We start from the raw sequence: 225,733 nt of genomic DNA, 5'->3' as shown, positions 1-225,733 counted from the left end.
GAACGGTGTGGTGTGGATCACCCTCCGGCGCGATACCGTGCCTGGAGTTGCGGCGACACGGCCAGGATCGTCACCGTTTCGGCGGTCTGAACCGCCGGGTACTTGCGCGATCCGTCCCGCCCGTGTGGACTACGGCCAATGCTTCGCGTACGCGCGTGGCTGAGATACTCACCAAGACATGATCAGGAGGCAACCCGTGAGCGCGACCGCGGACCACGCGGAGGAGCGGACGAACCCTGCCGCGAGGCTGGGGTTCCAGCCCGAGCAGGTGGTCCAGGAGATCGGCTACGACGACGACGTCGACCAGGAGCTCCGCGAGGCCATTGAGGAAGTCATCGGCAGCGAGCTCGTGGACGAGGACTACGACGACGTCGCCGATGCCGTGGTGCTGTGGTTCCGCGACGAGGACGGCGACCTGACCGATGTGCTGGTGGACGCCACCACGTACATCGAAGAAGGCGGTTCGATCCTGCTCCTGACGCCGAAGACCGGCCGTAGGGGCTATGTGGAGCCGAGCGACATCTCTGAAGCCGCGACGACGGCGGGCCTGTCGGCGTCCAAGAGTGTCAGCGTGGGCAAGGACTGGAGCGGCTCGCGTCTGGTGACGCCGAAGGCCGCCAAGTCCAAGCGGTGACGCTGCGCCGGCAGCGCCGTGGGCCGGTATGGCCGAATTCCGGGGGCGGGGCCCCCGGACCCCCTGCGGTCTGAACGGCTTCGTCCTCACACGCCGGACGGGCTGGGTCGTGCTCGAAGTGGCCGAGTTGCCCAGCCCGTCCCTCGGCGTGCCGTGATCACTGCGTAGGGTGGGTCCCATCCGAACAGCCCACCGAAAGGGATGCAGGACCATGGCGATCCAGGTCGGCGACAAGGCCCCCGACTTCGAGCTCAAGGACAACCACGGCGCGACCGTGCAGCTCTCGGACTTCCGCGGTGAGAAGAACGTGGTGCTGCTCTTCTACCCGTTCGCCTTCACCGGTGTGTGCACCGGCGAGCTGTGCGCGCTGCGCGACAACCTGCCGAAGTTCGTCAACGACGACACCCAGCTGCTCGCGGTCTCCAACGACTCCATCCACACCCTGCGCGTCTTCGCCGAGCAGGAGGGCCTGGAGTACCCCCTGCTGTCCGACTTCTGGCCGCACGGCAACACTTCGCGCGCCTACGGCGTCTTCGACGAGGACAAGGGTTGCGCGGTGCGCGGGACCTTCGTCATCGACAAGGAGGGTGTGGTGCGGTGGACCGTGGTCAACGGCCTGCCGGACGCGCGTGACCTGAACGAGTACGTGAAGGCGCTCGACACCCTGTGATCGTCGGGTCTCACGGCCTGCGCGGCGTGGGAACCCGTCACTAGGATCGACTCGTTGATCCGATACCAACGCACGACGGGGCTCCCCGCCCCTGGACACCAATGGGAGGACTCGTGGGAGTCAGCCTCAGCAAGGGCGGCAACGTATCGCTGACCAAGGAGGCCCCGGGCCTGACCGCGGTCCTCGTCGGTCTGGGCTGGGACGTCCGCACCACGACCGGCAGCGACTTCGACCTGGACGCCAGCGCCCTGCTGCTGAACGCGTCGGGGAAGGTCGGCAGCGACCAGAACTTCGTGTTCTTCAACAACCTCAAGAGCCCGGACGGGTCGGTGGAGCACACCGGCGACAACCTCACGGGTGAGGGCGAGGGCGACGACGAGGCGATCAAGGTCAACCTCGCCGCGGTGCCGGCCGACGTGGAGAAGATCGTCTTCCCGGTCTCGATCTACGACGCGGAGAACCGCCAGCAGTCCTTCGGCCAGGTGCGCAACGCGTTCATCCGCGTGGTCAACCAGGCCAACCAGCAGGAGATCGCGCGGTACGACCTGAGCGAGGACGCCTCCACCGAGACCGCCATGGTCTTCGGCGAGCTGTACCGCCACGGGGCCGAGTGGAAGTTCCGCGCCATCGGCCAGGGCTACGCGTCGGGCCTGCGCGGGATCGCGCAGGACTTCGGAGTGAACGTCTGAGCCGAGCGCGGCAGCGGACAAGGGCTCAACCGCCTCCGGCGCCGCACTCCGGTGGGAGTGCGGCGCCGGACGCACACCAGGGGTTGCCGCCGAAGCCCCTACCACCGGGGCAGGTCCCCACTACCCGGGGGTAAGCCCCCACCACCGGGGCAAGCCCCAACTACCGAGGGCAGGTCCCCACCACCGGGGCAGGTCCCCACTACCCGGGGGTAAGCCCCCACCACCGGGGCAAGCCCCAACTACCGAGGGCAGGTCCCCACCACCGGGGCAGGTCCCCACTACCCGGGGGTAAGCCCCCACCACCGGGGCAAGCCCCAACTACCGAGGGCAGGTCCCCACCACGGGGGGCCAGCCCCCACCGGGGGGCAAGCCTCCACCACCGGGGCCAGCCCGCACCGGGGGGCAAGCCTCCACCACCGGGGCCAGCCCGCACCGGGGGGCAAGCCTCCACCACCGGGGCCAGCCCCCACCGGGGGGCAAGCCTCCACCACCGGGGCCAGCCCGCACCGGGGGGCAAGCCTCCACCACCGGGGCCAGCCCCCACCGGGGGGCAAGCCTCCACCACCGGGGCCAGCCCCCACCGGGGGCAAGCCTCCACCACCGGGGCCAGCCCCCACCGGGGACGGGTCCCCACCACGGGGGATCGACCCCCACCCCCGGGGGGCTTCGCTCCCGGGACGTTGTCGTATCTCGGGGAGGATCAGGATCATGGGCGTCACGCTCGCCAAGGGAGGCAACGTCTCCCTCTCCAAGGCCGCGCCGAATCTCACGCAGGTGATGATCGGGCTCGGCTGGGACGCGCGCTCCACCACCGGAGCGCCCTTCGACCTGGACGCCAGCGCGCTGCTGTGCAGCGGAGGCCGCGTCCTCGGTGACGAGTGGTTCGTCTTCTACAACCAGCTGACGAGCCCGGACGGCTCCGTCCAGCACACCGGCGACAACCTCACGGGCGAGGGCGAGGGCGACGACGAGTCGATCATCGTCGACCTCTCCAAGGTGCCGGCCCAGTGCGACAAGATCGTGTTCCCGGTCTCCATCCATCTGGCCGATGAGCGCGGCCAGACCTTCGGTCAGGTCAGCAACGCCTTCATCCGTGTCGTCAACCAGGCCGACGGCCAGGAACTCGCCCGCTACGACCTCAGCGAGGACGCCTCCACCGAAACGGCCATGATCTTCGGCGAGGTCTACCGCTACGGAGGCGAGTGGAAGTTCCGCGCGGTGGGACAGGGCTACGCGTCCGGTCTGCGGGGGATCGCCCTGGACTTCGGGGTCAACGTTTCGTAAAACCGGCTGTCGCGAGGGGCGATCCCTGAGGCCACGGGAACCAAGGTGACTCTCCCGTCGTGACCAACCTGTGTGTCCCGGAGGGAGAGGTATCCCTCTAGACTCGGGGTCAACGTTGAGTAAAGCCGAGTACGGCGACGGGGATCCCGTACACATACGGATTGGGTAGCCAGTGCTTCTGAAAACGTTCGGCTGGTCGTTCGCGGTCACCGCGGTCGGCTTGGCCCTAGCGGTCCTCTACGGGGGGTGGACCGCCCTCGGCATCGTGGCGATCCTGTCCATCCTGGAGATCTCGCTGTCCTTCGACAACGCGGTGGTCAACGCCGGAATCCTGAAGAAGATGAGTGCCTTCTGGCAGAAGATCTTCCTCACGGTGGGCGTGCTGATCGCCGTCTTCGGTATGCGGCTGGTCTTCCCCGTCGTGATCGTCGCCGTCACCGCGAAGAAGAGCCCGATAGACGCGGTCAACCTCGCGCTGACCGACAAGGACCAGTACCAGCAGCTGGTCACGGACGCCCACCCGGCGATCGCCGCCTTCGGTGGCATGTTCCTGCTGATGATCTTCCTGGACTTCATCTTCGAGGACCGGGACATCCAGTGGCTGCGCTGGATCGAGCGCCCGCTCGCCAAGCTCGGCAAGGTCGACATGCTGTCGGTCTGCATCTCGCTGGTCGTCCTGCTGATCGCCTCCATGACCTTCGCCGCCCACGCCCACCAGCACGGCGGCGCGCACGTCGACAAGGCGCAGACGGTACTGATCGCCGGCATCGCCGGCCTGGTCACCTACATGATCGTCGGCGGTCTCTCCGGCTACTTCGAGGACCGGCTGGAGGAAGAGGAGGAGCGCGAGCACGAGGAGGAGGAAGAGGCCAGGCGCACCGGCAAGCAGCGCTCGGCGGTCGCCCTCGCCGGCAAGGCCGCGTTCTTCATGTTCCTCTACCTGGAGGTCCTGGACGCGTCCTTCTCCTTCGACGGAGTGATCGGCGCCTTCGCCATCACGAACGACATCGTCCTGATGGCGCTCGGCCTCGGCATCGGCGCGATGTACGTCCGGTCGCTGACGGTCTACCTGGTCCGTCAGGGCACCCTCGACGACTACGTCTACCTGGAGCACGGCGCGCACTACGCGATCGGCGCGCTCGCCGTGATCCTCCTCGTCACCATCCAGTACCAGATCAACGAGGTGATCACCGGTCTCGTCGGCGTGGTCCTGATCGCCTGGTCCTTCTGGTCCTCCGTGCGCCGCAACCGGGCGCTCGCCGAGGCGGAGGGAAAGGGGACGGACTCGGACGAGAAGACTGAGGTCTCGTCCGGGGTGTGACACCCCGTGGGGTGAGGAACGCTCTGTTCGGGGCGGCCGTGGGGACTCGTCCTCGGCGGCCGCCCCGCGGCTGTTGAACCGTATGTACAGGGGGCGGGCATGGGCTTCTGGGAGAACGTGTGGCGCGGGCGCGCGACGGAGTTCGACTCGGGCAGCGCGGCGACCAACGCGATCGAGCTGAGCAAGCGGCACCACCGGGTGTCACTCACCAAACAGGGCGCGGCGAACGGCAATCTGCGCATCAACCTGTCGTGGCGCATGCGGACCTCGGACATCGGCGGCCCCGAGCGGGGCGGTCTGCTGCGCCACCCCCTCCGGCTGTTCACCCCGGAGGTCGTCCAGGCGCACACCCAGAGCATGGTCAACGTCGACCTCGACCTGGGGTGCATGTACGAGCTGACCGACGGCACCAAGGGCGTGGTGCAACCGCTGGGCGGCTTCTTCGGAGAGCTCAACGACCCTCCGTACATCAAGCTCAGCGGCGACGACCGGTTCGGCTCCGGCACAGGTGAGACGATCTTCGTCAACCTCGACCACCGGGACGACTTCAAGCGGCTGCTGATCTTCGTCTACATCTACGACCAGACGCCCGCGTTCGACCGTACGCACGCGGTGGTCACGCTCTACCCCAGCAACGGCCCCCGCATCGAGATCGGCCTCGACGAACGCCATCCGCAGGCCCGCTCCTGCGCCGTCGTCATGATCGAGAACAACCCCAAGGGCGAGCTCGTCGTCCGCCGCGAGGTGAAGTTCGTCTACGGCTTCCAGGCGGAACTGGACCGCCTGTACGGGTGGGGCCTGCAGTGGGGCCGCGGCTACAAGACCAAGGCGTGAGGGCCACGGGGGCCGCCGTGGCCGTCATGGCCGTCGTGGCGCGGGCCCGCCGGACACAGCCCGGGTGTCAGAAGGGCCCTAGGGACCCAGGGCCCTAGCCTTGGCGCCCGATGAACTGCGGCCCCTGCGGCGGCAGCGTGAAGCTGGGGTCCGGTGCCGGCGCGGCCGTGGGCGGGTAGCCGTAGGCCGGCGCGACCGCCCCGGCCGTCTGCGCCTGTGGATAGCCGTACGCCGGCTGCGGATACCCGTAGGCGGGCTGCACGGTGGCCGCCGCGGCCGCCGGCTGAGCGGGCTCCGGCGGATACCCGTACGTCGGCTGCCGCGGCACCGGCTGCTCCGGCGGCAGGGGTACCGACACCTCGGGCGCGACGGCCACCGGCGCCGTGCCCCCCACGGGGACCGAACCCTCCCCGACTCCGGGCTGCGTTCCTGCGGGGGTACCCCCATCGGCCGGCGGGGTCTCCGACTCGTCCACCGAGATGCCGAAGTCGTTCGCGAGGCCCTTCAGTCCGTTCGAGTAGCCCTCGCCGAGCGCCCGGAACTTCCAGCCGTCGCCCCGCCGGTACAGCTCCCCGCAGATCAGTGCCGTCTCCGCGCCCGTCTCCGGCTTGATGTCGAAGTACGCCAGCGGCTCGCCCTCCGTGCGCGCCGCGTCGTACAGCAGGATCCGCAGCCCCCGCACCCGGTCGAAGGCGACGTCGTCCGCCGAGGCGACCAGCAGGATGCGTCCCACGCCGGGCTCGACCCCCGACAGATCCGCCTGAATCGTGTCGGTCGGCCCGTCCGCCTCTCGCTTCTTGCCGAGCAGCCGGACCTTCCCCGAGGGATGCCGGGGCTGGTTGTAGAAGACGAAGTCCTCGTCGGACCGCACACGCCCGTCGGGAGCGAGCAGCAGCGCCGAGGCGTCGACCTCCGGGACGCCCTGCCCCGAGGCCCAGCGCAGCACCGCCCGTACCGCCGTGGCCTGGAGCGGTACGTTCGACCCCTTCACCATCGCGTGCGTCATGCCGTCATCCTGCCTTCTCGGTCCTGGTCACGACAACGCAGGGGTGGGGCCCCGGCGCGCCCCCGACCTGCCACCGACCCGCCCCCGGACACAGTCGGGTTACCTGAACTTCATGCCCGACGGGAACCCACGACATGGAGTTCTACGTACTATTACCGGCCACGTCATTTCGGGCCGTCCAGCATCACGCGGGAGTCTCATGCGTCATTTCGGGCACATCGCCCCCGAGGAGCGGCAGCGGCTCTTCCACCAGGAGCCGGCCGTCTTCACCGCCGACTCCCCGGTCCGCGTGCTCGCGGCTGCCCTCGGCGCCACCCTGTACAGCCCGGCGACCCGGCCGCGCCTCGCCGACGACGTGGTCAAGCAGGCGGGCCGCGGGGTCGTCTCCATGGTGCTGTGCCTGGAGGACTCCATCGACGACGCGGACGTCGTGGACGCGGAGGAGAACCTGGTCCGGCAGTTCACCGACCTCGCCTCCCGCCCGGACGCCGAGCTCCCGCTGCTCTTCATCCGCGTCCGGGTCCCGGAGCAGATCCCCGACCTGGTCGCCCGGCTCGGCCCGGCCGTCCGGCTGCTGTCCGGCTTCGTGCTGCCGAAGTTCACCGAGGAGCGTGGCGTCCCGTTCCTGGAGGCGCTGACCGCGGCCGAGGCCGCGAGCGGGCGCCGGCTGTTCGCCATGCCCGTCCTGGAGTCGCCCGACCTGCTCTACCTGGAGTCGCGCCGGGAGACCCTGGACGGCATCTTCCGCGTGGTCGACAAGTACCGCGACCGCGTCCTGGCGTTGCGCCTCGGCGTGACCGACTTCTGCTCCACGTACGGCCTGCGCCGAGCGGCCGACATGACCGCCTACGACGTCCAGATCGTCGCTTCCGTGATCGCCGACGTCGTCAACGTCCTCGGCCGCGCCGACGGCACCGGATTCACGGTGACCGGGCCCGTGTGGGAGTACTTCCGGGTTCAGGAGCGGATGTTCAAGCCGCAGCTGCGGCGCAGCCCGTTCCTGGAGGGCGAGGTCGAGGAGCTGCGCGAGGCTCTCATCGAGCACGACCTGGACGGGCTGCTGCGCGAGATCTCCCTCGACCGTGCCAACGGCCTGCTCGGCAAGACCTGCATCCACCCCTCGCACGTGATGCCGGTCCACGCGCTGTCCGTGGTCAGCCAGGAGGAGTTCAGCGACGCCCAGGACATCCTGCGTCCCGAGCGCCTGGGCGGGGGCGTGCTGCGCTCGGCGTACACGAACAAGATGAACGAGGTCAAGCCGCACCGCGCCTGGGCCGAACGCACCCTCCAGCGCGCCGAGGTCTTCGGTGTCGCCCGCGAGGACGTCGGCTTCGTGGATCTGCTGGCCGCCGGGTTCCCGGACTGAGAGCCGGGGACGCGAGCCGTCCTGACGTCGTATGGGCGAGGAGTCGATGAAGAACGTGGTCTGGACCGGGACGTGGGTCGCCGAGCGGCTCGGCGTCGAACTCTCCGGCGACGAGAAGCTGACCGAGCTGGTGGGTCTCGCGTTGCGGCGCAACCCCAAGCGGGCGCATCTGCTCGTCTCCAACGTGCTGGGCAAGCACGTCCCGCAACTCCCCTCCGTCGTCCACGGCCACGGGTTCGCGCTCGGCCGCCGGGTGCGGGACCTGCTGGGCGCCGACGAGGCCGCCCGCGCGGTCGTGCTCGGGTACGCGGAGACGGCCACCGGCCTCGGCCACTCCGTCGCGGACGGCCTCGGCCTCGCGCCCTGCATCCATTCCACCCGCCGCCCCGTCGAGGGCGTCGCGAGGGCCGGCGGCTTCGAGGAGTCCCACTCCCACGCCACCTCCCATCTGCTGCTCCCGGAGGACCCGGCGCTGCTGGTGGGCGACGGCCCGCTGGTCCTGGTCGACGACGAGTTCTCGACCGGCAACACGGTCCTGAACACGATCGGTGAGCTCCACGAGCGGTACCCCAGGAAGCGGTACGTCGTCGTCGCGTTGGTCGACATGCGCTCGGCCGCCGACCTGGGGCGCCTCACCGAGTTCGGACGGGAGATCGGCGCCCGGATCGATCTGGTCGCGGCGGCCGCCGGGACCGTACGGCTGCCGGAAGGTGTGCTGGAGAGGGGGCAGGAGCTGGTCGCCCGGTACGAGTCGCCCGTACCCGACCGGGAGCCGCACGGGACGATCACCCGCGTCGCACTCGGCTGGCCCCGGGGGGTACCCGACGGCGGACGGCACGGCTTCACGCCCGAGCACCGGGCCCGGCTGGAGCGCGCGCTGCCCGCGATGGCCGCGCGGCTGGCCGAGGCGCTGCCCGACGGGGCGGGGCGCGTGCTCGTGCTCGGCTGCGAGGAGCTGATGTACGCGCCGCTCAGACTCGCCCGCGAGCTGGAGCAGATCACGCTCGCCGAGGTCCGCTACTCCACCACCACGCGCTCGCCCGTCCTCGCGGTCGACGACCCCGGCTACGCCATACGCAGCCGGATCGTCTTCCCCGCCCACGACAACCCGGCCGACGGCCCCGGCGAGCGCTACGCCTACAACGTCGCGGACGCCGGCTTCGACGCCGTCGTCGCCGTCGTGGACTCCGTGGCCGACACCCCCGAACTGCACGGCCCCGGCGGCCTGCTGGACCGGCTCGCCGCGCACACCCCGCACGTGCTGCTCGCGGTCGTCCCCAGCTACGTCCCCGCGCCCCTGTACACCCCCGAAAGGCCCGCCATGCTGCCCGAGCCCCTCCGCGGCCCCGCCTTCTCCTCGTACGCGCCCGACGAGGTCGGCTGGCTGCTGCAGGACCTCTCGGACGTCACCCTGGAGGCGCCCACCGAGGAGCGCGAGGAGGCGATCCAGAGCGGCGGCGCGCACTACGCCGAGTCGCTGCCGGTGGAGTACCAGCCGAGCGAGCAGTACCAGGAGCTGTTCCACTCGGCGCTGGAGGCCTCGGCGGCGCGGATCGCGCAGGCGGTCGGCGTGGTCACCGAGACCGTCCTCGCCGAGCGCTCGCCCAGGCCCGTCCTGGTCTCGCTGGCACGCGCCGGCACCCCCGTCGGCGTGCTGATGCGCCGTTGGGCCCGCCACCGCCACGGTCTCGACCTGCCGCACTACGCGGTGTCCATCGTGCGCGGCCGTGGCATCGACGCCAACGCACTGCGCTATCTGGCCGACCGGCACGACCCCTCGGACGTCGTGTTCGTCGACGGCTGGACCGGCAAGGGCGCCATCACCCGTGAACTCGCGGAGGCGATCCGGGAGTTCGAGGCCGCCGAGGGCGTCACCGGCTTCGACCCGGAGATCGCGGTGCTCGCCGACCCGGGCTCGTGCGTGCGGACGTACGGCACCCGCGAGGACTTCCTGATCCCGTCCGCCTGCCTCAACTCGACGGTCTCCGGACTGATCTCGCGCACGGTGCTGCGCGCCGACCTGGTCGGCCCGCACGACTACCACGGCGCGAAGTTCTACCGGGAACTGGCCGGAACGGATGTGTCGGTCGCCTTCCTGGACGCCGTCTCCACCCATTTCGCCGAGGTCGAGGAGGCCGCCTGCGCGCAGAGCAAGGAACTGCTCTCCGGCGACCGCACGCCGACCTGGGAGGGCTGGGCGGCGGTCGAACGCATCAGTGAGGAGTACGGCATCCACGACGTCAACCTGGTCAAGCCGGGCGTCGGCGAGACCACACGGGTGCTGTTGCGCCGGGTGCCCTGGAAGATCCTGGCGCGCTCCGGAGCGGGCGCAGACCTCGACCATGTGCGCCTGCTGGCCGGGCAGCGCGGCGTGCCCGTGGAGGAGGTCGCCGGACTTCCGTACACCTGCGTGGGGTTGATCCATCCCAGGTACACGCGGGGCGCGACCGGTGCCGACGGCAGGGCGGTGACCGTATGAACCCCGTGCTGATCGCCAGCGACCTCGACCGCACGCTCATCTACTCGGCCGCGGCGCTCGCCCTGACCATGCCGGACGCGCGGGCGCCCCGGCTGCTGTGCGTCGAGGTCCACGAGAGCAGGCCCCTGTCCTATATGACCGAGACCGCGGCCGCGCTGCTCACCGACCTCGGCGACCGGGCGGTGTTCGTGCCGACCACGACCCGCACCCGCAAGCAGTACCAGCGCATCAACCTGCCGGGCCCCGCCCCGGCGTACGCGATCTGCGCCAACGGCGGCCATCTGCTCGTCGACGGCGTCCCCGACGCCGACTGGCACGCGGGGGTGCTCGCGCGGCTGGCGGACGAATGCGCGCCGCTGGCCGAGGTGCGGGAGCACCTGGCCGCCACCGCGGACCCGGCGTGGGTGCGCAAGCACCGGGTCGCCGATGACCTCTTCGCGTATCTCGTGGTCGAGCGCGAGCTGCTGCCCGAGGAGTGGGTGAAGGAACTGGGCGCCTGGGCGGAGAGCCGCGGCTGGACGGTGTCGCTGCAGGGCCGCAAGATCTACGCCGTGCCGCAGCCGCTCACCAAGAGCGCGGCCGTGCGCGAGATCGCCCGGCGCACCGGCGCCGCGCTCACCCTGGCCGCCGGGGACTCCCTGCTGGACGCGGACCTGCTGCTCGCCGCGGACCGCGGCTGGCGCCCGGGGCACGGCGAACTGGCCGACACCGAGTGGACGGCCCCGGGGATCAGCGCACTGCCGGAGCGGGGCGTGATGGCCGGCGAACGGATCCTGCGGGAGTTCCTGGAGGCGGCGCGGGAGGCGTAGTTCATCCGCAGCAGCCCCCGCCGCAGCACCCGCCCCCTCCGCCGCCGCCCGCCCGGGGGCTCGGCGCCGGGGCGGACGCCGTGCCGCCCACCGCGACCGTCGACAGGAGCTTCACCGTGTCGTCGTGGCCCGACGGGCAGGACGCGGGGGCGGAGGACTCCGCCATGGGACGGTTCAGTTCGAAGGTGTCGCCGCAGGTACGGCAGCGGTACTCATAGCGAGGCATACGCACAGATTAACGGGCGACCGCCGGCGATCCCAGGACTCCGAGGGACTCGCGCCACTACTCGGCGACCCCCGCATCTCCTTAAGGTCTCCTCAATATCCGCGACTTGGCCACTTCGATGCCCCTCCTGACCCAGTAAGTCACATGGGCCGCTGATAATTTATAGGAGCCGCGAAACGCCGCAACGTCGTGAGGGGGGCTCGCAGCCGCATACGTGGCAGCTGCATCTACCCGCGCGCGCAACACCGAGTGCGGAGGGAGACGCAGTGGTGACCGAGGCACGGCAGCGAATAGAGGGGCGGCCTCGCTGCGGCCGCAGGCACGCCGGAGCCCCTCGTGGCTAGCGAGAACGGCGGCCGTCCGAACCGCCGCCGGACGGCGCCGAAGCAGTCCGGGCATCGCCGTGGGGAAGGGGAGGCCCCGGCCGGGGCGCCCTTCGATCCGGACGTCACGATGCAGTTGAAGGCCGGGGTCCCCCTGCCTCCTGACATCACCATGCAGTTGAAGACCGTGGCGCCCCCGGAGCCGGACGGTGCCGAGCAGCCGAAGCCGGACGGCGCCGAGCAGCCGAAGCCGGACGCCACCATGCAACTGCGGGTGTTCCGGCCGGAGGCCTCCGGCCGACGCGGCAGCCGCAAGAAGGCCGCACCGCCCTCGGCCGTCACTCGTGCCACCGCGTACCTGACTCCGTATGCCCGCAGGCTCGCGCCGTACGCCCAGAAGGTCGCGCCCTACGCCCGCAAGCTCAAACCGGTGTATCCCCGCCCGGGCCGCACCGGCTGGCGGCGCTGGATGCCCTCCTGGCGCCAGTGGGTGGGGGGCGTGCTGGCGTCACTGGGTCTCAGCGGTGCGTTCCTGGTCGTCGCCTACGCCGCCACGGACATACCGGAGAACCTGAACTCGTACGCCACCCAGCAGGACAACGTCTACTTCTGGTCCGACGGCACGCCCATGGCCCGTACCGGCTGGGTGCAGCGACAGGCGATGCCGCTGAAGGACATACCCGAGGACGTCCGCTGGGCGGTGCTGGCGGCGGAGAACGAGAGCTTCTACTCCGACCCGGGCATCTCCGTCAAAGGAATCAGCCGCGCCCTGTGGAGCACGATCGGCAAGGGGAACACCCAGGGCGGCTCGACCATCACCCAGCAGTACGTCAAGAACGTCTACCTGTCGCAGAACCAGACCGTGAGCCGCAAGTTCACCGAGGCGATGATCGCCCTCAAGCTCGACAACCGCATGAGCAAGGACGAGATCCTCGAGGGATACCTCAACACCAGCTGGTTCGGCCGTGGCACCTACGGCATCCAGCGCGCGGCCCAGGCCTACTACGGCAAGGACGTCGGCCGGCTCGACGTCAGCCAGGCCGCGTTCCTCGCCTCCCTGCTGAAGGGCGCCGGTCTCTACGATCCGACGCTCAACCCGGCCAACCGCCATCGGGCCGTGGAGCGCTGGACCTGGATCCTCGACCGGATGGTCAAGATCGGCAAGCTGTCGAAGGCCGAGCGCGCGAAGTACCGGACGTTCCCCGAGCCGCTCAAGCAGAACCCGCTCTACGACACCGGTGAGCAGAGCGACTACCTGGTGGAACTGGCGGCGCAGTACGCCAAGAAGGCCGGGCACATCTCGGACAAGCAGTTCGACCTGGGCGGTTACCAGATCTACACGACCTTCGACCGCAAGCGGGAGACCGCGCTCACCGACGCCGTGACGAAGGCCCGCAAGCAGGCGGCGAAGGACCACCCCGGTATGGCGAAGACCGCGCACTACGGTGCCGCCTCGGTGACCACCGACGGCCGGATCCTCGCCGTCTACGGCGGCCCCGACCACCGTACGCAGGGCTACAACGAGTCCAACTCGGCCAGTGTCCCGGCCGGTTCGGCGTTCCTGCCGTTCGTCTACGCCGCCGGTCTGGAGCACGGCGTCCACAAGACCCGCGGCGGACCCGCCACCCCGGTGACCCCCGAGTCGGTCTACAACGGCGACGACGGCGTCCCCGTGACCACACCCGAGGGGCCCTACTGGGACCGCAGCGGCAAGAAGGTCGCCGCCCACAACGACGGCAACAGATCCTATGGGCACATCACCCTGCGCCGGGCGCTCGCCCAGTCCGTGAACACGCCGTTCATGCAGCTGGGCATGGACACCGGCCTGACCACGGTGCGCGAGACGGCCGAGGCGGCGGGGCTGCTCTCCTCCAGCATGGGGCCGCAGGTGCCCACGCTGTCCCTGGGCAACTCCACGCCCAGCGCGATCCGTATGGCGAGCGGATACGCCACCTTCGCAGCCGACGGAACGCACACCGAGCCGTACTCGGTGCGGCGCGTCACCCGCAACGGCTCCACGGTCGCCATGGAGACGCCCACACCCCAGCGGGCGATCGCCTCCACGGTGGCCCGCCAGGTCACCGAGGCTCTCACGGAGTCCTTCCACACCGCCCACCCCAACGCGGCCTCCGCCACGGCGCAGGTGGCCGGGAAGGCCGGTACGACACAGGACGACACCGCCGCCTGGTACGTGGGCACGGCCACGTCCGTGTCGACCGCGGTCGTCGTCTACCACATGGACCTGACCAAGAGCCTCGAACCACTGCCGCTCAAGGGACTCGCCGGCACCCCGGCGGACGGCGTCCCCTACGGCATCTGGTCGACGGCCATGAGTCCGCTCGGCTGACGCCGGTGACCCGGACACCGCTCACCCCCCACCCGCCTCCTGCAGAACGAGCCGCCCATGACAACGCGAACCGGCCGCCGCCGCCGCGCCCGCTCTCCCCGCACTGCCCTGCTGAGCAGCCGCCCCGGGTTCGTGACCCTGGCGGCCCTCCTTGTCGTCGCGTCCGTGACAGCGACCTTCCTGGCGCTGACCCGTCCGGCCAACACGGCACCGACCGCGTCCGCCGACGCCGGCAAGGGTGACGGCAAGACCTCCACCAAGCCGACCGCGGAGCCAAAGTGGGACGGCAGGACGAAGATCATCGGCGATGGCTCCACCTCGTACACCGGCCCCCAGAAGGGCGAGTTGAAGCCTCAGCCGCTCAAACGGGGCGAGAAGCCGCCCCAGTTCGTCGTCTTCTCCTGGGACGGGGCGCTGCAGGGCTCCGACCTGCTCTTCTCGCACTACCGGGAGTTGGCCCGGGAGTACGACGCCCATATGACGTTCTTCCTCACGGGCATCTATCTGCTGCCCAAGAGCAAGAGGGACCTCTACCATCCGCCGCAGCATCCGGTGGGCGCCGCGGCGATCGACTTCGCCACCGACGAGCACATCCGCGACACGCTGGAGCAACTCCGCAAGGCGTACGACGAGGGCAACGAGATAGGCACCCACTTCAACGGACACTTCTGCGGCGCGAAGGGCGGCGGCGACTGGAGCGTCGACGAGTGGAAGAGCGAGATCGACCAGTTCTACTCCTTCGTGGGGAACTGGAAGACCAACACCGGCTACAAGGACGTCGCCCCGCTGCCCTTCGACTTCAAGAAGGAGGTCACCGGTGGGCGCGCGCCCTGCCTGGAGGGCCAGAAGAACCTGCTGAAGGCCATCGCCAGCTACGGCTGGCGCTACGACGCCAGCTCGGCGGGCGACTTCCAGATATGGCCGGCCAAGAAGAACGGCATCTGGGACTTCCCGCTGCAGATGCTCCCGTACGAGGGCGGCAAGTTCCAGGGCCTGTCGATGGACTTCAACTTCCTCTACAACCAGTCGGGCGGTGAGACCCACGGAGACCCGGCGAAGTACCCCCTGTGGAAGCAGCAGACCGTCGACTCCTACATGGCCGGATTCAATCGCGTGTATTACGGCAGCCGGGCGCCCCTGTTCATCGGCAACCACTTCGAAGACTGGAACGGTGGCATCTATATGAAGGCCATCGATCAGATAGTGAAGAATGTGTGCACGAAGAAGGGTGTCAAGTGCGTGTCCTTCAAGGAACTCGCGGACTGGCTCGACGTGCAGAAGCCCGAGACCCTCGCCCGGCTGCGCTCCCTGGATCCGGCGCAGTCGCCCGACTGGTCCACCGTGGTGCAGTGACGACCGCCCGCTGACCTTGGCCCATGCCTCTTGTGGCAACCCCCTTCACAGGAGCCACACATGCCGTGCGAAGATGCCGTACCCCCGGTATCGGAGTACCGGCGTAGAGGGGAAAAGCATTGAAATCAAGAAAGTTGAGCCGTAAGCGGCGTCGCGCGAGCATAGTCACGGCAGCGGCCGCCTCGGTCGTGGCCGGCGCGGTGCTGCTGCCCAACTGGAGCGCGGGCGCGGCGGTCACCGACGACCCGACGGTGGACCCGGCCACCAAGGCCACTTTCCAGCGGCTGGCCGACGCGGTCTTCAGCGACCGCACCAACGCCCTGGTGGACGACGCCAAGAGCGGGCAGAAGAAGGGGCGGCACCAGCTGACGTCCGGCTTCTCCGGCAAGGTGCGCCTTTCGGGCACGCAGTCGCGCCAGGAGGGTGCCGCGCTGTCCGAGCTGAGCGGGCGCAAGTCCCGCCTCGCCAAGCTGGGTGAGAAGTACAGCGCGGCCACCACCGGCGTCACGCTGGACGCCACGCAGGTGAAGGGCCGGCGCGCCACGGTCGACGTCACCGAGACCACGACCCTGACGTACGAGAAGGTCAAGGGCACGGAACCGAGGACCACCGGCTTCCAGGCCCACCACGAGCTGACGTTCAAGGCCGATCAGCAGGGCAACTGGCAGCTGACAGGCATCCGCGACACCGACGACGGCTACCTCGCGGTGAACCAGGTGGCCAAGCCGGCCGTCGCCGCACCGCGCACCGCCGCCGACGACGGCCCGCCCGAGGCGGCCCGCTCGGCCACCACGTGGCCCGCGCCGGCCAAGCCGAAGAACTTCTCCGCCACCGGCTACGACTACAAGGCCATGGCGGCCTACGCGGCCAAGTACTGGAACCACTACAACCCGGACTACCCGAACTACAACGGGGAGACCGACGGCGGCGACTGCACCAACTTCGTCAGCCAGGCGCTGAAGGCGGGCGGCTGGAAGCACGTCCCCGGCTACACGAACGACTTCCACAAGTGGTTCGGCAACTCCAGCATCCAGTCGGACTCGTTCGTCGGCGTCAACGAGTTCTCCTGGTTCGCCCTGTCCTCGAAGCGGGTCACCAGCCTGGCCAACGTCTACCAGCTGGACGTCGGTGACGTGCTGCAGATGGACTTCAACAAGGACGGGTCCAAGGACCACTCCATGATCGTCACCTACCGCAGCCGGCAGGGCGTGCCGTATGTGACGTACCACTCCACCAACACCTACAACAGGTCGGTGGCGAGCATCATCGCGTCGTACCCGAACGCCGCGTACTACGCCTACCGCTCCTGAGCCGGTGTTCTGCGGGAGCGGGGGGCCGGCTCAGTGACCGGCTCCCCGCTCCTGCCGGATCCGCGCGACCACCCGCGCGACCGTCTCCCGCACGCCTTCGGTCTCGGTCAGGAAGTGCCAGTAGTCGGGGTGGCGGCCCTCCAGCGTGGCGATCGCCCGTTCGAGACGGGCGACGGATTCGTCGAGCGGGCGGGCGTGCCGGGGATCGGGATTCGCACGCCCCGTCATCGCCAGCCGCTGCGCGTCGCGGATCGCGAACCGGGTCCGCTCGACCTCCTGCTGTGGATCCTTCTGCACGGCGTTGAGCCGTCGCAGCCGGTCACCGGCCGCGGACACGGCCTCGTCCGTGGTGTTGAGCAACGCCCGCACGGTCGACAGCAGCGAGGTCGCGTCCGGCCAGCGCTGGGCGTCCCGCGCCGCCTGCGCCTCCTTCAGCTTCCGCTCGGCCTGTCGCACGGCCTCGTGGGCCTGCTCCGGCACCTGCTGCAGGTCCTGCCAGCAGGCGGCCGTGAACCGCCGCCGCAGCTCGCTCAGCACGGGCTCGACCTGTCCGGCACGCGTGGTGAGCGCCTGCGCCCGGGTGCGCAGGGACACCAGCCGGCGGTCGATCTCGGCGGCCCGCTCCGGCAGCCCCTCGGCCTGGCTGCGCACGGCCTCGGCCTCCCGTGCCACGCGCTCGGCGCGCTCGAGGGTCCCCGGCACGCCGTGCTGTCCCGCGCCCTGGTTGAGCTTGGTCAGCTCGGGGGCGAGGGCGGCCAGACGGGCGGCCAGGTCGTCGGCCTTGAGGCCGGAGCCCCGGACGGTGTCCAGGGCCTCACCGGCGGCGCGCAGGGCCTGGCGGGCGCGCTCCACGGCGGGGGCGAGCCGGGCGAGCTGGGTCTCGGCCTTGCCGAGCAGCGGCCCGAGCCCCTCGCCGAAACGATCCAGCTCCTGTTTGACGCGCGCGAGTTCATCCTTGGCCGCGGTGAGCTCGGCGCGGGCGCGGGAGGCCACGGAGGCCTCCAGATCGACCCGGTCGAGGTCGTGCGCGTCGACGGCGTCGATGTACCGGTGGCTGACCTCGTCGATGCGCCGCCCGAGCGCCTCGAAATCGGCGACCGCACGGCGGGCGGCGGGGGAGTCGTCGACGGCGGCGATGGTCTCGATCGAGATCCGCAGATCCCGCTGGGCGGTGTCGAGCTCGTAGAACGCGGCCGCGGCGGCGTCCTTGGCGGCCTGTGCCTCGGCACGCTGCCCCTCGGCGCGTCCGCCGAACCACCGCCGCGTCCCGCCTCCGGCGAACGCCGCGGGAAGCACCAGGGCGGCGACGAGGGGGAGGGCGAGGAGGGCGAGGGTGTGGCGGACGGGGGCCGGGCGCCCCGTGCGGCGGGGTGCGGGCAGGCGGGGGCGGGTGCCGGGGGTGGTGACCTGGCGGCCGTTCGTGCGCGGCACGGTGCCACCGCCCGTCTCCCGCGGCGCGGCGGCGCCGCTCGCGCTTCGAGCGGCTTGCCGGTCGTCCCGCCCGGCCTCGGCCGGGGGCGGAGCGGCGTTCGCGGGGCCGGGCCGGTGGCTCGGCGATCGGTGCTGCGCGCATGGCGCAAACGGCGTGCACGGCTGTGGTGGTGTCGCCGTCACATCCCTCTCCCGTGCTGTCATCCGCCCTGCCCGGTGTCATTCTCCCACCGGTTGAGGACGAACACACGGGGCGGTCGGTTCGCGGTGCGTCGTGACCGTCACCTGTCCCGCCCGGACCGGGGGCCTACCCCGCAGTCCGTACGGTGACGGACCCGTCCGTCGTCCGTGCGTCGACCACATGGGAGCTGGTGCCGTCCCTGGGGACGGACACGTGGACCGAGCCGTCCTGGGAGTGGGTGCTCACCCGGTACGTGTCGTGCGGCAGCGCGATGGAGACGGAGCCGTCCTGGCTGCGGGACTCCACGAGGTCGGGCACGACGGCGAGTTCGAGGCGCACCGAGCCGTCCAGCGTCGTGGCGTGCACGCGTCGCGAGCCCACACCCGTCGCGCTGACCGACCCGTCGTCGCTGTCCAGTGTCAGCGGCCCGGTGGAGTCGGTCACCCGGACCGAACCGTCGCGCGTACGAATGCTCAGCGCCTCCTCGAAGCCCTGCGCCCGCACGCTTCCGTCGTTCTCGTCCACCTTGACGGCGACCCCGCGCGGCACCTCGATCCGGTGCCTGGCGGAGCAGTCCGCGACCAGGCCGGAGCACTTCATCCGCAGGACGAGCCGGTCGTCCTTCACCTCCCAGGTCGCCCGGGGACTCCCGCCGACCACGACGCTCCCCCTGAACCACCGCGTGACCTGGACCTTGCGCACATCGGCCGGGACGATCTCCAGCGCCGAGTCGTCGGAGACGACGGTGAGCGTACGGCTGTGCAGGGCGAAGGAGAGGTGATCCGGATGCGGGTCGTGCCCGGCGTCGCTTCCGCACGCGGTGGCCGTCGCGACGAGCGCCGCGGCGACGGCGGCCACGCGAGCAGGCCGAGTGCGTCCGGTACGCCGGTTACGTTCGGCACGCGCCGCCGTACGGTCCATCAAGATCTCCCCCTGGAAACGTGAAGTCGCGAAGCCGGAAGCCCGAAGGCCTCCGGAGCCCTGCGAGCGTATGCGGCTCCAGGGCTCTCGGAGGATCCGGCGCGCTCCCGGATCAGGGGTGGGGTTAACCCCCCGGTGGCGGCTGCTGCGGTGGGCCAGGGGCATACGGGTTTGCGGGGCACGCCCTCCGGCAATGTAGGCTGTCGACTCGTCCTGGGCGCGTAGCTCAGCGGTAGAGCGCCGCCCTTACAAGGCGGATGTCGGCGGTTCGAAACCGTCCGCGCCCACAGGGGTTGGTTACCAGGTCAGAGGCCTTCCGGAGGGATCTTCGGGAGGCCTCTCCCCGTGACCGGAGTCCGCATGGAGTCCACATCCCCCGGCGATCACGGGTGGGCCTCCGGGCGAAACTCACCCAGGAACGGCTCGCCCTACGGATCGACATCGACCGGCCCTCCATCGTCGAGCTCGAGTACCCCCAGCCGGGGGGAGTCCCTGACTGTGCGTGCAAACAACCGTCCGCGGCGTGACCGCCCCGACGTTCATTCGCCGACCGGCGGTCCCCTCCGCGTCTACACACTCAGGGCGACAATGAGGGAGACGGGGTAGAGCACGCCGACGGCGCCACCGATGAGACCGATCACGCATTGTTTGCGGTTGATCTTCCCGGCGAGGCCGAGGAGCGCGAAGGTGACGGCGAGGCTTCCGGCGAGCAGGGGGATGGCGAGGCCGATGTACCCGCTGAACACTGCTGCGACGGTGGACGCGATGCCGAGGCCGAGTGACGCGGGGCTGTAGAGGGAAGCGGGGGTATCGGTAGAGCCGGTAGCCATGCTGCGTTCCTTGCTGCTCTTGGGGGCGAGCCGTGCGCCCAGGGAAAGCATCGCCTGCCCGGAGGCCGACCTCACGGGCTACTACGGCAGTTTCTGGCCAACCGCACGGTGCTCCCCGGAGGATGCCTTGGGTCCTCCGGGGAGTGCGCTGTTCCTCCCAGACGATCAAGCGCTACCCGGCGGCTTCGTGGGCTTGCGGCGTAGCGCCGCACCCCGCGTGGCCGTGCTCCGCGGACGAGTCGGGGAAAGTGCCGCGTCCCGAACGCACGGACGAGCGCTGGCTAGTGCTGTGGCCGGAAAGGTTTGCCGGGAAGCTCGCGGCGTCCGGTGCGGTGCATCGCAAGGCGGAGCGTCGCCCGCGTACTGGATGTACTCGGGCGATGCGACAACGCGGCGAGGTGCCGTGCCGGGCGTCGCGAGCCGGTGAACCTTTCCGGTCGCAGCACTAGGATGAGTCATGAAACCGAACTCCGTGCATTCTGAAACGAGTTGGTCCCGGCGGCGCACAGCGGTTCTGGCTTCCTTGCTGAGTGCGGCGGCCCTCGGATGGACTGCGGTCGCACTGAGTGTGCACACGACCGGCTCGGCCGCACTGGATTCTGACAGTGTGACCGATGCCGATGTGGCCCGGCTGGGCGCTGCCGTGATGGCCGGCATTGCGGCGGTGGCCGCCGGACTGTGGTGGCGCCACTGGGCGACCGTAGGTCGGCCGATGACCGGCGGAGGCTGGGCTCGGGCGGCGTTTGCCGTCTGCGCCGTCCACTCGATGTTCGTCGTGCCGGTGATCGGGCTCGCCTCCTGGGAGTGGAGTGCCTCTGCGATCCTGTTCACCTGCGCGGTGATCGCCGGGGGTGTGCGGGAGGCCGCTTGGGCGAGCGCGGCGGCTACCGGGGCGTCGCTTCGGGGTGACGACGTCATGGCGGGGCCGACACCAGTTCGGTCCCGGTGAGGCCGGTGCCGGCCAGGCCCTGTCTCGGCGTTGGCCGACCGCGAAGAGGCCCGACCGGCGCGGCGAATCCTGGCCAGTGCCCCAACAGGCAACGTTCGCCCCGTGCCGGGGCCGTGCCACATCCGGCGGTCGACCACGGTCGACGACGGCCCTCCCCAGTCGAGATGTGCTGCTGGCCGGTGGACCTTCCATAGCGGCAGTGACCTGCGTGAAGACCCCGGCCGCACCAGGCCGGGGTCTTCGGGGTGCTGCGCCTCATGTCTTCTGTGGCGGCTCTTCGTGCAGGTGCTTCAGGCGCATCCGTGCCTCCACCGTGTCCTCGGCCGGCACCTCCGCCCAGAAGCGGTGGCAGGAGACGAACACCGCGAGCTCCCGCTCCCGCTGCCGGAGCTTCTCCACCTCGGCCTGTTCGTCCTCGGTCCAGCCCGGGGAGGCCGGACGCTCCACCTTGCGCCAGCCGGTGTCGTCGCTGAAGCCGTCGAGCGGTTCCACCGACCAGGGAAGCCGCTTCAGCAGGGCCAGGAGCTCTGCCCGGACCTGATGCAGCTCCTCCTGACCGGCACGGAGGTCACTGGGAAAGTCATAGGTCGCAGCCACGCCTCAATGCTACGCCTGTTCGATTTTTGGAAGCGAGTTCCTTCCCTCACTTCACTCGAACGATTGTCCGTCTCGGACGTCGTTGACCGGTCTCGGTCGACTGTTCAGAAGCAGGGCTGTTCAGGCAAGGCTGCTCAGGCAAGGCTGTTCAGGTGGAACTGGACAGCCTTGCCTGAAGGATTTAGCGTGAGGCCATGGACCAGGACCCCGAAGGCGTCTCCGAGTCGGCCGCCCGTGCGGCGCGTGACCTGCGGGTGCTGTTCAGCCGGCTGCGGCGCCGTATCAGGGAGGTCGCCGGCGACGACGAGCTCACGCCCTCCCAGGTGTCCGCGCTCACCCTGGTGGGCAAGGGCGGCGCCGCCACCGCCAGCACCCTCGCGTCCGCCGAGGGCGTGCGCCCCCAGTCGATGGCCGCCACGCTCGCCGCCCTCGAACAGCACGGCTTGATCCGGCGCAGCCCCGACCCCGGGGACGGCCGCCGCCAGCTGGTCACCCTCACCGAGGCCGGGCGTCAGCGCGTGGAGGGCGACCGGGAGGCTCGTCAGGAGTGGCTCACCCGCGCCCTGCAGGAGCGCTACACCGAGGACGAGCGCCAGACCGTACTGGCGGCCCTCTCCCTGCTGGAACGGCTCACTCGGCCGTGACACCCAAGCTCGTCCGCACGGCCGCCGGGACCCGGCGCCCGGCCCCGGCCGACCGCTTCGACCCTCGGCTGATCGCCCCGATGATCCTGGGTTCCGTACTGAACCCGATCAACTCCTCGATGATCGCCGTGGCGCTCGTCCCCATCGGCGTGGCCTTCGGGGCGCCGCCCGCCGAGACCGCCTGGCTGGTGTCGGCGCTCTATCTCGCCACCGCCGTGGGGCAGCCCGTCATCGGGCGGCTCGTCGACATGTACGGGCCGCGCCGCCTCTATCTCACCGGTACGGCGCTGGTGGGCGCCGCCGGGCTGATGGGCGCCCTCGCGCCCTCCCTCGGTGTGCTGATCACCGCCCGGGTGCTGCTCGGCCTCGGTACCTCGGCCGCGTATCCGGCCTCCATGCAGCTGACCCGGAGCGAGGCCGAGCGCACCGGACAGGACAGCCCGGCGGGGGTGCTGACCGCGCTCTCCGTCGCCAACCAGACCGTCGCCGTCGTCGGGCCCGCGCTCGGCGGATTCCTGATCGGCGTGGGTGGCTGGCGCGCGATCTTCACGGTCAACGTGCCGCTGTCCGCGGCCTGTCTGGTCCTCGGCACCCTCTGGCTGCCCAGGACGAGGGCCACGGCGCACCGGGGCGGTGTCGACCTCCCCGGCATGGCCCTGTTCGCCGCCACGCTCCTGTCCCTCATGTTCTTCCTGATGAGTCCCCGGCTCGCCCACGGGTGGCTGCCGGTGCTCGCCGCCGCGGCGGCCGCGGGGTTCGCCCTGCGGGAGCTGCGGACGGCCGGGCCGTTCATCGACCTGCGGGTGCTCGGCGGCAACGTCCCGCTGCTCACCACGTATCTGCGCCAGCTCCTCGGCTACACCACCGCGTACTCCTTCTTGTACGGCTTCACGCAGTGGCTGGAGGAGGGCCGCGGGCTGCACGCGTCCGCCGCCGGTCTGGTGCTGCTGCCCCTGTCGGCGAGCGCGCTGACCGTCTCCGCGCTCACCGGGCGCCGCGAGGCCGTGCGCGGCAAGCTGCTGGTGGGCGGTCTCGTGCAGATCACGGGCTGTGCCGGGCTGCTCCTGCTGGACTCCGGCAGCCCGGTCTGGCTGCTGCTCGCCGTCGGCGTCCTCATGGGCATACCGCAGGGCCTGATCGGACTCGCCAACCAGAACGCCCTCTACCGGCAGTCCGCCCCGGCACGCATCGCCTCCGCCGCCGGGCTGCTGCGTACCTTCATGTACCTCGGCGCGCTGGGCGCCTCCGCCGCCGACGCGGCCTTCTTCGCCCACGGCGCCGACACGGCCGGACTGCACGAACTGGCCCTGTTCATGGCGGCGGGGTCGGCCCTGCTGGTGCTGTTCACCCTGCCGGACCGCTCCCTGTCCACGCTCACCCCCACCTCCCCCACCCCCACCTCCGGAAAGGCCTGAGCCATGGCTCCCACGACCCTCGACCCGCGTACCGCCCTCGTCGTGATCGACCTGCAGAACGGTATCGTCGGACGGCCCACCCAGCCCCACAGCGGCCCCGAGGTGGTGGCCCGCACCGCCGAACTCGCCGACGCCTTCCGGGCCCGGGACCTCCCGGTCGTCCTGGTACGGGTCTCCTTCGCCCCCGACGGGGCGGACGCCGTCCCCGGCCGTGTCGAGCACCGGCGCGGCGGCGGCGCCTTCCCGGAGGGCTGGGACGTCATCGTCGACGAACTGTCCGGACACCCGGGCGACATCCACGTCACCAAGCACAACTGGGGCGCCTTCCACGGCACCGACCTCGACGTCCAGCTGCGCCGCCGGGGGGTCACGCAGGTCGTGCTGACCGGCATCGCCACCAGCATCGGCGTGGAGTCCACCGCGCGGGCCGCGTACGAGCACGGCTACCACGTCACGCTCGCCACCGACGCGATGGCCGACGCCGACCCGGAGGCGCACCGGGGCAGCGTCGAGCGGATCTTCCCGCGCCTCGGCGAGAGGGGTACGACGGCCGAGATCCTGGAGCTGCTGGCCAAGACCCACGCGGTCTGACGCACACCCCCGCCGCCGCACGCGATCCGACGCACCCCCACCACCCCACACGGTCCCAAGCACCGCCCGTACCGCCCGTCGGGCCCCCGCGCCCGGCAGCTACCGTTGATCCCCGTGACCCTCGATGATCTGCGCGTCTTCGTCGCCGTCTGCCGGGCCGGCAGTCTGAGCGCCGTGGCCCGGGAGCTGGGCTGCACCCAGTCGGCAGTCAGCCAGCACGTACGGCGGCTGGAGCGCGAGGTGGGGGTCGGGCTGGTGGAGCGGCAGTCCCGTGGGGTCGTGCCCACCCGGGCCGGGCGCGTGCTCCAGCAGGCCGCCGCGGAGGGGATGTCCGGGCTCGACCTGGCGCTGCGCAGGCTGGCGGAGATCGCACAGGGCGACGGCGGTGTCGTACGGATCGCCACCGGAAGCGTCACCGTACGGCACTTCATGGCCGCTGCGGTGGCCGAGTTCCGGCGGCAACACCCCCACGTGAGCCTGGAGTTCCAGACCGAGAGCTCCAGCCGGAGCTGCTTCGACGCGCTACGGGAGCCGGGGCTCGATCTCGCCTGGGTGACCCTCGGGGCGCCCGTGCGCGGGGTCGAGCAGCGGCCCGTCGCGCATCTGCCCTGGGTGCTCGCCGTACCCGTCGACGACGAACTCGCCGGGCGGGAGCGGGTGGAGGCCGCCGACCTGGCCGGGCTGCGGCTCATCTCACTGCCCGAGGGCTCCACGTCACGCACCCAACTCGACGCCGCATACGCCGAGTTGGGTATAGCGGCGGCCGCCTCCGACACCAGCGTCGCCGACTGGGACACCGCCATCCTGCTCGCCGAACTCGGCGTCGGCCGCGCGGTCGTCCCGGATCTGCCCGGCTGGCGCGCCCACGGCCGGCCCGGACTGCGGTTCGTCCCCGTGCCCGAGTTGCCGCCGCTCGCCGTCGGCTGGGCGGTGCGCCGCTGGGAGACCCTGTCCCCGGCGGCCCGCGTCTTCGCCGACACGGTCACCCGGCACAACACCGCGCCCTGAACGCTCAGCAGTCCAGAAACGACCAGCCCAACTCCCTGACGAGCCGGGTCGCCACCGGCACCGCCACCCCGTGCCGCTCGGCCGCCCGCAGCAACGCCCCGCCGATGGCGTCCAGTTCCAGTGGCCGGCCCGCCTCCGCATCACGCTGCATCGACGACTTCATCTCCGGTGGGAACGCGTCGTAGCGGGCCAGGGCCGCCGCCGCGTCCGTGGCCGCGCCACTGGCCCGGCCGACCGCCGCCGTCTCCTCCACCAGGGAGACCAACTCCGTCCGGTGTCGGGTGCGGACGTCGCCGAGCGGCACCCCGTATCGCGTCGTCAGCAGCGCGAGCGGAGCGAGGAACGCCATCTTCGCCCACAGGGCCGCGGCCTCCCCGTCCAGGACGCGTACCTGCACCCCCGCCCATTCCAGGGCCCCGGCGAGCCGGCCCAGACGGTCGCCCGCCACGGTCTCCCCGGTCAGATCGACCTCCACGAACGGGCTGCCGTGCTCGATCACCCCCGGGGAGAGACGGGTCGACTCGACCCTGATGACGGCGGGGGCCACCCGCCCGGCGCCGTAGCGTCCGCGCAGGGCCGCCGGGTGTTCAACGCCGTTCAGCAGTGGTACGACGAGGGCTCCCTCGCCCAGCGCCGTCGCCGGTACGCGTTCCAGTGCGGCGTCGAGGGCCGTGTGCTTGACCGCGACGAGCACCACATCGGCCGGCTCGCGCAGTTCCGTGTCCGCCTCGACGCGTGCGGTGAACGCGCCGTACCGGTCGCTGTGCACCTGGATGCCCTGGTCGCGCAGCGTCTTCGCGGTCTCGTCGCCCGCCAGACAGATCACCCGGTGCCCGGCCCGGGCCAGCAGCGCGGCGAGCAGACCGCCGACACCGCCCGGACCCAGGACCGCCACCGTCAGGTCGTCGTTCGCCATGTCCCGTCCCCGATCCTCGTGCCGTGTCCCCATGATCACAAGGGGAGATGAGTCCAGTCAATCCTCGGGGGAGCTTGCCAAACCCCAAGGAAACGCTGGGGGTTGGCGGGTCGCGCCGCCTACAGCCGTACGGAGGCACCCGGCTCCAGCAGGTGCAGACGGTCCGTCAGACCCGCCTGCGCGAACGCCTTCGTCAGCGTGGCGCCGTCCTCGGTGAAGTGGGCCCAGTGCTCGAAGTGCAGCGGGACGACATGGCGGGCGTCAAGGATCCGGGTCGCCTCGGCGGCCGCCTCGCTGGTCAGCGTCAACGGGGCGTCCGGGACCAGCGGGGTGCGGGCGGCACCGGCGAACAGGACGGCCACGTCGAACGGGCCGAGGCGGTCGGCGATCGTACGGACCACGTCGAGGGAGGCGTTGTCGCCGCTGACGTACACGGTCGCCAGGCCCTCGCCGGACAGGACGAAGCCGGTGACCTCGCCGACGAGCGGCTCGCTGCCCTCGGGGCCGTGCAGTGCGGGCACGGCGGTCACCCGCAGCGTCCCGCCGGACGGACGCGGCAGCTCGATGTGCTCCCACGACGGCAGGGCCCGTACGGGGGCGCCGACGCGGTCGTGCGCCGACGCCGTGGACAGGGTCAGCGGGACCTCGGCCAGATGCTCGCGGCCCGCCGCGTCGAGATTGTCCGGGTGCTGGTCGTGGGAGAGGAGGACGGCGTCGACCGGGCCGAGCTCCGTCGCCGTGAGCGCGGGTCCCGCCGTCTTGACCAGGCTGCGCGAGCCGATCGGGTACGCGCCCGGGGCGTCGAAGGTGGGGTCGGTGAGCAGGCGCAGTCCGCCCAGCTCGATGACGGCGGTGGGGCCGCCCACGTAGAGGATGCCGACATTCGTCATGCCGTGCACAGTCGTCATGCCGTGCACAAGCCGGCGGGGCGGCCGGACTATTCCCCGTGGTGCGGGGAAGGGCGGGTGCGCCGCGGCCGGGCGCGCGACACTGGATCCATGTGCCGCAGTATCAAGACGCTCCGACCGCCCGCCATCCCCGAAGAGGCCACGGAGGAGGAGATCAGGGCCGCCGCGCTCCAGTTCGTGCGCAAGGTCTCCGGCTTCCGCGCCCCCGCCGCCCACAACCGCGAGGTGTTCGACCACGCGGTGGACGCGATCGCCGCGGCCACCGCGGAGCTGCTCGCCCAGCTGGAGGTACGGGGACGGCCGCGGGAGGCTACTTCCTCAGCGCAGGGCGGCGCATGAGGCAGGCCGCGCCCGCGCCCGCCGCGAACAGGGCCGCCACCGAGACGCCTGTCGCCAGCCAGCTCGCGCCCAGCCACTGGCCGCCGAAGTAGCCGAGGGCCACGCTGTATCCGGCCCAGGCGATGCCCGCGAGCGCCGACCAGGGCAGGAAGTCACGGGCGCGGCGGTGGGCGGCGCCCGCGCAGAGGGAGACCACCGAGCGGCCCGCGGGTGCGAACCGGGCGAGGATCACCAGCGCGCCGCCGCCTCGCGCGAGCGCCGCACCGAGACGTTCCTGCGCGTTCGTCAGCCGGCGCGAGCGGGCGATGGCGCGGTCGAAGCGGGCGCCGCCACGCCAGGCCAGGCGGTACGCCACCAGGTCGCCCAGGACCGAGGCCGTCGCCGCGCACAGCGCGAGCCCCACGACGTCCGGCACGCGGGCGACGGCCGAACCCGCCGCGGCCGCCGTCGCCGCCGTGATGACCAGGACTCCGCTCGGCAGCAGCGGCAGGAAGACGTCCAGCAGGACCGAGGCGGCCACCACGGGGTAGATCCATGGGCTGCCGGTCAGCGACCCCACACTCTCGAGCACCCGCAACTCCCGGTCCGACTCCCCAGAGGCAACTGCGTGCCGCGATGTCGCGGGGGAGCGGCAGGAGCGGCCTTTCGACAGCCGTACAGGGTACGCGGCCGCTGTGACAGAAGGTGCACCGGGGGCCGGTGAGGCAGACGCGTCCCCGGATCAGGCCGCCACGGGCTGCGAGGACCGCTGGTCCTCCGTGGCCGGCCGGGAGGCGAAGAGGCGGTCGACGCCGAACGCGCCGGAACCGGTGAACACCAGCAGCAGGAACGACCAGCAGAACAGCGCCGACAGCTCGCCGCCGTTCTGGATCGGCCACAGGGCCGCGGACTGGTGCACGTCGAAGTACGCGTACGCCATCGAGCCCGAGGCTATGAACGCGGCACCGCGGGTGCCGAGGCCCAGCAGTACCAGGGCGCCGGCGACGAGCTGGATCACGGCCGCGTACCAGCCGGGCCAGGTGCCGGCCGGGACCGTGCCGCCGTTGCCGCCCGTCGCGCCGCCCAGGACGCCGAACAGCGAGGCGCCGCCGTGGCAGGCGAAGAGCAGGCCGACCACGATACGGAACAGGCCGATGGCGTACGGCTGGGCGGAGTTGAGACGTGCGCTCATGTGGGGGGCTCCTTCGGTCTGGTTCCGGTCCGCGAACGGACCGGTCTTGGGGACGGAAACCGAGTGAGCCACCAGGTTAGGCTGACCTAATCTACGCTTGCAAGTTCAACATTTGGCCATGGATCCGCTTCCGTGTGCGGTTCCGTTTCGGTCGCTGCCGCACGCAGGACGGCTCGCGCCACCGCATCGGCGTCCGAGAGCGTGACCGAATCCACACCGGGCCGGGCGCCCGCCGCGGTCACCCAGTGCACCCCTTCCGTGGGGACGCCGAACGCGAACCGGCGTGGATGAGCGACGCCCTGACGGTTGATCAGACGGTAGGGGCGCGGTGTCACGTCCACGCCTCCGGTTTCGTAACCGCCCACGCGGTGCGGACGGCAACCGCCCGTCCGCAACAGGTCGGCGAGGAGTTCGTCGGCGGTGCGCCGCAGATCCGGCTCCGGCAGCCGTGCCTCGACGAGTGTGCGGGCGCTCACGGTCGAGCCCGGCACGTCGGGCGAGTGCGCGACCCACGCCCCCGGCTCGGCCCGCACCTCCAGGCGCGGGCCCACGACCTCCAGGACGCCCGCCTCGATCAGGGCGGTCATCTCCTCTATGCGCCGCCTCGGCGGACCGATGGACAGGAAGGCGTTGAGCGGCGTGTACCAGCGGTCCAGATGGTCCCGGCGGGAGACACCGGACAGGCCGCCGTGGTCCACGATCAGACGCAACTCGTTGCGCAGGTCGCGCAGTACGTCCAGGGCCGCCTTGAGCGGACCCGCGACATTGCCGAGCGCCGCCTGCGCGGCGTCCTCGCGGAGCTGGTCGAGGAGCCAACTGCGCCATTCCGAGGGGGAGCTGAACGTGTGTCCCGCATACGGGCGGGAGACCCGGTCCCAGCACCAGCGGTCGGCCGGAGGTATGCCGAACGCGTCGAGGACGGCGCTCTCCTCCGGGCCACGGTGGGCGGTGGCGAGGAACCGGTCCCGGAACCCGGGCCGTTCGCCGTCCCGGCGGGCCAGCAGGGCCTCGTAGTAGACCGTCTCCACCTCCTTCGCCACCAACGGCCATATCTCGGCCAGGAAGTCCGGGGCCTCCCCGGAGTCCGCGCGCTTGCGGAAGCGGGCTATCACCTCGTCCGTCAGCAGCAGCGGTGCATGGCGGCCGTAGGGGCCCTTCGCGTTGTCGCCTCGCGCCTGGTACGGGACGCCTCGGCGGGACGAGGCGTACAGCCGTGGCTCCCGGCCCGAGGGGAGGTAGCGCAGCCCGGCGTCGGTGCGGGTGAAGCGGCCGCCGCGGCCCGTGGTCAGCAGGGCCATGTGGTCGAAGAAGTTGAGGCCCAGGCCGCGCAGCAGGACCGGTTCACCGGGCGCGAGCGCGGACAGGTCGACGTCCGCCGGGTTGGCGGGCGGGACGTGGCGCAGACCGTGGCGGGCGGCCTGCTCGGAGAGCCGCCGCTGGGCGGCGTCGGCGACCGCGGGGAGGTGGCCCTGGGCGAGGACCACCGCGGACAGGCCGGTCAAGGTGCGTCCGGTGGAGAGAGTGAGCGTCTGGCGGCCGTCGGGCGTGTCGTCCAGGCGTGTCGCACGGGCGGTGTGCACCACGACCCGCAGGGAGTCCGGGGCGCCCTCCACCACACGGCCGAACAGCCACTCCAGGTAACGGCCGTACTGGGCACGGGTGGGGTAGTCGTCGGGGCCGAGCGTTCCGGCACCGGGCTCCCCGTCCGCACCGGCCCCGGTGTCACGCGCCCACTCGTACAGGCTGGGCCCCGGCCGGATCGGGCCCGCACACTCCACGCTCTCGTCGGTGAACAGCGTCACCTGGCAGGCCACCGTGTTCATCAGCAGCTCCGGGGACTGCGCGGTGCGCCAGACACGGCCCGGGCCCGGTGGTGCGGGGTCGACGACGTGCACGGTCAGCCGCCCGCCGGGCGGGAGGAGTTCCGGCGCCGAGGCGCAGAGGCGTTCCAGAACGCTCGTGCCGCGCGGCCCCGCGCCGACGAGGGCGACGGAGACCGGCACGGATTCCACGGTCGCGGCAGACAATGGTGTGACTCCCGGGCGTATCGGGGCGCAGGGCGGCAGGCGGACCGTCCGGTGCAAGCGGACGGTCCGCCTCATCATGCCGTCGCGGGCCACGGAAGCCAACGCGCGTCCCAGACGCCCCGGATGTCCCTCATGGGTCGGTCAGGGCTGACTCCTCCACGGTCGCGAGCCGCGCCTTTCCGGTCCCGTCCGGGCGCGCCCGGACGACCCGCAGCGACGCGGAACGGCCGTGCAGGGTCAGCGTCATGAGCTGGTTGCCGAACCAGGGACCGCCCCTGCGGCGCCACTTGAGGGCGGTGCGCACACCCCCTCCATGCCGGGCCAGAGCACGGCCCAGCGCGCGCCCGAGGCCGCTCCAGCCGAAGCGGAAGCCGAGCCTCATGGACAGCGGGACGGAGTTGTGGACCGGGGAGCAGACCAGCTGGAGGACACGGGCGTCGGGTTTCGCGCCGCCCGGCCAGTCGGGCTCGGCGACGTACGCGTGATGCACATCACCGGACAGCACGCACACGCTCGCCGGCGCCCCCGGCCCCGTACCCGCCTCGGCGATCAGGTCGGCCAGCGCCTCGAACGACTCCGGGAAGGCCGCCCAGTGCTCCAGGTCGGCCCCTCGGCGCAGCCGTTCGCCGAAGCGGGCCCAGCGGGCGCCGCGCTCGCCGCGGCACAGGGAGGCGTTCCACGCCTCGGCGTCGTGCACCAGGCGGGGGAGCAGCCACGGCAGGGAGGCGCCGATCAGCAGGTGGTCGCAGGCGTCCCGCGCGCCGAGCGCCTGCTCGCGCAGCCACTGCGCCTGACCCGCGTCCAGCATGGCCCGTCCGGCCTCGTCGAGGACCCGCGCCGCCCGGGTGTCCAGCATCACCACGCGTACGCGGCCGAAGTCCCGGCGGTAGCTCCAGCGGACCGAGGACGGGTGGGCGTCGGCCTGGGCGGCGTACGCGCGCAGCACGTCCGTGCCGTCCGGAGTTTCGCGCACGGCCGCGTAGAGCGGGTCCTCGGCCAGCTCCGCCGGGGACAGATTGCCCAGGTGCTGGTGGACCCAGTACGACATCAGGCCACCCAGCAGCCGCTCGCGCCACCACGCCGTCGCACGCATGTCGGCGACCCAGGAGGCGCTGGTGTTCCAGTCGTCGATGATGTCGTGGTCGTCGAAGATCATGCAGCTGGGCACGGTCGACAGCAGCCAGCGCACCTCGGGGTCCCGCCAGGACTCGTGGTAGAGCCAGGTGAACTCCTCGTAGTCCGCGACCTGTCCGCCGGGCGGATCGGACAGACCGCGCCGGGCGGCGATCCGCCGCCGGATCGCCCCGGACGTCTCGTCCGCGTACACCTGGTCGCCCAGCAGGAGCAGCACATCGGGTCGCTCGGTGTCCGGGGCGACGGCGAGGCGGGACGCCAGCGTGTCCAGCGCATCGGGGCCCACCGGGTCCTTCCCGCCGCCGGGAGGGGCGGCCCAGCGGCAGGAGCCGAACGTGACGCGGAGCGTCCCGGCGCCGGACGTGCGGATGACGGAGGGCGGGAAGGGGGAGTCGGGCGGCGGCCACACGGGAGTGCCGTCGAGCAGCACCTCGTACGCCTCCGTCGTGTCCGGCGCGAGGCCGGTCACCGGGACGATCGCGTAGTGATGGCCGGCGATCTGGAAGGTGCGGGCCGTGCCGTGGGCCCCCGAGGGGCAGCGCACCTCGGCGGTGCACGGACGGCTCGTCTCGACCCAGACGGTCGCGGACGAGCCGTCCGCATATCTCAGCAGCGGTCCCAGGCGCAGCCCTGCCATGGCCATCCCCTCCTCCGTCGCCCCGTACGGTACGGAACGACGGAGGTCAGCGGGGAGGTTCCGGGGCGGGGCGGCTCAGCAGTTCGCGAGGTAGCCCTGGAGCGCGCTCTTCTCGGCCGTGTCGACGGAGAGGTTGTAGTAGTACTTCACCTGCACCAAGGCGCGGACGTAGGTGCAGACGTACGCCGACCGAGGCGGGACCCAGGTGGCCGGGTCCTGGTCGCCCTTGGCCTGGTTCACGTTGTCCGTGACGGCGATGAGCTGCGGGCGGGTCAGGTCGTTGGCGAAGGCCTGGCGCTGGGCCGTCGTCCACTTGCTCGCGCCCGAGTCCCAGGCCTCGGCCAGCGGGACGAGGTGGTCGATGTCCAGGTCCGAGGCGGCGGTCCAGGTGGCGCCGTCGTAGGGGGAGTACCAGCTGCCGCTGGTGGCCGCGCAGGAGGAGTCGGTGACGACGTTCGTGCCGTCGCGCTTGAGGACCGTCTCGCGGGTGTTGCAGGTGCCGCTGATCGTGATCCAGTGCGGGAAGAGGTCGCGGCTGTAGCCGGTGCGGTTCTCGGTGGCCACCGTCAGGGAGGCGAGGTAGGAGCGGGCGGTGGCGGCGCTGACCGGGGTGGGGAGTGCGGCGGAGGCGGCCGGACCGTTGAAGAGTCCGACCGAGGCTATGAGCCCGGTAAGAGCCGCGACTATGCTGAGGCGTCGACGCGCGTAGACCTTGGGCATGCGAACTCCCTTGTGGGGTGGGGGCGTTGAGGTGCGAGCGGGGGAATGCTCGCGGGGGGTTGTTGCCGGAAGGTGTGCGTTCGGTAAGAAGCTAGTGACGCGCTCATGACACAACAAGAGGTGTGACGGGATGTGACGGGACTTTCGGTCCCGTGGGGCCCGCCCGGCGGTCGCGTACCATGGGGGACGCGTGAAGGGGAGTAGCTCTTCGCCGGACCGTCGACATACTGCTCAGCCCGCCTGAGCCGGCGCCCGGAGGCGGATCCGTTCAGCGGATCGGCCGGCGAGACCTTCGGCAAGCAGTGCACACCCGTGCCGTACGGCACGGGTGGTCCGTGTGCTGCCGTGTCGAGGTGTCGCAGCAGTCACAGCACTCTCGGTGGGGCGGCCCCGACCGATTGAGGGATCTTGATCAGCATCACCGTTCTGGCGCTCGTCTTCGGCGTCATCTTCCTGGCCGAGCTGCCGGACAAGACGGCGCTCGCCGGACTCGTCCTCGGCACGCGCTACCGCGCCTCGTACGTCTTCGCCGGTGTCGCCGCCGCCTTCGCGCTGCACGTCGTGCTCGCCGTCGCGGCGGGCAGTGCGCTCACCCTGCTGCCGCAGCGGATCGTGCACGGGCTCACCGGTGTGCTCTTCCTCGGTGGCGCCGCCGTGCTGCTGCTGAAGAAGGGGGACGACGACGAGGAGATCCGCCGGCCCGAGAACCAGAGCTTCTGGAAGGTCTCGACGGCGGGCTTCATGCTCATCCTGGTCGCCGAGTTCGGTGATCTGACCCAGATCATGACGGCGAACCTGGCGGCCCGCTACAACGACCCCCTGTCCGTGGGGCTCGGCGCGGTCCTCGGCCTGTGGGCGGTCGCGGTCCTCGGCATCGTCGGTGGCAAGGCGCTGATGAGGAGGGTGCCGCTGCGGCTGATCACGAAGATCGCGGCGACGGTGATGCTGGTCCTGGGCGCCTGGAGCCTGTACGAGGCCGTGGCCGCGTGACGCGGCCGTGGCGGGGTGCGGGCCGGGTGGCCGTGGCGGGGCGGCGAACAGCTGGTTGCCGGGCCGTGAAGGCTTCACCCAGGCGCTGGCGGGACGCCGCATTGTTTTGTACCGTGAAGAAACAAAGTGGCTCCCGTCCGCTCTCCCTGACCGGCGGGCGGGGCCGCCTTGTCCCTGCGAGGGCCCATCCGTGCGCCCTCTCCGCCGTGCCTTGGAGCTGCCGATGACGGCCACCACCGTGCTCACCGCCCGCGCCCTTCTGCTGGACATGGACGGCACCCTCGTCAACTCCGACGCCGTCGTCGAGCGGATCTGGCGGCGCTGGGCCGACCGGCACGGGCTCGACGGCGACGAGGTCATGAGGGTGGTGCACGGCCGCCAGGGGCACGCCTCCATGGCGCTGCTGCTCCCTGACCGGCCCATCGAACAGAACCTGGCCGACAACGCGCGCATGCTCGCCGCGGAGACCGCCGACATGGATGGTGTGGTCGAGGTGCCCGGCGCCGGCGCGTTCCTCGCGTCCCTCGCCGGACTTCCGCACGCCCTCGTGACCTCGGCGGACGTGGCGTTGTCCACCGCGCGCATGGCGGCCGCGGGCCTGCCGCTGCCCGCCGTGCGCATCACCGCCGAGTCCGTCGGCGCCAGCAAGCCGGACCCCGAGGGCTTCCTCAAGGGCGCCGCCGAACTGGGCGTCGCCCCCGAGGACTGCGTCGTCTTCGAGGACTCCGGCGCGGGCATCGCCGCGGGACGCGCCGCCGGGATGCGGGTGGTCGGCGTCGGCCCCCGGGCCGGTCTGCACGGCCCGGACGCGCTGGTCCAGGACCTCACGCGGGTACGCGTGGAGGCGACGGCGGACGGTTCGATCCGGCTGCGCCTCGGCTGACCGGGCCGGGGCCGCGGTCGGCGGCCGGTACGTCGGGGCGGGGCTGGTTCGTGGTGGGGCGGGCCCGGTTCGTCGCTGTTACGGCTTGCTCGTTTCCGACTCCAGCTTCGTTCTCGTCGCCGCCCCGTACACCCCCAGCTCGTCCTGCGTGACGCCGCGGGCGAACTGGTAGTTGCGGACGGCGTTCTCGACCTGGGTGCTGTAGTCGCCGTCCGCGGGGCCGATGTAGAGGTTCAACTGACGCAGCCGCAACTGGAGTTCGGTGACCTGGGGCCCCTTGTCGCCGGGGCGCAGGACCTGGGCCCGGCTGCGGCTTCGGCCCTTGTCCGGGGTGGGTGACGCCGAACCGGTGGCCTCTGCGGTCATCGGCGCCCGGCTCGGGCTTGCCGAGGCGGAGGGCGTCGGCGACGCGCTCGACGGCGACGCCGAGGGTGACGCGCCGGCGCTCGGCGTTCGCCTCGCACTCGCCGTGGGTGCCGCCACGGACACCGTCGCCGCGGGCGCCGAGGAGCTGTCCGACGGCGACCGCTCCGGCACGCTCGCCCGGATGCCCTCGGGCAGGGAGCCGTCCCGTTGCGGTGGGTCGTACGAGAGGAGCCCACTGGCGAACCCCGCGGCCGTCAGGACCACGGCCACGGCGCCGCCGGCGGCCGTCAGCACGGTGCGCCGTCGGCGCCGGGGCGGCTCGTCGTCAGGAGGCACGAACCGGACCGGTCCGGTGACCGCGTCGACCACGGCACCGAGCCGCATGGTCTCGTCCCCGACGGCGGCGGGCCGTACAGTCTCGTCGGGAACGGCCGTCGGGCGGGCTGTTTCCTGCGGGACGGTGGCGGATCGTGCGGTCTCGTCGGGGCCGGCCGTCGGGCGGGCTGTTTCCTGTGGGGCGGTCGCGGGCCGTGCGGTCTCGTAGGGAATGGCCGTCGTACGCCGCGCGGTCGTCTCCGGGGCCGCCGCGGATCGTGCGGTCTCGTCGGGAACGGCCGTCGGCCGCGTGGTCTCCTGTGGGGCGGTCGCGGGCCGTGCGGTCTTGTCGGGGGCGGTCGTCGGGCGGGCTGTTTCCTGCGGGACGGTGGCGGATCGTGCGGTCTCGTGGGGAATGGCCGTCGTACGCCGCGCGGTCGTCTCCGGGGCCGCCGCGGATCGTGCGGTCTCGTCGGGAATGGCCGTCGGGCGCGTGGTCTCCTGTGGGGCGGTCGCGGATCGTGCGGTCTCGTCGGGAATGGCCGTCCTCGGCCGCGCGGTCGTCTCCGGGGCCGCCGTGGATCGTGCGGTCTCGTCGGGAATGGCCGTCGGCCGAGTGGTCTCCTGTGGGGCGGTCGCGGATCGTACGGTGTCGTCCGGAACGGTCGTCGGCCGCGCGGTCTCCTCCGGTAGCGCCGTGAGCCGTATCGTCTCGTCCGGCTCCGTGCCCCCTGATGCCGTCGCCCCTGGAGCCTGCGCCTGAGTCATGGGATCCGGCGTAATGGCCGTCAGTTCCACATACGGCCGTATGCGCAGCGGATCGAAGTCCTCCGCCGCTGCCGCCTCCGCCGTACGCGCGTCCCGGAGCGCCTCGGACGCCCGGCGGGTGCACCCGCACGACGGCGTGCCGTCCGGCCGCCGCGGTGTCTCGCATTCCGGGCAGGCCTGTCCGTTCGATCCGCTCATGCGTGGCTCCCCTCCCCGCCGAATTCCAGAGATTATGCAGATCTCCCTCACAGAATCCGCCAGGAGCCCCCGGAATCCCCGCTTCCTATCAGAACTCAACAGGCCATAACGGGACACACCGACCACGATGAGAGTGCAGGCAACGACAACCCCGGGACCGTGCGGACCGTGCCGCGCGGTCCCGGGCCACGGAGGTCGTACGACCGTCCACAGGAGGCCTTCATGACCGGCGACGCACACGGCAGGGCGGGAGAGGCAGCGCAGGCGGCCGGGGCGCAGACCACCGGCAGCGGCACCGGCGCCCCGCTCCTCGGGTGGCGCCCGCCCGCCGCGGAGGGCGTGCACGGCAGCGTCCTCGTCTCCATCGGCGCGCTGCTGCTGGGCCTGCTGCTCGCCGCCCTCGACCAGACGATCGTCTCGACGGCGCTGCCCACCATCGTCAGCGACCTCGGCGGTCTGGAACATCTGTCGTGGGTGGTCACCGCCTATCTGCTCGCCTCGACCGCCGCGACCCCCCTGTGGGGCAAGCTCGGCGACCAGTACGGCCGCAAGAAGCTGTTCCAGGCCGCCATCGTGATCTTCCTGGTGGGCTCCGCGCTGTGCGGCATGGCGCAGAACATGCCGCAGCTCATCGTCTTCCGCGCCCTCCAGGGCCTCGGCGGCGGCGGGCTCATCGTGCTGTCGATGGCGATCGTCGGCGACATCGTCTCGCCCCGGGAGCGCGGTCGATACCAGGGGCTCTTCGGTGCCGTGTTCGGGGCGACCAGCGTGCTCGGACCGCTGCTCGGCGGGCTGTTCACCCAGCACCTCAGCTGGCGCTGGGTCTTCTACGTCAACCTGCCCGTCGGCGCCGTCGCCCTCGTCGTGATCGCGACGGTCCTGCGCATACCGAAGAAGGCCGAACGGCACGTCATCGACTACCTCGGCACCCTCCTCATCGCCTCCGTCGCCACCTGTCTGGTCCTGATCGCCTCGCTCGGCGGTACGACCTGGAGCTGGGGATCGCCCCAGATCGCCGCTCTCGCGGTGCTCGCCGCCGTGCTGCTCGTGGCCTTCGTACGCGTCGAACGCCGGGCGGCCGAACCCGTCCTGCCGCTGAAGCTCTTCCGCGTCCGCACGTTCACGCTCTCGGCGGTCATCAGCTTCATCATCGGCTTCGCGATGTTCGGCGCGATGACGTATCTTCCGACGTTCCTGCAGATCGTCCAGGGCATCACCCCGACCATGTCCGGCGTGCACATGCTGCCGATGGTGGCCGGCATGCTGCTGTCGTCCACCGCCTCCGGCCAGATCGTCAGCCGCACCGGCCGCTGGAAGGTGTTCCCGATCGCGGGCACCGCCGTCACGACGATCGGTCTGCTCCTGCTCCACCGGCTGGACGAGCACAGCAGCACGGCCCGGATGAGCGGGTACTTCTTCGTCTTCGGGCTGGGCCTCGGCCTGGTCATGCAGGTCCTGGTGCTGATCGTGCAGAACGCCGTCCCCTACGGTGACCTCGGCGTCGCGACCTCCGGCGCCACCTTCTTCCGCTCCATCGGCGCCTCGTTCGGGGTGGCCGTCTTCGGCACGATCTTCGCGAGCCGCCTCGGCGCCAAGCTCACGACGGCGCTCGCCGGGCTTCCGCTCCCGCCGGGCGTCACCCCGGACGCCCTGAAGGCCGACCCGCGGGGTATCGCGGCCCTCCCGGCCGCCGTTCGGCCCGCCGTCCTGCACGCGTTCGCCTCCTCGATCACCGACGTCTTCCTGTACGCGGCCCCGGTCGCCCTCCTCGGCTTCGTACTGGCCTGGTTCCTGCGCGAGGACAGGCTGCGCGGCTCGGTGAGGGCACCGGACGTGAGCGAGACGCTGGCGAGCAATCCGGTGGAGCGTTCGTCGTACGACGAGGTCTGCCGGGCGCTGTCGGTGCTCGGCTCCCGGGAGGGGCGGCGCGAGATCTACGACAAGATCACCAAGCGGGCCGGATACGACCTGCTGCCCGCGGCCGGCTGGCTGCTGCTGCGGATCAGGAAGTACGGCTGGGTCGAGCCGGCGTTGCTCGCCGACCGCAGCACGGTCCCGCTGAACGTCGTGCTCGCCGCCGCGCGGCAGTTGGAGGAGCGGCGTCTGGCGGTGCGGGAGGGGCTCGAACTCATCCTCACCGAGCAGGGCCGCGAGGTCGCCGAACGCCTCGCCAAGGCCCGTGAGGAGTCGCTGGCCGAACTGCTCGGCGACTGGTGGGGCCCGGACCGCCCGACCGACCTGGCCGAGCTGGTCCGGGAGCTGAACACGGAACTGTGCGGCTCGGACGCGGAGCTCCCGCAGGACGGGCGGTCCGGCCAGGGCCAGGGCTAGGCCAGCCGCTTGCTGAACCAGTGCTCCGCGTACGCCTGGTCGTTGTGCGGTTCGGTCTCCAGGTACCCGAGGCGGGTGTACAGGGCGCGGGCCTCCACCAGGTCGTGGCGGGTGTCGAGGACGATCCGCCGGGCGCCGAGCGCGCGGGCCGCGTCCTCGGCGGCTGCCACCAGGAGCGAAGCGCCGCCCCGACCGCGCAGCTCCTTGCGCAGGAAGACCCGCTTCAGCTCCGCCGTCGCGGGGTCCGTGAGGTGCACGCCCGCGGTCCCCGCGGGCTCGCCCCCGTAGCGGGCCACCAGCAGTACGCCGCCGGGCGGTGCCAGACAGGCGCCGGTGTCGGCGGCGATCTCGCGCTCCAGTTCGTCCGGGTCCGTGGAGCGCCCCTCGTGGAGCTCGTACCAGCGGTCGCTGACCTCCGTGTAGTACGCGCGCCACAACGCGGCGGCGACGGACGAGTCGTAGGGCTCCGGGCCGACGGTCCACATCATGGAGGACATTCTCGGGAGGCGGCGGGCAGGGCACGCAACCGGATTGCAGTGACGTCCGGCGAGTCCCCGGTCGGCCCCGGCCCGTTTGGCGGCGGTCTTCCGGGCAACCCGGGCGGGAGACGGCCCGCCGGGCCGAGAGACCGGAAGGCATCCATGTCCACAGGCGTGATCATCGCTCTGATCGTGATCGTGATCGTGGCGGCCGTCGTCGCAGGCGCGGCCGCCCTGAACCCGCGCGCCCGCGGCGCGCTCCGCGGCGGAGGCCTCAGGCGCCGCTTCGGGCCCGAGTACGAGCGGACGGTGGCCCGGCACGACGGCGACACCAAGGCCGCCGAACGTGAGCTCACCGAACGGCTGAAGAGGTACGGCTCGCTGCGCGAGCAGCCGCTGGAGGCGTCCGAGCGTGAACGGTTCGCGGCCCGCTGGACGGCCGCGCAGGAACGCTTCGTCGACTCGCCGAGGGAGGCCGTCGCCGACGCCGACCGGCTGCTGGCCGAGGTCGCGGGCGCGCGGGGCTTCCCCGACGGCGGCCGCTACGAGGAGCAGCTCGACGCGCTGTCCGTGCACCACGCCCGCCACGTCCACGGCTACCGTCGGCTGCACCGTGCCGTGCACGCTCCGGCCGACGGCGTCGCCGGGAGCGGCACGGGGAACACGGGCACGGAGGAACTGCGCGCGGCCATGCTGGAGGCCCGTGCCCTCTTCGAGGGCCTTCTGGCACCCCCGCGCCGGAAGGCGGCCGAACCCCCGGCGAAGGAGTCCCGGCCCGCCCCCGCGCGCACCGAGGGGCGGTCCCGTCTTCCGTGGGCCGTCCACAGGCAGCATGCGGAGGGGAGTTGAGGGTGATGAGTGACGTGACACCGGGCGCAGGCGCCGGTCGCCCCGAGCCGGGGCTCGACGAGGTCGAGAGCCGGGAGGAGGAGGCCGCGCTGCGCGCCGGCGAGACCGAGCGCCGGGAGGCGGCGGCAGGACAGCGGCCTGAAGCGGGCGAGCGCCGGGAGGCCGCCCAGGAGCGACCGGGCGAGGGCGGCCTCCGGGAGGCCGGAGCGCCCCGGACCGGCGCCGGTGAGCGCGCGGAGGCAGCCGAGGCGCCGCCCGGCGGTGCCCCGCACGAGACCCGGCTGCTGCAGCGGGACGAGTCCGACAAGTTCGCGCTGCGGTTGCAGCACGCCGTCGGCAGCTTCGTCGACAGCCCGCGGGAGTCCGTGCAGGAGGCCGACCGCGTGGTCGAGGAGGTCGCCGCACGGCTCGCGGCGGCCGTGGCCGCGCGGCGGCGGACCCTGAAGGCATCCTGGCAGGACACCGGCGACAGCGGCGACACCGAACAGCTGCGGCTCGCCCTGCGCGACTACCGTGCGACGGCCGAGCGGCTGCTGAACCTGTGAGCGTCCGGCCCTAGGGCGGGGCCGCGTCCCGGCCATGTCCCCCGGTGCGTTGCCCCGCCCCGGTGCGTTGCCCCGCCCCGGTGCGTTGCCCCGCCCCGGTGCGTTGCCCCGACCCGGTGCGCTGCCCCACGCGGTGTGCTGCTCAGCCCGCCGTGCCGTGATGCTCGCCCCGGCGCCCGGCCCGGCGCTCGCGCCACTCCCGGACGATCTCCTCGATGTCATACGGCTTCAGCCCCAGGGGCGGTCCCGGTGGCGGTCTGCACATCATGCCGCGGATCTTGCCGTTGAGGTCCTCGACCAGCCGTCGTACCACCCGCTCGGACGGCGCCACCACGGCCGCGGCCAGGGTGTCCTCCGCCTCCTTGCGCAGGGCCAGCGTCGGGGGCAGGACCGAGAACCCCTCGCGGGCCATCTTGCGCTTGATCCACCACAGTTCGTCGTACGTCGTCTCGGTGACCGCCGGCGCCGGCCGGCCCGCGCCGGGGAGGTTGGCGAACTCACCGCGCTCCTGGGCGTCGCGGATCTGTTTGTCGACATAGGACTCGAAGCTGACGCCGGGTGGCTTGCGCTCGGTCATGGGTTCATTGTGCCGGACGCCCCCCAACGGGGCGATCGGGCGAATTATCATTCCGGCGCGGTACGCCAACCGGGCTCGGCCGCGGAACCCTCGACCCACCGCACCCAGGAGGAGCGCACGTGCTCGAACTCACCATGGCCTCGGTCTCCGAGGCGGACGCCGGGGCGACGGCCGGCATGCTGATGGCCGACGCGCCCAGCGACCCGGGCTCCGTGCTGCGGGTGGGGCGGGACGCGGCCGTGTGCCGGCTGACGACTCCCGACGACTGGCTGTTCGTCTCGCGTGTCCATCTGGAGTTCCTGTGCGGCCCCGACGGCGGCTGGCAGGTCACGTGGCTGCGCGGCTCGCACGCCGAGCCCTCCTCCGAGGTGCTGCTCACCCTGGCCGGGCACCCGGTCCAGCCGCTGCCCTACGGCGGTACGGCCAGGCTCCCGCACGGCAGTTCGGGGGAGTTGGTCATCCAGGACCGCACCACCCCGCGCAGCGTCAACGTGGGCTTCTACCACGAGGCCTGAGCGGCTCCCGGGGTCAGCCCACCACCCGCGCCAGCGCCAGTCCGTCGTACCCCTTGCTGCCCACCGTCTGCACCGCCGTCCCGGTCAACCGGGGGTGCGCGGCGATCAGTTCCAGCGCGGCCCGGGTGCCCCGTACGCTCGGGTCCTCGCTGCCCGCGTCGGTGACCCGGCCGCCGCGCACCACGTTGTCGAGGACGATCAGGCTGCCCGGACGGGTCAGTTGGGCGGCCCACTCGACGTAGTGCGGGTTGTTGACCTTGTCGGCGTCGATGAAGACCAGGTCGAAAGGTTCCTGCCCCTCCTCGGCCAGCTTCGGCAGCGACTCCAGTGCGGGCCCTACGCGCACCTCGGTGATCCGGCTCAGACCCGCCCGGTCCAGGTTGCGGCGGGCGACCTCCGCGTGCGCGGCCTCGTACTCCAGGGTGATCAGCCGGCCGTTCGCGGGCAGCGCGCGGCCCAGCCAGATCGTGCTGTAGCCGCCGAGCGTGCCGATCTCCAGGATGCGGCGCGCGCCCTGGACCAGGGCGAGGAGCTGGAGCAGCTTGCCCTGGTTGGGCGCGACGTTGATCGGCGGCAGTCCGGCCGCTTCGCTGTCGCGCAGGGCCGCGGTGAGCACCTCGTCGGCGGGGGCGAGAAGGGTGGTGAAGTACGCATCGACGTCGTCCCAGAGCTGTTGCGCTGTGCTCATGCCCCATACCTTTCATATGTCTAGTTAGATCAGCTAACTAGGTCCCCTAACGAATATAGCCGGGGCCGGATGCCGTGTCAGTGGATCTCGCCCCGGGCGAACGGGGCGTCAGCCGATCGGGGGAGGGGTGTGCACCGGCGGCGGAGGCACCACGCGCCGCCGACGGCCTCGTACGACGGCCACCAGGACCGCGGCGGCCGCCGCCGACGTCCCCAGCACCGTCAGCTGCCACACCGGCACGCCGCCCGCCGTGAGCAAGGCGTCGGTGTAGACGATCCGGCGGTAGGTGGTGTCCGTCGCCGTCCGCTCCAGCTCATGGTCCCCGGAGATCCGTGACGGCTGCGGGAACTCCTGGTCGAACGCGGTGAGGAAGTCCGTGCCACCCGCGGTGAGGCGGGCCAGCGCTCCGGACGCGGCGCTGATCCGGCCCGCGTACAGGACCTGCGGCCGGTCGCCGCCGATCGCCGAGCGCGGTCGCACACGGTGCGCGGCCAGGACGAACAGGCCGAGCGACTGCGGTGTGCTCGCCAGGTGGGAGAGCCGCATCGGGTAGACGAGCCGGTCGCTGGCGAAGGTGAGGTGCAGCGGGTCGAGGGTGCCGGCGAGCGTGGCACTGCCGCCACGGTCCGGCGCGAGCCGGACCGCCACGTACTCCCAGCCCTGGTCGACGTACGGACGGAGGGCCTGGCTCAGGCGCGGCGGGAGGCGGAAGCCGTTGTCCCGGAGCCAGCTCCCGAGCGCGTTCGGGTCGGTGGCCGTCAGCCGGGCCACGTCGAACGGCCCGAGCCGCTCGCGGCCCACGACGCCCACCGGGGGAGCGGCCGCGCCCGCCCGCGGCGGGGCCGCCGCCGTGTCGTCCGTGCCCGTGAACGGCCAGTCGCCCCGACGCGGCCAGAAGTGGTGGCGCGTGCTGTACTCCGGGGCCGTCGCCGTGTCGAGCTGGTCGAAGAGCGCCCGGTCGCCGAGCCGTACGGTCGCCCGGTGCGGGACCGGCATGATCCAGGCCGCCCTTCGCGCGTCCCCGGCGACCGTCAGGCTCATCACGATCTGTTCCCGGCGGCCGTCCCAGCGGACCGCGGACACCTCGCGGTGCACGCTCATGTGCCGCTGCCCGTCCGGCACCATCGCGCCGCAGCCGCAGGCGTACGCCGGTGCCACCAGCGAGCCCAGCTGCACCGCGAGCAGCGCCACGACGACGGCGAGCACCCGCCCTCGTACGTGCCCGAACAGATCTGTCCGCATCCCCCGTGACCCTTCCCTCGTGCCGTCGGACCAAGGTCACAGACGGCACGACGGAGGGCGCGGTTCCAGGCGGACGCCTGTCTTCCGCGCCCTCCGGGCGTCAGCAGGGTGGGGGTGTCAGCGTTCCGCGCTCTCGAGCGACGGTGCCGAACCCGGCAGCGGACGGCCCGCCGACTCCGCCATGAACCACACCGCGGCACCGCCGATCACGGCCGCCGCCATCATGTAGTACGCGGGCATCATCATGTTCCCGGTCGCGCCGATCAGCGCCGTGACCACCAGCGGGGTCGTGCCGCCGAACAGCGACACGGAGACGTTGAAGCCGATCGAGAGCGAGCCGTAGCGGACCCGGGTCGGGAAGAGGGCCGGGAGCGCCGCCGGCATCGCCGCCGTGAAGCAGACCAGGAGCAGACCCAGCGCGCCCATGCCGAGCCCCACCGCGAGCAGGCTGCCCTGCCGGATCAGCAGCAGGGCCGGGATGGACAGGAACAGGAAGCCCGCACAGCCCGCAGCGATCACCGGGCGGCGGCCGATCCGGTCGGTCAGCGCGCCAGCGAACGGCTGCACGGTCATCATCAACGCCATCACGCCGAGCACCACGAGCAGTCCGTGGGTCTCGTCGTACTTCAGCTGGCCGGTCAGATAGCTGGGCATGTACGACAGCAGCATGTAGTCGGTGACGTTGAAGACGAGCACCAGGCCCATGCACAGCAGCAGCGCCTTCCACTGGCCGCTGATCATCTCGCGCAGCGGCACCTTGGGCCGGTCGGCCTCGGCCTTCGCGACCTCCGCGGCGAACGCGGGGGTCTCCTCCAGGCGCAGCCGCAGGTAGAGGCCGATGATGCCCATCGGTCCCGCGATCAGGAAGGGGATCCGCCAGCCCCATGAGACCAGGTCCGCCGAGGACAGCAGCGCGGTCATCACGGTGACCAGCCCCGCGCCGCCGATGTATCCGGCGAGCGTGCCGAACTCCAGCCAGCTGCCGAAGAAGCCGCGCCTGCGGTCCGGGGCGTACTCGGCGATGAACGTGGACGCGCCGGCGTACTCGCCCCCGGTGGAGAAGCCCTGCACCAGACGGGCCGCGAGCAGCAGCACGGGCGCGCCGACACCGATCGTCGTGTACGACGGGATCAGGCCGATCGCGAACGTGCCCACCGCCATCATGATCATGGTGAGCGCGAGCACCTTCTGCCGGCCGATGCGGTCACCGAGCGGCCCGAAGACCATGCCGCCGAGCGGGCGGACCAGGAAGGCCGCGGCGAAAGCGCCGAAGGTGGACAGCAGCTGCGCGGTGGCGCTGCCGGACGGGAAGAAGACCTTGCCCAGCGTCACCGCGATGTAGCTGTAGACGCCGAAGTCGAACCACTCCATCGCGTTGCCGAGCGCGGCGGCCTTCACGGCGCGCCTGACCAGCGCCGGATCGGTGACGGTCGGCTCGGGACGGGCCGGGTACGAGGGTGCGACGGATGCTGTGGGTGGTGCGACGGTCGGCAAGGTTCCGCTCGCCTGCCTTTCGATGGGGACAGGGACAGGGGCCGCCGGTGTGGGGGGACCGGTGGGACGCCGGGGCGGCCGAAAAACGACCATAGGGGTACTTGTCGCCATTGCGTAGGGTGGTCGGTTCAATGCGCAGTGCATCTGATTGCGCCATACGCAGGGAAGACGGGTCGTTCGCGAGCGCCGACGCGCTGTCGCATGTGTGACCCATCTCGCTCACCCGGACCGGAACCAAACCCTCCATGACCTTCCGCGCACTATCGTCATGCGGACGACGGACGACAGCCGGACGGACCTCAGGTGAAGAAGGGGTTTCCTGCGTCTCACAGCGAGGGTGCCGCAGACCTCATAGGGTTCGGACAGGGGTGTACGCACGGGACGCATGGGACGAACGGGGCGGGAGGGCCGACGGGGCGTGGCGAACGTTGAGCACGGCGGGCAGATGAGCGGGGCCCTGGGGGCGGGGACGGCGGGGACGAGGACGGCGCCGCTGGCGGCGCTCCGGCTCGGCATGTGGCTGATCGCGGCCGTCCTCGCGGTCCGGCAGGTCGCGGTCGTCCTGCTCACCCCCCGAGGCGACCGTCTCACCGACCTGGAGACCTGGGTCGGCACCAACGGTGTGCTACACGTCAACGGCTCGCTGTACGACTCGACCCGGTTCACCGGCACCCCGTTCGGGGGACTGGTCCTCAAACCACTCACCCGGGCGGCCGAACAGTCCCTCGGCTGGGCCTGGACCTTCGGCACGCTCCTGCTGGTCGTCGCGCTCGGCCTGGTCGCCGCACGGGCCCTGCCGCAGCCGGTGAGCCGGCGCACCTCGCTGCTCGCCGCGCCCGTGGCGATCAGCCTGCTGATGCTGTCGCTGCCGGTGCGCAACACCCTCCACCTCGGACAGACCAGCATCATCCCCGTGCTGCTGGTCCTGCTCGGCTGCTTCGCGGTGCGCGGGGAACGCTCCAGCGGCGTGCTGATCGGACTCGGAGCGGCCCTGCAGCCGACCGTCCTGCTGTTCGCGGTGTTGCTGTGGCTCACCGGCCGGCGCCGGGCCGCCGCGTCCACCGCCGTCACCTTCGCCCTGTGCACCGCGCTCGCCTGGGCCGCGATGCCGCACGACTCGTACACCTACTGGGTGCACCATCTGGCGGGAGTCGGCCTCGGCGGCAAGGCGTACGACCACGCCAACCAGTCCCTGCACGGCGCGCTCCTGCGGCTGGGGCTCACCGGAGCGCTGGAGATCGGCCTGTTCCTGGTGCTCGGCGCGGCCGTCGCCGCCGTCGGCCTGCGCCGCGCCGTGCACTACGCCCGCGACGGCCAGCTGCTGCTCGCGGTCGCGATCACCGGATGTGTGGCGGTCGCCGTGTCGCCGACGAGTTGGCAGCACCAGCTGCTGTGGCTGCTGCTCGCGGTGGTCGGCCGGGTCGGTGGGCGGGCCGCCGACCGGTATGTGTGGCCGTTCGCCGTGGTCCTGGTGATGACGCTGCCGGCGACCACCCTGATCCCCAATGTGACGCCGATGGAGCCGCTGGGGGACAACGTCATCCTGCTGGCCGCCCTGGCCGCCGCCTGCGCCGTACCGTTCCTGGACCGGGAGGCGCCCTCCTACCGTGCGCCGCGGCCTTCCGTGCACGCCGCTCCGGTCCCGGCCCGGCTCTCCCGGGTGCCGCTGCTGCCGTTCTGGCGCCGTGTGCTCAGCCGTCCCAACCTGCTGTTCGAACTGCTGCTGATCCGGGTCTGCTACGCCGCCTACTCCTCGGTGCGCCTGGCCGCGACGGGCAGCCGCGCCACCGCGGAGGCGCACGGCCACCGGATCCACATCCTGGAGCAGGTCCTCGCCATCGACATCGAGCGCTGGGTCAACCACACGGTGGTGCGGGTGCCGTGGCTGGAGCACTTCCTCGGCTTCTACTACCTGTCGTTCCACTTCGTGGTGCCGCTGACGATCCTCGGCGTGCTGTACGCCCGGCGGCCGGCGGACTACCGGTGGGCGCGCACCTCGCTCGGCTTCGCCACGCTGCTCGGCCTGCTCGGCTTCTGGCTCTATCCGCTCGCCCCGCCCAGGCTGATGCCGGGTCTCGGCTTCATCGACACCGTGCACGGCGTGCAGGACTTCGCCAAGCCCGACTACGGCGCGATGACCTCGGTCACCAACCAGTACGCCGCCATGCCGTCCCTGCACTTCGGCTGGTCCCTGTGGTGCGGCATCGTGATCGCCGTCCTGGCGCCCCGTTGGTGGATGAAGGCACTGGGTCTGCTCCATCCGCTCTTCACGGTCTCCGCGATCGTCGCGACGGCCAACCACTGGGTGCTCGACGCGGCAGGCGGGGCGCTCGTGGTGGGCGCGGGCTTCGGCCTCACGTATCTGCTCGCGGGGCCGCGGGCCGTCGTGGCGGCCGTCCCGGTCGCCGAACGGACCGGGAGTGTCAGCAGTGCCCCGGCGCTGGTGCGGGACCGTACCGCGAGCTGATCCGGTACACGCCCGGTTCGGTGACCGTCAGCCGGGTGAACTCCCCCTGCCGGGAGAGGCAGCCGCCCCCGGCGCGCAGCCACGGCGAGTAGGCGACCCGGACGGTCACCGGGCCGGGCCGCGGCACCCGGACGTCGAGCTCGGCGCCCGTCGCGCGCAGGACGGACGCGGGCACCGAGACGAGCGGCACCGCGCCGCGCACCCGGTACACCCTCCAGTGCGCGTCCCGCCACACCGGCTCCAGCCAGGCCGGGCGGTGCTCGCGCACCAGCCGCGCCTCCTCCTCGGCATACCCGTCCGGCCTTCCCAGCGGCAGCACGACGAAGCCGACCGCCCAGCGGTCGAGCCAGCGGCGGTAGGTGGCCGCCGAGAACGAGCCGTCGTAGAAGAGACGGCCGCGCTCCATGTCGAGCTGCCGGTTCCAGCCACGGGCGAGGTTCACATGCGGGGCGAGCGCGGTGGCCTCGCGGTGGTTGCGGGCCGGCACCACCTCGACCCGGGTGCGGTCGGCGCCGAGCCCCCGCAGTGTCCGGATCACGCCGCCGGTGTCCGCGGCCCAGGCCGGCACGGCGGTGGAGACCCGCAGGTCGTCGACGGTCTTGCGGCCCACCCAGACGACGCACAGGACCAGTGTCACGATCAGCAGCCCGCGCCGTGGCCTCCGCAGCCGGGGGGTGGTCAGCAGCACGGCGAGCAGCACGGCCGGAGCGAACAGCTCCGCCAGGCGCTCGACGTTCGTCCCGATGGGGGAGGGGATCAGATAGACGAGGACGGTCCCGGCCGCGTACACGGCCCCGCTCCACCGCGCGACCCGCCAGCCGGGCGGGGCCAGCACCGTCACGGCCAGCCCCAGCAGCGCCGGCTGCCAGACCCGGTCCAGTGGCATCAACTGCTCGCCGGTGAACGGGAACAGCAGGGTGGTCATGGCGACCACCGCGAACGGCGGCACCAGCAGCGCCAGGGCGCGCGCCCGGTCCCGTACGAACAGGAAGCCGGCCCCCACCACGGCCAGGAACAGCCCGGCCACCGGGCTCGCCATGGCCGCCAGCGCCGCGTACGCCGCCGCCGGCCCGGGCCGCCGCTGCCGCGTCAGCGGCACACAGGCCGCCAGCCCGAACGCGACGCCCAGCGCGAACGTCGTACGACCCGACGCCACGTCGCACCACAGCGCCAGCGCGGCGAGCAGCGCCGGGCCGGCCGGTCTTCGGACCCCCGCGCGCACGATCAGCACCGCGGCCAGCCAGGAGGAGGCCAGTCCGGAGGCCACGGTGACCGTGCGCACGCCGAACGCGGCCATCAGATAGGGGGAGATCAGGCTGTAGTTGGCGGTGTGCATCCCGCCGTACCAGAAGAGGCCGTACGCCGAATCGCCGTGGTGGGACGCGAACCCGGCCCATGCCTCCTGGGCCGCGAGATCACCGCCGCCGGTGGCGAGGAACAGCCACCACACCGCGTACAGCGGCGCGGTGGGAAGCGTGGCGAGGAGCGGCACCCGATGGCGGTCCAGGAACGCCCGCAGACGACGGTTGCGGGCGGTGGCCGTGTCCTGCGGCCGGACGTGTGACAGTTCGGCAGGGACCACGGGTGCGCGTTTCCGTTCGACGTCTCGGGAGGTGTGGGACGACTGTGCCCCCTGGAAGACGCGAAAGGGAAGGAGAGCGTTCACCCGCCGGTGGGACGCGTGCGCCCGGGGCGGGCCGTGGGGGGAGGCAGGGGCGGGGCGTAGGGGGGATGCCCCTGCCTCCCACGGGACGGGCCGGCGGCGCCGGGAAGCCGACGGCCCGCGCCTGTCACCTGGCGCTGACCCGGAGTTCCTTGACGCCGTTGATCCAGGCGGAGCGCAGGCGGCGCGGGTCGTCGGCCGGCCGGATGTCCGGCATGGCGTCGGCGATCGCGTGGAAGATGAGGTCGATCTCCAGCACGGCCAGGGACTTGCCGAGGCAGTAGTGCGGGCCTCCGCCGCCGAAGCCGAGGTGCGGGTTGGGGTCGCGGGTGATGTCGAAGACGTCCGGGGCGTCGAAGACCTCGGGGTCGTGGTTGGCGGAGGAGTAGAAGAGGCCGACCCGGTCGCCCTTCCTGATCTGCTTGCCGCCCAGCTCGGTGTCCTGCGTGGCCGTGCGCTGGAAGGAGACCACCGGGGTCGCCCAGCGGACGATCTCCTCCGCCGTGGTCGCCGGGCGCTCCCGCTTGTAGAGGTCCCACTGGTCGGGGTGGGTGAGGAAGGCGTGCATGCCGTGTGTGATGGCGTTGCGGGTCGTCTCGTTGCCGGCGACGGACAGCATCAGGACGAAGAACCCGAACTCGTCGGAGGCGAGGTTGCCCTCGCCCTCGGCGGCCACCAGTGTGGTGACGATGTCCTTGGCCGGGCACTGCTTGCGGTCGGCGGCCATGTTCATGGCGTAGGCGATGAGTTCGGTGGCCGACTCGGCGCCCACCTCCTCGGTGATCGCGTACTCCGGGTCGTCGTAGGCGATCATCTTGTTGGACCAGTCGAAGATCTTGGCCCGGTCCTCCTGCGGGACGCCGATCAGCTCGGCGATGGCCTGGAGAGGCAGTTCGCAGGCGACCTGGGTGACGAAGTCGAAGGGGCCCGGGTGGGCGAGGGTGCCCTGGACGATGGCGTGCGCGCGGGCGCGCAGCCTGTCCTCCAGGGCCCGGATGGCGCGCGGGGTGAAGCCGCGCTGGACGATCTGACGGACCCGGGTGTGCTCCGGCGGGTCCATGTTGAGCATGATCAGCCGCTGGGCGTCGATCGCGTCGCGCTCGATGTGCTCGTTGAAGCGGATGATCGCGGTGTTGAGGGAGGAGGAGAAGATCTCCGGGTGCGTGGAGACGTACCTGACGTCCGCGTGCCGGGTGACGGCCCAGTACCCCTCGTCCTGGAAGCCGGCGAGGCCGGCCGGCTGGGCGATCCAGCACACCGGTTCGGCCCGGCGCAGCGCGGCGAACTCCGGGAGGGGCACGCGATGGTGCAGCACATCGGGATCGGTGAAGTCGAACCCGTCGGGCAGCGCTGGACAGGGCATGGACGACTCCCAGCATTCTGACGACCCATCAGGAATTGCCGTGAAGGTAGTAACGGGTTCTACAAGTGGCAAGGGGTGCGGCATCCCCAATTGCGTGCGGAATTCGTGCAGATCACCACTTCGGGGCCTGCAAGACCCTTGCGGCCATGGAGGCGGTGTCAGCAGACTTCAGACAGAACTAGAACGCGTACTAGTTCTGCGTGGCGGGTGGGCCGGGACGCCCGCGCCGCGCGGGTGACCGAGGAGAGGACGAGCCCCCCATGGCCGCGGAACCCGTGATCGTCGAAGCCGTACGCACCCCCATCGGCAAGCGCGGTGGCGCGCTCGCCCATCTGCATCCCGCCTACCTCCTGGGCGAGACCTATCGCGAGCTCCTCGGCCGTACCGCCATCCCCGCCGACTGCGTCGAACAGGTCGTCGGCGGTACGGTGACGCACGCCGGCGAACAGTCCATGAACCCGGCCCGCACCGCCTGGCTGACCATGGGACTGCCGTACGAGACCGCGGCGACGACCGTCGACTGCCAGTGCGGCTCCTCGCAGCAGGCCTCGCACATGGTGGCCAACATGGTCGCGGCGGGCGTCATCGACGTCGGGGTCAGCTGTGGCGTGGAGGCCATGTCGCGGGTGCCGCTCGGCTCGGGGTCCAAGCACGGTCCGGGCAAGCCCTTCCCGGACGAGTGGAACGTGGACCTGCCGAACCAGTTCGAGGCGGCGGAGAGGATCGCCAGGCACCGGGGTCTCACGCGCGAGAACGTGGACTCGCTCGGGCTCGTCTCGCAGGAGCGGGCGGCGATCGCCTGGTCGGAGGAGCGGTTCAAGCGCGAGACGTTCGCCGTGCAGGTGCCCACCACCGAGGAGGAGCAGCGGGCCGGTCAGGGCATGTGGCGGCTCGTGGACCGGGACGAGGGGCTGCGGGACACGTCGATGGAGGCGCTGGCGGGGCTGAAGCCGATCATGCCGACGGCGGTGCACACGGCGGGCAACTCGTCACAGATATCGGACGGTGCGGCGGCCATCATGTGGGCGTCGAAGCGCATGGCCCGGGCACTGAAGCTGAAGCCGCGGGCGCGGATCGTGGCACAGGCGCTGGTGGGTTCGGATCCGCACTTCCATCTGGACGGGCCGATCGACGCGACGAAGGCGGTGCTGGGGAAGGCCGGGATGTCACTGAGGGACATCGACCTGGTCGAGATCAACGAGGCGTTCGCCTCGGTGGTGTTGAGCTGGGCGCAGGTCTTCGAGCAGGACCTGGAGAAGGTGAACGTCAACGGCGGCGCGATCGCGCTGGGACACCCGGTGGGAGCCACCGGGGCCCGGCTCATCACGACCGCGCTGCACGAACTTGAGCGGGCCGACAAGGAGTTCGCGCTGATCACGATGTGCGCGGGTGGCGGACTGGCCACCGGCACGATCATTCAGCGGCTGTAGACGTCCAGGAGACGAAGGCCGAGAAGGCGGCGGGTGCGAGGGTGAGCACCGGGCCGGTGGGCTTCTTGGAGTCGCGCACGGCTACGGTGGCGCACCGGGTTTCGGCGATCTCTACGCAGTTGCCGCCCTGGTCGCCGCTGTACGTCGACTTGCGCCAAGCCAGGGCGCCGATCGGCGCGCATTCGACGCAGTCGCCGCCTTGGTCGCCGCTGTAGCTGGACTTACGCCACTGGATCCCGGTCGGCGTCGAGTTGCTCTCCATAGCGCTCCTCCATCACGCGGCGGATAAGCTCCGCCGAGTCCCTGAGGGAGAGTGCGGCGGCCTGAAGATGATCGTAACGGAGCGAGCAGTCCCTGACGGTGTCCGGGTTCGCCGTTGGGTGCCCGCTGCCGTACCCCTCGGTGTAGACGATGGAGGGATCGTTCACGAAGCGATAGAGGTTGAACGAGCCTTGGAGGCCTGCGTGTGCTCCAGCCGAGAACGGCAATACCTGGATGTTGATACAGGGATTGCTCTCGAATGACAACAGGCGGGCGAGTTGCCCCCGCATCGTCTTCCGGCTGCCGATCTCCTGGCGCAGGGCGGACTCGCTGATGACCGCCCACAAGACTGGCGGCACGTCCTTCTCGAAGATGCGCTGACGGGCCAGTCGTACGGCGGTGCGGTCGTCGAGTCCCGCCTGATCCATGGCGCCGAGAACGGCCCGTACGTATGCGGCGGTCTGGAGGAGGCCGTGCACCACATGCGTCTGGAAGGTACAGATCTCAATGGCCCGCGCCTCCAACTCCGCCACCTGTTGGAACCACGCCGGAAGCTGACTTCGCATCACCAGCGCGACCAGCCGGGACAGTAACCCCCCTGTCCCCAGCGCCGCATCCACCCGCTCGCTGAACTCCGGCGTCGGCAGCTTCCTCGCCGTCTCGATCTGGCCCACCAGCGAACCCGTGTAGTTGACGATGTCCCCGAGCTGCTTCTGCGTCAGCCCGGCGGCCTCTCGATGGCGGCGCAGCTCGAACCCGTAGTAGTCGAGCGGTGAGGCGCCCGGGTCGAGGACGTTGATGTGCGTCACGTACAGCCCCCTCTCGCGCAACTCGGTCCACTGTGGCACCGGTTGCATCCGTTCTGTAGCGCAGAGTAGTCGCGCCAGGTCACCCTCGTACTGTGAACGACTACATTCCCCCGGCCCTCCTGGGCTCCCTCCCCACCCAGTACCGAATGGTCCTCATCGCCGGCGCCCACTCGGCGCGGCACATCCGGCGTGTCGTGCGCTCCTTCCTGCGCGAGTGGGAGATGGCCGATCTCACCGACGCCGCGGAGCTGGGCGTGACCGAGTTGATCGCCAACGTCGTACGGCACGTGCCGGACCGGCGCTGCACGCTCCTGGTGCTGCGGCAGACGACGGGAGTCCGTGTGGAGGTGACCGACGGATCGCGCCAACTCCCCTCGGTGCCGTCGGGGTTGGCCGATGATGCCGAGAGCGGCCGTGGGCTCGCCCTGCTCGGTGCCGTGGTCGACAAGTGGGGGGTGGAGCCAGGGCCCGCGGGCGGCAAGACGGTGTGGTTCGAATGCCGGGCCATGTGAGCTTCGCGAAGTTCACTCCCGCCCCGACGCCGTCACCGCGAGCACGCCCGTCGTCAGGGCGGCGACCAGCAGGGGGAGGGCCAGGCCGTGATGGACCACCAGCCAGCCGCCGAGCACGGCACCCGCCAGCAGGGCGAGTACGGAGGCCGCGCGGCGCGGGGTGCGCTTGCCCGAGCCGCCTGCGATCCGTGAGTCGGAGGCGAGCCCGGCGAGGGTCGTGGTGAGGACGGTCGTGGTCGTCAGGTCGGTCACGCCGAGCTTGCGTACCGTCGCGTTGCGGACGCCCATCGCGAAGGCCGTGAGCGTGATCAGCGCGTAGGCCGTGCCGGTGGTGCCCGGCACGGCGAAGGCGACCGCCGAGGCCGCGCCCAGGAGCACGGCCTCCACCGCGAGGGTCATCCGGGCCCAGGCGCGCCGTGATCCCCCGCCGTACCGCCTCCCCGCGCGTCCGCCCGCCACCGCCCCGGCCAGGAACGCGCCCAGCGAGACGAGGGAGTGCCGCGTGGAGAAGCCCGGAGCCCCGGCGGCGGCGAAGCCGAGCACCACCACGTTCCCGGTCATGTTGGCCGTGAAGACATGCCCAAGACCCAGGTAGCTCACCGCGTCGATGAGGCCGCTGACCACGGTCATCACCAGGAGCGCGGGCACCAGGCGCAGCCCGCGCGCGCCGGGGTCGTGCTGCTCGGCGGCGGTCGTCTCCGACGTCATGGGGCCTCCGGTCAGCGGGACGGGCGCGGTGCCCCCAAGTCCACCACGGACGGCGGCCGCCGACCCGTACGGCGGCCCCGCACCCGGCGCGGCGTGCCGGGTGCGGAGACGCCGAAGGCGGTGACCCCGGATTCGGGGCCACCGCCTGCGCAGTCGCGTGAGATCGGCTCGATCAGTACCAGTGGTGGGTGGACCAGAAGTTCCACGCGCCGGCGGGGCTGCCGTAGCGGGAGTTCATGTAGTCCAGGCCCCACTTGATCTGGGTGGCCGGGTTGGTCTTCCAGTCGGCACCGGCGGACGCCATCTTCGAGCCGGGCAGCGCCTGAACCAGGCCGTAGGCACCGGAGGAGGCGTTGGTGGCGCTGACGTTCCAGCCGCTCTCGTGGGAGACGATCTTGTTGAACGCTTCGAACTGCGTGGCGTCAGGAATCATCTGGTGCGCGATCGCCTGGGCGTTGGTCGCCGAAGTCGGGGTGGCGGCCTGAGCGGGCGCCGAGGTCAGGAGCATGCCGGTCGCGGCGGCGGCCACGGCGGCGGTAGCGATGGCCTTCTTCGGGGAAGCGATGCGGCGGATGAAAGAGACGGACACAGAGAACCTTTTCGTTGGGGACAAGGGCGTCGCGGGCATGCCGGAGCCACGTGGGAGTGGTGGGGGCGTGCGTCGGCGCCGCGGCCCGTGTGGGCTCGTGGCGCTCGGCGACGTCATCCAGAGAACCAGGTGGGCGACTCGTCCGCAATGACCCCTTTTACTAGTTGTGGTCGCATCTGTCGCAAAGACCCCCTGTGTGATCTGGCTCTCAATCCCCAGGTCAGGGGCCTGTTCGACGCGTGCATGCCAGCCATTGGATCTACGGCCGTATGTCGTAGGTGACGGTGGTCACGTGGGGCTCCTCACGGTTTGCGTCACGGACGGTCCGTGAGGGCGTGCGGAGTGTCATGGCGGCGTGTGACCTGCGCCGCACACGGGGGTCTTGGAGTGTGACCGGCGCCGCACACGTGGAGGGCGGAGGTGTGGCCGGCGCCGCACGCACGGAGGCCGGAAGTGTGACCGGCGCCGCACGCACGGAGCCGGAAGTGTGACCGGCGCCGCACGTCAACGCGGGTCGAAGGTGACCGGGCTCTCGAAGGCGGCCCGCCGGGTCGCCCGGCGCAGCGCCCTGAGCACCGCCGGGCCCATGAGGAAGGTCAGCACAACCGTGACGACGGCGCGGCCCAGGTCCCAGCCCAGAGAGGTGGCCAGGCAGTACGCGACGAAGCGAGCGAGATTGGTGGCGATCCCGGCGTGCGGATCGAAGGCGATGTTCGAGGCGAGTGCCCCCATGAAGGGCCAGCCCGCAAGGTTCATCACCGTGCCGTACGCGAACGCGGCCAGGAACCCGTACCCGGCGAGCATCGCCACCTCGCCGCGCCCCCGGGGCCTCCCCCGAGCCCCCGGCTTCGCTCGATCAGGGGGAACCTCCATCGGACCCGGCAGCAGCCCCGCCCCCAGCGTGAACCACCCCATGGCGAGCATCTGGAACGGCAGCCAGGGACCGACCCCGCCCGTCAGCAGCGCGGACGAGAACATCGTCACGGCTCCGAGCACGAAGCCGAACCCGGGCCCGAGCACCCGCCCGCTCAACACCATCAGGAAGAACATCGGCTCGATGCCGGCGGTCCCGGCCCCGATCGGCCGCAGGGCGGCGCCGGTCGCGGCGAGCACGCCCAGCATGGCCACGGCCTTCGGGCCGAGCCCCGACTCGGAGACCGTCGCCGTCACGACGGCGACGAGCAGGACGAGCAGCCCGGCGAACAGCCAGGGGGCGTCCTGGGCGTGCGCGCCGAGCTGCGAGGCGGGATCGGCGAACAGAGGCCAGGTGAAACCCGCGGCACCGACCGCGCTCACGAGGGCGAGCGCGGCGAGGGAACGGGGCCCGAGGCGGACGGGACGGGCCTGGGAGGCCCTGACCGGTCGCGGCCGGGAGGGCCGGGGTGTTGCCGGTTGACGCGGCCTCACGACGACAGCGCCTCCCGGACCTGGCCGACCGTGAGCCACCGCTGTGGGGCCAGGACCTTCGTCACCTGGGGCGCGAAGGACGGGGACGCGACGACCACCTCGGCGGTGGGCCCGTCGGCGACGACCTCGCCGTCCGCGAGGATGACGACCCGGTGGGCGAGTTCGGCGGCCAGCTCCACGTCATGGGTGGCGAGGACGATGGCGTGCCCGTCGGCGGCGAGGCCGCGCAGCACGGCGACCAGACGGGCCTTCGCCGCGTAGTCCAGACCGCGCGTCGGCTCGTCCAGGAGCAGCAGCGGGGGCCTGGCCGTGAGCACGACAGCGAGCGCGAGCGCCAGCCGCTGGCCCTCCGACAGGTCCCTCGGGTGTGTGTCGTCCGGGACGTCCGACAGCAGTTCGGACACCAGGGCCCGGCAGCTGCCGGGTGCGGCGCCCGCGTCGCGGTCCGCCGCCGCGCACTCGGCGGCCACCGTCTCCGCGTACAAGAGGTCCCGTGGCTCCTGGGGGACCAGGCCCACCCGACGTACCAGTTCGCGGGGGGCCGTGCGGTGCGGCACCGCGCCGCCGACCCGCACGGATCCGCGCGCCGGTTCGACGAGCCCGACGAGCGCTGCGAGCAGGGTGGACTTGCCGGCGCCGTTGCGTCCCATGAGCGCGACGGTCTCACCCGGGGCCACGGTGAGATCGACGTGGCGCAGGGCCTCGACGCGGCCGCGGCGCACGGCGAGGGACGCGACGACCGCCGTGGGGTGCGACGAAGGGACGCCCGGCGCGCTGGGCCGGCGCAGGAAACGGCGCGGGGCCGGGACGGCGGGGCGGGAGGCCGACGGCCCGGGAGGGGGAGCCTCCCCCCGCGGGGTCGGACCCGCCACCCCGGCGGTGCCCGCGAGGCGTTCGCGCAGGGGCGCCGCGCGGCGGCGGGCGTCCCGGATCGTCAGGGGGAGCGGCGACCAGCCGGTCAGCCGGCCCAGGGCCACCACCGGCGGGTACACCGGGGAGACGGCCATCATCTCCGCCGGGGTGCCCAGGATCGGCCGGGCGCCGGGGGCCGGGAGCAGGGCGACCCGGTCGGCGTACTGGACGACCCGCTCCAGCCGGTGTTCGGCCAGCAGGACCGTCGTGCCGAGGTCGTGGACGAGCCGTTGCAGGACGGCGAGGACCTCCTCGGCCGCCGCCGGGTCCAGCGCGGACGTCGGCTCGTCGAGGACGAGGACCTTCGGGTGCGGGGTGAGCACCGAGCCGATCGCGACACGCTGCTGCTGCCCGCCGGAGAGCGTGGCGATCGGCCGGTTCCGCAGTCCGGCCAGCCCGAGCAGGTCCAGGGTCTCCTCGACCCGCCGCCGCATGACGTCCGGGGCGAGCCCGAGCGACTCCATTCCGTAGGCGAGTTCGTCCTCGACCGTGTCCGTGACGAAGTGGGACAGCGGGTCCTGCCCCACCGTGCCCACCACGTCCGCGAGTTCGCGCGGCTTGTGCGTACGGGTGTCGCGTCCGGCCACCGTGACACGGCCGCGCAGGGTGCCGCCCGTGAAGTGCGGGACGAGGCCGCTCACCGCGCCGAGCACCGTCGACTTGCCGACCCCGGACGGGCCGACCAGCAGCACCAGTTCCCCCTCGGGCACCTCGAAGTCGACGCCATCGACGGCGGGTTCGGCCGCCGCGTCGTAGGTCACCGAGACGTTCTCGAAGCGGATCACGCGGGCTCCTCGGGGGTGGGGGTGACGAACGCGGGCAGCAGACCGAGCAGCACCGCCCCCGCGGGGAGCAGGGGGAGCTCCGGAGCGGTCAGCGGTACGACACCGGGGCGCAGCGCGGCGGGATCACCGGCGGCGGAGACGACCAGCAGTGCCGCCGCCGCGATCCCGGAACCGGCGACCAGCCATGCCCGTGCGTCCCACACGTCCGGGCGGTAGCGGGTGCGCGGCGAGCGCCGGCCGCCGAGCAGGAGCCCGGCGAGCGCGGCGGTCAGCCCGGCGAGCAGAAGGGGCAGACCGTAGGCGGCGCCTTCCGCGGTCAGCAGTCCGTACGTGCCCGCGCACACGCCGAGCAGACCGCCCAGCGTGAGGGCGGTGGTGGTGCGCCGGACGGCGGGTGGGACGTCGGCGGTGCGGCCGAAGCCGCGCGCGTCCATCGCGGCGGCGAGGGCCACCGAGCGTTCCAACGCGCCCTCCAGCACCGGGAGTCCGACCTGGAGCAGACCGCGCAGACCCCGGTCGGGGCGGCCGCGCAGCCGGCGCGCGGCGCGCAGGCGCCGGATGTCGGCGATGAGGTGCGGGGCGAACGTGAGCGCGACGACGACCGCGACGCCCGCCTCGTACAGGGCGCCGGGGAGGGACTTGAGGAGCCGGGCGGGATTCGCGAGGGCGTTCGCGGCACCCACGCAGATGAGCAGCGTGGCCAGCTTCAGACCGTCGTACACGGCGAAGACGAGGCCCTCGGCGGTGACCCGGCCGCCGACGCGGATGCCCTGCGCCCAGTGGGGGAGGGGCAGCTCGGGGAGGGTGAGGACGGTGTGCGTGCCGGGGACGGGCGAGCCCAGGGCCACGGCGAAGAGGAGACGGACGGCGAGGACGGCGAGGCCGAGCCTGACGAAGGCGGAGTAGGAGCGGGACCAGGGCGCCGAGGTACGGCGGGCCGCGACGACGTAGGCGGACACGGCGACGAGGAGGGCGAGCAGGAGGGGGTTGGTGGTGCGGGTGGCGGCGGTGGCGAGGCCGAGGGACCACAGCCACCAGGCGCCCGGGTGCACGCTCGGCCTGCCCCGGCCGGGACGGGGTGCCATCGTCAGCCCCTGCGGCGGCGGGCCTGCCAGATCGCCGCGCCGCCCAGTGCGGCCACGGCGGCTGCGCCCGCCAGCACGCCCACCGACGGGCCGTGGTGCGGCCTGCTCGGTACCGGCGCCGGACTCCTCCGCTCCGCCACCTGCTCTCCGCACCCCTTCTCCGGATATCCCGCGATCGCGCAGAGCAGGGCGTTGGTGTCGTAGCGCAGCGGCCTGGCCACGGCCGCCAGGGCGTCCGCCGTCGTCGCGTCCCCGGATATGCGGGCGCAGGCGGTGCGCGGGGCCGGAGGGGTCTCGCCCGAGGGGGCGTCCGCCGCCGTACCGAAGTCGAGGACCAGCGCCACCCGCTTCTCGCCGGCCCGCGCGGGAGTCTTCGCGCAGATCGCGGCGAAGTCCGCCGTGCCGCGCGGCTGCGTGGCGTCCTTCGAGTCCGCGCTCACGGCGAACCGGAAGCCCTGGACGTCACCGTCGGCCGGGCGTGCGGTCGAGGGGCCCTGTGTGGCGTAGGTCCACGCGTGACCGTCGCGCTCCCAGAAGGACCAGTACCGGTAGCCGACGGCGTGCGCCTGGCCGGTGCCGCAGAGCACGAGCAGGGCCAGGAGCAGGGCGGTCGTGGCGCGGCGGATCACGGCTGCCGCTTCCTGTTGCGGCCGGACAGCAGGAAGCCGATGCCGATACCGGCGACCAGCCCGACGCCGATGATCCAGAACAAGCCGGGGCCGGACGAGGAGTCGGCCTTCCCGGCGGGCGCGTCGGCGTGCCCGGCCGCCTGCGGCGCCGGGCCCGTCGCGTTGAGCTCGGTGACCAGGTCCGTGCCGCCGAAGTGGTGCGGGTCCTCGCCCAGGGCGTGCGCGGCGAGGAGCAGTTGGGCGTACGCGGCCGGGCCGCTCTGCTTCGCCCACTGCGCGGAGTTCTTCTCCAGCCAGGCGTACGAAGTCTTCGCGGGCTGCGTCCAGCCCTGCGAGACGAGCGCGACGACCGCGTCCGCCGTGTTGCCGTAGTCGGGCGCCGGCGTGGCGCCGGGGAGCGCCGAGGTCAGGTGGTGGTCCCTGGCGAGGGCCTTGACCAGGTACCCGGCGCCGTTGCGCGCGGCCTGCTCGGGGCCGTCGGCCGTCCCGCAGGAGGCGGCCGTGCCGGTCGGCTTCACGGCCCCGCCCGCGAACCCCTTGCCGAGCGCGCCGACCACGGCCGCCGCCGTGGCGTCCGCGTTCGCCGCCAACTCGCCCTTCTTGTCCGGCTGGTAGGCGAACGCGCCGCCACCGTCCCGGTCGCACGGGATCGACAGCTTCAGCAGCGCGTCGTACGGCGACCCGCCGCCCTTGGACCTGACCTCCCCCGGCTTCTCGCCGACGGCCGCCAGCGCTCCCACCACCACGGACGTGGAGTTCGCGTCGCTCGCACCGCCCGGGGTGTAGCCCCAGCCGCCGTCCGCGTTCTGCACGGACTTCAGCCAGGTCACCGCCTTGCCCGTCTGTGCGTCGTGTCCGCCGAGCGCGGCCAGCGCCTGCACGGCCGCCGCCGTGTTGTTCGTGTCGACGGGTGTCCTCGCGTCGCACGCGGCCTTCGGGTTCGGGCGGTAGGGGGCGAACGCGCCGTCGGCGCACTGCTGTCCGGTCAGCCAGTCCACGGCCTTCGCGGCCGGCCGTACGCCGACCGTGTGCTGGGCGAGCAGGGCGAGCGACTGGCGCCAGACGCCGTCGTAGGTGGGGTCCGTGGTGCCGTACAGGCCGGAGGGGAGCGAGCGGGGGGCGGAGGGGGAGGGCCCGGCGGCGAGTGCGGCCGGGGCGGACCCGCCGCCGATCACGGCTATGGCGGCCAGTACCGCTGCGCTGCGGCGAACGATCATGATCGGCGGATGCCTCTCCCTGTTGGGGGCCGAGACGCACGAGCTCTGAGGCAACCGAGCGGCTTGGGCCCCGTGACCTCGACGGTGCCTGCCGTCGGCGGGCTGCCGACGGCATGAGCCGGTCATGTCCCGTGCGGGGCAGTCCGGCTCACCGCCCCGGCGGACGGCTCACGGTTGCGGGTCAGCGCCGGATTTGCACCGGCTTCCCCCCGTACGGGTGTGATGACGACCCGCACACTCTACCGGCCCGTACGAACGCACCCGAGAGCCGCCCGTGGGCCCCGGCCCGAGCGGCCTCACCCGCCGGTGAACTCGCCGTCGCCCAGGCGCACGGTCGGGCGGCCGAAGGGGAGGAAGAGGGTCCGGGAGGCGAGCAGCCAGGTGCCGTCCACCTTCCGGAAGACGTCCTCGTAGTGCCCCACCTGCGTCGGCGGCCCCGCCGGGACCATGCCTCCCGGGTAGCCGTCCACACGGTGGGTCGCGAAGTACGACGTGGCGGTGGCCGTCGTCGGGGAGGCCACCGTGACGAGGACGTTCGTCATCAGACGGCGCGAGAGCCGGTCGGCGGGGCGTGTGGCGAAGTACGTCCGCAGGGCGTCCCGGCCCTCGATCCGCCGCTCGCCCTCCGGCCACTCCCAGGTGCCGTCCTCGGTGAACAGCTCGGCCACGGAGGGCGGTTCGCCGAGGTCGAGGCGGTGGACGAAGTCGAGGACGAGGCGCTCGCAGGCGCGTTCGGCGAGGAGGTGCTCCAGGGGTTCCATGCCAGAAGGGTCCATGACACGGTGTCTCCAGCGGCGGCCGGGCGGGCAGGGCCGGCCCACGCCGTCACACCGCCACGTACGCGACCGGATCGCTCCCCGCCACCGCCTCCGCCCGGCCCAGCTTCACCAGACGGCGCAGATGGGCCTCGGCCTCCGCGACCGCGATGTGCCGTGAGCCGTAGGAGATCTGCTCCCAGGGCCGGTTCCACTCCATCCGCTCGGCGAGCCGCCAGGGCGTGAGCGGGGCGGTCAGCAGGGCCAGGAGCCCGGTCAGCCGGTCCTCGTGGTGCGCCAGCAACTGCCGTACGCGGCCCGGCGCGTCGGTGAACGTGTGCTGGTGTGCCGGGAGCACTTCGGCGGGCGCGAGACGGCCCACGCGCTCCAGGGAGTCGAGGTAGTCGCCGAGGGGGTCGGTGACAGTGACCTCGTCCGGGTCCTCGTACAGCCCGATGTGCGGGGTGATCTTCGGGAGCAGATGGTCGCCGGAGAAGAGACGGCCGTGGCCCGGCAGCCCGGCCGGATGCTCCTCCTCCAGGTGGAGGCAGACATGGCCGGGCGTGTGACCGGGGGTCCAGACGGCGCGCAGCCGTCGGCCCGGGAGGTCGAGGAGTTCACCGGGGACGATCTCGCGGTCGGGCAGCGCGGGGGACAGGCCCGGCAGGCTGCCGCGCCCGCGGGCGCGAGGGGCACGCAGCGGTGCGAGGTGTTCCTCGGGGGCGCCGGCCGCGGCCAGCTTGTCGGCCATGTAGGTGGACCAGCGCTCGGGGCGGGTCTCGCGGGTGCGTCGTACGATCGCGGTGTCCGCCGCGTGCAGGGCGATCCACGCACCGGAGGTCTCCCGGACCCGGCCGGACAGTCCATGGTGGTCGGGGTGGTGGTGGGTGACGACGACCCCGTGGATCTCCGCGGCCGACGTGCCGCAGGCCGCCAGCCCCTCGGTGAGGGCGTCCCAGGAGGCCGGGTCGTCCCACCCCGTGTCGACCAGGACCGGGCCGCGGTCGGTGTCGACGACGTACACCAGGGTGTACCCGAGGGGGTTGTCCGGAATCGGGACCCTGAGGGACCGTACGCCCCCGCCGTGATCGGCCGTTCGCGCCATGGGCTCCCCAATCGCCGTCCTCCGGCCCACTATAACTAGAACAGGTTTCGACGGTAGCCCCGGTCGACCTTCCCGTCCCCGCCCCGCCCGTGGACTCCGTCGACCGGAACTGGTATCAGTGGCGGTATCTGATGGACCGTCAGTGAGCGTGGGGGTCGTCGGAGACCGTCCCCCGAGGAGGCAGTCGGCCATGACCGAGCTCGTGGAACACGGACAGCTGTTCATCGGCGGGGAGTTGACCGACCCCCTGGGCAAGGACGTCATCGAGGTGGTCTCGCCGCACACCGAGGAGGTCATCGGGCGGGTGCCGCACGCCTCGCGGGAGGACGTCGACCGGGCCGTCGCCGCCGCCCGGCGCGCCTTCGACGAGGGACCCTGGCCGCGGACGACGCTCGAGGAGCGGATCGAGGTCGTCACCCGGATCAAGGACGCGATCGCCGGGCGCCACGAGGAGATCGCCCGGGTGATCTCCTCCGAGAACGGCTCCCCGTACTCCTGGAGCGTCCTGGCGCAGGCGCTCGGCGCGATGCTGGTGTGGGACGCGGCCCTCACGGTCGCGCGGAGCTTCGGCCACGAGGAGCGGCGCGACGGCATCCTCGGGAAGATCCTCGTGCGGCGCGAGCCCGTCGGGGTCGTGGCGGCCGTCGTGCCGTGGAACGTGCCGCAGTTCGTGGCCGCCGCCAAGCTCGCGCCCGCGCTGCTCACCGGCTGCACGGTCGTGCTCAAGCCGTCGCCCGAGTCTCCGCTGGACGCCTACATCCTCGGCGAGATCGCCCGCGAGGCCGGGCTGCCGGAGGGCGTGCTGTCGATCCTGCCCGCGGACCGCGAGGTGAGCGAGTACCTCGTCGGGCACCCCGGTGTGGACAAGGTGTCCTTCACCGGCTCGGTGGCGGCGGGGAAGCGGGTGATGGAGGTCGCGGCGCGGAACCTGACGCGCGTGACGCTGGAGCTGGGCGGCAAGTCGGCGGCGGTGGTGCTGCCGGACGCCGACGTCTCCCGGGCCGTGCAGGGGATCGTCCCGGCCGCCTGGATGAACAACGGCCAGGCCTGTGTGGCCCAGACCCGCATCCTCGTGCCGCGCTCGCGCTACGACGAGTTCGCCGACGCCTTCGCCGCCGCGGCGAGCGCCCTCGTGGTCGGCGACCCGCTGGACCCGGCGACCCAGGTCGGCCCGCTGGTGGCCAGGCGGCAGCAGCAGCGCAACCTCGACTACATCCGCATCGGCCAGGAGGAGGGCGCCAAGATCCTCACCGGCGGCGGGCGTCCGGCGGGGCTCGACCGCGGCTGGTACGTGGAACCGACCCTCTTCGGCGACGTCGACAACTCCATGAGGATCGCCCGCGAGGAGATCTTCGGGCCCGTCATCTGCCTGCTCCCCTACGGCGACGAGAGCGAGGCGGTGGAGATCGCGAACGACTCCGACTACGGGCTGAGCGGCAGCGTGTGGACGGCGGACGTCGAGCACGGCATCGAGGTCGCCCGCCGGGTGCGCACCGGCACGTACTCGGTGAACACCTTCAGCCTCGACATGCTCGGCCCCTTCGGCGGCTACAAGAACTCCGGTCTCGGGCGGGAGTTCGGGCCCGAGGGGTACGGCGAGTTCCTGGAGCACAAGATGATCCATCTGCCGGCCGGATACGGGGAGGCGTAGTCCATGGGCGACCGCTGGCACATCGAGGTCGACCGCTCGGTCTGCATCGGCTCCGCGCAGTGCGTCCACCGCGCCGCCGGCGCCTTCCGTCTGGACGCCGCCCGCCAGTCCCGCCCCGTGGAGCCGGACGCCGACGCGGGCGAGCGGATCCTGGAGGCGGCGGAGAACTGCCCGGTGGAAGCCATCGTGATCACGCTGATGGCGAGCGGGGAGCCGGTGTTCCCACCCGAGGGACAGTCCGAATAATCCTAAAAATCTTGTTTTGAGGGGTTCCATCGGCTAGTGGAAGGCATATCCTGATTAGTGCCTACGGGACGAGTGAGGCACTCAACCGGAGTCGCCGACTTTGGCGTGAAGCTCAGGTTTCCGCTGAGGCCGACATCGACGGTCGAGGACCAGAAGACTGGAAGATCGGAAGATCGAGAGATCGGAGGATCGAAAGATCTGAAGGTCACCCAAGCCCGTCTCGTAGGTCTTTCGTGTGCGCTCCCGAGCGCCGCCTGGCGAGGTCGCGGCGCCGTGCCCTAGTACCGGTCCCTCTCGCCCGGCCCCGTGAGGTCGATCAGTCGGCACACCGTCTCGATGTCGATCTTCACCTGGGCGATGGAGGCACGGCCGGACAGCCAGGTGATCAGGGCCGAGTGCCAGGTGTGCTCGATCACCCGGACCGCGGACAGCTGGTCCGGCGTCGGATCCTCCAGGCCCATCGCGTCCAGGATGATCGCCGTCGTCTGACGGGAGACCTGGTCCACCTCGGGGGAGACGCTGCGGTCCGCGAAGGTCAGCGCGCGGACCATGGCATCCGCCAGATGCGGCTCCCGCTGCAGCGCGCGGAAGGCGCGCATCAGGGTCTCCGCCACCCGCTCGGCCGCCGTCTCCCCGGTCGGCGGCTTCTTCCGGAGGGTGCCGTGCATGTGCTCCAACTGGTCCTGCATGGTGGCGACCAGCAGATGCACCTTCGAGGGGAAGTAGCGGTACAGCGTGCCGAGGGCCACCTGCGAGGACTCCGCGACCTCGCGCATCTGCACCGCGTCGAAACCGCCCCGGCTGGCCAACTGCGCGCTCGCGTGCAGGATGCGGCGGCGGCGCGCCTCCTGCCGCTCGGTGAGCGGAGGTGAGGCCGGCTGCGCGGCCGGTCGCGCGGTACTGGCTGGCACCTTGGCTTCCGCAGGCATGGATCCCGTTCCGTGACAGTCGGTGAGGGCGGGCGATCAGACAGCATGGCAGGGCGTCGGCCGTGGCGCGAATCACCTGATCCACTGCTCACAGTGCCCTTACCTGCCGGTAGATTCGGAGCCTCTTGAACGATCAAGTCTGTAACTTGTTCTAGATTACCGTCCCGGCGTAATCTCGCGGGAAATAGCAGGGGAGAAGGGGCCGAGAGTGACCGCTGAGGCCAGGGAGGCGGGTCCCCAGGAGGGCTCGGCCGCGGGCGGCGAACGCCCGCTGCGTATCGCGCTCCTCACGTACAAGGGAAACCCGTTCTGCGGCGGCCAGGGCGTGTACGTGCGGCATCTCTCGCGCGAGCTGGCCAGGCTCGGCCACCGGGTGGAGGTCATCGGCGCGCAGCCGTACCCCGTGCTCGACGAGGGCGCGGGCCTGGAGGGGCTGTCCCTCACCGAGTTGCCCAGCCTCGACCTGTACCGGCAGCCCGACCCCTTTCGCACCCCGAGGCGCGGCGAGTACCGGGACTGGATCGACGCGCTCGAAGTGGCGACGATGTGGACCGGCGGCTTCCCCGAGCCGCTGACGTTCTCGCTGCGGGCCCGCCGTCATCTCGCGGCCCGGCGCGGCGACTTCGACGTCGTGCACGACAACCAGACGCTCGGCTACGGCCTGTTGGGCGACCTGGGCGCGCCGCTGGTGACCACCGTCCATCACCCCATCACCGTGGACCGGCAGTTGGAGCTGGACGCGGCCGTGGGATGGCGGCGACGGGCGTCGGTACGGCGCTGGTACGCGTTCACCCGCATGCAGAAGCGGGTCGCACGCCGGCTGCCCTCGGTGCTCACCGTCTCCGGCACGTCCCGCCAGGAGATCGTGGACCACCTGGGCGTCTCCCGGGACCGCGTCCACGTCGTGCACATCGGCGCCGACACCGACCTCTTCTCGCCGGATCCCTCGGTGCCGCAGGTGTCCGGCCGGATCGTGACGACCTCCAGCGCGGACGTGCCGCTCAAGGGCCTCGTCTTCCTGGTCGAGGCGCTCGCCAAGGTGCGCACCGAGCACCCCGGAGCGCATCTCGTCGTGGTCGGCAGACGCGCCGAGGACGGGCCGGTCGCGCAGGCGATCCAGCGGTACGGGCTGGAGGGCGCCGTCGAGTTCGTGAAGGGCATCTCGGACGCGGAGCTGGTCGACCTGGTGCGCTCGGCCGAGGTGGCGTGCGTGCCGTCGCTGTACGAGGGCTTCTCGCTGCCGGCGGCCGAGGCGATGGCGACCGGTACGCCGCTCGTGGCCACGACCGGCGGTGCCATTCCGGAGGTCGCGGGGCCGGACGGCGATACGTGCCTGGCGGTACCGCCGGGCGACGCGGGTGCCCTGGCCGCCGGGCTGAGCCGGTTGCTGGGGGACCCGGAGCTGCGGGCACGGCTCGGCTCGGCCGGGCGGGAACGGGTGCTGCGCCACTTCACCTGGGCGAAGGCGGCCGAGGGCACGGTGGCGCGGTACCGCGAGGCGATCGCCGGCACCAAGGGCCCCGGTCCGCGCCGCTCGGCGGCGGGCCCCGACCGCTCCGCGCCCCGGTACCCCGGCCGCCCGGCCGCCGGGGAGGCCGTCTCCGCCGAAGAGGCAGTTGCCGCTGAAGAAGCAGTTGCCGCTGAAGAAGTAGTCGTACCCAACCGCGAAAGCAGGGCCACGTGCTGACCGTCGACTTCTCCCGGTTCCCGCTCGCCCCGGGCGACCGTGTCCTGGACCTCGGCTGCGGTGCCGGACGGCACGCGTTCGAGTGCTACCGGCGCGGCGCGCAGGTCGTGGCCCTCGACCGGAACGGAGAGGAGATCCGCGAGGTCGCCAGGTGGTTCGCGGCGATGAAGGAGGCGGGCGAGGCCCCCGCCGGAGCCACCGCGACCGCCATGGAGGGGGACGCCCTCGCGCTCCCCTTCCCCGACGAGTCCTTCGACGTCGTGATCATCTCCGAGGTCATGGAGCACATCCCGGACGACAAGGGCGTCCTCGCCGAGACGGTCCGGGTGCTCAAGCCGGGCGGGCGCATCGCCATCACCGTCCCGCGCCACGGCCCCGAGAAGGTCTGCTGGGCCCTGTCCGACGCCTACCACGAGGTCGAGGGCGGCCACATCCGCATCTACAAGGCGGACGAACTCCTCGCCAGGATCCGGGAGGCGGGGCTGGAGCCGTACGGCACGCACCACGCGCACGCGCTGCACTCGCCGTACTGGTGGCTGAAGTGCGCGTTCGGCGTCGACAACGACAAGGCGCTGCCGGTGCGCGCGTACCACAGGCTGCTGGTCTGGGACATCATGAAGAAGCCGCTCGCCACCCGGATCGCCGAACAGGCGCTGAACCCGCTGATCGGCAAGAGCTTCGTGGCGTACGCGACCAAGCCGCACCTGCCGAAGCTGTCCGGGGCTTCCGAGGCGGCCGCCAAGTGACGACCCCCCGGACGGAACACCTCGTCCTGCCCGGGGTCCTCACCGCGGAGGAGGCCGCCGCCACCGTCGGCGGGATCCTCGCCGTACAGCGTGAGGACGGCGCCATCCCGTGGTTCCGCGGGCACCACCTCGACCCGTGGGACCACGTCGAGGCGGCCATGGCGCTCGACGCCGCCGGGGAGCACACGGCGGCCGAGCGGGCCTACGACTGGCTGGCCCGGCACCAGAACCCGGACGGGTCGTGGTACGCGGCGTACGCCGACGGCGACCCGCAGCAGGTCACCGACCGCGGCCGTGAGACGAACTTCGTCGCGTACGTGGCCGTCGGCGTCTGGCACCACTACCTCGCGACCGGCGACGACACGTTCCTGGACCGGATGTGGCCGACGGTGTACGCGGCCGTGGAGTTCGTGCTGCGGCTGCAGCAGCCCGGCGGGCAGATCGGCTGGAAGCGCGAGGACGACGGCACGGCCACGGCGGACGCGCTGGTGACCGGCTGTTCCTCGATCCACCACGCGCTGCGCTGTGCCCTGGCGATCGCCGAACAGCGCGAAGAGCCCCAGCCGGACTGGGAACTGGCGGTGGGCGCGCTGCGGCACGCGATACGCCGGCACCCGGAGCGATTCCTGGACAAGGACCGCTACTCGATGGACTGGTACTACCCGGTCCTCGGGGGTGCGCTGACGGGCACGGAGGCGAAGGAGCGCATCGAGGCGGACTGGGACCGCTTCGTGGTCCCCGGCCTCGGCGTGCGCTGCGTCGTCCCCAACCCGTGGGTGACCGGGGGCGAGTCGGCCGAACTCGCCCTGGCGCTCTGGGCGATGGGCGAGTCCGACCGGGCCCTGGAGATACTCCAGTCCATCCAGCACCTGCGGGACCCGAAGACGGGCCTGTACTGGACGGGCTACGTCTTCGAGGACGGGGCGATCTGGCCGGAGGAACTCACCACCTGGACGGCGGGCTCGCTCCTCCTGGCCGTGGCCGCACTCGGCGGCGACGAGCCGACGTGCGCGGTCTTCGGCGGCGAACGCCTGCCCAGGGGCCTGGACCCGGACTGCTGCGCCCAGGGCGCTTCCGGGCCCTAGGTCCCTTGGGCCGTGTCGGACACCACCCGGCGGCTCAGTGCCGGTGGATCCGGTTGGCGATGGCGTGGCCCACGAAGAGGTAGACCACGGCGGCCAGACCGTAACCGGCGACCACCCGTGCCCACGCCTTGTCGAAGGTGAACAGGTCGTAGGACCAGCTGGCGAGCCAGTTGGCCGCGTCATGCACGAACTGCACCAGCTGGTTGGCACGGTTCGCGTCCAGGACGTACATCAGGATCCACAGGCCCAGGATGAAGGCCATGACGTCGGCGACGATCGCTATGACCGTGCCGGCCTGATTGGCACCATTGCGATATCGAGGGGACATGCCCTTCGGATTGCCCCTCGTCCCCGGCTGAAACCCGTACGGGCACGGCGCGTCCCGCGCAGCACACGGTGTCACCCGAACGGCCCCAGCGGGGCGGCGCGGCCGGACGGGACGGGCGAGGCTGCCGGTAGCGCCGTGTCCTCCCGGCCCCGGGAGGACCGTTCCGTTCCCTTCCCCAAGGCCCGGAGGACCCCGTGCCCGCAGCCATACGAACCCTCGCCGTGGCACTCGCCCTGTGCTCCACCCTGTTCGTCGGCGCCGCCGCCTGCGGTGGTGGCAGTACCGCACAGGAGGCCGCCGCCTACATCGCGGTGGCCACGCCCTCCCCGACCACCCCGGTGGAGCGGCAGAAGTTCGCCAAGACCCGTTTCGTGACCAACGCGGGCCTCGCGGCCGGGGCGACGTACGAGTGGATCGTGAAACCGTGGAAGGCCGGCGCCTTCAGGAAGGGCGCCCACGGGCGGACGGCCGCCCTCGTCAAGGCGGGCCTCGCGGGCACCTTCGCCTACCACCGCCTCAAGGCCGCCCAGCGCAACGCCCAGGGCGACCCGAAGCTGTCCAGGGCCCTCGCCCCGCTCACCTCGGGAATCGACGCGCTCAAGGGCCTGCCGGCCAGGCTCCGCAAGGGCGACGACTCCGCCGTGCGCTCCTTCGACGACGTCATCGGCAAGGTGAAGGACGCGGGCAGGAGCGCGGGCGCCCCGTTCGGCAACCAGGTCCCCTCGGCCGCCCAGCTCGCCCGGGGCTGACCCGGACCGGACGCGACCACCGGGGGTGCCGCGTCGCGGCGCGGCACCCCTACGCGTTCAGCTCCGCCAGCACCCGTAGCGTGTGCGGATCCGGCGCCAGGGCAAGCAGATCCGTCACCGGACCCTTGCGCCACAACTCCAGTCGCTCCGCGATGCGTTCACGCGGCCCGACGAGCGAGATCTCGTCGGCGAAGGCGTCGGGCACGGCCAGCACCGCCTCCTGGCGCCGGCCCTCCAGGAACAGCCGCTGGATCCGGCGCGCCTCCTCCTCGTACCCCATGCGCGCCATGAGGTCGGCGTGGAAGTTCCTCCCGCCCGTCGCCCGGCCACCACCCCTGACGGAGCGCTCCGCGCCCCCCTGCATCGGCCCCATCCCGCCGATGTAGAAGCCGAGCATCGCCTTCACCGGCAGCAGCCCTTCGCTCACGTCGGCGCAGACCTTCACCCGGGCCATCGGGGCGACCAGGAAGCCGTCACGCAGCTCGCCCGGCGACACCCCGTACACCTCGGGACGGGCCGGCGACCAGTACAGCGGAAGCCAGCCGTCCGCGATCCGGGTCGTCTGCGCCACGTTCTTCGGTCCCTCGGCACCGAGCAGGACCGGCAGATCGGCGCGCAGGGGGTGCGTGATCGGCTTGAGCGCCTTGCCCAGCCCGCTGCCGTCCGGACCCCGGTACGGCAGGGGGTGGAAGCGCCCGTCCAGCGCGACCGGGGCCGCACGCCGCAGCACCTGCCGTACGACGTCGACGTACTCCCGGGTCGCGGTCAGCGGTGACGCGGGGAACGGACGCCCGTACCAGCCCTCGACGACCTGCGGGCCCGACAGCCCGAGGCCGAGCATCATGCGTCCGCCGGAGAGGTGGTCGAGGGTGAGCGCGTGCATCGCCGTGGTGGTGGGCGAGCGGGCGGCCATCTGGGCGACCGCCGTGCCCAGCCCGATCCTGGTCGTCCGGGCGGCGATCCAGGTCAGCGGGGTGAAGGCGTCCGAGCCCCAGGACTCGGCGGTCCACACGGAGGCGTAGCCGAGCCGTTCGGCCTCCCGCGCCAGCGTGACATGGTCCGCGGCGGGGTCACGGCCCCAGTAGCCGAGCGCGAGTCCGAGCCGCATGCCGCCTCCAGCCGCCGGTCGGGGTTCCTTTGGAGCTGACGGTCCGTCAGGTTGTCCTCGGGGATGTGACTGTACGGCAACGGCCCCCCGCCCGGAAGGGCGAGGGGCCGTGCGGGAAGGGTCAGCCGCGCTGGATGCCCGTGGTGTCCTGCAGCACGCCGCGGCGGCCGTCCTGCGTCTGCGCCACCAGGCCCGGACCCCGCTGCTCGACCGCCAAGTACCAGGTGCCGGGCGCCAGTTCGGCGACCGGCGTGGGCGAGCCGTCCTCCGCGTACAGCGGACGCGGCACCGGCACGGCGAACCAGAACGGCGAGAAGTCCGCTGCCGGGGCCTGCGGCTGCGCCCCGAACGGCTGCCCCTGCTGCGGCTGAACGCCGTACGGCGGCTGCTGCGCGCCCGGGTAGCCGTAAGCCCCCTGCGGCTGCGCGCCGTAGGGCTGGGGGGCGGCGGGCTTGGGCGCGGGGACGAGGGCGGCCTGGAGGGCCGGCACGAGGGGGGTGGCGATGGCCGCGCCGGCGAGGACCAGGGCGGCGAGGAAGCCGAGGATGAGACCGGATCCGGCGTCGAGTCCGGTCGGCACGCCCAGCAGGAACCAGAGCAGGATCCACGCGACGAGGATCGTGAACGCCGTGCCGACCGCGCCCAGTTCCAGGCCGGCGACCTTGCGCGGCTGGGGCAGGCAGCGGCTGATGACGATCAGAGCGGCACCGACGACCCCACCCATGTAGAGGCCGAGGCCCTCGCCCAGGTTCTCCCAGGCGTTCGGGGCGCCGCTGTAGCCCGCGGCGGAGTAGAAGTCGAGGAACGACGCGATGAACAGCAGTACCGCTGCTCCGATCACCACGCCGTCGCCCCTAGTGAGGGAGCGGATGTTCACTTCGGGTCCTTCGTCTGTCGTCTCGTCGTCGGTGGAGGCGTCGCTGTCACCATGTCGCCCTCGGGCCGCGGTGTGAAGCGCGGGAGGCCCTTTATCGTACGGACGACACTATCGTCCGCCCGGCCTGGGTGTCCGCCGGGTTGGGACCGGTGATCGCTACCCGTGCAGGAAACTCACGATTCCCTCGGAGATTCCCTGCGCCGCCTTCTGCCGCCACGTCTCGCTGGTCAACAGTGCCGCGTCCTTGCCATCGCGCATGTTGCCGCACTCGATGAAGACCTTCGGAACCGTTGACAGATTGAGACCGCCGAGATCGTTCCGTACCACGAGACCGGTGCCGTCGCCCACGTAGTTGGCGGGCGCGCTCCCGGTGACGCGGACGAAGCTGCCCGCGACCCGTTCGCCGAGATCGCGCGAGGTGGCCACGATCGGACGGGTGTCCGCGGCGCCCTGGTGCACCGAGGCCGGAAGGATCACATGGAAGCCGCGGTCGCCGGGGTTCGCGCCGTCCGCGTGGACGGAGATCGCCGCGTCCGCGTGCGCGTCGTTGCCGATCCGCGCCCGTTCGTCCACGCACGGACCCCACGGGCGGTCCCCGTCCTGGGTGAACTTCACGGTGGCACCCTGCTGCTGGAGGATCGCGCGCAGCCGGCGCGCCACGTCCAGCGTGAACCGGGCCTCCGTGTAGCCGGAGTCGGTGGACGTGCCGGTGGTGTCGCACTCCTTCCAGTTCGTCCCGATGTTCACCTTGCGGTTGATCTCGGTGGGGTGCTGGACGTTGCCGGGGTTGTGCCCGGGGTCGACGAGGACGACCTTGCCCCGCAGCGACCCGGAGGCAGCGGAGGCGGCGGAGGCGGCGGTCGGCGTCGGCATGGGGGAGGCGGCCGGCCGCCTGCCGTCGTCCGTGGCGGAGCCCGTGGCCGTGGCGGGCGGCGAGGAACTCGTGGCGGGCGGCGCGCCCAAGGACCGTCCGCCGCCGGTGTCGGCAACCGCCTCGTAGACCAGCCAGCCGACGAGCGCGGCCGGGACCAGCGCGGCGACCGCCACCGTCAGCGCTCCGCGCCGGGGGCGGCTCGGCCGGGGAGGTTCGAAGTCGGGACCCACGTACGACATGACTGCGACCTTAACCGCGCGGTCCGCTCCCCGCCCGCGTTCGCCTCAGGACGCGCAGCGAGTCGGTCACCGAGACCTCCGTGAACGCGCCGGACTCCAGCGCCCTGAGGTACACGCGGTACGGGGCCTGGCCGGTGAACTCGTCCTCGGGCTCCGGGAAGACGTCGTGGATGACGAGCAGCCCGCCCTCCGCCACATGGGTGGCCCAGCCCTCGTAGTCGGCGTTCGCGTGTTCGTCCGTGTGGCCGCCGTCGATGAACACGAGGCCGAGCGGGGTGTTCCAGACCCCGGCCACCTGCGGCGAACGGCCCACGAGCGCGACCACGTGGTCCTCCAGGCCCGCCTGGTACAGCGTGCGGCGGAACGTGGGCAGCGTGTCCATCAGACCGGTCTCGGGGTCGACCGTCTGCGGATCGTGGTAGTCCCAGCCCGGCTGCTGCTCCTCGCTGCCGCGGTGGTGGTCGACCGTGAGCGCGGTGACCCCGGCCGCCCGGGCCGCGTGCGCGAGCAGGATCGTGGAGCGCCCGCAGTAGGTCCCGACCTCCAGCAGCGGCAGCCCGAGCCGTCCCGCCTCGACCGCGGCCCCGTACAGCGCGAGGCCCTCCCGGAGCGGCATGAACCCCTTCGCGGCCTCGAACGCGGCCAGGATCCCGGACGGGGGAGCGGCCGGGAGCTCGGGGGAGGGTGCCACGGGCATGGGGGTCCTTTCGGAGCTCTGGGTGCGGGCAGGCGCCGTACGGCCGGGAAGGCGTCGCAGGGCCCTGCGGACGCCCCATGCTGCCGTACCCCCTGCCGGTGGAGCGACAGGGGGTACGGGTGGTGTGGATCTCAGGCGGGGACCGTCTCGCCCGGCAGGGCGAGGTCCAGATCGACCGGCCGGTCGTCGCCCGAGTGGCTGGCGGAGGACGCGAGCGGGGCGTGGCCCGCGGCCCTCGCTGCCACGACGTAGGGCCCCTCCGCCGGTACGGCCAGTGTGTAGCTGCCGTCCTCCGCGGAGAGCGTGGCGCCCGCCTGCCGACCCCGGCGGTCGATCAGGGTGACCTTGGCGCGGGCGACCGGGGCGCCCTCGGCGTCCAGGACCCGGCCGCGGAAGGCGCGGAGCACCGCCTCGGCGGCCTCCAGGCCGGCGTCCTCCTCGCTGCTCGCGCGCAGCTGCGGCTTGGCCGACGGGCGCTGCCGGGGCAGGAACACGGCGAGCAGCAGGCCGAGCGCCACCGCCGCCGTCGCGATCAGGAAGGAGACGCGGAAGCCGTGCATCGTCGGGATCGCGAGGCCGTTGACATGGTGCGCGGTGTTGGCCAGCACCATGCCGATGACGGCACTGGAGACCGAGGTGCCGATCGAGCGCATCAGGGTGTTGAGACCGTTGGCCGCGCCCGTCTCGGAGGCCGGGACCGCGCCGACGATCAGCGCGGGCAGCGAGGAGTAGGCGAGACCGATGCCCGCGCCCAGGACCACCGAGGTGACCACGGTCCCCCAGGGGGCGTCCATCAGGCCGAGGCCGCCGCCGTAGCCGACGGCGATGACCAGCAGGCCGATGATCAGGGTCACCTTGGGGCCGTACCTGGCGGACAGCCGGGCGTAGACCGGCGCGGTGAACATCATCGTCAGGCCCAGCGGCGCCACGCACAGGCCCGCGACCACCATCGACTGGCCGAGGCCGTAGCCGGTGGCCTTCGGCAGCTGCAGCAGCTGCGGCAGGACGAGGGAGACGACGTAGAACGAGACGCCGACCATGATCGAGGCGAGGTTGGTGAGCAGCACCTCGCGGCGGGCGGTGGTGCGCAGGTCCACGAGCGGGGCGCTCACGCGCAGCTCCAGCAGGCCCCACAGGGCCAGCACCAGGACGGACGCGCCGAACATGCCGAGCGTGGTGCCGGAGGCCCAGCCCCAGTCGCTGCCCTTGGTGACCGGCAGCAGGAGCAGCACCAGACCGGCGGACAGGCCGAGTGCGCCGAGCAGGTCGAAGGAGCCCTCGGCGCGCGCCGGGGACTCCGGCACGACGAGGAGGGTGAGCACGATCGAGACGACGCCGAGTCCGGCGGCGCCGAAGAACAAGGTGTGCCAGTCGGCGTGCTGCGCGACCAGGGCCGCGGCGGGCAGCGCGAGTCCGCCGCCGACGCCGATCGAGGAGCTCATCAGGGCCATCGCCGAGCCGAGCCGCTCGCGGGGCAGCATGTCGCGCATCAGGCCGATGCCGAGCGGGATGGCACCCATGGCGAAGCCCTGGAGCGTACGCCCGACGATCACCGGCAGCACGGTGCTGGTGAGGCCGCTGACGAGGGCACCGACGACCATGACGGCGAGGCTGGCGAGCAGCATCCGCCGCTTGCCGTAGAGGTCGCCGAGGCGGCCCATGATCGGCGTGGCCACGGCACCCGAGAGCAGGGTGGAGGTCAGCACCCAGGTGGCGTTGCTGGGCGCGGTGCTCAGCAACTGGGGCAGATCCTTGATGACCGGGACCAGCAGGGTCTGCATCACCGCGACAACGATGCCCGCGAAGGCGAGCACCGGCACGAGCGCGCCGGACGGCCTTCGGGCGGGCTGGTCGGTCGTCGTGTGCGTCATTACGTGAGGCCTCCAGGCCGGAAGGGAAGAAGTGCGGGAGGGATCGTTCGCGAAGATCCGTGCGGGATACGCGCTGGTCAACCTCGTATGCACGGGCAACTATTCCGATGCTTCGGCGTACTAACGAATCCTTGACCGTCCCATGGGGATCTGATCTCCCGTCAGCCCGGCTCTCCGGCTGGAACGCGTTCTACAGCCACCCCTGCTGCCGGGCCTCCCGCATCGCCTCCATGCGGTTGCGGGTGCCCGTCTTGCCGATGGCGGAGGAGAGGTAGTTGCGGACCGTGGACTCGGAGAGATGGAGCCGGGCCGCGACGTCGGCGACCGTCGCCCCGTCCGCGGAGGCCTTCAGGACGTCGCACTCGCGCGAGGTCAGCGGGTTGGGACCGGCGCTGAGGGCCGCCGTGGCCAGCGCCGGGTCGACGACCGTCTCGCCGCTGAGCACCCGCCGGATCGCGGCGGCCAGTTCCTCCACCGGCCCGTCCTTGACCAGGAAGCCTGCCGCGCCCGCCTCCATGGCGCGACGCAGATAGCCGGGCCGGCCGAAGGTGGTGAGGATCAACACCCTGCACTCCGGGGCCCGCTCACGCAGCACGGCCGCCGCGTCCAGACCGCTCATGCCCGGCAGTTCGATGTCCAGCAGGGCCACGTCCGGGCGGTGCGCCCCTACGGCCTCCAGGATCGCGTCGCCCGCCGAGACCTGTGCGACGACCTCGATGTCCTCCTCCATGCCGAGCAGCAGGGCGAGGGCGCCACGCATCATGCCCTGGTCCTCGGCGAGCAGAACCCTGATGTGCTGCGCGGACCGGTGACCGGGAGGCGTCTCTTCCACGGGGGCAAGCGTACGGGGCGTCCGCGCGGCCGTGACGGGAGTGCGGCCCGGCGCCGACCGGGCAACGGGCCCATGGCGGAAGGAAATCAAAGAGTCGTCCTTGTTGCGCTCCGCGAGTCTTGACGGTCGCTGGTGGCGGGCAAACAATCGGCTCGGCATTCCGTGATCTCCTTGGTAATTCCTGTGCCAGGCCAAGTCCCGTAAATGTTCGGAATTTCGACCGGGAACAGGGTCGGTATGTCGATCGAACAACGTCCGGTATTTCGGACAGTCGCCCGCACCGCCCTACCAGGAACGGAAGAGGTGCACCGTGTACCCAAGACTCCTGCCCGCACGGCCGCAGCGCCCGCACAGAGCGGTCCTGTCCGCGCTGTCGGCGGTCCTGACCGTACTCGCACTCGTGCTCGGCTTCTCGGCCGGCGCCGGCGCGCCCGAGGCCGCCGCCGCGGGATCGCTCCCCTGTGACATCTACGCCGCCGCCGGCACGCCCTGCGTCGCCGCCCACAGTCTCGCCAGGGCGCTCTACTCGTCGTACAACGGGCCGCTCTACCAGGTCCAGCGCGCCTCGGACAGCGCCACCGCCAACGTCGGCCTGCCGGCGGCCGGCGGGTACGCCGACGCGGCGGCCCAGGACTCCTTCTGCTCCGGCACGACCTGCATCATCACCCGGATCTACGACCAGTCGTCCCGCCACAACGACCTCACCGTCGAGGGGGCCGGCGGAGCCGGCGCGGCCGATGTCGGCGCGCCCGCGGACGCGCTGCCGGTGACCGTGGGCGGACACCAGGTCTATGGCCTGGAGATCTCCGCCGGGATGGGCTACCGCAACAACGCGACCTCGGGCGTCGCGGTCAACGGGCAGGCCGAGGGGATGTACATGGTGACCTCCGGCACCCATGTCAACGGCAGGTGCTGCTTCGACTACGGCAACGCCGAGACCAACAACAAGGACACCGGCAACGGCCACATGGACGCGATCAACTTCGGCACCGAGTGCTGGTTCTCGCCGTGCTACGGCCAGGGTCCCTGGGTCCAGGCCGACCTGGAGAACGGCCTGTTCCAGTCGGATTCCGGCTACAGCAAGAACACGTCGAACACCGGCACGGGACCGCTGCCGTTCGTGACCGCGCTGCTGAAGAACAACGGGCAGAACCATTTCGCGCTGAAATACGGGAATGCGCAATCCGGCGCGCTCACCACCACCTATTCCGGCCCCGAACCCACCGTCAACGGCGGCGGCTACTCACCGATGCACCAGGAGGGCGCGATCGTCCTGGGAACCGGCGGCGACAACAGCAACGGCTCCATCGGGTCCTTCTTCGAGGGCGTGATGACCTCGGGCATCCCGACGGACGCGGCCGACAGCTCCGTACAGGCGAACATCGTCTCCGTCGGCTACGGCGGCTCCACCGGCTCCACCGGCTCGGGGACCCCGGGTGCGGAGATCTCGCTGCGCGCGACGACCTCGTGCTGCACCACCGACTACATCCGCCACCAGAACGACGCGGCGGTCATCTCCCCGGTGACATCGAGCAGTTCGAGCCTCGACAAGAACGACGCCACCTGGATCGTCCGCCGGGGCCTGGCGAGCAGCTCCTGCGTCTCCTTCGAGTCGAGGAACTACCCGGGCGACTTCCTGCGCCACTACAACTTCCGGCTCTACCGCCAGCCCATGGACGGCACCGCGCAGTTCAGAGCCGACGCCACGTTCTGCCCGGGAACCGGCAAGAGCGGTACGGGGACGTCGTTCGCGTCGTACAACTACCCGAGCAGATACCTCCGCCACTACAACTCGAACGTCTACATCGCCAGTGACGGCGGCTCGAACACCTGGGACAGCGCCACGTCGTGGACGGACGACGTGAGCTGGGTGGTCAGTCAGCCGTGGGCGCCGTAGTCGCCGCGGCGCGCGGGGCCCAGGGCGGCTGACCGGCCGGTTCGGACTCCACCGGGAGTTCGGCGGTGACCGTGAAGCCGCCGCGCGGCGACGGGCCGGCCCGCAGCGAGCCGCCCGCCGCCGCGAGCCGTTCGGTCAGGCCCTTCAGACCGGTCCCGCCGATGCCCGCCGGGGGCGGTGTGGAGGGCTCGCCGTCGCCGTTGTCGGCGATCGTCAGCCGGACGCGTTCGGCGGTGCCGTGGACGGTGATCTCGCAGCGGGTCGCGCCGCTGTGCCGTACGGCGTTGGTCACCGCCTCCCGCACCACCCAGCCGAGCAGGGCTTCGGTCTGGGGCACCAAGGGGGAGCCCGACCGGTGCACCACCGGTTCGATGCCGGCGGCGGTCAGCGCCGAGCGGGCACGGTCAAGTTCCGTCGTCAGGCTGCCTTCGCGGTAGCCGGTCACCGCCTCGCGGATCTCGGTGAGCGCCTGGCGGCCCACGGACTCGATGTCCGTCACCTGCACCATCGCCGCCTCCAGGTCACGGGGGGCCAGCCGGCGCGCCGCCTCCGACTTCACGACGATCACCGAGAGGGTGTGGCCGAGCAGGTCGTGCAGATCGCGCGAGAAGCGCAGACGTTCCTCCTCCACCGCACGCCGGGCCAGCTCCTCGCGGGCGGCGCGCAGTTCCCGTACGGCCTCGGAGAGGGACAGGATCGCGGCCGTCACCCAGGTCGAGATCCAGGTGGCATAGGCGATGTTGAGCCCGTTCCAGCCGTCCCGGACACCGGAGACCACGCCCGCGAGCACGGCCACGACCGTGCCCAGGTGGCGCAGGCGCGGCCCCCGCAGGACCGCGCCCGCCGCGAGGCCCAGCAGCGGGAAGAACAGCAGCCAGTTGCCGCCGTAGCCGATGGCGAGCCCGCAGGTCAGGGCCGTCATCAGGCCGAGCGCCACCCGCGTGGAGACGGCCACGCGCGCCTTCTTGTCGAAGGCGCGGAACACCACGTAGACGTACAGGGAGTTGAAGGCGAGCAGGCCCATCCCCCCGACCCACGGGTTCGGGGTCTTGCCCTGGAAGATGTTGGAGAAGGCACCCATGCCCATCAGCAGCCAGGGAAGCAGGGTGAAGCCGCTGGGCGGCGGGCCCGGATGCTCGTGAACCTTCCCGGCCTTCCGCGCGGCCCGGTACTCGGCCATGAGCCGAGCCCTGTTCTCCTTGTCGAGCCGCTGCTGCCTTCGCGCTTCACCGAGAGCCGACCGCCAGGTCCCCACGTGCCCGGCGGCCTTCCGCGACCACGACATGTTCCGGCTCCCCCCGTTCACGCGTTCCGCCCCGCCCGGCGGTACGACAGCACGGCGTACGAACCGAACACCCCCAGCCAGACCATGAGCACGAGGACCGCGCCGAGGGCCGGGAGGCGCCCGTCGGCGACCGCCGTGCCGAGCTCGGCGAAGCGGTATGTCGGCGTGTACGCGGACACCTCGCGCAGCCAGCCGGGGAAGAGGGTGGCCGGGAACCACAGGCCACCGAGCACCGCGAGCCCCAGGTTGCACACCATGTTCGTCACGCCCGTGGTCTGCGCGGTCAGCCGGTAGCCGTTGCCCAGGCCGAGCAGGGTGAAGGGGACCGAGCCCAGCCACAGCAGCAGCGCGATCGCCGCCCACTGCCAGACCGCCAGCCGTACGCCGTTGACCAGTCCGCCCGCCGCGAGCACCGCGACGATGGCGGGCAGCACCGTCACCGAACTGGTCAGCGCCCGGCCGGTGACGACCTGGCGCGGGGTCATCGGGGTCACCCTCAGCTGCCGCAGCCAGCCGATCGCCCGGTCCTCGGCGACCCCGCCGCCGGTGCTCAGCGCCGAGCCGACCGCGCCGTACGCGGCCATGCCCACCATCGAGGCCGTCCGCCAGGCGCCGTCGGCCGCACCGATGTTGGTGAAGAGCAGGTACATCATCACCGGCATCGCGACCCCGACGATCACGAAGCCGACGTCGCGCAGCGTCCGGCGTACCTCCAGCCACAGGTAGTCCAGCATCACACCGCCTCCGTCTGATGTGCCGTCAGAGCGAGGAACGCTTCGTCCAGCGACGCCGGGGTGACCTCCAGGCCGCGTATCGCGCCCAGACCCGCCAGGGCGACGACCGTCGCGTCGGAGTCGTCCGTGCGCAGCAGCGCCCGGCCCCCGCGCACCTCCACCGACCGCACCCCGGGCAGCAGGCCCAGCTCCTCCGTGCCCCGGCCGCCCAGATCGATGGAGACCAGGGTGCCGCCCGCCGCCTTCCTCAGCTGCTCGCCCGTGCCGTCGGCGACGACGCGGCCGCGGTCGAGGACGACGATCCGGTCCGCGTACGCGTCCGCCTCCTCCAGGTAGTGCGTGGAGAACAGGACGGTGTGACCGCGGTGGGCATACGTCCGCATCGAGTCCCAGAAGGCGTGCCGCGCCTCCACGTCCAGGGCCGCGGTCGGCTCGTCCAGCACGAGCAGCGAGGGGTTCCCGGCGAGCGCGACCGCGAACCGCACGCGCTGCGTCTGCCCGCCCGAGAGCCGGTCGACGCGCCGCCCGGCGAGGTCGGCGATCCCTGCCAGCTCCAGGGCCCGCGCGACGGGCAGCGGGTCCGGGTAGCGGCCGGCCACGAAGGAGACCAGTTCGCGAACGGTGACCCGGGGGACCGCCCGTGCCTCCTGCAGCATGGCGCCCACCCGGCCCGCGCGCACGGCGCGCTCCGGGGGCCCGCCGAAGAGCTCCACCGTGCCGTCGTCCGGCTCGTTCAGGCCGAGCAGCAGTGAGATCGCCGTGGACTTCCCGGCGCCGTTGCGGCCGAGCAGCGCGACCGTCTCCCCGGTCGCGATCCGCAGGTCGACGCCGTCGACGGCGCGTAGAGCGCCGTAGGTCTTGACCGCCCCCGTGAAGGACACCGCGGGCGGTGTCCCGGTCGTGTTCGTCATGACCCCGACGGTACGGAAAGTCGTGTGTCCGGCGGCAGATGGCGTTGTACGGACTCCGGCAGGACAAATGTCACGGTCGCGCCGAACTGACAGGGTGTCAGGAGCCTTCACAACCGAGGACCGCTGGGCTATACAGGGGACGCTGGACTGGAACGCGTTCTAGCTCGGCCACTGACGACCTCGGTGCGGCCGACGGTGCGGACGGCCGCACCGAGGTCTTGGACCTCTCAGGAGCCCCATGCCCATCGACGCAGCCAAGGCCCTCGCCGCCGAACCCCGGTCCGGCGAGATCACCTGGAACCGCAAGGACGTCCAGCTCTACCACCTCGGCATCGGCGCGGGCGTCCCGGCCACGGACCCCGACGAGCTGCGCTACACGCTGGAGTCCCGGCTGCACGTCCTGCCGAGCTTCGCCACGGTCGCGGGCGCGGGCTCCCCGGGCGTCATCGGCGGCCTGTCCATGCCCGGCGTGGACGTCGACCTCGCCCGCGTCCTGCACGGCGGCCAGACGCTGGAGATCCACCGTCCCATCCCCGCCGAGGGCAGGGCGCGGGCCACCTCCCGTATCGCCGCCGTGTACGACAAGGGCAAGGCCGCCGTCCTCGTCATGCGCACCGACGTCGCCGACGCCGACGGCCCGCTGTGGACCAGCGACGCCCAGATCTTCGTACGGGGAGAAGGCGGCTTCGGCGGCGACCGGGGCCCCTCCGCCCGCCTCGACGCGCCAACCGGCGAGCCCGACAAGGTGGTCGAGCGGACGATCCGCGAGGACCAGGCCCTTCTCTACCGCCTCTCCGGCGACTGGAACCCGCTGCACGCCGACCCCGAGTTCGCCGAGGTCGCCGGGTTCGAGCGGCCCATCCTGCACGGCCTGTGCACCTACGGGATGACGCTCAAGGCGGTCGTCGACACACTGCTCGACGGGGACGTGGCCCGCGTCCGCGTCTACTCCACACGCTTCGCCGGGGTCGTCTTCCCGGGCGAGACCCTGCGGATCCGCATGTGGCGGCGGGAGGGGGAGGTACGGGCGGCCGTGAGCGCGGTGGGGCGGGACGACGCGCCGGTCCTCGCCGACACGATCGTCGAACACTCCTGAGCCACCGACCCTTCGAGGGGAGCCGCACCATGCGCGCAGCCGTACTGCACGAGATCGGCCAGGACAAGCTGGAGGTCCTCGACGACGTCGAGGCGACGGGCTTCGGCCCCGGCCGGGTCAGGATCCGGCTGCGTGCCACCGGGCTGTGCCACTCGGACCTGTCCGCGATGAGCGGGGTGCTCCCCCAGCCCGCCCCGTTCGTGCCCGGCCACGAGGGCGCGGGCGAGATCCTCGACGTGGGCGAGGGTGTCGCCCACCTGAAGCCCGGTGACCGGGTCGTGGTCTGCTGGCTGCCGGCCTGCGGCGCCTGTCCGGCGTGCGGACGCGGCCAGACCGAACTGTGCCTGGCCGGGTTCATGAACGCGGGCACGCCCAACTTCACACGATCCGGCGGTGACGTCTTCGGCTTCGCGGGCACCGGCACCTTCACCGAGGAGGTGGTCGTCGACGCGGCCTGCGCGGTGCCGATCCCGGACGACGTGCCCTTCGACATCGCCGCCCTCATCGGCTGCGGCGTGACCACGGGCCTGGGCGCGGCCCTCAACACCGCGGACGTGCAGGCCGGTTCGTCCGTCGCCGTCATCGGCTGCGGCGGCGTCGGTGTCTCCGCGATCCAGGGCGCGCGGCTCAGGGGCGCCGCCGAGATCGTCGCCGTCGACCCCGTCGCCTCGCGCCGGGAGGCCGCCCTCGGGTTCGGCGCCACGAAGGCGGTGTCGCCGCAGGAGCTCCCGGACGCCAGGCAGCAGGTCACCGGCGGTGAGGGCTTCGACTACGTCTTCGAGGTCGTCGGCAGGTCGGCCACGGCCCGGACGGCGTACGAGAACACGCGGCGCGGCGGCACACTCGTCGTGGTCGGCGCGGGCGCCATGGACGACTTCCTCCAGCTCAACATGTTCGAGCTGTTCTTCGACGAGAAGCGGATCCTGCCGTCCCTGTACGGCGGCGGAGACGTCCTGCGCTCGTACGAGCGGACCATCGCGCTCTGGCGTGCCGGGCGCATCGACCTGGCGGGTCTGATCACGCACCGGGTGCCGCTCGCCGGGATCAACGAGGCGCTGGACCAGATGCGGACGGGTACGGCGCTGCGTACGTGCATCGAGATCTGACCCCCGTACCGAAGGGACCTTGATGTCACTGCCACTCAAAGGGCTGTCCGCGGTCGTCACGGGCGCGGGCCGGGGCCTGGGCCGGGCCGAGGCGCTGGAGCTGGCCCGGCTCGGCGCGGCCGTCGTCGTCAACGACTACGGGCAGCCGGGCCGGGACGGTACGGGCGAGGCCTCCGCGGCCCCCGCCGAGGCGGTCGCCGCCGAGATCCGTGCGGCGGGCGGCCGGGCCGTCGCCCACACCGGGGACGTCGCCGACTTCGCACAGGCCGGTGAACTGGTCGAGGCAGCGGTCGGCGAGTTCGGGCGGCTGGATGTGCTGGTCAACAACGCGGGCATCCTGCGCGACCGCATGGTCTTCTCCATGTCCGAGCAGGAGTGGGACTCGGTCGTCCGCGTCCACCTCAAGGGACACTTCAACACGACCCGGTTCGCCGCCGCGCACTGGCGGGCACGGTCCAAGGCGGCGAACGGGCCGGTGTACGGGCGGATCGTGAACACGTCGTCGGAGGCGTTCCTGGCGGGTTCGGCCGGGCAGCCCAACTACGCGGCGGCCAAGGGCGGGATCGTGGGTCTGACCACTTCGACGGCCCTCGCCCTCGCCAAGTACGGGGTGACGGCGAACGCGATCTGCCCGCGCGCCCGGACGCGGATGACGCAGGACGTCTTCGCCGGATTCGAGCAGCCGGACGAGGGCCTCGACCCGCTCGCCCCCGAGCATGTCGCACCGCTCGTCGGCTATCTGGCCTCACCCGCCGCCGCGCGGGTCAACGGGCAGCTCCTCGTCGTGCACGGCGGCATGGTGGCGATCGTCGAACGGCCCACGGTGGGCGCCAGGTTCGACACCGAACAGGACGTGTTCACGTACGACGAACTCGACGCGCTGCTCACGCCGCACTACGCGCAGCGGCCGACCGGAGAGACGTTCGCCGCCGCGGAGGTGCTCGGACTCAGGCACGACCCGACGCCGGCGGATCGCTGAGCGACCGGCCGTCCGTGGAGCCGGGGCCCGGCTGTCCGTGGAGCCGGGGCGCAGAGCGGCCCCGCCCGTCGCAGGACGGGCGGGGCCGTGTGGGGGCGGCAATCCGACGCCGGTTCAGGGGGATCGCCGTACCGCCGGTTTCGCGGTATCCCGTGGTGTCAGGCCGCCGTGCCGGTCTGTCCCGAGTGCTCGGACGGCTTGCGGTGCCGACCGTGCGGGGCCGCCTCGTGATCCTCGGCGGAGACCGGGCCGCGGTGTCGGCCGTGCCCCGGGTTCTCCTGGGCCTCGGCGTGTGGCGGCATGGTGCTGATGTCGCTCATCGGAAGTGTTCACCCCGTCAACATGATCCTTCGTACAGCCGGGCGAGTCTAACGGGCGACGGCGACAGCCGTGTCGGGGGTCAGCGGCGTCGCCTCGCGCCTGCCCAACTCCCGGCGTTTCACCCGGACCCCGAGCACCGGCTGCGTCCCGCGGAGCCATACCAGCGGGACCGCCTCCGGTGCCACTTCCACCCGCTTCCACAACGGCGCCTGCTGCAACGGCACCGGCCGTGCGGCCGTCGGCTCCGCGTGCCGCGCCCGTTCCGGCTGTGCCTGTGCCTGTGCCGTCTGTCCCGTCCGCTCCTTCGGCTCGGCCAGGGGCCGCTCGTCCGCCTCGTTCGCCGGAGGCCCGACCGCACCCCCGGGCGCCTCCACCCGCGCCACCCCGCACCGCACCGGCCCCGACGCATACGGCAGCCGCAGCACCCCGCCGCGCGTCCACAGCCCCGCCCCCGCCAGCCAACCCTCGGGCGCCGCCAGTTGGTGCACCCGGCCCTCCGCCGGGCGCCACACCCCGACCCAGCTGCCCGCCGCCCCGTCGACCCGCAGCGCCACCGCACAGCTCTCCGGCATCAGCGCCTGCCCCGGCTGGATCGCGAACGGGGTCGCCGGGTGGTCCAGCCGCAGGCACTCGGGGAAGCGCACCGGCAGTGTGCTCCCCAACACCCCCCAGCCCAGCCGGTCCTGACCCGGCGACGGCGCGTCCGAGCGGATCAGCAGCAGTCCGCTGTCCGGATCCGCCAGCAGCAGCCGGTCCTGGCTCCCGTCCGCGATCTGCAGCAGCGGCGACACCTCCCCGCCCCGCGCGAGATCCACCACCACCGTCTTCGTGGGACCCCCGACCGGGGTGCGGTCCAGTGCCAGCATCCGGTCCGCACGGTCCAGCCACACTCCGCCCGAGCACCGCCCCGGCACCTGGGCGAGGCACTCGGGCCCGAACCGCCCACCCGCCACCAGCCACACCGCCGTGGAGTCCCGGCCCACCGCGAGCGCGAACGCGCGGCACCCCGTCGGCGCGGGCGGCAGCAGCCACACGCGCGTCTCCTCGTCCGGGCACTCCACCGTGCCCAGCCGCAGCTCCCCGGTCCTGGGCCCGGTCGGGTACAGCAGCGAGAACAGATGCCGCCCGCCCACGACACGGTGGATCAGCACCCGGCCGTCGGCCATCGGCTGGACCTCCGTGCCGGGTTCCTCCGGCTGGTTGCCGGGCAGGGGTACCGCGTACGGCTCCGGGCCGTCCAGGGTCCAGCGCTCCGGGTACCAGGACTCGCCGTCCAGGGCGAGACGCGCCGCGTAGGACCCGTCCGCGGTGATCACACAGCCGGGCCGGGCCGCCCACTCGTTCCCGTTCGCCGTCGTGGACGTGAGAGCACAGAACGTCATCGTTCGGTCACCTCCGGCGACGAAGCTAGTTTTCGTACGCACGGACGTGACACCCGCAAGCGGCCGCTTCACACATAAGGGTGTTCGTCCCGCGGTTCGCCTGAGGAAACGGGGGCGGGTGTGCTGCACAAGGGGGCGCGCGGCCCGCCCGCGCACACCCCTGTGGCCCGCACGCCCGGCCGTCCCGGTCCCGCCTGCCCGAATGCCCCGCGACCGGTGGGACACCGACCCGGGGCAGGTAGCCTTTGCCCCGTGCCCCGTCTGTCTGAAGTCATCGCCGCGCTGGAGACCCTGTGGCCCGCCGAGTGGGCCGAGTCCTGGGACGCGGTCGGCACGGTCGTGGGCGACCCCGACCAGGAGGTCGCCCGGGTCCTCTTCGCCGTCGACCCCGTCCAGGAGATCGTCGACGAGGCGGTGAAGCTGGGCGCGGACCTGCTGGTCACCCACCACCCGCTCTATCTGCGCGGTACGACGACGGTGGCGGCCTCCACCTTCAAGGGCCGTGTCGTGCACACCCTCATCAAGAACGACATCGCGCTGCACGTCGCCCACACCAACGCCGACCGCGCCGATCCCGGTGTCAGCGACGCCCTCGCCGGGGCGCTCGACCTGCGGGTCGTCCGCCCCCTCGTGCCGGACCCGACCGACCCGGAGGGCCGCCGGGGACTCGGCCGCGTCTGCGAGCTGGACCACCCGCTGACCGTGCGCGAGCTGGCCGCCCGCGCGGCCGAGCGGCTGCCCGCCACCACGCAGGGCATCCGGATCGCCGGAGACCCGGAGGCCCAGGTGCGCACGGTCGCCGTCAGCGGCGGCTCCGGGGACAGCCTCCTCGACGACGTCCGTGCGGCCGGCGTCGACGCCTTCCTCACCGCGGACCTGCGCCACCATCCGGCGTCCGAGTTCACGGCGGATCGCGCCCACAGTCCTCTCGCGCTGCTCGACGCGGCGCACTGGGCCACCGAATGGCCCTGGTGCGAGCTGGCCGCCGCCCAGCTCGACGAGATCTCCGACCGGCACGGATGGGACCTTCGCGTCCATGTCTCGAAGACGGTCACCGACCCCTGGACCGCCCACGCGGCATCCGCCCCGACGCAAACCCCTGGAGCCCCCAACTGAACGCCGCGCCCGCCGACCAGATCCGACTCCTCGACGTCCAGGCCCTCGACGTACGCCTGCAGCAGCTCGCGCACCGGCGCAGGTCCCTGCCCGAGCACGCCGACATCGAGTCGCTGACCAAGGACCTCACGCAGCTGCGCGACCTGCTGGTGGCCGCGCAGACCGAGGAGAGCGACTGCGCCCGCGAGCAGACCAAGGCGGAGCAGGACGTGGACCAGGTGCGTCAGCGCGCCGCCCGCGACCAGCAGCGCCTCGACTCCGGTGCGGTCACCTCCCCGAAGGACCTGGAGAACCTCCAGCACGAGATCGCCTCGCTCGCCAAGCGGCAGGGCGACCTGGAGGACGTCGTCCTGGAGGTGATGGAGCGCCGCGAGGCCGCGCAGGAGCGGGTCGCCGAGCTGACCGAGCGGGTCGGGTCGGTGCAGTCGAAGATCGACGACGCCACGGCCCGCCGGGACGCGGCCTTCAGGGACATCGACGGCGAGGTCGCGTCGGTGACGAAGGAGCGCGAGGTCATCGCGGGGTCCGTGCCCGCGGACCTGCTCAAGCTCTACGACAAGCTGCGCGAGCAGCAGGGCGGGATCGGCGCGGCCAAGCTCTACCAGCGCACCTGCCAGGGCTGCCGCCAGGAGCTGGCGATCACCGAGCTGAACGAGATCCGCTCGGCCGCCCCCGACACGGTCGTCCGCTGCGAGAACTGCCGCCGCATCCTGGTGCGCACGTCCGAGTCCGGCCTGTAAGAGGCGTACGCGGTGCGGGAGTTCATCGTCGAGGCCGACGGCGGTTCCCGGGGCAACCCGGGGCCCGCGGGCCACGGGTCCGTGGTGCGCGACGCGGCGACGGGCGAGACGCTGGTGGAGCGGGCCGAGTTCATCGGGGTCGCCACCAACAACGTCGCCGAGTACCGGGGACTGCTGGCCGGGCTGCGGGCGGCCCACGAGCTGGACCCGGCCGCGCGCGTGCGGGTCCGCATGGACTCCAAGCTGGTCGTCGAGCAGATGTCGGGCCGCTGGAAGATCAAGCACCCGGCCATGAGGCCGCTGGCGATGCAGGCCGCCGCCGTCTTCCCGGCCGAGCAGGTCACCTACGAATGGATCCCGCGCGAGAGCAACAAGCACGCGGACCGTCTGGCCAACGAGGCGATGGACGCGGGCGGCCGGGGGGAGCGATGGGAACCGTCAGGGTCCACCGCGGAGCCGGACACCGGGGGAGCGACGGCGCGGGAGCCGGTGGGCACGCCCGGCGACGCGACCGTCGGCGCGGCGCGGGTGCGGGCGGCCGTGGCGGACGCCGCCACGCGCTCACCGGCTGGTGACGGGGCCATGACGGGTGGGGTGCCCACGGTGGAGCGCTCCTGTGGCGGGGCCATGACGGGTGGGGTGCCCACGGTGGAGCGCTCCGGTGGCGGGGCCATGACGGGTGGGGTGCCCACGGTGGAGCGCTCCGGTGGCGGGGCCATGGCGGGTGGGGTGCCCACGGTGGAGCGCTCCGGTGGCGGGGCCATGGCGGGTGGGGTGCCCACGGTGGAGCGCTCCGGTGGCGGGGCCATGGCGGCCGATGTCCGGGCCGCCCGCAACGTCGCCTCCGCTCCGCCCGACCTCGGCGCCCCCACCACCTTCGTTCTGCTGCGTCACGGCGAGACCCCCCTCACCCCGCTCAAGCGGTTCTCCGGCAGCGGTGGCAGCGACCCGGCCCTCTCCGACGCCGGCCGGCGCCAGGCCGGGCTCGTCGCCGGTGCGCTCGCCGCGCGGGGGACCATCCAGGCCGTCGTCTCGTCGCCCCTGGTCCGCTGCCGCCAGACCGCCGCGATCGCCGCCGCCCGGCTCGGGCTCGACGTGAGTGTCGAGGACGGGCTCCGGGAGACCGACTTCGGTGCCTGGGAAGGCCTGACGTTCGGCGAGGTCCGCGAGCGGTACCCGGACGACATGGACGCCTGGCTCGCCGACCCGGAGGCCGAACCCACCGGCGGCGGTGAGAGCTTCGCGGCCGTGGCCCGCCGGGTCGCCGCCGCACGGGACAAGCTGATCACCTCGTACGCCGGCCGCACGGTCCTGCTCGTCTCGCATGTGACCCCCATCAAGACCCTGGTCCGTCTCGCCCTCGACGCACCCCCGCATGCACTGTTCCGCATGGAGCTGTCCGCCGCATCCCTGACGGTGGTGGCGTACTACGCGGACGGCAACGCCGGCCTCCGCCTCCTCAACGACACGTCCCACCTGCGCTGAGCGGGGGGCGGCGCAGCCCTGCCGCCTCCCGCGCCAGCGCCTCCACCCGCGCCCAGTCCCGCGCCGCGACGGCGTCCTCGGGGAGCATCCATGTCCCGCCCACACAGCCGACGTTGGGCAGGGCCAGATACTCCGGGGCGTTGGCCGGGCCGATCCCGCCCGTCGGACAGAAGCGGGCCTGCGGGAGCGGTCCGGCCAGCGACTTGAGATACGCCGTGCCGCCCGCCGCCTGCGCGGGGAAGAACTTCATCTCCCGCACGCCCCGTTCGAGGAGCGCCAGGACCTCCGACGTCGTCGACACCCCCGGCAGGAACGGCACCCCGGACGCCTGCATGGCCGTCAGCAGCGCGTCCGTCCACCCGGGACTGACCAGGAAGCGCGCACCGGCCGCCACGCAGTCACGCACCTGCCCGGCGGTGATGACCGTGCCCGCCCCGACCACCGCGCCCGCGACCCCGTCCGCGACGGCCCGGATCGCGCCGAGGCCGGCCGGGGTGCGCAGGGTCACCTCGATCGCCGGCAGCCCCCCCGCCACCAGCGCCCGCGCGAGCGGTACGGCGTCGGCGGCGTCCTGCACGACGACCACGGGGACGACGGGCGCGAGGTCCAGGACCGGGACCGGGGACGGCGACGGGGGCAGCGGTGAGGTCATGGCCTCATCCTGCCCAGCGACTGCAGCATGCGCAAAGGGTGTTGCGCATGTTGCAACGACCTCGGGTTCGTCCCGTTCCCGCGGCCCCGGTGTCAGTGGATCTCCGTCACCACCACGTCCAGCGACCAGCTCCTGCCCGCCCCGGCCGGCCCCGCGGTCTCCACGGTGTGCCCCAGGTCCCGCAGCGCCTCCACCAGCTGCCCCGGGTTCTTCGGCGCGGCGCCCTCCGTCAGCAGACTCCGGACGATCCGCCCCTTCGTCGCCTTGTTGAAGTGGCTGACGACCGACCGCTTCTCCACCCCGTCGACGATCTGCGAGTGCAGCACCCGCACGGTCGCCGTCCGCCCCGCCACCTCGCCCCTGGGCTTCCAGGCGGCCGTGTACGCGGAGGACCGCAGGTCGAGCACCAGCCCGTCGCCGGCCGCCTCGGGCAGGGCGGCGGCCATCGGCGTACGCCAGTACGCGCCCAGCGCCCCGAGCCCCGGCAGTTTCACGCCCATCGAGCAGCGGTACGAGGGAATGCGGTCCGTCACGCGGACCGCGCCCCACAGCCCGGAGAACACGAGCAGGGACCTGGCCGCACGCCGCTTGGCCGCCGTGTCCAGCGAGGCGAGGTCCAGGGCGTCGTACAGGACACCGGTGTAGATCTCCCCGGCGGGCCGCGTCCCCGCGGTTCGCAGCGCGGCGTTCTTGGCGACCTCCCCGCGCAGGCCCTCGCTGAGCCCCAGCACCTCGCACGCCTTGTCCTCGTCGCCCTCGCACAGCCCGACCAGTTCGTCGAGGACGGCCTCACGTGCGCCGGTCAGCCCCGGCAACGACAGCGACTCCAGCCTCAGCGAGGCGCCGCGACCGGAGGACGCCTTGCCCTCGGAGGGCGGCAACAGGACCAGCAACACGTACTCCTTCTGTAGAGCTCCGCGACAGCGTACGGCGTGGAGGGCGTCCGGATGCCACCCCACCGCCCCCGCCCTACGCTCGAACCATGCCCCGCCGCCGCATCCGTGTCACCGGCGCCCGCGAGGCCCCGCTGCGGGTCGCGCTGAGGTCGTTGCGCGGTGGACTCGGCGTGCCGGAGAGCTTCCCCGCCGAGGTGCTCGCCGAGGCGGAGCGCGTCGCGAAGGCACCGCGCCCGTCCGCCCACGACGCCACCGACATCCCCTTCTTCACCATCGACCCGCCCGGCTCCACGGACCTCGACCAGGCGATGCACCTCTCGCGGCGCGACGGCGGCTTCCGCGTCCGGTACGCCATCGCCGACGTCGCCGCCTTCATCCCCCCTTACGGCGCCCTGGACGCCGAGGCCCACCGCCGGGTGACCACCCTGTACTTCCCGGACGAGAAGATCCCACTGCACCCGGCCGTGATCGGCGAGGGCGCCGCGAGCCTGCTCCCGGACGGGGCCCGCCCCGCCGTGCTGTGGACCCTGGACCTGGACGCGGACGGCCGTACCGTCGCCACCGACGTCCGCCGCGCCCTCGTCCGCAGTCGCGCCCGGCTCGACCACGAGGGCGTGCAGAAGGCGATCGAGGACGGCACCGCCGAGGAGCCCGTCGCCCTCCTCAGGGACATCGGGCGGCTGCGCGAGCGGCTGGAGGAGGAGCGCGGCGGCATCTCCCTCGCCGTACCCGAGCAGCAGGTCGTCGAGCGCGACCACACGTACACGCTCTCCTACCGCGCCCCGCTCCCGGCCGAGCACTGGAGTGCCCAGATCTCCCTCCTCACCGGCATGGCGGCGGCCCGGCTCATGCTCATCCACGGCACCGGTGTCCTGCGTACGCTCCCGGCCGCGCCCCACGGCGCGGTGGGCCGGTTGCGCCATACCGCGCACGCGCTGCGCATCGACTGGCCGCACCACGTCTCGTACGCCCGGCTCGTGCGCTCCCTGGACCCGCACCAGCCGAACCACGCGGCCTTCCTCCAGGAGTGCACGACCCTGCTGCGCGGCGCCCGCTACACCGTCTTCCGCGACGGCGCGCGGCCGGCCCTCACCACCCACGCCGCCGTCGCCGCACCCTACGCCCACTGCACGGCCCCGCTGCGCCGCCTCGTCGACCGGTACGCCTCCGAGCTGTGCCTGGCGGCCGTCGCGAACGAGGACCCGCCCCGCTGGGTCCTCACCGCGCTCGGCGCGCTCCCCGAGGAGATGGCCGAGGGCGACCGCCGGGCCGGCACGGTGGAGCACGCGTGCCTGGACGTGGTCGAGGCGGCCCTGCTCAGGGACCGCGTCGGCGACGTCTTCGAGGCCTGCGTGGTGGACGTGCGGGAGCACGAACCCACCGCCGGAACCGTGCAGTTGGAGTCCCCGGCGGTCGTGGCCCGGATCGAGGGCGGCACGGCGCCGCTGCCGCTGGGCGAACGGTTGCGGGTCCGGCTGACCGAGGCGGACCCGGCGACGGCGCAGGTGCGGTTCACGCCCGCGTGACCGAGGTCGGTGAGCAGTGCGGGAGGGGCGTTGAGGGCACTTGACGGCTAACGTTGTTAGCCATAGCGTCGTAGCGTCACAGCTAACGACGTTAGCCCAATGTGGGCAGGCCCCGGGAGGCAGTCATGCGCACGACCACCACCACCCCGACCATCCGCCGCCTCCGTCCCCTCCGTCCCCTCCGTCCCGTCCGTCCCCTCCGCACCGTCCTGCGGCGTACGGCCTGGCTCGCGGGCGCCCTGTTCTGGTCCACGTTCGCGGTCCTCGAAGCCATGAACCACGGCTGGATCGCCGGCACGCTCGCCCTCGCCTTCCTCGTCCTGCCCGACCTGACCTTCCTGGTCGCCCTCGACGAGGCGCCCCGGATGGCGAAGGGGCAACTGGCGCCGCGCGCGGTGCCGTACTACAACGCGATGCACCGGGCCCTGGTCCCCCTGACACTGCTGGCCCTCTACACCCTCGCCCCCTTCACCTGGGCCCCGGCCTTCGCGGCGCTGTGCGGCTGGCTCGCCCACATCTCGTACGATCGCGCCTTCGGCTACGGACTGCGGACGAAGGAGGGCTTCCAGCGTGGCTGACCGTCCGACACCGAGGGCCGGGACACAACTGTCGCCCCGGGCACGGGAGATCGTCGCGGCGGCCCGGGCCCTTCTCGAGGAGTCCGGGCCCGCCGCGCTCACCATGCGCACCCTCGCCGACCACCTCGGCATCAAGGCCCCGTCCCTCTACAAGCACTTCCCCGACAAGCACGGCGTCGAGGTCGAGCTGATCGCGCAGATGCTCGACGAGTTGGCCGAGGCCCTGGAGGCGGCCGAGGCCCGCGACCCCGGCTCACTGCAGGCGCTGGCGGAGGCGTACCGGACGTACGCGCTCGCCCACCCCCACCTCTACCGTCTGGCCACCGAGCGCCCCCTGCCCCGCCCGTCCCTGCCCCCGGGCCTGGAAGACCGGGCCGCCCTGCCACTGCTGCGCGCCTGCGGCGGCGACCTCGACCTCGCCCGGGCCACCTGGGCCTTCGCGCACGGCATGGTGATCCTGGAGATCCACGGCCGGTTTCCCGGCGACGCGGACCTCGAGGCGGCATGGAAGCGGGGCCTCCAGGCGTTGCACCGCCCTGGATGAGAAGGGGGACACGGTGAGCACACGGGAACAGGCCCTGTGGACCAGGGCGCGCCTCGGCCGCTGCGGGCCGCCCCTCGACCTGCTCACCGCGCGCTTCGCCCGGCACCGCTACGCCCCGCACGCGCACGACGAGTTCACCATCGGCGTCTGCGTCGGCGGCTCGGAGGTCATCGACTACCGCGGCGGCCACATCCACACCGGCCCGGGCACCATCGTCGTCCTCGACCCCGGTGAGATGCACACCGGCGCCCCCGCCACACCCACCGACGGCTACGCCTACCGCGCCCTCTACGCGGAGCCCTCCCTGCTCACCGACGGCATCCTCGGCGGCCTCCCGCACTTCCGTGAACCCGTCCTCGACGACCCCGAGCTGGTCGCCGCCCTGTGCGCCGCGCACACCGAACTGAGCGGCTGCCCCGACCCGTTGGAGGCCGAGTCGCGCCTCCCGTGGCTGCTCACGGCCCTCGCCCGCCGCCACTCCACCGCCCGCCCCGTCTCCGACACGATCCCCGGCGCCGCCGTCCTCGCCCACGCCGTACGCGACCGCCTCGCCGACGAACTCCTCGCCCCGCCCTCCCTGGCCGACCTCGCCGCGGACCTGGGCCTGTCCCGCTACCAGTTGCTGCGTGCCTTCCGCACGACGATGGGAATACCGCCGTACGCCTGGCTCGCCCAGTACCGGGTGTTCCGGGCCCGGGGGCTGTTGGAGAGTGGACTGCGCCCCGCCGAGGTCGCGCCGCTCGTGGGCTTCGCCGACCAGGCGCATCTGACCCGCTGGTTCCGGCGCGTGCTCGGGGTGACCCCGGCCGCGTACCGCGCGGGTGTGGCCCCGGCCGCCCACCGCGCCGGCGTCCCCACGGGGTACTGCAACAGCGTTCAAGACGGCGCCCGCTGACCCGGCCGAAACTCGCCGTATGACTGCACGCGGCTGGTTCCTGTTCTCCCTGATGGGAGTGGTCTGGGGCATCCCCTATCTGATGATCAAAGTGGCGGTGGACGCCGTGTCCCCGGCCACGGTGGTGTTCGCGCGCTGCGCCCTGGGCGCCGCGCTCCTGCTCCCCTTCGCCCTGCGGCAAGGGGGCCTGACCCGGGTCGTACGGGCGCACTGGCGTCCCATGCTGGCCTTCGCGTGCATCGAGATCGTGGTCCCCTGGTTCACGCTCACCGATGCCGAACGGCATCTGTCCAGCTCCACGGCGGGGCTGCTGATCGCGGGCGTGCCCATCGTCGGGGTGGTCCTGGCCGGCTTCCTCGGCGACCGGGAGCGGCTGGGCGCCCGGCGGGCGGCGGGGCTCGCCCTCGGCCTCGGCGGCGTCGCCGTGCTCACCGTGCCGCACCTCACCGGCGGCGACGCGCTGTCGCTGGCCGAGGTGCTGCTGACGGTCGTCGGCTACGCGACCGCACCCCTGATCGCCGCCCGTCACCTCAAGGACGTCCCCACGCTGCAGCTCACGGCACCCTGCCTCGCGCTGGCGGCGCTGGTCTACGCCCCGGCCGCGGCCGCCACCTGGCCGGCCGCCGTACCGCCCGCCCGCGTCCTGGCAGCCCTGGCCGGTCTGGGCGTGATCTGCACGGCCGTGGCCTTCGTGGCGTTCCTGGAGCTGATCAAGGAGGCGGGCCCGACCCGGGCGACCGTCATCACCTACGTCAACCCGGCGGTCGCGGTGGCGGCGGGTGCGCTCGCCCTGGACGAACGTCTCACGGCGGGGATCCTCGCCGCCTTCGCCCTGATCCTGGCCGGCTCGGTGCTCGCGACGGCGGGACCGGTCGCAGGAGCCGCCCGAGCCGCCCGAGCCGCCGGACCGAGGCGTGGCGTGCGCCCGGTACCATGGTCTGTACGGCAGACGAGCCGGGCGGACGGCCGCGTGGAGGTCCTGGTGGACCTCCCCGAGGAACGTCCGGGCTCCACAGGGCAAGGTGGTGGCTAACGGCCACCCGGGGTGACCCGCGGGACAGTGCCACAGAGAACAGACCGCCGGGGACCTCGGTCCTCGGTAAGGGTGAAACGGTGGTGTAAGAGACCACCAGTGCCCAGGGTGACCTGGGCAGCTAGGTAAACCCCACCTGGAGCAAGGTCAAAAGGAGCCGCCGTGAGGGCGGCTCTGCGCGGACGCTCGAGGGCTGCCCGCCCGAGTCCGCGGGTAGACCGCACGAGACCGGTGGCAACACCGGTCCTAGATGGATGGCCGTCACCGAGGGGCCCGCGAGGACCCTTCGGGACAGAACCCGGCGTACAGCCCGACTCGTCTGCTTTCATGGCCCTGACCTGGCCTTTCGGCCCGGTGGGGGCCCTTTTCCCTGTCGGGGTGCATCCTGCTTCTACTTGGGAGTTCCCGTGAGTTCCCGTGGAAGTGTGCACGCGTTGTGCACCGGCGGGGGCCTTCGGCGGTGGGCTCGGTGGCTGAGGGCGCCGGGACCGATCAGGGGGTCGGCGGGAGGAACGGCCTCGACCTTGATGCGTGGGTCTCGCCGTTGTGTGCTCTGGTGGTGGCCGGGGTCGCCGCGTAGGCCTCGTATGTTCATCAGCGGGAGTTCGCGGTGAAGGGCGAAGCGGATTCGATCAGTGCCTCGTTGTGGCCGCTGTCCGTGGACGGACTCTTGCTTCTGGCCACGGTCGGTCTGTTGAAGCCCTCGGGGCCCCACACACGGCGGGAGCGAGGAGGGGTGTGGTTCGCATTTCTGTTTGGGGATCGCGGTCTCTCTGGCGGCCAATATCGCGGCCGCTCCGGTGTTGGCGTGGAGGCCGGTGCTGGTGGCCGGGTGGCCGCCGGTCGCGCTGCTGCTGTCGGTGGAGCTGTTGGCTCACCGGCCGACCCTCCGGACGGAGGCTGAGAGTGCCGACGCGGAGGATGCCCAGGCGAACGGCGGCAATGATCTTGTAAGCAACGACTCGTTGTTGGAGCGTGCCCGGCAAGTGGATGCACGGCATCGGGAAGTGCACCAGCGCCCGGTGTCGGCGGAGTCGCTCCGCAAAGAGCTGCGGGTGGAGCGTTGCGACGACTCCTAGAACCCAGGGGTTTACCCGGGGCAGGGCCATCTAAATGGGGGGAGCGGCTGGCGGGGCGTGACTTGGCTCGTCAGACGGGGTGCCGAGCGAGTGCCGCGCAGGTTCGAATCCCTGGGGGATTGCTAAGTGACAGGTGGGTGGTGAGGGCTGATCGGAAGACCGGGGACGGTGCTTGGCTGCGGTTTGGCGTGTCTGTCAGGTAATGGTTCGAGGGCCAGTCACTGTTCTGGTTCGGTGCTGTGCTTGAGGTGGGCGGTGAGGTGCTGGAGTGTTGTCCAGGCGTCGACGTTGGTGCCGTCACCGAGGGGATAGTGCAGGGCCGGGTGAGAGGGTGTGCCGAGCTGGACGGGCTTCACCGCGACTGAGGGGCGGCGGGCATGGGTGAGGCCGATGGCTCGGGTGTCTGTGGGACCGAGGGTCAAGGCGACGGGGATCGGGGGAGCGGTGAGGTGAGGCGTGAGGGTGAGGTCGGCGCGGGCCGCGCGGAGGGTGGTCAACATGGTGGTCAGGCCGTGCGTGGTGACGAGTTCGGCGGCCAGCGGCTCGATCGCCTCCAGTGCGGCTCGTTGGTGTGCCGTGTAGCCGACGGTGAGTGTGACCTCCTCGGCGACGCCTGCTGTCGTGCGGGTGGTGCGGTGGGTGGCGATGGCTGGGTGGTCGGGGGTGCCGACGGCGATGGCGTGAGTGGGGGCGGGGGCCCGGTTGCGGGCCAGGTCGGTCAACTGCCGTGGTGACCAAGGAAGGTTGACCGGTTCCGCTGTTCCCCATCCGGCGGGCGGTCCACCGGTGAGGTGGCGCCAGGCTGTCTCCAGGGCGCCGCCGAGCGCGAGGTCGGCTTCGGGGCGGTGTACGGCGCGTAGGGCCACCGTGAGCTGCCGCTCGTCGGTGGGTGCGGCACCCGCTGTGAAGGCGTCCGCGATCTTCGGGGACGGGCCGGTCGGCGTGAATGTGCCGTTGTGCCAAGTGAGTTCGGCGCCGGACAGGCCGTCGTGGTAGCCGCCCGAGGGACCCTGAATCACCCAGCGGTTGGGCGCTCCGCCCAGGGCCGTGCGCAGCGGCAGGGTCAGCCGTACGTGCGGCGGTGTCACGATGTGCAGCGCACGGTCGGTCGCGGCGGTCGTGCGCAGTACGTCCGAGAGCCAGGTGGTCATCCCCAGGAGCGGTCGGTCGGCGAGTACCACGGCCGTGGACGGGGTCAATACATCGACGACGGGCAGGGCCGCATCCGGAGCAGGTGCCTCGGTGACCTCGGCGTTGTCCAGGGTCTGCTCCACGACTTCTGCGTGGCCCGCGTCGGGCGGCCAGACGGTTCCGCCGAGGAGCGTGGTCAGGCGGCCGCAGACTGAGCCGGCGAGGGGTTCGGCCTCGGGGACGGTGGTGGTGGCGCGGGCTTCCGTCCACCAGAACGGCAGCCCGGGCGGGGTTATTCGGGGCCCGAGGAGACGTTCGGCCTCGCCCGGTACGTGTATCAGGACCGGCGCCTCTAGTGACACAACGGGCGTCCCGCGGCGGTGCACAGTTGGATGACCGCGCCGTCGTCGGTGGCGCTCAGGCCCAGGGAGGGGCCGCCGGCGTGCAGGGCGGCCAGCAGTGTGGCGGTGTCGGGCATCTTCGGTGTGAGCGCGATGATGTCCTTGGTCACGTCGAAGTCTCCGTGCGTTGGGCCCGGGGTTGCTCGGGCTTGTCGATATCAGCCGCTGGCGTCGGCTGCGGCAGCCCGTGGTGCCGCGGCGCGGAGGCGTACAGGCCCGGGAGAGAGTGTCCTTCAGTGCGGTGCTCCTGATTCACTGATCTCAGGCATCCCGCATTTACCTTGTTCAGGTCTCGAACTCGCCTGCCCAGGCGCCCTCCAAGAGGGCCTTCGGGAGGTAATCGGACTGCACGTCGATCGGGAAACCCCCGTCATGGGCGAAGCAGGCAACCGCAAGAGGCCCGAGCGCAACGAGCCCGGAGCTGCGTCGCGCGTGCTCTTCGTTCGCAGACCAGTACGCCTTGTGGCGCTGCAGAGCCATGGCAAGGGAATCGTTGAACCGAGCCCGGTCACCGCGCACGAGGTGGGTCATCAGCTCGATCGGCGGCCAAAGGATCATCGACATCACGTCGGGGCTCGTGATCCGCAGCCCCTCAGGACGGGTCTGTTGAGCAGCGGCGACCAGAAGCCGGCCGAAGTCGTCCCTCCCGAGCCAGTACGCCTGGAGGGCCTCAACCCACGTATAGACGTACTCGTCGTACTCCGCGCCCGATGCCCGCAACAACTCGACCGGCACATGGCACAGCCTGGTCATGCGGTCCTTCTCGCGGCAGATCACTGCCAACCAGAACGCTGTGATCCAGTTGCCGGCATCAGCTGAGGCATGAGGACCGGAGGCCGGGATGCTCCGTACTTGGTGCTCGATACGAGCTCGGACGGATCCGTCAGCCGCCACCGCCGCATCGAACAGCGCGGTGCCGGCCTGCATGGCCGTCACCCATGCGTCCCACGTTTCGAGCAAGCCGGCCGGTGGATCGGCAAGCAAACGCGTCTCGGCACGGGTGAGCGCCGAACTCAGTGCATCGCCGATTGCGTCCGGTGACACATCCAGGTCTTCAAGCGCCCATGTCACGTTGCGACTGAGCACCGCCAGGTCTGCCGTCAGGTCCTCCCTCGGACAGTCGTGGCGGCGAACTTCGCCGCGTGCCCGACCTGTACAGAACACCGCGCACCCCGGACACGTCGAGGCCGTTACCTCGTCGCCGGTCGCCTTCGACCTGGAGCAGAAGAAAAGAATGTTGCACCGCCTCGGAAATCCGCTCGGCACCACTCAGCATCACAAGGCACAGTAACCACATGAACGGACGAGGACTGGACCGCGACGGAACGATCGCACGTGAAGGCGCCCTGGAACGAGTACCGGCAGCGTTCGTTCCGGTCGTCGACGCCGCCCGCGCTCACATCGCCGAGACGTTCGGCAGTGCGCGCCTGCACAGCGCCTACCTCTACGGGAGCATTCCCCGCGGCACCGCCACCCCCGGAGTCTCCGACCTCGACCTCCAGCTCGCCCTCCACGAGGAGCCCACCGAAGCCGACCGCGCCGACGCCAAGGCGATCGAGGCCGGACTCGACCACGCGTTCCCCCAGATCGATGGCGTCGGGATCCTGCTGACCAGCACGCGCGTTCTGCTCAGCGACCTCGAACGCCACGACGGCGGATTCTTCATCGCCTGCCTTTGCACCCCGCTGCTCGGTCCCGACCTCGCAGAACAACTTCCCCGATACCGCCCCACGGGCATCCTCGCCCGCGAAACGAACGGCGACCTGGCCCTCGTGCTTCCACGCTGGCGTGCCAAGGCCGTCGAAGTCGCGACGGACGCCGATCGCCAGACTCTCGGTCGCCTTGTCGGCCGCCGCATCGTCCGCACAGGATTCACCCTGATCATGCCCCGATGGGGCGGCTGGACCAGCGACCTCGACAAGTCCGCGGAACTCTTCGGCCGCTACTACCCCGAGCGCGCTGAGCAGATGCGCATCGCCGCGTCCATGGGCCGCGCACCCTCGCCCGATCCAGCAGTGCTCGAGATGCTCATCGACGACCTGGGCCCATGGCTCGCAGCCGAATACACGGCCGTGCACGGCGAGAAGGCACCACGTCCCTGACGGGCGCCCAGTGCCATCCACGGGGCCGCACCCTGTTTCCGATCGCGTCGGCGCGGTCGGGGCCCGCCGCCATGATGCGGCGCTTGGTGTCCCCGTGGGTGACGGTGCCCAGGGATACCTTCCAGCCCAGGGCCGTGCTGCGTGGCGTCCCGGAACAGTGCCCTGCGCAGCTCGCCATTGCCGCCTCATTTCCCTGCCGCTTTACCCGGGCGGAGATTCCGGGGTCCGGGCGGGATTCTGCGGCCATGGTTCCGCAAATGGCGAGGGTGTGACCTCAAGCGCGGGAGAGCCGGAGAGCCGGAGAACCTATGTGAGGTGTCCGGAAATATCTCCTGTGATACGCGTCAGTCGAGCTGTGCCGGGACCTTGTCGAAATCCAGGTGGGCGATGGCCGCAGGGTTGGCGATCGACGGCAGGAGGTGTTTCCAGAGGGTCACGATGCGTTCGGTGAGGTCCTTCCGGCCGCTGGCGGCCTGGGAGAACAGTTGCACGCCCGTGTAGGCCGCGATGATGAGTTCGGCGCACTCCGAGGGCTCGACGTGCGGCAGCACCTCGCCGGCCCGACGGGCCTCCGTGAGCAGCGAGACCGCGACGCCGGTCCAGTCCTGGAACGGCGTCACGGGGGACTCGTCGAAGAGCGTGTCGACCGCGATACGGGTGCCCGCCATGAGCAAGGGGTCGGTCTGCAGGCCCCGCCCTATCTCCAGGCTCATGTCGATGAGGCGCTGCAGCGGAGAGGGAGGTTCCACCGGGGCGTAGGGCAGGGTCTGTTCCTTGATGATCGCGTCCGCGAGCGCCTGCTTGGAGTCGAAATGGAAATACAGGGCGCCTTTCGTGATATCGGCCGCCTTCAGGATCTCTGCGATCGTGGCAGCCCGGTAGCCGCGCGCGCTGATGACCTTGGCGGCGGCCTCCAGGAGCTTTTGGCGAGTGCGCAGAGCGCGTTCCTGCCGAGCCAATGTGCCTGCCTTTTGGGGAGGTGTCGGTTCCGGGCAGTGTAGCGCCCTTGTTAAAACAATGCCAACCATCTGGTCTCTTATTGGCCATCAATCCAGGACCCCGGCGCGGCTTATGCGTCTTATATCTGATTTGCTAATCCATTGACAAAACCATTCGTGCGGTTTTTATTGGGTCCAGCTTTCCCGCGCAGGGCGGGGAGCGTGCGACGGAAGGCTGATGGAGTGTTCTTATCGGCAGGGAGAGCTACGGCCGTGCTGAGCGGCCTCGTGCACCGGCGGGACGAGGGACAGGTGCTCGTCACGGGTGTCGAACGACGAGGGGGAGGCCGCTTCCGCGTCCCGGCGCGCTGGCCGGGTGGTCACCGCTTCTGTGGCCCGTCCGCCGACGGAGGGTCTGACCCGCAACTCGTCTGCGAGACGATGCGGCAGGCCGGAATACTCGTGGGGCACGTCGGTTACGGCATCCCCCAGGACCACAGCTTCGTGATGAACGAACTCAGCCATGCGGTCGACTGGGGAGAGCTGACCCCGACGGATTCCGGGACCAGGCTGACCGTCGACGTGGAGTGCCGCGACGTGCTCCGGCGGGGGCGCACCGTGCTGGGCATCAAGGGCACCATGCTGCTCCACCGGGACGACCGGCAGGTCGGATCGGGGACGTTCGCCTACCGATGCATCTCCCCGGCGGTCTACGAGCGGCTGCGCGGCCGGGCGCGCTCCTCCCAGGACCCGGCGCTGTCCGCTCTGCCCGCCGCCCTGGACGCGTATGCGGTGGGACGCGTGCGCGGCCGGGACGTCGTGCTCGCCGCCGGCGGCCTGCCCGGCACGTTCCTGCTGCGTGCCGACCGTGACCACCCGGTCCTCTACGACCACCCGCTGGACCACGTTCCGGGCATGGCGGTCATCGAGGGCATGCGCCAGGCGGCGCGGTTCGCCAGCGGTCTGCGCGGGGCGCAGAACCCGCGGATCGAGGCGGAGTTCGCGCACTACGTGGAGCATGACGCGCCCTGCTTCATCACCACCGGTGCGGTGCGCGAGCGTTCCGGGGGCCTCCTCGACGTTCCCGTGCACGTGCGGCAGCGCGAACAGGAAGTCGCCCGCGGTCTGATCTCCTTGCGCCCGCTGCCCGGCGTACCGGTGCGGCGCCCCTGCCCGACCGCGGCCGAGCACCGCGCACCGGTACGCCGCCGCCACGCGTCCGTCGTCCTAGGGAGGCACTGATGGCGGATCGTGACGGAGTGCTCGCGGGCAAGGTCGTCATGATCACGGGCGCCTCCAGCGGCATCGGAGCCACGGCCGCCCGCGTGTTCAGCGCCGAGGGGGCATCGGTGGTGCTCATGGCACGCCGGGAGGGACTGCTCGACGAACTGGCGCACGAGATCACCGCCGCGGACGGGACGGCCCTCGCCGTCGCCGGTGACGTCACCTCCGCGCGGGATGTGCGACGGGTGGTCGACGCGGCGGTGGACGCCTGCGGACGGCTCGACGGGGCGTTCAACAACGCCGGTTCGGGAAGCCCCCGCACTCCGCTGCACCTGACGGACGACGCCGAGTACGACCGTGTCTTCGACGTCAATGTGCGGGGGGTGTGGAACTGCCTGCGCGAGCAGATCCCGGCGATGATCAGCAGCGCGGGCGGGGGCGCGGTCGTCAACTCCTCCAGTACGGCCGGTCTGGTCAGCCACCATCTGCCCGGCGCGCCGTACATCGCCGCCAAGCACGCCGTGATCGGACTGACCAAGGCGGCCGCGGACCAGTACGGTGACCGGGGCGTCCGGGTCAACGCGCTCGCCATAGGCGCCACGCGCACCGAGTTGCTGCAGACGGCGCTCGACCGGTACGAAGGCCTGGAGGACCGACTGGCCGCCGAATCCATGGTGCGTCGTATCGCGGAGCCGTACGAGGTGGCGAGGGCCGCGGCCTGGCTCCTCGGTGACGGCTCGTCGTTCATCACCGGCGCGACGGTGCCGGTCGACGGAGGGGTGACCGCGCTGTGAGCGGCGCAGAGCCCACACGGGAGGCGCGATGATCCTGATCACCGGAGCGACCGGCACGGTGGGCCGGCGCACCACGCGGATCCTGCTCCGGGAAGGGCACCGGGTGCGGCTGCTGGTCCGCGACGCGTCCCGGCTGCCGGAGCCCGGCACCACCGCGGAGGTCGCCGTCGGCGACTTCGACGACGAGGCCTCACTGTCCCGGGCCATGACCGGGGTCCGGGCGGTGCTGGTCGTGACCGGCGATCCCACCCGCCCCGAGCAGGACGTGCACATGGTGCGGGCCGCGCGGCGAGCGGACGTACGCCACCTGGTCAAACTCTCCGCGCTGGCCGTGACCGACGGCCAGGCGCAGGACCTGGTGACCCGCTGGCAGCGGACCGCCGAGGACTGCGTCCGTGCATCCGGCCTGGACTGGACCCTGTTGCGGCCCCGCGCGTTCATGACCAACACGCTGTCCTGGGCCCCCGACGTCAAGGCCACGGGCACGGTACGGCACTGGCCGGGTGACGCTCCGTCGGCGAGTGTCGATCCGGCGGACGTGGCAGCGGTCGCGGCCCGGGCGCTCACGGAGCCCGGCCATGCCGGACAGGCCTACGCCCTGACGGGGCCCGAGGCACTGACGGCCCGGGAGCAGACGCGGATCCTCGCCCGTGCCGTCGGACGTCCGCTGCTCTTCGTCGAGCGCTCGCGGGAGGAGACGAGCCGGTCACTGCACCGGAGATTCGGGGCACCGGTGGCACAGGCTCTGCTGGAGAGCGCCGAGCGCCAGCTGAGCGGAGCCAAGTGCCAGGTGGAGGACACCGTGGAACGGATCCTGGGCCGGACGGCGAGCGACTACGCCGCCTGGGCCGACCGGCACGCGGGCGCCTTCCGCTGAGAACCAGGGCGGCACCACCGGCCTCGCAACCGGTGGCGCCGCTCCTGGATCTTCGGGCCGACCCGGCGAAGGCCCGTGCCGGGACGCCCGGAAGTCCTCGCAGCGGCGCTCCTTGGGCTTTCGCGCGGTGCGACGAGCCGGGGGCACCTCCCGGCCGAAGGCTGGGGGCGCGTGCCGGGCGTCTCGACGCCGCGGAAATCCGTCAGAAGGGCCCTAGCGAGCGTGTCGTGACGCCCTCCAGGTGGGCCGCGAACACCTCGCGGGCGTCCGGGGTCAGGGTGCGCAGGGCCACCAGAGCCGTGATCGCCACGTCGCACAGCTCCGCCTGGACGTCCTCCCAGCCGTGCGTCGTGCCCTTGCGCGGGTTCTGGCCCATCGTGCCGATCACCGCCTGTGCGACCTCGCCGACCTCCTCCGACAGCTTCAGCACACGCAGCAGCAGACCGTCCGCACCCTCGTGCGTCCGGTTCGCGTCGAGCCACGCGTGCAGGCGGGTGATGGAATCCCAGACGTCCGCGGACGTGCCCTGCTCACTCATACACCACAGCCTGCCATGCGGGCTTTCGCGCGGTGCGGCGAGCGGGGGCACCTCCCGGCCGAAGGCTGCGGGCGCGTGCCGGGCGTCGTGACGCCACGGAGATCCGTCACAAGCGCCCTACTCCTCGAAGAGCGCCTCCTGCTGCCCCACCGTCATCCTCCGCACATGCTGGTTCCGCGCCCCCACCACCAGGGCGGTGACCACCCCCGTCGCCGCGAACGCCACCGGGACCATCCAGCCACGGTTCACGGCGTGGCCGAACAGCGCGTCCAGGGAGAGCCGGCCGGGACCCGTGATCGCCAGGCCCGCCGCCGTGAGGCCGAGGATCGCCGCGTACTCGTAGCCGCCGCTCTGGGCGAAGAACCCGTTCGGCAGGTGCACCGCCGCCGCCCCCGCCATCACGCCGACCGTCGCGGCGCCCGCCGCCGGTGTGGCGAGGCCCAGCACCAGCAGCGTGCCGCCGCCCGCCTCCGCGAGCCCGGCCGCCATCGCGCTCGCCTTCCCCGGCCGGTAGCCCACGGTCTCCATGAACCGCCCGGTCCCCTCGATCCCGCCCCCGCCGAACCAGCCGAACAGCTTCTGCGCACCGTGCGCGGCCAGCACCCCGCCGGTGCCGAGGCGGAGCAGCAGCAGTCCCACGTCGCGTCGGTCGATGCAACAGGTCACGGTCACTCCCGGGGCACACGGCGGGAACGGTTCCCTCCGCGTTCCCACCGTCCCATCGTCCGCACCCGTCCGGCCTGTTCACGGCGCCGTTCGGGTGGCGGGTCCCCGGGGCCGGTGTGACTCTGACAGGCATGACGATTCAGACAGCCAAGCTCCGGGACCCGGCCGTCCGGGCCTTCGTCACCGCCGTGAACACCCATGACCGCGAGGGCTTCATGACGCTCCTCGCCCCGGGCGCGACCATGTCGGACGACGGCTCCGACCGTGACCTCGCCGACTGGATCGACCGGGAGATCTTCTCCTCGAACGGCCACATGGACGTCGACAACGAGTCCAACGGCGGCCGCTCCCTCGTCGCCCGGTACCGCAACGACACCTGGGGGGAGATGCGCACCCGGTGGACGTTCACCGTCGACGACGACGGCAGGATCTCCCGCTTCGAGACCGGCCAGGCCTGAGGGCCCGGCGGGCGGGATCGCTACACGGGCGGGTCCGCGTCATGCGCTCTCTGCAGCCGTCTTCGACGCCTTTTGCGGCACGGTTGCAACCCCGTCATGACCGTGCCTCTGCCAAGCGGCGGAGGAGGGCCGTCACCGGCGCTGACATGTGGGCAGCCGCTCCGCGATCCGATGCGCACCCCGCGGTCCCACGCGAGGCCCACCCCCTGCCGGACCGCGGAACGGCTGCCGCCTCCCCCGGGTATGGTCTGCGGATATCTCGTGCTCGAACTGTGAAGCTCCGGTGGAGGCGTGTTGAGCATAAGCCCGCCATGAGCCGGAATGGTTCGGACGGTCACATTCCGCTTGTAGAAGTTGAGGTGTGGACGACGCATCGGACCCGTCAGCCGCGGCCCACGTAGGGCATCGTCGTCGCCAGCACCGTCACGAACTGCACGTTCGCCTCCAGCGGCAGCTCTGCCATGTGCCGTACGGTGCGCGCCACATCGGCCACATCCATCACGGGTTCGACCGCCAGTTCGCCATTCGCCTGCAGGACCCCGTTCTGCATGCGCGCGGTCATGTCGGTCGCCGCGTTGCCGATGTCGATCTGCCCGACCGCGATGCGGTACGGACGCCCGTCCAGGGACAGCGACTTGGTCAGGCCGGTCAGCGCGTGCTTGGTCGCCGTGTACGCCACCGAGTGCGGGCGGGGCGTGTGCGCCGAGATCGAGCCGTTGTTGATGATCCGGCCGCCCTGCGGATCCTGTTCCTTCATCTGCCGGTACGCCGCCTGCGCGCACAGGAACGCTCCGTTGAGGTTGGTGTCCACCACATGCCGCCAGGCGTCGTAGGGGAGGTTCTCGACCGGAACCCCGCCGGAGCCGAACGTACCGGCGTTGTTGAACAGGAGGTCGAGCCGCCCGAACCGCTCGTGTACGGCATCGAACAGGTCTTCCACGTCATCCGGTCGTGAGACGTCGGTGCGTACGGCCAGTGCGGTGCCCTCGGGTGCGAGCGCGGCGGTCTCCTCCAGCGTCCCGGTGCGCCGCCCCGCGAGCGCCACGGACCAGCCCGCGCGCAGCAGCTCCACCGCGACCGCGCGGCCGATCCCGGAGCCCGCGCCGGTCACCATGGCGGTCTTTGAGTGCCTGTCAGTCATGGACCCGCAGCGTAAGGGGGGTGATCCGTCATGCGGAATACGGTGTCCGCCATACGGTTGTCTCAGACGGTCGCGAGGTCCGGTTCCACGGCCTCTCCGGGGTAGCGGACCCCGATACGCTCCCGTATCGCGTCGAGTGTGCGCATCACCGCCAGGGTGCCGTCGAGCGGGACGAGCGGGGACTCGGTCTCGCCGGCCCTGAGGGCGCGCATGACCTCGTTGGCCTCGTGTCTGAGGCTGGTGCGCGGACCGTCGGCGGGGTCGGCGCGGTACTCCTCGGGATCGCGGCCGTCGCGGTGCAGCACGAAGTGGTCCGGGAAGAAGAAGCCGTCCGGGACGTCGATGCGGCCCCGGGAGCCGGTGACGGAGGCGCGGACGGGGGTGCCGCCGTGGATGGAGCAGTGCACCGACGCCAGGGCCCCGCTCTCCCAGGAGAGCAGCGCTCCGGTCTGGAGATCGACGCCCTCGCCCGAGAGCACCGCCTTCGCCACGAGATCCAACGGTTCCCCGAGCAGCAACTGCGCGAACGACACCGGATACACGCCCAGGTCCAGCAGTGCCCCGCCGCCCAGCGCCGGATTGCGCAACCGGTGCGAGGGCGGGAAGGGGCCGGCGAGCCCGAAGTCGGCCTGCACACTGCGCACCTCGCCGATCGCGCCGTCGTCCACCAGCGCCTTCAGCCGTCTGACCAGCGGATGGCAGTACATCCACATGGCCTCCATCAGGAAGAGGCCGCGCTCCCGCGCCAGCGCGACCAGTTCCCCGGCCTCCCGCGCGTTCAGCGTGAACGCCTTCTCGCACAGCACGTTCCGCCCGGCCGCCAGGCACAGCCCGGCCGCGGCCCGGTGCGCCGAGTGCGGAGTGGCGACGTAGACCACGTCGACGTCCTCGTCCCCGGCGAGGGCGTCCCACTCCCCGTACGCCCGCGGTATCCCGAACCGTTCCGCGAACGCCCGCGCCGACTCCTCGCTCCGCGAGGCCACCGCCACGATTTCGGCGTCCGGCAGGTCGACGAGATCGGCCGCGAACGCCGCGGCGATCCCCCCGGTCGCCAGGATCCCCCACCGCACCCGTCCGTCAGCCGTCCCCACCATGTCCGCCCCTCGGTACCCCGACCCGGTCACCAGTACGAGCTGAGAGCATAGGCGGCGGACCGAACGAGCAGGGAGGGGCACATGCCCGAGCGTGGCCGCACCACGCAGGACCAGAAGGAACCGGAGGACCTCATACCCGAAACACCCGGAATACCTGGGACGCGCTCGACACCTGGGACGCGCTCGACATCCGGGACGCTCTCGACCTCCGGGACGCCCTCGAAACCGGGGACGCCCTCGACACCGGGGACGCCCTCGACACCGGGGACGCCCTCGACACCGGGGACGCTCGGGGCAGCCGCACCCCTCGCACAGGGCGCCGCCGCCCGCCGTACCGGTCTTCTCGTCACCTTCATCCTCGGCGGCCTCACCGCCACGCCCCCGCTGGCCATGGACATGTACCTCCCGTCCCTGCCGGAGGTCACCGCGTCCCTGCACGCGCCCGCCGCGACGGTGCAGCTCACCCTCACCGGCTGTCTCGCGGGCATGGCTCTCGGCCAACTGCTGGTCGGCCCGATGAGCGACAGGTGGGGACGCCGGCGCCCGCTGCTCGTGGGCCTCGTCGGCTATGTCGTAGCCACCGCGCTGTGCGCCTTCGCACCCTCTGTGGAGTCGCTCGTCGCCTTCCGGCTGGTGCAGGGACTCGCGGGCGCGGCCGGGATCGTGATCGCACGCGCCGTCGTCCGCGATCTTCACGACGGCATGGCCATGGCCCGGTTCTTCTCCACCCTCATGCTCATCTCGGGAGTGGCGCCGGTCGTCGCGCCACTGATCGGCGGCCAGATCCTGCGCGTCACCGACTGGCGGGGCGTCTTCGTCGTCCTCACGGCCGTCGGTATCGCGCTCACGGCGCTCGTGTGGGTGAAGCTGCCGGAGACGCTTCCGCTGGCCGAGCGCCACGGCGGAGGAGTGGGCGCTGCCCTGCGCTCCATGCGGACGCTGCTGGCCGACCGCGTCTTCACCGGGTACACGATCGCGGGCGGCTTCGCCTTCGCGGCACTGTTCGCGTACATCGCCGCGTCTCCCTACGTCGTCCAGGAGGTCTACGGCGCCTCCCCGCAGACCTTCAGCCTGCTGTTCGGCCTCAACTCGGTGGGCCTGGTGGCCGCCGGGCAGTTCAACGGCAAGGTCCTGGTGGGCCGCGTCAGCCTCGACACCGTGCTGGCGGTCGGCCTCACGGTCGTCACGCTCGCCGCCGGCGCGCTGCTGCTGATGTGCACGGGCGTCCTCGGCGAGGTGGGTCTCGCGCCCGTCGCCGCCGCCCTGTTCGTCCTCATGTCGGCGATGGGCATCACGCTGCCCAACACCCAGGCGCTGGCCCTGATGCGCACCCGCCACCACGCCGGGTCCGCGTCCGCGCTGCTCGGCACCTGCTCCTTCCTCATCGGCGCCGTCGCCTCGCCGCTCGTCGGGATAGCCGGTGAGCACACCGCCGTCCCGATGGCGGTCGTCCAAATGGCGGCCGCACTGGTCGCCGTGGCCTGCTTCATGGCACTGTGCCGTCCCTGGAACAGACGCGCGGGCGTGCGGGGCGGGGGTCCCCCCTGCTCCAGTGCGCCCGAGAACTTGGGGGAGGAGAGCTGAGCGCGCCGAGACTGCGCATCGACACCCCGGAGAAGGCCGGGCTCGATCCGGAGGAACTGCGTCTTCTCGTACGCGAGATCCGCGAGGCCGTCAGCGGAGAGCGCCCCTGGGCGGCCGGTGCCGTGGTGGTCGCCGGGCGCGGCCCGGTGATCGCCGTCGAGGCGGCGGCGGGCTGGGCGGTACGGTACGCGGCGTACGACGCGGAGGCGGACCGAGGGGTGGAACTGCCGCCCGCGGCGCGGGTGCCGATGACCGTGGACACGCCCTTCGACCTGGCCTCGCTCACCAAGCTGTTCACGGCGGTCGCCGCGGTGCAGCAACTGGAGCGCGGCACGCTCGGCATCGACGCGCGCGTGGGGGCCTATCTGCCGGACTTCCACGCGGCGGCGGAAGGCGGCATCACCGTACGGCAGTTGCTCACCCACACCTCCGGACTGCGGCCCGAACTCGCGCTGTACGACTGCGCGTCGGACGAGGCACGGCTGGCGCTGCTGCGGGCGGAGGCTCCGGCGGAGGCGCCCGGCACGTACTGCTACTCGGACCTGAACATGCTGCTCCTGCAGTACGTCCTGGAACGCATCACCGGACGGTCGCTGGACGTGCTCGTCCGCGACGGGATCAGCCGGCCGCTCGGGATGGCGGCGACGGGGTTCGGACCGAACCCGGGCGCGGCGGCGACGGAGGACCAGCGGCGGCCCTGGGCCAAGGCGGACCGGGGGATGCTGCGGGGTGTGGTCCACGACGAGAACGCGTGGGCGCTCGGTGGGGTGGCCGGTCACGCGGGCCTCTTCTCCACGGCGCGGGACCTCGCGGTCTTCTGCCGGGCGCTGCTGGCCGGGGGCTCGTACGGGCCCGCGCGCATCCTGGGCCCTGACTTCGTCGAACTGATGCTCGCCCCGCCCGGGCTGGGCTTCGCCGTCGACCAGCCGTGGTTCATGGGCGGGCTGTCGGGGCGGGGAGCGGCGGGCCACACGGGCTTCACGGGCACGTCGCTGGTCCTGGACCCGGCGACGGACACGTTCCTGATCCTCCTGGCGAACACGGTCCACCCCCGCCGCCGCGCCCCGGACAACCGCCCGAGAGTGAGAGCGGCCGACCGACTGGCACGGGCGGTACGGGGAAGGGCTGCGCGCGCGCCCTCCCCGTGAATGGTGGTCTCGTTGGTGAGCGCTGCTCACGCCGGCCGGCCGCCGCCTAGAATCGCCACGTGAACGCCCCCGTCTCCCCAGCCGACACCCTCCGTGCCGCCCTCTCCGGGCTGCTCGACGGGCTGCCCCCCAGGCAGGCCGCCCAGGCCGTGGACCGGCTGATCGCCAACTACCGGGGGCGGACCCCGACCGACGCCCCGGTGCTGCGGGACCGCTCCGACGTGGTGGCCTACGCCGCGTACCGGATGCCGGCGACGTTCGAGGCGCTGTGTGCGGCGCTGGACGCGTTCGCGGATGCGGTGCCCGGCTGGACCCCGGCGAGCCATGTGGACGTCGGCGGCGGGACCGGCGCGGCGACCTGGGCCGTCAGCGCCACCTGGGAGGGCCCACGCCCGGTGACCGTGCTCGACTGGGCCGAACCCGCACTCGCGCTGGGCCGGGAGATCGCCGCCGCCAACCCGGCGCTGAAGGCCGCCGAGTGGCACCGCTCCCGTATCGGATCGGCGCTCACCATCGAGAGCACGGATCTCGTCACCGTCTCGTACGTCCTCGGCGAACTGACCGAGGCCGGCCGCGCCGCCGTCGTGGACGCAGCGGCCGCCGCCGCCCAGGCCGTCGTGATCGTCGAACCGGGCACCCCGGACGGCTACGCCCGCGTCATCGAGGCCCGCGACCGCCTGATCGGCGCCGGCTTCCGCATCGCGGCCCCCTGCCCGCACAGCGCCGCCTGCCCCATCGTCCCCGGTGAGGACTGGTGCCACTTCTCCGCCCGGGTCAGCCGTTCCTCGCTGCACCGGCAGGTCAAGGGCGGGTCGCTGGCGTACGAGGACGAGAAGTTCAGCTATGTGGCCGCGGCGCGCTTCCCGGTCGCGCCCGCCGCCTCCCGGGTCGTGCGCAAACCGCAGATCCGCAAGGGCCAGGTGCTCCTCGACCTGTGCGGCCCGGACGAGTCCCTGCACCGCGACACGGTGACCAAACGGCACGGGCCGCTCTACCGGGCCGCCCGCGACGCGCACTGGGGCGACGCCTGGCCGCCGCCCGACACGGACCAGGACCAGACGCGCGCCTGAGCCGGCTCCGGCCGGCGCCCCGCGCCCTGGTCACCGGGGGCCTCGTCAACCCGCGGCTCGGCGCGGCGCTCCTCGCCCACCTGCTCGAACCTCCTCCTGCCACCGCTCACCCCGCTCACCCGGCGCCGGCCGCGGCGCACCGGCCCGCCGGCCCGTCCGCACACGGACATCCTCGTCGACCACGCCCTTCCGGGGGCTGACGCGCCGCTGACCCTTCCGGTCGGACATACCGTATGAAATCCTGTAATGACTCCTGATGTTGATCCCCGGTCGGCATCGCCCCGGCCACCCCGGATGCGGGCTCCGGCCACCCGAGGCGCAGGATGGTGGGACCATAGGGCATGCTGTCCGGCACCACAGCAGCGAGGCGAGGGGATAGATGAGCGCAGAGTTCGGCCGCCGCGCGCGCGGGCAGGGCAGGATCTCCCAGTGGCTGCGCGGACGTCGTCCCGCCCGTCTCAAGGATGACGCCGGCGACGGCGGCCGTGAGGCGATGCTGCTGGCTGCCGCCGCCGCCGGGCTGCCGCTCGCGCCCGCCGCGCATCCCGTCGGCTACCGCTGCTCCTGCGACCGCGTGGGCTGTCCCACGCCCGCCCGTCATCCGGTCTCCTTCGCCTGGCAGACGCAGTCCACCACGGACCCGGCGCAGATCGAGCGCTGGTCCCGCAACCAGCCGCAGGCGAACTTCATCACCGCGACCGGGATGGTGCACGACGTGCTGGACGTCCCGCGCGACGCCGGTGAGGAGGCCCTGCGGCGGCTGCTCGCCTCCGGTGTCGAGGTGGGCCCGGTCGCCATGACCGGGGACGGCCGCATGCTGTTCTTCACGCTGACGCGCGGTACGCCCGAGGACGAGGACGAGTGGTGGCCCTGCGAGCTGGACTGCCACCCGGAGACGATGGACGAGCATCCCGGGCTGCGCTGGCACTGCCGGGGCTCCTACGTGCTGGTCCCGCCCGCGCAGCTGCCGGGTGACCTGGCCGTCGCCTGGGTACGGGGCCCGGAACACCCGCTGCCGGATCCGCTCAGCCTGCTGGAGTCGCTGACCGACGCGTGCGCCCGGTACGTCGGGGACGAGCCCGAACTCGCAGGCTGGCCCCACCGGCGCTGACCCCGACGGCCGCCCAGGGCCCTAGTCCCCCTTCGCCCCGGTCAGCCCCTCCACCCGGCTCAGGAACTTCACCTGGCCCTTCGCCGGGTCCAGCACCGCCTGGTTGGAGACGAACTCCAGCGTCAGGGACTGCTTGACCTCGCCGGTCAGCAGGGCCTTGATGTTCGGGTCGGTGACGTCGATGTTCACGCCCTTCGCGACCGTCTGCCGCTCGTAGCGGTGCGTGGCGAAGAACACCAGCGCGCCGCCGTCGGCGGTGCGCAGCCCCACCGGAGCGTAGCCGCCGCCCGTCAGCGGCTCGTCGATGTACTGCCGCGCAAGGCCCGGCCTGCTCGCGTTCTTCAGGCGGGCGTTCCGCCACTGGGAGGTGTGCGGCCCGGGCGCGAAGGTGTCCCCGCCGCTCTTCAGATACGTGACGTAGGCCGGACCGAGGCCGCGCGGCGGCACGGCGAGCGCGGCGTCGTCCGCGGTGACGGGCTCCGCCCAGCCGTTCTCGTCCTTCTTGAACGTGGGGACGTCGCCGGCCGCGAGGATCGTCAGATACGACACCGCCCACACCCTGCCCGGGTCGGAGCGGGTGAACAGGAGGAGCCAATGGGCGTCCGCGCTGCCCTTGTTGGCGCGGGTGTCGGCGAGGAACCAGCGCGGCCAGCCCGCCTTCTCGGGGATGGTGAACTTCGCGTTCGTCAGCGTCAGCGGGACATGACTGGGGTTGCCACCCGGGTTGTTCTTGTGGCCCGCCTCCAGCTTGCCGCCGTCGATGTCGGCGAGCGCGCCGGTGACCCGGTCCGCGTCCAGGGAGCGGTCGTACGCCTTGTCCGCCTTGTTGTAGGCGGCGGTGAAGTCCTTCAGCGCGCGGGCGGCCTCGGCCCGAGTCGCCGTCGGCACGATCTCCCGTTCGCCGTGCACCACGACGCAGCCGCTCGCCGTCATGGACAGAACGGTCGCCGCCGCCGTTGCCAGGGCGAACCGGCCCACGTCACGCCGCGTTCGAGGGCTGCGATCCCCGCGATCCCTGCTCATCAGTGACCTTCACCTTCCCCTTCCCGGAGGCGAACCCTACCGGGACGAGGAACTGCGCGAGTGCGGGGACCAGGTACAGAGCCCACACCGTGATCTGAAGGACCGTCGGGACGGGCTGGAAGTTGAACACGCCCTTGAGGACCCGGGACCCAGCCGGCCTCCTGGAGCGGCGCGCCCGCCGGGCAGGCGCCGGCGGAGGCCTCGATGTTTCAATTCCCCGGTGACTGACTACGACGTGCTCCGCGTCTTCTGCGGACCCAGCGGCGGATACGGCAACGAACTCGGCGTCGTCCGCGACGGCTCGGCGATCCCGGAGCCGGACGACCGGCAGGCGTTCGCCGCGAAGCTCGGCTTCAGCGAGACGGTGTTCGTCGACGACCCCGAGCGCGGTGTCATCGACATCTACACGCCCACCCTGCGACTGCCGTTCGCCGGGCACCCCTGCGTGGGCACGGCCTGGCTGCTCGACGTGCCCGAACTCATCACACCGGCCGGGGTGGTGGGCGCGCGCCTGGACGGCGAGTTCAGCTGGATCGAGGCCCGCCCCGAGTGGGCGCCGCCGCGCACGCTGCGGCAGTGCACGACGGCCGCCGAGGTCGATGCCCTGGAGGTGCCGCCGCCGGGAGAGTGGATCTATGCCTGGGCGTGGGAGGACGAGGCGGCGGGCCGCGTCCGCGCGCGGGGCTTCCCCGGCCGGGGCGACGGCATCGACGAGGACGAGGCGACGGGCGCGGCGGCGCTGCTGCTCACGGCCCGGCTGGGCCGCGCGCTGAACATCACCCAGGGCGCGGGCTCACAGATCCTCACGGCACCGCAGCCGGAGGGGTGGGTGGAGGTGGGGGGACGGGTGTTCCTGGAGCGGTAGGCAGGGCGCTTCCGGCGGATCTCCGTGCGACGCCGAGGGCCCTGGGCTAGGCGCTCAGCGGGAACTCCTCGCCCAGGGCCCGGAAGACCTCGATGTTGAGCAGGTACGCCATCTTGCACTCCGCCACGACGCGCTGCTTCTCCAGGTCGTCCACGGGCATCGCGTCCAGCAGTTCCCGGTAACTCCTCTTGAACGCCGCCGGGTTGGCGACCCCTTCGAACACATAGAACCGCACTCCGTCGCCCTTCCGGGCGAAGCCCCACGTCTTCTCGGCCCTGTCGCGGATGATCTGGCCGCCGGACAGGTCGCCCAGGTAACGCGTGTAGTGGTGGGCGACGTACCCGGCGGGCCACCGCTCGGCGCACTCCCGGACCCGGGCCGCGTACCTCCGTGTCGCGGGCAGCGCCGTCAGGTCCGCCCGCCGGCCGGGCTCCCGCAGGTGCGCGAGGTCCCGCTCCAGCGCGCCCAGCCGGAACAGCTCCGGCCGTACGAAGGGCCCGGCCACCGGGTCGGCGGCCAGCCGCTCGGCGCCGGACTCCAGGGCCTCGTACAGGAACCACAGCTGCTCGGTGTAGCGCGTGTACGCCTCGACGCCCAGTCTGCCGCCGAGCAGGTCCGTGATGAACGTCGAGGTGTTCGCCTCCCGGTGCTGCTCCTGTGACGCGGTGCGGATGAGCGCCGAGAGCGCCGTGCTGGTCGTGTCCGGCGTGTTCATGCGGCCTCCCGGGGCGGTTGCCGACACCCTGTCGGTAAAATTCTACCCCGGATCACGGGATCGGCCCATGGAAAAGCCCGCCCCGGGGACAGGGCGGGCTTGCCGTGGTGCGCGCGGTCGTGCCAGGCGCTACGTGCGCGCGGTCGTGCCAGGCGCTACGGCAGGGTCAGGATCTCCGCGCCGGTGTCGGTCACGACCAGCGTGTGCTCGAACTGGGCGGTCCGCTTGCGGTCCTTGGTCACCACGGTCCAGCCGTCGTCCCACATGTCGTACTCGTATGTGCCGAGCGTGAGCATGGGCTCGATGGTGAAGGTCATGCCCGGCCGCATCACGGTGGTCGCGTGCGGGCTGTCGTAGTGCGGGACGATCAGCCCGGAGTGGAACGACGAGTTGATCCCGTGCCCGGTGAAGTCGCGCACGACGCCGTACCCGAACCGCTTCGCGTACGACTCGATGACCCGACCGATGACGTTGATCTGGCGGCCGGCCCTGACGGCCCTGATCGCGCGGTCGAGGGCCTCACGGGTGCGCTCGACGAGCAGCCGGGACTCGTCGTCCACGTCCCCGACGAGGTACGTCGCGTTGTTGTCGCCGTGGACTCCGCCGATGTACGCCGTCACGTCCAGGTTGATGATGTCGCCGTCCCGCAGGACCGTGGAGTCCGGGATGCCGTGGCAGATGACCTCGTTGACCGAGGTGCACAGCGACTTGGGGAAGCCGCGGTAGCCCAGGGTCGACGGATAGGCGCCGTGGTCGCACATGTACTCGTGCGCGACCCGGTCCAGCTCGTCCGTCGTGACACCCGGCGCGATGATCTTCGCGGCCTCCGCCATCGCCCGCGCCGCGATCCGCCCGGCGACGCGCATCGCCTCGATCGTCTCGGGGTTCTGCACCTCGGGTCCGGAGTACGGGGTCGGCGCGGGTTTGCCGACGTACTCGGGGCGGCGGATGTTTCCGGGTACGGAACGGGTGGGAGAGAGCTCTCCTGGTACGAGCAGCGACTGGCCAGACATGCCGACGAGTCTATCCAGCGGGTGTACGGGAACATGGGCCCTGGTGAAAGGAGCTCCTGCGATGGCGCTGTTCAAGAGGCGGACGGTCGGGAAACCGGGCGAGTGGTACTACTGCCTGGACCACCACAAGGTCGAGGAAGGGCCCGAGTGCCCGGGAAAGGACCGCTTCGGGCCGTACGCGTCCCGTGAGGAGGCGCAGCGCGCGATGGAGATCGCACGCGAGCGGAACCTGGAGTGGGAGACGGACCCCCGCTGGCACGACGCCCCCGAGGGGCAGCCGGAGGACGACTGAGCGGGGGATCGCGGGGCGGGCCGTTCCGGCGGCGCGGCGCGGCGACGATCACCCCGCCCCTCAGCCCGTTCCCTCCCGCAGTGCCCTGAGCCGTATCGCGTGCTCGTCCGGCCGGGCGTGGCGACCCGCGGCCCGCTGCGCACGGCCGGTGGTCTGGCCCGACCGGACCGACATGCGGACGCCTCGTCACACGGCATGCCACCGAAACGGACCTGCCCAGCACGCCGCCAGGCGACCGCGACCCCGTGCCCCGGCGACCGCTTCGCGGCCTCGTGCGTTGGCGGCCGACGCGAGCCCAGGCACGAGCCCAGGGCACGAGCCCAGGGCACGAGCCCAGGCACGAGCCCAGGGCACGAGCCCAGGGAACGAGCCCAGGGAACGAGCCCGGGGCGCGGCGCCAACGGGCCGTGCTCGGCCGACCCGGTGCCCCGGGCACCCGGTTCCCGCCGGGCCTACCACCGCGCCGGCGGCGGTGACGTCAGCTGGTCGGCGAGGCGTGACAGCCGGTCCCAGAAGCGCCGGCGCCCCCGGGGGGTCGGCAGCGCGTTCTCGCCGGCCGCCGCGCTCACCAGGTGCTGCACCGTGTCCAGGTCGAGGTCCGTCTCCTCGGGGACCGTCAGCGACTCGTGCGCCATGGCCGCCAGGTCGCGGTCCCCGGCATCCAGTGCCAGCACCGTCGCCCCGGACCGCCGCGCGTCATGGACCCGCTCCAGCAGCCCGGCCCCCGGCGCGGCGGGCGACACCACCAGCAGCGTCTCCCCGCGCCGCGCCGCCGACAGCCGTCCGAGCCCCACCGCCAGATGCGCCGGATCCGCCGCCCGCGCCCCGTGCCGCACCAGCGTCGGGGACAGCTCCGGCGTTCCCGACCAGGCCGCCTCGTCGACCAGATGCGCCGCCAGATGCCACGGCTCGTACTCCTGCGTGCCCACAAGGAGCAGCCCGCCCCCGTGCGACACCACGGACCCCCGCAGCGTCCCCGCGAACCGTCGTGTGGCGCCCAGCCACTCCGTCCCGGCAAGCACTTCGCGCAGCAACGCGACCCGTACGGCGTCCATACGAGGGCATCCTGCCGCAATCGGCCACTCGTGACCCCGAGTTCACCGCGAATTCGTCCAACCCGGGCAAAGAGCCGGACCAGTGGTCACAGGAGCCGCATCACGCATCACAGCCGGCCCGTCCGAGGAGCCTTCATGACCGAAGTCACCGTTCCCTTCCGCGCGGGCCGCGAGGGCTACGCCAGTTACCGGATCCCCGCCGTCGTCGCCACCGGCGTCGGCACCCTGCTCGCCTTCTGCGAGGGACGGGTGACCTCCGCCGCCGACCACGGGAACATCGACATCGTGCTGAAGCGGTCCACGGACGGCGGCCACACCTGGGGGCCCCTCCGGGCCGTCGCCCGCAACGGCGGCCACCTCGCCGGCAACCCCGCGCCCGTCGTCCTCGACACCGGCCGCATCCTCCTCGTCCACGTCCGCGCGGCGGCCCGCGCGAGCGAGGACGCCATCCGGCGCGGCCGGGTCAAGCCCGCCGACGGGCGCCGCGTCTGGGTGCAGCACAGCGACGACGACGGGCTGAGCTGGTCCGGCCCGCGCGAGATCACCCGGCGGGTGAAGAGGGAGGACTGGCGGTGGTACGCGACCACACCGGGCCACGCCGTCCAGCTCACCACGGGACGTGTCGTCGTCCCCGCCAACCACTCCCTCCCGCCCGAAGGCACCGACGCCGGCACGGAGGGCAGGTACAACGCCGGCCACTGCCTGCTCAGCGACGACCGCGGCGAGAGCTGGTACCTCGGCTACCTCGACGAGAACACCGACGGATACATCAACGTCAACGAGACGACGGCCACCGAACTCCCCGACGGACGCGTCTACTTCAACACGCGCAACGACTCCCCGGCGCCCGGCAACCGCGCCGACGCCCACTCCGGGGACGGTGGCCGCACCCTGGTGGAGCCGTTCCGCCCGCAGGCCGGTCTCCTCGCGCCCATCTGCCAGGCGAGCGTCCTCCAGCTCCGCGACCCCGACCTGCTCCTGTTCTCCGGCCCCGCCGACCCCGCCGCCCGGATCCGGATGAGCGTGCGCGTCTCCACCGACGCCGGTGCCACCTGGCGGCCCGCGCACACCGTCGACGACCTGCCCGCGGCCTACTCCGACCTCGTCCGTGTCGACGCCGCCACCGTCGGCCTGCTCTACGAGACGGGCGACCGCAACGCCTACGAGACGATCACCTTCCGGCGGATCCCCGTGGCTGCCCTGGCCTGAGCGGCGCCCGGCACCCGCGCGCACGTAGAGTCGGGCCATGACCTCTACCGACAGTGCACCCAAGGCCCCCGCCAAGGACCCCTGGGACCTCCCCGACGTCTCCGGGCTCGTCGTCGGCGTGCTCGGCGGCACCGGGCCGCAGGGCAAGGGCCTCGCCTACCGGCTCGCCAGGGCCGGCCAGAAGGTGATCATCGGCTCCCGCGCCGCGGAGCGCGCCCGGGCCGCCGCCGAGGGGATCGGCCAGGGCGTCGAGGGCGCCGGCAACGCCGAGACCGCACGGCGCAGCGACGTCGTGATCGTCGCCGTGCCGTGGGAGGGCCACGGCCCGCTGCTCCAGTCGCTGCGCGAGGAACTGGCCGGCAAGCTCGTCGTCGACTGCGTCAACCCGCTCGGCTTCGACAAGAAGGGCGCGTACGCGATCAGGCCGGAGGAGGGCAGCGCCGCCGAACAGGCCGCCGCACTGCTGCCGGACTCGCGGGTCGCCGCCGCCTTCCACCACCTGTCCGCCGTACTCCTGGAGGACCCTGAGGTGGCACAGATCGACACCGACGTCATGGTCCTCGGCGAGGAGCGCGCCGACGTCGAGATCGTCCAGGCGCTGGCCGGGCGCATCCCCGGCATGCGCGGCGTCTTCGCGGGACGGCTGCGCAACGCCCACCAGGTCGAGGCCCTCGTGGCCAACCTGATCTCCATCAACCGGCGCTACAAGGCGCACGCCGGGATCCGCATCACCGACGTGTGAGCCCATGGGGGACACTGGTCGTCGAAGCAGTGTCCCCCGACAGGAGCCGACCCCCATGCCCCGCCTCGCTCTCTACGCCCTCGCCGTCTGCGTCCTGTCCGTGGCCGCGGCCGTCGTCTCCTTCGTCCAGGGCAGCTGGCTGGGGATCGTATGGGTGCTGCTCGCGGGCCTGACGTCCAACATGACCTGGTACTACGTGCGCCGCGCCCGGGCGGGCCGGGACGGCTCGGTCACGGGCTGACCGAGCAGTACGCGTTGGTCCCCTGCCAGAAGCGGTAGAGCTCCTGGCCGCAGTACCGGTCGAGGTCACCGATGCCCAGGCCGCCCAGGATCGAGTCGATCACATGGAAGAACGCGCTGTTGATCGACGGGACCCACAGCAGGGCGAACACGAAGAGCAGGCCGAAGGGCGCGAAGGGCTCCACCTGGCGCCTGACGCCGTAGGACAGCCAGGGCTCGATGACGCCGTAGCCGTCCAGGCCCGGCACCGGCAGGAAGTTCAGGATCGCGGCCGTGACCTGCAGAAGGGCGAGGAAGGCGAGGGCGAACCGGAAGTCGCTCGGCACGCCGTTCAGGGCGCCCAGCCAGAACGGGGCCGTGCACACGACGGCGAACAGGACGTTCGTCAGCGGGCCCGCCGCCGAGATCAGGCTGTGCCGCCAGCGGCCCCGGATACGGCCCCGCTCGATGAAGACCGCGCCGCCCGGCAGGCCGATCCCGCCCATGATCACGAAGATCACCGGCAGGACGATGCTCAGCAGCGCGTGCGTGTACTTCAGCGGATTGAGCGTGAGATAGCCCTTCGCGCCGACCGAGATGTCGCCACCGTGCAGCGCGGTGCGCGCGTGGGCGTACTCGTGCAGACACAGGGAGACGATCCACGCGGCCGTCACGAACAGGAACACGGCCACGCCGGGCTGCTCGGCGAAGCCGCTCCAGGTCGCCCAGCCGGTGACCGCCGTCACGGCCAGGAGCCCGACGAAGACGGAGCTGATCCTGCGGTCGCTGCGCCGGGTGGCGGCGGTGGTCATGGGACTCCCTGGATTCGTGTGTGTGCGGGGGACTGCCCGACGGTACCGGGCGCACCCCGAAAACGTCTCGCGCAGGTGACCGAGTTCCGGAGAGGGTGGGGCCATGGGGAACTGGAAGGTGTTCTACGCGGACTGGCAGACGGAGTGCCGCGGTACGCCGTTCTCGGTGGGGGACGAGGTCAGCCGGGCTCTGCTGCCCAAGGCCGACGACGACCTGCTCGGCGGGGGCCGGGACGAGGAGCTGCTCAGCTCGTTCGCGGCACCGGTGGAGCACGTGCGCGACGACGAGGAGGGCGCGCTCCGGCCGGTGCGCCCGGCTCGCGGCGTCTGGCACGCACGTTCGCTGCGTTGCCGAGCCTGAGTCGGGAGTCCTGGTCGACCTCGACGCCCCCGTCGCCGCCCCGCCCGCACCCCGTGACCGGCCCTGACCCGACCGGAGACAATGAACCCCGTGCGCTATCGCATTCTCGGCACCACCCAGGCACTCCGCGCCGACGGCACGCCCGTCCCGGTCGGCGGGGCCCGGCTGCGTGCCCTGCTGACCGTGCTCGCCCTGAGGGCCGGCCGGACCGTCCCCGCCGCCCTTCTCGTCGACGAGGTGTGGGACGGCGACCCGCCTGCCGACGCCACCGGCGCCCTGCAGGCGTTGGTCGGGCGGCTGCGCCGGACGCTGGGAGCGGCCGCGGTGGAGTCGGTCGACGGCGGCTACCGGCTGGCCGCGGTGCCGGACGACATCGACCTGCACCACTTCGAGCGGCTCGCCGGTGAGGGTCTGCGCGCACTGGCCGACGGCGACCCCGCGAAGGCGGCGGTCGTCCTCGACGACGCCCTCGCCCTGTGGCACGGGCCCGCCCTGAGCGACCTCCCGGACCGTACCGCCGAGGCGGCCCGCTGGGAGACCCGCCGCCTCGACGTGCGCCGCGCCCGGCTCACCGCCGCCCTCGCCCTCGGCCACGGTGAGCAGTACCTGCCCGAGCTGACCGCCCTCTGCGACCTCCACCCCCTCGACGAGCCCCTCCAGGCCCTGCGTCTGCGCGCCCTGCGGCAGGCGGGCCGCCCGGCTCAGGCCCTGGCCGCGTACGAGGACGTACGGCAGCTGCTCGCGGACCGTCTCGGCTCGGACCCCGGGCCCGAACTGCGCGCCCTGCACGGTGAGTTGCTGCGCACCCCGGAAGCCGAGCCGCCCCGTGCCCTGCCCCGCCCCACCCCGCCCGCCGACGGGGCGAGACCCCCCGCGCCCGCGCCCCCGGGCAACCTCCGGGCCCGTCTGACGTCCTTCGTCGGGCGGGACGCCGACATCGACGCCATTCGCGGTGATCTCGCCGTGGCCCGCCTCGTCACCCTGCTCGGACCGGGCGGTGCCGGGAAGACCCGGCTGTCCCAGGAGGCGGCCGAGGCCCTGGCGGACGCGCCGCGCGACGGGGTGTGGCTGGCCGAGCTGGCACCGGTCGACGACCCGGAGGCGGTGCCCGAGGCCGTCCTCACCGCCGTCGGGGCGCGCCAGACCGTGCTGCGCGGCGCGGGCGCCGAGGAGATGCGCGCCGTCGCCGAGCGGCACGACGACCCCCTGGTCAGGCTGGCCGAGCACTGCGCACGGCGCCGTATGCTGCTTATCCTCGACAACTGCGAACACGTCGTGGACGCCGCCGCCCGGCTCGTCGAGCACCTCCTCGGACGCTGTCCCGAGCTGGCGGTCCTCGCCACCAGCCGCGAACCCCTCGGCGTACCGGGGGAGTTGCTGCGCCCGGTGGAGCCGCTGTCGCAGCCGTACGCGCTGAAGCTGCTCGCCGATCGTGGCGCCGCCGCTCGGCCCGGCTTCCGCATCGAGGACGACCCCGAGGCCGCCGAGGAGATCTGCCGCCGCCTCGACGGACTGCCGCTCGCCATCGAGCTGGCGGCCGCCCGGCTGCGGATGCTGTCACCGCGTCAGATCGCGGAACGGCTCGACGACCGCTTCCGGCTGCTCACCTCGGGCAGCCGCACGGTGCTGCCCCGACAGCAGACCCTGCGGGCTGTCGTCGCCTGGTCCTGGGACCTGCTCGACGCGGACGAACGCGCGGTGCTGCGCCGGTTGTCCGTCTTCTCCGGCGGCTGCGACCTCACCGCCGCGGAGGCCGTGTGCGGGCCCGCCGCACTGGAGGCGGTCGCCTCCCTCGTCGACAAGTCCCTGGTGGTGGCCGGCCCGTCGGGTGACGGGGAGATGCGCTACCGGCTCCTGGAGACCGTCGCCGAGTACGCCGGTGAACGGCTCGACGAGTCCGGGGAGCGGCTTGGTACCGAGCGAGCCCACGTCACGTACTACCGCGAACTCGCCCGTACCACCGACCCGTTGCTGCGCTCGTCGGGCCAGCGTGCCGCGGTGGACCTGCTCCAGGTGGAGTACGAGAACCTGCGCACCGCCCTGCGCCACGCCGTCGCCGCCCGCGATGAGCAGGAGGCGCTGTGCCTGCTGCTCTCGCTGGCCTGGTACTGGCACATGCGTGACCTGCGCACCGAGGCCCGCATCTGGTCCGGCGCGGTCACAGCCCTCGGCCCCGACCCCTTCACGGCGCCCGCCCGCCCGGTGCCGGACCTCCCCGAGACGTGCACGGACAACCCGCCGCCGATGCGCCCGGAGATCCTCGACGAGGCCCGCCGGGGCGCCCATCTCGTCCAGCTCGCCTGTATGGACATGGAGATCCAGTCGTGGGAGACGCCGCAGGCCAAGGAGAAGCTGCGCGTCATCAGCGAGACCTACCGCCCGGGCCAGCCGCAGACCTGCCGGATGCCCGGCTTCCTGTGGTTCTTCGCCGTTCTGCTCAGCGGCGACCTGGACCGCATGCGCGCGGTCCTCGACGAGTCCGTCCGCACGTGCCGCGAGTTCGGCTACACCTGGGAGCTGGCCCAGGCCCTGCAGATGCGGGCCAACATCCTCGCCAACCGAAGCCACTGGGCGGGGGACGCGACCCGGGACGCGGACGAGGCACTGGAGATCTTCCGCCGGATCGGGGACACCTGGGGCGCGGCCGAGGCCCTGTCCGCCCGGGGCGAGGCCCGTGAGCGGCGTGGCGACTACCTGCTCGCCGCCGCCGACTACGAGGCCGCCCGCCAGTACGCCGAACAGCTCGGCGCCCGCTCCCAGATGGCCGTGCTCGGCGCCCGCCTCGGCCGCGTCCTGATGGACGCGGGGGAGGGCGAGAAGGGGGAGCGGCTGCTGCGCCAGGTCGTCGAGGAGGCCCAGGGTTCGTTCAGCGACGCCATGCCCGCCGCCCGGCTCTTCCTGGCGATGTGGCTCGGCCGCACGGGCCGGGTGGCCGAGTCACGTGAGCAACTGCGGCTGTTGCTCAGGGACTTCGGGGCCGTGAGGTTCGTGGTCTTCGACGGCCTCGTGCTCGGTGTGGAAGCCTGGCTGGACGCGCTGGAGGAGCGGTACCCGGAGGCACTGGTCAAGGTGCGCCGGGCGCTCGCGCGGGCGACGGACCGGATGAGCCTGGCGATCGCCCCGCACATGGCCTCCGTGCACCTGATGACCGCCGCTACCGCGCTCACCGGCCTGGACGGCGGCAGCCGCGCCAGGGACGCGGCCAGGTGCCTGGGCGCCGCCGACCATCTGCTGCCGCCCGGCCACGTCCACGCCCCGATGGAGCGGGAGACCCGCGCCCAGGCGGAGGCGGGCGCCCGCGCGGTGCTGGGCGACGCGGTGTACCAGGCCGCGTACGCGGAGGGCGGCGGGCTCTCCCTGGAGGAGGCCGCCGCCCTCGTCTGACGCGGATGAGCGGACCGGTGCCGGCGCGGCGCGGGTCAGCTCTTGGTGGTGAACTTGCGGATGGCGATCGGTGCCATGACCGCCGTGATCACGACCGACCAGATCAGCGTCATGAACACATCGTGGGTGATCGGCCGGCCGCCGTTCATCAGACCGCGGGCGGCGTCCGCGAGCGTCGACAGCGGGTTGTAGTCGGTGAAGGCCTTGAGCCAGCCCGGCATGGTGGACGGCGGAGAGAAGATCGACGACCCGAACTGCAGAGGCATCAGCACGAGGAACCCCATTCCCTGGATGGCCTGGGCGCTCTTCATCACCACGCCCATGGTCAGGAAGATCCACATGATGGAGGAGCCGAAGACCATCGAGAGCCCGATGGCCTCGAACAACCCCGGCACGCTGGCGATGGACAGCCCCAGTGAGAAGCCGACCGCGAGCAGGATCGCCGTGGCGACCAGCATCCGGCCGATCTCGACCGTGATCTTGGCGATGAGGACCGAGGAACGGGCGATCGGCAGGGACCGGAAGCGGTCCATCACGCCCGTCTGGAAGTCCTGGTTGAAGCCGGTTCCGACAGCCATGGCGATGTTCATGCCCATCATGGCCATCAGACCGGGGACCACGTAGTTGACGTACTGGTCCTGATGGCCCTTGCCCGCGATCGCGCCGCCGAAGACGAACACGAACAGCAGACAGAAGACGATCGGGAACAGGATCGCGTCGAACATCGACTCCGGGTCCTGGCGGATCCACAGCAGATTTCGGCGGACCAGGGCGCCGATGTGGCGCAGATTGCCGCGCAGTCCGATGCGGCCCTCGGCCACGGTCGCGGTAACGGTGGCGGCGCTCATGCGGCGACCTCCTCACGGGCGGGGGACGCGTCCTGCGGGGCACTGGCCCGGTGGCCGGTGAGGGACAGGAACACTTCGTCCAGGCTGGGCAGTTCGGTGGTGATGCCGGCGAGCGTGATGCCGCGGGCGGTGAGTGCGCCGACCACCGCGGTCAGCTGCTCGTCGCTGAGGATCGGCACCAGGACGGTGCCGGTCTCGGAGTCCACCGTCGCGTGGCCGGGACCGGTGAGGCCGAACTCGTCGAGCGCGTCGGCGGTCGGGCGCAGCTCCAGCGGGTCCGCCGGGCGGATGCGGAGCGTACGGCCGCCGACCTTCGCCTTGAGCTCGTCGACGCGGCCGCCCGCGATGACCTTGCCGCGGTCGATGACGGTCAGCTCGGAGGCCAGTTGCTCGGCCTCCTCCATGTACTGGGTGGTGAGCAGCACGGTCGCGCCCTCGGCCACCATCCGCTTGACCTCGGTCCACACCTCGTTGCGGGTGCGCGGGTCCAGGCCGGTGGTCGGCTCGTCCAGATACAGGACGGCCGGGTGCCCGATCATCGAGGCGGCGAGGTCGAGACGCCGCCGCATACCGCCGGAGTACGTGGACGCCGGGCGCTTGGCGGCCTCCGTGAGCGAGAACCGCTCCAGGAGCCCCTCGGCCCGGGCGCGGGCCTCCTTGCGGGGCAGGTCGAGGAGCCGGCCGATCATGTACAGGTTCTCGTACCCGGAGAGCTTCTCGTCGACCGACGCGTACTGGCCGGTGAGGCCGATCACGCGCCGGATCTGGCGCGGCTGGCGGACCACGTCGTAGCCGGCGACCGTCGCATGGCCGGCGTCCGGGGTGATGAGGGTGGACAGGCAGCGGACGAGGGTGGTCTTGCCGGCGCCGTTCGGTCCGAGCACGCCGAGGACGGTGCCCTCGCGCACATCGAGGTCTACGCCGTCCAGCGCCTTGGTCTCGCCGTAGTGCTTGACCAGCCCCCGTACGGTGACGGCCGCGTCCGGAGCGGCCTCGCTGGGGTTGTTGTCGATTCGCGTCATGCCGACCAAGGTGCCAGCCGCCACCGACAAACCACCGACAGGTCACCTACAGCCGCCCCGCATCCGCCCACGCTCCGCCGGCGCACGGCAGCGAACAGCCCGCCGACGGGGGAAGATCGGCGGGCTGCCGCGCGCCCCGTGGGTCGGGGCGCCCGGTAAGGGGCGCGGGACGGATACGCCGTGCGGCTGGTGCGGCTCCGCCGCGCGGGCGCGATCGGCCGAGGACGGCCCGCAGCGTTCCGAATGCCGCAGCCCCTGGAAGGTCAGTGCACCGAGTGCTCCTCAAGAGGGAACGTTCCACCCACGACGTCCTCGGCGAAGGCCTTCGCCGCGTCGCCCATGACCTGTCGCAGGTCCGCGTACTTCTTCACGAACTTCGGCACCCGTCCGCCGGTCAGGCCCAGCATGTCGGTCCACACCAGGACCTGGGCGTCCGTCTGCGGCCCCGCGCCGATGCCGACGGTGGGGATGTGCAGCGTCCGCGTGACCTCCGCGGCCAGCTCCGCCGGGACCAGCTCCAGGACGACCGCGAACGCGCCCGCGTCCTGCACGGCCTTGGCGTCCCGCAGCAGCTGGTGTGCCGCCTCGTCGCCCCGGCCCTGCACGCGGTAGCCCATGGTGTTCACGGACTGCGGGGTCAGGCCGATGTGTGCCATGACCGGGATGCCGGACTCCACCAGGAGCTCGATCTGGCCGTGCGAGCGCTCGCCGCCCTCCAGCTTCACGGCGCCGACCCCGGCGTCCTTCACCAGACGGGTGGCGGAGCGCAGCGCCTGCACCGGACCCTCCTGGTACGAGCCGAAGGGCAGGTCGCCGACGATCAGGGCGCGCTGGGTGCCCCGTACGACCGCGGCGCAGAGCATGGTCATCTCGTCGAGGGTGACGGGTACCGTCGTCTCGTACCCGAGGTGGCAGTTGCCCGCGGAGTCGCCGACCAGCATGACCGGGATGCCGGCCTCGTCGAACACGGACGCGGTCATCGCGTCGTAGGCGGTGAGCATGGGCCAGTTCTCGCCGCGCTCCTTGGCGGCGGTGATGTCGCGCACGGTGATGCGGCGGGTGCTCTTGCCTCCGTACAGCGCCTTGCTGCTGTCGGAGGGCTTGAGCGCACCCTGAGCGGGCTGCCCCTGGGCAGCCGGAAGCTGCGTCATCGCAACGGCTCCTTCTGTCATCTCGAGGCGCCCTGACGGCGTCCCCGGACCACCCCCATGGTGGCACCTCGTGCCACGCGCGGCTAGGGGAGGGGGCGCCACGCGGCTTCCCCCGGGTGGCCGCCCGCTCCCGGACCGGCGCGGGCCCCGAGTGCGGGCCTGCGTCTGCGGTCCTAGGACCTTTCCCCCTCTGGCCTAGGTCTCTTCTTAAGGCCTCCGTAAAAGGTTCCAATACGAGACCGTTCCGTATCGGAATTCGCCTAGGCTCCTCCCCATGACTACCCCTGCAGTCCCAGTGGAACGGCGGGTGCCCGAGGAGGTGCACCGGCGCCGCTGGGCCATCCTCGGCGTGCTGATGCTCAGCCTTCTGATAGTGGTGCTCGACAACTCCATCCTGAACGTAGCGATCAAGACCATCTCCACCCCGGCACCGACCGGCCTGGGCGCCACCCAGAGCGAGCTGGAGTGGGCCATCAACGCCTACACCCTCGTCTTCGCCGGGCTTCTGTTCACCGCGGGCCTGCTGGGTGACCGCCTGGGCCGCAAGAAGACGCTGCTGGCCGGTCTCGCGGTGTTCGGCGCCGGGTCGGCGCTCGCCGCCGAGTCGGGCTCGTCGGCCCAGCTCATCGCGTTCCGCGCGCTCATGGGCCTCGGCGCGGCCTTCGTCATGCCCGCGACGCTCGCCGTCCTCATGAACGTCTTCGAGCGCGACGAGCAGCCCAAGGCCATCGGTATCTGGGCCGGCGGCGTCGGTCTGGCCATCGCCATCGGCCCGATCACCGGCGGTGTGCTCCTCGACCACTTCTGGTGGGGCTCCGTCTTCCTGATCAACGTGCCGATCGTGATCATCGCGCTGGCCCTGATGCTCTGGCTGGTCCCCGACTCCCGGGACCCCAGCCCCGGCCGCGTCGACCCCGTCGGCGTCGTCCTGTCGGTCGTCGGCCTCGTTCTGCTCGTCTACGGCATCATCAAGGGCGGCCAGCTCGCCGACTTCACCGACACCACGGTCCTCGCGACCATCGCCGCCGGTCTGGCCGTCCTCGCCTTCTTCGTCGTGTACGAGAAGCGCAGCGACCATCCGTCCATAGACGTCACCTACTTCGCCAACAAGGTCTTCTCGGCCGCCATCGCCGCGATCGCGCTGGTCTTCTTCGCGCTGATGGGCGTGACGTTCTTCTCCGTCTTCTACACCCAGAGCGTGCGGGGCTACTCGCCGCTGCAGACCGGTCTGCTGATGCTGCCGCTGGCCGCCGCGCAGATGATCTTCGCGCCGCGTGCCCGGCTGCTGGTCGACCGGTTCGGCAACCGCGCCACGACCACCGCCGGCATGGTCATCATCGCCGCGATGCTCGCCGCCTTCGCCGCCCTGAAGGCGGACACCCCGATCTGGGTCCTCGAGGTCGTCTTCTTCCTCATGGGCACCGGCATGGCGCACATCATGACGCCGACCAGCGTCGTCATCATGCAGGCGCTGCCCCGCGAGAAGGCGGGGTCCGCGTCCGCGCTCAGCAACACCTTCCGTCAGGTCGGCGGTGCGCTCGGCATCGCGGTCCTCGGGTCGGTCCTGTCCACGAGCTACCGCAACGGCATCCAGGACAAGCTCTCCCTCCTCCCGGCGGGCGTCCGCCACACCGCGGGCGAGTCGATCGAGGCGACGCTCGGCGTGGCCGCGAAGCTCGGCCCGCACGGCAAGGCCCTCGTCGCCCCGGCCAACGACGCGTTCCTGCACGCCATGCACGTCACCGCGCTGTGCGGCGCGGGCGTGGCGGTGCTCGGCGCGATCGTGGTGGCGCTGTTCCTGCCCGGGAAGGCGCCCGCACCGCAGGAGGACAAGGAGGAGCGGCAGTTGGTGGCCGCGGAACACTGACGCCACGTCATGACGGGCACTCGGGGAGCCGGGTGCCCGTTCAGACGTACAGCGGGAAGAACCATCCCAGCGCAGCAAGGACGGAGTCGAATGTGAGCCTCGCCGACAGCCGGCCCCAGCAGCCCCAGCAGGACTGCCCCGTACGCGGACGCCCTCGCAGCGAGGCCGTCGAACGGGCCATCATCGAAGGGGTGATGAAGCTGATCGAGGACGGTGTGCCCCTCGCGGACCTGTCCATAGAGCGCATCGCCCGCACCGCCGGCGTCGGCAAGGCCACCATCTACCGCCGGTGGAGCGACAAGGAGGACCTCTTCATCGACGTCCTGCGCGCCGCCGAGCCCGAGGACCCCGAACTGCCCGGCACCTCGGCACGCGACGACCTCGTCGTGCTCCTGGAGTCGCTGCGGCAGCGCGGCCTGGCCAGCCGCTCCTCGGCGATCCTGCACAACGTGTACGTCCAGATGAAGAGCAGCCCCAAGATCTGGGCCGCGTACCACGCGACCGTCGTCGCGCCCAGGCGCCGGATCGGCATGGAAGTGCTGCGCCGAGGACAGGAGAACGGCGAGGTGCGACAGGACGTCGACCTCGACCTGATGAACGACATGCTCGTGGGCCCCATGCTCGTACGTTCCCTGCTGCGCCCCGACGCCCGGCTGGAGGAGGGGCTCGCCGAGCGGATCGTCGACACGGTCCTGGAAGGGCTACGGCCCGTCAGTTCCTAGTTCCTATGTCCAGGTTTCGTCACAGAAGGCCTTCTCGTGCCCTCATCCGGAACTCCGGGCACCGCCTTCTTCGTCATCGTGCCCGTACGGCCGTCATGGGACGGCAGGGACGGAACCGATCATCCCCTAGGGTCGTAACCGCGGGGGAGACGGTGTGCACGGCAGGTTGTGAGGCGACGGTATGGCGCAGGCGTACATGACGGAGACGGGCGGCGGCGGCACGGGGCCGGACCGTCGGGGGTCCCGGCTCCGGCGCCTGTACGACGGCCTGCGCGGCGACCGGGGCATCTGGCGCCGCGGAATCGTGTCGGCCGCCCTCGCGGTCGTCCTCGCGCTGGTGATGCTGCTGCACGCGCGGATCCCCAACACCGTCGGCAACCTCGGCAGTCTCAGCGAGACGTTCCTGCCCTGGCTCGGTGTCGTGTTCGTTCCGCTGCTGCTGATCCTCGCGGTGGTGAGGAAGTCGGCGACCGCGCTGATCGCGCTGCTGGTGCCCGTGGCGGTCTGGCTGAACCTCTTCGGGGGGCTGCTCGGCGACAAGACCGGCAGCGGCGGCGACCTGACCGTCGCCACGCACAACGTCAACGCCGAGAACCCCGATCCCTCCGGCACCGCGCGCGACGTGGCCGCGTCCGGCGCGGACGTGCTGGCCCTGGAGGAGCTGAAGGCGTCCGCCGTCCCGGTGTACGAGCGGGCGCTCGCGTCGACGTACCGGTACCACTCGGTCCAGGGCACGGTCGGCCTGTGGAGCAGGTACCCGCTGAGCGGGGTGCGGGTCGTGGACATCAAGCTGGGCTGGACCCGGGCGATGCGGGCGACGGTGACCACGCCGGACGGGCAGGTCGCCGTCTACGTCGCCCATATGCCCTCGGTGCGGGTGAAGCTGGCGGCCGGGTTCACCGCACGGCAGCGGGACACCAGCGCGGACGCGCTCGGTGAGGCCATCGCCGACGAGAAGCTGGGCAGGGTGGTCCTGCTCGGCGACCTCAACGGCACCATGAACGACCGCTCGCTGAACGCGGTCACCTCGCAGATGCGCTCCACGCAGGGCGCGGCGGGCAGCGGCTTCGGCTTCAGCTGGCCGGCGTCGTTCCCGATGGCCCGGATCGACCAGATCATGGTGAGGGGCGTCGAGCCGGTGAGCTCGTGGACCCTGCCACGGACGGGCAGCGACCATCTGCCGGTCGCGGCGCGTGTGAAGGTGGCCACACCCGCGTCCTGAACGCCCAGGGCAACGGCGCGTCGGCAGCCCACGGCAACCGTGACGTAACCTCCCGGAATACTGCGCCTGGCAGGCTTTGTTCCGTACTTGAACTTATGATCCGACGGAACTCCGCTCTGAAAGGCAACGCCCCCATGCCCCTGGCCCTGCTAGCCCTTGCCGTGGGCGCCTTCGGCATCGGTACCACCGAGTTCGTGATGATGGGCCTGCTGCCCAACGTCGCGGACGACCTGCACACATCCATCCCGACCGCCGGGCACCTGGTCTCGGCGTACGCCCTGGGCGTGGTGATCGGCGCACCGCTGCTCGCCGCGGTCACGGCCCGTATGACCCGCCGCAAGGTCCTCATCGGCCTCATGGCCCTGTTCGTGCTGGGCAACGCGCTGTCCGGCCTCGCCCCCGGCTACGACTGGCTGCTCGCCGCGCGCTTCCTGAGCGGTCTGCCGCACGGGGCGTTCTTCGGCGTCGGCGCGGTCGTCGCCACCAGCCTCGTCGCTCCCGAGCGCAGGGCCCGGTCGGTCTCGCTGATGTTCATGGGCCTGACGGTCGCGAACATCGCGGGCGTGCCGGTGGCCACGCTGATGGGGCAGCACCTGGGCTGGCGGGCGACGTTCCTCGGCGTCAGCGTGATCGGTGTCGCCGCGATCGCGTCCCTGTTCCTGCTGATCCCGCACGACCACACCCACGCCCAGGCCGGCGGCCTGAAGGGTGAGCTGGTGGCCCTGCGCTCGCTGCCGGTCTGGCTGGCGCTGGGCACGACGGTGGCGGGCTTCGGCGCGCTGTTCTCGGCGTACAGCTATGTGACCCCGATGCTGACGGACGCGGCGGGGTACGCCGACGCGAGCGTCACCCTGCTGCTGGCCCTGTTCGGTGTGGGCGCCACGATCGGCAACCTGGTCGGCGGCCGCCTGGCGGACCACTCCCTGCGCGGCACGCTGTTCGGCGGACTGACCTCGCTCGTGGTCGTGCTGGCGCTGTTCCCGCTGCTCATGGGCGCCGAGTGGAGCGCGGCCCTGGCGGTGACGTTGCTGGGCACGGCCGCGTTCATCACCGGTTCCCCGCTGCAGCTGATGGTCATGGAGAAGGCGTCGGCGGCGCCCTCGCTCGCGTCCTCGGCGAACCAGGCTGCCTTCAACCTGGCGAACGCGGGCGGAGCCTGGATCGGCGGCCTCGCGCTCGCCGCGGGCTTCGGCGTCACGTCTCCGGCCCTCGCGGGCGCGGGCCTGGCGGTGCTGGGGCTGGCAGTGGCGACCGCGGCATACGCGGTGGACCGCCGCCGGGTGACTCCGCCGACCGGACGGGAGCGCCTGGTGGCGCAACACGTCCCGGAACACGCGGAGAGCGTACGCGGCTGAACCGGGGGGCCGGGGCTGGTCCCTGGTCCCCTGTCCCTCTACTCCGTGCGGTGGTCCCCCGGTGGGGCGCTACGCGTGTTCGCGCCAGCGGTTGGTGATCGGCAGGCGGCGGTCCTTGCCGAACCCCTTCGCCGAGATCTTCGTGCCCGGCGGGTACTGGCGGCGCTTGTACTCCGCCGCGTCCACCATCCGCAGCGTCTTCACCACCAGATCGCGGTCGAAGCCCGCCGCCACGATCGCGTCGGCGCCCTGGTCCCGGTCCACGTACAGGTCCAGGATCGCGTCCAGCACCGGGTAGTCGGGCAGCGAGTCCGTGTCGACCTGGCCCGGACGCAGCTCCGCGCTCGGCGGCTTGGAGATCGAGTTCTCGGGGATCGGGGGCGTCTGGCCGCGCTCCTCGGCGGCACGGTTGCGCCACCGCGCCAGCTGGAACACCAACGTCTTGTACACGTCCTTGATCGGACCGTACGCGCCCACCGAGTCGCCGTACAGCGTCGAATAGCCCACCGCCAGCTCCGACTTGTTGCCGGGCGCCAGCACGATGTGGCCCTCCTGGTTGGAGATCGCCATCAGCAGCGTGCCGCGCAGCCGGGACTGGAGGTTCTCCTCCGCCAGACCCGTCAGACCGAGGGCGCTCATATACGCGTCGAACATCGGGGCGATCGAGACCGTACGGAAGTGCAGGCCCGTCCGCCGCGCCAGCTCCGCCGCGTCGTCCTTCGAGTGCCCGGAGGAGTACTTGGACGGCATCGAGACGCCGTACACGTTCTCCGCCCCCACCGCGTCGCACGCGATCGCCGCGACCAGCGCGGAGTCGATCCCGCCGGACAGCCCGATGAGGACCGACCTGAAGCCGTTCTTGGTCACGTACGCCCGCAGGCCCACGACCAGCGCCGAGTAGACCTCCTCGGCGTCCTGAAGGCGCTGCGCGTACCCACCCGTCAGCTGGGGCTCGTACAGCGGCAGCGGCTCCTCGGACAGCACCAGCCGGTCGATCCGCAGGCCGTCGTCCACCACGCCGCCCGGCGCGTCGGCCTCCGCCGCCGGCAGATCGAGGTCCAGGACCACGCACCCCTCCGCGAACTGCGGCGCACGCGCGATCACTTCGCCGTCCCGATCGACGACGATCGAGTCCCCGTCGAACACCAGCTCGTCCTGTCCGCCCGTCATGGCGACGTAGGCGGTGGTGCAGCCGGCCTCCTGCGCCCGCTTGCGCACCAGGTCAAGGCGCGTGTCGTCCTTCTCGCGCTCGTACGGCGAGGCGTTGATCGACACCAGCAGTCCGGCCTTCGCGGTGCGCGCTGCCGGCACGCGGCCCCCGTCCTGCCACAGGTCCTCGCAGATGGCGAGCGCGATGTCCACCCCGTGCAGCCGCACGACCGGCAGCGTGTCGCCGGGCACGAAGTAGCGGAACTCGTCGAAGACGCCGTAGTTGGGCAGGTGGTGCTTGGCGAAGGTGAGCGCGACCTCGCCGCGGCGCAGCACCGCCGCCGCGTTCTGCGGGGCGCCGGCCGGCTGGCCGTACTTCGGCTGGGCGGTCTCGGAGCGGTCGAGATAGCCGACGATCACCGGCAGCTCCCCGAGGCCCTCGTCGGCGAGGCGCGCGGCGAGGTCCCTCAGGGCCGCGCGCGAGGCCTCGACGAAGGAGGACCGCAGGGCCAGGTCCTCGACGGGATACCCGGTCAGCGCCATCTCCGGGAACGCCACCAGATGCGCTCCCTGCTCGGCGGAGTGCCGGGTCCAACGGACGATCGCCTCGGCGTTTCCGGCGAGATCACCGACGGTCGAGTCGATCTGATTCAGGGCGAGGCGTAGTTGAGGCACGCGCCCAGTCTAGACGCCAGTAATCGTCAGAGCGACACAATGGGGGTGTGGGGCACCCCACGTGGGCGGAGCCCCTCGCGTACCCTCTCCCTCACGTGCGCACGGCGTTCGCCGTCGGCACCCGGCAGGGTGGGAGAGCGGGGCATGATCCAGAACGGCGTCGACAGCGCTCCCCGGTTGCCGCACGGCTCCGGCGCGCCACAGTACGTGCGCATCGACGGTGTCCCGCACCACGTACGCGTCGACGGCGCCGGGCCGCTGTGCGTCCTGAGCCCCGGGCTCGGGATGTGCTGGTTCGACTGGGACCGCGTCGTGCCGCTGCTCGCGCCATGGCGGACCGTGGTGCGGTTCGACCGGCCGGGGCTCGGGCTGAGCGCACCCGCCCGCTCCTGGCCCACGCTCCGCTCCGAGGCCCGGCGGATCGGGCAGGTCCTGGACGCGCTCGGGCTCGACCGGCCCGCGACCGTGGTCGGGCACTCCCTCGCCGGTTTCCATGCCGAGGCGTTCGCCCGGCTGCACCCCGAGCGGACGGCCGGAGTGGTGCTCGTCGACTCCAGCGTCGAGGAGGATCCGCGTCCCCTCGGGGCGGGACCGGCCCGGCAGACCGCCACGCGCGCGTGGGTCACGCTGCTCGGCGCCGCCGGTGTGCCGCGCGCCCTGCTTCCCCTCCTGCGCCGCGCCGTCGTCCGCGCCTCCCGGGCCTCGGGCGGTGACCCGGCCCCGTACGACCTCGTCCGCAGCACCTACTCCACGCGTCGCGCGCTGCACGCCATCCTCGCCGAGAACGCCACCTACATAGATGAGGCCATCGAACTCGCCGCGCTGCGCCGGGAGTTGCCGCTCCCGGACGTCCCCGTCACCGTGCTCGCCGCGGGTGCCACGCGCTGGCTCGACCGCCAGCGGGCGCTGGCCGCCCATCTCGGCGGCGCCTTCCGGGTGGCCGAGCCCTCCGGCCACATGGTCATGATGGACCGGCCCAAGGACATCGCCGACGCCGTACTGGAACTGGGCACGGCCTGACACACACGCGCGCCCGCCCCTCGTGACGAGGGACGGGCGCGACGCGGTCAACCGCGCTGAGCCATGGCTCAGTGGCGGCGGTAGGACTCGACGTAGCCGTTCGCGGGCGTGCCCACGCCGGTCACGTCGTCGTAGCCCTTGACGGCCTTCAGCGAGCTGTCCTTGCCGAGGCTGCGGACCGAGGTGGCCAGACCACCGGAGGCGTCCAGGCCGTTGACGAAGTCGACGCGGGCCACGGCGAGTTCGGAGCCCGTGGGGGTGTCCGTGACGTCGTGGTACGCCTTCGAGCCGTACTTGGCGTAGATCGCCGGGTTGGCGAAGCCGAGCGCCTGGCCGCCGGCGGCCTCCTGAGCCAGGGCCTGGACCGCCGCGATGACCGGCGCGGCGAGCGAGGTGCCGCCGATCCGGTACTCGCTGTACTGCTGCGACCCGTCCGGGAAGGTCTGCGTCTGGCCGACCTTGAAGCCGGTGTTCGGGTCGGCGATCGCCGCGATGTCCGGGACGACACGGTTGCCCGTGGCGCCGTTGGCCTTGGCGAGCGAGTCCGGGACGACACCCTTCTGGTAGAAGGGCTGCGCCACGGTCCTGCTGGTGCCGCCGCCCGCACCCGAGGTGAACGCGCCGGGGAAGTTCACCCAGCTCTTGCCGTCGGACGACAGCAGAGCCTTCTGGGTGCCCCAGCCGGTCTCCCACAGGTACTTGTCGCCCTGGCCGACGGCCAGCGAGGTGCCGCCGACGGCGGTCACCCACGCCGAGTTGGCCGGGGTGTCGACCTGCTTCGTCTTGGTGTTGGCGACCTCGTCACCGTTGTCGCCGGAGGAGAAGTAGAAGCCGATGCCCTCGACCGCGCCGAACTGGAAGACCTGGTCGTAGGCGGCCGCGAGGTCCGGCGTCTGGTTGGCCTCGATGTCGCCCCACGAGTTGGAGACGATGTCGGCCAGGTGGTTGTCGACGACCTTGCTGAGCGAGTCGAGCAGGTCGTTGTCGAAGCAGGAGGCGGCGCCCACGTACGTGACCTGCGCGTCGGGCGCGACCGCGTGCACGGCCTGGACGTCGAGAGTCTCCTCGCCGTACCAGCCGGCCGCACCGCACTCGGTGGTCTTGGTGTAGGCGTCGGGCAGCACCTGGCGCAGCTGGCTGGTCTTCCAGGCCGCGTCGCCGTGCTTCTTCGCGTAGGTGGCCGAATCGAAGGCGATCGTCGGCGAGGCGTACGCGTCGGTGATGGCGACCCGGACGCCCTTGCCGGTGTACTTGCCCGCGCCGTAGGCGGCGCGCAGCTGCTTGCCGGTGTAGCCCTCGACGGCGTACGGGATCTTCTTGCCGTACGCGTTCGGCAGCGTCGTCGCGATGTTCGAGCCGTAGTACGAGGAGAACGGCCCGGAGTTGTGGAACACGGCCGACGGTGGCGGCAGCGTGTCGTCGTGGCTCGCCTTGTGCGGCGCGTTGTCCAGGCCCGTGACGGTCAGGACGGCACCCTTCAGGCTGTCCGGCACCGACGCCGTCTGCTGCGGCGCACGGTACGTCTTGGAGCCCTTGGCGAAGTTGTGCAGCTGGGTGCCGAAGGCCTTCTCGGCGGCGGCCACGTCACCGGTGACGGCGACGTAGTGCTGGGTGACGCCGGTGACCTTCAGGCCCGCCGACTTCAGCCAGGAGGTGACAGCGGCCACCTGGGCCTTGGTCGCGCCGAAGCGCGCCTGCGCCTGCTTGGCGCTCAGGTACTTGCCGTACGAGGGCGAGGACGGGTCGGAGACCGCCTTCGCGTACGCGGCGAGGGCGGCGGCGTCGCGGCCGGCGAAGTAGACCCGGGCGGAGACCTGGGAGCTGTTGGCGGTTGCCCCCTTGTCCGCCTTGGCCGTCGCCCACGCGGGCTTGGTGCCCGCGAGGGTGTGCCGGCCGGGGCTGTCCGCGGCGTGTGCCGCGGGTGTGCCGAGCGCCAGAGCGCCGGCGAGCATGGGCAGTGTTGCTGCCAGGCTCACTCCGGCGCGCGCCTTGGCGCGGTTGGATCTCATAGAACCCCCTGCTATGCGGTTCGACGCATGGAGTGGTCGGTATGCGTGATCCGCGTAGAACCGCGCGGTGAAGGCGCGGTGAATGGATCACGCGATGGGGGCCACTCTTTCGATGAACTGTTCATGCCAGGGGAATGAATGGGCCAAGGAAACCCCAAGTGGCCGCGGTTGCGTGGCATTTGGGGTGGTTTCAGTGGGGCTTCAAGTGTTGCGGCACGATTGCGATCGGTGCCGGGGCCTTGCGGCGTCGGCCGTCTGACCCCGCACCCGCCCAAGGACCCCTTAGGCGCGCGGCGTGGCGCCCCGCTCCTTGAGCATGGTGGTCATCAGCTCGATCTCCGACCGCTGTGCGTCGACCATGCCCTGCGCGAGCTTCTTCTCCGCGCCCACCGTGCATGTGGCGACACAGCCTTCGGCCATGTGGATGCCGCCCTTGTGATGGTCGGTCATCAGCTGCAGATAGAAGATCTCGGCCTGCTTGCCCTGAAGGGTGTTCAGCTTCTTCAACTCGGTGTTGGTCGCCATGCCCGGCATCAGCGCGCCGTCCCTGCCGGAAGCCATGTCGCCCATGCCCATCCAGGTCATCGGCGGATCCGCGGACACCTTCGGCAGCCCCCACAGATCGAGCCAGCCCAGCAGCATGCCGCGCTGGTTGGCCTGCGTCTGCGCGATGTCGTAGGCGAGTCGGCGCACCTCCTCGTTCCGCGTGCGGTCGCGCACGATGTACGACATCTCCACGGCCTGCTGGTGGTGCACCGCCATGTCCCGGGCGAAGCCAGCGTCCGCGGAGGCGGCCGCGGGCGTCCGGACCACGGACCCGCTGCCCTCGGCGGCGGCGTAGGTGATCGCCCCGGCCGCGACGAGTGCCGACGCCGCGGCCCCAGCGATCCAGCCGATGTGCCTCACCGGCCCAGCCCGCCGGTGCAGGCGGCCCCCTGCTCGGGCGTCTGGGAGCCCTGGACGAAGCGCGAGAGGAACGTGTCGACGTTCGGGTCGCTCGCGCTCTTCACCGTGCGCTGGTGGGCCCAGGCGCTGAGCATGATCGGGTCCTTCTGGTCCTCGACGGGGCTCATCAGCGTGTACGGGGTCTTCCTGACCTTGGCGGCGAGCGCGTCCACGTCGGCCTTGGACGCCTTGCCGTTGTACGTCACCCAGACCGCGCCGTGCTCCAGCGAGTGCACGGCGTTCATGTTGTCGACCGGCTTGGTGTAGACGTCGCCGTTGCAGTTCTGCCACACCGGGTTGTGGTCGCCGCCCACCGGAGGCTCCATGGGGTACTTCACGGTCTTGGTGGTGTGGGTGCGGCCCAGCGTGCCCTGCCATGTCCGCACGCCGTCCGCACCCGTGACGAAGTGGCCCGCGCCCTTCGCGTCGCTGGCCGCCGTGGCCTTGCTGCCCGACTGCGAGTCGACGAGGACCACCCCGCCGACGACGAGACCGGCGACCACGACCACGGCGCCCGCGATCGTCAGGATCCGGTTGCGGTGCTCCCGCGCGCGCTCGGCACGTCGCAGCTCCTCTATACGCGCCTTGCGCTCGGCGGAGCCGGTGTTCTTGGCGGAACCCATGGCGAGTCCTTCGGGGGAGGGGCAATCGGGTCCGCTGATCGTAGTGGGACGGAAGCAACCGCATGGCCACCGCCATGCCCGAACGTGCAGCATGGGTGGCTCAAGGGAAATATGGAGGGGTGCGTCCGGAACGCATCTCCCGGAATCCCCGGCGGCCCAGCCGCGGGCGGCCGGCCGGAGCTAGGCGACCCGGCGCGAACCGGTCGGGGTCTGCCATTACACATGGGCCGACGAACAGGCAAGATGGGCGGCAGAGCAGGACACCTGCCGTACGCGGGGCGTTCAGTCCGCGGTCGGTCGGCCGATCAAGGTCCGCAACGCGCATGAAATGGTGTTGTGGTGGGATGCTCAGGTGCCCGACCGCCTCCCGTGTTACGAGAGACAGGCGGCCTGACCAGCAAGGATGGGGAAGCCGAAGATGGACAAGCAGCAGGAGTTCGTGCTCCGTACGTTGGAGGAGCGCGACATCCGGTTCGTACGCCTGTGGTTCACGGACGTGCTGGGCTTCCTGAAGTCCGTTGCCGTGGCCCCCGCCGAGCTTGAACAGGCCTTCGACGAGGGCATCGGCTTCGACGGCTCCGCCATCGAGGGCTTCGCGCGGGTCTACGAGTCCGACATGATCGCCAAGCCGGACCCGTCGACGTTCCAGGTCCTGCCGTGGCGCGCCGAGGCCCCGGGCACGGCCCGCATGTTCTGCGACATCCTCATGCCCGACGGCTCCCCGTCCTTCGCGGACCCGCGGTACGTGCTCAAGCGCGCCCTCGCCCGCACTTCCGACCTGGGCTTCACCTTCTACACCCACCCGGAGATCGAGTTCTTCCTGCTGAAGGACAGGCCCCTCGACGGCACCCGCCCGACCCCGGCCGACAACTCCGGCTACTTCGACCACACCCCGCAGAACGTCGGCATGGACTTCCGCCGCCAGGCGATCACGATGCTGGAGTCGATGGGCATCTCGGTCGAGTTCTCCCACCACGAGGGCGCCCCGGGCCAGCAGGAGATCGACCTGCGCTACGCGGACGCCCTGTCCACCGCCGACAACATCATGACCTTCCGCCTGGTCATGAAGCAGGTGGCGCTGGAGCAGGGCGTGCAGGCGACCTTCATGCCCAAGCCTTTCTCGGAGCACCCCGGCAGCGGGATGCACACGCACCTGTCCCTGTTCGAGGGCGACCGGAACGCGTTCTACGAGTCGGGCGCGGAGTACCAGCTCTCGAAGGTCGGCCGCTCCTTCATCGCCGGTCTGCTGAAGCACGCGGCGGAGACCTCGGCGGTCACCAACCAGTGGGTGAACTCCTACAAGCGCATCTGGGGCGGCTCCGAGCGCACCGCGGGCGCGGGCGGCGAGGCGCCGTCGTACATCTGCTGGGGCCACAACAACCGCTCCGCCCTCGTCCGTGTCCCGATGTACAAGCCGGGCAAGACGGGCTCGGCGCGTGTCGAGGTCCGCTCGCTCGACGCGGGCGCGAACCCGTACCTGGCCTACGCGGTCCTGCTGGCCGCCGGCCTGAAGGGCATCCAGGAGGGCTACGAGCTCCCGCCGGGCGCCGAGGACGACGTGTGGGCCCTGACGGACGCCGAGCGCCGGGCGATGGGCATCGAGCCGCTGCCGCAGAACCTGGGCGAGGCCCTCACGCTGATGGAACGCAGCGACCTGATCGCCGAGACGCTGGGCGAACACGTCTTCGACTTCTTCCTGCGCAACAAGCGGGCCGAGTGGCACGAGTACCGCTCGGAGGTCACCGCGTTCGAGCTGCGCAAGAACCTGCCGGTGCTGTAGCCGCAGGTCAGGGCGGCCCTCCCGCTGATTCGACACGTGGGGCCGACGGTCGCGGACCGTCGGCCCTTAGTCGTGGGTCTCAGGGGCCGGTGGGCTCGGTGCCGCCGCGGTCGATTCGCAGGGGTGGATACTCGTCCGTCATCAGCGCCGCGTACACCGCCACGCGCAGCATCCAGCGGTCGAAGCCGATGACCGTGTCGAACAGGCCTTGGGGGTAGCGGCCCCGGATCAGCAGGGCGGCCCCCGGCCCGGAGAGGAGTGCGGCAGTGGAGGCGATCACCACCAGCAGACCGATCAGGCCGCCCCACCACTGGGCCAGGTAGAAGATCAGCGGGGAGGTCCCCATGATGAGGTAGTGCGGCAGGAGCAGGAGCCACGACTTCACCAGCACCAGGCCGCGCGAGAGCCGTTCGGGGTAGGCGATCTCCAGACGTGCCGGGTACCAGGGCTCGGCCTCCGTGCTGAACGGGGGATACCGGTCGGTGCCGAGCGCCGCGCAGAAGTAGAAGGCCACTCGCCACGCCCAGCGCAGCGCGCCTGTGTTGAAGTCGAAGAGCCTTCGCGGGTAGCGCCCGGTGAACAGGATCGCGAAGAAGGCGATCATGCTGTTCGCGGCGAACAGGATCCCCAGCGCCGTCAGCATCAGATGGTGGGGCAGGAGCAGGACGGACTTCACGAGCCACAGCCAGCGCGACAGCGGCTCGTCCAGTTCGGCCTCGACCTTCACCGAGCGGTATGGTCTCCGGCTCGCTGCTCCGGCCCGAAGGTCTGCCCGAGTCCGCACACTTCCAGTGTCGCTCCCGTACCGCACCGGGCGGCGTTCCGGCGGCGTTCTAGTGGACGTACGCGGGAGAGACCGCCGCGGTGCTGATGCGCCGCGGCTTTCCCGTGCCGTCGGCGGGCAGTTCGTACAGGTCCGCCCCGTAGTCGCCCGGCAGGGCGTAGACCAGCGTGCCGTCGTCGCGCCACACCGCCTGGTCGTCGACGCTGCGGGGCTCCGGCAGCGGTGACTCGCGCATGGTGCGCAGGTCCAGGACGTACAGGTGCCAGGGGGCGTCCTTCGGAAGGCCCGTCACCCGCTTCTTGAACGCGACGCGCGTGCCGTCCGGGGACAGGGAGGGGCACTCGACGTTCGGGTGGAGCGTGGTGACCGTGCGGGCGCGCAGGTCGCCCCGGATCAGGTACGTCGTCCCGTGGGTGCCGAGCGTCGCGTAGAACGTGCGGTCGTCCGGCGCGAAGGTCACGCCCCAGAAGTTCGTGTCCGCCGCCCGGTACGTCCGGCCGTCCTTGACGATCCGGTACGCCTCCAGGGACGGGGTCAGCTCGCCCGTCCGGATGTCCACGACCGCCGTGCGCGTCGAGAAGTTCGTCCCCGCGTACGAGTCCCCGCCCACGAAGGCCGTCCACGCGGCGTAGTGACCGCTGGGGGAGACCCGGGCGCGGGACGGGATGCCGGGGACGTCGTAGTGCGCCCTCGCGCGCAGGGACGCGTCCAGGATCACCGCGCGGTAGGTGTCCGAGACCGGGCCGTGGACCGCCTGGAGGCATACCCCGGTGCCCGAAGCGGCGTAGAAGCGCAGGCACTTGACGCCCGAGGCGGTGCGGGGGCCCGACGGGTCCGCCGCCGGGACGGACGCCAGTTCGTCGCGGTGCGGGCCCCACGCCATGGTGCGGAACACCATCCGGCCGGCCCCCGTCAGTGTGACCCTGCCGGAGGTGACCCGCGGGCCGCCCGCCTGGGGCTGGTCCCTGCGCTCCGCCCGGGCCGAGGCGTGCAGCACCGAGGCCGTGGCGACCCCCGCCAGCACCACGAGCGCCGAGAGCAGGACCAGGATGCGGGTGCGTACCGTCATGCCGTGCCTTTCGGGCGGGAAGCCGTCGTGCTGTTCGGCCGGAGCGTCAGGGAGAAGGCCGCGCACACCGCCAGCGCCGCCGTCGACGCCATGAGCGCCGTACGGTCGCCCCACACCGTCCAGGCCGCTCCGAACCCGAGCGAGCAGGCGAACCGGGCCAGCGCCTGGCCCGTCTGCACCAGGGCGAGACCGGAGGAGCGCAGCTCGGGTGGGACGCCGTCCGACGCCGCCGCCATCAGCACGCCGTCGGTCGCGGCGTAGAAGCCGCCGTGCAGTGCGAGCACGGCGTACGGCAGCGCCGTCGAGTGCCAGGAGGTCAGCAGGAGGACGTACGCCAGCAGGAGCGCGCCATGGCCCGCGAGGAAGATCCGCCAGCGGCCCACCCGGTCGGCGAGCCGCCCCAGCGGCACCGCCAGCAGCAGGAACGCGGCCGCCGTGCCCAGCGGCAGCAGCGCGAACCAGCGGTCCGGGACGCCCAGGCGCCGTTGCAGCAGCAGATAGACGAACGAGTCGCTGACCGTCGCGAGGCCCAGCAGCAGCGCGCAGAGCGTGATGCGGCGCAGATCGCGGCGGCGCAGCAGGGCGAGGGCGGCGCGCAGCGTCGGCCGGGCGCCGTCACCGGCTTCGGGGGCGTGGCCGCCGCCCGGCACGAACAGCACCAGGACCAGCACGCCCGCCACGGCCACGCAGAAGCTCACCGTGAACACCGCGTCGTAGCCGTCCATGGTCGCCCGCAGGATCAGGAACGCCACCAGCGGGCCGAGCAGGGCGCCCGCCGTGTCCATCGCACGGTGCACGCCGAACGCGCGGCCACGGGTCTCCGTCGTACTGGACAGGGAGATGAGCGCGTCCCGGGGAGCCGTGCGCAGGCCCTTGCCGGTGCGGTCGGCGGCCAGGATCAGGCCGATGGGCGTGAGCGTGTGCGCCACCAGCAGCAGCGGCTTGCAGAGCGCCGAGAGGCCGTAGCCGACCCCGGCCACCCACTTGTGGCGCCCGCCGCCCCGGTCGGCCAGATGGCCACCCGCCAGCCGTACGAGCGCGGAGAAGCCGTTGTAGATGCCGTCCAGGAGCCCGAAGCCGAGCGGGGAGAGGCCGAGGCCCGCCACCAGGTACAGCGGGAGCACCGCCGTGACCATCTCGGAGGAGACGTCGGTGACCAGGCTGACCGCGCCGAGTGCGAGGACCGTCGGTGCGACCGCGGGAAGGCGCCGCCCGGTACGGGCCCGGACGGCGCCGTCCGCGGACGCCGGCGCCGATGGCGGTCCCCCCTGCTCGAGCGGAGTCGAGAGCTTGGGGGAGCCGGCGCGGCTGTCCGCGACGTACATCTCAGGAAGCCCAGATGCCGGTGATGTCCTGGGCGGAGGCCGCGTTGCCCGCGTGCGTCGACAGGCCCTGGGTGTCCTCCAGGGTGCGCAGCAGGTCGTAGTGGTTGTAGGTGGTGGAGCTGCTGGACCCGGCCGTCACCGGCTGGCCGTACAGCACCGTCGGGATGCGGTTGCCGCTGAGCCGATTGTCCTCGTCGAAGGTGACGACGAGCAGGCTGTTGTGCGTCTTGGCCCAGGTGGCGTACGCGCCCAGGTTGTTCTTCAGCCAGGTGTCACCGGTCGACACCGAGCAGTCGTGCATGTCGCTGCACAGGTTGGGGACCACGAAGGACAGTTGCGGCAGCGTCGAGTAGTCCGTCGGGAACTGCGCGAAGGTCTTCGCGGTCGATGTCGGCACGTTGCTGAAGCCGAACCAGGGGTTGTGCTTTCGGGCATAGTTGCCGCTGCTGCAGGTGGTCGAGCCCTGGCTGGGCAGCGACTCGTTGTAGCTCGCCCAGGTCCGGCCCGCGGCGATCAGCTCGGAGGCCAGGTTCGGGGCGGAGGAGAAGCCGGGCGTGTAGCAACTGTCGTCCGTGATGCCCTGGGTGGAGCCGGAGAACAGCGCGAAGTAGTTGGGCTGGCTGGGGTGGGTCTCGGCGTACGACTGGGTGAGGTTGGCGCCGCCGGACTTGAGCGAGTTGATGTACGGGGCGCTGGAGGAGCCGATCACCTGGCTGTACGCGTGGTTCTCGAAGACCACGACGACCACGTGGTCCGGGGCCGGGACGCTGCCCGCGGCGTGCGCGGACTCGCCGCCGAGGCCGGTCCACAGCCCGAACGCCGCGGCGGCGAGGGCCGTCGCGGACGCCACGGCGGTGCGGGTGCGGCGGTACAGGGAACTGCCGGACACATCAACCTCCGGTGGGGGGAGGGGTACGGGGTGGCGGTGCGGACAGAGCATGCACACGCCAAGATTCCCCCGCGCCACGCGGTCCAACCGGGGGGATGAAGAGTCGGTGAACTACTGCGCCCGGGGTATCCGCGGCGCATGGGTGAGATCCTCGTGGGGACGTGTTCCTGGACGGACCGGGCGCTGGTGGCCGGCGGGTGGTACCCGCCCGGCAGGCGGGATGCCGAAGGGCGGCTCAGGTTCTACGCCGAGCGGTTTCCCGTGGTCGAGGCGGACTCCACCTACTACGCGCTGCCCAGCCCGCGCAACAGCCGGCTGTGGGTGGAGCGCACCCCGGAGGGCTTCGTGTTCGACGTCAAGGCGTTCTCGCTGCTGACGGGGCATCCGACGCGGTCGGCCGCGCTCCCCCCCGATCTGCGGCCGGCCTGCTCCCGTCCCCGGACCGCGCACCCCGACGACGGCGATCCGCGGCTGCTCGACGAGTTATGGGTGCGCTTCGCCGAGGCGCTGGAGCCGATGAGGCGGGCGGGACGGCTGGGAACGGTGCTGTTCCAGTTCCCGCCGTCGCTCGCTCCCGGCCGGCGGTCCGAGGCGTTCGTCCGCCGCTGCCGCGAACGCGCCCGAGGCTGGCCGCTCGCCGTGGAGTTCCGGCACCCGGGCTGGTGGCAGGGCGGCCACGAGACCACCACCGCGGCGCTTCTGGCGGACCTGGACGCCGCCGCCGTGGCCGTGGACACGGCGCAGCACCTGCCCGCCTCGGTGCCGCCCGTCACGCCTGTGACCGCGCGGCGCCTCGCCGTCGTCCGCCTCCACGGGCGCAGCCGGGACTGGGGCACGGGGTCCAAGGAGGACCGCTTCCGCCATGTGTACGCCGACCGGGAGCTGGCGGAGTGGGTGCCGCGCCTGCGCGACCTGGCCGAGCGGACCGACCAGGTGCATGTGCTCTTCAACAACTGCTGCGGCGACGCGGCGGTCCGCGCGGCGGAGGCGATGCTGCGGCTGCTGGAGGAGCACCTGCCCCACCGGGTACGGCGCGCTGTCGCACCGCCGCCCGGGGCGGGGAGCTGACGGCGGCGGGGGGATCGGTGCCTTGTGGGGGCCGAGGGGTGCGGTGTGCTCCCGGACGGGGGACCGGTCCGCGCGCGGGAACGGACGGCGGGGCGGCGGCCCTTCGGCGCGTCGTGCGGGCCACCGGGTGCGGCGCGCTCTCGGCCTGCGCGGCGTGGGAGGACCGGTACGGCGGCCGCCGACCCTCGGTGAGCCGGGACGCGACCTCCGGGGGTGGCCTGCGCGGCGGAGGCGACGCTCCGGCTGCCGGACGAGCACCTGGCCCTACCGCGGCTGGGCGGCCCTGGTGGCACCGGGACGGCCTCGGCGGTGGCCCGCACGGCAGGCCGGTCACGCTTGGCACGCCGGACATGCGGCGCACGGCATGCCGGTCGTGTGCCGGTAGGTGTGCCGGTCGCCTGCCGCGAGGCAGGCCGGTCCCGTGCCGCGCGGTATCCCGGAGGCACACCGCGCCGTAGGCCGAGCGCGACGCTCACCGCACCGTAGGCCGGAGGCGCACCGCCCCACATGCCGGACGCACACCGCCCCACATGCCGGAGGCACACCGCACCACGTGCCGGAGGCTCACCGCACCGTAGGCCGAGCACGACGCTCACCGCACCGTAGGCCGGACGCACACCGCCCCACATGCCGGACGCTCACCGCACCGTAGGCCGGAGGCGCACCGCCCCACATGCCGGACGCACACCGCACCACAGGCCGAGCGCCCCGCTCACCGCACCGTAGGCCGGAGGCACACCGCACCACACCCCGGACGCACACCGCCCCACGTGCCGGAGGCACATCGCGCGGCACCGCGCCGGCGCTCTTGGCGGGGACTGCCGTTAGGCTCAAAGTCGCAGGACCTTGATCGATGGTCAGGAGGCCGAGGGATGACCGTGCCCCCGGGGCGCAGGAGCAGTACCTTCACGCGACTGCTGCGGCACGGCTTCACCGACCCCTCCGCCGCCGAGCGGCTCCTGGAGAGCGTCGAGCTGGCGCCGATAAGGTCCGATCCCGTCCTGCTCGACGCCCTGGGCGCGACCGCCGACCCCGATCTGGCGCTGCACGGTCTCGTCCGGCTGGTGGAGGCGCAGCCCGCCCCCACCGCCCGCCGCGAGCTGCTCGACACGCTGGTCTCGGCCAAGCCCCTGCGGGACCGGCTGCTCGGCGTCCTCGGTGCCTCCGCCGCGCTCGCCGACCACCTCGCCCGCCACCCCGGTGACTGGCACGCCCTGGTCACCTACGAGCCCCACGACCTCCACCCCGGTGTACAGGAGTTCGAACGACAGCTGGCGGAGGCCACCGACCCCGTCTCCCTGCGCGTCGCCTACCGCCGCTGTCTGCTGTCCATCGCCGCGCGCGACGTGTGCGGCACCATCGACGTCGCCCAGACCGCCGCCGAGCTGGCCGACCTCGCCACCGCCACTCTGCGCGCGGCCCTCGCCATCGCCCGCGCCGCGGCCCCGGACGACGCCGCTCTCTGCCGGCTCGCGGTGATCGCGATGGGCAAGTGCGGCGGCCACGAGCTGAACTACGTCTCCGACGTGGACGTCATCTTCGTCGGCGAGCCCGCGGGCGACGCGGACGAGCGCAAGGCCCTGCAGGCCGCGACCCGGCTCGCCTCCCACATGATGCGGATCTGCTCCGAGACGACCGTCGAGGGCTCCATCTGGCCCGTCGACGCCAATCTGCGTCCCGAGGGCAGGAACGGCCCGCTCGTGCGCACCCTCAGCAGCCACCTCGCGTACTACCAGCGCTGGGCCAAGACCTGGGAGTTCCAGGCCCTGCTCAAGGCGCGCCCGGTGGCCGGCGACCTCGAACTCGGCGAGGAGTACGTCGCCACCCTCGCCCCCCTCGTCTGGCAGGCCGCCGAGCGCGAGAACTTCGTCGCCGACGTGCAGAAGATGCGCCGCCGGGTCGTCGCCAACATCCCCGTCGGAGAGGTCGAGCGCGAACTGAAGCTCGGGCCGGGAGGCCTCAGGGACGTCGAATTCGCCGTCCAGCTCCTGCAGTTGGTGCACGGCCGGTCCGACACCTCGCTGCGCAGCGGCACCACACTGGACGCGCTCAAGGCGCTCGCGGCCGGTGGCTACGTCGGGCGCGCCGACGCCGTACAGCTGGACGAGGCCTACCGCTTCCTGCGCTCCATGGAGCACCGCCTCCAGCTCTACCGGCTGCGCCGCACCCACCTCGTCCCCGAGGAGGACGCCGACCTGCGGCGCCTCGGACGCTCCCTGGGACTGCGCACCGACCCCGTCGGCGAGCTCCGGCGCGAGTGGAAACGGCACACGGGCGTCGTACGCCGGCTGCACGAGAAGCTCTTCTACCGCCCGCTGCTGGACGCCGTCGCCCAACTGGCTCCCGGCGAGGCCCGGCTGAGCCCCGACGCGGCCCGGGAACGCCTCGTGGCGCTCGGCTACGCCGACCCGGCGTCCGCGCTGCGCCACCTGGAGGCGCTGGCCTCCGGGGTCACCCGCAAGGCCGCCATCCAGCGCACCCTGCTGCCCGTACTGCTCGGCTGGTTCGCCGACTCCGCGAACCCGGACGCGGGCCTGCTCAACTTCCGCAAGGTGTCGGACGCACTCGGCAAGACCCCGTGGTACCTGCGGCTGCTGAGGGACGAGGGCGCCGCCGCCGAGAACCTCGCCCGCGTGCTGTCCGCGGGCCGGCTCGCCCCCGACCTGCTGATGCGCGCCCCCGAGGCGGTGGCCCTCCTCGGCGACGGGGACGGCGGCGGACTCGAACCGCGCGGCCGTGCCCCACTGGAGCAGGAGATCCTCGCCGCGGTCGGCCGCGCCGAGAACGCCGAGCAGGCGGTCGCGGTGGCCCGCGGTGTGCGCCGGCGCGAGCTGTTCCGTACGGCCGCCGCGGACATCGTCGGCTCCTACGGCAGCGAGGACGCACCGGCCCGCCCCGACCAGGGCGCCCTGATCGACATGGTCGGCGGCGCGGTCTCGGACCTGACGGCGGCGACCCTGGCGGGCACCCTGCGCGCCGTGGTCCGAGGGGGCTGGGGCGACACCCTGCCCACCAGGTTCGCGGTCATCGGCATGGGCCGCTTCGGCGGACACGAACTGGGCTACGGCTCCGACGCGGACGTACTGTTCGTGCACGAACCCCTGGAGGGCGTCGGCGAACGGGAGGCAGCCGAGGCCGCGAACAAGGTGGTCGCCGAGATGCGGCGGCTGCTCCAGCTCCCCAGCACCGATCCGCCGCTGCTGATCGACGCGGACCTGCGGCCCGAGGGCAAGTCCGGACCGCTCGTGCGCACCCTCACGTCGTACGAGGCGTACTACCGGCGCTGGTCGCTGGTCTGGGAGTCGCACGCCCTGCTGCGGGCCGAGCCCGTCGCCGGGGACGAGGACCTGGGCCGCCGCTTCATCGAGCTGATCGACCCCCTGCGCTACCCGGCGGAGGGACTCGGGGAGGACGCCGTACGCGAGATCAGGCGCCTGAAGGCCCGCATGGAGTCCGAGCGGCTGCCCAGGGGCGCCGACAAGACGCTCCACACGAAGCTGGGCCGGGGCGGCCTGTCGGACGTGGAATGGACGGTCCAGCTGCTGCAGCTGCGGCACGGCTGGGCGGAACCGGGCCTGCGCACCACCCGCACCCGCTCCGCCCTCGCCGCCGCGTGCGCCGCGGGACTGATCCCCGCCGAGGAGGCGGAGATCCTGGACGAGGCCTGGGTCCTCGCCTCGCGGGTGCGCAACGCGGTGATGCTGGTCCGGGGGCGGGCGGGCGACACCTTCCCGTCCGAGAGCCGGGAGCTCGCCGCGGTGGGGCGCTACCTCGGGTACGGGCCCGGCCACGTGGGCGACATGCTCGACGACTACCGGCGCACGACCCGCAGGGCCCGGACCGTCGTCGAGGACCTGTTCTACGCCTCGTGACCGTCCACCACCGACGGTGGCGGACGGGCCTCACGCCCTGACGGGCAGCAGCGCGGCCCGGCCCGGCACCGGTACCCGGCGCGGCAGCGCGTACGGCAGGGCGCCGTACCACAGCGACGCCGTCGCGAAGCCGAACGACAGGCACACCGTCCCGCCGACCGCGTCCAGCCAGAAGTGGTTCGCCGTGGCGACGATCACCATCAGGGTCAGCGTCGGGTAGACCAGACCCAGGACCCGCACCCAGGGCACCCTCGACAGCGCGAAGACCGTCAGGCCGCACCACAGGGACCAGCCGATGTGCATCGACGGCATGGCCGCGTACTGGTTCGACATGTGTTTGAGGTCGCCCGACGCCATCGAGCCCCAGGTGTGGTGCACCACCACGGTGTCCACGAAGTGGCCGCCGTGCATCAGACGGGGTGGCGCCAGCGGGAAGAAGTAGTAGCCGAGCAGCGCCACCGCCGTCGTGGCGAACAGGGCGAGCCGCGTCGCCGCGTACCGGCCCGGATGGCTGTGGTACAGCCACACCAGGACGCCCAGCGTCACCACGAAGTGCAGCGTCGCGTAGTAGTAGTTCATGCCCACGATCAGCCATGTCGCCGAGTTCAGCGCATGGTTGACCGAGTCCTCGACGGCGATCCCCAGGTGGTGCTCCAGCCGCCACAGCCAGTCCGCGTTGGCCAGCGCCTGGGCCTTCTGCTCCGGCACGGCGTTGCGGATCAGCGAGTACGTCCAGTAACTCACCGCGATGAGCAGGATTTCGAACCAGAAGCGCGGACGGCGAGGAGTACGGATCCGACGCAGCAGGCCCTGCCTCGCGTGATCCTCCGCTTCATCGATGACGGGGTGTGAAGCGACCTGCCCCCGGCTCTCCACTGCCGTCACGGTCCTGTCACCCATAGGCACAGAGTCTGCCAGAAAAGCGTTCTCCCACCGATCATCCCCTGGACGGGTTCCGGTCGCATGTTCTCCACCTGGAGGAGCGTGCGAAGTCCGGAAACTCCTACCCAGGGACGACTTCGGCCGTCACCGCGGCGCCGAAGCGGTCGACCCCCGCACCACCAGCTCCGGCATGAACACGAACTCACTGTGCGGCGCGGGCGTCCCGCCGATCTCCTCCAGCAGCGTCCGCACCGCCGCCTGCCCCATCGCGGGAACCGGCTTGCGGATCGTCGTCAGCGGCGGATCCGTGAACGCGATGAGCGGGGAGTCGTCGAAGCCCACCACCGAGATGTCCGTGGGCACTTCCAGCCCGTGCTGCCGCGCCGCGCGTATCGCCCCGAGCGCCATCATGTCGCTCGCGCACACCACCGCCGTGCAGTCCCGTTCGATCAGCTCGGAGGCCGCCGCCTGGCCGCCCTCCAGCGTGTACAGCGAGTGCTGGATCAGCCGGGTCTCGACGTCCTCGGCGGACAGCCCCAGCTGGTCCTGCATCGTACGGACGAAACCCTCGATCTTCCGCTGCACCGGGACGAACCGCTTGGGCCCGAGGGCCAGACCGATCCGTGTATGGCCCAACGACACCAGATGCGTGACCGCCAGGGACATCGCCGCCCGGTCGTCGGGAGAGATGAACGGCGCCTGCACCTTCGGCGAGAAGCCGTCCACCAGCACGAAGGGCACGCCCTGGGCCCGCAGGCGCTCATAGCGCTGCATATCGGCGGTGGTGTCCGCGTGCAGCCCGGAGACATAGATGATGCCGGCGACCCCCCGGTCCACGAGCATCTCCGTCAGCTCGTCCTCGGTGGAGCCGCCCGGTGTCTGCGTCGCCAGCACCGGGGTGTACCCCTGCCGCGTCAGCGCCTGGCCGATGACCTGGGCGAGGGCCGGGAATATCGGGTTCTCCAGTTCCGGGGTGATCAGGCCCACCAGGCCCTCGCTGCGCTGGCGCAGCCGTACCGGACGCTCGTAGCCCAGCACGTCGAGCGCGGCCAGCACGGACTGGCGGGTGGTCGCGGCCACGCCCGGCTTACCGTTCAGGACACGGCTGACCGTCGCCTCGCTGACCCCCGCCTGGGCCGCGATGTCGGCGAGCCGTGTGGTCACGGGATTGGACTGTACCGGCCGTGTCTCCGCTTGCCCACCAACCGGACGCCGGGCCCGGGCGGTTGAACGGCCCGCTGCGGGTTGCTGCGTCATCGCGCTCCCTCGTCAATCTGTTCGGCGTCCGTTCCGCAACGGGATGATCCCCGCGGCGGAGATGTCTGGCAAGAGCTTGCAGAGTCTTGCACAAGTGTCCGAGACCCCGCCGATCAGCCGGAAACCCGGGCCGGGGCCCCCTCACGGCGAGGTCACGCGCAGGTAACCATCGTCCGCCCTTTCACTTTTTTGCTGCAAGGTCTTTCGCAAGGCTTACATCGCTGTTACGTTCTCGTCGCCCGGCGGCCGCAACGGCGCAGTCGGCAAGTCGGCAGAGGGACGGCGGACGGGACCGTCCCTTCGCCCCCACGGGCTTTCACCCTCAAGGAGAACTCATGCGGCGTGGCATAGCGGCCACCGCGCTGGTGGCGTCCGTCGCCCTCGCGGCGACGGCCTGCGGCGGAAGCGACAGCGGCAGCGGCAAGTCCAACGGCCCGGTCACCATCACCTGGTGGGACACCTCCAACGCCACCAATGAGGCCCCGACGTACCAGGCACTGGTCAAGGACTTCGAGGCCGCCAACAAGGACATCACGGTCAAGTACGTCAACGTCCCCTTCGACCAGGCGCAGAACAAGTTCGACACGGCCGCCGGCTCCAAGGGCGCCCCCGACGTGCTGCGCTCGGAGGTCGGCTGGACCCCCGCCTTCGCGAAGAAGGGCTACTTCCTGCCGCTGGACGGCACCGAGGCCCTGGCGGACCAGAGCAAGTTCCAGCCCAGCCTGATCAAGCAGGCCCAGTACGAGGGCAAGACCTACGGCGTGCCCCTGGTGACCGACACCCTCGCGCTGGTCTACAACAAGGACCTCTTCAAGAAGGCCGGCATCACCAAGGCGCCCACCACCTGGGACGAGCTGAAGTCCGACGCCGCGAAGGTCAAGGACAAGACCGGCGCCGACGGCTACTGGGGCTCCACGCAGGCCTACTACGCGCAGACCTTCCTCCACGGCGAGGGCACCGACACGATCGACGCCACCGCCAAGAAGATCACCGTCGACTCGGCCCCCGCGAAGAAGGCCTACGGCACCTGGCTGAGCCTGTTCTCCGGAAAGGGCCTGCACAAGGCCGACACCACCGCCGACGCCTACGCCCACATCCAGGACGCGTTCGTGACCGGCAAGGTCGCCGCGATCATCCAGGGCCCCTGGGAGATCACGAACTTCTACAAGGGCAAGGCCTTCACGGACAAGTCCAACCTCGGCATCGCCACCGTCCCGGCCGGCTCCAGCGGCAAGGCGGGCGCCCCGACCGGCGGCCACAACCTCTCGGTCTACGCCGGCTCGGACAAGGCCCACCAGGAGGCGGCGCTGAAGTTCGTGAACTTCATGACCTCGGTGAAGTCCCAGGAGACCATCGCCCAGAAGAACTCCACGCTGCCCACGCGTGCCGACGCCTACAGCGCACAGGTCAAGGCCGACCCGGGCATCGCCGGCTACCAGGGCGTCCTGTCCGCCGCCCAGCCGCGCCCCGCGCTGCCCGAGTACAGCTCGCTGTGGGGCCCGCTCGACACCGAGCTGCCCAAGATCGCGGGCGGCAAGGAGTCGCTGGACCAGGGCCTGAGCAACGCACGGCTCGCCATCGCCAAGCTGGTCCCCGACTTCAGCAAGTAAGCCCGAGTGGCCGTCGGATTCTCCTTGAACAACGGGGAAGGATCCGACGGCCACCGGCCTGTGCCCAGGCCCACCCCCTTGATCCTCCAGAAGGTGTCGAACCATGACAGTCGCCATCGACCGCGCCACCGGCAGGCGCCGCGGTGACCGCGCGCCGCGGCCCGGCCTGGGCCGGCGCCTGAGGCACGGCTACCAGAAGCACTGGTACGCCTACGCGATGATCGCCCCGGTCGCCGTCGTACTGGGCGTGCTCGTGCTCTACCCCCTGGTCTACGGCCTCTACCTGACGCTCACCGACGCCAACAGCCTCAACACGGCCCGCACCATCGGCGTCAACCACATCGACGCCACGTACAAGTTCATCGGCCTCGGCAACTACCAGGACATCCTGTTCGGGCCGACCTCGTACGACCGGTTCTGGTCGCACTTCATCTGGACGATCGTGTGGACGGCGCTGTGCGTGGCACTGCACTACACCATCGGGCTGGCCCTGGCGCTGCTGCTCGACCAGAAGCTGCGGGGACGGACCTTCTACCGGCTGATCCTGATCCTGCCCTGGGCCGTGCCCACCTTCGTCACCGTCTTCGGCTGGCGGTTCATGCTCGCCGACGGCGGCATCATCAACGCGGCACTCCACGCCCTGCACCTGCCGGAGCCCTCCTGGCTGGAGGACACCTTCTGGCAGCGGTTCGCCGCGATCATGGTCAACACCTGGTGCGGTGTCCCGTTCATGATGGTCTCGCTGCTCGGCGGCCTCCAGTCCATCGACGGCACGCTGTACGAGGCCGCCGAGATGGACGGCGCGAGCGCCTGGCAGCGGTTCCGGTACGTCACCCTTCCGGGCCTGAGGTCCGTCAGCTCCACCGTCGTCCTCCTCGGGATCATCTGGACCTTCAACCAGTTCGCCGTCATCTTCCTGCTCTTCGGCACCACCGCCCCCGACGCGCAGATCCTCGTCACCTGGGCGTACTACCTGGGCTTCGGGCAGCAGCCGCGCGACTTCGCGCAGTCGGCGGCCTACGGCATCCTGCTGCTGGCCATCCTGATCGTCTTCACCTCGTTCTACCGCCGCTGGCTGAACCGCAATGAGCAGCAGCTCGCGATCTGAGGCAGGAGTCCCCATGAGCACGACCACTGTTGAGACCTCCGCGGCGGTGACCGGGCACGAGTCCGCGGACACCTCGCCGCGCAAGGCGCGCCTGCGCGACGAGCGAAGCCTCGCGGCCTCCCTCGCCTCCCACGGCATCCTCGTCCTCGCGAGCCTGGTCGCGCTGTTCCCGGTCGCCTGGCTGGTGTTCCTGTCCCTCGGCCCGGACAAGGACGACTACCTGCACCCCGGGCAGATCTGGCACAAGATGACGCTCGGCAACTACGCGTTCGTCCTGCAGCACACCAACTTCTTCGACTGGCTGAAGAGCTCGCTGATCGTCTCCCTCGGCACCACGCTCGTCGGCGTCCTCGTCGCCGCGACCACCGGCTACGCGGTCTCCCGCATGCGCTTCCCGGGCTACCGGAAGCTGATGTGGGTGCTGCTGGTCACCCAGATGTTCCCGATCGCCGTGCTCATCGTGCCGATGTACCAGATCCTCTCGGACCTGGGCCTCATCGACAGCTACCTCGGCCTGATCCTCGTCTACTGCTCGACCGCCGTGCCCTACAGCGCATGGCTGCTCAAGGGCTACTTCGACACCATCCCGTTCGAGATCGACGAGGCGGGACGCGTCGACGGGCTGTCGCCCTTCGGCACGTTCGTGCGCCTGATCCTGCCCCTGGCCAAGCCCGGCCTGGCGGTCGCCGCCTTCTACAACTTCATCACCGCCTTCGGCGAGGTCGCGTTCGCCTCGACGTTCATGCTGGACGACACCAAGTACACCTTCGCCGTCGGCCTGCAGAGCTTCGTCAGCGAGCACGACGCCCAGCGCAACCTGATGGCCGCCACCGCGGTGCTGATCGCGATACCCGTCTCCGCGTTCTTCTACCTCGTCCAGAAGAACCTCGTGACCGGCCTCACCGCCGGCGGCACCAAGGGCTGACCACCCGTCAGAGCTCCCGCGCGCCTGTCCGCGCGGGTGGCGGCCGCGGCGTCCATCCGACCCCGCCGGCACCGCGGCCGCCTCGTCTCCCGCCGCCCACGCACGCATGCCCCATGAACCGACATCCGTTACGCATCAAGGACGCCATGAGCCAGCACTCCGCCGACCCGGCCGAAACCTCCGCCGTCGCCACCGTCGCCAAGCGCCGCGACTGGTGGCGAGACGCGGTGATCTACCAGGTCTATCCGCGCAGCTTCGCCGACAGCAACGGCGACGGCATGGGCGACCTGGAGGGCGTACGTTCCCGACTTCCCTATCTGCGCGACCTGGGCGTGGACGCCGTATGGCTCAGCCCCTTCTACGCCTCCCCGCAGGCCGACGCCGGCTACGACGTCGCCGACTACCGCGCCGTGGACCCCATGTTCGGGGGCCTCCTGGACGCCGACGCGCTGATCCGCGACGCCCACGAGCTGGGCCTGCGCATCATCGTCGACCTGGTCCCCAACCACTCCTCCGACCAGCACGAGTGGTTCAAGCGGGCGCTCGCCGAAGGACCGGGCTCGCCGCTGCGGGAGCGCTACCACTTCCGCCCGGGCAAGGGCGCCGAGGGCGAACTGCCGCCCAACGACTGGGAGTCCATCTTCGGCGGCCCCGCCTGGACCCGCGTCGCCGACGGCGAGTGGTACCTCCACCTCTTCGCGCCCGAACAGCCCGACTTCAACTGGAACCACCCCGCCGTGGGCGACGAGTTCCGGTCCATCCTGCGCTTCTGGCTCGACATGGGCGTCGACGGCTTCCGCATCGACGTCGCCCACGGCCTGGTCAAGGCGGAGGGCCTGCCCGACCTCGGCAGCCACGACCAGCTCAAGCTGCTGGGCAACGATGTCATGCCGTTCTTCGACCAGGACGGCGTGCACGCGATCTACCGCCAGTGGCGCACGATCCTCGACGAGTACTCGGGCGAGCGTATCTTCGTCGCGGAGGCGTGGACCCCCACCATCGAGCGCACCGCCAACTACGTCCGCCAGGACGAACTCCACCAGGCCTTCAACTTCCAGTACCTGAGCACGGAGTGGGACGCACAGGCGCTGCGCACGGTCATCGACCGCACCCTGGAGGCCATGCGCCCGGTCGGTGCCCCCGCCACCTGGGTGCTGTCCAACCACGACGTCACCCGCCACGCCACCCGCTTCGCCAACCCGCCCGGCCTCGGCACCCAGATCCGCACCGCGGGCGACCGCGAACTCGGCCTCAGGCGGGCGCGTGCGGCCACCCTCCTCATGCTCGCCCTGCCGGGCTCGGCGTACGTCTACCAGGGCGAGGAACTGGGCCTGCCGGACGTGGTGGACCTCCCGGACGAGGTGCGCCAGGACCCGGCCTACTTCCGGGGTGCCGGCCAGGACGGCTTCCGCGACGGCTGCCGGGTGCCGATCCCGTGGACCCGCACGGGCTCGTCGTACGGCTTCGGCAGCGGGGGCAGCTGGCTGCCGCAACCGGAGAGCTGGGGCGAGCTGAGCGTGGAGGCGCAGACCGGTGCGGCGGGCTCGACGCTGGAGCTGTACCGGACCGCGCTGAGCGTCCGCCGCTCGCGGCCGGACCTGGGCGCGGGCGACGCGGTGGAGTGGCTGCGGGCGCCAGAGGGTGTGCTGGCCTTCCGGCGGGGCGAGTTCGTGTGCGTCACGAACACGACGGGGGAGTCGGTGACGACTCCGGCGTACGGCCGTGTCCTGCTCAGCAGCGGCGAGGTGGCCGAAACGGGCGGTGAGGTGAAGGTCCCGGCCGACACCACCGTGTGGTGGACGGCGGCCTGACGGAGCCTCTGAAAGTTCTTGCATCAACTTCACAACGGCCCGCTGCCTTTCAGGCGGCGGGCCTTTAACATCTGCGTCACCGCAAGTTTGCTGAAACATTGCAGCAAGCGCCTTCAAAGACGAAGGACCCCCACATGGCACGCAGATCCCTCCCCACGGTACTCGCCCTCGCGGCCGCTGCTGCGGTTGGCATGAACCCGACCATCGCGCAGGCCTCCCCGCCCGGCACCAAGGACGTCACCGCCGTCCTCTTCGAGTGGAAGTACGCCTCGGTCGCCAAGGAGTGCACCAACACCCTCGGCCCCGCCGGCTACGGCTACGTCCAGGTCTCCCCGCCCGCCGAGCACATACAGGGCGCGCAGTGGTGGACGTCGTACCAGCCGGTGTCGTACAAGATCGCGGGCCGTCTGGGCGACCGCACCGCGTTCCAGAGCATGGTCAACACCTGCCACGCGGCGGGCCTGAAGGTGGTCGTCGACACGGTCATCAACCACATGTCGGCAGGCAGCGGAACCGGCACCGGCGGCTCGTCGTACACGAAGTACGACTACCCCGGCCTGTACTCCTTCTACGACTTCGACGACTGCACCTCCCCGGTCACCAACTACGCCGACCGCTGGAACGTCCAGCACTGCGAACTCGTCGGCCTGGCCGACCTCGACACCGGCGAGGAGTACGTCCGCAAGACCATCGCCGGGTACATGAACGACCTGCTCACCCTCGGCGTCGACGGCTTCCGCATCGACGCGGCCAAGCACATCGACGCGGCCGACCTGGCCAACATCAAGTCCCGCCTGACCAACCCGTCCGCCTACTGGAAGCAGGAGGTCATCTACGGCGCGAACGAGGCCGTCCAGCCCACCGAGTACACGGGCAACGGCGACGTCCAGGAGTTCCGCTACGCCTACGACCTCAAGCGCGTCTTCAACAACGAGAAGCTCGCCTATCTGAAGAACTACGGCGAGGGCTGGGGCTATCTGAACAGCTCGGTGGCGGGCGTCTTCGTCGACAACCACGACACCGAGCGCAACGGCTCGACCCTCAACTACAAGGACGGCGCCAACTACACCCTCGCCAACGTCTTCATGCTGGCCTACCCCTACGGCGCCCCGGACATCAACTCCGGCTACGAATGGACGGACGCCGACGCCGGGCCGCCCAACGGCGGTACGGTGAACGCCTGCTGGCAGGACGGCTGGAAGTGCCAGCACGCCTGGCCGGAGATCAAGTCGATGGTCGCCTTCCGCAACGCGACGCGCGGTCAGTCCCTGACGAACTGGTGGGACAACGGCAACAACGCGATCGCCTTCGGCCGTGGTGCCAAGGGCTACGTGGCCATCAACCACGAGTCGAGCACCCTGACGCAGACCTACCAGACGTCGCTCCCGGCGGGCACCTACTGCGACGTCCAGAACAACACGACGGTGGCGGTGAACTCCAGCGGGCAGTTCACCGCCACCCTGGGCCCCAACACGGCACTGGCGCTCCAGGCCGGCAAGCCGAGCTGCTGAGCCCCCGCTACTTCCGGCCAGTTGAGACAGGCACGTCAAGGTTGACGGTGAAAGTTCTTGCTATGACTTTCAACCCTCTTGCTGTAAACGTTTCGGCGGCGATACGGTCGCCCGGCGCCCGGCGACCGAGCCGTCCCGCGGCGCCGGGGCGGGCGGGTGCGTCCGCAGTCGCCGGACCCACCTGAGCCGCACTCGCTAGGAGTTCACACCTGTGATACCGAGATGGCCGGCGCCCCGGACGCGCCGTATCCCACGGGGCCGCACACCGCGCCCCGCACGCGTCGCGGCCCTCACCGCCGCCGCGCTCGCCGCCGCACTCCTCCCGCCCCTGGCCGCTCGGGCCGCCACCCCGCCCGCGCCCCCCTCCGACGCGCGGCTCGCCGCCGAACCCGCCCGGCACGACGACACCCGCGAGCAGTTCTACTTCGTCATGCCGGACCGTTTCGCCAACGGTGACACCTCCAACGACCGTGGCGGCCTGACCGGTTCACGCCTCGCCACCGGCTACGACCCCACCGACAAGGGCTTCTACCAGGGCGGCGACCTCAAGGGTCTGACCAACAGGCTCGACTACATCAAGGGCCTCGGCACCACCGCCATCTGGATGGCCCCGATCTTCCGGAACCAGCCCGTCCAAGGCACCGGTTCCAACGCCTCCGCCGGCTACCACGGCTACTGGATCACCGACTTCACCCGGGTCGACCCGCACTTCGGGACGAACAAGGACCTGGCGAACCTCATCTCCAAGGCGCACGCCAAGGGCATGAAGGTGTTCTTCGACGTCATCACGAACCACACGGCCGACGTCATCGACTACCAAGGCAAGTCGTACGACTACCTGTCCAAGGGCGCGTTCCCGTATCTGACCAAGGACGGGCGGCCGTTCGACGACGCCGACCACGCCGACGGCACCAAGGCCTTCCCCGCCGTCTCCACCGCGTCCTTCCCGCGCACGCCCACCGTCCCGGCCGCGAAGAAGAACATCAAGGTGCCGTCGTGGCTCAACGACCCGACGATGTACCACAACCGGGGCAACTCGACCTACGCCGGTGAGAACGCCACCTACGGCGACTTCTCCGGCCTCGACGACCTGTGGACCGAGCGTCCCGAGGTGGTCAAGGGCATGGAGAGGATCTACGAGCGCTGGGTACGGGACTTCGGCGTCGACGGCTTCCGGATCGACACCGTGAAGCACGTCAACATGGAGTTCTGGACCCAGTGGGCGACCGCGCTCGACAAGTACGCCGCCGCGCACGGCCGCAGGAACTTCTTCATGTTCGGTGAGGTGTACTCCGCCGACACCTCGATCACCTCGCCCTACGTCACCCAGGGCCGCCTCGACGCCACGCTCGACTTCCCCTTCCAGGACGCGGCCCGCCAGTACGCCTCCCAGGGCGGCAGCGCGCGGAGGCTGGCGAGCGTCTTCGCGGACGACTACAAGTACACGACCGACAAGGCCAACGCCTACGAGCAGGTCACCTTCCTCGGCAACCACGACATGGGCCGCATCGGGCACTTCCTCGAGCAGGACGACCCGAAGGCCACCGACGCCGAGCTGCTGAAGAAGGACGAGTTCGCCAACGAGCTGATGTTCCTCAGCCGCGGCAACCCCGTCGTCTACTACGGCGACGAGCAGGGCTTCACGGGCTCCGGCGGCGACAAGGACGCCCGCCAGACGATGTTCGCCTCCAAGGTCGCGGACTATCTCAAGGACGTGGAGATCGGCACCAGCCGTACGCACGCGAGCGACTCCTACGACACACACGCACCGCTCTACGAGCAGATCCGTGCTCTGTCGAAACTGCGCAAGGACAACCCCGCCCTCACCGACGGAGTCCAGACCGAGCGCTACGCGGCCGACGGCGCCGGCGTCTACGCCTTCTCCCGCACCAGCACCGGCAAGGACCGCACCGAGTACGTCGTCGCCTTCAACAACGCGGGCGAGTCGAGGACGGCGACCTTCGCCACCGGCTCGGCGAACATGAGCTTCCGCGGGATCCACGGGACGTCCGCCGCCGTCACCAGCGGCGCCGACACGAAGGTCACCCTCACCGTCCCGGCCCGGTCGGCGGTCGTCCTCAAGGCCGCGGGCCCGCTCGACCGGCCCACGAGCAAGCCGACGATCACCCTGAAGGCCCCGGACACGGGCGCCACCGGCACGGTGGACGTCTCCGCCGGTGTGGGCGGCGGCGGGCTGGACCGCGTCGTCTTCGCCGCCCAGGTCGGAGACGGCCCATGGCGCACCCTCGGCTCGGCCGACCACGCCCCGTACAAGGTCACCCAGGCCATCGCCAAGGACGTACCGGCCGGAACGCCCCTGCGCTACAAGGCGGTCGTGATCGACTCGGCGGGCCGCGTCGCGAGCGCGACGGCACAGAGCACCACCGGCACCCCGCCCCCCGCGCAGGTCCCCACCGCCTCCTCCCGCGACTACGCGGTCGTGCACTACAAGCGCACCGACGGCGCCTACACCGACTGGGGCCTGTACGCCTGGGGCGACCTCGCCGACGGCGAGGCGACGACCTGGCCGAACAGCCACCCCTTCACCGGCCGCGACGCCTACGGCGCCTTCGCCTACGTCAAGCCGACGGCGAGGCGACGACCTGGCCGAACAGCCACCCCTTCACCGGCCGCGACGCCTACGGCGCCTTCGCCTACGTCAAGCTGAAGCCCGGCGCCTCCAACGTCGGCTTCCTCGTCATCGACAAGAACGGCGACAAGGACGTCCCCGCCGACCGCACCATCGACGTCACCAAGACCGGCGAGGTCTGGGTCGAGCAGGGCAAGGAGGCCGTCCTCACCCAGAAGCCGACGGCCGACTACCCGGCGCCGGACAAGACCAAGGCGGTCATCCACTACCACCGCGCCGAAGGCAACCACGACGGCTGGGGACTCCACGTCTGGACCGGCGCCGCCCACCCCACCGACTGGACCAGCCCCCTGATGCCGGTGCGGACGGACGCGTACGGCGCGGTCTTCGAGGTGCCGCTCACCGACGGCGCCACCAGCCTCAGCTACATCATCCACAAGGGCGACGAGAAGGACCTCCCCGCCGACCAGTCCCTCGACCTCAGGACGAACGGCTACGAGGTGTGGCTGATCGGCGGCCAGGAGAAGTATCTGCTGCCCCAGCCCGCCGGCAGCGCGGCCGCCCTCGACCCGGCCACCTCCAAGGCCGTCTGGATCGACCGGAACACGGTCGCCTGGAACGGCGTCGACGGCGCCGCCTCCACCCAGCTCGTCTCCTCCCACGACGGCTCGATCGCCGTGAAGGACGGCACGCTCACGAGCGACGACGAGCGCTGGCTGCGGCTGACGAAGACCACGCTCACCGACGCCCAGAAGGCGAAGTTCCCGCATCTGAAGGACTACACGGCGTGGTCCGTCGACCCCCGCGACCGCGGCCGGGTGCGCCAGGCCCTCGGCGGCCAGATCGTGGCCACGCAGCGGGCCGCGAACGGCGCGGTACTCGCCGCGACGGGCGTGCAGATCGCCGGCGTACTGGACGATCTGTACGGGAGTGCGACGAAGGCCCGGCTCGGCCCGACGTTCCAGCAGGGCCGCCCCACGCTGGCCGTGTGGGCGCCCACCGCGCAGCGGGTCTCGCTGGAGCTCGACGGCTCCACCGTCGCCATGAAGCGCGACGGCACCACCGGCGTCTGGTCCGTCACCGGACCCCCGTCCTGGAAGAACAAGCCCTACCGGTACGTCGTGAAGGTCTGGGCGCCCAGCGTCCGGAAGATCGTCACCAACACGGTCACCGACCCGTACTCGGTCGCCCTGACCGCCGACTCCAAGCGCAGCCTGCTCGCCGACCTGAACGACCGGTCCCTCGCGCCGAGCGGCTGGGCGGCGCTGAAGAAGCCCAGGGCCGTGCCGCTCAGGGACGCCCAGATCCAGGAACTGCACGTCCGGGACTTCTCGGTGGCGGACACAACCGTCCCGGCGAAGGACCAGGGCACCTATCTCGCCTTCACCGACAGGAACAGCGACGGCTCGAAGCACCTGCGGGAGCTGGCCAGGGCGGGCACGTCCTACGTCCACCTGCTGCCCGTCTTCGACATCGCGACCGTCCCGGAGAAGAAGTCCGAACAGGCCACCCCCGCCTGTGACCTCGCCTCCTACGCCCCCGACTCCGACCGGCAGCAGGCCTGCGTCGCCGCGACCGCCGCCAAGGACGCCTACAACTGGGGCTACGACCCGTACCACTACACGGTCCCCGAGGGCTCGTACGCCACGAACCCGGACGGCACCGCCCGCACGGTGCAGTTCCGGCAGATGGTCAAGGCGCTGAACGAGGACGGCCTCCGGGTCGTCATGGACGTGGTCTACAACCACACCGCGGCCGGCGGGCAGGCGGACACGTCCGTGCTCGACCGGATCGTGCCGGGCTACTACCAGCGGCTGCTCGCGGACGGCTCGGTGGCGAACAGCACCTGCTGCGCCAACACCGCCCCGGAGAACGCCATGATGGGCAAGCTGGTCGTGGACTCCATCGTCACCTGGGCCAAGCAGTACAAGGTCGACGGGTTCCGCTTCGACCTCATGGGCCACCACCCGAAGGCCAACATCCTCGCCGTCCGCAGGGCCCTCGACGCGCTCACGCCCGCCAAGGACGGCGTCGACGGCAAGAGGATCATCCTCTACGGCGAGGGCTGGAACTTCGGCGAGGTCGCCAACGACGCCCGCTTCGTGCAGGCCACCCAGAAGAACATGGCCGGCACCGGCATCGCGACCTTCTCCGACCGCGCCCGCGACGCCGTGCGCGGAGGCAGCCCCTTCGACTCCGACCCCGGGATCCAGGGCTTCGCGTCAGGGCTGTACACCGACCCCAACGCCGCCACGGGCAACGGCACCTCGGCCGAGCAGAAGGCCCGCCTCCTGCACTACCAGGACCTCATCAAGGTCGGCCTGAGCGGCAACCTCGCCACGTACCACTTCACCGACACCGCCGGAAAGGAGGTCACCGGCGCCGAGATCGACTACAACGGCTCGCCCGCCGGCTACGCGGACGCCCCCGGCGACGCCCTCGCGTACGCGGACGCGCACGACAACGAGTCGCTGTTCGACGCCCTCGCGTACAAGCTGCCCAAGGACACCTCCGCCGCCGACCGGGCCCGTATGCAGGTCCTCGCCATGGCGACGGCCACCCTCTCGCAGGGCCCGTCCCTCTCCCAGGCCGGCTCCGACCTGCTGCGCTCCAAGTCCCTCGACCGCAACTCGTTCGACAGCGGTGACTGGTTCAACGCCATCCACTGGGACTGCCGGGACGGCAACGGGTTCGGGCGGGGGCTGCCCATGGCGGCCGACAACCAGTCCAAGTGGTCATACGCCAAACCCCTGTTGACGTCGATCAGGGTCGGCTGCCCGGCAATCGACGGTTCTTCGGCCGCCTACCGGGACCTGTTGCGGATCCGAACCACCGAGCCCGTGTTCTCCCTCGCCACCACCGGCCAGGTGCAGTCCAGGCTCTCCTTCCCGCTCTCCGGGAAGGACGAGACGCCGGGCGTGATCACGATGGAGCTGGGCGACCTGGTCGTCGTCTTCAACGCGACGCCTCAGAAGCAGGAACAGACGGTCGCCGCCCTCGCCGGGAAGGACTACGCCCTGCACCCGGCGCAGGCCGCCGGTGCGGACCCTATCGTCAAGACATCCTCCTATGCGGCGAAATCCGGCACGTTCGCCGTTCCGGGTCGCACCGTGGCGGTCTTCTCCCGGCTCACACGCTAGGGCACTAGCGTGGGTGGGGCGGGCCGGGGATCTCCAGGTCCGCCCCATCTTTTCCATGCCGAGGGGCGGCTCACATGGACGGCAACGGCAAGCAGACGGGCTCCACCGTGCTGGTGGTCGACGACGCGCCCGCCAGCCGCTATGCGCTGGGTGCCGTGCTCCGCCGTGCGGGACACAGCGTCGTACCCGTCGCCAGCGCGGGGGAGGCGCTGAACGAACTCTCCCTGCGCCTGCGCGAGGGCGCCCTGCCCGACGTCGCCCTCGTGGACGTGGGGCTGCCGGACATGAGCGGCTTCGAACTGTGCCGCAGGCTCAAGTCCTCGCCGCCCACCGCCGGGCTGCCGGTCGTGCACTTCTCCGCCGTCTCCGCCGGGTCAGGCTTCCGCTGCCGCGGGCTGGACTCCGGCGGTGAGGCCTATCTGTCCGTCCCGGCCGAACCCGAGGAGATCCAGGCCGTCGTACGGGCGGCCGTGCGCGGTGCCCGGATGCGCAGCGGGGCGGAGGCCCTGGCGCGGCGGCTGACGCTGCTGTCCGAGACGATCGTCTCCGTGCAGGAGGCCCGGTGCATGACGGAACTCGTCCGCGCCGCCGCCGAGGGCACCGCCCGGCTCACCGGCTCGCCCGCGGCCGTCTTCGTGCTCGGCGAGGACGGCGAGCTGTACCGAGGTCTGTCCCCCTCCCGGGCCGGTGCCTCGCTGCCGCACGCCGAGGCCCATGAGACCGTGGCCCGGCTGATCCGCGGCCTGAGCGCCGGACACACCGGCGCACGCGCCACGGTGCTGCCGCACCCGCTGTGGCCCGCGGGATTCCTGCGCCTCGGCCAGGCCGACGACGTGCGCGTGGTGGTGGCGCGCACCCAGGAGGGCAAACCGGCCGTCTGTCTCGCCCTGCCCGCGCACGGCCCGGACGCCGAGGGCGACACACTGGTCTTGCGGCTCGCCCGGGCCACCGCGCTCGCCGCGGAGGCCCTGCTCATGTACCAGGTGGAGCGGCATGTCGCGCGCACCCTGCAGCACAGCTTCCTGCCCCGGCAAGCGCCCTCGGTGGGGGGCGTCGAGACGGTCGTCCGTTATGTGCCCGCCTCCCGGCAGACCGAGATCGGGGGTGACTTCCACGCGGCCCTGACCACCTCGCGCGGGGTGCTCACCGCGGTGGGCGACATCGCCGGGCACTCGCTGGACGCGGCCACCGTCATGGTGGAGATCCGGCACGCGCTGCGCGCCTACTGCGTGGAGAACCCGGATCCCGAGAGCCTGGCCCGGCGGCTCGACCGGCTGCTGCAGCACTTCCACCCCGACGTCACCGCCACCGTCTGTCTCGTCCTGGTCGAGCCCGACAGCGGGCGCGCCCGCATCGCCAACGCCGGCCACATCCCGCCGCTGATCGTGCACGACGACGCCACCGCCGAGTACACCGCCGCCGGTGGCCCGTTGCTCGGTCTCGGCCTGGACCGGCCGCCGCCCACCGAGACGGTGCTGCACCCCGCCGACCGGCTGCTCATGGTCACCGACGGACTCATCGAGAACCGCGGCACCGACCTCGCCGTGTCCATGGAGCATCTGCGTACGGCCGCCGCCGACGCCCCGCCCGGCGTCGAGGCGCTGTGCGACACGCTGTTGGGCTGCTTCGGCCAGGACCGGCAGGACGACATCGCGCTGCTGGCGCTGCGGTTGGGGCCCGTCGGAAGTGCCCTAGGGTGAGGATGTCCGTCCGCCCTGGAACAGGAGTGCTCATGCCGCAGATCACCGTCGACTACTCCGCACCGCTGGAGTACTCCTTCGACCGGCGCGGGTTCGCGCTCGCGCTGCACGCCGAGGTCGTCGAGATCGCGGCCGCGCGGATCGAGGCGTGCAAGACACAGTTCCGGCGCACCGAGGACACCACGGTCGGCGCCGACGCGGACGGGCACGCGATCGTGCACATCACCGTGGGGCTGCTGGCCGGGCGCACCGACGAGACCAAGGCCCGGCTCGCCGAGGCGGTGCTGGACCTGCTGCGGCAGCACCTGAAGCCCGCCGGGGGAGTGGCGTTGCACGCGTCCGCCGAGGTGCGCGATCTCGACCCGTCGTACCGCAAGTTCGAGAGCTGACGGCGTCAGGACGCCAGGGACACCAGCCGGGCGACGAGCTCGCCGAAGGGCCCGTCGGCCGGCTCGTCCCGCAGCACACGGCGCAGCAGCGCCCCCATCTCCTCGTCGTACGCGGCGCTCACCGCCGTCAGCGCCGCGAAGTCGTGCACCAGCTGCACCTCCAGCTCATGGCGCGGGACCCGCCGCCCGTCCAGCCAGATCAGCGCCGTCGACTCGACGAGCGAGATCCACGAGCGAACGACCAGTTCCAGCCGCGCGGGCGGATCCTGGATCCCCAGGTGCGCAAGGATCTGGACATACGCCGCCTGGCGCACCGAGTCGACGAGTGCGTTCGTACGCGAGGAGCCGACGGCCGGGCCGCCGCGCATCAACGCCGAGAATCCGGGCCCGTGGTCGTCGACGAAGTCGAAGAAGCGGCGCATCACCCGCAGCAGCCGCGCTCCCAGCGGACCGTCCTGCGGCTCCGCGAACCGCGCCGCCAGATCCTCCGACGCCCGCTTCAACGCGGCTTCGTAGAGACTGAGTTTGCCGGGGAAGTAGTGGTAGACCAGCGGCCGCGAGATGCCCGCGGCCGACGCTATCTCGTCGATGGAGACCTCGTCCGGGGAGCGCCGGCTGAACAGTTCGAGCGCTACGCCGATCAACTGCTGCCGCCGCTCCTCCACTCCCATTCTGCGGCGTACCCCGGTTGTCATGCGAACACCTTACCGATTGAATCCGGCCTTGAACGGCCGGATCACCCAGGGTGGTTCACATCGTCGGCACAAGTCCCTTACGAGACCCACCGACCCGCCGGAGCCCGCCCGCCTACCGGAGTCCGCTGACCGTCCTTCCGTCGGTCAGCGTCCCCCGCAGCCCTGCCTCGGCGCCCCGCTTCGCCCGGACCGCCAGCAGACTGCCCCGCGCCGACCCGTTCACCCCACCGGTCGCCCTGATCGACGCGGTGTCCGCGCTCCCGGCGGCCAGCAGGTACCAGGCCCCCGCCGCCGACTTCCACAACACACCGGCCAGCACATGGGGGTCCCTGGCACCGCACGCGGCAACGCCCTCGGCCTTCGCCGCCACCGCCCCGTACCGCCCGCCCGGCGTCTGGAACTGCGCCAGCACCCGCGGCCCGTCGCCCCGCCAGGTCTCCGCGCGCGTGCACATCCACGTCGCGTCCCCGGATCCGTCCGGCAGCGTCTGGCGCGCGTACTCCCACGCGTTCACGGATCGCACGCCCTGCGACCGCACCGCCGCCAGCGAGCACGCGTACGGCGCCCAGGCCCGCAGTGCCGACGCACCGGACGCCTCCCCGGGCGCGGCAGGGCGCCCCACGGTCAGATGCGCGGGCGCGAGCTCCCCGAGGTCGGCCAGCAGCCGTGTGCCCGCCCGGTCGGTCAGCTGCAGCACGTTCCACGACGTGCATGCGCCGCCCTGCTCAGCCGACCCGGCCAGCGGCGCGCTCACCCCGCCGGCCGGCCCCAGGTCCATCTCCCCGGCGGCCGGCTTCAGGAGGTCCCGCTCGGCCGCCCGGGTCACCCAAGGCGCGGTCAGATAACGGACGTTGCCGTCGGCGCGATCCAGCACCACCGCGTCCGCCTCCGCGCCGGCCGCCGAGTCGACCCGGGCGAAGTCGAGCGCGGCCCCGCCGGTGCCGTTCTTCGGCTCGGCGTAGCGCGTGATGCGCAGACCGTCGTAGAAGATCACCACGTGAGCGGCGTCGACCCGGCCCGCGTACAGCAGCTGCGGCGGTCCGGCCGGGGGCCCCGACGGGGTGCCGGGGGTCGCCGAGACCTGCACGGTCTCGCCGGGCCGCGCCCATACGGCCAGCGCGCGCCGCAGCAGCGCCCTGTCGCCGGTGAGGTCGCCGCGCGCCGGCCACACGGAGAAGTCCGTGCGCGCCGAGGTCTGCCACGCGGTGGGGGCCACCTTCGTCACCTTGGCCGGATCCAGGGCGGCCAGGGCGGCCGGGTTCTGCGCGTACGACGGGGCGGCCGCGCCGTCCGGGCCCCAGCCGCCGCTCGGCAGCGCGAGCAGGGCGCCGCACACCGCGGCGGCGGCCGCCGCGGCCAGGGCGGCCTTCATGTGCTGCCGGCGCCGCACCAGATCGGTCGGCCGCGCCTGCAGCGAACACGGGTCGAACTCGGGGGAGTCGAGCAGGGCGTCCTGCGCCGACACGTCCGCGGCCGCGCGCACGGCCGCCGCCGGGTCGGTCACGCCCGCCGCGGCGAGCACCTTGCGCACGCCGTCCTCGGAGAGCTTCTCCAGACCGCGCAGCACATAGGCGGCCCGGGCCGGGCCGGAGAGCGTCGACAGCCGCTGGTCCAGGGCCAGTTCGTCGGCGCCGCCCGCCCGCGGGAAGAGCCGAAGGCCCCACACCTGGGGAAGCAGCGGCGGCAGCTGCGACCGCTTCGGCCAGGCGGCGCGCCTCAGCGGCAGGCCCGCCTCCAGCGCCGTACGCACCACCTGCAGGCGCAGCAAGGAGTAGCCGGGGTCGCCCTCGCGGGCCTCACCCGAGCTCTCGACTCCGCTCGAACGGGACGGACCCCCGCCCTGGGCCGGGATCACCGATGCGGCGGCGCGACCGCGCGGCAGCGCCCGCTGGGTGAGGGCGTGCGCGGTCAGCACCCGCCGGTTGCGGCCCAGGCCCGGCGGCAGGATCAGATAGGCGACCCGGACGAGCCGCGGATAGTGCTCGACGAGCGCGGCCTCGGCCTGCTCGACATCGACGGGCGGTCCGGAGGCCCGAGCCGAGCGCGGGGCGACATCCTGTGGCTGCACGTCCGGCAGAACGAGTGAGACGGTGGTTGGTCACCCAGGGCCCTTGTGACGGGTCTCCGCGGCGTCGCGACGCCCGGCACGCACTCTCGCCGCCACGGCGGCAACGCGGGCGCGGTGAGCGGCAGGACGCAGGCCCCGGCGATCGCCACCCGTGCGCCGGTCAGCGCCGCGAGCGCGCCCCACAGCCGGGTGGCCACGGCGACGGCCGCGCGGCTGCTGACGGTCCACGCGGTCAGCACGCGGGCCACCTTGTGGTCCTCGGTGCGCCTGAGGCGGCGCGTGGCGAACGGTCAGGACTCGGGAGCGACCAGCAGGCGTGCGTAGTTCGCCATCGAACGCTGATAGCGCGGCAGATGGGGCGCGAGGGCGCCGAGGACCAGGGACAGGCCCTCACGGTCTCGGCCCAGGCTGGACAGGCACAGGGCCAGACAGGCGCGTACGGCGTCGTCCAGTTCGTCGGAGGGGGCGTCGAGTTCGGGAGTGAGCAGCGTGACGCCTTCCTGCGCCTGCCCCATGTTCCGCAGCGAGCTGGACAACTGGATCTTGGCCCGGCGCCCGCGGTAGCCGTCCAGACCGCGCGCCAGCGCCTCCCGGTACAGCGGCACCGCCTTGTCCGAGTGGCCCGTGGAGTCCCAGGCACAGGCCCGCTCGAAGAGCCCGAGGGGGGCCTCGTCGGGCAGCTCGGCCACGAGAGCGTCGACGACCGCACGGAAGTCGGCGGCGTCCTCCTCGGCGTAGTCGTCGAAGGTCGCCCAGGCGGCGGCGACCCGCTCCTCCCAGTCCTGCGTGCTCACACGTCCCCCTGCGTCGAGTACTGACGCGGCACACCTTCGCACACGTGTGCCTGTCGAGGCACCGGAATTGCATGATCTTGGAGGAGACCGTGGCGCCATTGAGCACGGCGCGCGCCACAGCCGTACGGAAGGGCAGGGCCTCACCGGGGCTCCCAGCGGCATGGGCCGGAACGACCGGAGGAACACATGAGGTGGACGCGCGAGAAGCTGGCGGCCGGTGCGGCCGTCGCCCTGCTGGTGCTGACCGGCTGCGGCGGGTCGGGCGGGTCGGGCGCTGCGCAGGCCACGGTCCCGGCGACCGCGACCGGCAGCCTGGAGGACCTGGCGGCCGACGTGCGGTGCAAGCCCAACATCCAGACCGACGCCGACGAGATCCGCCAGGCCATCTGCAACAACGCCGACGGCAAGTTCGTGCTCGCGACCTTCGCCACCGACCGCGGACAGCGTGAGTGGATCAACGACGCCAAGGACTACGGCGGGTACTACCTCGTGGGCAGCAAGTGGGTCGCCGTCGGCGACGACCCAGTGGTCAAGGCGCTGCGCGGCAAGCTCGGTGGCGAGCTGGAGACCGGGGTCGACCATCACGCGCACACCGGTCAGAGCGGCCCCACCGGTCACGGCGGCCACGCCGGTCACAGCGGCTGAGCCGCATCGTCGCGCACACGCCGAAGGCCGGTGGCGGGATCTCCCGCCACCGGCCTTCGTCAGTGGGTCACCGGCTCAGTGGGTCACCGGCAGTTCTGACCGGTGTTGATGCAGTTGGCGATCTTGTTCGCCAGGCCACCGTTCATGACGGCGATGAAGTCGTCGTGGTCGGTGATCGCCTTGTGCAGCTGCTCCGGGAAGCCGTCCACCGCGAAGGCGTTCTTCACCTGGCCGTTCTGGACGACCGGCGCCGGCACGTTGTACACCAGGCGCATCGTCAGCTGCGGGATCGCCTTGAAGCCGTTCTGGCAGTTGCCGCCCGCGTCGGCGAACGCGACGTGCGTACGGTGGTTCGCGCTGTCGATGTTCTGGCCGTCCCAGCAGCTCTGGAACGCGAACGTCCGCACCACGTTGCTGCCCTGCGGGCAGATCGGGTACTTGTCCGTCAGCTGCACCTTGTTCTCGAAGCCGGTGCAGCTCCAGTGCGCGTTGGCGTTGCCCGGCCCGTTGGTGAAGGCCTTGGCGTCACCGGTGATGATGCGCAGGAACTGCGGCATCGCGACGACCTTGCTGGTGGGGCTGCCGACGTACTTGATCTGGGCCTGCTTGGCGACCAGGATCCGGCCGACGTTGCCCTCCTTTCCACCACCGAGGGCGTTCTGGTCGAAGTCCTGCGTGCCGTCCTGGACGCGCAGCACCGGCCAGTAGTACGCCGACAGGTCGTTCTTGTTCTGGCAGCTGGTCCCGCTCTGCAGGAACGTGTTGTTGCTGGAGAACGCGTCGACCTTCTGGTTGCCGACGTAGTCGTGCAGGTGGTGCGCGCCGTTGGTCACGCCGGGCGCCACGATCACGTTGTCGGTGTTGTGGTTCTTGTTCGCGTTCACGCCGCACAGGGTGGTGAAGGTACCGGTCGAGGCGTTGCCGTTCTTCTGCGGCTTCGCGGCGACGTTCGGCTGGACCTTCGTGATGTCGACGAAGTCGGCCGCGGTGGGACCGTTTCCGGCCTGACCACCGTTTCCGGCCTGCTGCCCGTTGTTCTGGCCGTTGTTCTGGCCACCGTTGTTCTGACCGCCGTTGTTCTGACCGCCGTTGTTCTGACCATTGTTCTGGCCGTTGTTGTTCTTGCCGTTCTGGCCGTTGTTCTGACCACCCGCGGTGGTCTGGGCGGCGGTGGTTCCGGTGCAGGCGGCGAGACCGTCGATCGAGGACGGGGCGGTGGCGGCCACACGATTGAGGTCGATCTTGATCCGGCCGATGACCGCGGTCCGCTTGTCCTTGAGCGGACCGAGGATGGCGTTCTGGACGAAGTTCGCGTCGTTCGCCTGCGCCTGGCGGGTGGAGGCCAGTCGTGCGTACGCCTCGGTGATCTGCCTGTCGAGGGTCGCGAGCTCCGTGGCGACCTGGTTCTTCGCCCGGCTCGGCACGGTGGTCAGCTGCTGGCCGACGTCCGGACAGGTGATGGTGGCCACCTGGGCGGCGGCCGCCTTGGTGCTGTTCTGAGCCCAGTTCGACTCGTGCGCCGAAGCGTAGTAGTTCGCCCAGACCAGCCCGCCCCCACCGAGCGCTAGGGCAGCCGAGGCGGCTATGGCCTTGGTGGCCAGCGGCGTACGGCGTTTGCGTGTGTTGCGTCCCATGGAACTCCTCTGACTTCCTTTCGGGGCGGAGGCGCCCGACAGGGGTGAAGCGGCTCCCTTCCATACGCAGGGGGCTGGTGGGGCGTTCAGAGACCTCGGAAAGACTTAGAAGTTCATGAGGTCATTTCGGGCGCAAGAGGTGCAGAGTCCCCTGTTTCAAGGGGCCGAGCCCCGGTTCGGTGAGGACACTGCGATCCGGCCGGGTCAGCGGCCGAGCACCTTCGCCTCCACCGCGGGGTCGAGGCCCACCGCCGGCCGGTCCGGGCGTTGCGGGGCGGACCAGCCGATCTCCCGGAGCCAGGCCCAGGTGTCGGCCACCGTCTCGGCGACGGGACGGCAGCTCAGTCCCGTCGCGAGGGCCCGCGACACGTCCGCGCCGTGCAGCGCGTCGTGCATGTCGCTCCCCGGCGGCACCCACACGGGCAGCTGCGTCCACGGCCGGATGCCCGCGTCGAGCACGACCTCCGGGGCGGTCCACCGCAGCTCGGCCGGCCCGCCGGTGACCTCCAGGCATGCGTCGAGCAGTCCGCCCATCGTGGCGTGCCCCCGCGGACCGATCAGGTTGTACGCCCCGCTCAGCTCCCGCTCCACCGCACCGAGGATCCACTCGGCGAGGTCGCGTACATCGACGTACTGGAGGGGAAGCCCCCGCGGTCCCGGAGCCAGCACCGGGCCCCCGCGGGCGATCCGGGTGAGCCACCACGGCAGCCGGCCGATGTTCTCGTACGGTCCGAGGATCAGCCCGGACCGCACGAGCACCGAGCGGTCGGCACCGAAGGCGCCCAGCGCGGCCAGCTCCCCGCCCCGTTTGTCCTGCGGGTACTCGGTGTGCTCCGCCTCCGCCTCGGCGCCCGCCACCAGCGGCGCGTCCTCGGTGTACCCCGCGGGCGGGGCCCACGCGTACACCGAGCAGCTCGACACGTACACATACCGTCCGGCGCGGTCGGCGAGCAGCCGGGCGGCCTCGTGCACCGCGCGGGGCGCCGACGACCAGGTGTCCACCACCGCGTCCCACTCGCCCCCGGCCAGCGCCGCCAGCCCGTCGGGCGCGGTGCGGTCGCCCCGCAACGCCCGTGCGCCGGGCGGGGGTTGGAGGCGCCCCCGGTTGAGGACGGTCACCTCCCAGCCCCGTCCGAGCGCCGCCTCCACGACCGCCCGCCCCGCGAACTCCGTACCGCCCAGGATCAGAAGTCTCATGCCGACGACTGTGCCCGGCCGGCTCCCGGGGCGGAACCCGGATCTGCTGACAGAAGATCCACGGCCGGTGACGCCGGGTCAGCGGGCGGTCGGCGGCGCGTACTTGTAGCCCACGCGCCGGACCGTCTGGATCGTCTTGCGGTGCTCGGCGCCGAGCTTGCGCCGCAGCCGGGCGATGTGGACGTCGACGGTGCGCCCGTCCCCGACGTGCCCGTAGCCCCACACCGTGGTCACCAGCTGGTCCCTGGTGTGCACCCGGTGCGGGTGCGCGACCAGATGGGCGAGCAGCTCGAACTCCAGATAGGTGAGGTCGAGCGGCCGTCCGTCGACCTCGGCGGTGCGCTGCGCGGTGTCGATGCGGACGAGCGTGTCGCCGTCGCTGCGGGCCACGTCGGCCGGCGCGCTCTCCGGCTGGTCCGGCACCGCGACCGGCAGGAACGGGGGCCGCTGGTCGGCCGGGACGAGCACCAGGTAGCCGACCATGGGCGGCTGGCCCGGCAGGGTGGGCAGGGTGTGCTGGGGCGCCGGCAGCCAGGTGGCTCCCGGCGGCAGGAAGTCGGCCACCTGGACGACCTCGTCCCGGTCGACGGCACGCAGCCGGTGCCGCGAGCCGTTCGGGGACGGGGCGTCGAGGGTGGCGGTCGAGAGAGAACGAGTGGTCGCCATGAGAGGTCAGCTCTTTCGCGCGAGAAGTTCGTCGGGAAGGACGACGACCGCGAGTTCGTGGCCGGGGTCGTCGAGGACGTACGTCGTGCGCGCTGGCCGAAGGCCGGGGTGTACGGCTTTAGAGGGCCCGCGCGTTCCTCGCGCGGCAACACACCCGGTCGAAGTCGTGGTGCTGACGGGAAGGCCAGAAGGGCTCGAGGTCATGGCGACCCGTCGCGCTGTGTTGCTGGAAGCCGGCCATGGCTCCATTGAAGCAGACACCCGGGCCCCGCAGGAGACTCCTCTCACCGCTCGGACGCCTCATTGACGCGAACTTGATGGTGCGCACCCCGGCCGACCAGGTACATGTGCCAGGTCAGGGGCGTGGACGAGGCCGCCGCGTCCGGAGAGCCGTCCCACTCCGTGGACAGCGTGAAGGGGGCGCCCACCGCACGGGTGGACGCCCCCTTCACACAGCGGGAGGGATCAGACCTGGCCGGCCTTCTCCAGGGCGGTGCAGCAGGTGTCGACGAGCAGACGGGTCACCACGTACGGGTCGACGTTGGCGTTCGGACGGCGGTCCTCGATGTAGCCCTTGCCGTCCTTCTCGACCTGCCAGGGGATGCGGACCGAGGCGCCGCGGTTGGAGACGCCGTACGAGTACTCGTTCCACGGGGCGGTCTCGTGCAGGCCCGTCAGCCGGTCGTCGATGCCGGCGCCGTAGTTCTTGACGTGGTCCATCGGCTTCGAGCCCTCACCGAGCGCCTCGCACGCGGTGATGATCGCGTCGTAGCCCTCGCGCATCGCCCTGGTGGAGAAGTTGGTGTGCGCGCCGGCGCCGTTCCAGTCGCCCTTGACCGGCTTCGGGTCCAGGGTGGCGGAGACGCCGAAGTCCTCGGCGGTGCGGTACAGCAGCCAGCGGGCCACCCACAGCTGGTCGGCGACCACCAGCGGGGCGAGCGGGCCGACCTGGAACTCCCACTGGCCGGGCATGACCTCGGCGTTGATGCCGGACAGGCCCAGGCCCGCCTGCAGGCAGTTCTCCAGGTGCGCCTCGACGACCTCACGGCCGAAGATCTCGTCGGCGCCGACACCGCAGTAGTAGCCGCCCTGGGGGGCGGGGAAGCCGCCCTCCGGGAAGCCGAGCGGACGCGAGCCGTCGAAGAAGGTGTACTCCTGCTCGATGCCGAAGATCGGCTCCTGGGCGGCGAACCTCTCGGCGACCTCGACCAGCGCGGCACGCGTGTTGGACGGGTGCGGGGACATGTCCGTGTTCAGGACCTCGCACAGCACCAGGAGGTCGTCGCCACCGCGGATCGGGTCGGGACAGGAGAAGACCGGCTTGAGCACGCAGTCCGAGGAGTGGCCCTCGGCCTGGTTGGTGGAGGACCCGTCGAAGCCCCAGATCGGCAGCTCGGCACCCTTCGAGGAGTCGGCCAGGATCTTCGTCTTGGAACGGAGCTTGGCCGTCGGCTCGGTGCCGTCGATCCAGATGTACTCAGCCTTGAAGCTCACGGGCCACATCCTTCGGGTGGGTCTCGACGGCGCGGTCGAAGTCGTGCGGTCGAGGTCGTTGCGAGTGCGCGGCGCGGCAGACATCGAGGCGCCGGGAATGGCCGAAAGTCTGTCAACAGGCGGTTTCCCGACCATTGCCCAGCTGTGAACCCCGTGTTACCCGGGGCTGGTGTGCGGCATGGCTGCGGTTCCAGGAGTCGACGGTCGGCCTCCCGGTGGCAGGCCGGTCACGGGGTGCCCGAGCGCCCCCACGTCGCGCTCGTCGCACATGGAGGTCCTGCTGCTCGTGGCCGCGAGCAGCAGGACCCGTGATCCCCGCCATGTGGCGGCCACCAACCGCCGCCTCCTGGAGTTCCTAAGCCGCTTGCCTCACCCCACCTTCTCGATGACGGCCCGGCGGATCAGGAACTTGCCGGGCTGGCGGACCTGTTCGAAGGCCGCGTTGTTGAGCAGTACGCAGCTCCCGGAGACCGACGTGACGGTCACGGTCGTGGACTTGTTGTTGTCCAGGTTGGTGACCTTCAGCTTGGTCCCCGCGGGGAACTGGTTGCTGGACGCGGCCGGGGCGCCGCCCTCACCGGAGAGCGTCACGGTCGAGCCCTTGCAGACCTGCTGACCCGAGGCGGCGTTCCCCGCGTTGCCGGCGTTCCCGGCGTTCCCGCCGTTGTTGGCGTTGCCGCCGTTGTTGGCGGGTGCCGTCGTCGCGGGCGCGGTGGCGGCCCCCGAGGCCTGGGGGTCCTGAGCCGACCCCCCGGCCTGGGCGGCGCCGCCGGCCTGCGCCGAACCACCGCCCGCCTGTACCGACTCCCCGACCTGGCAGCCGGACGCCTGCTGTTTGCGCTTGATCTCGGCGACGACCGCCTCGCGGTTGGCGATGCGCGCCGCCGACTGGGCGTCCGGGTTGGCCTTCTGAGCGGCGATGAACGCCTCGTTGTTGCCGAGCGCGGTGGCCAGACCCTGACAGACCGACGAGGTGGCCGCGTTCTGCACGTTCGCCGCGTTCGAGGTGGCCGCCAGAGCGAAGGCCCCGCTGCCGACCACGGCAAGGGTGGTGACCGCCAGCGCGATCTTCTTCTTGGGACTGAGAGTTCTCCTACGCGACATGCGCGCCTCCTGTCCCCGGCCACCGTCACCGGCGGCCGGACGCGATAGGTACGCCGCTAGGTACGAGATCCCGAACGGCGTTACTCATCGGTTACAGGAGTCACTGAAGTGACCTGAGTCACAGGCGGCGCGTGGCGTCGGAGAGCTTCGCTCGGCGCGGGCCCGTAGGCGGCGTCGTATCTCCGCGTGGCCCTCGCCGTCGTTGCTGTTCGAATTTCTGGCGTCTCAGGCGCATCTCGCGGACCTCGTGTGACGCGGCGGCAATTCCCTTACTCACCAGGCCGTTTGACCGGCTTGGCAGACTCCCCCGATGTCAGTGGCGGCCAGTAGACTGGATGCAGTGTTCGAGGGAGTTGCCGGGGCTTCCGGATGGCTCCCTGACCGCGACAGGAGGATGCCCGTGCCCGCTGCCGCAACCAAGCCGAGGACGAAGCCGACCCAGTCCACCGCCCGGCGGCCGGTCCTGCTGGACCTTCCGTACGCGCCGGTGGAGAAGCGCCCGCTCCCGCCGGGGCGGCCGCGTGAGTGGTACGTCACGCACAACCGGCGCCTCAAGGCGATGCGTCTCGCCATCGCCCTGCTCGACTCCGGGGTGTACGTGCCGAACCAGGCGCGCAACGAGACGATACGGAGCACGGCGGAGCAGATCGGGGTGCGCCCGCCGTCGGACACGACCTGCCACATGGTGCGGGCGCTGATGCGGTACAGCCGCTGAGCCTCGCTCCGGGCGCCCTCTTGTCCTCGGGCGCCCGGACCCCGCCGGCCCGAACGGCCTTGGCCTTACGTGCCGGAGGGGCTGCTGGACAGCCGCTTCTCAAGCGGCGTGCGGAAGCGTGGCGTCACCCGGGTGCCGGCCAGCCAGGAGCCCAGCCGTGCCGCCTCCGTCTCGATCGCCGCCGACGCCTCCCGTCCCAGCCCCGCCGTCTCCAGCAGGTGCCACACCACCTCGCCGTCCGGCCGCTGGGCCCAGCCCCCGACCACCCGGCCGTTCCACCACACCGTCGGGCCCACGTTGCCGCTGCGGTCGAACAGGGCCGGACGCAACTCGGGGGCCAGGTACCAGTCCCGTTCCTGCCAGCCCATGGCCGTGGGGTCGAGGCCCGGGAGCAGGGCCGCCCAGGGCTCGTCCGGGGCCTCCACCGGTTCCTCGTCGCCTGGCGTCACGTATGCCGTCGCTCCGCCGTCGAGCGTCACCGGTACCGCACCGACCGCCGTCAGCGCCCGGCGTACGTCCGTGACCCGCCAGCCCGTCCACCACCTGAGGTCCGCCTCGGTGGCCGGGCCGCAGGCCGTCAGCCAGTGGCGCAGCAGCTCCGACTGGGCCTGCCCGGACGGCAGTTCGGGGTGGGGCGGAGCCACCGCCCAGCGGAACTGGGAGGACGTCCACGCACCCAGCGGGCGCCCGCGCACCACACGGCCCTCGACGCCGAGCACCCGCATCAGCCGTGACGACACGGTGTGCGGGCTCTCGTAGCTCTTGCCCGCACCGTAGGTGAACCGCTCCTTCAACCGCGGTTCGTCCCGCGTGAGTTCGGCCACCGTCGCCTGCCCGCGCCGGGCGAGCGCGGCCAGCGCCGACGCCTCGACCTCCGCCAGCCACTCCTCGGTCAGGCGGCCGCCGCTTCCCGTCACCATGTCCTTGACCAGCCCGGCCCGTGCCTTGGCCGCGATCGCCAGTCCCGTCGACGCGTGCACCACGGCCGCCAGCTCTGTCGGGAACACGAACACGGTGTGCCGCATGCCGTGCATTCGCACCAGTGTCCGGTCCTCGTACAGCGCCCGCTCGACCTCCGCCACGGTTCCGTCCGTGTCCGCGAGCCGCGCTCCGACGGCCAGGTACACCGTCGCCGGATCCGTTCCGTGCAGCGCGACCAGCGACCCGGCGACCTGCTCGGGCGCCGACGCCCGGGCCCCGGCGGCCAGCCGCTGCCGCAGTGCGAGCCGGGCCCGCCGCTCCGCCGCACCGATGTGCCGCTGCCGCCCGCCCACTCCGCCTCCCCGGACTCCGACCCCTACGGATGACCTCCATCCTCGCGGAAGACGGCCCGCCGCGGCGCAGCGTCACCCGAAGTGCCGTATCCGGCATGCGGACGCGCCCCGGCCCGGCCTTCACTGAAGGCACCACGGGAAGGCGGGAGTGACGATGGCAGGACACCGGACACGGGGCACGGCGCGGGGCCTCGCGGTCGCCGTCGCCGCGGCCGCGGTGCTCAGCGGCTGCTCCGGCGACGGCGGCTCCTCCGGCAACCCGACCCATGCCGCGTCCCAGGCGGCCTCCGCCGCCGCGTCCCTCGCCTCCCAGGCCTCCGCCGCGCTGGCCTCGGCGACCGCCGAGGCCGCCCGTCGGATCGACGGGATCAAGGGCGCGGTGAACGCCAAGGGCGACGTCAGGCTCGGCACGACCGCCACCGACGCCAACGGGCGCAAAGCCGTGCCGGTCACCGTCACCAACTCCACGTCCCAGGCCCGGACGTACACCGTGCAGGTCGACTTCCACGACGCCGGCGCCAACCTCCTGGACACGGTCGTCGTGACGGTCGACAACGTCCCCGCGGGCGGGTCGAAGAACGCCACCGCGTTCAGCAACCGCGTCCTGTCCGGCAACGTCACCGCCGACGTCGCCCGCGCCGTGCGGTACTGATCCCGGTGACCGGCCCCCGCACCCCGCGCGCCGCCCCGCGTCCCTCCGGACCGCGCGCCCCGCGCCCGCGCCCGCGCCCGGGTCCGGGCCCCGCGCACCCACGGCCCGTGGCGTGACACCGGGCGGCCGCCCCACGTCCGCGGCGGCCGGCCGACGAAAAACGGGATGCACGCCCAGTAACCGAATCCCTACGCTGGACACGCGTTCCGGAGCCGCCCACCACCGGTTTCCTCCGCACCGGCACCACCCGGTGCACTCAGGGCTACTCTCTACGCACCGACGACGGCCGCCCACCCCAAGCGCCCCGTCGGCCCCTCTGGCACAACCACTCACCACCCACGCCACGGAGGCCCGTCATGGCCACCATCGTCATTGCCGGAACCGTCGTCCTCGTCCTGCTGGGGTTCAGCAACCACGCCTGGTGGCTCGCCGCCGTCGTCCTGCTCTTCCTGTACGCGCAGTACGGACGCCGCTCGTCCTCGGCGTCGTCGCCGGGCACGGGACCCGCCCCGGGCGCGGCGGCCACCTACCGGCAGTACCGTGAGCGCCGTGACCAGCAGGCCAAGTGGGAGCGCCGCTACCGTCGCGAGCGCCCCTTCGAGGCGCGCCGACAGGAGCGGAACAAGAGCAAGTGACGGACCAGCGGCCGCCGTTCACAGGCCGGGCGCGCCCCAGATCGGGAACCAGCGGCCGAGGTCCTGCTCGACCCGCAGGTCATCGGCGAGCGCGGCCTTGATCTGCAGCTCCAGCGCGTTGTCGCGCCGCTCGCCCTGCCCCGCGAGCGGCGCGAACGGGTAGAAGGTGCCGCGCTTGTAGAGATAGACCAGGCCGAGCCGCCGCCCGCTCTGATCCTGGAAGCCGGCCACCGAGCACAGCAGCTGCGGACCGAAGCCGTTGACCTCCATCGCGCTGTTCACCGCGTGCAGATCGTTGACCAGGGCGGACAGCTGGTCGGGTGCGCGGCGCGAGACCAGCCAGGAGTAGCCGTAGTCGTCCCGCCGCAGCTCCACCGGCGGTCCGGTGCGGTCGTTGTCCGCGTCCAGGAGTGCCTGGACCTCGCGGTTCGCCTGGGCGAAGGCGCCGCCCTCGACCGTGGCGAAGCAGACCGCGCCGTTGCCGGTCGGAGTGAACCCGGCGGCGGCCTCCAGGGTGACCGCCGCCGACGGCAGGGCGAAGAGCTGGTCCAGGTCGGGCGCCACCGGCTTCGTACGCCCGAGCAGGATGTCCAGGAACCCCATCTGGGCTCAGCCCGCCTTTCCCGGCTCCGCCGCCTCGCCGAGCTCCGCGGAGATACGGGCGAGCTGTTCGAGCCGCTGCTCCAGGGGCGGGTGGGTGGAGAAGATGCGGGAGATGCCGGCGTCGGCACCGAACGCGGGGGTGAAGTAGAAGGCGTTGAAGGCCTGTGCCGTGCGCAGGTCCTTCGTGGGGATGCGCGCGATGTCCCCGGTGACCTTGGTCAGCGCGGACGCCAGCGCCGACGGACGCCCGGTGAGGAGGGCCGCGGCGCGGTCGGCGGCCAGCTCGCGGTACCGGGACAGGGCCCGGATCAGCAGGAAGCTGATCGCGTAGACGAGCGCCGAGATGCCCATGACGGCGCCGAAGACGGCGACGGTGTTCTGGTCCCTGCGTCCCCGCCCGAAGAGCTCCGAGTAGAACGCGAACCTGACGACCAGCCCGGCGATCACCCCGAGGAACGAGGCCACGGTGATCACGGCGACGTCCTTGTGCGCCACGTGCGACAGCTCGTGCGCGAGCACGCCCTCCAGCTCGTCGGGCTCCAGCCGCCGCAGCAGGCCGGTGGTCACACAGAGCACGGCGTGGTCCGGGTTGCGGCCGGTCGCGAACGCGTTGGGCATGTCCATGCTGGAGACGGCGACGAGCGGCTTGGGCATGTCGGCCACGGCGCACAGCCGGTCGACCACGCCGTGCAGCTGTGGGTACTCCTCCCGTTCCACGATCCGCCCGTGCATGGCGTACAGCGCGATCCGGTCCGAGAACCAGTACTGCGCGCCGAGCACCGCCGCCGCGATCACGACGACCAGCACCCAGGACTTCAGCAACGCGATCAGCGCGGCGACGAACGCCACGTACAGCAATCCGAGCAGGAACAGCGTGACCGTCATCCGGACGGTCAGCCGACGATCACTCCGGAACCGGCTCCGCATCTGCATCACCCCGCAGTACCCCACAGAAAGGCACTCGTCCCATCCCCCATTGTGCGCCCACCTCCACCCATGAACCGGTTCGGAACGGCTCCATGGCAGGCAAAGACTCCCTGTGGGTTCCTGTGAAGGACGGCCCACGCGACGGAGCCCCGTCACCACCCGGGGGTGGGGACGGGGCTCCGTGGGAGTGCTACGGGAGCGGCCGGCTCACACGTCGAAGTAGAGCTCGAACTCGTGCGGGTGCGGACGCAGCTGCAGCGGCGCGATCTCGTTGGTGCGCTTGAAGTCGATCCACGTCTCGATCAGGTCGGCCGTGAAGACGTCGCCCTGCAGGAGGAACTCGTGGTCCGCCTCCAGGGAGTCGAGGACGGCGGAGAGCGAGGTCGGGACCTGCGGGACGTTGGCGTGCTCCTCGGGAGCCAGCTCGTACAGGTCCTTGTCGATCGGCTCGGCCGGCTCGATCTTGTTCTTGATGCCGTCCAGACCCGCGAGGAGCAGGGCCGAGAAGGCCAGGTACGGGTTGCCGGAGGAGTCCGGGGCGCGGAACTCGACGCGCTTGGCCTTCGGGTTCGAACCCGTGATCGGGATACGCATGGCCGCCGAGCGGTTGCGCTGCGAGTACACCAGGTTGACCGGCGCCTCGAAGCCCGGCACCAGACGGTGGTACGAGTTCACCGTCGGGTTGGTGAAGGCCAGCAGCGACGGGGCGTGCCGGAGGATGCCGCCGATGTAGTAGCGGGCGGTGTCCGACAGGCCCGCGTAACCGGCCTCGTCGTAGAACAGCGGGTCGCCGTTGCTCCACAGCGACTGGTGGACGTGCATGCCCGAGCCGTTGTCGCCGAAGATCGGCTTCGGCATGAAGGTCGCGGTCTTGCCGTTGCGCCAGGCCACGTTCTTCACGATGTACTTGAAGAGCTGGAGGTCGTCGGCGGCGGCGAGCAGCGTGTTGAACTTGTAGTTGATCTCGGCCTGGCCGGCGGTGCCCACCTCGTGGTGCTGGCGCTCGACCTTCAGACCGGCCTTCTCCAGCTCCAGGGAGATCTCGGCGCGCAGGTCGGCGAAGTGGTCGACCGGCGGGACCGGGAAGTAGCCGCCCTTGTAGCGGACCTTGTAACCACGGTTGTCCTCCAGGGCGCCGGTGTTCCAGGCGCCGGCCTCGGAGTCGATGTGGTAGAAGGACTCGTTCGCGCTGGTCGCGAAGCGGACGCTGTCGAAGACGTAGAACTCGGCCTCGGGACCGAAGTACGCGGTGTCGGCGATCCCGGTGGAGGCCAGGTAGGCCTCGGCCTTCTTCGCCACGTTGCGCGGGTCGCGGGAGTACTGCTCGCCCGTGATCGGGTCGTGGATGAAGAAGTTGATGTTCAGCGTCTTGTCGCGGCGGAAGGCGTCGACCCGGGCGGTCGACAGGTCCGCGCGCAGCGCCATGTCGGACTCGTGAATGGCCTGGAAGCCACGGATCGAGGATCCGTCGAAGGCGAGCTCGTCGTCCGGGTCGAACGCCTCGACCGGCACCGTGAAGTGCTGCATCACACCCGGCAGGTCGCAGAAACGGACGTCGATGAACTTGACGTCCTCGTCCGCGATGAACTTCTTGGCCTCGTCGGCGTTCTGGAACATCCAGCTCCTCCTACTCCCGACCGTCCGTGCCGGGGTGGTAGTTCGTTCGTGCGGCCAGTGCGGTGGCACACGCTCCAGCTGACCCTAAGGACGGAGGATTTCTCGGGCGTGACCCATTTGTTTCTCCCAGGTTAACCACCTCGTGCCTCCATGACCCCACCTCCAGGGGTGGCCCGGAGGGCGCAGTACCGTGGACGGGTGGACAACAGGCAAGCAATCGGATCGTGGCTGTCCGGTCCCCGCGCGGCCATGGAGGACGCCGGAGCGGACTTCGGGCACCGGGGAGAACAGCTCGGTCTGCCGCCGGAGGGGCCGGGCTCCATCGCCCGCCCCGGACGGCGTATCGGCGCCCTCGCCGTCGACTGGGGCCTGTGCCTCCTGATCGCATACGGTCTGCTCACCAACGGCTACGACCAGGCGACGGGCAACTGGGCCCTGCTCATCTTCTTCGCGCTCAGCGTCCTGACGGTGGGCACGGTCGGCTTCACCCCCGGCAAGCGGCTCTTCGGCCTCCGGGTGGTCGCGCTCGGGACGGACCGGGTGGCACCCCTGCGCGTCCTCGCCCGCACCCTCCTGCTGTGCCTGGCGATTCCGGCCCTGATCTGGGACCGGGACGGCAGGGGCCTGCACGACCGCCTGGCGAGGACCGTCGAGATCCGGATCTGAGCGCCCCGTGACGGGCGCGGGGAACTGCGCGACAAGCTCCCACCGGGCTGCAGTGGACATCGTTCCCGCACCACAGGACATGCCACGGGGCCCGGGCAACCACCAAGGTTGCCCGGGCCCCGAACGTGGCTCGGCCGGCGGCAGCGCTACCGGCGCCCGCCCTTGGGCATTCGCATCCCCTTGGGCAGCGGTCCCTTCGGCAGCGGCATGTTGCTCATCAGATCGCCCATCGCCCGCAGCCGGTCGTTGGTCGCGGTCACCTGGGGCCCGGTCAGCACCCGGGGGAACTTCAGCATCGTCGTACGGAGCTTCTTCAGCTCGACCTGACCCTCGCCCGTGCCGACCAGTACGTCGTGCACCGGGACGTCCGCGACGATGCGCGCCATCTTCTTCTTCTCGGCGGCCAGCAGGCCCTTGACCCGGTTCGGGTTGCCCTCGGCGACCAGCACGATGCCGGCCTTGCCGACCGCGCGGTGCACCACGTCCTGGCTGCGGTTCATGGCGACCGCGGGGGTGGTGGTCCAGCCACGGCCGATGTTGTCCAGGACCGCGGCGGCGGCGCCCGGTTGGCCCTCCATCTGCCCGAAGGCGGCGCGCTCGGCCCGGCGCCCGAAGACGATCGCCATCGCGAGGAAGGCGAGCAGGAGGCCGAGGATGCCGAGATAGATGGGGTGACCGAGCAAGAAGCCGATCGCGAGGAGGACACCGAAGGTGACGATGCCGACAGCCGCGAGTACAAGACCGATCTTCGGGTCGGCCTTGCGGGTCATCTTGTAGGTCAGGGCGATCTGCTTCAGTCGCCCGGCGTTCGCAGCGTCCGCTGCAGTTTCCTTCCGCGCCATGCCACGAAGTCTACGTGGCCCGGGAAGCGGCGACGACGGCAGTGCCCTGAGGGGGAGCGGTGGGGACGCTCCGGGGAGTGCGGGCGCCGGTTACGAGCGCGATGCCGCGGCTTCGAGGACGCGCTGCGCCTCGACGCGGTCCTTGGCGCGGCGGCGGTCCTCCAGGACGGAGGTCCAGGCGTTGCGGCGGGCGGTCCGCTGGCCGCTGCTCATGAGCAGCGACTCAATGGCACGGACTGCATCGGTGAACGACGGGATGGCGGTGGCGCGAACGGGCGCGGCCTGCATGGCGGAGGTCCCCCCTCGAATCGGCGGCTGCGGGTCAGGACAGTACGTGGCGTAGGAGCAGCGTCACTGTCTGGTGTTACCAGGGCGTGACTGACCGGTCAAACGCCAATGAAGCCTTGATACGGAGCGCCAAAAGCCTGACGCGGCCCCTACGGCACCCCTAGCTGGGGGGACGGTGGGACCGCGTCGATCGGGCCGATACCTGACGGTAGTCGCTTGTGTGCGGATTCACACGCGGGAACTGGCACGCGGTGCCACTCCCGTTCGGGTGACCGGGTCAGACCGCCTGCGAGGCGATGTAGGAACCCCGCTTCTCGACGGCCATCCGGTACAGCCGTCCGGCGCGGTAGGAGGAACGCACGAGCGGGCCGGACATGACGCCGGAGAAGCCGATCTGCTCGGCCTCCTCCTTGAGCTCCACGAACTCGTGCGGCTTCACCCAGCGCTCCACGGGGTGGTGGCGCACGCTCGGGCGCAGGTACTGCGTGATGGTGACCAGCTCGCAGCCGGCGTCGTGCAGCTGGCGCAGCGCCTCGCCGACCTCCTCGCGGGTCTCGCCCATGCCGAGGATGAGGTTCGACTTCGTCACCAGCCCGTAGTCGCGGGCCGCGGTGATGACCTTGAGGGAGCGCTCGTAGCGGAAGCCGGGGCGGATGCGCTTGAAGATCCGGGGGACGGTCTCGACGTTGTGCGCGAAGACCTCGGGCCGGGCGGAGAAGACCTCTTCGAGCTGCTCGGGGACCGCGTTGAAGTCGGGCGCGAGGAGCTCGACCTTGGTGTGCCCGCCCTCGCGGCCGGCGGTCTGCCGGTGGATCTGGCGCACCGTCTCGGCGTACAGCCAGGCGCCGCCGTCCTCCAGGTCGTCGCGGGCGACACCGGTGATGGTGGCGTAGTTCAGGTCCATGGTGACCACGGACTCGCCCACGCGGCGGGGCTCGTCGCGGTCGAGCGCCTCGGGCTTGCCGGTGTCGATCTGGCAGAAGTCGCAGCGCCGGGTGCACTGGTCGCCGCCGATGAGGAAGGTGGCCTCGCGATCCTCCCAGCACTCGTAGATGTTCGGGCAGCCGGCTTCCTGGCAGACCGTGTGCAGGCCCTCGCTCTTCACGAGGTTCTGCATCTTCGTGTACTCGGGGCCCATTTTCGCCCGGGTCTTGATCCACTCGGGCTTGCGCTCGATGGGGGTCTGGCTGTTGCGGACCTCCAGGCGCAGCATCTTGCGTCCGTCGGGTGCGACTGCGGACACATCGGCTCCCTGTAGCTTCGATTCTTCGGCGTACACCAGGGTACGCCCGTGGTTGTGGGCCCCCGCGACGAGGCCAACCCGTGAGGACCGGGGTGCATTCCCGCGAACGCGGGCGCGGTGGCACCCCCCCGTCGGACCGGGTGGACCGGCTGGACCGGGTGGACCGGGTGGACCGCGTGGACCGGGTGGACCGGGTGGATGAGACCCGCCCCGGGACCGCCCCTACGCCGAGGCCCGTTCCACCAGTCGGGGCTTCAGCTCCGCGTTCTCCAGTACGTCCTTCAGGTGCCGCTCGGCCACCGGCAGGACCTCCGCGATCGTCACGTCCCGCCCCAGCTCGTTCGCCAGGGACGTGACGCCGGCGTCCCGGATCCCGCACGGGATGATCCGGTCGAACCAGGCGTTGTCCGGGTTCACGTTGAGCGCGAAGCCGTGCATCGTGACGCCCTTGGCGACGCGGATGCCGATCGCCGCGATCTTGCGGTCCTCCCGGCGCTGGCCGGCGTTGGAGGGCGCGTACTCCGGGCCGTTGAGCCGCGGGTCGAACTCCTCGTCCTGCAGGCGCGGGTCGAAGTCCAGGGACAGGCCGCCGAGGGACGGGCGCTTCTCCACCGGGTCCCCGAGGACCCACACGCCGCTGCGGCCCTCGACCCGGGTGGTCTCCAGGCCGAACTCCGCGCAGGTGCGGATGAGGGCCTCTTCGAGGCGGCGCACATGGGCGACGACGTCGACCGGGCGCGGGAGCTTCTGGATCGGGTAGCCCACCAGCTGGCCCGGGCCGTGCCAGGTGATCTTGCCGCCGCGGTCCACGTCGACCACCGGCGTACCGTCCAGGGGTCGCTCGTCGTCCGCCGTGCGCCGGCCCGCCGTGTAGACCGGGGGGTGTTCGAGCAGCAGGCAGGTGTCGGGGATCTCGTCCGCGAAGCGGGCGGCGTGCACCCGGCGCTGCTCGTCCCAGGCCTCCCGGTACTCCACGGCCTGATCCCCGAACCCCATACGGACGAACCGCAACTCACTCACGGCAAGCGCCTCCCTAGAAGCTTCGTGAGGCGTGAAACGCGCCCACGCCACTGTACGTCCAGCCGGTGCGCGGGCATCGTGCGGTCGTCCCGTCAGCCCGACCGGCCAATCCTCACACGATCGGATGAATGGGGGCCGAAGTGTGCGATCGCCTGCTCACTCTCCGCTACATTCGCGCCGTTCACAAGGCCGTAAGGGCTGCTCACAGGCGATACGGAGACCGCACCGCAGATGACGGAACGACCCGCGCAGCGCACCCCCAACCGACAGCTCGCCGCGCTCATCGCAGAAGCGGGGTTCTCCAACGCAGGTCTCGCCCGTCGCGTCGACCAGCTAGGCCTCGAACACGGGCTCGATCTCAGATACGACAAGACATCCGTGACCCGGTGGCTGCGCGGACAGCAGCCGCGCGGCACGACGCCCGCGCTCATCGCCGAGGTGTTCACGCGGCGGCTCGGACGCCGGCTCACCGCGCAAGACCTCGGCCTGGACGCCTGCGCCCCGGTGTACGCGGGCCTGGAGTTCGCCGCCACTCCCGAGGAGGCCGTCGACATCGTCAGCGGCCTGTGGCGCAAGGACTCCGGCAGCCACGCCGAGCTGCGCAAGATCGCGTTCACCCCGGCGGGGCTCGTCGTACCCAGCCGGGACTGGCTGATCGGCCGCCCCGACGACCGGGTGAGCCACGGCGAGACACCCGCCCGCATCCCCGCCCAGGGCCGCCCCGTGGTGCCACGGCAGCGCGGCCAGTCCGAGCGCGGCCCCGGCCAGAAGGTCACCGGCGGCGACATCGCCGCGCTGCGCTCGGTCGGCGAGCTGTTCCGCGCCCTCGACCATGCCTACGGCGGCGGCCACGCCCGCCAGGCGCTCGTTCGCTATCTGGAGCACGAGGCCGAGCCGATGCTCCGCGGCACCTATGGAGAGCAGACGGGACGCCGTCTGTTCGCGGCGGCCGCCGATCTGACCCGGCTCGCCGGCTGGACGTCGTACGACATCGGCGCGCACGGCCTCGCCCAGCGCTACTTCGTCCAGGCACTGCGGCTCGCACAGGCGGCCGGGGACCGGATGTACGGGGCCTACGTCCTGGTCACGATGAGCCGGCAGGCCGTCTACCTCGGCCACGGGCGCGAAGCGGTGCAGCTCGCGCGCGTGGCGCAGCAGGGTGTCGGCACATCGGCGCCGCCGGTCATCCAGGCGCTGCTGCACGCCGTCGAGGCGCGCGGCCACGGTGTGCTCGGCGAGGTGCGGGCGTGCACGGCCTCCCTGGTGCGGGCCGAGCGGGCGCTGGAGTCCGCCCGGCCCGGCGACGAAGTTCCGCACTGGGCACGGTTCTTCGACGAGGCGCAGCTCGCCGACGAGTTCGCGCACTGCCACCGGGACCTGCAGCAGTACCGGGCCGCGGTCCAGCACGCCGAGCGCTCGCTGCAGCTGCGGGCGCCCGGCTACGCCCGCAGTCGGCTGTTCTGCCGGGTCGTGCTCGCCTCGGCGCGGCTCGGCCTCGGCGAGCTGGACCAGGCCTGCCAGCTGGGGGCCGAGGCCGCCGGGCAGGCGTCGGAGATGCGGTCGGTGCGGGCGGTCGAGTACGTACGGGACTTCGAGCGCCGCCTGGAGCCGTACAAGGACGCGGCGCCGGTGCGCGGCTACCGGGACAGGGTTGCCGCGCTCCAGTGAGGGTCAGGCGGCCGTGGGCAGGGGCTCGGCGATGTGCATCGGGCCCGCGCCCAGGTCCCCCAGAAGGGCGGACGCGGCCCGGTGTCCGGAGTGCAGCGCGCCCTGGACCGTGCTCGTGTCGCGGTGGTCGCCGCACACGTACAGCCCGGCCAGCAGCCGCACCGGCCGGCGCAGATCGTGCGGCGGCCGCATCGCCGGGACGGCCCGCGCGGTGTGATGCACGGCGAGCGTCTCCCAGCGCGCGGTCGAGGTGCCGTACAGGCGCGCCAGATGGGCCCGTACGGCGTCGTCGACGTCGTCCGGGGGCGCGCCGAGGACCGTGGAGGACACCAGGGCGCGGCCCGCGGGCGCCCGGGACGGGTCCACCAGGCTGATGACCGCCGTGTGCGCCACCGGACCGTCGTGGTCCGCGTCGAGCAGCAGGGCCGCGCCGGTCGACGGCGGCTCCTCCATCGTGTGGTGGACGACGGTCACGGGGTGGAAGTCCGGCACGCGCAGTCCGGGCAGCAGTTCCGCCGCGGCGGGTGCGTCGGTGGCGACGAGGACGGCACGGCAGCGGAACTCACCGTGCTCGGCGGTGGTCACCGCGGTCGTGGAGACCGAGGTGGCGCGGACCCCGGTGTGGACCGTGCCCGGCGGCAACGCCCGCGCCAGCAGCTCCGGCAGGACCTCCGCCCCACCCTCCGGCAGACACAGCCGGCCGCTCGCGAAGGAGCGCAGCGCGAGGTCGGCGCAGCGGCTCGACGTGGTCAGGTCCGGGTCGCAGAGGAGGGCGGCGAGCAGCGGACGCAGAAAGCCGTCGACCGTACGGGCGGGGATCCCGCGGGCCGTCAGCGCGCGTCCGGCGGGCAACTCGGTCCGGGCCAGCAGCCGTTCCACGGGCGTGGTGGCGATCCGGGCGAGCGCCGCGCCGAGCCGGGCCTGGTCCATGGCACCGCCGAGCGGGGCGCCGGGCCGCGCCGTGGCCGAGCGGCCCCCGACCGCCCTCGAACGGGCGGTGCGTGCCCCGGGCGTTCCGCTCCCCGGCCTGGGAGCGGACGTCACCCGGGGAGCACTGGCGAGGGCGCGTACGGCCTTGAGTGCGCTGCGTGCGCCCCCTGCGCCCCCTCCCACCGGTGGAGCGCTCACGCGGTGGTGACGCCCCTCGCCGTGCACCAGGACGTCCGGCGCGAAGGCGCGCAGCATCAGCGCGTCGAGCCCCGGGGTCAGGCGCAGTTCGGGATACGACGTGGACAGGAGTTGTCCGATCCGGTCGAGCCGGAAGCCGTCGACCTTCTCGGTCGACATACGGCCGCCGACGCAATGCGCGGCCTCCAGGACCGTGGTCGCGACTCCTGCACTGGTCAGCCGGTGGGCGGCGGCGAGGCCGGCGACCCCGGCCCCCACGATGACGACGTCCGCCTGGTACACGGGCTCTGGCACGTGCCCCTCCTCGAGGTTGTGCGGCCGGTGGAGACGTCATGCCCCCAACAGGCGTCAGGGATACCGGAGTTCGGGTTGAGCGTAGGTCCGCGAACGGTCAAGTGAAGTCGCGCATGAACAGTGCACGGTCGCACGGCGGTCGCATGCGGTCGAACGTCGACCACAGCATCCCCGACCGCCGCCCAGGCCCCCCACCGCCGCTCAGCCCCCGACCGCCGCTCAAGCCCCCGACTACCGCTCCAGCACGGCCCGGCTACCGCTCCAGCGCGGCCCGGCTACCGCTCCAGCGCGGCCCGCAGGGCCTCGTCGATTCCCGGGAACGCGAACGAGAACCCGGACTCCAGCAGCCGCGCCGGCAGCACCCGCGCACTGCCGAGCACGTCCCCGGCCATCTCGCCGAGCGCCAGCCGCAGGGCCTGGGCGGGCACCGGGAAGAGCGTCGGCCGGTGCAGCACGCGCCCCATCGCCGCCGTGATCTCACCGTTCGTCAGCGGCCGCGGGGCCGTCAGGTTGAACGGACCCGACAGCCCCTCGGTGTCGATCAGATGGCGGATCGCCGCCACCTCGTCGTGCAGCGAGATGAACGACCAGTACTGGCGCCCGTCCCCCATCCGTCCGCCCAGCCCCGCCTGGAACAGCGGGAACAGCCGCCCCCAGGCGCCGCCCCCGCGGGCCACCACCAGCCCCGTCCGCACGAACACCGTCCGCACGCCCGCCTCCTGCGCCGGGGCCGTTGCCTCCTCCCACTCCACACACAGCGAGGGAAGGAAGCCGTCCCCGGGCGGTGCGTCCTCGTCGACCGCCCGGTCCCCGGTCTCGCCGTAGTAGCCGATCGCGCTGCCGCTCACGAAGACGCGTGGCGGCTCGGGCAGGGAGGCGAGGACCTCCGCGAGCGCCGCCGTGCCCAGCACCCGGCTGTCGCGCAGCGTCTTCTTGTACGCGTCCGTCCAGCGGTGGTCGCCGATACCGGCCCCGGCCAGGTTCACCACGGCGTCGCACCCGATCAGACCGGCCGCGTCGATGTACTGCCCCTCGGGATCCCAGCAGACCTCGTCCGCACCGCGGGCCCTACGGCGCACGAGGCGCACCACCTCGTGTCCGTCCGCGGCCAACGACCGCACCAGGGCGCTGCCGATGAGACCGGACCCACCGGCCACGGCGATTCGGGAACGTTCCATGCGCCCATCCTGCACGCCGCACCCCGTTCGACCCGCCCGGCGGCCCGGGAAACACCGGACGGGTTCTCGTGCACCCGCCGTACAGTGGCCCTCATGCCCGTTCCGCACATACGTCTCGCCAGGCTCGACGACGAGGAGGCGCTCGGCCGACTCGACCGGATCACCTGGTCGCCGCTGCACTCCGTCCAGCCGCGACCCCAGCCGCCGTACGAGCCCTTCTTCAGCGAGCGGTTCGGGCCCCGTGACCACCTTGTCGCCGAACTCGACGGCGCCGTCGTGGGTTACATCCGGCTGGCGTTCCCCACGCCGCTGGAGTGCAACTCCCATGTCCGCCAGATCCAGGGGCTCGCGGTCGCCGACGAGGCGCGCGGGGCCGGGGTCGGCCGGGCGTTGCTGCGGGCCGCGCAGGACGAGGCCCGGCGGCGTGGGGCGCGGCGCATCACCCTGCGTGTCCTCGGGCACAACAGCCCGGCCCGCAAGCTCTACGAGTCCGAGGGATTCGTGGTGGAGGGGATCCTGCCCGAGGAGTTCCTGATCGAGGGCGAGTACGTCGACGACGTGCTCATGGGCCGCTCTCTGTAGGGGGCAGGCCTGTCGGGCGCGCCCGTCGGGGTCACACCTGTCGGGGTCATGCCTGTAGGGACCACGCCTGTAGGGGTCACGACGTCACCAGGCTGCCCGTGTCCACCGCCGTCGTGGCGTGCGCCGCGCGCTGCGCGTCGCTCGCGACCTCGTCGGCCGTCAGGACGTACCCGGTCTCCTGGTTGGAGGTGGAGCGGGCGAAGACGACGCCGTAGACGCGGCCGTCGGTGGTGAGCAGCGGGCCGCCGGAATTGCCGGGCAGGACGGTCGAGCGTATCGAGTAGATCTCGCGGGTCACCGTGTCCGAGCCGTATATGTTCTGGCCCGTCGCCCGGATGCGGCTCGCGACCGTGGCGGCCCGCAGCGTCAGGTCGCCGTCCTGCGGATAGCCCCCGACCACGGCTGCGTCACCGCGCTTCGCACCGCCGTCGAAGCGCAGCACGGGCGCGCGCAGATCGGGCACGTAGAGCACGGCCACGTCCCGGTCGGGATCGAACAGCACCACCCGCGCCGCGTACGACGGCCCGACGCCGCCGATCCGGACGGACGGGTGGTCGATGCCCGCCACCACATGGGCGTTGGTCATCACATGCCGCGCCGCGTACACGAAGCCGCTTCCCTCACGGCCCTGGGTGCCCGAGGCCCCCTCGATCTTCACCGTGCTGAGCTTGGCGGCGTTGGTCGCGGTCGGCGTGACGCTGTCCCCGGAAGGCTTGGCCACCCCGGCGGTGGGTTCGTTCTCGAACGGATTGAAGACCTGGGGGAATCCGGCCTGGGTGAGCGCGGACGTGGCGCGCGAGAACCACGTAGGGGTGGTGCCCGGCATCACGTTCTGTACGGCGACCAGCAGCCGCGAGTCCCGTATCGCCCCCGTGACCAGCGCGGACGAGGACGCGCCCAGGACGCTCGCGGCCACCCACGCCACGATCAGCACGGCCACCGTGTTCGCCGCGGCCCCGCCGATCCCGTCGACCACCCGCAGCGGCCCGTGGTCCAGCTCGCGCCGCAGCCTCAGCGCCAGGCGTCCCGCCAGCTCGTGGCCCACCGCCGCCGGGACCAGCACCGTGAGCACCGCCGTCACCGTCGCCGCGGTGGTCCCCCGGGTCACCAGCTCCATCACCCACGGCAGGATCCACACGCCGACGACGGCACCGCCCACGAAGCCGGCCAGGGAGACGCATCCGGCCACCAGGCCGCGCCGGTAGCCGGACGCCGCGTAGGCCAGGATCACCAGCATCAGCAGGATGTCGAGCAGGTCCACGAAGCCGCCTTTCTCTCGGACCCCTTAGTACGCGCCGCAGGGGTCCAGTGATCAGCCACGCGCGTGTGACGCCGGGCAATCGTCCACGCACGCGTCGACCTGTAGAAACGTCCCGGGCCGGGACGTTGGTTCCGCCAGGTGGCAGACCACCCATCGCGGGCGCGGTGGAACCGGCCGACAGTGGGTCCATGCGTGTCTTCCGAAGAGCGAGGGGGGCACGAAGGTGCCGTCGGCTGCGCACGCCGAGCGCCGTCCTGCTGCTGCTCGGCACTGTCCCCGGGCTCGCCGCTGTCCTCGCGCTGCTTGTGTGCGCCTCCGGTGTCGAGCGCACGGCGGCGGTGTCGCCGGCCGGTCCCTCCCGGCCACCGCGCCCGGCCGAAGGCCGGTCCGCCGTCGTGCACGTGGCGCCCAGGCCGCGCATCGTGCCGAGGTCGGCCTGGGCCGACGACGGCGCCAACTCCCAGCCGCCCCCGCGCTACGACGACAAGGTCGTCGCGGTCTTCGTGCACCACACCGACTCGCCCAACGGCTACGCGTGCGCCGATGTGCCCCGCATCATCCGGGCCCTGTACGCGGGTCAGATCGGCAACCGCCGCTGGGACGACATCGGCTACAACTTCCTCGTCGACCGCTGCGGCACGATCTACGAGGGCCGCGCGGGCGGCATCGAACGCGCCGTCACCGGCGCCCACACCCAGGGCTTCAACCACCGCACCTCGGGCATCGCCGCCATCGGCACCTTCACCGAGGGCACGGCCGTGCCCCGGCCGATGACCGATTCGATCGCCGCCCTGGCCGCATGGAAGCTGGGCCTCGCGGACATCGATCCCCGCGCCCGGGTCCGGCTCGTCTCCAGCAACGGGCTGAGCCGGTACGAGGCGGGCGCCACCGCCCTTCTGCCCACCCTCGCGGGCCACAACGACGGCTATATGACCAGCTGCCCCGGTGCGGCCCTCAGCGCCCTCCTGCCGTACATCAGGGACAAGGCCGCGCATCTGCAGGGCAGGCGGTGAGCCCCTTCCCCTGTAGCTCGTGGCGCCGGTCAGGCGGGGGCCCACCTGTGCCCCCTGACCCCACCCGCCGACGCGTGGCGTGAGCCGCGGGACGGCCGGTGCGCCGCCTCAGCCCTTGAAGCGGTCCCACAGCCGGGGATAACGCTCGGCGAGCACCGTCTCGTTCTCCAGGTCGAACGGCGTTCCCTCCGGATCGGACGCCGCGGGCGGGATGCCCAGGTCGGGGGCCACGGTTCCGGTGAGCTGCTCGTACGCCTCGTCCGCCGCGTAGCCGAGTTCCTCGCCGTCCCCGTCGGCCTCCTCGTCGAAGTCCTCCAGGAGGTCGGCGAGCGAGTCGGGATCGTGCAGGGCGCCCTCGAAGACCTCCCGGCCCTGGCCGATCAGCCAGCACCGGAAGAAGTCGAACGCGTCGTCACTCGCCCCGTCGAGCAGCACCCAGGCGGCGCCCCACAGGTCCCAGCGGTAGGCGCGGTTGTACCGGGACTCGAAGTGCCGGGCGAAGTCCAGGACGGAGTCCGGGTCCAGCCGCAGCAGCCGTTCGACGAGCTGGTCGGCCTGCTCGTCGGGGTCGCCCTCGGCGGCCTCGCGGCTGCCGTCCACCAGCTCCCAGAACTCCGTCTCGTCCATCACGGGACCAGCATCGACCCTCGGCGAGTGGCACGCACGCGGAGTGCGGCGGATCGTCAGGGGCCGTAGAGCCCCGCGAGCCGTATCGCGTCGCTCGCGAAACGCGCGCGCAGCCGCTCGGGGGCCAGCACCTCGACCTCCGGCCCGAGCCCCGCGAGTTGGGTGTGCGCGACCTCCTCGGACTCCACCGGCAGGGTCACCGTCACCCATCCGTGCCCGTCCGGGGCGCCCGCGCTCTTCAGAGCCTCCCTGGCGGACGGGGGATCGACCGCGTACGGCAGTCTGCGCGCCCCGACCTCGGAAAGCCGCACCACGACCTCGGCCCGCAGGATGGACCGCGCGAACTGCTCGGCCCGCTCCTCCCAGAAGGCGGGCAGATCGAACTCCTCGTCCCGCGCGAACCGTTCCCCGGCGGCCGCCACGGCCGTGAAGCGGTCGATGCGATAGACCCGGAAGGCTCCCTGCCCCGCAACCCGCGCGCACAGATACCAGACCCCCGCCTTCAGGACGAGCCCGTACGGCTCCAGTCGCCGCTCCACCACGTCCTCGCCGTCCTCGCCGTCCTCGCCGCGCCGGTAGCGCGCGGTGATCCGGCGGTCGTCCCACACCGCGTCCGCGACGGCCGGCAGCAGCCCGGGAGTCTCGGGCTCCTTGAACCAGTTGGGCGCGTCCAGATGGAACCGCTGCGCCGCCGTACGGGAGGCGTCACGCAGGGACGGGAGCAGAGCCGCGGACACCTTCAGACGGGCCGCGGAGGCCGCGTCCTGCAACCCCATCTCGCGCACCGCCCCCGGCACCCCGCTGAGGAACAGCGCCTCGGCCTCGCCGCGCGCGAGTCCGGTCAGCCGGGTGCGGTACCCGCCGATGAGCCGGTAGCCCCCGGCCCGTCCCCGGTCGGCGTACACCGGAACCCCCGCCTCCGACAGCGCCTGCGCGTCCCGGGTGACGGTCCGTTCGGACACCTCCAGCTCACGGGCCAGCTCGGCGGCGGTCATGGCGGACCGCGACTGCAGCAGCAGCACCATTTTGATCAGACGGGCGGCACGCATGCGTTCATGATGCCGGGCCCCACCGACAGGGAAGGGGTACGGCGGCCGCCGTACCCCTTCACCAGACCTTCGGCCAAGGATCCCTTACAGGCCGTACCGGTCCCGGGCCTCCTTCACGGCCGTGGCCTTGACCTCGCCGCGCCTGGCGAGCTGGGCCAGGGCCGCGACGACGATCGACTGGGCGTCGACCCCGAAGTGACGGCGGGCCGCCTCACGGGTGTCCGACAGACCGAAGCCGTCGGCGCCCAGCGAGGAGTAGTCCTGCTCCACCCACTGCGCGATCTGGTCGGGCACCTGACGCATGTAGTCGGAGACCGCGAGCACCGGACCCTCGGCGCCCTGGAGCGCCTGACGGACGAACGGGATCCGCTCCTCGCCCCGCAGCAGCGCCGCGTCCGCCTCCATGGCGTCGCGCCGCAGCTCGCACCAGGACGTCGCCGACCACACGTCCGCCGCGACGCCCCACTCCTCGGCGAGCAGCTTCTGCGCCTGCAGCGCCCAGTGGATCGCCGTGCCGGAGCCGAGGAGCTGGATGCGCGGGGCGTTGGCCGCGGGGGTGAGCCCCGCCGACTCCGCCGTGTTGAAGCGGTACAGGCCCTTGACGATGCCCTCGTCGATGCCGAGACCGGACGGCTTGGCCGGCTGCGGCAGCGGCTCGTTGTAGACGGTGAGGTAGTAGAAGACGTTCGGGTCCTCGCCCGGAGCCGCCTCGCCGTACATACGGCGCAGACCGTCCTTCACGATGACCGCGATCTCGTACGCGAACGCCGGGTCGTACGTCAGCGCGGCGGGGTTCGTCGCCGCGATCACCGGCGAGTGGCCGTCGGCGTGCTGCAGGCCCTCGCCCGTCAGCGTCGTACGGCCGGCCGTGGCGCCGACGAGGAAGCCGCGGCCCAGCTGGTCGCCGAGCTGCCACATCTGGTCGGCCGTACGCTGCCAGCCGAACATCGAGTAGAAGATGTAGAACGGGATCATCGCCTCGCCGTGCGTCGCGTACGACGTCGAAGCGGCGATGAAGTCGGCCATCGAACCGGCCTCGGTGATCCCCTCGTTGAGGATCTGGCCGTTCTTGGCCTCCTTGTAGTACATCAGCTGGTCGCGGTCGACCGGCTCGTACGTCTGACCCTTGGGGGAGTAGATGCCCAGCGAGGGGAACAGGCTCTCCATGCCGAAGGTGCGCGCCTCGTCCGGGACGATCGGCACCCAGCGCCTGCCCGTCTCCTTGTCACGGACCAGGTCCTTGACCAGTCGGACGAACGCCATGGTCGTGGCCACGTTCTGCGAGCCGGAGCCCTTGTCGAACGAGGCGAACGCCTTCTCGGCCGGGGCCGGCAGCGGCGCCGGGGCGTGCGTACGGCGGGCCGGGGCGGGGCCGCCGAGGGCCGCGCGGCGCTCCTGGAGGTAGCGGACCTCGGGGGAGTCGGCGCCCGGGTGGCCGTAGGGCACCGCACCGTCGACGAAGGCGCTGTCGGGGATGGGCAGTTCGAGCAGGTCACGCATCGTCTTGAACTCGTCCACCGTCAGCTTCTTCATCTGGTGGTTGGCGTTCTTCGACGCGAAGCCCTCGCCGAGGGTGTGGCCCTTGACCGTCTGGGCCAGGATCACGGTCGGGGCGCCCTTGTGCTCGACGGCGGCCCTGTAGGCGGCGTAGACCTTGCGCGCCTCGTGGCCACCGCGGGAGAGGTGGAAACACTCGAGGATCTTGTCGTCGCTCAGCAGCTTCGCCATCTCGGCGAGCGCCGGGTCCTTGCCGAAGAAGTCCTCGCGGATGTAGGCGGCGCCGCGGGTCTGGTACGTCTGGATCTGCGCGTCCGGTACCTCGCGCAGGCGGCGTACGAGCGCGCCGGTGGTGTCGAGCGCGAACAGCTCGTCCCAGGCCGTGCCCCACAGCGTCTTGACGACGTTCCAGCCGGCGCCGCGGAACTGGGCCTCCAGCTCCTGCACGATCTTGAAGTTGGCGCGGACCGGGCCGTCGAGGCGCTGCAGGTTGCAGTTGATGACGAAGGTGAGGTTGTCCAGCTCCTCACGCGCGGCCAGCGCGAGCGCCGCCGTCGACTCGGGCTCGTCCATCTCGCCGTCGCCGAGGAACGCCCACACGTGGGAGTGGGAGACGTCCTTGATGCCCCGGTCGGTGAGATAGCGGTTGAACCGCGCCTGGTAGATCGCCGACAGCGGGCCGAGACCCATGGACACCGTCGGGAACTCCCACAGCCAGGGCAGGCGTCGCGGATGCGGGTAGGAGGGCAGGCCGTTGCCGCCGGCCTCCTGGCGGAAGTTGTCGAGGTGGTGCTCGTTCAGACGGCCGTCGAGGAAGGCGCGGGCGTAGATGCCGGGGGAGGCGTGGCCCTGGATGTACAGCTGGTCGCCGGAGCCGTCGCCCTCCTTGCCCTTGAAGAAGTGGTTGAAGCCGGTCTCGTACAGCCAGGCCGCCGAGGCGAAGGTGGCGATGTGGCCGCCGACGCCGTACTTGCTGCCGCGGGTCACCATCGCGGCCGCGTTCCACCGGTTCCACGCGGTGATGCGCCGCTCCATCTCCTCGTCACCGGGCACGGCCGGCTCGGCGGAGGTCGGGATGGTGTTGACGTAGTCGGTCTCCAGGAGCTTCGGCAGCGTGATGCCGGCGCCCTCCGCGCGCTCCAGCGTGCGGCGCATCAGGTACGCGGCACGGTGCGGCCCGGCCTCCCTGGCGACGGCGTCCAGGGAGGCCTGCCATTCGGCGGTCTCCTCGGGGTCGCGGTCCGGGAGCTGGTCGAGCTCGCTCGGCTGGATGGCGTTGGGGTCGGTCATGTCGCCGCCTTCCTCAGTCGAAGGGGGTTCCCTCATCGGTAAGGGCCGGGGTGCCCTTGGTCTTTGGCAGGACAGGGCTGAGGCTTCGGTGGAAGCCCGTCGGCGACTGTAACTCCTTGATCGATGATCGATCAAAGGGTTGAGGGTCAAAACCTCTTGATCACGAGAAAGTCGGCACGGGGTGCCTTCGGCGGAGGCACCGGGTGCCGTCGCCGAAGGGGATTTCCGCAGGTCGGGGCGGCGTTTGAGCGGGGCCCCGCTCCGGTGTTCGGGGCCTCACGCCCGCGGCGCGCAGCCCAGTACGTGCGCCTTCACGATCTCGGCGATGCGCGGGTCCCGGCGCCGGAATGCGGCGACCAGCTCCTCGTGCTCCTCCGCGTACGACTGCTGCACCGTCCCCAGCCACCGGATCGACAGCGCCGTGAACACCTCGATGCCCAGCCCCTCCCAGGTGTGGAGCAGCACCGAGTTCCCGGCCGCCCGCACCAGCTCCCGGTGGAACGCCACCGTGTGCCGCACCTGCCCCGTACCGTCCGACTCGCGGTCCGCCTCGTACAGCGCCGCGACGTGCGGCTCCAGGGCCGAGCAGTCGTCCGCCAGCCGCTCCGCCGCCAGCTCCGCCGCGATGGCCTCCAGACCGGCCCGTACGGGGTAGGACTCCTCCAGATCGGCGGCGGTCAGGTTGCGCACCCGCACGCCCTTGTTGGGCGCCGACTCGATCAGCCGCAGCGACTCCAGCTCCCGCAGCGCCTCCCGGACCGGTGTCTGACTGACCTCCAGCTCCGTGGCGATCCGCCGCTCCACGATCCGCTCGCCCGGCTTCCAGCGCCCGCTGACGATCCCCTCCACGATGTGCTCGCGGATCTGTTCGCGCAGCGAGTGGACGACGGGCGTGGTCATGAGGGCTCCTTAGGGAGGGGCCCCATCGGCCCCCGGGGGCGTTTGACGTTTAGACAATACGGCCGCGAGCCCCGGGGGGAAGGGCGCATGCGGGGGCTTTCGCGCAGGTGAGACGAGGCTTACACGACAGACGGCGCCCCCGCCCGGAAGGTTCCGGACGGGGGCGCCGTGGGAGTCGGTCACCTGTCGGTGGCTCAGAGGCCGAGCTCGACCTCGAACTCGCCCGCCTCCAGGATCGCCTTGACCGCCGTCAGGTAACGGGCCGCGTCGGCGCCGTCCACCAGGCGGTGGTCGTACGAGAGCGTCAGGTACGTCATGTCGCGGACGCCGATGACCGTACCCTCCTCCGTCTCGATGACGGCCGGGCGCTTGACCGTGGCGCCGATGCCGAGGATCGCGACCTGACCCGGCGGCACGATGATCGTGTCGAACAGCGCGCCGCGCGAGCCGGTGTTGCTGATGGTGAAGGTCGCGCCGGACAGCTCGTCCGGGGTGATCTTGCTGGCCCGGACCTTGCCCGCCAGGTCGGCGGTGGCCTTGGCGATGCCGGCGATGTTGAGGTCACCGGCGTTCTTGATGACCGGGGTCATCAGGCCCTTCTCGGAGTCCACCGCGATACCGATGTTCTCGGTGTCGAAGTAGGTGATGGTGCCCTCGGCCTCGTTGATCCGGGCGTTGATGACCGGGTGGGCCTTCAGCGCCTGGGCCGCCGCCTTCACGAAGAACGGCATCGGGGAGAGCTTGACGCCCTCGCGGGCCGCGAACGCGTGCTTGGCCCGGGTGCGCAGCTTCATCAGACGGGTCACGTCGGCCTCGACCACCGAGGACAACTGGGCCTGCTCGTGCAGGGCCTTGACCATGTTGTCGCCGATGACCTTGCGGATCCGAGGCATCTTGACGGTCTGCCCGCGCAGCGGGGAGACCTCCAGGACCGGCGCCTTCTTGGCGCCGGGCGCGGCGGCCGCGGCGGGAGCCGGGGCAGCGGCGGCGGCCTTCGCGGCCTCGGCGGCGGCGATGACGTCCTGCTTGCGGATACGGCCGCCGACGCCAGTGCCCTTGACGGTGGCCAGGTCGACGCCGTTCTCGGCGGCGAGCTTGCGCACCAGCGGGGTCACGTACGCGCCCTCGTCGACCGGCGCGGCGGGGGCCGGCGCGGCCGGAGCCGGGGTGACCGGGGCGGGCGCGGCCGGCGCGGGGGCCGGAGCCGCGGGCTGGGCCGGGGCCGGAGCGGCAGCGGGCGCCGGAGCCGGAGCGGCGGGCGCGGGGGCCGGGGCCGGTGCCGCGGGGGCGGCCGGGGCGGCGGGAGCCGGGGCTTCGGCAGCGGGCGCCGGAGCCGGAGCGGCCGGAGCCGGAGCGGCCGGGGCCGGGGCGGCCGCCGGAGCGGCGCCCGGCCGGCCGATGACGGCGAGCTTGGAGCCGACCTCGGCCGTCTCGTCCTCGCCGACCACGATCTCCAGCAGCACGCCGGAGGCGGGCGCCGGGATCTCGGTGTCGACCTTGTCCGTGGAGACCTCGAGCAGCGGCTCATCGGCCTCGACGCTGTCGCCGACCGACTTCAGCCAGCGGGTGACGGTGCCCTCGGTGACCGACTCGCCGAGCGCGGGCAGGACCACGTCGGTGCCCGGGGCGCCACCGGCCGGAGCGGCGGGAGCGACGGGAGCGGCAGCGGGGGCCGGGGCCTCGGCGGCCGGAGCGGGAGCGGGCTCCGCGGCCGGGGCGGGGGCCTCGGCGGCCGGAGCCGGGGCGGCAGCGGGCGCACCCGTGCCGTCGTCGATGACGGCCAGCTCGGAGCCGACCTCGACCGTCTCGTCCTCGGCGACCTTGATGGAGGTCAGCACGCCGGAGGCTGGCGCCGGGATCTCGGTGTCGACCTTGTCGGTCGAGACTTCGAGCAAGGGCTCGTCCGCCTCGACGCGCTCGCCCTCGGCCTTCAGCCAGCGGGTGACAGTGCCCTCGGTGACGCTCTCGCCGAGCGCCGGAAGGGTTACGGAAACCGCCATGGTTTCGGTTGCTCCTTACGGATGGGGTCTCCCCCAGTTCGAGCGAAGTCGAGAACTAGGGGAAGCGGAAGTCTGTGTCGTCGCGCCCGATGACGGAAGGCGTCAGTCGTGGGAGTGGAGGGGCTTGCCGGCCAGGGCCAGGTGGGCCTCGCCGAGCGCCTCGTTCTGGGTCGGGTGGGCGTGGATGAGCTGGGCCACCTCGGCCGGCAGCGCCTCCCAGTTGTAGATCAGCTGGGCCTCGCCGACCTGCTCGCCCATGCGGTCGCCGACCATGTGGACGCCGACCACGGCACCGTCCTTGACCTGGACCAGCTTGATCTCGCCGGCGGTCTTGAGGATCTTGCTCTTCCCGTTGCCCGCCAGGTTGTACTTGAGGGCGACGACCTTGTCCGCGCCGTAGATCTCCTTGGCCTTGGCCTCGGTGATGCCGACGGAGGCGACCTCCGGGTGGCAGTACGTCACCCGCGGCACGCCGTCGTAGTCGACCGGAACGACCTTCAGGCCGGCCAGACGCTCGGCCACCAGGATGCCCTCGGCGAAGCCGACGTGCGCCAGCTGCAGCGTCGGGACCAGGTCACCCACGGCGGAGATGGTCGGGACGTTCGTCCGCATGTACTCGTCGACGAGGACGTAGCCGCGGTCCATGGCGACCCCGGCCTCCTCGTAGCCCAGGCCCTGGGAGACCGGACCGCGGCCGACGGCGACGAGGAGGACCTCGGCCTCGAACTCCTTGCCGTCGGCGAGGGTGACCTTGACACCGTCCTGGGTGTACTCGGCCTTCTGGAAGAAGGTGCCGAGGTTGAACTTGATGCCGCGCTTGCGGAAGGCGCGCTCAAGAAGCTTGGAGGAGTTCTCGTCCTCGACCGGGACGAGGTGCTTCAGACCCTCGATGACGGTGACGTCGGCACCGAAGGACTTCCAGGCGGAGGCGAACTCGACGCCGATGACACCGCCGCCGAGGATGATCGCGGACTTCGGCACGCGGTCCAGGACGAGGGCGTGGTCGGAGGAGATGATGCGGTTGCCGTCGATCTCCAGGCCAGGCAGCGACTTGGGCACGGAACCGGTCGCCAGCAGGACGTGGCGGCCCTGGACGCGCTGGCCGTTGACGTCGACGGACGTCGGGGAGGACAGCCGGCCCTCACCCTCGATGTAGGTCACCTTGCGGGAGGCGATCAGGCCCTGCAGACCCTTGTACAGGCCCGAGACGACCTCGTCCTTGTACTTGTGGACGGCCGGTACGTCGATGCCCTCGAAGCTGGCCTTGACACCGAACTGCTCGCTCTCGCGGGCCTGGTCGGCGATCTCGCCAGCGTGGAGCAGGGCCTTGGTGGGGATGCAACCCCGGTGCAGGCAGGTGCCGCCGACCTTGTCCTTCTCGATCAGGGCGACGTCCAGGCCCAGCTGAGCCCCGCGCAGGGCCGCGGCGTAACCACCGCTACCACCGCCGAGGATCACTAGGTCGAAAACGGTGCTGGCGTCGTTCGCCACGTCACGTCCTCCATGCATGTGCGCCGTACGCCGGTCTCCGATGACCGGCAGGCGGCTGGTGTCCGGCCGCTGTTGCTTCGGCCCTTCGGTGGGGGCCCTGTCCTGCCGAGCCCCATCTTCGCACTTGTCGACGGCGTTGGAGACGCCGGGCCGGTGTCTGAGACGTCTGATCCGTCACGTCGGGAGGTCGCGGCTGGAGACGATCGTACGGATTTCGTCGAGGGCGAAACTCCGGTACGGCCACGAGGGCGGCCCCGGGCTCCGGCGAACCCGTTGCCGCCCTCACGGAAGGCTCCCGATCAGCCCAGGTCGCCCGCGGCCGTCAGCTCCGCGAGCCGGACCAGCGTGCGCACCGCCGAGCCGGTGCCGCCCTTGGGGGTGTAGCCGAAGGGGCCCTGCTCGTTGAAGGCCGGGCCCGCGATGTCCAGGTGGGCCCACGGGATGCCCTCGCCGACGAACTCCTTCAGGAACAGACCGGCGACCAGGCCGCCGCCCATCCGCTCGCCCATGTTGGCGATGTCCGCGGTCGGGGAGTCCATGCCCTTGCGCAGGTGCTCCGGCAGCGGCATCGGCCAGGAGTCCTCGCCGACCTCCTCGGCCGCCTCGTGGACCGCGGTGCGGAACGCCTCGTCGTTCGCCATGATCCCGAACGTGCGGTTGCCGAGCGCCAGCATCATCGCGCCGGTCAGGGTCGCGACGTCCACGATCGCGTCCGGCCGCTCCTCCGAGGCCGCCCAGAGCGCGTCGGCCAGGACCAGCCGGCCCTCGGCGTCCGTGTTGAGGACCTCGACGGTCTTGCCGCTGTACATGCGCAGCACATCACCCGGGCGGGTGGCGGAGCCGGACGGCATGTTCTCGGCGAGAGCGAGCCAGCCGGTGACGTTGACCTGGAGGCCGAGGCGCGCGGCGGCGACGACCGCGGCGAAGACCGCCGCCGCGCCGCTCATGTCGCACTTCATGGTCTCGTTGTGACCGGCCGGCTTGAGCGAGATGCCGCCCGAGTCGTAGGTGATGCCCTTGCCGACGAGGGCCAGGTGCTTGTCCGCCTTGGGGTGCGTGTACGACAGCTTCACCAGGCGGGGAGCCGCGGCCGAGCCCGCGCCGACGCCGAGGATGCCGCCGTAGCCGCCCTTGGCCAGCGCCTTCTCGTCGAGCACCTGCACCTTGAGGCCGTGTTCCTTGGCCGCGGTCTGCGCGATGGCCGCGAAGGCCTCCGGGGTCAGGTCGTTGGGCGGGGTGTTGATCAGGTCGCGGGCCCGGTTGAGCTCCTCGGTGACGGCGACGGCGCGCTCGACGGCCGCCTTGTACGCCTTGTCGCGGGGCTTGCCGCCGAGGAGGGTGACCTCGGCGAGCGGCGCCTTGCCGTTCTTGGAGTTCCGGCCGTTCTCCTTGTACGTGTCGAAGGCGTAGGCGCCGAGCAGGGCACCCTCGCCGATGGCGCCGGCGTCGGCGGCGTCCGAGGCCGGCAGGGCGAAGACGGCCTTCTTGGAACCGGCCAGCGCGCGGGCCGCGGCCCCCGCGGCGCGGCGCAGCGACTCGGCGGTGAACGCCGTCTCCTTGTCCTCGGTGTCCTCAGGCTCGGCACCCAGGCCCACCGCCACCACGACGGGCGCCTTGAAGCCGGAGGGCGCGGGCAGCTTCGTCACCTCGCCCTCGGCGCCCGAGGCGCCAAGGGTCTCCAGGATGGCGGCGAGCCTGCCGTCGTACGCCTTGTCCACGGCCTCGGCGCCCGGCGCGACGACCGGGCCCTCCGCGCCCTTCGCGACACCGACCACGATCGCGTCGGCCCGCAGGCCGGCCGCAGCGGCGGTGCTGAGAGTGAGAGCAGTCACGGTGGTGAAATCTCGCTTCCGATTGAGTTTCGGTGGCCGAACGGATGGGGGTCGACCGGCCCGGGAACCGACCCTAGATCGCTCCGAACGTTCGGTCTTCGCCTGGGCTGGGGGAGCACCCGGCACGAGCCTACGCTCGGCGTCCCGCTTCGCTCATTCCCATGGGTGTTCATCTCCCTGTGGCGCTCCGGCCATCTCTCCTCCCGGCCGCCGGTGAGCCGGGTCACACCGTCGTCTCCCCGCCGCGAAGTAGCCTTCGGACATGCCGCGTTGAGGACCCGCCGCGCCGGGGGGCGCCGGGCGTCGGCGATCACCCTCGGGTACGTTGTCGCACGCCCTGGAGCCCGCCCCGTGAAGCGCCCCACACCGCTCGTCGCCCTGCTCCTGCTTCTGCTGCTCGCCGGGTGCACCGCGCCCACCGCCCCCACCGAGGACGAGGTGCAGACCGGCGCCCGCTGGCAGCCGCGCCCCGGAGTCGCCTGGCAGTGGCAGCTCAGCGGGCGCCTCGACACCTCCGTCGACGTGCCGGTCTACGACATCGACGGCTTCGACCACCCGAAGGCGACCGTCTCCGCGCTGCACCACAAGGGCCGCAAGGTGATCTGCTACCTGTCCACCGGCGCCTGGGAGGACTTCCGCCCGGACGCGAGGAAGTTCCCGAAGTCCGTGCTGGGCAGGGGCAACGGCTGGAAGGGCGAACGCTGGCTCGACATCCGCCGCACCGACCTCCTGGAACCCCTCATGGCGGACCGGCTCGACATGTGCCGCGAGAAGGGCTTCGACGCGGTGGAGCCCGACAACATGGACGGCTACCGGAACGACACCGGCTTCCCCCTCAAGGCCGCCGACCAGCTCCGCTACAACCGCCTCATCGCGGGGCTGGCCCATGAGAGGGGGCTGGCCGTCGGCCTCAAGAACGACCTCGACCAGATCCCCCGGCTGGTGGGGGACTTCGACTTCGCGGTCGACGAGCAGTGCGCACAGCACGGCGAGTGCGGGCGGCTGAAGCCGTTCATCGCCGGGGGCAAGGCCGTCCTCCACGTCGAGTACGAACTGCCGACCGGGCGCTTCTGCCCCGAGGCCCGCCGGCTGAAGCTGAGCTCGATGCTCAAGAAGTACGAGCTGGGCGCGTGGCGGAGGCCCTGCTGAACCACAGTCCCTCCACCGCCGTCCCCGCCACCCGGTCCGCCAGCGAGCGGCTGCCGGGGAAGAGGACGATCAGCGCGTTCAGCAGGAACACCAGCACGGCCACCGCCCAGACCAGCACCGAGAGCACGAACTGGCCCTCGACCAGCAGGACGCAGGCCAGCGCGTACACGGCCACGTCCGCGGTGGTCGTCACGGCCGCCCGCACCGCGGCCCGGCGCGGGCGGCTCGGAGTCACCTTCAGACCGGTCAGCGCCTTGCCCACGGTGCGGCCGGCCAGCGCCAGCGACGCCCACTGGTAGAGGAAGGTGACGAGCACCAGCAGCCCGAAGGCCTCTTCCACGCAGAGCACCGTCCTGTCCCACAGCGAGAGTCCCAGACCCTCCGAGGTGCGCAGGATGTCACCGCGCGAGGTGAGCAGGTCGAAGCCGCCCCTCGTCGCCAGCTCGGGCACATCGGTGAAGAGCGCGGAGATCCGGTGGAAGGTGAGCACGGCGATCGCCGAGGCCGCCGCGGCCACCAGTGCGAAGTCGATGAACCAGGCCACGGCACGGCGCAGCTTCGGCACAGACGTCCCCCGATCACGATCACTGTCTGTTCGGCGGATCAGACTACCGGCGCGGTGCCCGGGCCGCCGCGCTCACCGGAGATCGTTTCGCCCCGGTGACAGAAGGAACTCACCCCAGGGACAGAAGGCACTCACCCCAGGGACAGAAGGCACTCACCCCAGGGACAGAAGGCACTCACCCCAGGGACAGTACGACGAGCGCGGTCGTCGCCGCCGTCTCCGCGAGCCCGCCGAACACGTCTCCGGTCACCCCGCCGAAGCGACGGGTGCAGTGCCGCAGCAGCAGCTCCGCGGCGGCGACCGCGACCAGCACCGCGGCCGCCGTACGGACGGCGCCGTACGTCCCGGACAGCGCGCCCCCGACAGCCCCCGCCGTGGTGACGGCGACGGCCACCGCGAGCGCACCGCGCACCGGAACCACTCCCGCGACCGCGGCCCCCAGCCCCTCCGGCCGAGCGGCCGGTATCCCACCGCGCGCGGCCAGTGTGAGGGCCAGCCGGGCGGCGGTCGCCGACACGACGGCGGCCAGCGCGCCCCGCGCCCAGGAGCCGCCGTACGCCTGGGTGAGCGCCGCCACCTGGGCGAGCAGCACGAAGACCAGCGTGATCACACCGAACGGCCCGATGTCCGACTGCTTCATGATCCGCAGCGCTGCCTCGGCGGGCTTCCCGCTGCCGAGCCCGTCGGCGGTGTCGGCGAGCCCGTCCAGGTGCAGCCCCCGGGTCAGGGCGGCGGGTACGGCGGCGGCGGCGACGGCGGCGAGCAGCGGCCCCGCACCCAGCAGAAGCAGCACGGCACCGAGCAGACCACCGAGCCCCCCGACCACCACCCCCGCGAGGGGCGCGCACATCATCCCGCCGCGCGCGGCCTGCCGGTCCCACCGGGTCACCTTGACGGGGAGCACGGTGAGCGTGCCGAAGGCGAAACGAAGGCCGTCGAGGGGCGGGATCCTGATCACGGCGTGCAGAGTAACCGGCGCATCCGGCGCAGCCGCGGGCAGGCAGCGGCACACGACCGCGGGCACACTGCACCCATGGGCCACTGGCTGCAGCGGAACATCATCGAACCGGGCAAACTGCCCCTGCTTCTCGCGCTCGGCGCCTTCGTGCTGACGTTCGTGATCACCCGCGTCATCACCCGGCTCATCCGTGCCGGCAAGGGCCCCTTCGGCAATGTCAGGGCCGGTGGCCTGCACATCCACCACGTCATCCCGGGAGTGGTCCTCACCGTGGCCGGCGGCTTCGGCGCGGTCGCCAGTCGTCAGGGCGTGGGCTGCGGCGTCTTCGCGGTCCTCTTCGGTGTCGGAGCCGGCCTCGTCCTGGACGAGTTCGCCCTGATCCTGCACCTGGACGACGTCTACTGGACCGAGCAGGGCCGCAAGAGCGTCGAGGTCGTGGTGATCACCGCGGCCCTGGTGGGTCTGGTCCTCGCCGGGTTCGCGCCGTTCGGCGTCAACGGCCTCTCCTCGGACGAACTGCACAACCGCGGCGCCGTCGTCGCGAGCGTCGCGGTGAACTTCCTCTTCTCGCTGCTGGCCCTGAGCAAGGGCAAGGCCCGCACCGCGATCTTCGGCGTGGTCGTGCCCCTGATCGCCATGGTCGGTGCGCTCCGTCTGGCCCGCCCCGGCTCCCCCTGGGCCAGGCGGTTCTACCGCCGCCGCCCGCGCGCCCGCGCCAAGGCAGGTCTGCGGGCCTACCACCACGACCGCCGTTGGGCGGCCCTCAGCCGCAGAGCTCAGGACTGGATCGGCGGCAGGCCCGATCCGCAGCCGACCCGGCTGCCCGACCGCCGTTGATGCCGCAGCCACGAGATCCCGCACAGCACCACCACCGCCCCGATCGCGGCGATGTGCTCCTTGCCCGCGAGGTTCTGCTTCAGCACCAGTTCCCCGAGCATCGACGCGACCACCACGCCTCCCGTGAGGTACGCGCGGTAGCGCCAGCACAGGAACAGGGCGAGCCCGATCACCGCCGCCGACGGACCGGTGTCGACCACCTGTGCGTCCGTCGCGGGAAGTCCCAGCGGATGGGCGGGGCCCAGGCCGATGCCCATGCGCGCGTACAGCGTGCCGGCGAGCGTGGCGGCGTAGGCGATGACGAGTGTGCGCCACCAGCCCAGGCAGATCTCGGCGATCCCGAACACGAAGAGGATCTGCAGGAGCGCTCCCCACACCGGCAGGTCGAGAGCCGGTACGAAGAGGGAGAGCGGGGTGCACAGCAGGGCCGGCCACAGCGGCTCCTCGGCCCGCACGGAACCGATGTTCTGCACGAACTGGAAGCCCCAGGACTGGTTCTGCACGAACTGCAGGACCGACGTCAGGCACACCGCCGTCAGGGTCATCGGCATCGCCCGCCAACTGCGCCGCGCGAGGGTCTGACGCACGGTGACGTACACCAGTCCCCATTCGGCACGCGCCAGGCGGGCGAGGGTGTTCATCCAGCGGTCCTCATCTGTCCGGCGCTCCTCATCTGTGCGACTGCAGGTGCTGGCGGTGCAGCCACTTCGGCAGTCCCGGAGCCTCCAGGAACCCCTCGGCGCGTGCCGAGGCGACGCCGATGCGCAGCAGGTCCGCGCTCTTCTCGAAGAGCAGGAACCGGGGTTCCCAGATGGGCCGGTACTTCGCGTTGGCCCGGTACAGCGACTCGATCTGCCACCACCGGGAGAAGAAGCTGAGCAGCGAACGCCACAGCCGCAGCACCGGTCCGGCGCCGAGGCGCGCACCACGTTCGAAGACGGACCGGAACATGGCGAAGTTGAGCGAGACCTGGGTGATCTCGATCTCGCGGGCCCGGCGCAGCAGTTCGATCACCATGAACTCCATGAGCCCGTTCTCGGAGTCCCGGTCACGCCGCATGAGATCGAGCGAGAGCCCGTGCGGACCCCAGGGCACGAACGACAGCAGTGCCCGCAACTCGCCGGTACCGTCGGCGCACTCGAGCATCACGCACTGTCCGTCCTCCGGGTCGCCGAGCCGCCCCAGCGCCATGCTGAACCCGCGCTCGGTGGCCCCGTCGCGCCAGTCGTCGGCCTTCTTCAGCAGCGACGCCATCTCGTCGGCGGGAATGTCCTCGTGGCGCCGGATGCGGACCGTGTACCCGGCGCGCCCGACACGGTTGTAGGCCTGGCGGACGGTGCGCATGGCCCGCCCCTCGATGGTGAACTCGCCGACGTCGACGATGGCTTCGTCGCCCAGTTCGAGCGCGTCCATCCCGTGCCGCGCGTACACGGTCCCCGCCTCCTCGCTCGCGCCCATCACGGCGGGGATCCAGCCGTGCACGCGCGCCTGGGCGAGCCAGGGCTCGATGGCGCCGGGCCACGCCTCCGGGTCGCCGAGCGGATCGCCGGAGGCGAGCGAGACACCGCCGACGACGCGGTAGGCGACCGCCGCCTTGCCGGTGGGCGACCAGATCACGCTCTTCTCCCGGCGCAACGCGAAGTAGCCGAGTGAGTCACGGTCACCGTGCTTGTCGAGCAGGGCCCGCAGCCGCTTCTCGTCGTCCTCGGTGATCGGGTCGACCGCGCGCCGGGAGCGGAAGGCGGCGTACAGAACGGCGAGCACCAGCAGCGTGCTGAACACGTTGATGGTGACGTTGACCCAGTTCGGGGGTGCGATCCCGGGGTAGTGCGAGTCGTCGGCGGTGACCGAGACGAGCCGCAGGGCGCCGTAGCGCCAGCGGTCCAGGAAGGTCGAACGGTGCGCGTCGTGCGCGGTGTTGGTGACGGTGACCAGGAGCGCGGCGAGCAACGAGGAGACCAGCAGGCCGCCGGCGGCGACGAGGGCGGCGAGCCGGGGGTTGGACCGGTCGCCCTTGGCGTAGAACTCCCGCCGCCCGGCCAGGAGCGAGCCCACGAAGGCCGTGGTGAGCCCCAGGGAGATCCAGTTCTGTGCGTACTGCCGGATCTCCGGGAAGGTCATGGCGAAGGCGAACAGCAGCAGAAACGGCCCGCCGAGCACCAGGTTGAGGATCCACGCGGCCCGCTTGCGCCGCCCCATGGTGACGGCGAGGAACATCGTGAACACGCCCGAGGCGAAGCCCGCGGTCAGCAGGTACGGCGTGAAGAGGTTCTCCTGGTTGTGCCGCCGCACGTCCTGCGCGAGGGAGACCCATACGGCGGAGAGGAAGTTGATGAACGTGACGGCGCGCAGGTACCAGACGGCGAACGCGGCGGCTCGCCGGGAGGCCCGACTGGACCGCCGTGCCCCGCCCCCCGTCCGAACCGTGCGTTCCTGTTCCTGCTCCTGTTGCGCGGTAAAACGGGCATCTCCCATGAAGGGCGATGATATGGGGCGCTCAGGGGTCTCCGGGCGACCCGTACGAGCGGCCCGCTTCTTTCCGCCACGACGGTGGGAAGTGGGACGGCACGCTCCGGCGGGCCCGAACCGGCTCGCGGCCCGGCGGCCTCGGCCGCGCGTGCTACTCCTGCTCCGGCCGCGCCCCGGCGGCCTCGGCCGCGCGGGCTGCTCCTGCTCCGGCCGCGGCCCGGCGGCCTCGTCCGCGCGTGCTGCTCCTGCTCCGGCCGCGGCCCGACGGCCTCGTCCGCGCGGGCTGCTCCTGCTCCGGCCGCGGCCCGGCGGCCTCGTCCGCGCGTGCTGCTCCTGCTCCGGCCGCGGCCCGGCGGCCTCGTCCGCGCGTGCTGCTCCTGCTCCGGCCGCGGCCCGGCGGCCTCGGCCGCGCGTGCTGCTCCTGCTCCGGCCGCGGCCCGGCGGCCTCGGCCGCGCGTGCTACTCCTGCTCCGGCCGCCCCTGCTCGGCAGCCGAGGGGGCCGCCGCGGGCTTCTCCGGGAGCTCCGCCGCCAGCGCCGCGGCGGCCCGCACCAGCGGCAGCGCCAGCAGCGCCCCGGCCCCCTCGCCGATGGTCACACCGTGGTCGAGGAGCGGCTCCAGCGCCATCCGGTCCAGCGCCTTCGCCTGCGCCGGCTCCCCGCTGGTCTGTCCGGCCAGCCACCAGTCCGGCGCGCGGAACGCGATCCGCTGCGCGACCAGCGCACACGCCGCCGATACGACCCCGTCCAGGATGACCGGAGTCCTGCGCACGGCGCACTGCAGCAGGAAGCCCGTCATCGCGGCCAGATCGGCCCCGCCCACCGCCGCCAGCAACTGCAGCTGATCACCCAGCACCGGCCGCGCCCGCCGCAGCGCGTCCCGTACGGCCGCGCACTTGCGCATCCACGCCAGGTCGTCGATCGCCACGCCGCCGCGCCCCGTCACGACGGACGCGTCCGTCCCGCACAGCGCGGCGATCAGCACGGCCGCCGGCGTGGTGCCGCCGACGCTCACGTCGCCGAGCACCACCAGATCGGTCCCGGCGTCCGCCTCCTCGTCCGCGATCGCCATCCCCGCCCGGAACGCCGCCTCCGCCTCCTCGGGCGTCAGCGCGTCCTCCACGTCGATGCGCCCGCTGCCGCGCCGCACCCGATGCCGTACGACGTCTGCCGGCAGGCCCTCCGGATCGCAGTCGAGCGCCATGTCGACCACGCGTACGGGCACATGCAGCTGCCGCGCCAGGATCGAGGCCGCGCTGGTGCCCTCCAGCACCGCCCGCACGAGCTGTTCCGCGCTGCCTGCGGGGCGCGCCGACACGCCGAGCGCGGCGACCCCGTGATCGCCCGCGAACAGCACCGCGCGCGGCCGCTCGATCGGTCGCACCGGTACGGCGGACTGCGCGGCCGCCAGCCACTCACCCAGGTCGTCGAGGCGGCCCAGCGCCCCGGGCGGGACGACCTGGCGCTCCCGGCGCGCTTCCGCGTCGCGGCGCACCCCGCCGTCGGGGCGCTCGATCAGATCGGTGAAGTCGTCGAGATTAAGCGAGCTCATTCGCCGAACAGTACCGGCAGCGATCGAACGCGGAGGTGCCACGTCGACGGCACGTCATTGCATCCCTGAGCGAGATCCCATATGTACCGTTCTCATGGTTGTCGTTCCGGCCGCCAGGTCGCCCACAGGAGCCGCCATGTCCCCCGCCCCGCAGCCGTCCGCCGCGCGCCGCGCCGAGTCGCCGGGCGAACTCGCCCAGGGCGGCGACCGGTTCCACGAGCCGCGCCGCGAGGACTGCCCCTGGTGCGGCTCCACGCGGCTGCGCACCCGGCTGCGCACACCCGACCTGGTGCAGCACAAGCCGGGCACGTTCGTCGTCGACGAGTGCCACGACTGCGCGCACGCCTTCCAGAACCCCCGCCTCACCGCCGAGGGACTCGCCTTCTACCACCATGACTTCCACGAGGGGCAGCCGGCACTCGACGGCTTCGCCGAGCGCCTCCTGGCCGCCCGCGGCAGCGCCCGGCGCCACCGGTCCGCGGCCCGCGCGATGCTGCCCACCGACTGCGCGTTCGGCGCGCTGCTCGGCAAGTGGTGGATGTCGTACGGCCAGCCGCGCCACCTCCATCTGATGCCGCTGCGCAACCTGCTGGCCGAACTGGAGGTCCTGGGGTGCGCGGTCGTCACCACCGACCGCCGCGAACCGCACACGCCGTACGACATCGCCGGCGCCCTGGCGCTGGGTCTGGCCCGCGTCCTGCCGGCCCCGGACGTCCCCTGGCGGGCCGTCCCGCCGACGGTGTTCCGGCGCCGGCTGCGCACCGCCCTGGTGGGGGCCGCCACACCGCTGGTGGCGACCGCGACCGCCCTGGACCACGCCCTGGCACCGCTGCTGCGGCGCACCCGCTTCTCGAACGCCTACCGGATCATCGCGCGCAGAACGCCGTCACGGGCGTAGCGTCAGCGTCTGTCCGGCCACCACCAGCAGCACATGCTCGCACTCCGCCGCGAACGCCGCGTTCAGACGGCCGAGTTCGTCACGGTAGCGGCGACCGGAGGCCGTCGCCGGGACGATGCCGGAGCCGACCTCGTTCGAGACCGCGACGACGGTCCGGCGCGTGTTCCGCACCGCCGCCGCGAGCTCCTCCACCCGGGCCCGCAGTGCCCGCTCACCGCCGCCCGCCCACTCCGCGTCGTCCCACGCGTTCACCGCGTCCATCGCGTCGGTCAGCCACAGCGACAGACAGTCGATCAGCAGTGGCGCCCCGTCCTCCTTCAACAGCGGCAGCAGGTCGCACGTCTCGGTGGTGCGCCAGGACCCGGGCCGCCGCTCCCGGTGCGCCGCCACGCGCGCGGCCCACTCCGTGTCCCCGCCCCGCGTCCCGCCCGTCGCCACATAGAGCACGTCCGGAAACGCCTCCAGCCGACGCTCCGCCTCCACCGACTTGCCCGACCGTGCCCCGCCCAGCACGAGCGTGCGCCGCGGCACCTCCGCAACGGCCGACACGTCTTCGTATCCGCCCACGACCAGCGTCGTCCCGTCCGGCACCACCCGCGCCCCCGCCGCCGCCACCCGACGGCGCAGCTCGGCGCCCGGGGGCACGTCATGGTCGAGGTGGACGGCGACGACGCCGGTGGCCGGCCCGAGCGCGCCCACCGCCCGCAGCTTCGCCAGGGCGTCCGGCCGTCCCACGACATCGGCGAGCACCATGTCGTACGGTTCCGCCGGCTCCGCAAGACCCGCGGGTGCCGCGCCCGGCGGCAGATACAGCAGCCGCAGTCCGTCCGGACCGGTCACCGCGTACCCCGTGCCCGGCGCGTCCATCGCGAGCGCCCGCACCCGGTGCCCGGTCAGCAGCGCCAACTCCCGCCCGTCCGGCACCCGCCCGGGCTGCGGCAGGCCCACCGGGACCTCGACCGGCGGCCCGTCGTGCGGATGCGACAGCAGCACCTGCCGTACGCCGCCCAGCGACCGCCCGGCGCGCGCGGCGGCGAACGCCGCACCCGGCGTCAGGTCCAGCAGCAGCGTGTCGTCCACCAGCGCCGCGGTCGCCGCACGCGCCTCCGGGCCGAGCGCACGCCCACAGGACGCGCAGGGACAGTCGGGGCGGGGGAGTCCCGCGGGGGCACCGGTACCGAGCAGAGTCACTTCCACGCACCCGATTTTCCCGGGTCGCCGCAGGTCCCGCGCGCCCGAGGTCCCGCAAGGGCGCGGGGCCCTGCCCGCACCCGGCCGCGACCGGCCACGAAGGGCCCTCGGCCGCAGGGAGGACCCGAGGTCCTCTGACGGCACGCCCGGGCGAGCGCATAGGCTCGGGGCGGCGACCGGACCAAGATCCGGCTTCTGGTCTGTATGTGCTCACACTTGGAGGCGTACGTGGCGGCATGGACGTGGCGGTTCGAGAAGGCCGACGGGGCGGAGGTCCAGCCCGCGGTCGCGCCCGAGGAGTTCACCACGCAGGGGGACGCCGAGTCCTGGATCGGGGAGCACTGGAGGGGACTGCTGGACGGCGGCGCCGACCAGGTGCGGCTGTTCGAGGACGGCACGGAGATCTACGGGCCGATGAGCCTGCACGCCGACGAACAGGTCGACAGCGAGTCCTAGAGCTCAGCCGGGCTCCATTCTGTTCGGAGCTCTCGGAGCTCCCCGGGCGGGGGCCGCACGGCCCTCGTCCGGCCCCGCTACTGCTCGCCCAGGGTGACCTCGACCGTCTGCTGGCTTCCGTTGCGCAGGAACGTGACCGTGGTCCTCTGCCCCGGCCTCTCACTGGCGAGCGCCTCGGCGAGGGACGTGATCGTGGTGATGGGCCTGTCACCCAGCTTGACGATGATGTCCCCGACCTGGAGGCCCGCCTTGTCGGCGGCGCCCCGCTTCTTGACCGAGACCACCGCGACCCCGGCCGGCTGGTAGTTGCCGTCCAGCACCGTGCGGCCCGTGATGTTGAGCGCGGCCCGCCCCGAGTTGGTGACCTTGCCGTCGCGGACGATCTGGTCGGCGATCGTCTTCACCATGGACGCCGGGATCGCGAACCCGATGCCGGGCGCCGCACTGCCCCCGAGCTCGGGGTCGAGCGCCGCGAGCGTGGGGATGCCGATGACCTGGCTGTTCAGATTGACGAGCGCGCCCCCGCTGTTGCCCGGGTTGATCGCCGCCGAGGTCTGCACCATGTTCGGGATGGTGGCGCCGGGGGCGTTTCCCGCATTCCCCTCACTGACGGTCCGTCCGGTCGCCGACACGATCCCCTGGGTCACGCTCGACGACAGCCCGAGGGGCGAGCCCATGGCCAGGACGATCTGGCCCACCTCGACCCTGGCCGAGTTCCCGAAGGCGGCCACCTTCAGCTTGGGCGGCACGTTGTCCAGCTTGATGACGGCCAGATCCTGCTCCGGATACGAGAAGACGAGGCCCGCGGTGAGCGCGGTCTCGCTGTTGGCCGCGGTCACCTGGAACCTCTTCTCGTTCCCGACCACGTGCGCGTTGGTGACGATGTGCCCCTTGCCGTCGTACACCACGCCCGATCCGAGGGAGTTGCCGGCCTGGATCTGCACGACGGACGGCAGCACGTCCCTGACGACCCGCTGGTACTCGCTCTGCAGTTCCAGCCCCGCCTTCGGGGCGCCGGTCCGTACGACCGCCGGCGGGTCCTTCTTGACCGGGGAGGCGGAGTCGGTGCAGCCGGCGACCAGTGCCAGGCACACGACCAGGACCGGGGCGCACAGCCGGCGAAGGGCACGGGTACGGGAAACGTCCATGCCCCGAGTCTCCATTCGGGGTGAGGGTCCGGCCTGCGGTGCTCACCCGAACGAGCTCATCCGCCCAGCCCTCAGCCGCGCACTCCGCAGAGATGCAGCAACGCCGCCACCCGGCGGTACGGATCCGTCCTCCCGGCCCGTTCCTCCGCCGCCAGCAGCGCTTCGACGTCGGCCGGGATCTCCGCGCCGTCCGCCGCCGTGTCGGTGAAGACCCGTACCCCGTACCAGGCGTGCAACGGTGCCCCGATCCCCGCCAGTGTCGCCGTCAACGCGTCCAGCCGGTCGGCGCGCACCTCGAGCCCGAGCCGGTTCGTATAGGACACGGTGTCGAACGCGCCCAGCGCACCGGCCCAGTCACCGGACAGCCCCGGCCGCATCGCCAGCGCGTCCCCGTTCCGGACGAGCAGGGACAGCAGCCCGCCGGGGGCCAGCATCCGGGCGAGCCCCGCCAGCAGCGCGTCCGGCTCCTCGACGTACATGAGCACGCCGTGGCACAGCACCACGTCGAAGCTGCCGGGCAGGAAGTGCACACCCGTGTCCCGGCCGTCGCCCTCGATGATCCGCATGCGCTCCCGGATGCCCTCCGGCTCACCGGACAGGGCCGCACGGGCGACGGAGACCATCTTCGGGTCCTGCTCGACCCCGGTCACCTGGTGCCCGGCGCGCGCCAGGCGCAGCGCCTGGGTGCCCTGGCCCATCCCCACGTCCAGCACCCGCAGCCGCTGCCCGACCGGGAAGCGGCCGGATATCTGCTCGTCGAGCTGCCGGGCCACCAGCTCCTGCCGCACGACATCACGCAGAGCGCCCAGCTTGCTCAGCCACGCGTCGGCCGCGCCCCCGGAGAAGGACGTCGTGCTCAGGGCCGCTCTCCGCGCTTGACCTGCGGCTTCGGCAGCCGGAGCCGACGCATCTGCAGGGAGCGCATCAGCGCGTAGGCGATCGCGCCCCGCTTGTTCTGGTCCGGGAAGCGCTCGTTCAGCCGCTTCCTCAGCCGGAACGCGGAGAGGACCGAGTCGAGCACGATCAGGACGATCACGACGAGCCACAGCAGCAGCGCGATGTTCTGCAGCGAGGCCACCCGCACCATGCTCAGCACGAGGATGATCACGGCCATCGGCAGGAAGAACTCCGCGACGTTGAAGCGCGCGTCGATGTAGTCGCGCGCGAACTTGCGCACCGGTCCCTTGTCCCGCGCCGGCAGATACCGCTCGTCACCGCTGGCCAGCGCCTGGCGCTGCTTCTCCAGCTGGACGCGGCGCTCCTCGCGCTGCCGCTTGGTGGCGTCCTTGCGCGTCATCGACGTGTTGGCGACGCTGCGCCGCTGGGTCTGGGCCTCACTGCGCTTGGGCGTGGGCCGACCCTTCGGGGCCTGCGGGTCGCGGGGCTGCTTGGAGTCGGTCAGCGGCGTCTTGTCGACGGCCGGGGCCTTCTCTTCCTTGGCACGGCTTCGGAACACAAAACCCAAGGGTACGGGGTAGCCCCGCATGGACCCCAGCCCTGTGGGGAACGATCCGGCAACACCGGTCGTCTGTACTGGGACAGAGGGGCCTCAAAAGGAACACCACCGATGTTCTTCCGGAAGGCGGCTGAGGGAATCCGGGAGTCACCCCGTACGTAACCTCGGGGGACACCTACTCCCTACGCCGGAGCGGGACCGTATGCAGTCGTCCTTGGGGATGAGCGCATCCGTCCCCGAACAGTGCGGTAATGGAGGCAGGGCCCGTACTGTGGGTTCTGTCGCAGATCTGTGAGCTGGAGTCCGTCAGAAGGGGGCGCGCGAAGCCCATGAGCGGTGTCATGAAGCGTATGGGGATGATCTTCCGCGCGAAGGCGAACAAGGCCCTTGACCGGGCCGAGGACCCGCGCGAGACCCTCGATTACTCGTACCAGAAGCAGCTGGAGCTGCTGCAGAAGGTGCGGCGCGGCGTCGCGGACGTGGCGACGAGCCGCAAGCGCCTGGAACTGCAGCTCAACCAGCTGCAGGGCCAGTCCTCGAAGCTGGAGGACCAGGGCCGCAAGGCGCTCGCACTCGGCCGTGAGGACCTGGCCCGCGAGGCGCTGTCCCGGCGCGCCGCGCTCCAGCAGCAGGTGACGGACCTGGAGAGCCAGCACCAGACGCTGCAGGGCGAGGAGGAGAAGCTCACCCTGGCGGCCCAGCGCCTCCAGGCCAAGGTGGACGCCTTCCGCACGAAGAAGGAGACCATCAAGGCGACCTACACGGCGGCCCAGGCACAGACCCGGATCGGCGAGGCCTTCTCCGGCATCTCCGAGGAGATGGGCGATGTCGGCCTGGCCATCCAGCGGGCCGAGGACAAGACGGCCCAGCTCCAGGCCCGGGCCGGCGCGATCGACGAACTCCTGGCCTCCGGTGCCCTGGACGATCCCTCGGGCATGGCCAAGGACGAGATCCAGGCCGAGCTGGACCGGCTCTCCGGTGGTACGGATGTGGAGCTGGAACTGCAGCGCATGAAGGCGGAGCTGGCCGGCGGTTCCTCGCAGCCGCAGGCGATCGAGGGCGGTACGGGTCAGGGGCAGTCCCAGTCCCAGCCGCAGGACACCCCGCGCTTCGACAAGCAGTGACGCTCAGTAAGGCTGTCATCCACCGGGTCCCACGCCTGAGGAGGGCGACATGATCGTACGGATCATGGGGGAGGGGCAGGTGAAGCTGGACGACGACCACTTCACCGAGCTGAACAAGCTGGACGACGAGCTGCTCCGGGAGGTGGAGAGCGGCGACGAGCAGGGCTTCCGTCGCACGCTGAACGCCCTCCTGGACGCGGTCCGCCGTCTGGGCACCCCACTCCCGGACGACTCCCTGGAACCGTCGCAACTGATCCTGCCGTCACCGGAGGCCGGCCTGGCGGAGGTCCGCGCGATGCTGAACGACGACGGCCTGATCCCGGGCTGAGCTCTGAGGCGGCGGCACGGTTGAGCCCGGGCCGGTACGTCGGCCCGTCCGGTGATCGAGGTCGACGCCGTCCGTCGGGTGATCGAGGAGAGGCCGTCCGTCCGTCGGGTGTTCGAGGACGCGGCCGTTCAGGCCGAAGCGGGGGGCTGGGGCGGCAGCCCTCGGGCGGTACGCGCGACGCCGGGCACCGCTCGGTGCCGGGCGCCGGGGAAGACCGGTTCCGGCCCCCGCCCGGCTGCCCGTACCGTAAGCAACCGTGAGCACCCTAGAGCGCACCCGGTGCCGAGTCCGCGCCCACCCGCTGGCCGCGGACGCCGTCCTCGCCTTCGGCGTCCTCGTCAGCATGGTGGCCAGTTCCTTCGTCGACCCGCACGCCGAAGGCGGCCCCCGGTGGGGCGCTCGCAGCCCGGATGCCCTCAGCCTCGCTCTCATGGCGCTCGGCGCCGCCGCGCTCGTCCTCCGCCGCCGTGGCCCCCTGGCCGTCCTCGCGTTCACGACCGCGCTCTCCCTGGTGGAACTCGTCACCGCCGATCCCCGCACCCCCGTCGCGATGTCCGCGGTGGTCGCCCTCTACAGCGTCGCCGCCACCACCGACCGCCCCACCACCTGGCGCGTCGGCCTGCTCACCATGACCGTCCTGACCGGCGCCGCCATGCTCGCCGGTCCCCTCCCGTGGTACGCCCAGGAGAACCTCGGCCTCTTCGCCTGGACGGGCATGGCCGCGGCCGCCGGCGACGCCGTCCGCAGCCGTCGCGCCTTCGTCCACGCCATCAGGGAGCGCGCCGAGCGCGCCGAGCGCACCCGCGAGGAGGAGGCCCGCCGCCGTGTCGCCGAGGAACGGCTGCGCATCGCACGCGATCTGCACGACGTGGTCGCCCACCACATCGCTCTGGTCAATGTGCAGGCCGGAGTCGCCGCGCACGTCATGGACAAACGGCCCGACCAGGCCAAGGAGGCCCTCGCCCACGTCCGCGCGGCCAGTCGTTCCGCGCTCGACGAACTGCGCGCCACCGTCGGTCTGCTCCGGCAGTCCGGCGACCCCGAGGCCCCCACCGAGCCCGCCCCCGGTCTCGCGCGCCTCGACGAACTCGCCGACACCTTCCGCCACGCCGGTCTGCCCGTCGAGGTCGCCCGCGCCGACGACGGCACCGCCCTGCCCGCCGCCGTCGACCTGGTGGCGTACCGGGTCATCCAGGAGGCCCTCACCAATGTGCAGAAGCACGCGGGCCGTACGGCCAAGGCAGAGGTCAGCGTCGTGCGCGTGGGGCCGAACATGGAGGTCACGGTCCTGGACAACGGTACGGGTGTGGACACCGCGGACCGGGACGACGACGGACACGGCGGCCACGGTCTGCTCGGCATGCGCGAGCGCGTCACCGCCCTGGGCGGCGCCCTCACCGCCGGTCCCCGCTACGGAGGAGGCTTCCGGGTCCATGCGATCCTGCCGGTGGAACCACGCGACGACCGCGGCCGGGGAGACCGTATGACCGCCGCCCAGGGAGACCCCGTATGACCATCCGCGTTCTGCTCGCCGACGACCAGGCGCTGCTGCGCAGCGCCTTTCGCGTACTCGTCGACTCGGAACCGGACATGGAGGTGGTGGGCGAGGCCTCCGACGGGGCGGAGGCGGTCCGGCTGGCCAAGGAGCAACGCGCCGACGTCGTCCTCATGGACATCCGGATGCCCGGAACCGACGGCCTCGCCGCCACCCGCCTGATCTCGGCCGACCCCGCCCTCACCCACGTCCGGGTGGTCATCCTGACGACCTTCGAGGTCGACGACTATGTGGTGCAGTCGCTGCGCGCCGGGGCGTCCGGCTTCCTGGGCAAGGGCTCCGAGCCCGAGGAGCTGCTCAACGCCATCCGTGTCGCGGCCGGCGGCGAGGCACTGCTGTCGCCGACCGCCACCAAGGGGCTGATCGCCCGGTTCCTCGCCCAGGGCGACGGCTACGACGGGCGCGACCCGGCCCGCTCCGACCGGCTCGGCACGCTCACGGGCCGGGAGCGCGAAGTGCTCGTCCAGGTCGCCGGCGGCCACTCCAACGACGAGATCGCCGAACGCCTCCACGTCAGCCCGCTGACGGTGAAGACGCACGTCAACCGGGCCATGGCCAAGCTCGGCGCACGCGACCGGGCGCAACTGGTCGTCATCGCCTACGAGTCGGGGTTGGTGCGCCCGAGGGTGGAGTGAGCCGCTACATCCACGGGTGGAGCGACCTCCATCGGGCCGTACTGCGCCCGCAGTAGGCGCCGCATAAGGAAATGGACCTGGGGGCGACGGAACGACGGCGGCCGATGGCTCAGGGTTATAGGGAGGCGCTCCTCTGCGCCCCGGACCTTCCGCTCAGCCACAGAGAGAGACGACGACCCATGTCCTGGCTGTCCCGATTCAGCCTCGCGCAACGGGCCCTGATAGCGCTGATGTCCCTCGTCGCGCTCGTCTTCGGCGCGATCGCGATCCCACAGCTCAAGCAGCAACTCCTGCCCACCATCAACCTCCCCGTGGTGTCGGTCCTCGCGCCGTACCAGGGCGCGTCCCCCGACGTGGTCGAGAAGCAGGTCGTCGAGCCCCTGGAGAACACCCTGCAGGCCGTCTCCGGCATCAAGGGCATGACCTCCACGGCGAGCGAGGGCAACGCCGTCATCATGGCGTCCTTCAACTTCGGCAACGACACCAAGCAGCTCGTCGCCGACGTCCAGCAGGCCGTCAACCGGGCCCGCGCCCAGCTGCCGACCTCCGTCGACCCACAGGTCATCGCCGGTTCGACGGACGACATGCCGGCCGTCGTGCTCGCCGTCACCTCGGACAAGGACCAGCAGGCCCTGTCCGACCAGCTCGACAAGACCGTGGTGCCCGCCCTGAAGGACATCGGCGGGGTCGGCCGGGTCACCGTGGCCGGCGTGCGGAACCTGCAGGTCACCGTCACGCCCGACGATGCGAAGCTCGCGCAGGCCGGGCTGTCCACGACCGCGCTCGGCCAGGCCCTGCAGGCGGGCGGCGCGACGGTCCCCGCGGGCTCCTTCGACGAGAACGGCAGCAACCGTACGGTCCAGGTGGGCGGCGGCTTCACCTCCCTGCAGCAGATCCAGGACCTGATGGTCACCACCCAGGCCGGCAAGAAGCCCGTACGCCTCGGTGACGTCGCCACCGTCCGGCAGGAGGAGGCCAAGGCCGACTCCATCACCCGTACGGACGGCAGGCCCAGCCTCGCCGTGAACGTCACCATGGACCACGACGGCAGCGCGGTCACCATCTCCAACGCGGTCAAGGACAAGCTGCCGGGCCTGCGCAAGGACCTCGGCTCGGGCGCCAAGATCACCGTGGTCAGCGACCAGGGCCCGGCGGTCTCCAAGTCCATCCACGGCCTGACCACCGAGGGCGGCCTCGGCCTGCTCTTCGCGGTCCTGGTGATCCTGGTCTTCCTCGCGTCCCTCCGCTCGACCCTCGTCACGGCGGTCTCGATCCCGCTGTCGGTGGTCCTGGCGCTGCTCGTCCTGTGGACGAGGGGCCTCTCCCTCAACATGCTCACGCTCGGCGCGCTGACCATCGCCATCGGCCGGGTCGTCGACGACTCGATCGTGGTCCTGGAGAACATCAAACGGCACCTCGGCTACGGCGAGGAGCGCCGGGAGGCCATCCTCACCGCGGTCCGCGAGGTGGCCGGCGCGGTGACCTCGTCCACGCTGACGACGGTGGCGGTCTTCCTGCCGGTCGGCCTGGTCGGCGGCATGGTGGGCGAGCTGTTCGGCCCGTTCTCCGTCACCGTGACGGCGGCCCTGCTGGCCTCGCTGCTGGTGTCGCTGACGGTCGTTCCGGTCCTGTCCTACTGGTTCCTGCGCGCCCCGAAGACCAGGCCCGAGGACCCGGAGCAGGCGCGCCGCGTGGCGGAGGAGAAGGAGGCGAGGAGCCGGCTCCAGCGCTTCTACGTGCCCGTGCTGCGCTTCGCGACCCGTCGCCGTCTCACCAGCGTGGCCATCGCGGCCGTCGTCCTGGTCGGCACCTTCGGCATGGCCCCCCTGCTGAAGACGAACTTCTTCGACCAGGGCGAGCAGAAGGTCCTCAGCATCAAGCAGAAGCTGAAGCCGGGCACGAGCCTGGCGGCGACCGACGCCCAGGCCAAGAAGGTCGAGAAGATGCTCGCCGGGGTCAAGGGCGTCAAGGACTACCAGGCCACGGTCGGCTCGTCCGGGTGGATGGCGGCGTTCGGCGGCAGCACGGACACCAACCAGGCCTCGTACTCGGTGATGCTGGACGACTCGGCCAAGTACAAGGACGTGCAGCGCCGCATCGAGGACGGGCTCGGCAAGCTCTCCGGGATCGGTACGACCACGGTGTCGGCCGGGGACGGCTTCGGCAGCCAGGACCTGAGCGTCGTCGTGAAGGCGGCCGACGCGGACGTCCTGCGCAAGGCGTCGGAGCAGGTCCGTGCCGAGGTGGCGGGCCTGAAGAACGTGACGGACGTGTCGAGCGACCTGTCGCAGAGCGTGCCGCGCATCTCCGTCCGGGCCGACTCCCGTGCGGCGGCGGCCGGTTTCAGCGACCAGACGCTGGGCGCCGCGGTCGCCCAGGCCGTGCAGGGCACCAAGACGGGCAAGGCGGTCCTGGACAACGTCGAGCGCGACGTCGTCATCCGGGCGGCGCAGCCGGCGCAGACGCTGCAGCAGCTGAAGAACCTTCCGCTGGGTCCGGTGAAGCTCGGTGACATCGCCACGGTGAAGCTGGTGGACGGCCCGGTGTCCATGACCCGGATCGACGGCCGGCGGGCGGCGACGATCACCGCGCGCCCGACGGGCGACAACACGGGCGCGGTGAGCGCGGACCTCCAGTCGAAGATCAGCGCGCTGAAGCTGCCGGCGGGCGCGACGGCGGAGATCGGCGGTGTCTCGAAGGACCAGGGCGACGCGTTCAAGAACCTGGGTCTGGCGATGCTGGCGGCGGTGGCGATCGTGTTCATGCTGCTGGTCGCGACGTTCCGCAGTCTGGCCCAGCCCCTGATCCTGCTCGTCTCCATCCCGTTCGCGGCGACCGGCGCCATCGGCCTCCTGGTCGCCACGGGCACCCCGATGGGTGTTCCGGCGATGATCGGCATGCTGATGCTGATCGGCATCGTGGTGACGAACGCGATCGTGCTGATTGACCTGATCAACCAGTACCGCAAGCAGGGTTACGGCGTCGTCGAGGCCGTCGTGGAGGGTGGCCGCCACCGTCTGCGCCCGATCCTGATGACGGCGCTGGCGACGATCTTCGCGCTGCTGCCGATGGCCCTGGGTGTCACGGGCGAGGGCGGCTTCATCGCCCAGCCGCTGGCCGTGGTCGTGATCGGCGGTCTCGTCACATCGACCGTGCTGACGCTCCTGCTGGTCCCGACCCTCTACGCGATGCTGGAGCTCCGCAAGGAGCGGCGCGCGAAGAAGCGGGCTGCGAAGCGGCAGACCGAGACCGAGGTCCTGGAGCCCGCGGGCGTCTAGAAGGACCCGGGACAACCCGGGAGAACCCGGGAAAATGCAGAGGGCCCGGCCCGCACGGGATGTGCGACGCTGTTGGTTAA

Annotated in this window: 205 protein-coding genes, 1 tRNA gene, 1 other RNA gene, 3 pseudogenes and 1 riboswitch; of the genes and pseudogenes, 99 read left to right on the top strand and 111 right to left on the bottom strand. The window is 71.8% G+C overall.

Annotation, left to right across the window (positions count from 1 at the left end; translation table 11 throughout):
• Positions 1-196 precede the first annotated feature (196 nt).
• The 6 genes from ASC56_RS04365 (at position 197) to ASC56_RS04340 (ending at position 5,432) form a co-directional block, all read left to right on the top strand.
• The gene (locus ASC56_RS04365) at positions 197-634 is read left to right on the top strand and encodes a DUF3052 domain-containing protein (RefSeq protein WP_055489844.1); all 438 of its coding nucleotides are present in this window, start codon (positions 197-199) and stop codon (positions 632-634) included.
• A gap of 211 nt (positions 635-845) precedes the next feature.
• Positions 846-1,304, top strand: coding sequence for a peroxiredoxin (locus ASC56_RS04360; protein ID WP_055489843.1), 459 nt, complete (start codon positions 846-848; stop codon positions 1,302-1,304).
• Positions 1,305-1,417: 113 nt separating this feature from the next.
• Positions 1,418-1,993, top strand: a complete 576-nt coding sequence (locus tag ASC56_RS04355; protein ID WP_055490162.1) for a TerD family protein — start codon at positions 1,418-1,420, stop codon at positions 1,991-1,993.
• A 708-nt stretch (positions 1,994-2,701) separates the two neighbouring features.
• Entirely contained in the window at positions 2,702-3,277 is a 576-nt protein-coding gene (locus tag ASC56_RS04350; RefSeq protein ID WP_055489842.1) for a TerD family protein, read from the top strand.
• 172 nt (positions 3,278-3,449) lie between these two features.
• The gene (locus ASC56_RS04345; RefSeq protein WP_055489841.1) at positions 3,450-4,598 is read left to right on the top strand and encodes a DUF475 domain-containing protein; all 1,149 of its coding nucleotides are present in this window, start codon (positions 3,450-3,452) and stop codon (positions 4,596-4,598) included.
• 99 nt (positions 4,599-4,697) lie between these two features.
• Positions 4,698-5,432: a Tellurium resistance gene (locus ASC56_RS04340; protein ID WP_055489840.1), complete on the top strand. Its 735-nt coding sequence runs from the start codon at positions 4,698-4,700 to the stop codon at positions 5,430-5,432.
• A gap of 94 nt (positions 5,433-5,526) precedes the next feature.
• Here the strand turns inward: ASC56_RS04340 and ASC56_RS04335 are convergent, their stop codons facing one another.
• Positions 5,527-6,438, bottom strand: a complete 912-nt coding sequence (locus ASC56_RS04335; RefSeq protein ID WP_055489839.1) for a TerD family protein — start codon at positions 6,436-6,438, stop codon at positions 5,527-5,529.
• Positions 6,439-6,637: 199 nt separating this feature from the next.
• Between ASC56_RS04335 and ASC56_RS04330 the strand changes: the two genes are divergently transcribed.
• The 3 genes from ASC56_RS04330 to ASC56_RS04320 are packed head-to-tail and all read left to right on the top strand — an operon-like array spanning position 6,638 to position 11,092.
• Complete coding sequence (locus ASC56_RS04330) at positions 6,638-7,804, top strand: HpcH/HpaI aldolase/citrate lyase family protein (RefSeq protein ID WP_055489838.1); 1,167 nt, start codon at positions 6,638-6,640, stop codon at positions 7,802-7,804.
• Between the two features lie 46 nt (positions 7,805-7,850).
• Positions 7,851-10,283: a phosphoribosyltransferase gene (locus ASC56_RS04325; RefSeq protein WP_107309188.1), complete on the top strand. Its 2,433-nt coding sequence runs from the start codon at positions 7,851-7,853 to the stop codon at positions 10,281-10,283.
• Complete coding sequence (locus ASC56_RS04320) at positions 10,280-11,092, top strand: hypothetical protein (RefSeq protein WP_055489836.1); 813 nt, start codon at positions 10,280-10,282, stop codon at positions 11,090-11,092. Before ASC56_RS04325 ends, ASC56_RS04320 begins: the two co-directional genes overlap by 4 nt.
• Before the next feature lies 1 nt (position 11,093).
• Here the strand turns inward: ASC56_RS04320 and ASC56_RS04315 are convergent, their stop codons facing one another.
• Positions 11,094-11,318, bottom strand: coding sequence for a zinc ribbon domain-containing protein (locus ASC56_RS04315; protein WP_055489835.1), 225 nt, complete (start codon positions 11,316-11,318; stop codon positions 11,094-11,096).
• Between the two features lie 453 nt (positions 11,319-11,771).
• Here ASC56_RS04315 and ASC56_RS04310 point away from each other — a divergent pair, with 453 nt between their 5' ends.
• From ASC56_RS04310 to ASC56_RS04300, 3 genes are all read left to right on the top strand, one after another.
• Positions 11,772-13,988 (top strand): transglycosylase domain-containing protein, encoded by a 2,217-nt coding sequence (locus ASC56_RS04310; RefSeq protein WP_199835931.1) that lies wholly within the window; start codon positions 11,772-11,774, stop codon positions 13,986-13,988.
• Positions 13,989-14,045: 57 nt separating this feature from the next.
• Positions 14,046-15,341 carry a hypothetical protein gene (locus ASC56_RS04305; RefSeq protein WP_055489834.1) on the top strand — a complete coding sequence of 432 codons (1,296 nt, stop codon included), beginning with the start codon at positions 14,046-14,048 and terminating at the stop codon, positions 15,339-15,341.
• Positions 15,342-15,529: 188 nt separating this feature from the next.
• Complete coding sequence (locus tag ASC56_RS04300) at positions 15,530-16,651, top strand: amidase domain-containing protein (protein WP_234376844.1); 1,122 nt, start codon at positions 15,530-15,532, stop codon at positions 16,649-16,651.
• 30 nt (positions 16,652-16,681) lie between these two features.
• Here the strand turns inward: ASC56_RS04300 and ASC56_RS04295 are convergent, their stop codons facing one another.
• Positions 16,682-18,286 (bottom strand): hypothetical protein, encoded by a 1,605-nt coding sequence (locus ASC56_RS04295; RefSeq protein WP_371330032.1) that lies wholly within the window; start codon positions 18,284-18,286, stop codon positions 16,682-16,684.
• A 103-nt stretch (positions 18,287-18,389) separates the two neighbouring features.
• Positions 18,390-19,184, bottom strand: a complete 795-nt coding sequence (locus ASC56_RS04290; protein WP_055489833.1) for a DUF4097 family beta strand repeat-containing protein — start codon at positions 19,182-19,184, stop codon at positions 18,390-18,392.
• Between the two features lie 215 nt (positions 19,185-19,399).
• Between ASC56_RS04290 and ASC56_RS04285 the strand changes: the two genes are divergently transcribed.
• A tRNA-Val gene (locus tag ASC56_RS04285) sits at positions 19,400-19,471 on the top strand.
• Positions 19,472-19,753: 282 nt separating this feature from the next.
• On the opposite strand, the gene ASC56_RS04280 is transcribed toward ASC56_RS04285, so the two are convergent.
• Positions 19,754-20,014, bottom strand: a complete 261-nt coding sequence (locus tag ASC56_RS04280; protein ID WP_055489832.1) for a hypothetical protein — start codon at positions 20,012-20,014, stop codon at positions 19,754-19,756.
• A gap of 607 nt (positions 20,015-20,621) precedes the next feature.
• Between ASC56_RS04280 and ASC56_RS04275 the strand changes: the two genes are divergently transcribed.
• Entirely contained in the window at positions 20,622-20,963 is a 342-nt protein-coding gene (locus ASC56_RS04275; RefSeq protein WP_055489831.1) for a hypothetical protein, read from the top strand.
• Between the two features lie 255 nt (positions 20,964-21,218).
• Here the strand turns inward: ASC56_RS04275 and ASC56_RS04270 are convergent, their stop codons facing one another.
• Positions 21,219-21,560, bottom strand: a complete 342-nt coding sequence (locus ASC56_RS04270) for a hypothetical protein (protein WP_055489830.1) — start codon at positions 21,558-21,560, stop codon at positions 21,219-21,221.
• A gap of 194 nt (positions 21,561-21,754) precedes the next feature.
• On the opposite strand from ASC56_RS04270, the gene ASC56_RS04265 reads away from it, so the two are divergent.
• From ASC56_RS04265 to ASC56_RS04250, 4 genes are all read left to right on the top strand, one after another.
• Positions 21,755-22,204, top strand: a complete 450-nt coding sequence (locus ASC56_RS04265; protein ID WP_055489829.1) for a MarR family winged helix-turn-helix transcriptional regulator — start codon at positions 21,755-21,757, stop codon at positions 22,202-22,204.
• An 80-nt stretch (positions 22,205-22,284) separates the two neighbouring features.
• Entirely contained in the window at positions 22,285-23,619 is a 1,335-nt protein-coding gene (locus tag ASC56_RS04260; RefSeq protein ID WP_107309187.1) for an MFS transporter, read from the top strand.
• 3 nt (positions 23,620-23,622) lie between these two features.
• Positions 23,623-24,210, top strand: a complete 588-nt coding sequence (locus ASC56_RS04255; protein ID WP_055489827.1) for a hydrolase — start codon at positions 23,623-23,625, stop codon at positions 24,208-24,210.
• Between the two features lie 114 nt (positions 24,211-24,324).
• Positions 24,325-25,218: a LysR family transcriptional regulator gene (locus ASC56_RS04250; protein WP_055489826.1), complete on the top strand. Its 894-nt coding sequence runs from the start codon at positions 24,325-24,327 to the stop codon at positions 25,216-25,218.
• Between the two features lie 4 nt (positions 25,219-25,222).
• Here the strand turns inward: ASC56_RS04250 and ASC56_RS04245 are convergent, their stop codons facing one another.
• Positions 25,223-26,134, bottom strand: coding sequence for a ketopantoate reductase family protein (locus tag ASC56_RS04245; protein ID WP_055489825.1), 912 nt, complete (start codon positions 26,132-26,134; stop codon positions 25,223-25,225).
• Between the two features lie 119 nt (positions 26,135-26,253).
• Positions 26,254-27,024, bottom strand: coding sequence for an MBL fold metallo-hydrolase (locus ASC56_RS04240; protein ID WP_055490158.1), 771 nt, complete (start codon positions 27,022-27,024; stop codon positions 26,254-26,256).
• Between the two features lie 108 nt (positions 27,025-27,132).
• On the opposite strand from ASC56_RS04240, the gene ASC56_RS04235 reads away from it, so the two are divergent.
• Positions 27,133-27,381 (top strand): DUF2277 domain-containing protein, encoded by a 249-nt coding sequence (locus ASC56_RS04235; protein ID WP_055489824.1) that lies wholly within the window; start codon positions 27,133-27,135, stop codon positions 27,379-27,381.
• Here ASC56_RS04235 and ASC56_RS04230 read toward each other — a convergent pair.
• The 5 genes from ASC56_RS04230 to ASC56_RS04210 form a co-directional block, all read right to left on the bottom strand.
• A complete protein-coding gene (locus tag ASC56_RS04230; protein WP_055489823.1) occupies positions 27,353-27,952 on the bottom strand; it encodes a DedA family protein in 600 nt (199 codons plus the stop codon). The two genes, ASC56_RS04235 and ASC56_RS04230, sit on opposite strands and share 29 nt — an antisense overlap.
• A gap of 150 nt (positions 27,953-28,102) precedes the next feature.
• Positions 28,103-28,552: a DoxX family protein gene (locus ASC56_RS04225; RefSeq protein WP_055489822.1), complete on the bottom strand. Its 450-nt coding sequence runs from the start codon at positions 28,550-28,552 to the stop codon at positions 28,103-28,105.
• Between the two features lie 86 nt (positions 28,553-28,638).
• Positions 28,639-30,654: an FAD/NAD(P)-binding protein gene (locus ASC56_RS04220; RefSeq protein WP_079102313.1), complete on the bottom strand. Its 2,016-nt coding sequence runs from the start codon at positions 30,652-30,654 to the stop codon at positions 28,639-28,641.
• A 55-nt stretch (positions 30,655-30,709) separates the two neighbouring features.
• Positions 30,710-32,350 carry an alkaline phosphatase D family protein gene (locus ASC56_RS04215; protein ID WP_055490157.1) on the bottom strand — a complete coding sequence of 547 codons (1,641 nt, stop codon included), beginning with the start codon at positions 32,348-32,350 and terminating at the stop codon, positions 30,710-30,712.
• 75 nt (positions 32,351-32,425) lie between these two features.
• A complete protein-coding gene (locus ASC56_RS04210; RefSeq protein ID WP_055489820.1) occupies positions 32,426-33,070 on the bottom strand; it encodes an HNH endonuclease family protein in 645 nt (214 codons plus the stop codon).
• 408 nt (positions 33,071-33,478) lie between these two features.
• Between ASC56_RS04210 and ASC56_RS04205 the strand changes: the two genes are divergently transcribed.
• Positions 33,479-34,060 (top strand): TMEM165/GDT1 family protein, encoded by a 582-nt coding sequence (locus ASC56_RS04205; protein WP_055489819.1) that lies wholly within the window; start codon positions 33,479-33,481, stop codon positions 34,058-34,060.
• 223 nt (positions 34,061-34,283) lie between these two features.
• Positions 34,284-34,943, top strand: coding sequence for an HAD-IA family hydrolase (locus ASC56_RS04200; RefSeq protein WP_055489818.1), 660 nt, complete (start codon positions 34,284-34,286; stop codon positions 34,941-34,943).
• A 78-nt stretch (positions 34,944-35,021) separates the two neighbouring features.
• On the opposite strand, the gene ASC56_RS04195 is transcribed toward ASC56_RS04200, so the two are convergent.
• Complete coding sequence (locus ASC56_RS04195; RefSeq protein WP_055489817.1) at positions 35,022-36,590, bottom strand: peptidoglycan-binding protein; 1,569 nt, start codon at positions 36,588-36,590, stop codon at positions 35,022-35,024.
• Between the two features lie 222 nt (positions 36,591-36,812).
• Here ASC56_RS04195 and ASC56_RS04190 point away from each other — a divergent pair, with 222 nt between their 5' ends.
• Positions 36,813-38,921 (top strand): MFS transporter, encoded by a 2,109-nt coding sequence (locus ASC56_RS04190; RefSeq protein WP_055489816.1) that lies wholly within the window; start codon positions 36,813-36,815, stop codon positions 38,919-38,921.
• On the opposite strand, the gene ASC56_RS04185 is transcribed toward ASC56_RS04190, so the two are convergent.
• Entirely contained in the window at positions 38,918-39,418 is a 501-nt protein-coding gene (locus tag ASC56_RS04185) for a GNAT family N-acetyltransferase (RefSeq protein ID WP_055489815.1), read from the bottom strand. The genes ASC56_RS04190 and ASC56_RS04185 overlap by 4 nt on opposite strands.
• A 144-nt stretch (positions 39,419-39,562) precedes the next feature.
• Here ASC56_RS04185 and ASC56_RS04180 point away from each other — a divergent pair, with 144 nt between their 5' ends.
• Positions 39,563-40,249 carry a hypothetical protein gene (locus tag ASC56_RS04180; RefSeq protein WP_055489814.1) on the top strand — a complete coding sequence of 229 codons (687 nt, stop codon included), beginning with the start codon at positions 39,563-39,565 and terminating at the stop codon, positions 40,247-40,249.
• A gap of 5 nt (positions 40,250-40,254) precedes the next feature.
• Positions 40,255-40,794, top strand: coding sequence for a hypothetical protein (locus tag ASC56_RS41645; protein WP_234376842.1), 540 nt, complete (start codon positions 40,255-40,257; stop codon positions 40,792-40,794).
• A gap of 142 nt (positions 40,795-40,936) precedes the next feature.
• On the opposite strand, the gene ASC56_RS04170 is transcribed toward ASC56_RS41645, so the two are convergent.
• A complete protein-coding gene (locus ASC56_RS04170; RefSeq protein ID WP_055489813.1) occupies positions 40,937-41,371 on the bottom strand; it encodes a DUF1992 domain-containing protein in 435 nt (144 codons plus the stop codon).
• A 119-nt stretch (positions 41,372-41,490) separates the two neighbouring features.
• Here ASC56_RS04170 and ASC56_RS04165 point away from each other — a divergent pair, with 119 nt between their 5' ends.
• The gene (locus tag ASC56_RS04165; protein WP_055489812.1) at positions 41,491-41,886 is read left to right on the top strand and encodes an FHA domain-containing protein; all 396 of its coding nucleotides are present in this window, start codon (positions 41,491-41,493) and stop codon (positions 41,884-41,886) included.
• A 13-nt stretch (positions 41,887-41,899) separates the two neighbouring features.
• On the opposite strand, the gene ASC56_RS04160 is transcribed toward ASC56_RS04165, so the two are convergent.
• The 3 genes from ASC56_RS04160 to ASC56_RS04150 all read right to left on the bottom strand — a co-directional run bounded on the left by ASC56_RS04160 (position 41,900) and on the right by ASC56_RS04150 (position 45,403).
• Positions 41,900-42,574, bottom strand: coding sequence for an O-methyltransferase (locus ASC56_RS04160; protein ID WP_055489811.1), 675 nt, complete (start codon positions 42,572-42,574; stop codon positions 41,900-41,902).
• Between the two features lie 108 nt (positions 42,575-42,682).
• Complete coding sequence (locus tag ASC56_RS04155; RefSeq protein WP_055489810.1) at positions 42,683-43,816, bottom strand: DUF2330 domain-containing protein; 1,134 nt, start codon at positions 43,814-43,816, stop codon at positions 42,683-42,685.
• A 117-nt stretch (positions 43,817-43,933) separates the two neighbouring features.
• The gene (locus ASC56_RS04150) at positions 43,934-45,403 is read right to left on the bottom strand and encodes an MFS transporter (RefSeq protein ID WP_234376841.1); all 1,470 of its coding nucleotides are present in this window, start codon (positions 45,401-45,403) and stop codon (positions 43,934-43,936) included.
• A gap of 325 nt (positions 45,404-45,728) precedes the next feature.
• Between ASC56_RS04150 and ASC56_RS04145 the strand changes: the two genes are divergently transcribed.
• Positions 45,729-47,777, top strand: coding sequence for a bifunctional glycosyltransferase 87/phosphatase PAP2 family protein (locus ASC56_RS04145; protein WP_055489809.1), 2,049 nt, complete (start codon positions 45,729-45,731; stop codon positions 47,775-47,777).
• Here ASC56_RS04145 and ASC56_RS04140 read toward each other — a convergent pair.
• Both ASC56_RS04140 and ASC56_RS04135 read right to left on the bottom strand, forming a co-directional pair.
• Entirely contained in the window at positions 47,734-49,359 is a 1,626-nt protein-coding gene (locus tag ASC56_RS04140) for a hypothetical protein (RefSeq protein WP_055489808.1), read from the bottom strand. The two genes, ASC56_RS04145 and ASC56_RS04140, sit on opposite strands and share 44 nt — an antisense overlap.
• A gap of 208 nt (positions 49,360-49,567) precedes the next feature.
• Positions 49,568-50,803 carry a cytochrome P450 gene (locus ASC56_RS04135; RefSeq protein WP_055489807.1) on the bottom strand — a complete coding sequence of 412 codons (1,236 nt, stop codon included), beginning with the start codon at positions 50,801-50,803 and terminating at the stop codon, positions 49,568-49,570.
• A 260-nt stretch (positions 50,804-51,063) separates the two neighbouring features.
• Here ASC56_RS04135 and ASC56_RS04130 point away from each other — a divergent pair, with 260 nt between their 5' ends.
• Complete coding sequence (locus ASC56_RS04130; RefSeq protein ID WP_055489806.1) at positions 51,064-52,233, top strand: steroid 3-ketoacyl-CoA thiolase; 1,170 nt, start codon at positions 51,064-51,066, stop codon at positions 52,231-52,233.
• Here ASC56_RS04130 and ASC56_RS04125 read toward each other — a convergent pair.
• On the bottom strand, positions 52,217-52,495 hold the full coding sequence (locus ASC56_RS04125; protein ID WP_055489805.1) for a DUF397 domain-containing protein: 279 nt from the start codon (positions 52,493-52,495) through the stop codon (positions 52,217-52,219). The two genes, ASC56_RS04130 and ASC56_RS04125, sit on opposite strands and share 17 nt — an antisense overlap.
• The gene (locus ASC56_RS04120) at positions 52,455-53,303 is read right to left on the bottom strand and encodes a helix-turn-helix transcriptional regulator (protein WP_055490154.1); all 849 of its coding nucleotides are present in this window, start codon (positions 53,301-53,303) and stop codon (positions 52,455-52,457) included. The genes ASC56_RS04125 and ASC56_RS04120 overlap by 41 nt, the downstream gene beginning before the upstream one ends.
• Positions 53,304-53,395: 92 nt before the next feature.
• Between ASC56_RS04120 and ASC56_RS04115 the strand changes: the two genes are divergently transcribed.
• The gene (locus ASC56_RS04115; protein WP_055489804.1) at positions 53,396-53,815 is read left to right on the top strand and encodes an ATP-binding protein; all 420 of its coding nucleotides are present in this window, start codon (positions 53,396-53,398) and stop codon (positions 53,813-53,815) included.
• A gap of 12 nt (positions 53,816-53,827) precedes the next feature.
• On the opposite strand, the gene ASC56_RS04110 is transcribed toward ASC56_RS04115, so the two are convergent.
• From ASC56_RS04110 to ASC56_RS04070, 9 genes are all read right to left on the bottom strand, one after another.
• The gene (locus tag ASC56_RS04110; protein ID WP_055489803.1) at positions 53,828-54,523 is read right to left on the bottom strand and encodes a YoaK family protein; all 696 of its coding nucleotides are present in this window, start codon (positions 54,521-54,523) and stop codon (positions 53,828-53,830) included.
• A gap of 172 nt (positions 54,524-54,695) precedes the next feature.
• Positions 54,696-55,112, bottom strand: coding sequence for a transglycosylase SLT domain-containing protein (locus tag ASC56_RS04105; RefSeq protein WP_055489802.1), 417 nt, complete (start codon positions 55,110-55,112; stop codon positions 54,696-54,698).
• A gap of 504 nt (positions 55,113-55,616) precedes the next feature.
• Positions 55,617-56,519 (bottom strand): ECF transporter S component, encoded by a 903-nt coding sequence (locus ASC56_RS04100; RefSeq protein WP_055489801.1) that lies wholly within the window; start codon positions 56,517-56,519, stop codon positions 55,617-55,619.
• Entirely contained in the window at positions 56,516-58,216 is a 1,701-nt protein-coding gene (locus tag ASC56_RS04095) for an ABC transporter ATP-binding protein (RefSeq protein ID WP_055489800.1), read from the bottom strand. Before ASC56_RS04095 ends, ASC56_RS04100 begins: the two co-directional genes overlap by 4 nt.
• On the bottom strand, positions 58,213-59,301 hold the full coding sequence (locus ASC56_RS04090) for a CbiQ family ECF transporter T component (RefSeq protein ID WP_055489799.1): 1,089 nt from the start codon (positions 59,299-59,301) through the stop codon (positions 58,213-58,215). Before ASC56_RS04090 ends, ASC56_RS04095 begins: the two co-directional genes overlap by 4 nt.
• Before the next feature lie 2 nt (positions 59,302-59,303).
• Positions 59,304-59,930: an SCO2322 family protein gene (locus ASC56_RS04085; RefSeq protein WP_055489798.1), complete on the bottom strand. Its 627-nt coding sequence runs from the start codon at positions 59,928-59,930 to the stop codon at positions 59,304-59,306.
• Positions 59,927-61,147, bottom strand: a complete 1,221-nt coding sequence (locus ASC56_RS04080) for a prenyltransferase/squalene oxidase repeat-containing protein (RefSeq protein WP_055489797.1) — start codon at positions 61,145-61,147, stop codon at positions 59,927-59,929. The genes ASC56_RS04085 and ASC56_RS04080 overlap by 4 nt, the downstream gene beginning before the upstream one ends.
• 116 nt (positions 61,148-61,263) lie before the next feature.
• A riboswitch (cobalamin riboswitch) is annotated at positions 61,264-61,398 on the bottom strand.
• Positions 61,399-61,443: 45 nt separating this feature from the next.
• Positions 61,444-61,908 (bottom strand): nuclear transport factor 2 family protein, encoded by a 465-nt coding sequence (locus tag ASC56_RS04075; RefSeq protein ID WP_079102282.1) that lies wholly within the window; start codon positions 61,906-61,908, stop codon positions 61,444-61,446.
• Positions 61,909-61,972: 64 nt separating this feature from the next.
• Positions 61,973-63,007 carry an MBL fold metallo-hydrolase gene (locus tag ASC56_RS04070; RefSeq protein ID WP_055489795.1) on the bottom strand — a complete coding sequence of 345 codons (1,035 nt, stop codon included), beginning with the start codon at positions 63,005-63,007 and terminating at the stop codon, positions 61,973-61,975.
• Between the two features lie 190 nt (positions 63,008-63,197).
• Between ASC56_RS04070 and ASC56_RS04065 the strand changes: the two genes are divergently transcribed.
• Positions 63,198-64,658: an aldehyde dehydrogenase gene (locus tag ASC56_RS04065; RefSeq protein ID WP_055489794.1), complete on the top strand. Its 1,461-nt coding sequence runs from the start codon at positions 63,198-63,200 to the stop codon at positions 64,656-64,658.
• Positions 64,659-64,661: 3 nt separating this feature from the next.
• A complete protein-coding gene (locus tag ASC56_RS04060; protein WP_055489793.1) occupies positions 64,662-64,904 on the top strand; it encodes a ferredoxin in 243 nt (80 codons plus the stop codon).
• Positions 64,905-65,182: 278 nt separating this feature from the next.
• Here the strand turns inward: ASC56_RS04060 and ASC56_RS04055 are convergent, their stop codons facing one another.
• Complete coding sequence (locus ASC56_RS04055) at positions 65,183-65,833, bottom strand: TetR family transcriptional regulator (RefSeq protein WP_055489792.1); 651 nt, start codon at positions 65,831-65,833, stop codon at positions 65,183-65,185.
• Positions 65,834-66,041: 208 nt separating this feature from the next.
• Here ASC56_RS04055 and ASC56_RS04050 point away from each other — a divergent pair, with 208 nt between their 5' ends.
• From ASC56_RS04050 to ASC56_RS04040, 3 genes are read left to right on the top strand one after another with little or no spacing between them, the layout of a single operon-like run.
• On the top strand, positions 66,042-67,520 hold the full coding sequence (locus tag ASC56_RS04050) for a glycosyltransferase family 4 protein (RefSeq protein ID WP_055489791.1): 1,479 nt from the start codon (positions 66,042-66,044) through the stop codon (positions 67,518-67,520).
• The gene (locus ASC56_RS04045) at positions 67,514-68,266 is read left to right on the top strand and encodes a class I SAM-dependent methyltransferase (protein ID WP_055489790.1); all 753 of its coding nucleotides are present in this window, start codon (positions 67,514-67,516) and stop codon (positions 68,264-68,266) included. Before ASC56_RS04050 ends, ASC56_RS04045 begins: the two co-directional genes overlap by 7 nt.
• Positions 68,263-69,351 (top strand): prenyltransferase/squalene oxidase repeat-containing protein, encoded by a 1,089-nt coding sequence (locus ASC56_RS04040; RefSeq protein ID WP_055489789.1) that lies wholly within the window; start codon positions 68,263-68,265, stop codon positions 69,349-69,351. Before ASC56_RS04045 ends, ASC56_RS04040 begins: the two co-directional genes overlap by 4 nt.
• Positions 69,352-69,385: 34 nt before the next feature.
• On the opposite strand, the gene ASC56_RS04035 is transcribed toward ASC56_RS04040, so the two are convergent.
• Positions 69,386-69,679: a hypothetical protein gene (locus ASC56_RS04035; RefSeq protein WP_055489788.1), complete on the bottom strand. Its 294-nt coding sequence runs from the start codon at positions 69,677-69,679 to the stop codon at positions 69,386-69,388.
• Positions 69,680-69,873: 194 nt separating this feature from the next.
• Here ASC56_RS04035 and ASC56_RS04030 point away from each other — a divergent pair, with 194 nt between their 5' ends.
• The gene (locus ASC56_RS04030; protein ID WP_055489787.1) at positions 69,874-70,428 is read left to right on the top strand and encodes a hypothetical protein; all 555 of its coding nucleotides are present in this window, start codon (positions 69,874-69,876) and stop codon (positions 70,426-70,428) included.
• A gap of 49 nt (positions 70,429-70,477) precedes the next feature.
• Here ASC56_RS04030 and ASC56_RS04025 read toward each other — a convergent pair whose 3' ends face one another.
• From ASC56_RS04025 to ASC56_RS04000, 6 genes are all read right to left on the bottom strand, one after another.
• Positions 70,478-71,536: an LLM class F420-dependent oxidoreductase gene (locus ASC56_RS04025; protein ID WP_055489786.1), complete on the bottom strand. Its 1,059-nt coding sequence runs from the start codon at positions 71,534-71,536 to the stop codon at positions 70,478-70,480.
• A 121-nt stretch (positions 71,537-71,657) separates the two neighbouring features.
• Positions 71,658-72,380, bottom strand: a complete 723-nt coding sequence (locus ASC56_RS04020; protein ID WP_055490153.1) for a hypothetical protein — start codon at positions 72,378-72,380, stop codon at positions 71,658-71,660.
• Between the two features lie 189 nt (positions 72,381-72,569).
• On the bottom strand, positions 72,570-73,526 hold the full coding sequence (locus ASC56_RS04015) for an N-acetylmuramoyl-L-alanine amidase (RefSeq protein ID WP_055489785.1): 957 nt from the start codon (positions 73,524-73,526) through the stop codon (positions 72,570-72,572).
• A gap of 10 nt (positions 73,527-73,536) precedes the next feature.
• Positions 73,537-74,223 (bottom strand): class I SAM-dependent methyltransferase, encoded by a 687-nt coding sequence (locus ASC56_RS04010; RefSeq protein WP_055489784.1) that lies wholly within the window; start codon positions 74,221-74,223, stop codon positions 73,537-73,539.
• A gap of 131 nt (positions 74,224-74,354) precedes the next feature.
• Positions 74,355-76,094 carry an MFS transporter gene (locus ASC56_RS04005; RefSeq protein ID WP_055489783.1) on the bottom strand — a complete coding sequence of 580 codons (1,740 nt, stop codon included), beginning with the start codon at positions 76,092-76,094 and terminating at the stop codon, positions 74,355-74,357.
• A gap of 190 nt (positions 76,095-76,284) precedes the next feature.
• On the bottom strand, positions 76,285-76,926 hold the full coding sequence (locus tag ASC56_RS04000; protein ID WP_055489782.1) for a response regulator transcription factor: 642 nt from the start codon (positions 76,924-76,926) through the stop codon (positions 76,285-76,287).
• A gap of 310 nt (positions 76,927-77,236) precedes the next feature.
• Between ASC56_RS04000 and ASC56_RS03995 the strand changes: the two genes are divergently transcribed.
• Entirely contained in the window at positions 77,237-78,823 is a 1,587-nt protein-coding gene (locus ASC56_RS03995; RefSeq protein ID WP_055489781.1) for an alpha-L-arabinofuranosidase B, read from the top strand.
• Here ASC56_RS03995 and ASC56_RS03990 read toward each other — a convergent pair.
• From ASC56_RS03990 to ASC56_RS03980, 3 genes are read right to left on the bottom strand one after another with little or no spacing between them, the layout of a single operon-like run.
• On the bottom strand, positions 78,801-80,108 hold the full coding sequence (locus ASC56_RS03990; RefSeq protein WP_079102280.1) for a sensor histidine kinase: 1,308 nt from the start codon (positions 80,106-80,108) through the stop codon (positions 78,801-78,803). The two genes, ASC56_RS03995 and ASC56_RS03990, sit on opposite strands and share 23 nt — an antisense overlap.
• A 17-nt stretch (positions 80,109-80,125) precedes the next feature.
• Positions 80,126-80,842 (bottom strand): ABC transporter permease, encoded by a 717-nt coding sequence (locus ASC56_RS03985; protein WP_055489779.1) that lies wholly within the window; start codon positions 80,840-80,842, stop codon positions 80,126-80,128.
• A complete protein-coding gene (locus tag ASC56_RS03980) occupies positions 80,842-81,753 on the bottom strand; it encodes an ABC transporter ATP-binding protein (RefSeq protein ID WP_055489778.1) in 912 nt (303 codons plus the stop codon). Before ASC56_RS03980 ends, ASC56_RS03985 begins: the two co-directional genes overlap by 1 nt.
• Positions 81,754-81,991: 238 nt before the next feature.
• Between ASC56_RS03980 and ASC56_RS03975 the strand changes: the two genes are divergently transcribed.
• Genes ASC56_RS03975 through ASC56_RS03965 form a run of 3 tightly spaced genes read left to right on the top strand, consistent with a single transcriptional unit; the run spans position 81,992 to position 84,934 of the window.
• Entirely contained in the window at positions 81,992-82,849 is an 858-nt protein-coding gene (locus ASC56_RS03975; protein WP_055489777.1) for a MaoC/PaaZ C-terminal domain-containing protein, read from the top strand.
• 29 nt (positions 82,850-82,878) lie between these two features.
• A complete protein-coding gene (locus ASC56_RS03970; protein WP_055489776.1) occupies positions 82,879-83,955 on the top strand; it encodes a Zn-dependent alcohol dehydrogenase in 1,077 nt (358 codons plus the stop codon).
• Between the two features lie 22 nt (positions 83,956-83,977).
• Positions 83,978-84,934: a 3-oxoacyl-ACP reductase gene (locus ASC56_RS03965; RefSeq protein ID WP_055489775.1), complete on the top strand. Its 957-nt coding sequence runs from the start codon at positions 83,978-83,980 to the stop codon at positions 84,932-84,934.
• Between the two features lie 158 nt (positions 84,935-85,092).
• On the opposite strand, the gene ASC56_RS41060 is transcribed toward ASC56_RS03965, so the two are convergent.
• The gene (locus tag ASC56_RS41060; RefSeq protein WP_199835896.1) at positions 85,093-85,254 is read right to left on the bottom strand and encodes a hypothetical protein; all 162 of its coding nucleotides are present in this window, start codon (positions 85,252-85,254) and stop codon (positions 85,093-85,095) included.
• 48 nt (positions 85,255-85,302) lie between these two features.
• Complete coding sequence (locus ASC56_RS03960) at positions 85,303-86,637, bottom strand: hypothetical protein (protein ID WP_234376840.1); 1,335 nt, start codon at positions 86,635-86,637, stop codon at positions 85,303-85,305.
• A 252-nt stretch (positions 86,638-86,889) separates the two neighbouring features.
• On the opposite strand from ASC56_RS03960, the gene ASC56_RS03955 reads away from it, so the two are divergent.
• Genes ASC56_RS03955 through ASC56_RS03945 form a run of 3 tightly spaced genes read left to right on the top strand, consistent with a single transcriptional unit; the run spans position 86,890 to position 89,978 of the window.
• A complete protein-coding gene (locus ASC56_RS03955; protein ID WP_055489774.1) occupies positions 86,890-87,753 on the top strand; it encodes a Nif3-like dinuclear metal center hexameric protein in 864 nt (287 codons plus the stop codon).
• Complete coding sequence (locus ASC56_RS03950; protein ID WP_055490152.1) at positions 87,750-88,493, top strand: zinc ribbon domain-containing protein; 744 nt, start codon at positions 87,750-87,752, stop codon at positions 88,491-88,493. The genes ASC56_RS03955 and ASC56_RS03950 overlap by 4 nt, the downstream gene beginning before the upstream one ends.
• Positions 88,494-88,505: 12 nt before the next feature.
• A complete protein-coding gene (locus ASC56_RS03945) occupies positions 88,506-89,978 on the top strand; it encodes a bifunctional RNase H/acid phosphatase (RefSeq protein WP_055489773.1) in 1,473 nt (490 codons plus the stop codon).
• Here ASC56_RS03945 and eda read toward each other — a convergent pair.
• Positions 89,953-90,630 (bottom strand): bifunctional 4-hydroxy-2-oxoglutarate aldolase/2-dehydro-3-deoxy-phosphogluconate aldolase, encoded by a 678-nt coding sequence (gene eda / locus ASC56_RS03940; RefSeq protein WP_055489772.1) that lies wholly within the window; start codon positions 90,628-90,630, stop codon positions 89,953-89,955. The two genes, ASC56_RS03945 and eda, sit on opposite strands and share 26 nt — an antisense overlap.
• Positions 90,631-90,722: 92 nt before the next feature.
• Entirely contained in the window at positions 90,723-91,523 is an 801-nt protein-coding gene (gene yaaA, locus ASC56_RS03935) for a peroxide stress protein YaaA (RefSeq protein WP_055489771.1), read from the bottom strand.
• A gap of 89 nt (positions 91,524-91,612) precedes the next feature.
• Here yaaA and ASC56_RS03930 point away from each other — a divergent pair, with 89 nt between their 5' ends.
• The 8 genes and pseudogenes from ASC56_RS03930 to ASC56_RS41630 all read left to right on the top strand — a co-directional run bounded on the left by ASC56_RS03930 (position 91,613) and on the right by ASC56_RS41630 (position 97,181).
• Positions 91,613-93,052: an RNB domain-containing ribonuclease gene (locus ASC56_RS03930; protein WP_055489770.1), complete on the top strand. Its 1,440-nt coding sequence runs from the start codon at positions 91,613-91,615 to the stop codon at positions 93,050-93,052.
• A gap of 125 nt (positions 93,053-93,177) precedes the next feature.
• Positions 93,178-93,630, top strand: coding sequence for a DUF4260 family protein (locus ASC56_RS03925; RefSeq protein ID WP_055489769.1), 453 nt, complete (start codon positions 93,178-93,180; stop codon positions 93,628-93,630).
• Between the two features lie 28 nt (positions 93,631-93,658).
• On the top strand, positions 93,659-94,174 hold the full coding sequence (locus ASC56_RS03920) for a TetR/AcrR family transcriptional regulator (RefSeq protein WP_055490151.1): 516 nt from the start codon (positions 93,659-93,661) through the stop codon (positions 94,172-94,174).
• A 13-nt stretch (positions 94,175-94,187) separates the two neighbouring features.
• Positions 94,188-95,069, top strand: a complete 882-nt coding sequence (locus tag ASC56_RS03915; protein WP_055489768.1) for an AraC family transcriptional regulator — start codon at positions 94,188-94,190, stop codon at positions 95,067-95,069.
• A 19-nt stretch (positions 95,070-95,088) separates the two neighbouring features.
• Positions 95,089-95,916: pseudogene (locus ASC56_RS43050) on the top strand (DMT family transporter); the annotation flags it as partial.
• A 103-nt stretch (positions 95,917-96,019) separates the two neighbouring features.
• Positions 96,020-96,424: RNase P RNA component class A (gene rnpB / locus ASC56_RS06100), an RNA gene on the top strand.
• A 313-nt stretch (positions 96,425-96,737) separates the two neighbouring features.
• Complete coding sequence (locus ASC56_RS41635) at positions 96,738-96,800, top strand: hypothetical protein (protein WP_371330037.1); 63 nt, start codon at positions 96,738-96,740, stop codon at positions 96,798-96,800.
• Between the two features lie 57 nt (positions 96,801-96,857).
• Positions 96,858-97,181: a hypothetical protein gene (locus tag ASC56_RS41630; protein WP_055489766.1), complete on the top strand. Its 324-nt coding sequence runs from the start codon at positions 96,858-96,860 to the stop codon at positions 97,179-97,181.
• A gap of 218 nt (positions 97,182-97,399) precedes the next feature.
• On the opposite strand, the gene ASC56_RS03900 is transcribed toward ASC56_RS41630, so the two are convergent.
• The 3 genes from ASC56_RS03900 to ASC56_RS03895 form a co-directional block, all read right to left on the bottom strand.
• Positions 97,400-98,674, bottom strand: coding sequence for a DUF6177 family protein (locus tag ASC56_RS03900; protein WP_371330031.1), 1,275 nt, complete (start codon positions 98,672-98,674; stop codon positions 97,400-97,402).
• On the bottom strand, positions 98,665-98,823 hold the full coding sequence (locus ASC56_RS43045) for a hypothetical protein (protein WP_371330030.1): 159 nt from the start codon (positions 98,821-98,823) through the stop codon (positions 98,665-98,667). Before ASC56_RS43045 ends, ASC56_RS03900 begins: the two co-directional genes overlap by 10 nt.
• 175 nt (positions 98,824-98,998) lie before the next feature.
• Complete coding sequence (locus tag ASC56_RS03895) at positions 98,999-99,784, bottom strand: immunity 49 family protein (protein WP_159039594.1); 786 nt, start codon at positions 99,782-99,784, stop codon at positions 98,999-99,001.
• A 224-nt stretch (positions 99,785-100,008) separates the two neighbouring features.
• On the opposite strand from ASC56_RS03895, the gene ASC56_RS03890 reads away from it, so the two are divergent.
• On the top strand, positions 100,009-100,815 hold the full coding sequence (locus tag ASC56_RS03890) for a nucleotidyltransferase domain-containing protein (RefSeq protein WP_055489764.1): 807 nt from the start codon (positions 100,009-100,011) through the stop codon (positions 100,813-100,815).
• A 344-nt stretch (positions 100,816-101,159) separates the two neighbouring features.
• Here the strand turns inward: ASC56_RS03890 and ASC56_RS03885 are convergent, their stop codons facing one another.
• On the bottom strand, positions 101,160-101,774 hold the full coding sequence (locus ASC56_RS03885; protein WP_055489763.1) for a ScbR family autoregulator-binding transcription factor: 615 nt from the start codon (positions 101,772-101,774) through the stop codon (positions 101,160-101,162).
• Positions 101,775-102,026: 252 nt separating this feature from the next.
• Between ASC56_RS03885 and ASC56_RS03880 the strand changes: the two genes are divergently transcribed.
• From ASC56_RS03880 to ASC56_RS03870, 3 genes are read left to right on the top strand one after another with little or no spacing between them, the layout of a single operon-like run.
• A complete protein-coding gene (locus tag ASC56_RS03880) occupies positions 102,027-102,995 on the top strand; it encodes a ScbA/BarX family gamma-butyrolactone biosynthesis protein (RefSeq protein WP_055489762.1) in 969 nt (322 codons plus the stop codon).
• Positions 102,995-103,771, top strand: coding sequence for an SDR family NAD(P)-dependent oxidoreductase (locus tag ASC56_RS03875; protein ID WP_234376839.1), 777 nt, complete (start codon positions 102,995-102,997; stop codon positions 103,769-103,771). Before ASC56_RS03880 ends, ASC56_RS03875 begins: the two co-directional genes overlap by 1 nt.
• A gap of 28 nt (positions 103,772-103,799) precedes the next feature.
• Entirely contained in the window at positions 103,800-104,648 is an 849-nt protein-coding gene (locus ASC56_RS03870; RefSeq protein ID WP_055489761.1) for an NAD(P)H-binding protein, read from the top strand.
• 202 nt (positions 104,649-104,850) lie between these two features.
• On the opposite strand, the gene ASC56_RS03865 is transcribed toward ASC56_RS03870, so the two are convergent.
• Complete coding sequence (locus ASC56_RS03865; protein ID WP_055489760.1) at positions 104,851-105,186, bottom strand: MazG-like family protein; 336 nt, start codon at positions 105,184-105,186, stop codon at positions 104,851-104,853.
• A gap of 117 nt (positions 105,187-105,303) precedes the next feature.
• Positions 105,304-105,852 (bottom strand): DoxX family protein, encoded by a 549-nt coding sequence (locus tag ASC56_RS03860; RefSeq protein WP_055490149.1) that lies wholly within the window; start codon positions 105,850-105,852, stop codon positions 105,304-105,306.
• Between the two features lie 131 nt (positions 105,853-105,983).
• Between ASC56_RS03860 and ASC56_RS03855 the strand changes: the two genes are divergently transcribed.
• Positions 105,984-106,310: a hypothetical protein gene (locus tag ASC56_RS03855; RefSeq protein WP_055489759.1), complete on the top strand. Its 327-nt coding sequence runs from the start codon at positions 105,984-105,986 to the stop codon at positions 106,308-106,310.
• Positions 106,311-106,692: 382 nt separating this feature from the next.
• On the opposite strand, the gene ASC56_RS03850 is transcribed toward ASC56_RS03855, so the two are convergent.
• Together ASC56_RS03850 and ASC56_RS03845 are read right to left on the bottom strand one after the other, a co-directional pair.
• The gene (locus ASC56_RS03850) at positions 106,693-107,451 is read right to left on the bottom strand and encodes an SDR family oxidoreductase (RefSeq protein ID WP_055489758.1); all 759 of its coding nucleotides are present in this window, start codon (positions 107,449-107,451) and stop codon (positions 106,693-106,695) included.
• Positions 107,452-107,513: 62 nt separating this feature from the next.
• Entirely contained in the window at positions 107,514-108,545 is a 1,032-nt protein-coding gene (locus ASC56_RS03845) for a Gfo/Idh/MocA family protein (protein ID WP_055489757.1), read from the bottom strand.
• 81 nt (positions 108,546-108,626) lie between these two features.
• On the opposite strand from ASC56_RS03845, the gene ASC56_RS03840 reads away from it, so the two are divergent.
• The 4 genes from ASC56_RS03840 to ASC56_RS03825 all read left to right on the top strand — a co-directional run bounded on the left by ASC56_RS03840 (position 108,627) and on the right by ASC56_RS03825 (position 113,458).
• The gene (locus ASC56_RS03840) at positions 108,627-110,129 is read left to right on the top strand and encodes a multidrug effflux MFS transporter (RefSeq protein WP_055489756.1); all 1,503 of its coding nucleotides are present in this window, start codon (positions 108,627-108,629) and stop codon (positions 110,127-110,129) included.
• Positions 110,090-111,277, top strand: coding sequence for a serine hydrolase (locus ASC56_RS03835; RefSeq protein WP_055490148.1), 1,188 nt, complete (start codon positions 110,090-110,092; stop codon positions 111,275-111,277). The genes ASC56_RS03840 and ASC56_RS03835 overlap by 40 nt, the downstream gene beginning before the upstream one ends.
• Positions 111,278-111,336: 59 nt before the next feature.
• Positions 111,337-112,347, top strand: coding sequence for a small ribosomal subunit Rsm22 family protein (locus ASC56_RS03830; RefSeq protein ID WP_055489755.1), 1,011 nt, complete (start codon positions 111,337-111,339; stop codon positions 112,345-112,347).
• A gap of 379 nt (positions 112,348-112,726) precedes the next feature.
• A complete protein-coding gene (locus ASC56_RS03825; protein WP_055489754.1) occupies positions 112,727-113,458 on the top strand; it encodes a bifunctional DNA primase/polymerase in 732 nt (243 codons plus the stop codon).
• 21 nt (positions 113,459-113,479) lie between these two features.
• Here the strand turns inward: ASC56_RS03825 and ASC56_RS03820 are convergent, their stop codons facing one another.
• Together ASC56_RS03820 and ASC56_RS41625 are read right to left on the bottom strand one after the other, a co-directional pair.
• Positions 113,480-114,481, bottom strand: a complete 1,002-nt coding sequence (locus ASC56_RS03820) for a hypothetical protein (RefSeq protein ID WP_055489753.1) — start codon at positions 114,479-114,481, stop codon at positions 113,480-113,482.
• Positions 114,438-114,623: pseudogene (locus tag ASC56_RS41625) on the bottom strand (iron transporter); the annotation flags it as partial. The pseudogene ASC56_RS41625 and the gene ASC56_RS03820, both read right to left, overlap by 44 nt.
• Before the next feature lie 78 nt (positions 114,624-114,701).
• Here ASC56_RS41625 and ASC56_RS03815 point away from each other — a divergent pair.
• Complete coding sequence (locus tag ASC56_RS03815; protein WP_055489752.1) at positions 114,702-115,346, top strand: PhzF family phenazine biosynthesis protein; 645 nt, start codon at positions 114,702-114,704, stop codon at positions 115,344-115,346.
• Positions 115,347-115,392: 46 nt separating this feature from the next.
• Here the strand turns inward: ASC56_RS03815 and ASC56_RS03810 are convergent, their stop codons facing one another.
• Entirely contained in the window at positions 115,393-116,061 is a 669-nt protein-coding gene (locus ASC56_RS03810) for a heme oxygenase (biliverdin-producing) (RefSeq protein WP_055489751.1), read from the bottom strand.
• 155 nt (positions 116,062-116,216) lie between these two features.
• Positions 116,217-117,074 carry a type I methionyl aminopeptidase gene (gene map / locus ASC56_RS03805; protein WP_055489750.1) on the bottom strand — a complete coding sequence of 286 codons (858 nt, stop codon included), beginning with the start codon at positions 117,072-117,074 and terminating at the stop codon, positions 116,217-116,219.
• A gap of 61 nt (positions 117,075-117,135) precedes the next feature.
• Here map and ASC56_RS03800 point away from each other — a divergent pair, with 61 nt between their 5' ends.
• Positions 117,136-117,366 carry a hypothetical protein gene (locus ASC56_RS03800; RefSeq protein ID WP_055489749.1) on the top strand — a complete coding sequence of 77 codons (231 nt, stop codon included), beginning with the start codon at positions 117,136-117,138 and terminating at the stop codon, positions 117,364-117,366.
• Positions 117,367-117,818: 452 nt separating this feature from the next.
• On the opposite strand, the gene ASC56_RS03795 is transcribed toward ASC56_RS03800, so the two are convergent.
• The gene (locus tag ASC56_RS03795; RefSeq protein ID WP_055489748.1) at positions 117,819-118,421 is read right to left on the bottom strand and encodes a hypothetical protein; all 603 of its coding nucleotides are present in this window, start codon (positions 118,419-118,421) and stop codon (positions 117,819-117,821) included.
• A gap of 135 nt (positions 118,422-118,556) precedes the next feature.
• Here ASC56_RS03795 and ASC56_RS03790 point away from each other — a divergent pair, with 135 nt between their 5' ends.
• Genes ASC56_RS03790 through ASC56_RS03780 form a run of 3 tightly spaced genes read left to right on the top strand, consistent with a single transcriptional unit; the run spans position 118,557 to position 120,613 of the window.
• Positions 118,557-119,630: an exo-alpha-sialidase gene (locus ASC56_RS03790; RefSeq protein ID WP_055489747.1), complete on the top strand. Its 1,074-nt coding sequence runs from the start codon at positions 118,557-118,559 to the stop codon at positions 119,628-119,630.
• Positions 119,631-119,667: 37 nt separating this feature from the next.
• Positions 119,668-120,372, top strand: a complete 705-nt coding sequence (npdG, locus tag ASC56_RS03785) for an NADPH-dependent F420 reductase (protein WP_055489746.1) — start codon at positions 119,668-119,670, stop codon at positions 120,370-120,372.
• 4 nt (positions 120,373-120,376) lie between these two features.
• The gene (locus ASC56_RS03780; protein ID WP_079102278.1) at positions 120,377-120,613 is read left to right on the top strand and encodes a hypothetical protein; all 237 of its coding nucleotides are present in this window, start codon (positions 120,377-120,379) and stop codon (positions 120,611-120,613) included.
• Here the strand turns inward: ASC56_RS03780 and ASC56_RS03775 are convergent.
• A complete protein-coding gene (locus ASC56_RS03775) occupies positions 120,603-121,403 on the bottom strand; it encodes a site-2 protease family protein (RefSeq protein ID WP_055489744.1) in 801 nt (266 codons plus the stop codon). The two genes, ASC56_RS03780 and ASC56_RS03775, sit on opposite strands and share 11 nt — an antisense overlap.
• Before the next feature lie 103 nt (positions 121,404-121,506).
• Between ASC56_RS03775 and ASC56_RS03770 the strand changes: the two genes are divergently transcribed.
• A complete protein-coding gene (locus ASC56_RS03770; protein ID WP_055489743.1) occupies positions 121,507-121,764 on the top strand; it encodes a DUF6578 domain-containing protein in 258 nt (85 codons plus the stop codon).
• A gap of 81 nt (positions 121,765-121,845) precedes the next feature.
• Complete coding sequence (locus ASC56_RS03765; protein WP_055489742.1) at positions 121,846-125,148, top strand: BTAD domain-containing putative transcriptional regulator; 3,303 nt, start codon at positions 121,846-121,848, stop codon at positions 125,146-125,148.
• A gap of 35 nt (positions 125,149-125,183) precedes the next feature.
• Here the strand turns inward: ASC56_RS03765 and ASC56_RS03760 are convergent, their stop codons facing one another.
• The 3 genes from ASC56_RS03760 to panB all read right to left on the bottom strand — a co-directional run bounded on the left by ASC56_RS03760 (position 125,184) and on the right by panB (position 128,169).
• Positions 125,184-125,996, bottom strand: a complete 813-nt coding sequence (locus ASC56_RS03760; RefSeq protein WP_055489741.1) for an ABC transporter permease — start codon at positions 125,994-125,996, stop codon at positions 125,184-125,186.
• Complete coding sequence (locus ASC56_RS03755) at positions 125,993-127,018, bottom strand: ATP-binding cassette domain-containing protein (RefSeq protein ID WP_371330029.1); 1,026 nt, start codon at positions 127,016-127,018, stop codon at positions 125,993-125,995. The genes ASC56_RS03760 and ASC56_RS03755 overlap by 4 nt, the downstream gene beginning before the upstream one ends.
• 263 nt (positions 127,019-127,281) lie before the next feature.
• On the bottom strand, positions 127,282-128,169 hold the full coding sequence (gene panB, locus ASC56_RS03750) for a 3-methyl-2-oxobutanoate hydroxymethyltransferase (RefSeq protein ID WP_055489740.1): 888 nt from the start codon (positions 128,167-128,169) through the stop codon (positions 127,282-127,284).
• A gap of 274 nt (positions 128,170-128,443) precedes the next feature.
• Between panB and ASC56_RS03745 the strand changes: the two genes are divergently transcribed.
• The 4 genes from ASC56_RS03745 to ASC56_RS03730 all read left to right on the top strand — a co-directional run bounded on the left by ASC56_RS03745 (position 128,444) and on the right by ASC56_RS03730 (position 133,335).
• A complete protein-coding gene (locus ASC56_RS03745; RefSeq protein ID WP_055489739.1) occupies positions 128,444-130,036 on the top strand; it encodes an MFS transporter in 1,593 nt (530 codons plus the stop codon).
• 92 nt (positions 130,037-130,128) lie between these two features.
• On the top strand, positions 130,129-130,758 hold the full coding sequence (locus ASC56_RS03740; RefSeq protein ID WP_055489738.1) for a TetR/AcrR family transcriptional regulator: 630 nt from the start codon (positions 130,129-130,131) through the stop codon (positions 130,756-130,758).
• A gap of 181 nt (positions 130,759-130,939) precedes the next feature.
• Positions 130,940-131,980 (top strand): endonuclease/exonuclease/phosphatase family protein, encoded by a 1,041-nt coding sequence (locus ASC56_RS03735; protein ID WP_055489737.1) that lies wholly within the window; start codon positions 130,940-130,942, stop codon positions 131,978-131,980.
• 134 nt (positions 131,981-132,114) lie between these two features.
• Complete coding sequence (locus tag ASC56_RS03730; RefSeq protein ID WP_055489736.1) at positions 132,115-133,335, top strand: MFS transporter; 1,221 nt, start codon at positions 132,115-132,117, stop codon at positions 133,333-133,335.
• Between the two features lie 69 nt (positions 133,336-133,404).
• On the opposite strand, the gene ASC56_RS03725 is transcribed toward ASC56_RS03730, so the two are convergent.
• Positions 133,405-135,159, bottom strand: coding sequence for an NAD+ synthase (locus ASC56_RS03725; protein WP_055489735.1), 1,755 nt, complete (start codon positions 135,157-135,159; stop codon positions 133,405-133,407).
• Between the two features lie 144 nt (positions 135,160-135,303).
• Here ASC56_RS03725 and ASC56_RS03720 point away from each other — a divergent pair, with 144 nt between their 5' ends.
• Positions 135,304-136,179 carry an alpha/beta fold hydrolase gene (locus ASC56_RS03720; protein ID WP_055489734.1) on the top strand — a complete coding sequence of 292 codons (876 nt, stop codon included), beginning with the start codon at positions 135,304-135,306 and terminating at the stop codon, positions 136,177-136,179.
• Between the two features lie 68 nt (positions 136,180-136,247).
• Here ASC56_RS03720 and ASC56_RS03715 read toward each other — a convergent pair whose 3' ends face one another.
• The 3 genes from ASC56_RS03715 to ASC56_RS03705 form a co-directional block, all read right to left on the bottom strand.
• Entirely contained in the window at positions 136,248-138,188 is a 1,941-nt protein-coding gene (locus ASC56_RS03715; protein ID WP_055489733.1) for a protease pro-enzyme activation domain-containing protein, read from the bottom strand.
• Between the two features lie 282 nt (positions 138,189-138,470).
• Entirely contained in the window at positions 138,471-139,094 is a 624-nt protein-coding gene (locus ASC56_RS03710; protein ID WP_055489732.1) for a DUF305 domain-containing protein, read from the bottom strand.
• Positions 139,091-139,756, bottom strand: a complete 666-nt coding sequence (locus ASC56_RS03705; RefSeq protein WP_055489731.1) for a DUF3105 domain-containing protein — start codon at positions 139,754-139,756, stop codon at positions 139,091-139,093. The genes ASC56_RS03710 and ASC56_RS03705 overlap by 4 nt, the downstream gene beginning before the upstream one ends.
• A gap of 418 nt (positions 139,757-140,174) precedes the next feature.
• On the opposite strand from ASC56_RS03705, the gene ASC56_RS03700 reads away from it, so the two are divergent.
• Positions 140,175-141,536, top strand: coding sequence for a glutamine synthetase family protein (locus ASC56_RS03700; protein ID WP_055489730.1), 1,362 nt, complete (start codon positions 140,175-140,177; stop codon positions 141,534-141,536).
• Positions 141,537-141,615: 79 nt separating this feature from the next.
• Here ASC56_RS03700 and ASC56_RS03695 read toward each other — a convergent pair whose 3' ends face one another.
• From ASC56_RS03695 to ASC56_RS03680, 4 genes are all read right to left on the bottom strand, one after another.
• Positions 141,616-142,263, bottom strand: a complete 648-nt coding sequence (locus ASC56_RS03695) for a DUF4389 domain-containing protein (RefSeq protein WP_234376838.1) — start codon at positions 142,261-142,263, stop codon at positions 141,616-141,618.
• Positions 142,264-142,369: 106 nt separating this feature from the next.
• Positions 142,370-143,389 (bottom strand): hypothetical protein, encoded by a 1,020-nt coding sequence (locus ASC56_RS03690; RefSeq protein WP_055489728.1) that lies wholly within the window; start codon positions 143,387-143,389, stop codon positions 142,370-142,372.
• Positions 143,386-144,714: an MFS transporter gene (locus tag ASC56_RS03685; RefSeq protein ID WP_079102277.1), complete on the bottom strand. Its 1,329-nt coding sequence runs from the start codon at positions 144,712-144,714 to the stop codon at positions 143,386-143,388. Before ASC56_RS03685 ends, ASC56_RS03690 begins: the two co-directional genes overlap by 4 nt.
• Before the next feature lies 1 nt (position 144,715).
• Complete coding sequence (locus tag ASC56_RS03680; RefSeq protein ID WP_055489727.1) at positions 144,716-145,603, bottom strand: alkaline phosphatase family protein; 888 nt, start codon at positions 145,601-145,603, stop codon at positions 144,716-144,718.
• 138 nt (positions 145,604-145,741) lie between these two features.
• On the opposite strand from ASC56_RS03680, the gene ASC56_RS03675 reads away from it, so the two are divergent.
• Positions 145,742-146,671, top strand: a complete 930-nt coding sequence (locus ASC56_RS03675) for a DUF72 domain-containing protein (RefSeq protein WP_055489726.1) — start codon at positions 145,742-145,744, stop codon at positions 146,669-146,671.
• An 872-nt stretch (positions 146,672-147,543) separates the two neighbouring features.
• The gene (locus ASC56_RS03670) at positions 147,544-150,543 is read left to right on the top strand and encodes a bifunctional [glutamine synthetase] adenylyltransferase/[glutamine synthetase]-adenylyl-L-tyrosine phosphorylase (RefSeq protein WP_055489725.1); all 3,000 of its coding nucleotides are present in this window, start codon (positions 147,544-147,546) and stop codon (positions 150,541-150,543) included.
• A gap of 30 nt (positions 150,544-150,573) precedes the next feature.
• Here the strand turns inward: ASC56_RS03670 and ASC56_RS03665 are convergent, their stop codons facing one another.
• Together ASC56_RS03665 and ASC56_RS03660 are read right to left on the bottom strand one after the other, a co-directional pair.
• The gene (locus tag ASC56_RS03665) at positions 150,574-151,443 is read right to left on the bottom strand and encodes a phosphatase PAP2 family protein (RefSeq protein ID WP_055489724.1); all 870 of its coding nucleotides are present in this window, start codon (positions 151,441-151,443) and stop codon (positions 150,574-150,576) included.
• A gap of 126 nt (positions 151,444-151,569) precedes the next feature.
• The gene (locus ASC56_RS03660; protein ID WP_055489723.1) at positions 151,570-152,589 is read right to left on the bottom strand and encodes a LacI family DNA-binding transcriptional regulator; all 1,020 of its coding nucleotides are present in this window, start codon (positions 152,587-152,589) and stop codon (positions 151,570-151,572) included.
• A 428-nt stretch (positions 152,590-153,017) separates the two neighbouring features.
• Between ASC56_RS03660 and ASC56_RS03655 the strand changes: the two genes are divergently transcribed.
• From ASC56_RS03655 to ASC56_RS03620, 8 genes and pseudogenes are all read left to right on the top strand, one after another.
• The gene (locus ASC56_RS03655) at positions 153,018-154,292 is read left to right on the top strand and encodes an extracellular solute-binding protein (protein WP_055489722.1); all 1,275 of its coding nucleotides are present in this window, start codon (positions 153,018-153,020) and stop codon (positions 154,290-154,292) included.
• Positions 154,293-154,395: 103 nt separating this feature from the next.
• Positions 154,396-155,400, top strand: coding sequence for a carbohydrate ABC transporter permease (locus ASC56_RS03650; RefSeq protein ID WP_055489721.1), 1,005 nt, complete (start codon positions 154,396-154,398; stop codon positions 155,398-155,400).
• Between the two features lie 13 nt (positions 155,401-155,413).
• A complete protein-coding gene (locus tag ASC56_RS03645) occupies positions 155,414-156,325 on the top strand; it encodes a sugar ABC transporter permease (protein WP_055489720.1) in 912 nt (303 codons plus the stop codon).
• 146 nt (positions 156,326-156,471) lie between these two features.
• Positions 156,472-158,136, top strand: coding sequence for a glycoside hydrolase family 13 protein (locus tag ASC56_RS03640; protein WP_055489719.1), 1,665 nt, complete (start codon positions 156,472-156,474; stop codon positions 158,134-158,136).
• A gap of 134 nt (positions 158,137-158,270) precedes the next feature.
• A complete protein-coding gene (locus ASC56_RS03635) occupies positions 158,271-159,647 on the top strand; it encodes an alpha-amylase family protein (RefSeq protein ID WP_199835892.1) in 1,377 nt (458 codons plus the stop codon).
• A 211-nt stretch (positions 159,648-159,858) separates the two neighbouring features.
• Positions 159,859-165,377, top strand: a pseudogene (pulA, locus tag ASC56_RS42735) (pullulanase-type alpha-1,6-glucosidase).
• A gap of 74 nt (positions 165,378-165,451) precedes the next feature.
• Entirely contained in the window at positions 165,452-167,077 is a 1,626-nt protein-coding gene (locus ASC56_RS03625) for a SpoIIE family protein phosphatase (RefSeq protein WP_055489717.1), read from the top strand.
• Between the two features lie 32 nt (positions 167,078-167,109).
• On the top strand, positions 167,110-167,466 hold the full coding sequence (locus ASC56_RS03620; protein ID WP_055489716.1) for a 5-carboxymethyl-2-hydroxymuconate Delta-isomerase: 357 nt from the start codon (positions 167,110-167,112) through the stop codon (positions 167,464-167,466).
• A 5-nt stretch (positions 167,467-167,471) separates the two neighbouring features.
• Here the strand turns inward: ASC56_RS03620 and ASC56_RS03615 are convergent, their stop codons facing one another.
• Both ASC56_RS03615 and ASC56_RS03610 read right to left on the bottom strand, forming a co-directional pair.
• On the bottom strand, positions 167,472-168,161 hold the full coding sequence (locus ASC56_RS03615; protein ID WP_107309174.1) for a TetR/AcrR family transcriptional regulator: 690 nt from the start codon (positions 168,159-168,161) through the stop codon (positions 167,472-167,474).
• A 112-nt stretch (positions 168,162-168,273) separates the two neighbouring features.
• Positions 168,274-170,229 carry a hypothetical protein gene (locus tag ASC56_RS03610; RefSeq protein ID WP_055489714.1) on the bottom strand — a complete coding sequence of 652 codons (1,956 nt, stop codon included), beginning with the start codon at positions 170,227-170,229 and terminating at the stop codon, positions 168,274-168,276.
• A gap of 45 nt (positions 170,230-170,274) precedes the next feature.
• On the opposite strand from ASC56_RS03610, the gene ASC56_RS03605 reads away from it, so the two are divergent.
• Entirely contained in the window at positions 170,275-170,553 is a 279-nt protein-coding gene (locus ASC56_RS03605) for a hypothetical protein (protein ID WP_055489713.1), read from the top strand.
• Here the strand turns inward: ASC56_RS03605 and ASC56_RS03600 are convergent.
• Entirely contained in the window at positions 170,520-171,023 is a 504-nt protein-coding gene (locus ASC56_RS03600) for a tetratricopeptide repeat protein (protein WP_055489712.1), read from the bottom strand. The genes ASC56_RS03605 and ASC56_RS03600 overlap by 34 nt on opposite strands.
• A 186-nt stretch (positions 171,024-171,209) precedes the next feature.
• Between ASC56_RS03600 and ASC56_RS03595 the strand changes: the two genes are divergently transcribed.
• Positions 171,210-171,668: a hypothetical protein gene (locus ASC56_RS03595; RefSeq protein ID WP_055489711.1), complete on the top strand. Its 459-nt coding sequence runs from the start codon at positions 171,210-171,212 to the stop codon at positions 171,666-171,668.
• Between the two features lie 83 nt (positions 171,669-171,751).
• Here ASC56_RS03595 and ASC56_RS03590 read toward each other — a convergent pair whose 3' ends face one another.
• From ASC56_RS03590 to ASC56_RS03570, 7 genes are all read right to left on the bottom strand, one after another.
• Positions 171,752-173,302 carry a DUF1996 domain-containing protein gene (locus ASC56_RS03590; protein ID WP_055489710.1) on the bottom strand — a complete coding sequence of 517 codons (1,551 nt, stop codon included), beginning with the start codon at positions 173,300-173,302 and terminating at the stop codon, positions 171,752-171,754.
• A 204-nt stretch (positions 173,303-173,506) separates the two neighbouring features.
• Positions 173,507-174,499: an NAD-dependent epimerase/dehydratase family protein gene (locus ASC56_RS03585; protein WP_055489709.1), complete on the bottom strand. Its 993-nt coding sequence runs from the start codon at positions 174,497-174,499 to the stop codon at positions 173,507-173,509.
• A 78-nt stretch (positions 174,500-174,577) separates the two neighbouring features.
• Positions 174,578-175,165 carry a winged helix-turn-helix domain-containing protein gene (locus ASC56_RS03580; protein ID WP_055489708.1) on the bottom strand — a complete coding sequence of 196 codons (588 nt, stop codon included), beginning with the start codon at positions 175,163-175,165 and terminating at the stop codon, positions 174,578-174,580.
• 118 nt (positions 175,166-175,283) lie between these two features.
• A complete protein-coding gene (locus tag ASC56_RS41600) occupies positions 175,284-175,469 on the bottom strand; it encodes a hypothetical protein (protein WP_079102308.1) in 186 nt (61 codons plus the stop codon).
• Positions 175,450-175,617, bottom strand: coding sequence for a hypothetical protein (locus ASC56_RS40490; protein WP_159039593.1), 168 nt, complete (start codon positions 175,615-175,617; stop codon positions 175,450-175,452). The genes ASC56_RS41600 and ASC56_RS40490 overlap by 20 nt, the downstream gene beginning before the upstream one ends.
• Before the next feature lie 13 nt (positions 175,618-175,630).
• The gene (gene glnII, locus ASC56_RS03575) at positions 175,631-176,659 is read right to left on the bottom strand and encodes a glutamine synthetase (RefSeq protein WP_055489707.1); all 1,029 of its coding nucleotides are present in this window, start codon (positions 176,657-176,659) and stop codon (positions 175,631-175,633) included.
• 369 nt (positions 176,660-177,028) lie between these two features.
• The gene (locus ASC56_RS03570) at positions 177,029-177,763 is read right to left on the bottom strand and encodes a hypothetical protein (RefSeq protein ID WP_055489706.1); all 735 of its coding nucleotides are present in this window, start codon (positions 177,761-177,763) and stop codon (positions 177,029-177,031) included.
• Positions 177,764-178,163: 400 nt separating this feature from the next.
• Here ASC56_RS03570 and ASC56_RS03565 point away from each other — a divergent pair, with 400 nt between their 5' ends.
• Entirely contained in the window at positions 178,164-178,478 is a 315-nt protein-coding gene (locus tag ASC56_RS03565) for a hypothetical protein (RefSeq protein WP_055490145.1), read from the top strand.
• A 65-nt stretch (positions 178,479-178,543) separates the two neighbouring features.
• Here ASC56_RS03565 and ASC56_RS03560 read toward each other — a convergent pair whose 3' ends face one another.
• Complete coding sequence (locus ASC56_RS03560; protein WP_055489705.1) at positions 178,544-179,752, bottom strand: winged helix DNA-binding domain-containing protein; 1,209 nt, start codon at positions 179,750-179,752, stop codon at positions 178,544-178,546.
• Positions 179,753-179,906: 154 nt separating this feature from the next.
• Here ASC56_RS03560 and ASC56_RS03555 point away from each other — a divergent pair, with 154 nt between their 5' ends.
• Complete coding sequence (locus tag ASC56_RS03555; protein ID WP_055489704.1) at positions 179,907-180,404, top strand: hypothetical protein; 498 nt, start codon at positions 179,907-179,909, stop codon at positions 180,402-180,404.
• Between the two features lie 356 nt (positions 180,405-180,760).
• Entirely contained in the window at positions 180,761-181,039 is a 279-nt protein-coding gene (locus tag ASC56_RS03550) for a hypothetical protein (RefSeq protein ID WP_055489703.1), read from the top strand.
• An 18-nt stretch (positions 181,040-181,057) separates the two neighbouring features.
• On the opposite strand, the gene ASC56_RS03545 is transcribed toward ASC56_RS03550, so the two are convergent.
• From ASC56_RS03545 to glnA, 3 genes are all read right to left on the bottom strand, one after another.
• On the bottom strand, positions 181,058-181,642 hold the full coding sequence (locus tag ASC56_RS03545; RefSeq protein WP_055489702.1) for a hypothetical protein: 585 nt from the start codon (positions 181,640-181,642) through the stop codon (positions 181,058-181,060).
• A 6-nt stretch (positions 181,643-181,648) separates the two neighbouring features.
• A complete protein-coding gene (gene htpX, locus ASC56_RS03540) occupies positions 181,649-182,569 on the bottom strand; it encodes a zinc metalloprotease HtpX (protein WP_055490144.1) in 921 nt (306 codons plus the stop codon).
• Positions 182,570-182,776: 207 nt separating this feature from the next.
• Positions 182,777-184,186: a type I glutamate--ammonia ligase gene (gene glnA / locus ASC56_RS03535; protein WP_055489701.1), complete on the bottom strand. Its 1,410-nt coding sequence runs from the start codon at positions 184,184-184,186 to the stop codon at positions 182,777-182,779.
• A 198-nt stretch (positions 184,187-184,384) separates the two neighbouring features.
• Here glnA and ASC56_RS03530 point away from each other — a divergent pair, with 198 nt between their 5' ends.
• Positions 184,385-184,852 (top strand): RDD family protein, encoded by a 468-nt coding sequence (locus ASC56_RS03530; RefSeq protein WP_055489700.1) that lies wholly within the window; start codon positions 184,385-184,387, stop codon positions 184,850-184,852.
• A 146-nt stretch (positions 184,853-184,998) separates the two neighbouring features.
• Here ASC56_RS03530 and ASC56_RS03525 read toward each other — a convergent pair whose 3' ends face one another.
• The 4 genes from ASC56_RS03525 to lipB all read right to left on the bottom strand — a co-directional run bounded on the left by ASC56_RS03525 (position 184,999) and on the right by lipB (position 188,245).
• On the bottom strand, positions 184,999-185,694 hold the full coding sequence (locus tag ASC56_RS03525) for a DUF4191 domain-containing protein (protein ID WP_055489699.1): 696 nt from the start codon (positions 185,692-185,694) through the stop codon (positions 184,999-185,001).
• Positions 185,695-185,784: 90 nt separating this feature from the next.
• A complete protein-coding gene (locus ASC56_RS03520; protein ID WP_055489698.1) occupies positions 185,785-185,982 on the bottom strand; it encodes a hypothetical protein in 198 nt (65 codons plus the stop codon).
• 277 nt (positions 185,983-186,259) lie between these two features.
• Positions 186,260-187,225, bottom strand: coding sequence for a lipoyl synthase (lipA, locus tag ASC56_RS03515; protein WP_055489697.1), 966 nt, complete (start codon positions 187,223-187,225; stop codon positions 186,260-186,262).
• A 222-nt stretch (positions 187,226-187,447) separates the two neighbouring features.
• Positions 187,448-188,245 (bottom strand): lipoyl(octanoyl) transferase LipB, encoded by a 798-nt coding sequence (lipB, locus tag ASC56_RS03510; protein WP_055489696.1) that lies wholly within the window; start codon positions 188,243-188,245, stop codon positions 187,448-187,450.
• Between the two features lie 231 nt (positions 188,246-188,476).
• Here lipB and ASC56_RS03505 point away from each other — a divergent pair, with 231 nt between their 5' ends.
• Positions 188,477-189,913 (top strand): hypothetical protein, encoded by a 1,437-nt coding sequence (locus ASC56_RS03505; protein ID WP_055489695.1) that lies wholly within the window; start codon positions 188,477-188,479, stop codon positions 189,911-189,913.
• A gap of 3 nt (positions 189,914-189,916) precedes the next feature.
• Here the strand turns inward: ASC56_RS03505 and ASC56_RS03500 are convergent, their stop codons facing one another.
• Together ASC56_RS03500 and ASC56_RS03495 are read right to left on the bottom strand one after the other, a co-directional pair.
• Complete coding sequence (locus ASC56_RS03500; RefSeq protein WP_055489694.1) at positions 189,917-191,335, bottom strand: NAD(P)/FAD-dependent oxidoreductase; 1,419 nt, start codon at positions 191,333-191,335, stop codon at positions 189,917-189,919.
• A gap of 275 nt (positions 191,336-191,610) precedes the next feature.
• Positions 191,611-192,513: a TIGR01777 family oxidoreductase gene (locus tag ASC56_RS03495; protein ID WP_055489693.1), complete on the bottom strand. Its 903-nt coding sequence runs from the start codon at positions 192,511-192,513 to the stop codon at positions 191,611-191,613.
• 93 nt (positions 192,514-192,606) lie between these two features.
• Between ASC56_RS03495 and ASC56_RS03490 the strand changes: the two genes are divergently transcribed.
• Positions 192,607-193,095: a GNAT family N-acetyltransferase gene (locus ASC56_RS03490; protein WP_055490143.1), complete on the top strand. Its 489-nt coding sequence runs from the start codon at positions 192,607-192,609 to the stop codon at positions 193,093-193,095.
• A gap of 76 nt (positions 193,096-193,171) precedes the next feature.
• Here the strand turns inward: ASC56_RS03490 and ASC56_RS03485 are convergent, their stop codons facing one another.
• Entirely contained in the window at positions 193,172-194,356 is a 1,185-nt protein-coding gene (locus ASC56_RS03485) for a MarP family serine protease (protein WP_055489692.1), read from the bottom strand.
• 188 nt (positions 194,357-194,544) lie between these two features.
• On the opposite strand from ASC56_RS03485, the gene ASC56_RS03480 reads away from it, so the two are divergent.
• Positions 194,545-195,369, top strand: a complete 825-nt coding sequence (locus ASC56_RS03480) for a peptidoglycan recognition protein (RefSeq protein ID WP_079102275.1) — start codon at positions 194,545-194,547, stop codon at positions 195,367-195,369.
• Between the two features lie 108 nt (positions 195,370-195,477).
• On the opposite strand, the gene ASC56_RS03475 is transcribed toward ASC56_RS03480, so the two are convergent.
• The 7 genes from ASC56_RS03475 to ASC56_RS03445 all read right to left on the bottom strand — a co-directional run bounded on the left by ASC56_RS03475 (position 195,478) and on the right by ASC56_RS03445 (position 206,055).
• Entirely contained in the window at positions 195,478-195,996 is a 519-nt protein-coding gene (locus tag ASC56_RS03475; RefSeq protein WP_055489691.1) for a DUF4240 domain-containing protein, read from the bottom strand.
• Between the two features lie 56 nt (positions 195,997-196,052).
• A complete protein-coding gene (locus ASC56_RS03470) occupies positions 196,053-197,045 on the bottom strand; it encodes a YafY family protein (RefSeq protein WP_055489690.1) in 993 nt (330 codons plus the stop codon).
• An 84-nt stretch (positions 197,046-197,129) separates the two neighbouring features.
• On the bottom strand, positions 197,130-199,832 hold the full coding sequence (aceE, locus tag ASC56_RS03465) for a pyruvate dehydrogenase (acetyl-transferring), homodimeric type (RefSeq protein ID WP_055489689.1): 2,703 nt from the start codon (positions 199,830-199,832) through the stop codon (positions 197,130-197,132).
• Between the two features lie 276 nt (positions 199,833-200,108).
• Positions 200,109-200,732 (bottom strand): GntR family transcriptional regulator, encoded by a 624-nt coding sequence (locus ASC56_RS03460; protein WP_055489688.1) that lies wholly within the window; start codon positions 200,730-200,732, stop codon positions 200,109-200,111.
• 194 nt (positions 200,733-200,926) lie between these two features.
• Positions 200,927-202,732 carry a 2-oxoglutarate dehydrogenase, E2 component, dihydrolipoamide succinyltransferase gene (gene sucB, locus ASC56_RS03455; protein ID WP_055489687.1) on the bottom strand — a complete coding sequence of 602 codons (1,806 nt, stop codon included), beginning with the start codon at positions 202,730-202,732 and terminating at the stop codon, positions 200,927-200,929.
• A 102-nt stretch (positions 202,733-202,834) separates the two neighbouring features.
• A complete protein-coding gene (lpdA, locus tag ASC56_RS03450) occupies positions 202,835-204,223 on the bottom strand; it encodes a dihydrolipoyl dehydrogenase (RefSeq protein WP_055489686.1) in 1,389 nt (462 codons plus the stop codon).
• A 299-nt stretch (positions 204,224-204,522) separates the two neighbouring features.
• Positions 204,523-206,055: a leucyl aminopeptidase gene (locus ASC56_RS03445; RefSeq protein ID WP_055489685.1), complete on the bottom strand. Its 1,533-nt coding sequence runs from the start codon at positions 206,053-206,055 to the stop codon at positions 204,523-204,525.
• 351 nt (positions 206,056-206,406) lie between these two features.
• On the opposite strand from ASC56_RS03445, the gene ASC56_RS03440 reads away from it, so the two are divergent.
• On the top strand, positions 206,407-207,204 hold the full coding sequence (locus tag ASC56_RS03440) for an endo alpha-1,4 polygalactosaminidase (RefSeq protein ID WP_055489684.1): 798 nt from the start codon (positions 206,407-206,409) through the stop codon (positions 207,202-207,204).
• On the opposite strand, the gene ASC56_RS03435 is transcribed toward ASC56_RS03440, so the two are convergent.
• Together ASC56_RS03435 and ASC56_RS03430 are read right to left on the bottom strand one after the other, a co-directional pair.
• Positions 207,164-207,769, bottom strand: a complete 606-nt coding sequence (locus ASC56_RS03435) for an RDD family protein (RefSeq protein ID WP_234376836.1) — start codon at positions 207,767-207,769, stop codon at positions 207,164-207,166. The two genes, ASC56_RS03440 and ASC56_RS03435, sit on opposite strands and share 41 nt — an antisense overlap.
• Positions 207,770-207,944: 175 nt before the next feature.
• Positions 207,945-208,724: an adenosylcobinamide-GDP ribazoletransferase gene (locus ASC56_RS03430; RefSeq protein ID WP_371330036.1), complete on the bottom strand. Its 780-nt coding sequence runs from the start codon at positions 208,722-208,724 to the stop codon at positions 207,945-207,947.
• A gap of 78 nt (positions 208,725-208,802) precedes the next feature.
• Here ASC56_RS03430 and ASC56_RS03425 point away from each other — a divergent pair, with 78 nt between their 5' ends.
• Positions 208,803-209,564 (top strand): hypothetical protein, encoded by a 762-nt coding sequence (locus tag ASC56_RS03425; protein ID WP_055489682.1) that lies wholly within the window; start codon positions 208,803-208,805, stop codon positions 209,562-209,564.
• Here ASC56_RS03425 and ASC56_RS40480 read toward each other — a convergent pair.
• The 3 genes from ASC56_RS40480 to cobT form a co-directional block, all read right to left on the bottom strand.
• Complete coding sequence (locus ASC56_RS40480; RefSeq protein ID WP_055489681.1) at positions 209,504-210,205, bottom strand: hypothetical protein; 702 nt, start codon at positions 210,203-210,205, stop codon at positions 209,504-209,506. The two genes, ASC56_RS03425 and ASC56_RS40480, sit on opposite strands and share 61 nt — an antisense overlap.
• A 28-nt stretch (positions 210,206-210,233) precedes the next feature.
• Positions 210,234-212,039, bottom strand: coding sequence for a phosphatidylglycerol lysyltransferase domain-containing protein (locus tag ASC56_RS03415; RefSeq protein WP_055489680.1), 1,806 nt, complete (start codon positions 212,037-212,039; stop codon positions 210,234-210,236).
• 453 nt (positions 212,040-212,492) lie between these two features.
• Positions 212,493-213,584, bottom strand: a complete 1,092-nt coding sequence (gene cobT, locus ASC56_RS03410; RefSeq protein ID WP_055489679.1) for a nicotinate-nucleotide--dimethylbenzimidazole phosphoribosyltransferase — start codon at positions 213,582-213,584, stop codon at positions 212,493-212,495.
• Between the two features lie 136 nt (positions 213,585-213,720).
• On the opposite strand from cobT, the gene ASC56_RS03405 reads away from it, so the two are divergent.
• Positions 213,721-214,482 carry a hypothetical protein gene (locus ASC56_RS03405; protein WP_063784922.1) on the top strand — a complete coding sequence of 254 codons (762 nt, stop codon included), beginning with the start codon at positions 213,721-213,723 and terminating at the stop codon, positions 214,480-214,482.
• Here the strand turns inward: ASC56_RS03405 and ASC56_RS03400 are convergent.
• Positions 214,471-215,679 carry a bifunctional adenosylcobinamide kinase/adenosylcobinamide-phosphate guanylyltransferase gene (locus tag ASC56_RS03400; protein ID WP_055489677.1) on the bottom strand — a complete coding sequence of 403 codons (1,209 nt, stop codon included), beginning with the start codon at positions 215,677-215,679 and terminating at the stop codon, positions 214,471-214,473. The two genes, ASC56_RS03405 and ASC56_RS03400, sit on opposite strands and share 12 nt — an antisense overlap.
• A 222-nt stretch (positions 215,680-215,901) precedes the next feature.
• On the opposite strand from ASC56_RS03400, the gene ASC56_RS03395 reads away from it, so the two are divergent.
• Positions 215,902-216,129, top strand: a complete 228-nt coding sequence (locus tag ASC56_RS03395) for a hypothetical protein (RefSeq protein WP_055489676.1) — start codon at positions 215,902-215,904, stop codon at positions 216,127-216,129.
• A 77-nt stretch (positions 216,130-216,206) separates the two neighbouring features.
• Here ASC56_RS03395 and ASC56_RS03390 read toward each other — a convergent pair whose 3' ends face one another.
• The 3 genes from ASC56_RS03390 to ASC56_RS03380 form a co-directional block, all read right to left on the bottom strand.
• Positions 216,207-217,277 carry a S1C family serine protease gene (locus tag ASC56_RS03390; protein WP_055489675.1) on the bottom strand — a complete coding sequence of 357 codons (1,071 nt, stop codon included), beginning with the start codon at positions 217,275-217,277 and terminating at the stop codon, positions 216,207-216,209.
• 71 nt (positions 217,278-217,348) lie between these two features.
• Entirely contained in the window at positions 217,349-218,050 is a 702-nt protein-coding gene (locus ASC56_RS03385; protein WP_055490140.1) for a bifunctional 2-polyprenyl-6-hydroxyphenol methylase/3-demethylubiquinol 3-O-methyltransferase UbiG, read from the bottom strand.
• An 83-nt stretch (positions 218,051-218,133) separates the two neighbouring features.
• On the bottom strand, positions 218,134-218,763 hold the full coding sequence (locus ASC56_RS03380; protein ID WP_079102274.1) for a DUF3043 domain-containing protein: 630 nt from the start codon (positions 218,761-218,763) through the stop codon (positions 218,134-218,136).
• A 299-nt stretch (positions 218,764-219,062) separates the two neighbouring features.
• On the opposite strand from ASC56_RS03380, the gene ASC56_RS03375 reads away from it, so the two are divergent.
• The 5 genes from ASC56_RS03375 to ASC56_RS03355 all read left to right on the top strand — a co-directional run bounded on the left by ASC56_RS03375 (position 219,063) and on the right by ASC56_RS03355 (position 225,653).
• A complete protein-coding gene (locus ASC56_RS03375) occupies positions 219,063-219,857 on the top strand; it encodes a PspA/IM30 family protein (RefSeq protein ID WP_055489673.1) in 795 nt (264 codons plus the stop codon).
• A gap of 49 nt (positions 219,858-219,906) precedes the next feature.
• A complete protein-coding gene (locus ASC56_RS03370; RefSeq protein WP_055489672.1) occupies positions 219,907-220,185 on the top strand; it encodes a hypothetical protein in 279 nt (92 codons plus the stop codon).
• Between the two features lie 256 nt (positions 220,186-220,441).
• Entirely contained in the window at positions 220,442-221,698 is a 1,257-nt protein-coding gene (locus ASC56_RS03365; protein WP_055489671.1) for a sensor histidine kinase, read from the top strand.
• Positions 221,695-222,375: a response regulator transcription factor gene (locus tag ASC56_RS03360; protein WP_055489670.1), complete on the top strand. Its 681-nt coding sequence runs from the start codon at positions 221,695-221,697 to the stop codon at positions 222,373-222,375. The genes ASC56_RS03365 and ASC56_RS03360 overlap by 4 nt, the downstream gene beginning before the upstream one ends.
• Positions 222,376-222,554: 179 nt before the next feature.
• Positions 222,555-225,653: an efflux RND transporter permease subunit gene (locus ASC56_RS03355; RefSeq protein ID WP_055489669.1), complete on the top strand. Its 3,099-nt coding sequence runs from the start codon at positions 222,555-222,557 to the stop codon at positions 225,651-225,653.
• Positions 225,654-225,733 lie beyond the last annotated feature (80 nt).

This window comes from Streptomyces sp. TP-A0356, from assembly GCF_001417775.1.
Classification (GTDB): Bacteria; Actinomycetota; Actinomycetes; order Streptomycetales; family Streptomycetaceae; genus Streptomyces.
This window is presented reverse-complemented; position numbering and strand designations above follow the sequence as displayed.

What these genes read in the sequence shown, in the direction of transcription:
- ASC56_RS04360 (WP_055489843.1), top strand. Translation starts at nt 846, where the DNA reads ATGGCGATCCAGGTCGGCGACAAGGCCCCCGACTTCGAGCTCAAGGAC.
- ASC56_RS04350 (WP_055489842.1), top strand. Translation starts at nt 2,702, where the DNA reads ATGGGCGTCACGCTCGCCAAGGGAGGCAACGTCTCCCTCTCCAAGGCC.
- ASC56_RS04340 (WP_055489840.1), top strand. Translation starts at nt 4,698, where the DNA reads ATGGGCTTCTGGGAGAACGTGTGGCGCGGGCGCGCGACGGAGTTCGAC.
- ASC56_RS04335 (WP_055489839.1), bottom strand. Translation starts at nt 6,438, where the DNA reads ATGACGCACGCGATGGTGAAGGGGTCGAACGTACCGCTCCAGGCCACG.
- ASC56_RS04330 (WP_055489838.1), top strand. Translation starts at nt 6,638, where the DNA reads ATGCGTCATTTCGGGCACATCGCCCCCGAGGAGCGGCAGCGGCTCTTC.
- ASC56_RS04325 (WP_107309188.1), top strand. Translation starts at nt 7,851, where the DNA reads ATGAAGAACGTGGTCTGGACCGGGACGTGGGTCGCCGAGCGGCTCGGC.
- ASC56_RS04320 (WP_055489836.1), top strand. Translation starts at nt 10,280, where the DNA reads ATGAACCCCGTGCTGATCGCCAGCGACCTCGACCGCACGCTCATCTAC.
- ASC56_RS04315 (WP_055489835.1), bottom strand. Translation starts at nt 11,318, where the DNA reads ATGCCTCGCTATGAGTACCGCTGCCGTACCTGCGGCGACACCTTCGAA.
- ASC56_RS04310 (WP_199835931.1), top strand. Translation starts at nt 11,772, where the DNA reads ATGCAGTTGAAGGCCGGGGTCCCCCTGCCTCCTGACATCACCATGCAG.
- ASC56_RS04305 (WP_055489834.1), top strand. Translation starts at nt 14,046, where the DNA reads ATGACAACGCGAACCGGCCGCCGCCGCCGCGCCCGCTCTCCCCGCACT.
- ASC56_RS04295 (WP_371330032.1), bottom strand. Translation starts at nt 18,286, where the DNA reads ATGACAGCACGGGAGAGGGATGTGACGGCGACACCACCACAGCCGTGC.
- ASC56_RS04290 (WP_055489833.1), bottom strand. Translation starts at nt 19,184, where the DNA reads ATGGACCGTACGGCGGCGCGTGCCGAACGTAACCGGCGTACCGGACGC.
- ASC56_RS04280 (WP_055489832.1), bottom strand. Translation starts at nt 20,014, where the DNA reads ATGGCTACCGGCTCTACCGATACCCCCGCTTCCCTCTACAGCCCCGCG.
- ASC56_RS04265 (WP_055489829.1), top strand. Translation starts at nt 21,755, where the DNA reads ATGGACCAGGACCCCGAAGGCGTCTCCGAGTCGGCCGCCCGTGCGGCG.
- ASC56_RS04260 (WP_107309187.1), top strand. Translation starts at nt 22,285, where the DNA reads ATGATCCTGGGTTCCGTACTGAACCCGATCAACTCCTCGATGATCGCC.
- ASC56_RS04255 (WP_055489827.1), top strand. Translation starts at nt 23,623, where the DNA reads ATGGCTCCCACGACCCTCGACCCGCGTACCGCCCTCGTCGTGATCGAC.
- ASC56_RS04245 (WP_055489825.1), bottom strand. Translation starts at nt 26,134, where the DNA reads ATGGCGAACGACGACCTGACGGTGGCGGTCCTGGGTCCGGGCGGTGTC.
- ASC56_RS04240 (WP_055490158.1), bottom strand. Translation starts at nt 27,024, where the DNA reads ATGACGAATGTCGGCATCCTCTACGTGGGCGGCCCCACCGCCGTCATC.
- ASC56_RS04235 (WP_055489824.1), top strand. Translation starts at nt 27,133, where the DNA reads ATGTGCCGCAGTATCAAGACGCTCCGACCGCCCGCCATCCCCGAAGAG.
- ASC56_RS04225 (WP_055489822.1), bottom strand. Translation starts at nt 28,552, where the DNA reads ATGAGCGCACGTCTCAACTCCGCCCAGCCGTACGCCATCGGCCTGTTC.
- ASC56_RS04220 (WP_079102313.1), bottom strand. Translation starts at nt 30,654, where the DNA reads ATGAGGCGGACCGTCCGCTTGCACCGGACGGTCCGCCTGCCGCCCTGC.
- ASC56_RS04215 (WP_055490157.1), bottom strand. Translation starts at nt 32,350, where the DNA reads ATGGCAGGGCTGCGCCTGGGACCGCTGCTGAGATATGCGGACGGCTCG.
- ASC56_RS04210 (WP_055489820.1), bottom strand. Translation starts at nt 33,070, where the DNA reads ATGCCCAAGGTCTACGCGCGTCGACGCCTCAGCATAGTCGCGGCTCTT.
- ASC56_RS04200 (WP_055489818.1), top strand. Translation starts at nt 34,284, where the DNA reads ATGACGGCCACCACCGTGCTCACCGCCCGCGCCCTTCTGCTGGACATG.
- ASC56_RS04195 (WP_055489817.1), bottom strand. Translation starts at nt 36,590, where the DNA reads ATGAGCGGATCGAACGGACAGGCCTGCCCGGAATGCGAGACACCGCGG.
- ASC56_RS04190 (WP_055489816.1), top strand. Translation starts at nt 36,813, where the DNA reads ATGACCGGCGACGCACACGGCAGGGCGGGAGAGGCAGCGCAGGCGGCC.
- ASC56_RS04185 (WP_055489815.1), bottom strand. Translation starts at nt 39,418, where the DNA reads ATGTCCTCCATGATGTGGACCGTCGGCCCGGAGCCCTACGACTCGTCC.
- ASC56_RS04180 (WP_055489814.1), top strand. Translation starts at nt 39,563, where the DNA reads ATGTCCACAGGCGTGATCATCGCTCTGATCGTGATCGTGATCGTGGCG.
- ASC56_RS41645 (WP_234376842.1), top strand. Translation starts at nt 40,255, where the DNA reads ATGAGTGACGTGACACCGGGCGCAGGCGCCGGTCGCCCCGAGCCGGGG.
- ASC56_RS04170 (WP_055489813.1), bottom strand. Translation starts at nt 41,371, where the DNA reads ATGACCGAGCGCAAGCCACCCGGCGTCAGCTTCGAGTCCTATGTCGAC.
- ASC56_RS04160 (WP_055489811.1), bottom strand. Translation starts at nt 42,574, where the DNA reads ATGAGCACAGCGCAACAGCTCTGGGACGACGTCGATGCGTACTTCACC.
- ASC56_RS04155 (WP_055489810.1), bottom strand. Translation starts at nt 43,816, where the DNA reads ATGCGGACAGATCTGTTCGGGCACGTACGAGGGCGGGTGCTCGCCGTC.
- ASC56_RS04150 (WP_234376841.1), bottom strand. Translation starts at nt 45,403, where the DNA reads ATGGTCGTTTTTCGGCCGCCCCGGCGTCCCACCGGTCCCCCCACACCG.
- ASC56_RS04135 (WP_055489807.1), bottom strand. Translation starts at nt 50,803, where the DNA reads ATGCCCTGTCCAGCGCTGCCCGACGGGTTCGACTTCACCGATCCCGAT.
- ASC56_RS04130 (WP_055489806.1), top strand. Translation starts at nt 51,064, where the DNA reads ATGGCCGCGGAACCCGTGATCGTCGAAGCCGTACGCACCCCCATCGGC.
- ASC56_RS04125 (WP_055489805.1), bottom strand. Translation starts at nt 52,495, where the DNA reads ATGGAGAGCAACTCGACGCCGACCGGGATCCAGTGGCGTAAGTCCAGC.
- ASC56_RS04110 (WP_055489803.1), bottom strand. Translation starts at nt 54,523, where the DNA reads ATGACGTCGGAGACGACCGCCGCCGAGCAGCACGACCCCGGCGCGCGC.
- ASC56_RS04090 (WP_055489799.1), bottom strand. Translation starts at nt 59,301, where the DNA reads ATGGCACCCCGTCCCGGCCGGGGCAGGCCGAGCGTGCACCCGGGCGCC.
- ASC56_RS04080 (WP_055489797.1), bottom strand. Translation starts at nt 61,147, where the DNA reads ATGATCGTTCGCCGCAGCGCAGCGGTACTGGCCGCCATAGCCGTGATC.
- ASC56_RS04075 (WP_079102282.1), bottom strand. Translation starts at nt 61,908, where the DNA reads ATGGAACCCCTGGAGCACCTCCTCGCCGAACGCGCCTGCGAGCGCCTC.
- ASC56_RS04070 (WP_055489795.1), bottom strand. Translation starts at nt 63,007, where the DNA reads ATGGCGCGAACGGCCGATCACGGCGGGGGCGTACGGTCCCTCAGGGTC.
- ASC56_RS04065 (WP_055489794.1), top strand. Translation starts at nt 63,198, where the DNA reads ATGACCGAGCTCGTGGAACACGGACAGCTGTTCATCGGCGGGGAGTTG.
- ASC56_RS04060 (WP_055489793.1), top strand. Translation starts at nt 64,662, where the DNA reads ATGGGCGACCGCTGGCACATCGAGGTCGACCGCTCGGTCTGCATCGGC.
- ASC56_RS04055 (WP_055489792.1), bottom strand. Translation starts at nt 65,833, where the DNA reads ATGCCTGCGGAAGCCAAGGTGCCAGCCAGTACCGCGCGACCGGCCGCG.
- ASC56_RS04035 (WP_055489788.1), bottom strand. Translation starts at nt 69,679, where the DNA reads ATGTCCCCTCGATATCGCAATGGTGCCAATCAGGCCGGCACGGTCATA.
- ASC56_RS04025 (WP_055489786.1), bottom strand. Translation starts at nt 71,536, where the DNA reads ATGCGGCTCGGACTCGCGCTCGGCTACTGGGGCCGTGACCCCGCCGCG.
- ASC56_RS04015 (WP_055489785.1), bottom strand. Translation starts at nt 73,526, where the DNA reads ATGTCGTACGTGGGTCCCGACTTCGAACCTCCCCGGCCGAGCCGCCCC.
- ASC56_RS04010 (WP_055489784.1), bottom strand. Translation starts at nt 74,223, where the DNA reads ATGCCCGTGGCACCCTCCCCCGAGCTCCCGGCCGCTCCCCCGTCCGGG.
- ASC56_RS04005 (WP_055489783.1), bottom strand. Translation starts at nt 76,094, where the DNA reads ATGACGCACACGACGACCGACCAGCCCGCCCGAAGGCCGTCCGGCGCG.
- ASC56_RS03990 (WP_079102280.1), bottom strand. Translation starts at nt 80,108, where the DNA reads ATGTCGTGGTCGCGGAAGGCCGCCGGGCACGTGGGGACCTGGCGGTCG.
- ASC56_RS03985 (WP_055489779.1), bottom strand. Translation starts at nt 80,842, where the DNA reads ATGCTGGACTACCTGTGGCTGGAGGTACGCCGGACGCTGCGCGACGTC.
- ASC56_RS03980 (WP_055489778.1), bottom strand. Translation starts at nt 81,753, where the DNA reads ATGACGAACACGACCGGGACACCGCCCGCGGTGTCCTTCACGGGGGCG.
- ASC56_RS03975 (WP_055489777.1), top strand. Translation starts at nt 81,992, where the DNA reads ATGCCCATCGACGCAGCCAAGGCCCTCGCCGCCGAACCCCGGTCCGGC.
- ASC56_RS03970 (WP_055489776.1), top strand. Translation starts at nt 82,879, where the DNA reads ATGCGCGCAGCCGTACTGCACGAGATCGGCCAGGACAAGCTGGAGGTC.
- ASC56_RS03965 (WP_055489775.1), top strand. Translation starts at nt 83,978, where the DNA reads ATGTCACTGCCACTCAAAGGGCTGTCCGCGGTCGTCACGGGCGCGGGC.
- ASC56_RS41060 (WP_199835896.1), bottom strand. Translation starts at nt 85,254, where the DNA reads ATGAGCGACATCAGCACCATGCCGCCACACGCCGAGGCCCAGGAGAAC.
- ASC56_RS03960 (WP_234376840.1), bottom strand. Translation starts at nt 86,637, where the DNA reads ATGACGTTCTGTGCTCTCACGTCCACGACGGCGAACGGGAACGAGTGG.
- eda (WP_055489772.1), bottom strand. Translation starts at nt 90,630, where the DNA reads ATGACCTCACCGCTGCCCCCGTCGCCGTCCCCGGTCCCGGTCCTGGAC.
- ASC56_RS03930 (WP_055489770.1), top strand. Translation starts at nt 91,613, where the DNA reads ATGCCCCGCCGCCGCATCCGTGTCACCGGCGCCCGCGAGGCCCCGCTG.
- ASC56_RS03925 (WP_055489769.1), top strand. Translation starts at nt 93,178, where the DNA reads ATGCGCACGACCACCACCACCCCGACCATCCGCCGCCTCCGTCCCCTC.
- ASC56_RS03890 (WP_055489764.1), top strand. Translation starts at nt 100,009, where the DNA reads ATGAACGGACGAGGACTGGACCGCGACGGAACGATCGCACGTGAAGGC.
- ASC56_RS03875 (WP_234376839.1), top strand. Translation starts at nt 102,995, where the DNA reads ATGGCGGATCGTGACGGAGTGCTCGCGGGCAAGGTCGTCATGATCACG.
- ASC56_RS03870 (WP_055489761.1), top strand. Translation starts at nt 103,800, where the DNA reads ATGATCCTGATCACCGGAGCGACCGGCACGGTGGGCCGGCGCACCACG.
- ASC56_RS03865 (WP_055489760.1), bottom strand. Translation starts at nt 105,186, where the DNA reads ATGAGTGAGCAGGGCACGTCCGCGGACGTCTGGGATTCCATCACCCGC.
- ASC56_RS03855 (WP_055489759.1), top strand. Translation starts at nt 105,984, where the DNA reads ATGACGATTCAGACAGCCAAGCTCCGGGACCCGGCCGTCCGGGCCTTC.
- ASC56_RS03850 (WP_055489758.1), bottom strand. Translation starts at nt 107,451, where the DNA reads ATGACTGACAGGCACTCAAAGACCGCCATGGTGACCGGCGCGGGCTCC.
- ASC56_RS03845 (WP_055489757.1), bottom strand. Translation starts at nt 108,545, where the DNA reads ATGGTGGGGACGGCTGACGGACGGGTGCGGTGGGGGATCCTGGCGACC.
- ASC56_RS03840 (WP_055489756.1), top strand. Translation starts at nt 108,627, where the DNA reads ATGCCCGAGCGTGGCCGCACCACGCAGGACCAGAAGGAACCGGAGGAC.
- ASC56_RS03825 (WP_055489754.1), top strand. Translation starts at nt 112,727, where the DNA reads ATGAGCGCAGAGTTCGGCCGCCGCGCGCGCGGGCAGGGCAGGATCTCC.
- ASC56_RS03820 (WP_055489753.1), bottom strand. Translation starts at nt 114,481, where the DNA reads ATGAGCAGGGATCGCGGGGATCGCAGCCCTCGAACGCGGCGTGACGTG.
- ASC56_RS03810 (WP_055489751.1), bottom strand. Translation starts at nt 116,061, where the DNA reads ATGAACACGCCGGACACGACCAGCACGGCGCTCTCGGCGCTCATCCGC.
- map (WP_055489750.1), bottom strand. Translation starts at nt 117,074, where the DNA reads ATGTCTGGCCAGTCGCTGCTCGTACCAGGAGAGCTCTCTCCCACCCGT.
- ASC56_RS03800 (WP_055489749.1), top strand. Translation starts at nt 117,136, where the DNA reads ATGGCGCTGTTCAAGAGGCGGACGGTCGGGAAACCGGGCGAGTGGTAC.
- ASC56_RS03795 (WP_055489748.1), bottom strand. Translation starts at nt 118,421, where the DNA reads ATGGACGCCGTACGGGTCGCGTTGCTGCGCGAAGTGCTTGCCGGGACG.
- ASC56_RS03790 (WP_055489747.1), top strand. Translation starts at nt 118,557, where the DNA reads ATGACCGAAGTCACCGTTCCCTTCCGCGCGGGCCGCGAGGGCTACGCC.
- npdG (WP_055489746.1), top strand. Translation starts at nt 119,668, where the DNA reads ATGACCTCTACCGACAGTGCACCCAAGGCCCCCGCCAAGGACCCCTGG.
- ASC56_RS03780 (WP_079102278.1), top strand. Translation starts at nt 120,377, where the DNA reads ATGGGGGACACTGGTCGTCGAAGCAGTGTCCCCCGACAGGAGCCGACC.
- ASC56_RS03775 (WP_055489744.1), bottom strand. Translation starts at nt 121,403, where the DNA reads ATGACCACCGCCGCCACCCGGCGCAGCGACCGCAGGATCAGCTCCGTC.
- ASC56_RS03770 (WP_055489743.1), top strand. Translation starts at nt 121,507, where the DNA reads ATGGGGAACTGGAAGGTGTTCTACGCGGACTGGCAGACGGAGTGCCGC.
- ASC56_RS03765 (WP_055489742.1), top strand. Translation starts at nt 121,846, where the DNA reads ATGAACCCCGTGCGCTATCGCATTCTCGGCACCACCCAGGCACTCCGC.
- ASC56_RS03760 (WP_055489741.1), bottom strand. Translation starts at nt 125,996, where the DNA reads ATGAGCGCCGCCACCGTTACCGCGACCGTGGCCGAGGGCCGCATCGGA.
- ASC56_RS03755 (WP_371330029.1), bottom strand. Translation starts at nt 127,018, where the DNA reads ATGACGCGAATCGACAACAACCCCAGCGAGGCCGCTCCGGACGCGGCC.
- panB (WP_055489740.1), bottom strand. Translation starts at nt 128,169, where the DNA reads ATGACGCAGCTTCCGGCTGCCCAGGGGCAGCCCGCTCAGGGTGCGCTC.
- ASC56_RS03745 (WP_055489739.1), top strand. Translation starts at nt 128,444, where the DNA reads ATGACTACCCCTGCAGTCCCAGTGGAACGGCGGGTGCCCGAGGAGGTG.
- ASC56_RS03735 (WP_055489737.1), top strand. Translation starts at nt 130,940, where the DNA reads ATGGCGCAGGCGTACATGACGGAGACGGGCGGCGGCGGCACGGGGCCG.
- ASC56_RS03730 (WP_055489736.1), top strand. Translation starts at nt 132,115, where the DNA reads ATGCCCCTGGCCCTGCTAGCCCTTGCCGTGGGCGCCTTCGGCATCGGT.
- ASC56_RS03720 (WP_055489734.1), top strand. Translation starts at nt 135,304, where the DNA reads ATGATCCAGAACGGCGTCGACAGCGCTCCCCGGTTGCCGCACGGCTCC.
- ASC56_RS03715 (WP_055489733.1), bottom strand. Translation starts at nt 138,188, where the DNA reads ATGAGATCCAACCGCGCCAAGGCGCGCGCCGGAGTGAGCCTGGCAGCA.
- ASC56_RS03705 (WP_055489731.1), bottom strand. Translation starts at nt 139,756, where the DNA reads ATGGGTTCCGCCAAGAACACCGGCTCCGCCGAGCGCAAGGCGCGTATA.
- ASC56_RS03700 (WP_055489730.1), top strand. Translation starts at nt 140,175, where the DNA reads ATGGACAAGCAGCAGGAGTTCGTGCTCCGTACGTTGGAGGAGCGCGAC.
- ASC56_RS03690 (WP_055489728.1), bottom strand. Translation starts at nt 143,389, where the DNA reads ATGACGGTACGCACCCGCATCCTGGTCCTGCTCTCGGCGCTCGTGGTG.
- ASC56_RS03685 (WP_079102277.1), bottom strand. Translation starts at nt 144,714, where the DNA reads ATGTACGTCGCGGACAGCCGCGCCGGCTCCCCCAAGCTCTCGACTCCG.
- ASC56_RS03675 (WP_055489726.1), top strand. Translation starts at nt 145,742, where the DNA reads ATGGGTGAGATCCTCGTGGGGACGTGTTCCTGGACGGACCGGGCGCTG.
- ASC56_RS03670 (WP_055489725.1), top strand. Translation starts at nt 147,544, where the DNA reads ATGACCGTGCCCCCGGGGCGCAGGAGCAGTACCTTCACGCGACTGCTG.
- ASC56_RS03665 (WP_055489724.1), bottom strand. Translation starts at nt 151,443, where the DNA reads ATGGGTGACAGGACCGTGACGGCAGTGGAGAGCCGGGGGCAGGTCGCT.
- ASC56_RS03655 (WP_055489722.1), top strand. Translation starts at nt 153,018, where the DNA reads ATGCGGCGTGGCATAGCGGCCACCGCGCTGGTGGCGTCCGTCGCCCTC.
- ASC56_RS03650 (WP_055489721.1), top strand. Translation starts at nt 154,396, where the DNA reads ATGACAGTCGCCATCGACCGCGCCACCGGCAGGCGCCGCGGTGACCGC.
- ASC56_RS03645 (WP_055489720.1), top strand. Translation starts at nt 155,414, where the DNA reads ATGAGCACGACCACTGTTGAGACCTCCGCGGCGGTGACCGGGCACGAG.
- ASC56_RS03640 (WP_055489719.1), top strand. Translation starts at nt 156,472, where the DNA reads ATGAGCCAGCACTCCGCCGACCCGGCCGAAACCTCCGCCGTCGCCACC.
- ASC56_RS03635 (WP_199835892.1), top strand. Translation starts at nt 158,271, where the DNA reads ATGGCACGCAGATCCCTCCCCACGGTACTCGCCCTCGCGGCCGCTGCT.
- ASC56_RS03625 (WP_055489717.1), top strand. Translation starts at nt 165,452, where the DNA reads ATGGACGGCAACGGCAAGCAGACGGGCTCCACCGTGCTGGTGGTCGAC.
- ASC56_RS03620 (WP_055489716.1), top strand. Translation starts at nt 167,110, where the DNA reads ATGCCGCAGATCACCGTCGACTACTCCGCACCGCTGGAGTACTCCTTC.
- ASC56_RS03615 (WP_107309174.1), bottom strand. Translation starts at nt 168,161, where the DNA reads ATGACAACCGGGGTACGCCGCAGAATGGGAGTGGAGGAGCGGCGGCAG.
- ASC56_RS03595 (WP_055489711.1), top strand. Translation starts at nt 171,210, where the DNA reads ATGAGGTGGACGCGCGAGAAGCTGGCGGCCGGTGCGGCCGTCGCCCTG.
- ASC56_RS03590 (WP_055489710.1), bottom strand. Translation starts at nt 173,302, where the DNA reads ATGGGACGCAACACACGCAAACGCCGTACGCCGCTGGCCACCAAGGCC.
- ASC56_RS03585 (WP_055489709.1), bottom strand. Translation starts at nt 174,499, where the DNA reads ATGAGACTTCTGATCCTGGGCGGTACGGAGTTCGCGGGGCGGGCGGTC.
- ASC56_RS03580 (WP_055489708.1), bottom strand. Translation starts at nt 175,165, where the DNA reads ATGGCGACCACTCGTTCTCTCTCGACCGCCACCCTCGACGCCCCGTCC.
- ASC56_RS41600 (WP_079102308.1), bottom strand. Translation starts at nt 175,469, where the DNA reads ATGAGGCGTCCGAGCGGTGAGAGGAGTCTCCTGCGGGGCCCGGGTGTC.
- ASC56_RS03570 (WP_055489706.1), bottom strand. Translation starts at nt 177,763, where the DNA reads ATGTCGCGTAGGAGAACTCTCAGTCCCAAGAAGAAGATCGCGCTGGCG.
- ASC56_RS03555 (WP_055489704.1), top strand. Translation starts at nt 179,907, where the DNA reads ATGGCAGGACACCGGACACGGGGCACGGCGCGGGGCCTCGCGGTCGCC.
- ASC56_RS03550 (WP_055489703.1), top strand. Translation starts at nt 180,761, where the DNA reads ATGGCCACCATCGTCATTGCCGGAACCGTCGTCCTCGTCCTGCTGGGG.
- ASC56_RS03545 (WP_055489702.1), bottom strand. Translation starts at nt 181,642, where the DNA reads ATGGGGTTCCTGGACATCCTGCTCGGGCGTACGAAGCCGGTGGCGCCC.
- htpX (WP_055490144.1), bottom strand. Translation starts at nt 182,569, where the DNA reads ATGCGGAGCCGGTTCCGGAGTGATCGTCGGCTGACCGTCCGGATGACG.
- glnA (WP_055489701.1), bottom strand. Translation starts at nt 184,186, where the DNA reads ATGTTCCAGAACGCCGACGAGGCCAAGAAGTTCATCGCGGACGAGGAC.
- ASC56_RS03525 (WP_055489699.1), bottom strand. Translation starts at nt 185,694, where the DNA reads ATGGCGCGGAAGGAAACTGCAGCGGACGCTGCGAACGCCGGGCGACTG.
- ASC56_RS03520 (WP_055489698.1), bottom strand. Translation starts at nt 185,982, where the DNA reads ATGCAGGCCGCGCCCGTTCGCGCCACCGCCATCCCGTCGTTCACCGAT.
- ASC56_RS03505 (WP_055489695.1), top strand. Translation starts at nt 188,477, where the DNA reads ATGACGGAACGACCCGCGCAGCGCACCCCCAACCGACAGCTCGCCGCG.
- ASC56_RS03495 (WP_055489693.1), bottom strand. Translation starts at nt 192,513, where the DNA reads ATGGAACGTTCCCGAATCGCCGTGGCCGGTGGGTCCGGTCTCATCGGC.
- ASC56_RS03490 (WP_055490143.1), top strand. Translation starts at nt 192,607, where the DNA reads ATGCCCGTTCCGCACATACGTCTCGCCAGGCTCGACGACGAGGAGGCG.
- ASC56_RS03480 (WP_079102275.1), top strand. Translation starts at nt 194,545, where the DNA reads ATGCGTGTCTTCCGAAGAGCGAGGGGGGCACGAAGGTGCCGTCGGCTG.
- ASC56_RS03475 (WP_055489691.1), bottom strand. Translation starts at nt 195,996, where the DNA reads ATGGACGAGACGGAGTTCTGGGAGCTGGTGGACGGCAGCCGCGAGGCC.
- ASC56_RS03470 (WP_055489690.1), bottom strand. Translation starts at nt 197,045, where the DNA reads ATGCGTGCCGCCCGTCTGATCAAAATGGTGCTGCTGCTGCAGTCGCGG.
- aceE (WP_055489689.1), bottom strand. Translation starts at nt 199,832, where the DNA reads ATGACCGACCCCAACGCCATCCAGCCGAGCGAGCTCGACCAGCTCCCG.
- ASC56_RS03460 (WP_055489688.1), bottom strand. Translation starts at nt 200,732, where the DNA reads ATGACCACGCCCGTCGTCCACTCGCTGCGCGAACAGATCCGCGAGCAC.
- sucB (WP_055489687.1), bottom strand. Translation starts at nt 202,732, where the DNA reads ATGGCGGTTTCCGTAACCCTTCCGGCGCTCGGCGAGAGCGTCACCGAG.
- ASC56_RS03425 (WP_055489682.1), top strand. Translation starts at nt 208,803, where the DNA reads ATGGGCCACTGGCTGCAGCGGAACATCATCGAACCGGGCAAACTGCCC.
- ASC56_RS40480 (WP_055489681.1), bottom strand. Translation starts at nt 210,205, where the DNA reads ATGAACACCCTCGCCCGCCTGGCGCGTGCCGAATGGGGACTGGTGTAC.
- ASC56_RS03415 (WP_055489680.1), bottom strand. Translation starts at nt 212,039, where the DNA reads ATGGGAGATGCCCGTTTTACCGCGCAACAGGAGCAGGAACAGGAACGC.
- cobT (WP_055489679.1), bottom strand. Translation starts at nt 213,584, where the DNA reads ATGAGCTCGCTTAATCTCGACGACTTCACCGATCTGATCGAGCGCCCC.
- ASC56_RS03405 (WP_063784922.1), top strand. Translation starts at nt 213,721, where the DNA reads ATGTCCCCCGCCCCGCAGCCGTCCGCCGCGCGCCGCGCCGAGTCGCCG.
- ASC56_RS03390 (WP_055489675.1), bottom strand. Translation starts at nt 217,277, where the DNA reads ATGGACGTTTCCCGTACCCGTGCCCTTCGCCGGCTGTGCGCCCCGGTC.
- ASC56_RS03380 (WP_079102274.1), bottom strand. Translation starts at nt 218,763, where the DNA reads ATGCGGGGCTACCCCGTACCCTTGGGTTTTGTGTTCCGAAGCCGTGCC.
- ASC56_RS03375 (WP_055489673.1), top strand. Translation starts at nt 219,063, where the DNA reads ATGAGCGGTGTCATGAAGCGTATGGGGATGATCTTCCGCGCGAAGGCG.
- ASC56_RS03370 (WP_055489672.1), top strand. Translation starts at nt 219,907, where the DNA reads ATGATCGTACGGATCATGGGGGAGGGGCAGGTGAAGCTGGACGACGAC.
- ASC56_RS03360 (WP_055489670.1), top strand. Translation starts at nt 221,695, where the DNA reads ATGACCATCCGCGTTCTGCTCGCCGACGACCAGGCGCTGCTGCGCAGC.
- ASC56_RS03355 (WP_055489669.1), top strand. Translation starts at nt 222,555, where the DNA reads ATGTCCTGGCTGTCCCGATTCAGCCTCGCGCAACGGGCCCTGATAGCG.